Raw genomic sequence first — 225,626 nt, 5'->3', positions numbered from 1 at the left:
GGGACGTCGGCTCGGTCGCCGCGGTGAAGGCACTGCGTCAGGCGGAGCCGATGCTGAGCCTGGTGGCGGCGGTGCAACTGCAGAAGGAGGCAGTGGCCCATCCGGAGTGATCCGGCAGCCCCTGACACGCGGGGAGTCGGGGCTGCCGGAAGCGTCGCTCCGCTCAGGACGTGAGGTAGCAGGACTTGCTCACACCGGGCAGCGGGTCCGTGCCGGCGAAGGCCGCCGTCGTGCAACCGGCCCCGCCGGTGAACGACTTGTAGAGGAAGCGGCCCCGTGCGCCGTAGGCGACGGTCTGCTGTCCGCTGAAGCCACAAGTGCCCCCTTCCGCCGAGCAGTTGGCGGCGTATCCGGACGGACCGCCGGTGGCGGTGTAACAGGCCTTCGACTCGCCGGGGATCGGGTCGCCGAACCTGGCGTCGGTGCACGGAGTGTCGCCGGTGGCGGTGGCCGTGGTGAAGGCCCCGAAGGCGCCGTACATCACCGGCTGTCCCGCCGCGGCCGAACAAGTGCCGTTCTGTGAGGCGCACTTGGTCCAGCCGCCGGCCGGTGCTCCGTCGGGCGGCAGGTAGCAGGACTTGGCGACGCCGTCGATGGGATCGCCGAAGTGGGCGTTGGTACAGGCGACGGAGCCGTTGGTGACCTGGTGGGCGAAGTTGCCGTTGGCGCCGTAAGCGACGTCGCGGTTGTAGCCGGGCACCGCACAGGTGCCGTTCTCGGCCGCGCAGGCGGTGTAGCCGGGCGGGCCGCCCGCGTCGGCGACGTAGCAGGACTTCACGAGGTTCGGTGCCGGGTCGCCGCCGAAGGAGTCGTTGGTGCAGGCGGTGCCGCTCGTCGCCGTCTTGTACGTGTACGTCCCGGCGCCGTAGGCCACCGAGCGGGTCCCGGTGAAGGAGCAGGTGGCGCCCTCTCCCCCGCACCGGGTGTAACCCGCGCGCAGCGCACCGGTGGTGGCCGGGTCGGCGGACGCGGTCGGGTTGCCGAGGCCGGTGGCGGTCACGGTGTAGCCGCCGGGCGCGACGCCGGTGAGATAGACGTAGGTGTCGTCCTGGCTCGCGCCGGTGATGCCGGAGGCGGGCGTGAAGGTTCCGTTGCTCCAGACGGTGGTGCCGTTCACGGTCACCGAGACGTTGCCGCCGCCGAACTTCGGTACGCCGATACGGCCGTTGGTGCCGGACGGGCTGGTCAGGTGCGCGGAGTAGGTGCCGGCGGCGGGGTCGCGGGACCAGGAGGCGTCGACGGCGCCCTGGGGCAGGGTGATGCGGCCGTCGGCGCTGGTCAGGTCGCCGGGGTGCGGAACGAAGCGGTAGGCGCCGGCCGCCGATTCCGGTGCGGTGCCCAGCACGTCGAAGGTGAGCGTCGAGGTCGGCGCGGTGGACCAGCCGTGGGCCAGGCTCATGAACGAACCGCCGTACGCGAGGCCGCCGTCGGCCTTGACGCCCTCCCAGAAGGTGCTCCTGGTGCCGATGTCGCTGTCGAGCATGTGGCCCCAGGTGCGGCGGATCTGGTCCAGGGCGGTGTAGTCGTCGTTGGCGGTGAAGCGGGCGTTCAGTTCCATGCCGCCGGCGAACGGCGAGACGTTGCCGCCCCATTCGGGGGTGGTGGGGCCGTACGCGCCCCAGTTCTTCCCGAGCCCCGCGACGACGCTCTTCGCCTTGGCCGTCGAGTCGGTCAACCCGTACCAGACGGCAAGGGAGTTGCCGTCCTGCGGGTAGAGCCCGCTGGTCGGGTTGTCCTTGTACATGCCCTTCGAGGCGTCCCACAGACGGGAGTTGGCGGCGGCCTTGATCGCGTCCGCCTTGCCGCTCCAGCTCACGGCGAGCGCGCTGTCGCCCTCGACCGCGGCGAGGGTGGCGCCGCCCTTGAGCGCGCCGTACAGCAGCGCGTTGGCGGAGATGTTCTCCCCGCCCTGGCCGACCCGGGCCCAGTCCTGGGTGCGGGTCACGTCGAGCAGGCCGTTGCCGTCGATCTTGTCGGTGATGAAGGCCATCCCGCGCTTGTAGTCGGCCCACTCCGAGTCCAGCCATGCGCGGTCGGCGGTGTACGTGTAGTACGTGGACGTCCCCAGCAGGGTCCACGTGTGGTAGGTGTCCGAGCCGGTGAGGTTGAACGGCGGCCCGGACCAAGGGATTTCACCCGTTGCCGACTGCGCGTCGTACATCGTGGTGAGCGCGTTGCGGGTCGAGGTGAGGTCGCCCGAGTACGCGTACTGCGTGGGTACGGCGATGCCCATGTCGCCGGGCCACACCGTACGGTCGCGCTTCGCCCCGTCGACCAGGACGGAGTCACCCACCCCGACGGTCGCGCTGTTGTCCCACGCCGAGGTGGGAGGGGGCCAGGCGCGGCCCTGGTCGGAGGCGATCGTGTCGAGCTGCACGGTGTAGGCCCCGGCGTACCAGACGCGGTTGAGCAACTCGTCGCTGGAATGGAAGTAGTTCGGGTAGTCGGCCGGGTTCGCCTTCCCCGGGGCGGCGGTGAAGGCGAGGCTGACGCCCGTGAGGTCCACCCAGCCCGAGGTGTCGAGGAAGACCGTCAAGTAGCGGAAGCCGCCCCGGAGTTGGGCGGTGGGCACCGTGTAGGTGCCGTTGGCGGAGGCGTTGGCGTAGAGGGCGCCGTCCTCGCCGTCGCGGCCGCTGCTGCGGTCGCTGTTGTTGCCCGCGTACAGGGACGACTCGCTGAAGGCCAGGCCGACCCGTTGGCCGCTGTCGCTCGCGCCCCCGAAGGACAACGTTGTCACGCCCCCGACCTCTTCGCCGAAATCGAGGGTGACGGCCGACTGCGAGCCGGAGACCCTCGTCGGCTGTCCGGTGAGGACGTTCTGCGGGTTCGCGACGCTGCCGGACGTGCGGTAGACGGCTGTCGGTTTGAGGGTGCGCGAGGTCGGCGAGTAGTTCAGGGCGTCAAGTGCCGCCCGGGGGCCGGGAGTTGCGGCCGCCGACGCCCCCTCGGACGGCGTGGGCGCCACGGCCAGCGCGGCGGATACCGCCATGACGAGGCCGACTAGGCGCCCCGGTCTGGGCTTTCGGTTCCGCATGGATACCTCCCGGATCAGTGGGGGAACCAGCTGCCCACCTGGACAGCCGGCATCTGAATCGATTCAAAACGATCGACCGTGAATGCCTGGGATCTGAGGACGCAACGGGTGTGCGAGATGACTCGCCGAAGTTCGCACCGATGATGGGCGCCCGAAAAGCGGGTGTCAACCCATCGCGGCAACCGTCACGTTCTGCCTCGGAGCGCCCGGTGCCTGGGTGAAGCGCACCCCCCTTATCCGTCCCAACCAGGCACGGTGGCGCCCTAGCCTCGATGTATGGACACAGACAAGGGCCCCGCCGCCGAGAACGCGCTGGGAGGTTTCCTCCGCGCACGGCGTGCCCGACTGCGCCCCGAAGACACGGGGCTCCCCGCGACCGGCCGCCGCAGGGTGCCCGGTCTGCGCCGCGAGGAGGTCGCCGCCCTGGCGGGGGTGAGCACCGACTACTACATGCGCCTGGAGCAGGGCCGCGAACGGCGCCCGTCCCGGCAGATCCTCGAAGCGGTGGCACGCGCGCTGCAACTGGACGACGAAGCGGTCGCGCACCTGTTCAAGGTGGCCACCCCGACCACCCGCCGTACGCGCCGGGCGCCCCTCGTGGAAAGCGTCGCCCCGCCGTTGCGCCGGCTTCTCGACACCTGGTCCGCCACGCCCGCCTTCGTGCTGGGCCACGCCCTGGACGTGCTGGCCGCCAACCAGCTCGCGGACGCCCTGCACTCCGGCTTCGCCCACTCCGACAACCTGCTGCGCATGACGTTCCTGGACCCGGCCGCACGCGGCTTCTACCGCGACTGGGACCGCGCCGCCGCATCGGCCGTGGCCACACTGCGGCGGGCGGCCGGTGTCGACCCCGAGGACCCCCGGCTGCGCGAACTCGTCGGTGAACTCGCCCTGAAGAGCGCCGACTTCCGCGAGCTGTGGGCACGTCACGACGTGCGGGGCAAGGTCCGTGAGGCCAAGCTCTTCCACCACCCGCAGGTCGGTGACCTGGAGTTGCACTACGAGGCGTTCACCGTCAACAGCGCCCCCACCCAGCAACTCATCGTCTACCAGGCCGAACCGGGCAGCGCCTCGGCCGACGCGCTCTCCCTGCTCGGTTCGCTCAGCACCGGGTGGGAGACATGAGCGGCGCCACCCCTCTAGGCGAGTTCCTCAGAGCACGGCGTGAAGCTCTGAAGCCGCGGGACGCGGCCTGCCGGAGCACGGCCGCAGGCGGGTGCCGGGGCTACGCCGTGAGGAGGTCGCCCTGCTCGCGGGGGTGAGTCCCGACTGCCGCATGCGCCTGGAACAGGGCCGGAAGAACAGCCCGTCGGCGCAGGTCGTCGACACGCTCCGCGCGAAAAGCCGGGAATTCGCCGGACTCTGGGCACGGCACCAGGTCCAGGGCAAGACCCAGCAGGCGAAGGACCTCACACACCCCGAAGTCGGCGCCCTGGAGATCCGGTTCTCGGCCTTCACGGTCAACGAGGCCCCGCAACTGCAACTGGTCGTCTACCAGGCCGAACCCGCCAGCCCCACGGCCACCGCCTTCGCCGAACTCCGTTCGCGGGAAGAGCGGAAACAGTCGCGCCGGGCTCTCAGCGACAACTGAGGCCCGGCGCCCGCCCTTTCAGCGGTACAGGACGAGGTGTTCGTGGTAGAGGACTCCGTCCCGGACGTCGCCGGTGGCGGTGAAGCCGGTGTCGTCGACATAGTCGATATGGCTTCCGGTGACGGTGTAACTGCCGGTGTAGGCGCTCCGCCTGCTGCCACGCGCCTCGTCGTAACGGCCGTTCGGCAGCAGTTCCTGACGGATGAACCCGTCGGCGGTCACCCACATCCCGACGTACGGGTGCGGGTCGTTGCGTGCGACGTTGCTGGACGTGCCGTTGCTGGTCATGGATCCACGGTGGACCCGGCGCCCATTGCCGACCAGGCCGCCGTCCGTCCAGGTGCGGGCTTCCTGGGTGCCACGCACCCAGCGTCACAAGCGGCCGGACTCCGCGTACTTGGGCGCGGTCGCCATGGCGCACAGCTTTTCGAAGGCGATGGCCGTAGGGCTGGCCGGTTCCGCCTGGTAGACCACGAGCTGCTGGTGCGGGGCGCCGTTGACGGTGAACGCCGAGAACTGGATGTACAGGTCGCCCACTTGCGGATGCTTGAGGTGCTTGCCTTCCTGGGACTTGCTTTTCACGTCGTGCCGCGCCCAGAGACCGACGAACTCCTCGCTCTGGTCCGAGAGTTCCGCCACCACCTCGGAGATCCTGGCCGATGAAGGGGCATAGCCGTAAGCCGCTCTCAGCTCGGCGACACAGGAGTGCGCCGCCCGCTCCCATTCCTGATAGAACTCGCGGCCGGCGGGGTCGAGGAAGACCATGCGGGCCAGGTTGTCGAATCCGTAGAACCCCGTGTGCAGGGCGGTCGCCATGGAATTGCCCGCGAGGATGTCGAGGGCGGGGCCGATGATGAACGCGGGAGTGTGCTCCCACCCGTCCATCAACTGCTGGAGCTGAACGCCGACTCCGTCCTGACCCCGGTCGGGGTGATGGCGTTCGGCGGCATGGCACAACCGGTAGAGATGACCGAAGGCCTCCTCGTCGAGCCTCAGCGCCCCGGCCACGGCTTCGAGGACCTGGGACGAGGGACTGGTCTCGCGGCCCTGCTCAAGCCTGATGTAGTAGTCGGCGCTGACCCCCGCCAGCATCGCGACTTCCTCTCTGCGCAGTCCCGGGACACGACGTCGGCCGTACTCGGGAAGGCCGACGTCCTGGGGCTTCAAGCCTTCGCGTCGGGCTCTGAGGAAATCACCCAAAGGGGACCCATTGCTCATGGGGGCCACACTAAACCGGCGGGGTGTACGGGAGGAATGGCCCAGGCAATGTGACTCCGCGCCGCCGACCGAACACCCTGCGCCACCGTTCGTTCTTTGCAGCCTAGGTGTGTGACACCCAGGAAGACCGCTGCCTTCATACGACTTCCGGCCGACGGCAGACTCAAACACGCAAGCCGCCGAACCCCTGAAAAAGGGGAAACAACGAGAGAGGTATTTCTCATGGCTACGTGGTTCGTCACCGGAGCTTCGCGAGGAATCGGCGCCGAGATCACCCGCGCCGCATTGGCAGAAGGAAACAACGTCGTAATGGCCGTCCGAAATCCGGAGCGCGTCCCCGACGATCTGAAGAATTCCGAGAACGTCTTCGCGGTCGCTCTGGACGTCACCGACAACAACGGGATCCCCCAGGCCGTCGACGCGGCGGTGGACCGGTTCGGCGGGATCGACGTGCTGGTCAACAACGCCGGCCGCGGTCTGCTGGGCGCGCTGGAGGAGGTCACCGACGCGGAGGCCCGCTCACTGTTCGACCTCAACGTCTTCGGCCTGGTCAACGTCACCCGCGCCGTGCTCCCCGTCATGCGCAAGCAGGGCTCGGGCAAGCTGGTGCACATCGGCTCACGCTCCGGCTTCGAGGGTGAGCCCGGCGTCAGCCTGTACGCCGCGTCGAAATTCGCCGTCGCCGGTATCAGCGAGGCGCTGTCGGCCGAGATGGCACCCTTCGGCATCCAGTCGATGGTGGTCGAACCGGGCGTGTTCCGCACCGACTTCCTCGACAACAGCTCCCTGTCGGTCGCCGCGAACCGCATCTCCGACTACGACGACACCCCCGCGCACGTGACGCTGGACTGGATCGACCAGGCCAACCACGCCCAGCTCGGTGACCCGGTCAAGGGCGCGGCCCTCATCGTCGAGGTCGCCTCCGGCGAGAAGCTGCCCACCCACCTCTACCTGGGCCGCGACACCCTTGAGCGGCTGGACGTCAAGTACCAGCAGGTGCAGGACGACCTGGCCCCGTGGCGCGAGAAGTCCGCGGCCACCGCGCACGACGACGCCGCCTGACACACCACATCGCGCAACACTCCCCCCACTGCCTGACGCACCGTCAATCACCGTTCGTATCAAAGAGATCGAGGTCTTGTGATGTCCGCTGCCCTGCTCACCGGCACCCCCCTCGCCGACCGCGTCGCCGTCGTCTCCGGCGCCTCCAGCGGCATGGGTGCCGTCACCGCCACTCGCCTGGCCGAACTCGGCGCCACCGTGGTCGTGTTGGCCCGCCGCAAGGACAAGCTCGACGGGATCGTGAAGGAGATCGAGTCCGCGGGCGGCACCGCGCTGGCGCTCGCCGTCGACGTCACCGACCGCGCCGCCGTCCAGCAGGCCGCCGACCAGGTCGCCGACCGCTTCGGCAAGGCGGACCTGGTGTTCAACAACGCCGGTGTCCAACTCATCTCGGGCATCGAGGAGTTGAAGGTCGACGACTGGCAGCGCCAGATCGACCTCAACATCAGCGGCCTGATGAACGTCATCGCCGCCTTCCTTCCCCACCTCACCGAATCCGCCGCCCAGGGCAAGGCGGCCGACCTCATCAACACCTCCTCGATCGCGGCCACCCGCATCCTGACCAAGTTCTCCATCTACTCCGGCACCAAGGCCTACATCAGCCATCTCACCCGCCTGCTGCGCGTCGAGCTCGGCCCCAAGATGGTCCGCGTCGCCACCATCGAGCCCGGCATGGTCGACACCGAACTCCCCGACCACGTCACCGACCCCGACGCCTCCCAGCTGATGGCCGACCTCATCCACGACATCGACGTCCTCCAGAGCGAGGACATCGCCGAGACGGTCGCCTTCATGGCAGCGGTCCCCCGGCACGTCAACCTCACCGAGATCACCATCCTCCCCACGGCCCAGGCCATCTGAGACACCCCGACGCCGGTGCGGGCAGGGCGACTTCCGTCCCTGCCCGCTCCGGCGTCGGGGTTACGGCTACGCGGTCGCCAGTGCTTCGGTAGGGGTCAGCCGGGAGGCCCTGATGGAGGGATACACCCCGGCGGCCATGCCGATCACGATCGCGCCCCCGAAGCCCGCGGCCACCGAGGTCAGCGGGATGACGGGCGGCCAGCCCTGGTAGGAGGCGTAGCCGACGGTGGCCAGGACGCCGAGCACGGTGCCGGCCAGGCCGCCCAGCCCCGACAGCGCTACGGACTCGGTGAGGAACTGGCTGCGGATCTGGCCCCGGTTGGCGCCCAGAGCCCGTCGCAGCCCGATTTCGCGGCGGCGTTCGAGGACGGAGATGACCATGGTGTTGGCCACGCCGATGCCGCCCACGAGCAGAGCGACCCCGGCGAGTCCCAGGAACAGCGCGGAAAACGTGCTCTGGGTGGCGCGTTTGGCGGCCAGCGCGTCGGAGGGGCGGCTAACCGTGACCATGCCCGGCAGTTCCGGGTAGATGGTCGCGGGCAGGACGTTCCGTACCGCCTCCATCCGGTCTTCCTCGGCCTTGATGTAGAGCACCGTGGGATGGCCGTCGAACCTCAACTGCGTACGGGCCGCGTCCCAACCCACCAGGACCGCGCGGTCGATGTCGGGCGACAGGGGCGTCTGGGCGAGGACGCCGATGACCGTGAACCAGCGGTTGTTGATGTAGATCAGTGCGTCGCTGCCCCGGCCACCCGCATTGGCCACGCCCAGGCGGGAGGCCGCCACCGAACCGAGCACCGCCGTAGGGAACCTCTCGGTGGCCGGGCTCAGGAACCGGCCCGACCGGACCTTGGCGTTGATCGCCCTGAGCAGGTTGGTCTTGCTGGCCAGGACGGTGAGGCCCGCGTAGTCGTTGGGGTCGACCTTGTCGTTGCGGTAGACGGTGGCGTGGGTGTTGGCGACCGCGCTGGCCTGCGTGACGGGTCCGATGCGGGCGACCATGTCCACCGACTGCGGCGGCAGCAGCACCGGGTTGTTGTTGGTGGAGTTCGGCACGGCCTGGAGCATGTTGGTGCCGAGCGCGGACAACTCGTTCATCAGGGCCTTCTGGCTGGAGGCCGGGATTCCGGTGACCACGATCATCGTGGCGATGCCGATCGAGATCCCCAGCGCGGAGAGGGCCGCGCGGATCTTGCGGGTACGGATTCCCAGCAGGCCGAGTCTGAGGATGTCGAGGGGGGCCAGCCGGACGGGGCGAGTGTCGGCGACCGGCGTGGTCGGCGGTATCGGCGTGAGGGTGGCGGTCATGACCGGCTGTTCCCAAGGGCGTTGAGCTGAGCGGCGGTTGGGGTGGAGGTGTCGAGGTGGCTGTCGGCCACGAGGTGACCGTCGAGGATCTCCACGCGGCGGGGCAACTGGGCGGCGATGTCCCGGTCGTGGGTGATGATCGCGATGGTGGTGCCCTCCTGGTTCAGTGCGGTCAGCAGGTCCAGTACGGCCCTGCCGTTGGCGGTGTCCAGGGCGCCCGTGGGTTCGTCGGCGAGCACCAGGGCGGGCTGGTTGACGAGCGCGCGGGCGATGGCCACACGCTGCCGTTCGCCGCCGGAGAGCTGGTTCGGCAGATGCCGGGCACGGCGGGCGAGGCCGACCCTGGCCAGCGCCTCCAGGACCAGCGGTTGGCGCTTGCGGCGCGGGACCCCCGCGTAGAGCAGCCCGGTGGCGACGTTCTCGGCGGCGGTCAGACCGTCGGTGAGATGGAACTGCTGGAACACGAAGCCGAGCCAGCGGCCCCGCAGCGCCGACAGCCGCCGGTCCGAGAGCCGGGCGACGTCCTGGCCGCCGATCTCCACCGTGCCGCTGGTCGGCCGGTCCAGGGTGCCCATGATGTTCAGCAGGGTCGACTTGCCGGATCCGGAGGGCCCGACGATGGCCAGCAGTTCGCCCGCCTCGATCGCGAGCGAGACACCGTCCAGCGCCTTGACCCCGCCGGGGTACGCCATGCCCGCGTTGAGCACGGCCAGGACCGGGCGCCGGCTCATGAGGTCGTCACGACCCGCAGGCCGGCGGTGACACCCGAACCGCTGATCTCCACGAGCCCCTTGGCGAACATCCCGGTCTTCACGGCCAGCAGTCGCCCGCCGGGCCGCTGGACCGCGTATCCGCCCTCGCTCAGCGCGAGCAGCGCGTCCACCGGCACGGTGAGGACGCCCTTGCGGGTCTCCGAGGTGAACTGCACCTGCACCGGGGCGGAGGTCAGCTTCCGTATCGCCTCGTTGTCCGGCACCGAGACGGAGACGGTGAGCTGCGCGGGGCCGTCCGAGCCGCCTCCGCCGCTGTTGCCCTCGCTGCTCTGGACGGTCGTACCGATGGTGGTGACGGTGCCCGTGACGTTGGAGCTGTCGGGCAGGGTCACGGTCACCTTGTCGCCGCGTGACATCGTGCCGGCGTCCGACGCGTCCACCGGCACGCTGACGGACTTGGCGGTGGAGGTGACGGTCATCAGCGCCCCGTCGGCCGGGTCGGCGGACTGCGCCTGTACGGCGCCGACCCGGACCGGGCCCGGCATGACGGCTATGTCGCCGATGCCGAGGATGCCGGTGGCGGGTACGCCGGTGAAGGTCTGCCAGCGTTTGATCGCGGCGATCAGGGCGGTGGTGAGGACGCCGTCGCCGTGTTTGACCTTGATCGAGGTGGGGGTGGCGGTGGGCGCGGTGGAGGGTGCGGCGGAGGGGCTCCCGGACTCCTCGGCCGTGTCGCCCTTCGCGGCGGAATCGTCCGTGTTCGCGGCGGATTCGTCCGTGGGAAGCGGCTGTTGGGTGACCCAGGTGCCGGTGGCCGGCTGCGCACCGATGTCGAAGCCGAGGGCCCTGAGGTTGTCCGCGACCGTCTTCACGTCGGGGCCTGTGGTGCCCCTGGCCGAGAGGGTGCGGTACAGCGGTGTGTCGCCGTAGAAGACCGGCACCGGGTTGTTGTCCACCTTGTACAGCGGCTTGCCCCGCTTGACGGTGGTGCCCGTCCTCGCCAGCCAGGTGATCAGGCCGGACTTGCCGCCCTTCACGGTGAACGGTTTGCCGTAGCCGAGGGTGCCCTGGAGCGTCTGGTCGTTCGACAGGTCGGCCTTGGTCACCACGGCGGTCTTCACGTGCGCGGAGTCACCGGCCGCGGTGGCCGGTTTCGGGTCGCCGCCCGGCCACATGGCGGCGGTGAGCGCGCTCGCGGAGAGGACCGACAGGGCGGCGACGGCGATGACCACGCGCCGGTTCATCCGCCTTGCCCCGCGCGGGACTTCCTCGGGGTCCTCAGCGCGTGGACGTATCCGGCGGAGTTCCTGGGTGTCGTCGGTTTCTACCACTGAAGGGCTCCTGCGTACTTTCTTTGTCGATGCGTCACTGGTCGAGCCGTCCTGTGCCGAGCCGTCATTTGTCGCCACCGAATGACTTCACCTGGCAATCGGTCTCGATCGAGGCGTAGTCGGGGGCATTGAGACTGTTTCCGCTCTCCAGTCCCCACAGGCCGTCGGTGCCGATGACGCTCTTGATGCCGTGGTCGTTCATGCACTTCACGACCAAAAGGACAACAGGGTGAGCGCGCAAATCAGTTGTCACCGCTGAACGCTTTCCGTTTGCAATCGTCTTGGATCTTGTACCCTTCGGCTTCGCTCACCGTCGGGACATAACCCTCGTTATAGGTCCACGAGAAGGCGTCCCTTCCCGCGGAGTGGTCCGGGATCATATGGACCTTCATGCCCTTGTCATTCATGCATTTGACCCATGCGCGGAAGTCGTCGACGTAATGGGGGTTCTTGTCCGGGTCCTCCTCCGGCGGCTGGAGCGGCTGCTTCGACAGACACGCCTTGTACTGGGCGGGGTACTTGGTGGCCGGTCCGTCGATGAACCAGGTGTTCCCCGCGCCGGGCTTGTGCGCGCCGGGAACACCCTTGTCGTGCAGACAGGCCGTCCAGACGGCGAACAGCCGGGTCGCCTCCTCGTCGCTGGTGTCCACCCGGAGTTGGGGACGGCCCGAGTCGGTGTCGGCGCTCACCTTCGCCGAAGCACCGCTTCCGCTCGGGTCATTGATCGAGGCGACGCCGTCGTCCTTGGCCTTGCCACCACCACACCCGGTGAGGGCCACGAGCGCCGATATCCCGACGGCGAACAGCACAAGAGGGTGAGCGCGCATATCAGTTACCACCGCCGAAGGCTTGGCGTTCGCATTTACCGTCGATCTCGTCCCTTTCAGCGTCGCTCATCGTCTGGACATAGCCCTTGTTGTACGTCCACCCGGAGCCGTCGGCGAGTGAGTGCACCTTTATGCCGTGGTCGTTCAGGCACTTGATGTACGCGCGCCAGTCATCGGCGTAGTGGGGGTTCGTGGACGGGTCCAACTCCGGCGGCTGGAGAGGCTGTTTCGAGAGACAGGCCTTCCAGGCCGCGGGGTACTTGTCGGGCGTTCCGCTGATGGACCAGACATCCCCCGCGCCGGGCTTGTGCCCGGCGGGAACCCCCTTGTCATGCAGACAGGCCGTCCAGACAGCCTCCAGCCTGCCCGCTTCCTCGTCGCTGGTGTCCAGCCGGAGCTGGGGACGGCCCGAGTCTGCGTCGGCACTCGCCTTCGCCGAACTACCGCTCCCGCTCGGGTCGTTGATCGAGGCGACGCCGTCGTTCTTGGCCTTGCCGTCGCCGCCCGCATCGCTCGATCCGCCACCGCCGCACGCGGTGAGGACGACAAGCGCCGTCGCGCCGACGGCGCCGACCAGGGATGTTCGCAGCGCATGGCCAAGATCCGGCCGCGCTCGGTCCGTGTGGTTGAACATGGCGGACACCGTGACCGGAGGTTATGAAGATCCTGTCAGACCGCGATCAGGATCCTGTCTGAGGTCACCGGGGCGAATTTATGGTGGTCGCATGAGCGCACATGTCCTGGTGGCCGAGGACGATGCCAAACAGGCCGAGATCGTCCGCCGCTACCTGGAACGCGAGGGCCACACGGCCCAGGTGGTCCACGACGGGCGCGCGGCACTGGACGAGGTGCGCCGCAGACCGCCCGACCTGCTGGTGCTCGACGTGATGATGCCCCTGGTCGACGGTCTGGACGTGTGCCGCATCCTGCGCCGCGAGTCCGATCTGCCGATGCTGATGCTGACCGCGCGCACCACCGAACGGGACCTGCTGCTCGCCCTCGACCTGGGCGCCGACGACTACATGACCAAGCCGTACAGCCCCCGCGAGCTGATGGCCCGCATCCGCACCCTCCTGCGGCGCACCCGGACGGCCGCCGCCGTACCGGACGATCCCGTACTGCGGGTCGGAGGCCTCGCCGTGGACCCGGTCCGGCGCAGCGTCGAGATCGACGGCCGCCAAGTCGACTGCACCCCGGGCGAGTTCGACATCCTCGCGACGATGGTCGCCGAGCCGGAACGGGTCTTCACCCGCAGCCAGTTGCTGGCCCGGACCCGCGGGTCCGACCGCTACATCACCGAGCGCACCATCGACGTACACGTCCTGAACCTGCGCAAGAAGATCGAGCCCGCACCCCGTCAACCGGCCTATCTGCAGACGGTGTTCGGCGTCGGATACAAGATCATCGACGGCAGCAACCGTGCGCGCTGAGATGAAGCCCATGAAAGCCGAGGCCAGGCCCAGGACGCGAGTCCGGGCCAAGGTGCCGCTGCACAGAAGCCTCCTCGTCCGGCTGCTGGGCGCCTCCGTCGCGATCGCCGTCTGCGCGGTCGCGGCCACCGCCTGGCTGGCCGCGCGGACCGCCACCAGCGCCATCCAGCACGAACAGGGCCAGGTCCTCTCGGACGACGCCGACATCTACGACACACTCGTCGGCTACGCGGCGGTCCACCGCGACTGGTCCGGCGTACGACCGACCCTGCGCCGCCTGGCCGAGCACAGCGGACGGCGGATCACTCTGACCACCCAGGACCGCAAGCCCATCGCCGCGTCCGGCTCCGTCACCGCCCTCCCGGTCAGAGCCTCGGCGGTCGTCGACCCGCTGCGTACCGACCCGGCGCTGCTGCCCGCCACCGAGGCGAACCGCATCGACCCCCGCGCCGTAGGCCCGTACCGACTGACCGCCGCCGACCGCAAGCATCTGCGCGACCTGGCGGCGAAGCCCCTCATCTGCCTGCGCAACGCGGGCTATCCGGCCGTCAAGCTCACCGAGACACCGGACGGCCGCCCCTCGTACGCGCAGGCCGACAACCCCAAACTCCAAGTGATGTACGACAGTTGCGGTCTGAGCAACCTCTCGGACAACCTGACCGCGACCGAGGTCACGGCGCTGGCCCGGCTCAACACACTGGTCAACGAGTGCGTGCGGCGCGGGAATCTGGGCGACGCCGTGAAGATCGGCCTCGACTTCACGGCCCACTCCGACAACGCCCCAGCCGTGCAGAACTGCGTCGACACCGCCCGCCGCGACCAGCTCGCCCCGTACGTCGCCTCCGCCGCTCTGCTGTTCGTCACCACGCCGGCCGGGAGAACCGCCCCCGGGATCGATCTCTCCGCGGAGAACACGGCCCGGATCGCCGGCGTCGCGGCCCTGGTGCTTCTGCTCACCGTGGCCGTCACCATCACCGTCGGCACCAGGCTGGTCAGACCGCTGCGGGCGCTGACCTACGCCGCCCGCCGCCCGGCTGGGGAACACCTACGGGTGCCGGTCACCACCAACGACGAGATCGGCTATCTGGCCGCCGCCTTCAACGACCTGTCCGAGCGCCGCGAGCGCATGGAGGACCAGCGCAAGGCCATGGTCAGCGATGTCGCCCACGAACTGCGCACCCCGCTCAGCAGTATCCGCAGCTGGCTCGAAGCCGCGCAGGACGGTGTGGCCGTCTCCGACGAGGCGTTCGTCGCCTCACTGCTGGAGGAGGCCCTGCTGTTGCAGCGCGTCGTCGACGATCTGCAGGATCTGGCGGAGGCCGACGCCGGGCAGTTGCGGCTGCACCCCGAGCCGGTCTCTCCGCGCGATCTCCTCGACCATGTCGTCGCCGTCCACCGCAGCAGTGCCGAGGCCGCCGGTGTCGCCCTCACCGCCCGCACCGAGGGCGATCCCCCGCTGTCCGCCGACCCCGTCCGGCTGCGTCAGGCCGTCGGCAACCTGGTGTCCAACGCCGTACGGCACACCCCGTCCGGCGGCAGCGTCACCCTGACCTGCCGTCGCGAAGGGGACGAGGTGGTCATCGAGGTCGCCGACACCGGCAGCGGTATCTCCGACGAGGACCTGCCCCGGGTCTTCGACCGGTTCTGGCGCGCCGAGAAGTCCCGCAGCCGCCGGACCGGCGGCAGCGGCCTAGGCCTCGCCATCGTCCGTCAACTCACCGAGGCGCACGGCGGAACGGTGTCGGTGACCAGCACCCTCGGGGTGGGAACGGCGTTCACGATCCGGCTGCCCGCCGACAGGCCGGGAGCATCGCCGGGTGATGTTCAGGCGGCCGGGGTGTTCAGCACGTAGTCGCGCGAGGCACGCACCTCGGCGCGTAGGGCGGGCAGATCTACGTCGAGGACCTGACCGTTCCACTTACGGGGCTCGCCGTTGACGATTACGGCGCTGATGTTGCGGGCGTCGGAGCCCAACACGACAGTGCCGATCGGGTCGTTGAGCGGCATGTTGTTGAGATCCTCGGCCTGGATGACCAGCAGGTCGGCCTTCTTGCCCGGGGTGAGTGAACCGGTGACGCCGGCCAGGCCGTTGGTGCGGGCGCCCTGGAGGGTGGCGAAGTCCAGGACGTCGTGGGTGGTGATGCGGGACGGCTGCCGACCGGTGCCGTAGACGGAGTTGACGGCGCGCATCCGCTGGATGGCGTGCAGCGCCCGCATCTGCGTGAACATGTCGCTGGCCAGGGCGACTTCGACGTCGATGCTCAGACCGGGGCGGATGCCGACGGCGAGCGCCTCGTCGACGGCGGGGACAGCGGTCTCCAGGCCGATCTGGGCGTCGGAGGTCGGAGCGAGGGCCACGGTGGTGCCGGTCTCCCCCATCGCCTGCCACGCCTCGGAGGTGAGTCCGGTGGAGTGGATGAGGGTGACGGCGGGGCCGAGGACACCGTCCTTGGCCCAGCGCAGCACGGCCTCGGACCCGGACGCGCCGAACACGGCGTCCACGCTCACTCCCACCCCCAAGTCCTTGGCGACGCGGGCGAGTTCGGGACCGTAGGCGAGCGCGGGTCCGGCGATCTCGTCGGTGGCCAGGGTTGCCAGGCGCAGGGTGAGCAGTTGGTCGTCGCTGCTGAAGTACTGGTCCTTGATGCGGGTCAGGTCGCCGGGCCACTGCCGGTCCCAGTCGCCGAAGTGCGGCCCCATGGAGGCGTGCACGCCCCGGATGCCCGTGTTGATCAGCGCCTCGATCGCGGCGTCGGAGTGCTCGCGGGTACGGGAGTTGTGGGAGAAGTCGAGCATCGTAGTGATGCCGCTGTCGATCGCGGTCAGGGCGGCCAGCCGGGTGCCGATGTACATGTCCTCGGGCCGGTAGACGGTCACGTAACCGGCCAGGGTCGCCATGACGTAACCGCCCAGGTCGTCGACATCCGGCATGATCCGGCGCAACTGGGCCTCCCAGGCGTGCCGGTGGGTGTCGACGAAGCCGGGGGTGACGACGGTGCCGACGGCGTCCACGACCACGGCGTCGCCCGCGTCCAGTTGACGGCCGACGGCAGCGATGGTGTCGCCCTCGACGAGGACGTCGCCGCCCTCGATGATGCCGAGCTCGGGGTCCATGGTGACGACGGTCGCGCCGGTGAAGAGGACGCGCCGCTGGTCGGCGGGGAGGCGGCGGAGCTGTTCGAGGACGGCGGGGCTGGTGGTGTCGTTCACATTCACGTTCACGTTCATGGGGGCCTTCTTTCCGTACGCGCGAGGGGAAGGGGAACGGGATCAGCCGAGTTTCATGACGTATCCGGCGTGGTGGAGTTCGTCGCCCGTGAACTCGCCGTAGGCCCAGAACCCGAGGTCGTCGAGGTAGTCGATGCGGTCGCCGTCGATCCAGTAGCGGCCCTGATAGGCGTGCGGGCGTCCGCCCCGGGTCTCGTCGTAGCGGCCGTCGGCGGTGAGCTCCTGGTGCAGGAAGCCCTTGACGTCGATCCAGACGCCGACGCGCGGGCTGCCGGTGAGGTCGGGGATGCCCGTCTTGGGGGCGGCAGCCTGGCCGGGGACGCTGGCACCGGCCCTCAGGACGGGACGCCCGGCCGCGACCAGGGCGCGGACCTGCTCCGGCCGGGTCAGAAGGGTGGCCACCGCGCTCGGCACGTCGGCGGCGAGTTCGTCGGGCAGCACGAGGAAGTCGGTGCTGTTGCCGGGGGTGAGGGTGGCGACGTGGTCGGAACGGTGTCCGCGCCCGCCGGTCAGGGCGATGGTGTCGACGACGGCGGGAGCGATGGTCATCCCGGTGCAGTCGACGACGATGGCGTTGTCGTCGCCGGCCGCGGTGATGATGCCGGGGCCGACCCCCACCAGCAGCGAACCGACGAACAGCAGGTCGGCGCCGGTCGCCGTCCCGATCAGCGGATCCATCGTCAGGATCCGGGCGTTGGCGAACAGCACGGGACGACCGCCGTCGTCCGCGACGATCTCGTCCAGGGCCCGGGCATTCCAGCCGGTGGTGCGGGCGGTGTCCGTGACGTCCGTGGTGTCCGCGTCGATGATGCTCATGGCGTGCTCCTCAGTGGCGGATCCTCGGCAGCTACTGGGGCTGCCTGGCCACTAGGTTCATCGCACGGCGGAAGGGGAACCAGGTCGCGGTGTGCCTGGGTGCGCGGCACCCACTATGGGCATGGGGGTCTGGGAAGGGGGCCGCTGGGAGCGGCAGACGAGCCGGGCCGTACGCCGGGTTCTGTGTCCGGGAGGACCTCACGGTCCCCCCGGCGACGGCCATCCATCTAGGACCGGTGTTGCCACCGGCCTCATGCGGTCTACCCGGGAACTCGGGCGGGCAGCCCTCGAACGTCCCCGCAGGAGCGCCGAGGCGCTCCCTTTTGACCTTGCTCCGGGTGGGGTTTACCTAGCTGCCCAGGTCACCCTGGGCACTGGTGGTCTCTTACACCACCGTTTCACCCTTACCCGGTGCCGAAGCACCGGGCGGTCTGTTTTCTGTGGCACTTTCCCGCGGGTCACCCCGGGTGGCCGTTAGCCATCACCCTGCCCTGTGGAGCCCGGACGTTCCTCGGGGAGTCCCCGCTAGGGGCACTCCACGCGGCCGTCCGCCCGGCTCGTCTGCCGTGTGGACCATGCTACCGGGCGGCCGTCGTCCCCCCGACCTCCGTCCCTCCGACCGGCGCTCGGTCCCGCCGTCGCCAGGACCGAGCCCGCCAGGATGAGGGTGAAGGCGACCGCGATGCCCACGGTCAGGTCCTCGCCGAGGAACAGCGCGCCCGCCGCCACCGCGACCGCCGGGTTGACGTAGGTGAACACCGTCGCGCGGGTGGGGCCGACCTCCTTGATCAGTTCCAGGAAGGCCACGAACGCCAGCGCCGTGCAGATCACGCCCAGGCCGGCGAGGGACGCCAGGACATGGGGGGACGGGACCGTGGACGGCCGGGTGAGCGCTGCCGCCGGGGCGTAGACCAGGGCCGCCAACGCCAGGCACGGGGCCGTCAGTTGGAGGGTCGGGACGTCCTTGAGGTAGCGGGCCGCTATCAGGGGGGCCGTCGCGTAGCCGAGGACCGTCAGCAGTACCTCCGCCAGTGAGCGGGCGTCGCCTCCCGTGAGGTGCGGGACGGTGAGGACGGTGACTCCGGCCAGGCCCAGGGCCAGGCCCAAGACGCGGCGGGCGCCCAGTCGTTCCGCGGTGCCGAAGAACCTCGCCATCAGTACGCCGACGATCGGGACGCCCGCGATCAGCAGACCCGCCGTAGAACTCGACAGGTGGCGTTCCGCGTCCGTGAGCGTGAACCAGGGGCCGATGATCTCGATGCACGCGAAGGCCAGCATCGGGCGCCAGTGCGTCCGAATCGTGCGGGGCAGGCCGCCCTGTCGCAGCGCGAACGGCAGGAGGAGTACGGCGCCCAGGGCGCAGCGTGTGAAGACGACCATGGACGGGGACAGCGGGGCGTCCACCGCCACCTTGATCATCAGGTAGGGGATGCCCCAGACCACTCCCATCAGGGAGAACAGGAACCAGCCGCGTGCAGTCATACGGCGAGTCTGTGCCGCCCCCTCACCGGGAGTCTTGAACGCTGTTGCGGTACGCCGCCGGGGTCACCCCCAGCACCCGCCGGAACCAGCGGGTCAGATGGGCCTGGTCCGCGAAGCCCACCTGAGCCGCCACCTCGGCGGGGCGGCCGCCCGCCTCCAGCAGTCCGCGGGCCAGGGTCACCCGGTGCTGGGCGAGCCAGGCGTACGGGGGTATCCCCATCGTCGTACGGAAGGCTCGCAGGAGTTGGTAGCGGGACAGGTCGAAGTCCGCGGCCAGGGAGGAGAGGGAGGGTGGGGTGAGCAACTCGTCCGCCAGTCGGTCGCGTATCGCGTGGGCCACCTGGGCCGCACCGGGGACCAGGTCCGGTGCCGGGCGGGCGGTGGAGTGGCGGCGGGTGAGGGCCGTGAGCAGCCATGGGAGGCGGGACTCGGCCTCCAGCGGGTCGGGGCAGGCGCTGAGTTCGGTGTGGGCCCGGCGCAGGGCCAGGGCGAGTTCGGCGTCGTCGAGGAGGGGTTCGCGGAAGTGCGGTGGGCCGCCGCCGAGGGTGCCGTCCGTCAGCAGGGCCGGGTCGGCGTAGAGGGCGCGGTAGGCGTAGCCGTCGGTGGTGCTGCCGGGGCCGCCGGTGTGCATTTCGCCGGGGGCGAGGACGACGATGGAGCCCGGGCCGGTGCGGATACGGCCGCCGCGGTAGTCGATGACCTCCGAGCCGTCGACGCAGACGCCGATCGTGAACTCGGCGTGAGCGTGCGGGGCGTAGACATGGCGGTCGAAGCGGGCGGTGAGGAGGTCCAGGGGCGGGCCGCGGTGGCCCAGTCTCGCCCTCGTCCACAGGGCCTGTTCGCGTGCGGTCACCGGTGGCACCCCCTTTCCTCCACAGGGTGCAACGCGCCGAGGCCATGTGTCATGCCGGGGTGAGGGCCCGCTCCAGGAGGTCGAAGGCCGCGTTCATCCGGGTCTGGTGGTCCTCGGCCGGCCCCTTCCCGCGTTCGCCCGCGAGCAGGCGGCGCGCGGTGGTGACGTAGACCGACCGGTACGCGGCGACGATCAGGGCCGCCGTCAGGGCGGGGTCGGGGGTGTCCGGGGCGGTCTCGGCGAGGGCGTCGGACAGGGCGTTCTCGATCTCCTCCAGGCCTTCGCGGGCCCGCGCGCGCAGGGCCTGCGAGTCGATCACGACCTGCCAGAAGTCCGGGAAGGTGTCGTTGGGGCCTGCCAACGGGTGGTGCTGGTCCAGGAGTTCGAGCGAGAGGCGGCGCAGCGCGGCGAGCGGGGTCTCGCCCGGGGCGCGGTGGCGTACCGCACCGCTGAGCGCCTCGACCGCTTCCGGGATGCGGTCGAGGAACAGGTCCTCCTTGCGCGGGAAGTAGTTGAAGACGGTCATCGTCGACACCTCTGCGGCGCGCGCGACCTCCGCCACCGACACCGCGTCGAAGCCGCGCTCCTTGAACAGGTCCGTGGCGACGTTCGAGATCCGCTGCCGGGTGGCCCGCTTCTTGCGCTCTCTCAGGGAGAGCTCGCCCTCGTTCACGGGAACAGTGTAGCGAACATAATTTTTTAGTGACTACACTTATGCGCATGGACACTGACACGAACTACGACGTCGTGGTGGCCGGAGCCGGGCCCGTGGGGCTGCTCCTGGCCGCCGAACTGAGCCTCGGCGGGGCCCGTGTGCTGGTCGTGGAGCGGCTGGCCGAGGTGAACGAGACGATCAAGGCGGGCGGCATCAATTCCACGACCGCCGTCGCCCTCTACCGGCGAGGGCTGCTGCCCGCGCTGACCGAGGTGCACGAGGAGGCGATGAACCGCTTCAAGGAGTTCACGCGGCAGCACGGCGGCCCCGGCCACGACAACCCCGTGCCGCCGCCGAAGTTCGCCGGCCACTTCTCCGGGATCATGCTGCGGGCCGATCTGCTCGACGACTCGGACCCCGCCTTCGCGGACCTCGGCCCGGTCGAGCGGGTCGGGCTCGTCCCGCAGGCCCCGTTGGAGCGGCTGCTCGGCCGGCACGCCGACGGACTCGGCGTCGAGGTGCGCAGGCAGGTCGAGTTGACCGGCTTCGACACCGACGAGGGGGGCGTCACCGTCCACCTCGCGCCCACCGACGACTCCGCGCCGCAGACCGTCCGCGCGGGCTGGCTGGTCGGCTGCGACGGCGGGCGCAGCCTCGTGCGCAAGCTCGCCGGGATCGAGTTCCCGGGCACCGCACCGGAGATCACCGGCTACCAGGCACTCGCCGACATGACCGGCACCGAACCGCTGCGGGGCGGCTGGAACACCACCGACGTGGGGACGTACGCCTACGGTCCGGTGCCGGGTCGGATCCTCACCGTCGAGTTCGACGGACCGCCCGCCGACCGCGAATCCCCGGTCACCGCCGAGGAGTTGCAGGCCAGTGTGCGCCGAGTGACGGGCGTCGACGTCACCGTGCACAAGGTGCACTCCTCGACCCGGTTCACCGACAACTGCCGACAGGCGGCCACCTATCACTCGGGCCGGGTGCTGCTCGCGGGCGACGCGGCGCATGTGCACTCGCCGTTCGGCGGACAGGGACTCAACCTCGGGATCGGCGACGCGATGAACCTCGGCTGGAAACTCGCCCTGGTGGTGGGCGACCGGGCACCGGTGGAACTCCTGGACTCCTACACGGCGGAACGGCATCCGATCGGCGCCTGGGTGCTGGACTGGACGCGCGCCCAGATCGCGGTGATGCGCCCCGAGCCGCATTCCCGTGCCCTGCGCGAGGTGTTGACCGATCTCACGCGGACGGTCGACGGCACGACGTATCTCGTCAAGCGGATCTCCGGTGTCTGGCAGCAGTACGACCTCCCCGGCGACCACCCGCTGACCGGCCGCAGCGCCCCCGACCTCGAACTCGCCGACGCCACCCACCTCGCCGACCACCTCCACACCGGCCGCGCCCTCCTCCTCGACCTCGCCGACGACCCCAAACTCCGGGCCCGCGCGGAGGGTTACGAGGGTGTGGTGGACGTGCTCACCACCACCTGCCCCGGTCGGCCGGAACTCGCCGCCCTGCTGGTTCGCCCGGACGGCATAACGGCCTGGGCGGCGGACGCGGACAGCACCGAGGACGACCCGACGGAGGCTCTGCGGTTGTGGTTCGGCGCGCCCGTTGGCGCTTGACCCTCCCGCGACGTCAGCATCTGTACTGACCCCATGAGGATCAACTGGGCAGGTGGCGGGCGGGTGTTCGGGTATGCGCGGGGGCGTCGGGCCCTGGTGGCCGGGTCGGCGCTCGCGTGCGTCCTGGAGACGCTCACCCTGTCGGTGCTGCTGCGGGACTCGCCGGTGCCGCACCAACTGGTGCCGCTCCTGGGCCTGTTCGCGGTCGCGGCCGTCGCCGCCCTGCACGCGTCCTCCGCCGCCCGCCCGCATCAGCTCGACCGGGGCGCACTGCGGCTGCGGCGGGCCGTCCGTGCCGACCTGGTCATCCCGCTCGGTCATATCGCCTCGGTCGAGGGCGAGTTGCGTGCCGCCCGCCGCCGGGCCGACGGTGAACTCGATCTCCCGGTCGGCTTCCGCACCTCCGTCACGCTTCAACTCGCCGAGCCCGTAAGCCACTTCACGTTCTTCGGGGGCCGACGGGCGGTCGACACCGTCCGCTTCCACGCCGACGACGCCGAACGCCTCGTAGCAGCCCTGGTGGAAGCGGTCACGCGGGCGCGAACTGTACCTTCGCCGTCCCCGGGTCGGCCTGGGTGAGGCGGACCCGCAGCCGCTCCCCCAGGGGCAGCGGAGTGGTGCCGCCGGTCAGCCGGGCGACGACGGCCGGGGTGTCCAACTGGACTCTTCCCACGGTGGGTTGGTCGTCCTCGACGTCGACCACACAGCCCTCGAAGAGTTCGCCGACACGGTCCTTCAGCAGGGCCGCCTCGACGATGTCGACGCACTCGCGCTCAACCGTGCCCGCGAGGCGGGTGCCGTTGGCCATCTCCTTGGGGAGGGCTTCGAGACCGGCCAGCACCCAGGCGGGCGGGGACGCGGGTGAGAGACAGATCTCTGAGGCGTAGCGGTCGACCAGCCGTCGTAGCGGGGCCGTGCAGTGGGTGTAGGGGGCGGCGACGGCCGCATGGGTGGTGATCTCCGGGAGGACGCCGCCTTGGAAGACCGTGTAGCCCGCGCCGCGCAGCAGGGTCGTGCACTCCTGGAGGAAGGCCGCGTGGTGCGGGCGGTGCGGGTCGAGGGAGCGGATGAGCCGCGCGTACGACATGTGGTGCGGCCAGTCGATGTGCAGGGCGTGCGCGGTGCGGTGGAGGCGGCCCACCGCGCCGTCCGGGGCGGCGGGCAGGGTGCGCAGGACGCCCGTGCCGTGCGCGAGCATCAGCTCGGCGGCGGTCATGCCGGTGAGCAGGGAGATCTGGGCGTTCCAGCCGTCGGCGGGGAGCGGGGCGCGATAACCGAGTTCGTAGGTGTGGTCGCGCTCGACGATCTCCTGTTCGGGCACGTTCAGGGAGATGCCGCCGCGCTCCACCTCCAGCCGTTCCCGGGCCTCACCGATGTCCTTGAGCAGCGCGAGGGGTTCCTCGGCGGTGCCCTCGTCGATGCGGCGCTGCACGGTCGCGTAGTCGAGCTTGGCCCGGCTGCGGACCAGCGCCCGGTGGACGTCCACGGCGGTCGTACGGCCGTCCGCGTCCAGGTCGATCGTCCACAGCACGGCCGGCCGGGTCACGTCGGGCAGCAGGCTCGCGGCGCCCTCGCTCAGCAGGGGCGGGTGCAGCGGGGTCTTCTCGTCCGGGAAGTAGAGCGTGGTGACGCGGCGGTGGGCCTCCGCGTCCAGCGCCCCGCCGGGGGTCACGAAGGAGGCGACGTCGGCGATGGCGTACCGGACCCGGAAACCGGTGCCCCGGCGGGACAGGTGCATCGCCTGGTCGAGGTCCATGGAGGTGGGCGGGTCGACGGTGAAGAAGGGGATGTCCGTGGCGTCCGGGAGCGGGGGCGGTGGGGTCGCTGCCGCCCGTTCCGCCTCGGCCAGGACGTCCGACGGGAAGGTCTCGGGTACGCCGAGTTCGGTACGGAGCGCGGTGAGGGCGGCGCGGAGCGGGGCTTCGGGGGTGCCGGTCACCCGGATGCGACGGCGGGGCATGACACGAGCGTAGGCACAATCCGCCGGGCCGCACCCTTTACGCTGGCGCAGCACCCACCGTAAGGAGAAACCCACCGTGCTCGTCCTGCTGCCGCCCTCCGAAGGCAAGGCCTCCTCCGGACGCGGCGCCCCGCTCAAGCCGGAGTCGCTGTCACTGCCGGGACTCACCGACGCCCGCGCGGCCGTACTCGACGAACTGGTCGAGCTGTGCGCGGCCGACGAGGACAAGGCGCGCGAGGTGCTCGGGCTGAGTGAGGGTCTTCGGGGGGAGATCGCGAAGAATGTCGATCTGCGGACCGCCGGGGCGCGGCCCGCCGGGGAGATCTACACAGGTGTCCTCTACGACGCCCTCGACCTGGCCTCCCTGGAACCGGCCGCGAAGCGGCGGGCCGCGCGCTCGCTGCTCGTGTTCTCCGGGCTGTGGGGCGCGGTGCGAGTGACGGACCGGATTCCGTCCTACCGCTGCTCGATGGGCGTACGGCTGCCGGGGCTCGGGGCGCTGGGCGCGCACTGGCGCGCGCCGATGGCGTCCGTGCTGCCCGAGGCCGCCGGGGACGGGCTGGTGCTGGACCTGCGGTCCTCGGCGTACGCGGCGGCCTGGAAGCCGAAGGGCGGGATCGCGGAGCGGACGGCGACCGTACGGGTGCTGCACGCGCCGACCCGGAAGGTCGTCAGCCACTTCAACAAGGCGACGAAGGGGCGGATCGTACGGAGTCTGCTGTCGGGGGCGGGCACGCCCGGGACGCCGGAGGATCTGGTGGAGACGCTGCGGGGGCTGGGGTACGTGGTGGAGGCGGAGGCGCCCGCGCGGGCGGGGCAGGCCTGGTCGCTGGATGTGCTGGTGGACGAGATTCACTGAGCACACCTTCGGGTGCGTTGCAGTGTGCGCAACGCCCTTTGCGCGTGCTGCATCAGCTCGGCAGGATGAGGCCATGGCTTCCTCCTCCCTGCTCGGGCTCGCCCCCGTCCTCCCCGTCGTCGTCATCGAGGACGCCGCCGACGCCGTACCGCTGGCGCGGGCGCTGGTCGCCGGTGGGCTGCCGGCGATCGAGGTGACGCTTCGGACGCCGGCCGCGCTGGAGGCGTTGCGGTCGATCGCGGGTGAGGTGCCGGGGGCCGTGGTCGGGGCGGGGACCGTGCTGACTCCCGGGCAGGTGGAGGAGTGCGTGGCCGCAGGGGCGCGGTTTCTCGTCAGTCCCGGGTGGACGGATCTGCTGCTGGAGGCGATGCGGGGGTCCGGGGTGCCGTTCCTGCCGGGGGTGTCGACCACGTCCGAGGTGGTGGCGCTGCTCGAACGCGGGGTGCGGGAGATGAAGTTCTTCCCGGCTCAGGCGGCGGGCGGCACGGCGTATCTCAAGTCCCTCGCGGGGCCGTTGCCGCAGGCGCGGTTCTGCCCGACCGGCGGGATAGGGATCGGCTCCGCTCCGGACTACCTCGCGTTGCCCAACGTCGGCTGTGTGGGCGGGAGTTGGATGATCCCGGCGGACGCGGTGGCCGCGCGGGACTGGGGGCGGATCGAGGCGCTGGCCCGCGAGGCGGCGGCGCTCAGCGCAGGTGGGACGTGTCGTTGAACAGCCGTACGCTCGCGTTGCCGTCCCGGTAGTACGCCACCGCCGAGAGCGAGGCCGCCGAGAGTTCCATGCGGAACAGGGCCTGGAGCGGGGCGCCCAGGGCGAGTTGGACGAACGTCTTGATCGGGGTGACGTGGGTGACGAGCAGGACCGTGCGGCCCGCGTAGGCCGCGACCAGCTTGTCGCGGGTGGCGGCGATCCGGGTCGCCGTCGCCGCGAAACTCTCGCCCCCACCGGTGGGTTGGGCCGTGGGGTCGGTCAGCCACGTCGTCAGGTCGTCGGGGTAGCGCTCGCGGACCTCGCCGAAGGTGAGGCCCTCCCAGGCGCCGAAGTCCGTTTCGCGCAGGCCCTCTTCGATCGTCACGTCGAGGCCGAGGCGCTCCGCCACGGCGGCGGCGGTCTCGCGGGTGCGGGCGAGGGGGGAGGCGACGATGTCCTGGATGGTGCCGCGAGCCGCCAACGCGGTTGCGGCGCGCGCCGCTTGGTCCCGGCCGATGTCCGAGAGGGAGGGGTCGGTGCCGCCGCTGCCGGAGAAGCGCTTCTGAGGGGTCAGGGGGGTTTCGCCGTGCCGGAGGAGGACGAAGGTGGCGGGGGCTCCCATGTCGGCGGGGGCCCAACCCGCGCTGGGGGTGGCCACGTTGCGGGCGGCGCGGATGTCGGCGGTGGCTTTGCCGGTGGTCGTCATGGAGCGGGCCGGTGGGGGCTGGTCGCGCCCCGCGGCGGAGCCGCTTGTCGACACAGCCCCGCGCCCCTTGGGCGGGGTGCCTGGACCTGCGCCGAGAAGCTCAGCCCTCGAATCCGCCGCCGACCACTGCTCGCCCCTCTTCCCCGCGTCCATCGCCTCGTTGGCCAACCTGTCCGCGTGCTTGTTCTTCTCCCGCGGGATCCACTCGTATGTCACCTGATCCGCCGGGAACACCGCACCCGCCTCCGCCGCCAGCGGCTTCATGTCGGGGTGCTTGATCTTCCAGCGGCCCGACATCTGCTCGACGACGAGCTTGGAGTCCATACGGACATGGATGCGGGCGGTCGGGTCCAGGGCGTGGGCGGCGCGGAGGCCGGCCAGCAGGCCCCGGTACTCGGCGACGTTGTTGGTGGCGATGCCGATGTACTCGGCCGCCTCCGCCAGGGTCTCCCCCGTCGCCGCGTCGATGACCACGCTGCCGTAGCCCGCGGGCCCCGGGTTGCCCCGGGAACCGCCGTCGGCCTCGACGATGAACTCCCGCACGCCCAGGACTCCTTGGCCTCTACAGACCCGACTCGGACGTGCGCACCAGGATGCGGCGGCAGTTCTCGCAGCGGACCACCGTGTCGGGGGCCGCCGCGCGGATCTCGTTGATGTCGGTGATGGCCAACTCCTGGCGGCAGCCCTGGCAGGTGCGCTGGTACAGCTTGGCCGCGCCGATGCCGCCCTGCTGCTGGCGCAGCTTGTCGTAGAGCTTGAGGAGGTCCGCGGGGATGGTGGCCGAGACGACCTCGCGTTCCTTCTCGGCCGTGGCCTCCTCCGCGTCGAGGGTCTCGTAGGCGGCCTCGCGGCGGGCGGTCGCGTCGTCGATCTTGCCCTGCACGGAACCGACCCGCTCGGTCAGTTCGGCGGTGCGCTCCTGCGCGGACTCACGGCGCTCCATGACCTCCAGGACGATGTCCTCCAGGTCGCCCTGTCGCTTGGCGAGGGAGACGATCTCGCGCTGGAGGTTCTCCAGGTCCTTGGGCGAGGTGACGGCACCGGAGTCGAGGCGCTGCTGGTCGCGGGTGGCGCGCTGGCGCACCTGGTCCACGTCCTGCTCGGCCTTGGTCTGCTCGCGGGCGCAGTCGCTCTCCTCGGTCTGCACGGCCACGAGCAGGTCGCGCAGCTGGGTGAGGTCCTTGGTCAGCGAGTCGATCTCGGCGTGCTCGGGCAGGGAGTTGCGCTTGTGCGCGAGCTGCGAGAGGCGTACGTCGAGGGCCTGGACGTCGAGAAGTCGGATCTGGTCGGCGGGCGCGGCGTTCAGTTGGGGGCTCCCATTGAGTCTGGTGTGGTGGCGGACGCCGCGTGGGCGGTCCAGGGGTCGGTGACCGTCTTGGAGACGTGGACCCGCAGGCCCCATCCCTCGCGGTCGGAGATCTCGTCGAGCTGGGCGGCGGCCAGCTCGCACCAGGGCCACTCGGTGGCCCAGTGCGCCGCGTCGAGCAGCGCGAGAGGACTGTGGGCGCGGGCCTCTGAGGTGGGGTGGTGGCGGAGGTCCGCGGTGAGGAAGGCGTCGACGCCCGCCGCGCGTACGTCGTCGAAGAGGCTGTCGCCGGAGCCGCCGCTGACGGCGACCGTGCGGACCAGGGCGTCGGGGTCGCCGGCGACGCGGATGCCCTGCGCGGTGGCGGGCAGCCGCTCGGCGGCGCGGGCGGCGAGGTCGCGGACGGTGACCGGGTGGTCCAGCTCGCAGACACGGCCCAGGCCCCGGCGGCCCTCCGGGTCGGTGGGGTCCGGCACGAGCGGTCGTACGACCCGGAGGTCGAGCGCGCCCGCGAGGGCGTCGGAGACTCCCGGGTCGGCCCGGTCGGCGTTGGTGTGGGCGACGTGCAGCGCGATGTCGTGCTTGATCAGGGTGTGCACCACGCGGCCCTTGAAGGTGGAGGCCGCGACCGTGGTCGTACCGCGCAGGTAGAGGGGGTGGTGGGTGACCAGCAGGTCGGCGCCCAGCTTCACGGCCTCGTCGACGATCTCGCGCACGGGGTCCACGGCGAACAGGACGCGGGTCACGTCCTGCTCGGGGTCGCCCACGACGGTGCCGACCGCGTCCCAGGACTCGGCCCGCTCGGCGGGCCAGAGGTTCTCCAGCGCGGCGACGACTTCGGACAGGCGAGGTGCGGACTGACGGGATACGGGCTGACGGGGCACGGGGAAAGGCTACCTGGCCGCACTGTGGGGCTGAACCGCCGAAGCAGCCGTAGACGGTCTACGGCCCCGTTCAGCACACCCGCCCCGGTTTCCTCAGGCGAATCGTTACTTGGCCACCCTTATGTGTGATGTGGCTGCTCATCGGTCCCACGTCCGTACGTACGAAAACTAGTTTCGTCGCCGGAGGTGACCGAACCATGACGGCCTGTGCGATCGAGCCCACGGCGGCGGACGAGGACGGGGACGAGTGCGGGGACCTGCGCACCCATGGCGCCGAGGGCGCCGCGTGTGCGATCACCGCGGACGGGGCGTACGCGGCCCGGCTCGCGCCGGCCGGTGACTGTCTGTTTCCTGAGAGGTGGACGCTGGACGGCCCCGAGCCGTACGCCGTGCCGCTGCCCGGCAACCAGCCGGAGGAGCCGGGTACGGAGGTGCAGCCGATGAGCGACGGGCGGGTGCTCATCCGGCGGCTGGTGGACGGGCGGCACACCTTCTCGCTGCTGTACCCGACCGGTCCCGGCACCGGTGAGCTGCCGCTCGGCGCGGTCGAGTGCCCGGACCCGGACACCCGGCTGCGGATGCTGCCGCCGGCGCCGGGGGGCGAGAAGGCGTACGCCCTCGCCGTGGGCCGGCGCTCCACCGCCGTGTGGCTGGTGGCGGGCGGGGCCTTCGGTCCCGAGCATCTCGCGATGGTTCCGGGGCGCTGTTCGGGCGGGGTCTGGCTGGACCGGACGGGCCGGATGCTGGCGCTGGACCGGGAGGTCGGCGGCCGGACCAAGGCGATCGTGGTGGACCTGGAGCGGGACGGGGAGGTGTCGCCACTGCTGCAGATCGCCGCGGACAGCGACGACCGGCTGCTGCTGGCCGATCCGGACAGCGGGCTGCTGCTGATCCGCTCGGACGCGCCGTCGCCGGGGCGGGACCGGCTGGGCTGGGGGGTGCTCGGCTCCACGCTGCCGGTGCGGTTCCCGGAGTGTCTGCGGGTGCCGGAGTGCGCGGTGACGCCGTTCGCGATCCAGCCGGGTCTGGTGCTGATGCCGGAGAGCTGCGGGGTGGCGCTGTGTGTCGACGGGCCGGGCGGCAGCTGGCTCGGCCTGTGGCGGCCCGCCGACCGGCAGTTGCTCCAACTCCCGGCGCCCGAGGGGTGGTTGGCGGGCGCCGGGCTGTGGACCACGGACGGGGTGCTGCGACTGCCGTACGCCACACGGGAGGTGCCGTGCGGGGTGGCGAGGTTCGCGGTGCCCTGGGGGGCGGGGGCAACGGGGGGCCAGGGGGCGACGGGGGCTCCTGGGGAAACGGGGGAAACACGCCCGGGGGATCCGGTTCGGGACGGGACGGCAGGCGCGCCTGGGGAGGCCGCGCGGGAGCCGTCCGAACCGGATCCCCCGGTGCCGGCCGCACCGCGTCCGGTACCGCTGCGGGAGGCGCCGTTGAAAGGCCGGGTGGCGGTCGGGTAACGAAGTGATGTGGCTCGGTAACGAAGTCGTTCCGGACGGCAGGCCGTCGCGCGTCACCCCGGGAACGGCTGGATAAGATCACCGGGTTGTATGAAGGATCTTGTTGCTACGGGGTGAAGTATCCGATGAACGACGCGAGCACCGCGCAGACCATGTCTGCCGACACACACGAGGCCTCCGGTCACGGCAAGCACCGGGGCCCGGTCTCGGCGCAGGACGGCGACTCCGCCGCCCACGGCCGTCACCGCAAGCCGTCCGAGCAGTCCACGCAGTCGAAGTACGCGGCTGTCTGACGGACCATCAGCATCGCCCGGCCCCGCTCGTCCTCGGACGGGCGGGGCCGTCGCGTTCCCTAGGTCTGGTCCGACTCCCGCTTGAGCCCCAGCACCTCGGCCGCCGCGAACGTCTCGCCGTCGGCCCGGCGCGCGTAGTGCGGAGTGAGTACGGCGTCCAGCTCGTCGTAGCTGAAGGTGTCCTGCTTGCTGTCGAACTTGGCCTGGACGTGCGGGCGTTCGACGATCGCGACCATGCCGCCGTGGACGACCAGGAGCTGTCCGTTGATCCGTCCGGCGGCGGGTGCGGCCAAGTAGCCGACGAGCGGGGCGACATGCTCGGGGGCGAGCGGGTCGAGGCCGTCGTCGGGCTCCTCGAAGCCGGCGAAGACGTCCTCGGTCATCCGGGTGCGGGCGCGCGGGCAGATGGCGTTCGCCGTCACTCCGTACTTGGCGAGGGCGAGGGCGGTGGAGGTGGTCAGGCCGACGATCCCGCCTTTCGCGGCGGCGTAGTTGGGCTGTCCGGCGGAACCGGCGAGGAACGCCTCGGACGAGGTGTTCACGATCCGCCCGTACACCGGCGCGCCGCTCGCCTTGGACCGCTCGCGCCAGTGCGCGGCCGCGAAGTGGGTCGTGTTGAAGTGGCCCTTGAGGTGGACCCGGATCACCGCGTCCCACTCCCCCTCCGTCATGGAGAAGACCATGCGGTCGCGCAGGATGCCCGCGTTGTTGACGAGGATGTCGAGCTTGCCGAACTGCTCGACCGCCAACTCGACCAGTTCGCTTGCCTGTTGGAAGTCGGCGACGTCCCCGGTGTGGACGACGGCCCGGCCGCCGGCCGCGCGGATCTCGGCGGCGACCCGTTCGGCGGGGCCCGCGGAGGCCTCACCGGAGCCGTCCCGGCCCGGCTGTCCGTAGTCGTTGACGACGACGGCCGCGCCGAGCCGGGCGAGTTCGAGCGCCTCGGCGCGGCCGAGCCCTCGCGCGGCGCCGGTGACGATCGCGGAGAGGCCCTCAAGTGGCAGCGACATACCGGCCCTCAGATCTCGATGCAGGTGCGCAGGGCCGTGCCCTGGCGCATCTGGTCGAGGGCCTCGTTGATGTCGGCCAGCGGCACCCGGTGGGTGATGAGGCCCTCCAGGTCGACGCGGCCCGCCCGCCACAGGGCGATCGTGCGCTCGTAGGAACGCAGGACGTCCCCGCCGCCGTACATCGAGGGCAGGATGCGCTTCTCGTCGAAGAACAGCTCGAACATGCTGAGTTGGAGGAAGTCGTCCAGGGCGCCCGCGCCGACGACGACGAGGGTGCCGCCGCGGCGGGTGTTCTCGTAGGCGGTACGGGCGGTGGTGGAGCGGCCGACGACCTCGAAGACGTAGTCGAAGCCCTCGCCGCCGGTGACCTCCTGCTTGGCGGTCGGCAGCTCGTCCGGCGAAATCGCCCGCGTGGCACCGAACTTGAGGGCCGACTCGCGGCGCGAGGCGACCGGGTCGACGGCGACGATCTCGGCGGCTCCCTTGAGGCGGGCGCCCTGGATCGCGGAGATGCCGACCCCGCCGCAGCCGATCACGGCGACCGACGAACCGGCTTCCACGTCAGCGGTGTTGAGGGCGGCGCCGAGTCCGGTGGTGACCCCGCAGCCGATGAGGGCCGCGATGTCGAAGGGCACGTCGTCGGGGATCGGCACGGCACAGCCCGCGTCGACGACGACCTCCTCGGCGAAGGTGCCGGTCCCGGCGAAGCCGAAGACATCGGAAGGACTGCCGCCGGGGCGCTTGAAGTTGGGGGTGCCCGCGTTCATGAACCCCGCCAGGCACAGTTGGGTCTGGCCGCGCTTGCAGGCGGGACAGACTCCGCAGGCCGGCAGCCAGCAGACGACGACCCGGTCGCCGGGCTTCAAGTGGCTGACGCCCTCGCCGACTTCGAGGATCTCGCCGGCGCCCTCATGCCCGGGCACGAACGGCGCGGGCTGCGGCAGTACGCCGGCCATCGCGGACAGGTCCGAGTGGCACAGCCCCGTGGCCCGCACCCGGATCCTGACCCGGCCGGGCCCGAATCCCGTCGCCTCGACGTCGTCGAGGACTTCCAGTTTGTCCTGGCCTATCTCGTGCAGTACGGCTGCGCGCATGGTGCGGCTCCCCTCAAGTCTGACCTGGCTCAGGAGTGTTCGACGATCGTGTCGGCGAGGACGGGCGCGTCGTCCCGCTCCACGGCGCTCACCGCGACCCTTACCTCGGTGCCGCCCCGGCGCCACATGCGGATGCGCAGCGTCTCGCCGGGGAAGACGACTCCGGCGAAGCGGGTGTCGTAGCCGCGCACCCGGGTCACATCGCCGTCGAGCAGGGTGTCGACGACCGCCTTGAGCGTCATACCGTAGGTGCACAGGCCGTGCAGGATGGGCCGGTCGAACCCGGCGACCTTGGCGAACTCGGGGTCGGCGTGCAGCGGGTTCCAGTCGCCGGAGAGGCGGTAGAGGAGGGCCTGGTCCTCACGGATCGGACGCTCAACGACCCTGTCCGGGGCGCCTGTTGGCGGTTCGAGGCGGGTGGAGGGGCCGCGGTCGCCGCCCCATCCGCCCTCGCCCCGGACGAAGATCTGTGCGTCGTTGGTCCACAACGGGCCGTCGGTGTCGGCGACTTCGGTGCGCATGACGAGGACGGCGGCCTTGCCCTTGTCGTAGATCGCGGCGATCTTGCCGGTGCTGGTCGCGATTCCCTGGGTCGGGATGGGGCGGTGCAGGCGCAGGGACTGGCCGCCGTGCAGGACGCGGGCGAGGTCGACCTCGATGCCGGGCATGGACAGGCCGCTGATCACGCCGGGTGAGCCGTTGCCCGCGACGGTGGCGAAGCTCGGCAGGACGTGCAGCCGGGACTCCAGGGTGTAGCGCAGCTCGTCGGGGTCGGTCGCCGGGGTGCCCGCGCCGAGGCCGAGGTGGTAGAGCTGCACGTCCTTGGTGGTCCAGGAGATCTCGCCGGTCCGGGGTTCGGCCGCGAGGGCCTGGGCTGCGTCGATGGGCATGGGGCTCCTGATCGCCGGTGGTCGAAGACCCCGGTGCGGCCGTCCGCACCGTCGGCCGCACCGAGGTCGTCACGGGCCGACCTAGAACGCGTTCCAGTCCGGCGACCCTTGTATAGCCCAGCACCCGGCAGTTGTGAAGGCTCCTGACACTGTGTCAGGTCCGTGCCTGTCGGGGGCGCCCGTGACATTTGTCCTGCCCGAGTCCGTACATGCGCATCTGCCGTGCGGGGGGCTCGGGTTCGTAGCGTCGTAGCCATGACACAGACAGGTGGGGCAGAGCGTGCGGTGTCCTTCGCGGGGGCGGTCAAGGCCTTCGGCGCGGTGCGCGCCGTCGACGGCGTGGACCTGGAGATCGGGCGCGGCGAGACGGTCGCGCTGCTCGGCCGCAACGGCGCGGGCAAGTCGACGGCGATCTCACTGCTGCTCGGGCTGAACGCGCCCGACGCCGGCCGGGTCGAACTGTTCGGCACGCAGCCCGAGTCGGCCGTACGGAACGGCCTGGTCGGGGCGATGCTCCAGGAGTCGCGGGCAGTGCCCCGGGTCACCGTGGGCGAGCTGATCACCTTCGTCGCCCGGCGCTACCCGACCCCGATGCCCGTCGCACAGGCCCTCGACCTGGCCGGTATCGGCGAGTTGGCCGGGCGCCGGGTGGACCGCCTCTCGGGGGGCCAGACGCAGCGCGTGCGGTTCGCCGTGGCCCTGGCCGGCAACCCGTCACTGATCGTCCTGGACGAGCCGACCGCCGCCCTGGACGTGGAGGCACGGCACGCGTTCTGGCACTCGATGCGCGCCTACGCGCGGCGCGGTCACACCGTCCTGTTCTCCACGCACTACCTGGAGGAGGCGGACGCACACGCCGACCGGATCGTCGTCATCGACCGCGGCCGGATCGTCGCGGACGGCACCGGCGAGCAACTCAAGCGAGCGGCCGGCGGCAGCCTCGTCTCCGTCGACCTGGGAGGCCGCCCGACCGAGGACCTGGCTGGGCTCCCCGGCGTCCGCACCCTCGAAGTACGCGGCGACCGCGCGCTGCTGCGCACCGACGACTCGGACGCGACCGTGATCGCACTGGCCGCACGCAACGCGATCTGCGGCCTGGAGGTCAGCCCGGCCTCGCTGGACGACGCGTTCCTGGCTCTGACGTCCGGACCCGAACTGGAGACGGTGTGATGCTCGACGGCCTGCGACTCGCGGACCGCCTCCCCACCGCCACCCCGGCAACCCCGCACCACCGATTCCCCGCCCGCACGGCCCCCGGAGACGGAGACCGCCTGATACCCGACCGCCCGCGACGCGCAGACCGCCAGACCCCCCGCGACTCCAACTCGACAACCGACCTCACAGATACGGACCGCCCGCTCGACGCCACTCCGCCACTCCCCCACCACCGATCCCTCGCCCGCACGGACACGGGCCGCCCGCTCGACACCACCCCGGCGCCCCCGCACCACCGTTCCCCCGCCCGCACGCACCCCGAAACGGAGACCGTCATGCTCGACTACCTGCGCCTCGAAGTACGCCGGACCCTGCGTGACCTCGGCTTCGTCATCGGTGGGATCGTGATGCCGGTGATGATGTATCTGCTGTTCACCAACCTCGGCGGGGACGACAGCGGTTACAAGGCCACGGCGATGGTCGGTATGGCCGCCTACGGCGCGGTCGGGTCCGCCCTGAACACCGGGGGTGGAGTCGCCGAGGACCGGGCGATCGGGTGGCTGCGGCAACTGCGGGTGACGCCGATGACGCCGCGCCAGGTCGTCGTCGGCCGGGCGCTGACCGGGTCGGTGACCGTGTTGCCCTCGATCGTGGCGGTGCTCGCGGCAGGCGGGCTGGTGAACGGGGTTCGGCTGGCCGTCTGGCAGTGGGTGTTGGTCGCGTTGCTGCTGTGGCTGGGCTCGGTCCCCTTCACCCTGCTCGGCCTCGGCAACGGCTACGGCCTGACCTCCCAGACCACCGGCGTCGCCAACATGGCCTGCAACCTGGGGCTCGCGGTGATCGGCGGTCTGTGGTTCCCGATCAGCCTGTTCCCGGGCTGGCTGCGGGCCGTCTCGGAGTACACCCCTACCAACCGCTTCGCGGCACTCGGCACCTCCGTCGCCGACGGGCATGCCCCGGCGCTCGGCGCGATCGTGGTTCTGACGGCTTGGCTGCTCGCGTTCGGTTCGTACGCTGTCCTGGCGTACCGCCGGACCGGGCGGACCGTGTGACCGGGGGAGCGAGAGAGATGTCCTGGATGCGAGGGATCACCTGCCAGATACGCCAGTTGCGGGCGGCGCGGGCCCAGTGGAGGGCCGACATGGCGGAGTTCAAGACCGCGCAGAAGGAGGCGCGCCGCACGGGCGCGCGGCCCGAGCACCCGGGCCCGCCGCCGACCGGCTTCTCTCTGTTGCCGTGGCTGCTGATGGGTCTCGGCTCCTTCTCCAACCTCCTCCAGGGCAAGACCGCCAACCCCTGGATCGGCGCTCTGGGCCTGCTCGCCTTCAACTCCCTCTACATCAACGTCGTCTTCCGCTCCTTCGTGAAGGAGAAGCGCGAGGCCGTCCCGACGCGGGTGGCGCTGGTCGTGATGGGCGTGATCACCTGCGGCCTCGCCCTCGGCTACGGCGGCAGTTGGCTGTACTTCTTCCCGCTGCTCGGCCTCGCCACCGGCGCCTGTCTGCGCGGCCCGCGCCTCGGCCAGGTCGGCCTCGCGCTGACCGCGCTCGCGGCGGCGGTCTCCGTGTTCCGGGCGGGCTGGGACGCGATCAACGTCGCCTACGGCACCTTCCTGTCCACCATGGTGACCGCCGCGATCCTCTCCCTCTCCGAGGCCGTACGCGAACTGCGCGCCGCCCGCGAGGAGTTGGCCCGCCGTGCGGTGGCGGAGGAACGGATGCGCTTCTCCCGCGACCTGCACGACCTGCTCGGGCACACGCTCTCGGTGATCGTGGTGAAGTCGGAGGCGGCCCGGCGGCTCGCGCCCCGCGACATGGCGGCGGCGCTGGACCAGATCACCGACATCGAGTCGGTCGGCCGGCAGGCGCTCACCGAGATCCGCGAGGCGGTCACCGGCTACCGCGAGGGCAGCCTCGCCACCGAACTGGACAGCGCCCGCTCCGCGCTGTCCGCCGCCGACATCGACCCGGTGGTCCGCCAGTCGGGCCCGCCCCTGACCCCGCAGACCGAGGCCCTGCTGGGCTGGGTGGTCCGCGAGTCGGTGACCAACGTCGTACGGCACAGCGGCGCGGCCCGCTGCGAGATCACGCTCGACGGGGTCCTGGACCGGGTCCGCCTGACCGTCGCTGACGACGGCACGGGTGCGGGCGCGGGTACGGGCTCCGCCGAGGGCGTCGGCGGGACCGGTCTGAAGGGCCTCACCGAACGCCTCGCGGCGGCGGGCGGCTCCCTTCGGGCCGGCCCGTCGCCGCGCGGCGGATTCACTGTCACCGCCGAACTACCGGTGGAAGCACCGGAGTTGACCGAGGCGGCTACGGCGCCCAGGGCGCGGTGACCACCCAACTGACGTCGTCCGTCCACGAGGTGGCGCTGTCGAAGGCGTTCGAGCCGCCGTCGCTCGCGATGTAGACGTTGTAGTTGTAGTGCCGGAGATATCTGGTCGGATAGTTGTACGACGCGAACGAGGTGCCCGTGCCGCTCTTGCCGGTCGAGGCGCAGAACGTGGCGTCCTGTCTGAACTGCGCGGTGCCGACCATGGGTTGTCGGTAGAGCTGGTAGTTGAAGTGGCGCAGGAAGTCGCCGGGGTAGTTCCGAGACTCGAAGGAGTAGCAGGAGCTGTTGGCGAGTCCCCTGCGGACGATCCAGGTGGCGTCGCCCTTGTCGAGCGCCGAACTGCTCGACGTGATGGCCGAGACGACCGCCGCGTTGGCCTGGTGGCGGATGTAGTCGCCGGTGCAGCACGAGGTGGTCGCGCGCAGCGAGATCTCCGAACCGGCCGCGAGCGTGCCGGTGGTGCCGGTCGAGCCGCCGTAGCCGACGGACACGATGTTGGCCTGCACCAGGTTGTCGGCGGCGTCCGTGGGGATGCCCGCGGTCATGACGCCCTCGAAGAACGAGCCGATGGAGCCGTTGCTGTTGTCCCCGCCGGTGCCCAGGACGATCGCGCCCTCCTGGTGCATGGGCGAATAACCACTGGTGGTGGGTTCACCGCCGGAATACGTGGTCGTGAGACTGCCCGACTGGGCATTTCCGTATTTCAGCGCGAAATGGTCCTGACCGTTGTTTTTCAGCAAAGCGGTGACGAACGGCCTCGCTCCGGTACCGGTGTTCGCCGTGTTCTTGCTGTACCCGGAGTCCGACTGGAACAGCCCGTTCTCCAGGTCGGCCTGCACCCAGGGACCACTGCCGTAGCAGGGCGCGAACCAGCATTCGGTGCCGAAGTTGATCGCGTCCATGTGACCGTTGCCGGTGTCCTGGTTGTTGGTCTCGGCGTTGCCGTAGTCGAAGCAGCAACCACCGTTGACGTGGGTGCCCGAGGTCACCATGTACATCCCCTCGGCGGCGCCGTTGGTGGCCACGCCCGAGGTGGAGTTGTCGCGGTAGCCCATGCCGGCCGAGATCTCCAGGCCGTAGACCTGGTGCCCGCCGACGGTCACCGGCAGCGCGTCCGCGGGCGCCCCGACATCGGCCACGCCCGCCCCGCCGGCGCCCTCGATCGTGAGGTCGTTGTGGCGCGCCGACTGGTCGTAGATCTTGGTGATGATGCAGGTCGTACCGGCACAGAACGAGTCCTGCGCCGCCGCGTTGGCATAGCCCCCGGCCGCCAGCAGGCCGATGTTCGCGGTGGCGCTGTCGGAGGCGCGCTGCACCTGGTACAGCGAGCCGTTGTAGGACGAGTAGAGCGCCCTGACGAGACTGTGCGCGGCGACGCAGGGCGTCCCGGCGGTGGCGTAGATGTCGCACGGGAGCGAGGTGGCGGCCGACGCCTGCGGAACGCCGACGGCGAGCGCGGCGACGGTCACGAGCGCCGAGAGTGCGGCCAGGACTGCGTTTCTCAGCCGGCGCGGCCGGGTGCGGAGGAATCTCAAGAACACGGTGCACCTCCTGGAGCCTTGGCTCCTGGTCGAAATACCGGACATTGTTCGATCGAAATGCCGAACCTGTTCGCGATCGAAATGTCGAACCCGTCGAACCTGTCGAAAGTTTTCCGAAAATCGGCCCGGCATGTGAAATTCCAGAATGTTCGCAGAATGCCGAGGCGATTGTTTGCCCGCGGCCGTGGACCGTCAAGACTCGCGGACGCCGACAATGAAGAGTTTTTGACAACCGCCCCGGGCCTTACCCTTGCCCCGTGGATGAGATGCCCCAGGACCACCGGCCCGCCAAGTCCGTCAGAGTGCTGCTCGCCGAGGACCAGGGCATGATGCGCGGCGCCCTCGCCCTGCTGCTCGGCATGGAGGCGGACCTGGAGGTCGTCGCCCAGGTCGGGACGGGTGACACGATCGTGGACGCGGCCCTCACCCACCGCCCCGACGTCGCCCTCCTCGACATCGAACTCCCCGGCATGAGCGGCCTGGACGCCGCCGCCGAACTCCGCGAACAGGCCCCGGACTGCCGGGTGTTGATCCTCACCACCTTCGGCCGCCCCGGCTATCTGCGCCGGGCGATGGAGGCGGGCGCCGCGGGCTTCCTGGTGAAGGACGGCCCGGTGGAGGACCTGGCCGCCGCGATCCGCCGCGTCCTCACCGGCGAGACGGTCATCGACCCCGCGCTCGCGGCGGCCGCGTTGAGCGCCGGCCCCAATCCGCTGACCGCCCGCGAGTGCGACGTCCTCAAGGCCTCGGTGGACGGCGCGACGGTCTCCGACATCGCCGGCAAGCTGCACCTCTCCGAGTCAACCGTCCGCAACTACCTCTCCTCGGCGATCGGCAAGACGGGCACCCGCAACCGCATGGAGGCGATGCGGGAGGCCCGGCAGCAGGGGTGGCTCTAAGGGGTGGCTCTAACACTCCGTCCGGGGGCGGCGGAACAGTGCCGTCCACAGGAAGTCCTCGCCGAAGCACGGCGATTGGGCCGGTTCGGCGCGCATCCGGCGCAGCTCGGCCTCCTCCAGGTCCCCGAATATCCAGCGCAGGGCTTCGGGGGTGTAGGCCAACCCGCCCTGGAGACCGGAGCCTTGGTACAGGTCGGCGTCGGGCAGCTCGGAGCCCATCGCACCGGCCGCGAAGCAGGTGAGCGCGAAGTGGCCGCCGGGGGCCAGGACTTGGTCCAGCAGCGCGAGGTAGCTGATGCGCCGGTGCGGGGGCAGATGATGGAAGCACCCGGAGTCGTAGACCAGGTCGTACGGGCCCGGGAGTTCCGTGCCGACGAGGGCGAACGCGTCCCCGCAGTGGAACCGGGCCCGGATTCCCGCCTCCTGGGCCCGCTCCTCCGCCCAGGCGACCGCCGTCGGCGACAGATCGACCGCGTCCACCTCGAAGCCCCGCGCGGCCAGGTGAAGGGTGTTGCGCCCCGGGCCGCAACCCAGGTCCAGGGCACGGCCGCCCCCGGGGACGAGACCCCGGTCGAGATACGCGACCAGGTTCTCGTCCGGCTTCGCCACGAAGAACGGCACCGGCTTGGCGCGGTCGGCGTAGAAACCGTCCCACCAGGAGGCTGCCCCGGTGGTCCACCGGTCGGCGTCCGGCGCGAACAGCCCGTCCAGGAGCCGGAGTACGTCGTCGATCGTGCGTATGTCACGCCCCTGCTGGTTCCGGTCCATCCGGCTCCCTTTCCAGTCGGCATCCCGCAACGGCAGCATGCCAAAAGCGAATCCGCACGGTCGGAGCGGCAGTCCCCGGTGCGTCGGGTGGTCGCCGCGCCCCGCCGGTGAGCCGGGCGCCGCGACCGTGTGGGTCAGGCCGGCGACGTGGTCGGTCGGCCGAGGTGTCGGGCGAAGAACCGGACCGCGCTGTCGGCCTCGAACCTGGGCAGTTCCTTGTGCCTGCCCGAGTTCACGTGCAACGACTTCTCCTGCGAGGCGAAGGCGTCGAACAGCGCGAGACCCTCCTCGCGCGAGATGTGCTCGTCGTCCCACTGCATGTCGAACTCGATCGGGACGGTGATCTCCTTCGCCTGCTCGGCCAGGACGTCGGGCCAGTGCTGGCCGAAGACCGCGGCGGTGATCCTGGGGTCGGTCGCCACGAACGGTATGCCGATCGCGGTGCCCATGTTGATGCCCCAGAAGCCGACCGGCCCGTCGCCGCCGATCTCCGGAAGCTCCTGGAGAGCGTCCAGCATCGCCCGGTACTCGGGCACGGCCAGCTCCGCCAGGTGGGCGTTGTAGCGCACGACGATCGGGCCTTCCGGCTCGCCCGCCGCCCTCGCCCGGAACAACTCGGCGATTTCCGCCTCGTCGTGCGCCGTGCGCGGCCGGTCGCCGTGACCCGGTGCGTCGATGACGGCGACGTGGAAGCCACAGCCGGTCACCAGGCTCCTGGCGCGGCCGGACATCGCGGGGTGCTTCTTGTGGTTGCCGCCGCCGTGGGCCATCAGGACCAGGGGGGCGCGATCGGCCGCGCCGGAGGCCGGCGACCAGAGGACGCCGGGGACACCGGGGACGCCGCCCACGGTGAAGTCGCGTTCGAGCATGCCGTTCGACGACGATTCGGCGGTGAACTGCAAGGAATACATAGGTGTTGCCTTTCGGGAGTGCCTTGTTGTCGAGGCGCTCCCGGCGACATCTACGTCAATCGCCGGCCGTGTCGGAAAGGGGGAGCACCCACATCGATACAGCGTTCATGGGTCTCACCTCCTCGGGCGGTGTCACGGTCGACCGGAAGCTACCAGCCCTGCTCCTCACCGCTCCAGTGCTTTTTCCCTTACTTCGTCACCCCCACCGAGTGGAACGTCGTCCCCTCCGGTGCGATGCACACGAACCAGTTGGACGACGAACCGTCCACCGGGCGGATCGCCGATTCGTCGCTGTTGACGTCGGCGCCCTCCGCGACCCTGTGGACGACGGTCGAGCTGCCGTCCTTCCAGGTGCAGGTGACCTCCTGGGCGGTCTTGGCGACCTGGCCGATCACCAGGCGCTGCGGGGTGGTGTGCTTCGGGTCCAGGGAGAGCGCGACCGAATCGAGGTCCGTGCCCGCCATCGTGTCCTTCGGGTCGATCGTGTTCTGCGTGATGACGACCGGGTTCCCGTCCCCGACGGTCCGTCGCACGAAGAACGAGGACTTGCCGATCAGCTGCGACGCCTTGGTCACCTCCACCGGCATCTCGCCGTACGTACGCATGGCCTGGAACTGGACCTGTGCCTCCCCGTCGTTGCGTGGGGCTCCCCACTCGTCGACGCTGACCGACCACTCCTTGACGCCGCCGGAGGCGCTGCCGGTCCCGATCATGGACTCGATCGGCGAGTACACATTGCGCTCCTCCGGGGTCAGCGGCGGGATCTGCTGCTGCGTCACCGCGGGCGTCACCTCTCCCCCGCTGCCGTCGCGCAGCCCCGCCAGCGCCAGCGTGCCCGACGTGCCGGTGATCACCAGTGCCGCGGCCGTCGCGAGCGCCCAGCGGCGGGCCCGGCGCCGGCGGCCGCCCCGGATCACCGCCTGGTAGGGGGCTATACCGATCTCGACCTCGTCCGCGGCCTCGGCCAGCAGGAAGGCGATGTCTCTGTCCGTCATGGTGTGGTTCGTCTCCCGGTCCGCGCTCATCACTTCGGCCCTCCCTGCGTCACCGTCTCGGCGAGTCCCGGTATGGCGCGGAGCTTCGCGATCCCCTTGGCCGCGTTGCTCTTCACCGCGCCGACCGAGCAGCCCATCGCCTGGGCCGTCTGGGTCTCGGTCAGGTCCTCCCAGTACCGCAGCACCACCGCCTCCCGCTGCCTGGGCGGGAGTTGGACCAGTGCCTTCAGCAGGGCGCTGCGGTCGTCGGCCTGGGCGATGCGGTCACCGGTGTCGGCGATCTCGCGCACCAGGCCCGAGTCGTCCTTGGGAGCCAGGAACTCCTTGAGTCGTCTGCGGTGTTTGCGTGCGTGCGCGTTGATCATCACGCGCCGGACATACGCCTCCGGGTCGTCGGCCGAGCCGACCTTGCGCCAGGCCACAAAGGCCTGTTCGAGTGTCGACTGGACCAGATCCTCCGCGGCGTGCTGCTCCCCCGTGAGAAGAAATGCCGTCCGCATCAACCCCGGCCAGCGGCCGATGACAAAGCTCTGGAACTCGTCATGCCGAGCCTCCCGAGCCTGCTTGCGCTCCCCCATGGGCACCTCCTAGATGTCTAAAGGAGTCCATGAGCCGCCCGAACCGTTGCCTCACTTCTCGAAAGTCGTCGCAGCCGTGTTCTCCACGCCCTCCGCGCCCTCCTGAGCCACCGCCGCGTCCAGGCCCGCCCCCGCCACCGCGGGCGCCGGCGCCTTGCGCCACGGCAGCCACACCACCATCAGCACCACCCCGCCGAGCAGCACCCCCGTCCCCGTGCGGAACGCCAGCGCGTACCCGTCCGTCAGCGCCTCCGGCGTGAGCCCGCCGCTCCCCGCGACCCGTGCCGTACGCGCCGCCGCGATCGTCGACATGACCGCGAGGCCCAGCGAACCACCCATCGTGCGCGAGGTGTTGACCAGCCCGGAGACGAGACCGGCCTCCCCCGGCGCGGCACCGGACGTGGCGAGCGCGGCGAGCGGGGTGGCCGTCAGGCCCGCGCCCAGCATCATCAGGATTCCGGGGAACATGATGTCGGTCAGGTAGTCCCCGCGCGCGGTCATCAGCGACTGCCAGCCGAAGCCCACCGCGGCGATCAGCGTCCCGAGCACGGCGACGTTGCGCGCGCCGAGGACCGGCATGAAGCGGGGCGCCGACTTGGAGCCGATCAGGACGGCCAGGGAACTCGGCACCAGCGCGAGCCCGGCCTCCAGCGGTGTGTACCCGAGCACGTTCTGCGTGTACAGCGTCATGAAGAACCACATGCAGAACATCGCGGAGCCGCACAGGAACATCCCCGCGTTGGCCGAGGACACCGCCCGCGCCCGGAACAGCCCGAGCGGCATCAGCGGGGCAGCCGTACGCGCCTCGACGAGAAGGAAGAGGGCGACCAGCGCGAGCCCGGCGGCCAGTGGTGTCAGGGTGGCCCCGGCCGTCCACCCCTCGGCCTCGGTCTGCGAGATGCCGTAGGCCAGGACCCCGAGCCCCGCCGTGACCAGCACGGCACCGGGCAGATCGAGCCGCCGCCCGTCACCGGCCCGGCTCTCCGGGAGCCACCGCAGCGAGCTGAGCAGCACCACCGCACCGACGGGCACGTTGATCAGCAGCACCCAGCGCCAGGACAGCGTGTCCACCAGTACTCCGCCGACGAGTCCGCCCGCCGCTCCGCCGCCCGCGCCGACCGCTGTCCAGGTGGCGATGGCCCGGGCACGGGCCGCGCCCTCCGGCACCGCCGAGGTGACGATGGTCAGCGTCGAGGGAGCCAGCACGGCCGCGCCCAGTCCCTGCACGGCCCGCGCGAGCAGAAGTTGCCAGCCGTCCTGGGCCAGCCCGCCGCAGAGCGAGGCCAGGGTGAAGAGCGCGAGCCCGACCAGGAACATCCGCTTGCGCCCGTAGAGGTCACCGGCCCGCCCGCCGAGCAGCATGAACCCGGCGAAGGCGATGGCGTACGCGTTGACCACCCACTGAAGCCCTGACGCGCTCATCCCCAGGTCGGTCCGCATCGACGGCAGCGCCACGTTGACGACGGACACGTCGAGCACGACGAGGAACTGCCCGGCGCAGGCGAGCGCCACGACCAGCCAGGCGGGCGGTGCCGTGCCCTGCCGGGAGAAACGGGACGGGCGGGCTATTCGGGAGGCGTCAGCGGCTCGGGGCATGGTCGTCATACTCTCAACCGGTCTGCGCCCCTTGCATCGGTATTTCGCCCCGACCGCGGACCCACCGTGAGACCTACGCCGCCGGTCCTACACCGCCCGCACCATGGTGACCACCGCCGCCCCGCCCAGCCCGATGTTGTGCGCCAGCCCCACCTCGGCCCCCGGCACCTGCCGCTCCCCCGCCGCCCCCCTCAACTGCCAGACCAGCTCGGCGACTTGGGCGATCCCGGTGGCCCCCAGCGGATGCCCCTTGGAGATCAGCCCGCCGGACGGGTTGACCACCCAGCGTCCGCCGTAGGTCGTTCCCCCGGACTCGACGAGCTTCCCGCACTCGCCGGGATCGCACATGCCCAGCGCCTCGTACGTCAGCAGTTCGTTGATCGAGAAGCAGTCGTGCAGTTCTACGACGTCCACGTCCTCGATGCCGAGTCCCGAGCGGTCGTAGACCTGGCGGGCGGCGGCCCGGGACATGGGCTGTCCGACGACGTCGATGCACGATCCCGAGGCGAAGGAGTCCTCGGTGTCGGTGGTCATCGCCTGGGCGACGATCTCGACGAGCGGGCCGGGCAGGCCGCGGGCCTGGGCGAAGCGTTCGGAGACGACGACCGCCGCCGCCGCGCCGTCCGAGGTCGGGGAGCACTGGAGCTTCGTCAGCGGGTGGTGGACGACCCGTGCGGCGAGGATGTCGTCGACGTCGTAGACGTCCTGGAACTGGGCGTTCGGGTTGTGCGCGGAGTGCCGGTGGTTCTTGGCGGCGACGGCGGCGAGCTGCGCCTCGGTCGTGCCGTACTTCTCCATGTGTTCGCGGGCCGCGTCGCCGAAGATCTGCGCGGTGGGCGGGGACATCTCGAAGCCGTGCCGGGCGGCCATCACGCCGTAGTGCCGGGCGACGGGGGACGTGGCGAAGTCTCCACCGTCAGCACCGCCCCCGAGCGCGCCCCGCTTCATCTTCTCGAAGCCCACCGCCAGCACGCAGTCGGCGGCGCCGCCCTCGACGAGCTGCCGGGCCAGCATCAGGGCGGTCGAGCCCGTGGCGCAGTTGTTGTTGACGTTGTAGACGGGGATGCCGGTGAGACCCAGCTCATAGGCGGCGCGCTGGCCGGCGGTCGAGGGTTGGAAGCAGTAGCCGATCGGAACCTGTTCCACCTCGTCGTAGGAGATCCCGGCGTCGGCGAGGGCGGCGGTCCCCGCCTCGCGCACCATGTCCCAGTACTGCCACTCCCGGCTCTCCGGCTTCTCGAACTTCGTCATCCCGACGCCGGCGACATAGGCCTTCATGGCGGGCGAGATTAGAACACGTTTCAATGAATGGCCAGAGCGAGTGACCAGAATTGACGGCGGGTCAGATGTTCATGGGACGGTCAAGGATTCGTTAGTACGCCGAAGCATCGGAATAGTTGCCCATGCATACGAGGTTTACCCACCACTTATCTCGTCCCGCTCCACCCACCTCTTCAGGCCTGGAGGCCTCACTCCATGACGCACACGTCGACCGACCAGCCCGCACGGAGGCCGTCCGGCGCCATCGTGCCGGTGCTCGCCTTCGCGGGCATCGTGGTCGCGGTGATGCAGACCCTGCTCGTCCCGGTCATCAAGGACCTGCCGCAACTGCTGGGCACCGAGCCCAGCAACGCCACCTGGGTCCTGACCTCGACACTTCTCTCCGGAGCGGTGGCCACGCCCATCATGGGCCGCCTCGGCGACCTCTACGGCAAGCGGCGGATGCTGATCGCCAGCCTGGCCGTGATGGTGGTCGGCTCTCTGATCAGCGCGCTCACCAGCGATCTCCTCACGATGATCGCGGGCCGCGCGCTCCAGGGCTTCGCGATGGGCGCGATACCCCTGGGCATCGGTCTGATGCGCGACATGCTGCCCCGCGAGAAGCTCGGCTCGGCCATGGCCCTGATGAGTTCCTCGATCGGCGTCGGCGGCGGCCTGGCGCTCCCCAGCGCGGCCCTGGTCGCGCAGCACGCCGACTGGCACGCCCTGTTCTACGGCGCCGCCGGCCTCGGCGTCCTCGCCATCCTCCTCGTCCTCCTCGTCGTGCCGGAATCCCCGATGCGCGCCGAGGGCACCTTCGACGTAGTCGGCGCGATCGGCCTCTCCGCGGGCCTCGTCCTCTTCCTCCTGCCGATCACCAAGGGCAGTGACTGGGGCTGGACCTCGGGCACCACGCTCGGCCTGTTCGCCGCGTCCGCGGTCGTCCTCGTCCTGTGGGGCGTGATGGAGCTGCGTCTGAAGGCCCCGCTGGTGGACCTGCGCACCACGGCCCGCCCTGCGGTCCTCTTCACCAACCTCGCCTCGATCATGGTCGGCGTCTCCTTCTACGTCGTCTCCCTCGTCCTGCCCCAGCTCCTCCAGCTGCCCAAGGCCACCGGTTACGGCCTCGGCCAGTCGATGGTCACCGCCGGCCTGCTGGTCGCGCCGCTCGGCCTGACGATGATGTTCACGGCCCCGGTCTACGCCCGTCTCTCGGCGAAGTACGGACCCAAGGTCACCCTGATCCTCGGCATGCTGATCATCGGCATCGGCTACGGCGCCGGCCTCGGCCTGATGAGCGCCGCCTGGCAGAGCCTCGTCATCGCCGTCGTCCTCGGCGCGGGCATCGGCCTCGCCTACTCCTCGCTCCCCGCGCTGATCGTCGGCGCGGTCCCGGCCTCGGAGACCGGCGCGGCGAACGGCCTCAACACCCTGATGCGGTCCATCGGCACGTCGGTGTCCAGCGCCGTGATCGGCATGGTGCTGGCCAACACCGCGAACCATGTGGGCGGGGTCGCGATCCCGACCATGCACGGCTTCCGGGTGTCCTTCCTGATCGCCACCGGCGCGGTCGCCGTAGGCCTCCTGATGGCCCTGTTCCTCCCCAAGCCGAACCGGGCGCCGCAGTTGAACTTCAGCAGCGAGGAGGAGGCCAACCTGGAGCGGGCGGAGGAGGTTCTACGGGGCTTCCGTGGGCGGGTGTTGGGCGCCGACGGTTCGCCGGTCGCCCGGGCCAAGGTCACGCTGATCGACCGGCGGGGGCGGCAGGCGGGGGCGACCCTCTCCGAGGACGACGGGAGTTATGTCCTGGCCGTGCCCTCGCAGGGGGCGTATGTGCTGGCCGCGCGGGCGGCGGGTCACGGTCCGCTGGCCTCGTCCGCGACGCACGCGGGGGACGAGGTCGCGGTCGACCTGGACCTCTCCTTGCCCGGGGAGACGGTCAGCGCGTAGTCGGCGGGTCGTACTCTTGGCCGAGCCCAGCAGCCCGTCCTCACCGAAGGAACTCCTATGCCCCAGGAGCCCAAGCCCGAGATCCTCGCCGCCTTCGAAGCGGCGAAGGGATTCATGCCGGCCGGTGAGGGACTGGCTCTCCACGCCGCCGCCGTGGAGGCCGGGCGGCTGGGACTGCCGTTGCTGGAAGTGGGCACGTACTGCGGGCGCTCGACGATCCTCCTCGCGGACGCCGCCCGTGAGGCCGGGGTCGTCGCGCTCACGCTCGATCATCACCGGGGCAGCGAGGAGCAGCAGCCGGGCTGGGAGTACCACGACCCGGAGACCGTGGACCCCGAGATCGGCCTGATGGACACGCTGCCCACGTTCCGCAGGACGCTGCACCGCGCCGGTCTGGAGGAGCACGTGGTGGCCCTCGTCGGGCGGTCGCCGCAGGTCGCCCGGATCTGGGGGACCCCGCTCGGCCTCGTCTTCATCGACGGCGGCCACACCGACGAGCACGCGAACGGCGACTACGAGGGCTGGGCACCCCATGTCGCCGAGGGCGGCCTCCTCGTCATCCACGACGTGTTCCCGCACCCGGAGGACGAGTTCACCGGCCAGGCCCCCTACCGCGTGTACCTCAGGGCCCTGGAGTCCGGCGCCTTCACGGAGGTGTCGGCGACGGACTCCCTGCGTGTCCTACGGCGCACGGGTACCGGCATCTGACCTCAACTCGGCAGCTCCGCCAGCCACTTCGTCAGGTACTGGTTGACCTCGGTCGGCCGCTCCTGCTGGATCCAGTGCCCGCAGCCCTCCAGGATGTGCGAGCCGCGCAGGCCGGGCAGGGTCACCGGGTAGGCGGCGATCGCGTCGGCCAGCCAGGTGGTGGAGGCGTCCAGGGATCCGCCGAGGAACAGGGAGGGCTGGGTGATGGGCGCGCCGTCGAGGTCGGCGAGGTCCGCCCAGTCGCGGTCCATGTTCCGGTAGCGGTTCAGGGCGGTGGTGAGTCCCGTGCGCTCGAACTCGCCCGCGTAGAAGCCGAGTTCGTCCTCGCTCAGCCAGGCGGGCAGCCGGTCCGCCGGGAACCGCTCGCGCAGCGTCCCACCGCTCCGGCTCACGAAGTGCGGGTCGGGGGTGCCGGGCGCGGGCATGGTGTCGGCGGACAGGGCGGCGTAGAAACCGGCGAGCCAGCCGCGCACGTCCGGCTCGATCTCGGCCTCCGCCCGGCCGGGCTCCTGGAAGTAGGAGACGTAGAACTCCTCCTCGCCACCCATCCCCGCGAAGATCTCGCCGGGGCGTGGTCCGCCGCGCGGGGTGTAGGGGACGCTCAGCAGTCCCACGGCCCGGAAGACGTCCGGGCGCAGGAGGGCGGAGTTGGCGGCGATGCCCGCGCCCCAGTCGTGGCCGACGATCACCGCGGACCGTTCGCCGAGCGCGTGCACCACGGCCACGGCGTCCTCGACGAGGTCGAGCATCCGGTAAGCCGACACGTCCCCGGGCTTGGACGAGCGCCCGTAGCCGCGTACGTCGACGGCGACCGCGCGATACCCGGCGGCGGCCAGCACGGGCAGTTGGTGCCGCCACGAGTACCAGGACTCCGGGAATCCGTGCACCAGCAGGACGAGCGGGCCGGTGCCCTGTTCCACGAGGTGGATACGGCCTGCGGGAGCGGGGACGAGTCGGTGCGTGATGTCGATGTCCTTGACCATGGTCATGGGTCGATCCTGTGCCCCCGCGCGGCTCGCCCACGACTCTTGTTGCCGGTTCGGCAAACCGGCTCCGGGTGGCGGTTAGGGTGGCTTCCGTGTCGTACGTAGGTCCGGAATTCGATTCTCCCCTGTCTAGTCGTCCCCGCCGTCCCCGCCGGGGGCCCCTGACCGTGGCGCTGGCCGCGCTGGTCCCGGGGGCGCTGATCGGGTGGTTCGTGTACGAGGCGGTGGGCAGCCCGGGTGACGGCTCGGGCAGCGCGGCGGCCGGTGCGTCGTCGAGCGCGGCCATGTCTCCCTCGGCCACCGCGTCGAACGACGACAAGCCGCCGAACCCCAGCCCCCTCAAGGGCAAGGTCGTCGTCATCGACCCGGGGCACAACATCACCAACTTCCGGCACACCGCCGAGATCAACCGCAAGGTGGACATCGGCACCAACTGGAAGGAGTGCGACACCACCGGGACCTCCACCAACGCGGGTTACGCGGAGGCCCAGTTCACGATGGACGTGTCCCACCGGCTGAAGACGCTCCTCCAACAGCAGGGCGCCACCGTGAAGTTGACCCACGACGGCGACTCCCCGTCCTGGGGCCCCTGCGTCGACCAGCGCGCGAAGATCGGCAACGACGCGCACGCGGACGCCGCGATCTCCATCCACGCGGACGGCGCGGCCGCCGGCGACCGGGGCTTCCACGTGATCCTGCCGGCCTCGGTCCACGCGGGCGCCGCCGACACCCGCGCCATCGTCGCCCCCTCCGCCGCCCTCGGCCGCAGCGTCGAGAGCAACTACCTTCGGGCGACGGGCGAACAGCCCTCCAATTACATCGGCGACGGCACCGGTCTCGTCACGCGTAAGGACCTGGGCGGTCTCAATCTGTCAACGGTTCCCAAGGTGTTCATCGAGTGCGGCAATATGCGCGATAGCAAGGATGCCGCACTGCTGACGAGCGGCGCCTGGCGACAGAAGGCGGCGCAGGGAATCTCTGAGGGAATCGTGAGTTTCCTGCGCGGGTAACGATCAGTGGGCTGATCCGGGCGGACACCCTGACAGGGTGGACGATAGGGTCTACCGACGACGAGACGACCTACGAAGGACCTGAAGTGAATATCCGCTCCCTCACACGAGGCGACGGCGTGGTGATCGGAGCAGCGGTATTGCTCTTCATCGCGTCGTTTCTCAAGTTCTACTCCATTGACGGGTACAACCTGGATCAGAATGCGTGGGACGACCTCGGCACCGGTCTGGGTCTCTACGTGGGCGGTGTCATCGGTGCCGCTCTGATCGTCGTCAACCGCAGCCTGCCGCAGCCGCGCAAGGTGGTCGGGCTCGACCTCGGCACGGTCGGCGCGGCGTTCACGGTGCTCGTCGCGTGGAGCCTGTTCTGGACGCTGGTCGACGTACCGACCGGTGGCAGCGCCGCCGCCGGGCTCATCCTCGGCTTCATCGCGTCCCTCGTCCTGGCCGGTGCCGCCATCGCGACGCCGCTGGTTCCCGCTCTTCAGGCGGCCCTCATCCCGGCGCCCAAGCCCGTCGCCCCGCAGCCCTACGGCGCCCAGCCCCCCGGTGGCTACGGCTACCCCGGTGCCGGTGCGCCGCAGCAGCCCTCGTACGGCACCCCGCCGCAGCAGGCGCAGGCCGGGCAGCCGTTCGGGCAGCCGCAGCCGCAGCCCGCGCCGGCTCCGGCCGCGGACTTCTCGCCGTTCTGGTTCGCCGTTCCGGTGGCCCGGCCGCTGTTCGCGGAGGACGGTTCACAGGCGCCGATCGCCGAACTCGCGCCGGGTACCTGGTACTTGGCCGTGGAGCAGCGCGGTCCGGCGCTCGTCGCGCAGACGCAGGACGGCCGTCGTGGCGTACTGCAGGACACCTCGGGGATCCAGCGCGGCTGAGCCGGCCCCAGCGTCTCCTGCGGCCCCTCGCCCTTCCGGGTGGGGGGCCGTTGTCGTACAGTCGCAGCCGTCGATCCCTGACGTACCGTCAGCTCTGTGGCTGTGGAGGCGATATGCGGCTCGGTCTCGCACTCGGGTACTGGGGGCGCGGGCCCTCCGCCGACCATGTGCCGCTGGCGCTGGAGGCCGAGCGGCTGGGGTACGGCTCCGTGTGGACGGCCGAGTCGTGGGGGTCCGACGCCTTCACTCCGCTGACCTGGATCGCGTCGCGGACCTCAAGGATCAAGCTGGGTACGGCCGTTGCGCAGATGGCGGCCCGGTCGCCGACCACCACCGCGATGCACGCGCTCACTCTCGACCATCTCTCCGGCGGGCGGGTGCTGCTGGGGCTCGGGCTGTCGGGGCCGCAGGTGGTGGAGGGGTGGTACGGGCGGCCGTTCCCCAAGTCGCCGCTCACCGCGACCCGGGAGTATGTCGAGGTCGTACGACAGGTGTTGCGGCGGGAGGCGCCGGTCGAGATGGACGGGCGGTTCCACGCGCATCCGTACCGGGGTGCGGACGGTACCGGGCTCGGCAAGCCGCTCAAGTCCATTACGCACCCGCTCCGTTCGGACCTGCCGGTGCTGCTCGGGGCCGAGGGGCCGAAGAATGTCGCGCAGACGGCCCGAATCGCCGACGGCTGGCTGCCGTTGTACTGGTCGCCGAGTCGGCCCGAGGTGTACGGGACGACCGTCTTCCGTGAGGGCTTCCTCGTCGCTCCCATGGCGCAGGTGAAGGTCTGCGACGACGTGGCCGAGGGGCTGCTCCCGGTGAAGATGATGCTCGGCTTCTACATCGGCGGGATGGGGCACGCGGCCCGCAACTTCCACGCCGACCTGATGGCGCGCATGGGGTACGAGGAAGAGGCCCGGCGGATACAGGAGTTGTTCCTCGCGGGTCGCCGGGAGGAGGCCGTGATGGCCGTGCCGGACGCGTTCGCCGACGAGATCTCCTTGGTCGGGCCGCGTGAACGGATCGCGGAGCGGCTGGAGTTGTGGCGCAAGGGCCCGGTGACGGATCTGCTGGCCCTTGCGCCCGACCCGCACACGCTGCGAGTCCTGGCCGAGCTGAACTCCTAGGAGCCGCCCGCCAGTTGGCCTGCCGACGGCACCTCGTCGGTGACCTCGGCGCCGGCGCTCTTCCCGGCGTCCTTGACCTTGTTGATGATGTCGTCGAAGGAATTCGCCGTCGCGTCGGTCGAGTCGCCCTTGCGCAGCTTGGACGGCAGGTCCTTGAGGGAGTCGATGCCGGCGGTCAGCGGGGCGAGCGCCTTGGAGAGCGCGGGGTCGCCCTGGGCGTTCTTCTTGGCCGCCTTGAGCCGGTTGTACGCGAACGCGCCCGCGAGGCCCGCCTTGACGAGGGCGAACCTGCGTCCGCTCGCACCCTTCTTGAACTTGCCGGCCTTCCAGGGCTTCACGATCCACTGGTAGGTGGCACCGGCGGCGAGGCCCGCGTTCGCGACGAAGCGGGTCTTGGCGAGCTTCTGGTGCTCGGCGGAGGTGCTCGGGCTCGGGGTGGCGGCGGCCACGACGGCCGCGGTGTCCCGCGTGGCCTCGTCGGTCGTGCCGCCGCAGGCGGTGGCACCGGCGAGCAGGGCGCAGCACAGGGTGAGCGCCACGAAGAGGCGCCGTATCGGTACGGGCACGGGGTCCTCCGGGGTTTTCTCCCCGAGTGGGTGTCCTTACCCCGGCAGCCTCACCCGTCCGGGCCGGTTGCGCCACCCGGGCGATGCCGTTCGGGTTTCATCCGGGCGCGAGCGGTAATCCGGTCGGCATGTCCCCCTACTATCGACGAGGTTCCACTTCCGTCGGCAACGTCATCGTGATCATCGCCGACATCATGGCCCTCATCCTGGGCCTCTGGATTCTGATGTACCTCCTGGACGCCAACCGCGCGAACGACCTCGTGCAGTTCGTCCACCACATGGCCAACTGGCTCGCCGGCTGGTCCCGCGACCTGTTCACCTTCGACGAGGCCTGGGCACGAGTCGTGTGCGGCTACGGCCTGGCAGCGGTGGTCTACCTCTTCATCGGCCACGCGATCGCCAACCGGGTGCATCGCTGAGCGCTCCGCGGGGCGCGGGTTGAATCTGCGGGCCCGCCGTAGCCGGCCGCGCAGTTCCCCGCGCCCCTGAAAAACAGGTCGGCACAGGCGCGGCCCTTCAGGCGAGCCGCTCTGCCCCGCGGAGCGACTAGCAGCAGTCCGGGTCCAAACCGCACGGCAGGTGTTCCCCGCCGAAAACCGCGCACGTCGCATCGTGGCCCCCCAGCGCGGCCACCGCGAGGAGCAGCGACCCCGCCGTCCACGTGGTCAGTTCGCGCGGCCAGATCGCGTCGTCGTCGAAGACGTAGCCCGTCCAGTACAGGCCGGTCTCCGCGTCGCGCAGGTGCTGGATGGACTGGAGGATGTCGAGGGCGCGGTCTGACTCGCCCAACACCCAGAGGGCCAGGGCGAGTTCGGCTGACTCGCCGCCGGTGACCCAGGGGTTGGGGATGACGCAGCGGACACCGAGGCCGGGCACGACGAAGCGGCTCCAGCCCTCCTCCACCCGGGACTTGGCCTCCGTACCGGTCAACGCGCCGCCCAGGACCGGGTAGTACCAGTCCATCGAGTAGCGGTCCTTGTCCAGGAACCGTTCCGGATGGCGACGGATCGCGTGCCGCAGCGCGCCGACCGCCAACTCCCAGTCCGGCTGCGGCTCTTCGCGCTGTTCGGCGATGGCGAGCGCGCAGCGCAGTGCCTGGTGGATGGAGGAGGAGCCGGTGAGGAGCGCGTCCTCGGTGTCCGTGCCGTCGTCCTCGCGCTTCCAGCCGATCTGCCCACCGGGCCGCTGGAGCCGGAGCACGAACTCGACGGCCGCGTAGACCGTCGGCCACAGCCGGTCCAGGAACGTGTCGTCGCCGGTCGCGAGGTAATGGTGCCACACGCCTACGGCTATGTAGGCGACGAAGTTGGTCTCGCGGCCCCGGTCGATGACGTCGTGCGGGTCTCCGTCGGCGTAGGCCGCGTACCAGGACCCGTCACCGTTCTGGTGCCGGGCGAGCCAGTCGTACGCCCGCTCGGCGGCCTCGTGCTCGCCGGCCGCGTCGAGCGCCATCGCGGCCTCGGTGTGGTCCCACGGGTCGAGGTGATGTCCCCGGAACCACGGGATCGCCCCGTCCTCCCGCTGCACGGCGAGGATGCCGGCGACGGTCGCGGCGGCCTGCTCCGCGGTGAGGACCCCGGGCAGGACGAGGTGTTCTGTCCGGGGGGTGGTCACTTGGCGGCCACCCGCGGCAGGTGCGGCTTGGTGGCGTAGGCCACGAAACTCTTGCCGATCAGCGGGTTCAGCGCCTGCTCGGCGACCCGGGTGGCGAGGGGTTTCTTCATGATGTCCCAGACCAGGAGCTTGTGGTACGCCTGCACCGGCAGCGCCTTGTCGTTGTCCACGCCGAACGCGCACTTCAGCCACCAGTACGGCGAGTGCAGCGCGTGCGCGTGGTGGGTGCCGTACGGCTTGAGGCCGGCCTCGCGGATCTTCGTGAGGAGTTCGTCCGCCTTGTAGATGCGGATGTGGCCGCCCTCGACCTCGTGGTAGGCGTCGGAGAGGGTCCAGCAGACCTTCTCGGGGCCGTAGCGCGGGACGGTGATGGCGATGCGGCCGCCGGGCTTCAGCACCCGGACCATCTCGGCGAGTACGCCCTTGTCGTCCGGGATGTGCTCCATGACCTCGGAGATGATCACGACGTCGAACGACTCGTCCGGGAAGGGGAGTTGGAGCGCGTCGCCCTCCATCGCGGTCGCGGTGGCGCCTGCCGGCGCCTCGCCGGCCTCCTTCATCGCCGCGAACCACTTGGCGACCTCGGCGATTTCCTCGGCGTTCTGGTCGAGGGCGACGACCTGTGCCCCTCGCCGGTAGCACTCGAACGCGTGCCGCCCGGCACCGCATCCGAGGTCCAGGACACGGTCGCCAGGGGCGAGCGGGAACCGGGAGAAGTCGACGGTCAGCACGTGGCCCTGCTTTCGGGAGAGACGCCGGTAACACTGGTCTGGGAAGGGGAGGTTGAGGTCGAGGTCGTACCGCCCGCGATGGCCTCTCGGTACCTGGCCGCCGTGCCCTCGGCGGCCTTCGCCCAGGTGAAGCGGGCCAGTACGCGTTCGCGGCCGGCTGCGCCGAGGCGGGTGCGCAGGGCCGGGTCGGCGAGCAGCCGGCTCAGGCCAAAGGCCAGCGCGCCCGGGTCGCCCGGCGGCACCGCGAGGCAGGTCTCGCCGTCGCGTCCGGCGACCTCCGGGATCGCGCCGCCGGTGGTGGCGATGAGGGGCGTGCCGGTGGCCATCGCCTCCGCCGCCGGGAGCGAGAAGCCCTCGTAGAGCGAGGGCACGCAGGCGACCTCCGCCGAGCGCACCAGGTCGACGAGCTCGGCGTCCGAGATGCCCTTCACGAACTCGACGGCGCCTTCGAGGCCGTAGCGCTCGACGGCCTGGGCGACCGGGCCCTCGGCCGGGCGCTTGCCGACGACGACGAGGTGGGCGTCCGGGTGCTCGGTGCGGACCTTGGCGAGGGCCTCGACGAGGAAGACGAGGCCCTTGAGGGGGACGTCCGCGCTGGACGTGGTGACGATCCGGCCCGGCACCTGCGGCACCGCCGGATTCGGGGAGAACAGGTCGGTGTCGGCGCCGATGTGGACGACGTGGATGCGGTCGTCGCGGACGCCGAGGTGGTCGATGATCTCCTGGCGCGAGGTGCCGGAGACGGTGAGGACGGACGGCAGCCGGCGGGCCACCCGCTTCTGCATCCGGGTGAAGGCGTACCAGCGGCGCTTGGACATCCGCTGCCGCCAGTCCTCCGCCGCGTCCAGCTCCAACTGCCGGTCCACGGTGATGGGGTGATGGATCGTCGTCACCAGCGGCGCGCCGACGTCCCCCAACAACCCGTACCCGAGGGTCTGGTTGTCGTGCACGACGTCGAACTCGCCGCGCCTGGCACGGAGTTGGCGGCGGGCACGGAGCGAGAAGGTGAGCGGCTCGGGGAAGCCGCCGGTCCACATCGTGGCGACTTCGAGGGCGTCGATCCAGTCCCGGTACTCGTCGCGCTTCGGGGTGCGGAAGGGGTCCGGGGAGCGATAGAGGTCGAGCGAGGGCAGCTCGGTCAGGGAGATGCCGTCGTAGCCCGGATCGAGGACCGGGTAGGGCTGCGATCCGATGACCTCGACGCAGTGGCCGAGGCGGGCCAACTCGCGGGAGAGATGGCGGACGTAGACGCCCTGGCCCCCGCAGAACGGGTTCCCCTTATAGGTGAGAAGTGCGATACGGAGCGGTCGCTCGCCGTCGGCTGCCGAGTCCTCCTGGGGACCCGCCTGACTGGCCTCAGCGGTCACTCTGAGCCCCCTTCTCCCTGCACTGTCCCGCGAGATTACGCCGGGACGCTAATCTAGAACAAGTTTCAGACTTGATCGTCCAGGAGGTTCTGAATCTACCGGCCGGTACGGGCGCTGTGAGAAGTGGATCAGGTGATTCACACCACGGCCGGGGCCCTGCCATGATCGGTCCGATCACCCGCCCTCACCGACAGTCACGGAACGGGAGCCATGCCAGCGCAAGCCAAGCCCGAAGCCACTGCGCGGACCTCGCCGCCCCTCACCGAGCGGCAGGAGGCCCGGCGGCGCCGCATCCTGCACGCGAGCGCGCAGTTGGCGAGCCGGGGCGGTTTCGACGCGGTGCAGATGCGGGAGGTCGCGGAATCCTCGCAGGTCGCGCTCGGCACGCTGTACCGGTACTTCCCGTCCAAGGTGCATCTCCTTGTCGCCACGATGCAGGACCAGTTGGAGCACATGCACGGCACGCTCCGCAAGAAGCCGCCGGGCGGCGAGAGCGCGGCCGAGCGGGTCGCGGAGACCCTGATGCGGGCCTTCCGCGCGCTCCAGCGGGAGCCGCATCTCGCCGACGCGATGGTCCGCGCGCTGACCTTCGCGGACCGCAGCGTCTCCCCCGAGGTCGACCAGGTCTCCCGCCAGACCACGGTGATCATCCTGGACGCGATGGGCCTGGAGAACCCGACCCCGGACCAGCTCTCGGCGGTCCGGGTCATCGAGCACACCTGGCACTCGGCCCTGATCACCTGGCTGTCGGGCCGCGCGTCCATCGCCCAGGTGAAGATCGACATCGAGACGGTGTGCAGGTTGATCGATCTGACGTCAACCGACGATTGACCGGTGGTAGTGCCACTGATTTCATCGCTGCTAGCATGACTGCATGCCGATGATCACAGTGGAGTTCACCGAGGAAGAGCTGGCCGAGGCGAAGGCGCACGCCGCCTCGCTCGGCAAGTCGATGCGTGCCCACGCGCACGACATAATCCTCGCCGACGCACAGCGGGCGGCGTTCCTGAAGGACGTGGACGAGACCGTCGCCTATTACATGGATGTCTTCAAGGACATGCCGGAGGGCCAGCGTTGAGCCCTGTCATCCGGGTCGACGCCGGCTGGATCCTTGAGGTCCAGACCCGTGTCTCTCCTGTCAACACCCCCATCGAGGACTGGGGGGCGCTCGACGCCATGGCCAAGCGCCACACCTTCGAGCAGCCGCACGGACAGCTTTACTACGAGGCGGCCGCCGCCCGCGCCGCCACGTTCGTGCACAGCGCGGTCCTTCTCCGCCCCTTCGCCGACTACAACTCGGTGATCGGCTGGGCGTGCGCGCAGCAGTACATGGCGGCTTCCGGGGAGCCGATAGCGCCCCCGAAGCCCGACGAAGTACACCTCCTCACAGGCGCGATCCGCGCCCAGGAGGTCGACCTTCGGCAGGTGTCCCGAACCATCGCCTCCTGGCGCTGAACTCCCGCCCCCAGCCCCGCCCGAGGCGCCCTACTCCTCGGGCGGGAACACCGGCTCCCCGCTCCCCAGCAGCGTGATCATGATGGCCTCCACCGGGCAGCCCTCCGCCGCCGCGAGGATCTTCTCGTTGGCGTCGGTCTCCGGGGCGGTCGGGTGGGACTGCATGGCCGAGTCGAGGTGGAAGCGGTCGGGGGCCTGGTGGGTGCACTGGGCCGAGCCGATGCAGATGGAGCGGTCGACCTCGACCTGCCAGCGGTCGCCCATCCCCCGCTCACCCCTCCCAGCCGGCGGGCAGGTGGATCATCTTGTGTTCGAGGAACTCGGAGTAGCCCTCGGGCCCGAACTCCCGCCCCAGACCGGAGTTCTTGTAGCCGCCGAAGGGACCGAGCATGTCGAGGCTGAAGGTGTTGACGTTGTAGGTGCCGGTGCGGACCTGGCGGGCGATGTCGATGCCGTGGGCCACGTCACCGGTCCACACGCTGCCGCTCAGGCCGTAGTCGGAGTCGTTCGCGATCTTCACGGCCTCGGTCTCGTCGCCGTAGGGGAGCAGGCAGATCACCGGGCCGAAGATCTCCTCGCGGGCGATCCGCATCGAGTTGTCGACATCGCCGAAGAGGGTCGGCTCCACGTACCAGCCGCGGTCGAGGCCGGGTGGACGGCCGCCGCCGGTGAGGATCTTGGCGCCCTCCTCCTGGCCGATGCGTATGTAGTCGAGGTTGCGCCGCTGCTGGCGCTGGGCGACCAGCGGGCCGACCTGGGTCGCCGGGTCGAGCGGGTCGCCGACCACCAGCGCGCTCGCCGCCGCCGCGAAGGCGTCCGCGAACTCGTCGTAGCGCGAACGCGGCACGAGGATGCGAGTCTGGGCCACGCACGCCTGGCCGTTGTTCATCCAGGCCGACGAGACGATGCCGGGGACCGACGTCGTGATGTCCGCGTCGGGGAGTACGATCGCCGCCGACTTGCCGCCCAACTCCAGTGTCACGCGGGTGAGATGGCGGGCGGCGACCTCCATCACGCGCTTGCCTGCCGCGACCGAGCCGGTGAAGGAGACCTTGTCGATGCCGGGGTGTCCGACTAGGTACTCGCTGACCTCGCGGTCGGCCGGGAGGATCGACAGGACGCCCTCTGGCAGCCCGGCCTCCTTCGCTATCTCGCCCAACAGGTAGGCGTCCAGGGGCGCTTCGGGCGACGGCTTCAGGATCGCCGTGCAGCCGGTGAGCAGGGCCGGTGCGAGTTTGGCGGCGGCCACGAACTGCGGGACGTTCCACGGGACTACGGCCGCGACCACCCCGACCGGCTCCCGGCGGACGAGGATTCGGCCGAGGACTCCGTCCCGCTGCTCCTCGTAGGTGAAGCCCTTCGCCACGTTGATCGCCGCGTCCCACACCATCATCGCGCCGAGGGCCTGACCGAGGATGCTCCAGGAGTACGGTGACCCGTTCTCGGAGGAGATGACGCGGCCGATCTCCTCGTACCGTGCGGCGATCGCGTCCTTGATGCGGGTGACGACCGCGATCCGTTCGTCGAGTGTCATGCGCGGCCAGGGTCCCTCGTCGAAGGCCTTGCGGGCCACCGCGACGGCCCGGTCCACGTCCTCGGCCGACGCGTGCGGGACGCGTCCGATGACCTCCTCGGTGTGCGGGGAGATCACCTCGATGACGTCCTTGCCCAGGGGGTCGGTCAACTCCCCGCCGATGAAAAGCTGTCGGTGTTCCACGAGCTCGGTCATGGCCGAATGCCTCCCGGTACCGCTGCCTGACGCACAGTCTGACGATCCATCAGATACGAAGACTGAATACCAGTTCCGGTCGATGGAGTCCACGTATAGTGGCCGGAAGGCGGCGATTGGGGAGTCCATGGCTCAGGTCCACGACCACGGCGGCGGCGTTCGCTCCATCGAAGTCCCCATCCCCGACAACCCACTTGGCACGACGCTGGTGTACGTCGTCGACACCGATCGCGGACCCGTACTGGTCGACACGGGCTGGGACGACCCGGCCTCCTGGGACACCCTCGTCGAGGGGCTGGACGCCTGCGGTACGCCGGTCGGCGAGGTGCACGGTGTGGTCATCACCCACCACCACCCCGACCACCATGGCCTGTCCGGGCGGGTGCGCGAGGCGTCCGGGGCGTGGCTGGCGATGCACGCGGCGGACACGGCGATCGTCCGGCGGGCCCGTTCGACCGAACCGGGCCGCTGGCTGAGGTACATGAGCGCGAAGCTGGCTGCGGCCGGTGCCCCCGAGGAGCACCTCGCTCCCCTGCGCGCCGCCCGCCCGCGCAGCGTCCCGGGTCTCGCGCCCGCGCTGCCCGACCGCGAGATCGTCCCCGGCGAACTCCTCGACATCCCGGGCCGCCGACTGCGCGCGATCTGGACACCGGGCCACACACCCGGCCATGTCTGCCTGCACCTGGAGGAGCAGCACCCGGCCCAACTCCCGGGCCACGGACGGCTGTTCTCCGGCGACCACCTCCTCCCCGAGATCACCCCGCACATCGGCCTGTACGAGGACCCGGACGACACCACGATCGCCGACCCCCTCGGCGACTACCTCGACTCCCTGGAGCGGATCGGCCGGCTCGCCCCCGCCGAGGTGCTCCCGGCCCACCAGCACACCTTCACCGACGCGACCGGCCGCGTACGGGAGTTGCTCACCCACCACGAGGACCGGCTGACCGGCCTGCTCACCCTGCTGTCCGAACCCCTCACCGCCTGGCAGGTCGCCGAGCGCATGGAGTGGAACCGGCCATGGTCCCAAATCCCCTACCAGTCAAGGAACATCGCGGTGTCCGAGGCCGAGGCGCATCTGCGGCGACTGGTGAAGCTGGGCCAGGCGGAGGCGGTGACGGGGAGCGAGCCGGTGAGGTACGTGGCGGTGTAATTCGGTCGTGGGGCGGGCGGTGCGGCTGGTACCAACGTCCCCATGGACCTGGACCCTTTGCAGCAGCTCCTGGCCGAACGCGCCTGTGAGCGCGTCGTCCTGGACTTCGTCCGCCGGCTCGATCTCGGTGAACCGTCCTCCGTCTCCGAGTTGTTCACCAAGGACGGCAGATGGGAGTGGCCGGACGGGGACCGGCTGGTCGAGGGGCGGGAGGCGCTGCGGAAGTACTTCGGCGCCCGCCCCGCCGACCGGCTCTCCCGCCGCCTGATGTCCAACGTCCTCGTCACCCTCACCTCTCCGGACTCGGCGATCTCGACGGCGTACTTCTCGACGTACCGGACCGACGGCTATCACGGCGGCCAGGTGCCCGCCGGTCCACCGATCCAGGTCGGCCACTACGAGGACACCTTCCGTCGCGTGGACGGGAGTTGGCTGATCGACACCCGGACGCTGTTCCTCCCGTTCGGCGGTCCCACCCCGCGTCACTGACGCCGCGTCGCGTACACGATCCCCTCGTCGTACGACATCGCCAGGCCCGCCCGGTACCCCCTCTCGTACGTGTCGTCGCCGAGGCGTTCGCGGACGCGGAGTTCGCAGGTGCGGCGGGTGGCTATGAGGTCGGGGGAGTCCAACTGGGCGCGGCCGGTGAGTTCCCAGAGGCGGGTGCCGATGCCGAGGAGGTGGGCGGCGCGGTGGGCGGCGCCGGTGGCGGCGACGGCGGCGGCCAGGAGGTCGAGGGACATGGCGGCGCCTGCCGTGTTGTGCAGCAGGGCGTGGCCCGCGATCGAGGTGCGGGCGCCGCGTACCGCGGCCGGGAGGTCGCCGCGCTCCAGGTCCGTCTGGGCGATCAGGTAGTCGGCGTAGGCCCCGCACCAGTACTCGCCCTGTTGCCGGCTGGCCGTGCGCACCTCGGCGGCGACCTCACGGCCGCGCTCGTACGCGCCGCTCATGACGTGCGCGAAGGAGAGCGCGAGCCGGACCTGGAGCTGGGCGGCGCCGAACGCGTCGTCCTGGAGGGGGAGTTGGGGTGCGGCCGCCAGGACGTCGATGGCCTCGTGCTGGCGGCCGGTGAGCGCCAGGTGGGCGCCCCGCAGGAAGACGGCGGCGACCGTGGCGACCGGGGAGTGCTGTTCGCGGGCCGCGTCGGCGCAGCGCAGCGCCCAGTTGGCCGCCGCCTCCTGGTCGCCCCGGAGGATGGCGACGGCGCCGCGCGACCACAGGGCGAGGGTGCGGCCGTGGCCGGGCGGCGGGTCGGCGGCGAGTGCCTGGTCGAGGCAGTGCTGGGCCTCGCGGAGGTAGCCGCAGTGCCGCCACAGGAACCCGATGTGGCCCGCCAACTCCACGGCCGCCCCTCGGTCCGGTTCGGCGAGGGCGCTCTCGACTGCCGTGCGGAGATTGGCGTGTTCGCTCAGGACGCGCTCGCACCAGGCGGCCTGCCGTCCCGTGTTCCACTCGGCGCAGCCCTGGTGGGCGAGGCGCGCGTAGTGCTCGCGGTGGCGGCGGCGTACGGCGTGTTCCTCGCCGAGGGCGCGCAGCCAGTCGGTGCCGTACTCGCGGACGGTGTCGAGCATCCGGTAGCGGGCCGACATCACGAGGTCGGGCAGCACGATGGACTGGGCGACGAGCCGGTCGAGGAGCCCGGCGATCCGCTCCGGGGCCAACGGGCCGCCCGCGCACACCTGTCGGGCGGTCTCCGCGCCGAAACCACCGGTGAAGACGGAGAGCCGGGCCCACAGCAGGCGTTCGAGAGGGGCGCACAGTTCGTGGCTCCAGCCGATGGCGGTGCGCAAGGTCCGGTGGCGTGGCGGGCGTTCGTCGGTGTCGGAGCTGAGCAGGTCCAGGGGCGAGGGCAGACGGTCGCCGAGCCGGGTGTGGAGTTCGTCGAGGGTGAGGTCGGCGAGGCGGGCGGCGGCGAGTTCGAGGGCGAGGGGGATGCCGTCGAGGCGGCGGCAGACGGCGGTGGCGGTGGCGCGGGCGGCCAAGTCGCCTTCGCGCAGGGGGCGTCCGGCGGTCGCGGCGCGCTCGGCGAAGAGGGTCACGGCGTCACTGGCTTCGGCGAGATCGCCGGTCCGGTCGTCCACGGGCAGTGGTTCGAGCGGGAGGACGTCCTCGCCGGGCAGGGCGAGCCGTTCCCGGCCGGTGACGAGGACACGCAGTTCGGGCACGCGGGACAGCAGGGCGGCGGCGAGCCGGGCACAGTCGGCGAGGAGGTGCTCGCAGGAGTCGAGGACGATCAACAGCCGTTTGCCGTGCGCCCATTCGGCAATGACGTCGACCACCGGGCGGGTCGACTGATCGGCTAACCGGAGCGTCTCCATGACGGCGAGGTCGACGAGCCCGCTGGTGTGCAGGGGCGAGAGTTCGGTCAGCCAGACACCGTCGGGGTAGGCGTCCCGGGCCTCCGTCGCCGCGCGCAGGGCGAGCCGGGTCTTGCCGACCCCGCCGGGCCCGACGACGCTCACCAGCCTGGCCGTTCCGGCACCGCCAGGGTCCAACGCGGCGTGCAGCCGGGCGAGTTCGACGCGCCGCCCGACGAAACTGTGGGTCTCGGGCGGCAGATTCCCGAGGTTCCCGGGGTCCCCGGGGTTCGGGTGAGTCGTGTCCGGCACGGGGTCCAGTGTGTCCGCACGCCGGCGCTCCATGCGACCCGGCCCACGGCTGCCCGGAAAAGTCGGGTCGCCGCCACGACAGTCTCTCTTTTCGATCACTTGCCGCCCCGGATCGACGCGTTGCGATCGAGAGTCGGTCAACTCGCGGTCGGCATGGGTGCGGAGACCGGAATTCCGCGATCGTCGTGGCGTGAACGTGATGGATGGAGGACGCCGCTTGCTCCTCGCACCGGTCGGTTGTCTGCTGACGGCGACGCCGGGGTTGCTGATCGGCCGGGTGCAGCCGGTCCTGCCGCTGCTGGCGATCGGACCGCTGATGGCCGCGACCTTTCTGAACGCCCGCCGTACGGTGCTGGTCTGCTGCTGGACCGTGCTGCTCGCGCTGGCGGCGGGTCTCGGACCGGGCACACGGCTCGACGCCGGGTTCGCCGTCGGCTGGGGCGGGCTGCTGCTGGGCTGCGCGTGCAGTGTCTACGCGGCCCGTCAGCGCGGCCGGCTGCGGCAACGGCTCGCGGAGGCACGGGAGGTGGCCCGCGTCACCCAGGAAACGATCCTCCGGCCCGTCTCCCGCACCCTGTCCGGCACCCATGTCAGCACCCGCTACCACTGCGCGCACCGCGAGTCCTCGGTCGGCGGCGATCTCTACGACCTCGCGGTGACGCCCTACGGCCTGCGGGTCCTGGTCGGGGACGCGCGCGGGCACGGACTCGACGCGCTGCGGACGGCGGCCGACACGGTCACCGGGTTCCGTGAACTCGTGCATACGGCACCGGACTTGACGGCCCTGGCGAAGGCGCTGGATGCCCGCCTCTCCCCCGGTCTGGGCCCCGAGGACTTCGTCACGGCGGTGCTGGTGGAGTTCGGGCCGGGCGAGGTGCGGCTGGTCAACTGCGGTCATCCGGCGCCCCTGCGCTCGGGCCATCGACTGGAGCTCCTCGAACCCCGGGTCCCCGCCCCGCCGTTGGGCCTGCACCCGGATCCGCGGCAGTACCGGGTCCGGCTCCAGCCCGGCGACCGGCTCCTCCTCTACACCGACGGCCTCACCGATTCCCGCGCCCCCGACGGCACCCCCTTCGCCCTCCTCACCGAGTCGGCGACGGCCCTCAGCGAACCGATGCCGGACGCGGCCCTGCACGCCCTGTACGACCGACTCCTCGCCCACACCGGCGGCCCGCCCACCGACGACCTGGCGCTCGTGCTGTGCCAGCCGTCGGAGGTGACGGCACCGGTGCGGGTCCTGGACCTGACCGGGCCGGCCCAGCTTGAGCAATAGTCCGGCCGGGTCGCCCAGCCGGACCGGCCCCTGGCACCAGCGCCTAAGCGCGCACTACGCCAGCGACCGGATCAACTCCACAGCCCCACCCAGGAGTTCGACCTCGTGCGCGGTCATCGTCGGGTTCGCCGCACGCCTCCGCCGCGCTTCCGTCAGCCCCTCCTCCGTGAGGTCGGCGGGATCGGCGAGGAGTGCGGCGAGCATCGCGCGGGCCGGGCCGGCGATCGGCAGGTCGTCCACGGCGACCTGGGCGAGGATGATCGCGGAGAGCCCCCAGTCGAGCCCGGGGTCGCCGTCCTCCGCGGTGCCCCAGTCGATGACGCGGGGGCCGGCCGGGGTGAGCATCACGTTCTCCGGGTGGAGGTCGAGGTGCAGGACGCGGGTGCCGGGGCGTCGGCCGGGGATCGCGTGCAGCTGCCGTAGCAGCGCGGCGAGCACGGTGCCCGCCTCCCGCGCGCCGACCGAACCCGCGGCGAAGGCCTCCAGCATGGTGGGCCCGGTCAGCCGTTCCATCACCAGGTCGGTGCGCGAGGTACGCGAGGTCCCGATGCGCACCCGGGGCACGGGATAGCCGTGCGCCCGCACATGCTCCATCACCGCGCCCTCGGCCGCCGCGTCCCCCCAGTCCTCCCGGTTGCGGCGCAGCACCCACGCCTCGTCGATCTCGTACACGTCCGCGGTACGCCCGGAGCCGATCAGTTTCCCCGTCGTCGACATGGCCAGAACCTACCGCCTGCTCGCCCTGGGTGAGACACCGCGCACCAACCGTCACAGATGCGGTGAAGCGGCCCACATGACCCATGTCACCAACGAAGTGGATTAGTAGGACATTCGCGTGGCATGTACGCGCCCCAATGGCCTCTGACCTGGGGTTTGAGAGCCACGTCACACAGTTGATGATTCACCCACATGCGACCACAACTAGTAAAAGGGGTCTTTGCGGACACGGATCGAGAGTGCTTCTCTGGAGCAGTCGCACGGCGCCGACGAGTCCTCACGGGCCTCGGCGCCGACGCATTGCCCGCCCCGCGCATTCAGCGAAGCAGGCACGCATACGACGTCTCTGCCCCCGAAGAAACAGGTTCTCCGTGTCCGTCTCCCGCATCGTCGCTCGCATCGCCTCCCCGAAGAAGGCCCTGACCGCCGCCGCTCTGGCCGCCGCCACCACCGGCATGGTGCTGACCTCGGCTCCCGCTCAGGCCGCGACGACCTCCGCCTCCTCCGCTCAGTCGATCGCGCACAAGATGATCCCGAGCGCCACGCAGTACAACGCGTTCAGCAAGATCGTCGAGCACGAGAGCGGCTGGAACGTCACCGCCACGAACTCCTCCTCCGGCGCCTACGGCCTGGTCCAGGCGCTGCCCGGTTCGAAGATGGCCTCGGCCGGTTCCGACTGGAAGACCAACGCCGCCACGCAGATCAAGTGGGGCCTGGACTACATGAACTCCCGCTACGGCAGCCCCGCCGCGGCCTGGAGCTTCTGGCAGTCCAACGGCTGGTACTGATCACCGGCCCACACAGACGCACGCACGCAGCGGCGGTCCCTGGTACTCAAGGGACCGCCGCTACATTGCGTTCATGGAGTCCTACGACCGTGAAGCGCGCGGGGTCCGGCTGGTGCCCGTGCTGCTGGGGCTGACCGTGGTCAGCGGGCTGATCGACGCGGTGAGTTATCTGGGCCTCGGTAATGTCTTCACCGCGAACATGACCGGCAACGTGGTGGTCCTCGGCTTCGCCGCCGCCGGGGCACCCGGTTTCTCGGTGTCGCGCACCCTCACCTCCCTCGGCGCCTTCGTGCTGGGCGCTGCGGTCGGGGGCCGGATCGCGGCACGGATGGAGACCGGGTCGCGCCGCACCTTGGCCCGGGTGAGTCTCGGCGCGGAGGCCCTGCTCGTCGGTATCGCCACGGTGATCGCCTTCGTGGCACCGGGCGACAGCGCCACCACGCACCCCTTGATCGCCCTCACCGCCTTGGCGATGGGCCTGCGCAACGCGACGGTCCGCAAGCTCAAGGTCACCGACTTCACGACCACCACGGTCCTGACGATGACCCTGACCGGTCTCGTCGCCGACTCGACCGCGGGCGGCGCTTCGGGCCCGGGTTCCTTCCGCCGCGCCTCGGCGGCCGTCGCGATGCTCCTCGGCGCGTTCCTCGGCGCCTGGCTCACTCTGCATCACGATCTGCGCTACCCGCTCCTGGTCGCGGCCCTGGCCGCCGGGGTGTTCGCCGTGACCGCGTCCGGACGGGAGTAGCCCAAAGGCTGCCCAAGAAGGCAGAATTCGTGCGTCTGAGTCCCACGATCAAAAGGATCGATCACACATGATCACGCTCACGAAGGAAGACGGTCCGGCGGATCTGGACGGAGTGACCCAACTGGAGATCGGGGCATCCTGGGACCCGACCGTCGGCAGCAGCGGCGGCATCATCGGGAAGCTGCGCCAGAAGGCCGGTACCGACCTCGATCTGATCGCCATCGCGATGCAGGGCGCGGAGCCGGTGCGACTCGCCGGGCTCGACTCCCTGGACCCGCTGGGCAACGGCTCGTTGCTGCACAGCGGTGACAACCAGACCGGCAAGGGCGACGGCGACGACGAGACGGTGACCGTCGACCTCACCAAGATCCCGGCCGCCATCACCTCGATCGTGTTCGTCGCCGCGGCCTACAAGAAGGGCAGTTCCTTCCAGAAGGCACGGAACATCGCCTTCAAGGTGTACGACGCGAGCGGCGGCTCCACCCAGCAGGTCGCCGAGATCTGGCCCAACCTGCTCAGCGCCGACAACGGCTGCGCGGTCGCCAAGGCGGTCCGGGAGGGCGGCAGTTGGAAGCTCCTGGTCATCAACGAGACCGGGAAGATCAAGCAGGGGGACGAGCGCGAGCTCATGAAGTTCGCCATACGGAAGTAAGCACGGCGGTGGTTGAGGACGGGCCGGCGGCGCCGGGATGCCGCCGGCCCGAGCTGTGTGGTCACCTCGAAGGAGATCGCCTCAACCGGCGGTCACCTGAAGCTCCTTGACCCCGTTGATCCACGCGGAGCGCAGTCGGCGCGGGTCGCCCGTCAGGGTCAGGTTCGGCATCGCGTCCGCGATCGCGTTGAAGATCAGGTCGATTTCGAGGACGGCCAGGGACTTGCCGAGGCAGTAGTGCGGGCCCCCGCCGCCGAAGCCCAGATGCGGGTTCGGGTCGCGCATCACGTCGAAGACGTCCGGGTTCTCGAAGACCTCGGGGTCGTGGTTGGCCGAGGCGTAGAAGATGCCGACCCGGTCGCCCTGGTGAATCAACTTGCCGCCGAGTTCGGTGTCTTGAGTGGCCGTGCGCTGGAAGGCGTTGACCGGGGTGGCCCAGCGGACGATCTCCTCGGCGGCGGTCGACGGACGCTCGCGTTTGTAGAGTTCCCACTGCTCCGGGTGGGTCAGGAAGGCGTGCATGCCGTGGGTGATGGCGTTGCGCGTCGTCTCGTTGCCGGCCACCGACAGCATCAGCACGAAGAAGCCGAACTCGTCGGAGTTCAGGTTGCCTTCGTCCTCGGCGGCGACCAGGGTGCTGACGATGTCGTGGGCCGGGCACTGCTTGCGCTCGGCGGCCATGGCCATGGAGTAGGCGATGAGTTCGGCGGCGGATTCGGCGCCGACCTGCTCGGTGATGGCGTACTCGGGATCGTCGTAGGCGATCATCTTGTTGGACCAGTCGAAGATCTTGGTGCGGTCGTCCTGCGGGATGCCGATGAGTTCGGCGATGGCCTGGAGGGGCAGTTCGCAGGCGACCTCGGTGACGAAGTCGAAGGGGCCGGGGTGGGCGCGGGCGTTCGTCACGATCGACTGGGCGCGGTCGCGCAGGCGTTCCTCCAGGGCGCGGATCGCCCGTGGGGTGAAGCCGCGTTGGACGATCTGGCGGACCCGGGTGTGTTCCGGCGGGTCCATGTTGAGCAGGATCAGGCGCTGGGCGTCGATCGAGGCGCGCTCCATGTGCTCGTTGAAGCGGATGATCGCCGTGTTGAGGTACGAGGAGAAGATCTCCGGGTGGGTGGAGACGTACCGGACGTCGGCGTGCCGGGTGACGGCCCAGTAGCCCTCGTCCTGGAAGCCGGCGATGTTGGCGGGCTGCGGGATCCAGCGCACCGGCTCGGCCGCGCGCAGCTCGGCGAACTCCGGTAGGGGCACGCGGTGGTGGAGCAGGTCGGGGTCGGTGAAGTCGAACCCGTCGGGCATCGCTGGACAGGGCATCGTCAACTCCCGTCAACTCCCGCCATCTGACGGGTCATCAGGAACCGGGCTGCCGTGAAGGTAATAACGGGTTCTACAACTCGCAAGGGGTACGGCAAGCCGAATTCCCTGCACGACCCTTGCGGTTGTGGACGGCCTGTCAGCAGACTGCACACAGAACTAGAACGCGTACTAGTTCTGCGTGGCGGGTGGCCGGGACGCCCGCGCCGCGCGGTGTACGAGGAGAGGACGTGTCCCATGGTCGCGGAACCCGTCATCGTGGAAGCCGTACGCACCCCCATCGGCAAGCGCGGCGGAGCGCTCGCCAATCTGCATCCCGCCTATCTCCTGGGCGAGACCTACCGTGAACTCCTCGGCCGCACCGGCATTCACGCCGACTGCGTCGAGCAGGTCGTCGGCGGCACGGTGACGCATGCCGGCGAGCAGTCCATGAACCCCGCGCGCACGGCCTGGCTGGCCATGGGCCTGCCGTACGAGACGGCGGCCACGACGGTCGACTGTCAGTGCGGGTCCTCGCAGCAGGCCTCGCACATGACCGCCAACATGATCGCGGCGGGTGTCATCGACGTCGGGATCAGCTGTGGCGTCGAGGCGATGTCCCGGGTGCCGCTGGGCTCCGGGTCCAAGCACGGGCCCGGGAAGCCGTTCCCGGACGAGTGGAACGTCGACCTGCCCAACCAGTTCGAGGCCGCCGAACGCATCGCCCGCAACCGGCAGTTGACCCGCGAGAACGTCGACTCGCTCGGGCTGATCTCGCAGGAGCGGGCGGCGATCGCCTGGTCCGAGGAACGCTTCAAGAAGGAGACGTTCGCCGTCCAGGTGCCGACGACGGAGGACGAGCAGCGCGCGGGCCACGGCATGTGGCGGCTCGTCGACCGGGACGAGGGGCTGCGCGACACCTCGATGGAGGCGCTGGCACGGCTCAAGCCCGTCATGCCCACGGCCGTGCACACGGCCGGCAACTCCTCGCAGATCAGCGACGGCGCCTCGGCGATCATGTGGGCCTCGAAGCGCATGGCCCGGGCCCTCAAACTCCGCCCCCGGGCCCGGATCGTCGCCCAGGCACTGGTCGGCGCCGACCCGCACTACCACCTCGACGGCCCGATCGACGCGACGCGCGCGGTGCTCGGCAAAGCCGGCATGACACTCAAGGACATCGACATCGTCGAGATCAACGAGGCTTTCGCGTCAGTGGTGTTGAGCTGGGCCCAGGTCTTCGGCCAGGACCTGGAGAAGGTCAACGTGAACGGCGGCGCGATCGCCCTCGGCCACCCGGTCGGCGCGACCGGCGCCCGCCTGATCACCACCGCCCTGCATGAACTGGAGCGCGCGGACAAGGAGTTCGCGCTGATCACGATGTGCGCGGGTGGGGCGTTGGCTACGGGGACGATCATCCAGCGGCTGTAGCCGAGCGGTTGAGGGGGCCGACTCGCATTCGGCGCGGGCGCGGAGGGCCGCGAGCAGGGGGGCGGCCTCCGTCGCCCGCGCTGACCGGCAAGGCAGCCCGGGGTAAACGCGGTGCGACATCCTCGCCGGGAGCCGTGGTCGGACGCCACGCCACGGGACCAGAGCCGCCGACGTCCAACCACCAGCCACAGCAGGCCAGTTGAGTCCTCGCGCGGGCAGCCGGAACGGCCTGCATGTACACGGCGCGACAGACCCAAGCGAGCGCGCACGCCGGGGTGGCCGGCAGCCATCCACCGGGCGTAGCAGGCCAGTTGGCGAAGCCCAAGCTCAGGACAGATGAGCCTTCGCGCAGGCGTGGAAAGCCGCGAGCAACGGGCGGTTCTCCTCGCCCGCGCGGATGGCCAGGACTACCGGGATGGGGGACACGCCCTCGATCGGGGCCGTGGTCAGGTCGGGGCGTAGGCCCTTTGCTACGGCGCCTGCCGGAGCGAGGGCCACCGCCTCGCCCGCGGCGATGAGTTCGAGCTTGTCCTCCAACTCCTTGACCAGGGGGCCGTCCGGTGCCGGGGTGCCGTCGGGGCGGGGGTCGACGCGCCAGAACGCGCTGAACTCCTCGTCGGGGAAACGGGGTACGGGCTCGTCCGCGATGTCGTCGAGGGTGACGTACTCCTTGCCGGCCAGCCGGTGGGTGACCGGCATCATCAGCACCCGGGGTTCCTCGTAGAGGACCGTCACGCTCAACCCCTCGGTGGGGAACGGGAGTCGGCCCACCACCACGTCCACCCGGTGCTCCAGCAGGGCGGACGGCAGCTCGCCCCAGCCGAGGAAGCGGCTGTGCACCTCGGCGTCCGGGCGCTGCCCCCGCAGGGCGATCACCGCCGGGGTGACGATGAGCCCCGTCATGAACCCGATGACGACCCGGCTCGGCTCCGCGACCGCCCGCACCAGCGCCGTCGCCTCCTCCGCCGACCGCAGCAGCGCCTCCGCCCGGGGCAGGAACGCCTCCCCCGCCTCGGTCAACCGCGTGCCCTGCGTGGTCCGGTCGAAGAGCCGTACCCCCAACTCGCCCTCAAGCCGCCGCACATGACGGCTCAGGGACGGCTGCGCGAGATGCAGCGCGGCCGCCGCCCGGCCGAAGTGCAGTTCCTCGGCGACGACGGTGAAGCAGCGCACCAGACGCAGATCCAGATCGCTCATCCCTCGACTGTACGACCGCGCGACCGCCCGAGCTGCACTGATACCGGAACCGAATCACGTCTTCCGGAGTCCGTCTTGGACGGGCCACACCCGGCGGGCGCACGCTGGAAGCACACCACTTCCGAACCCACCTGGGGTGATTTCGTCATGCGTGTTTTCGTCACCGGAGCGACCGGTTTCGTCGGCGGCGCCGTCGTCCGCGAACTGCTCGACTCGGGACACCAAGTGCTGGGCCTCGCCCGCTCCGACACCTCAGCGGACCAACTCGCGGCGACCGGCGCCGAGGTCCACCGGGGCTCCCTGGAGGACCTCGACGCCCTGCGCGCCGGCGCCTCCGCCTGCGACGGTGTGATCCACACCGGTTTCATCCACGACTTCTCGAACTACGCGGCCTGTGTCGCGATCGACCTGAGCGCGGTCAAGGCCCTGACCGAGACCCTCTCCGGCTCGGACCGCCCCCTCGTCATCGCCTCCGTGATGAGCCACGGCCCGAGCGAGGACGACGTACCCGACCCCACCGCCCGCCCCGACCTGGACCGCCTCCCGGCGGAGGTGACGGCCCTGGCGTCGGCCGCGCGCGGCGTCCGGGCCTCGGTCGTACGACTCCCCCAGGTGCACGGCGAGGGCGACCACGCCTTCGTCCCCGGCGTCATCGGCATCGCCCGCGCCAAGGGCGTCTCGGCCTACCCCGGCGACGGCACCAACCGCTGGGCCGCCGTCCACCGCGACGACGCGGCGGTGCTGTTCCGGTTGGCCCTGGAGAACGCCCCGGCGGGCACGGTCCTGCACGCGGTCGACGACGAGGGCATCCCCGTACGGGAGATCGCCGAGGTCATCGGCAAGCGGCTGGACCTACCGGTGAAGAGCGTGCCGGTCGAGGAGGCCGGGGCCCACTTCGGCTGGCTGGGCCATTTCTACTCGTCCGACCTGATCGGCACGAGCACGCTCACCCGGAAGCGGTTCGGCTGGACACCGACCCGGATCGGGCTGCTCGCGGACCTCGACCACGACTACTACTTCAACGAGCAGTCGTAGCGGCCCAGTTGACGAAGGTGGTGAATGCGGCGGGGCCGGGGGTGAGGATCGGTCCCGCCGGGGTCTTGGAGTCTCGGATGGCGAGGAGAGGGGCTTCGGCCACCTCTACGCACTCGCCGCCCTGGTCACTGCTGTAGCTGGACTTCCGCCACTGAGTCCCCGTCGGCATCGCGTTGTTCCCCATAACGTTCCTCCATCACGCGCCGGATCAGCTCCGCCGAGTCTCGGATGGAGAGGGCGGCGGCTTGCAGATGATCGTAACGGAGTGAACAGTCCTCGACAGTGTTCGGGTTGGCGGTTGGATGCCCACTTCCATAACCCTCGGTGTAAGCGATAGTCGGATCGCTCTCAAAGCGAAAGAGGGTGAACGAGCCTGTCAGTCCAGCGTGTGCTCCGGCCGCGAACGGCAGGATCTGGATGTTGATCCGGGGATTGTGCTCGCAAGCCAACAGGCTGGCCAGTTGGCCGCGCATGACCCGGGGGCCGCCGATCTCCTGGTACAGCGCGGACTCGCTGAGGATCATCCACGCGACCGGCGGATTCTGCTTCTTGAAGATACGCTGACGCGCCAGCCGCACAGCGGTGCGGTCGTCGAGGTTGGTCCCGTCCATCGTGGCGAGCGTGGCACGGGCGTAGGCCTCGGTCTGGAAGAGGCCGTGCACCATCTGCGTCTGGAAGGTGCAGATCTCGGCCGCCCGCGCCTCCAACTCGGCCACCTGCTGGAACCAGGACGGGAGTTGACTCCGCAGCACCAGATCCAGCAACCGCGTCAGCAACCCGCCCGTCCCCAGCGCCGCGTCCACCCGCCGACTGAACTCCAGCGTCGGCAGCTTCCTGGCCGTCTCGATCTGGCCGATCAGTGAGCCGGTGTAGTTGATGATGACGCCCAATTGGCGCTGCGTGAGGCCCGCCGCCTCCCGGTAGCGGCGCAGCTCGAAGCCGTAGTAGTCCAGTGGTGACGCGCCCGGATCGAGCGTGTTGATGTGGGTCACGCGAAGCCCCCTTGTCTCCCGACCTGTCCACCCGTGAACGGGTTGTATTCACACAGTTGCCGAGGGTAGCGGCGAGGCTTCAGGCTCGTAATGTGAACCAACCAATTCCCCCTCCCATGCTGGCCGTTCCCCACCGCCAGCGGTACGTCATGCGCCTCACCGTGGGTGAACACTCCGCCCGGCACATCCGCCGTATCGTCCGCTCGTGCCTGCTGGAGTGGGGCATGCCGGAGCTGTCGGACGCCGTCGAACTGGCCATGACGGAGCTGGTCGCCAATGTCGTACGGCATGTTCCGGACCGGCGCTGCGCGCTGCTGTTGCTGCGAGTGCCGACGGGCGTCCGGGTCGAGGTGAGCGACGGCTCCTCTCAACTCCCGGACCTGAACGCGGAGTTGGACACCGAGTCGGAGAACGGGCGGGGGCTTGTGCTGCTGGACGCGGTGACCGATAAGTGGGGGGTTACGCGGAAGGCGGGGGGTGGGAAGACGGTGTGGTTCGAGTGCCGGTCATGAAAAGTTCCGATGCGCCTCACTCCGTGGGAGCTCTCGACGAAGTGAGGCGGATGCCCTGGCGAGCCAGAAGGCACCTGCACGGAGTGCGGAAGAGCGGCAGGACGGGAGAGCCGTGGAGCTGCGCGAGGGTGACGTCCTGGTCGCGTTGTGCGACCCGGTGCAACCGGACACCTTCTACCGAAAGAGCCGGACTGCGGACTCCTGGTTCGTCGGTATCCATTCGCCCCCGAAGAAACGCTGACCGCCTCAGCTCCGGATCTGTTCGCCCCTCGTCGGCTCCAACTCGGCGCTGATCTCAGCTTGTTGAGTCACCGACCGCGCCCGCGGCCCCTGGAACACATACGCCAGGCCGAAGCCCGCCGCGACCACCGCCCCGCCGCCGACCGCGTCCAGCACCCAGTGGTTGCCGGTCGCGACGATCGCGGAGACGGTGAAGAACGGGTGCAGGAGGCCCAGCGCCTTCATCCACCACTTGGGGGCGAGGGCCACGATCACGACACCGCACCACAGGGACCAGCCGAAGTGCAGGGACGGCATCGCCGCGTACTGGTTGGTGAGGGCGGTGAGAGTGCCGTAGTCCGGCTTGGAGAAGTCCTGGACGCCGTGGACCGTGTCGATGATGCCGAGGCCGGGCAGCAGGCGCGGTGGGGCCAGCGGGTAGAGCCAGAAGCCGATCAGGGCGAGGAGGGTGGCGAAGCCGAGGGCGGAGCGGGCCCAGCGGTAGTCGACGGGGCGGCGCCAGTAGAGGACGGCCATGACGGCCAGCGGGACCACGAAGTGGAAGGACTCGTAGTAGAAGTTGAAGAAGTCCTTGAGGAAGTCGACCTTCACGACCCAGTGGTTGACCGCGTGCTCGATGTCGATGTGCAGGAAGCGCTCGATCGAGAGGATCTCGTGGCCGTGGTGCTCGGCCGTGGCCCGACCGCCCGCGTTGGTGCCGCCCGTCGCGGCTAGGCGGACCTGCTGGTAGGCGGCGTAGGTGACCCGGATCAGGAGAAGTTCGAGGAGGAGGTTCGGGCGGGTCAGGACCCGGCGCAGGTGCGGCAGCAGCGGGACGTGCTGCCAGCGGGTCGGGACCGGCTCGGCGTACTCCGTGGGGACCGGCCGCCGGTAGTACTCCGACGTCCGGGACAGGAACGGCACGGCGGTCGCGGCGGCCAGCGCCATCAGCAGGACGACGTTGTCACGCAGCGGGTAGAGGGCCGGCATGTTCGGCAGCATCATCTTCGCGGGCAGCGTGACCACGAGGACCACCGCGACCGGCCACACGAAGCGGTCCGAGGCCCGCTTGCCGACCCGGCCCACCACCGCGAGCAGCACCCACAGCAGTTGGTGCTGCCAGGTCGTCGGCGACACCGCGATCGCCGCGCAGCCGGTGACCGCGACCGCGAGCAGCAGTTGTCCGTCACGCGCGTACCGCACGGCCCGGCGCAGGCCCAGGTAGGTGACGGCGGCGCCGAGCGCGAGGAAGACGCCGATCTCCAGCGGGCCGGTCAGGTCGAGCCGCAGCAGGGCGCCGTGCAGGGACTGGTTGCCCAGGGCGTCCGCCTTGCCGCCGAGGCCGACCCCGGCCATGTGGTGCACCCAGTAGGTGTACGAGTCGTGCGGCATCGCCGCCCACGCGATCACGACGCTCGTGGCGAACGTCAGCGCGGAGGTTACGGCGGCCCGGCGGCGGCCGGTGAACCACAGCAGCGGAGCGAACAGCAGCACGGTGGGCTGGAGCGCGGCGGCGAGACCGATCAGCACGCCACTGGCCCGCTCGCCGCGCACCGTGAAGCAACCGAGCAGCACGAGCAGGACCGGGATGATGCTGGTCTGGCCGAGCCAGAGCGTGTTGCGCACCGGCAGCGACAGCATGAGCAGGCTGATCGCGACGGGCGCGGCGAGCAGCGAGGCACGGCGGGTGACGGGCTGTGGCAGGGCGCGGGAGACGACCAGACCGAGCGCCACGACGAGCAGCAGGGTGCCGAAGGTCCAGCCCCAGCCGAGGGCCTGCTCGGCCGCACGGGTGAGGGGCTTGAGGACGAGGCCGGCGAAGGGGGTGCCGGTGAACTGCGTCGAGTCGTACAGCGAGCCCTTCACATGCAGGACGCCGTTCGGACCGACCCACGTCTCCAGGTCGGTCAGGCGGTCCCCGCGCGGGGTGCTGAGGACCACGGCCACCTGCCGTACGGCGAGGACCGCGGCGACCAGCCACAGGACCAGCCGCGCCGCGCGCAGACGTGCCCTGGCCGTCCCGGCGGCGCTCGACCCGAATGCTCCCGCGGCTCTCGCCGGTCGCCCGCTGTGCTCCACGTTCGCCACGCCTCGTAGGCCTCCCGCCCCGCTCGTCCCACGCGTCTCACGCGCGGCTGTCCCTCTGTGAACCCTATGAGGTTCGCACCCCCGGCGGGAGAGACGCAGGCAACCCCCTCTTCACCTGACGTCCGCCCTCCTTTTGTCCGGATGACGATAGTCGGCCCCGGGTTGCCTGGGCACAGCAAATATCCCCGTGGCGATCCGGCGGGTACTTGGGTAGGAAGTGATCGTCAGCGGAAAGACGCGTGGAAAGACGGAAGGCACAGCGATGAGCGAGTCACAGGTGTGGGACGACGTCGACGACTACTTCACCGGCCACCTGGCGCCGGACGACGAAGTGCTGGCGGCGGCCCTGCGGGACAGCGAGGCGGCCGGGCTCCCGGGGATCTCGGTGTCCGGCGCGGCGGGCAAGCTGCTCCATCTCCTCGCCCTGATCCAGGGCGCCTCCCGCATCCTGGAGATCGGCACGCTCGGCGGCTACAGCACGATCTGGATGGCCCGCGCGCTGCCCGCCGACGGCCGGCTGGTCACCCTGGAGTACAACGCGAAGCACGCCGAGGTCGCCACCCGCAACATCGCCCGCGCGGGCCTCGACAAGATCGTCGAGGTGCGGGTGGGCACGGCCCTGGAGACGCTGGCCGAACTCGTCGACGAGGACCAGGCCCCCTTCGACCTGGTCTTCATCGACGCCGACAAGGCCAACAACCCGAACTACGTGGAGTGGGCCCTCAAGCTCACCCGCCCCGGCAGCCTGATCATCATCGACAACGTGGTCCGCGGCGGCCGGGTCGCCGACCCGGACAACACCTCGCCGGACGTGCGCGGCACGCGCACCGCCCTTGAGTTGATCGGTTCCCACGCGCGCCTGTCCGGTACGGCGATCCAGACGGTGGGCAGGAAGGGCTACGACGGGTTCGCGCTGGCCCGGGTGCTCGACTGAGGGCGCCCAAGGCTTGTCAACTCTCGTGATAGAAGCCGACGTTGACGCTGCGTGGCCCGGTGCGGTCCTGGATGACGATCTCGCCGCTGCCGCCCCGGGGCAGCGGCACGCTGCCGCCGTAGGCGACGGTCTGGGCGTACTCGCCGACGATCAGCCGGACTTCGGAGGAGGGGTCGAGCTGGGAGCCGCGCAGCCAGTTCACCTGCCAGGTGCCCTCGGGTCCGCACAGGAACTCCAGATGGACCCGCGAGATGAACAGCCAGTCGTCCGGTGTCACCAGCCGGCACACCGTCTCGTCCCGGCCCACCCGCAGCACCGCGCCCGGGTCGCTGGGCGAGTCGGCCATCAGCATCCCGGCGGTCGCGCCCGCGTCCGTCCCGGAGACCGTGGCCATGGTGAGTTCGAGCACGTGCGCTCCCCTTGAAGTGTCCTTACAGCAGCGGGCGCATGATAAATCGCCCGGCCCTGCCGCGTCCGGCACAATGGAGTCATGACCGAGCGAAAGCCACCGGGTGTGTCCTTCGAGTCCTGGGTCGACAAGCAGATCCGTGACGCCGAGCGAGCCGGCGAGTTCGATCAACTCCCGGGTGCGGGAAAGCCATTGCCCTCCGGTTCCGACACGACGTACGACGAACTGTGGTGGATCAAGCAGAAGATGGCCCGCGAGGGCATCTCCGTGCTGCCGCCGACGCTGGCCCTGCGCAAGGAGGCCGAGGACGCCCTCGCTGCGGCGTACTCGGCCCCTTCGGAGCGGATCGCGCGGCAGATCATCACCGAAGTCAACGTGAAGATCCGCGACATGATGTTCAAGCCGCCGCCCGGCCCCCCGCTGGGTATGAAGCCGTACGACGTGGAAGAGGTCGCACGCCAGTGGCGGGAGCGCCGGGCGGTCGATGATGCCCGCGGGTCAGATGTGTAGAAGCCGCTCCGTCAGTTCGCGGTAGTCCCGCAGGGCCAGGCGGAGCTGCTCGGTGTCCTCCGAGCCCTTGGCCTCCCAGGTGCCGTGCAGGGTGGCGCGGCGCTTGGTGACGGCCTCCGTGAAGCGGGCGGCCACCTCCTCCAGTACGTGGTCGGCCTCCTCCACGGCGGACCGGGGCTCGTCGACGAACCCGGTCACGGCGTGCTGAAGCCGCAGGTTGAACTTGTCGCTCTCGTCGTGCGGCAGCAGGCTGCCGTTGCCGGTGTCCGGCCGGTCGAGCCGCTGGTCGCGGTCGCGGCCGTTGGCGGACGTGGGAGCGGGCTCGGGGGCGTGCACGGCCGGCCGTGCCGACTGCTGCTCGCCGCGGGCCGTCTCCTCGCGCACGTCTCGCTCACGCGGTGTCGACTTGTCGGTCTCACGCGGTAGCGGGGTGGCCCTCGTGGCCTCCCGCCGGTCACCGGCCTTCGTGGGGTCCGGCTGCCCGGCGGCGGTCCTCGTCGGGTCCCGCCGGTCGGAACCCGCGCCCGCGCCCGCGCCCGTGCCCGTGCCCGTGGCGTTCTCGCGGCGCTCGGCACCCGTGGCGTCCGTGCTCCTGCGCTCGTCGCCGGTGTCGCCGTCGGATCGTGTCACATCGGTCATGCGGCTCAACTTCCCTTCACTGCTTGCCTGTTGAATGAGCCGAACGCATGGCGTCCGGTGCGCCCGCGGCCGCCGCCACCGCCGTTGTCCGCGCTCATCAGGTCGTCGAAGAGGGCACGGGCTTCGAGCATGGCCTCGCGCATGTCCTCGGTGCCGGCCTGGCTCTCGGGGGCGCCGTCGGTGCGCGTGTGGACGACGTGGTGCACACGCCGGTAGCCGTGGACGTGGTCCGCGTGGTGCACGGACAGTGCGTCGAACTGCTTCTCGTACTCGGCGACGTCCGGGAAGCCCCGGGCGCCCGCCACCTCGCCGAGCAGTTGGTCGACGTCGGCCATGGCCTGGCGGGGCGAGTCGACAAAGAGTTCCTGGGCAGCCGCCCAGCGGGCCTGGTACTGCTCACGGGCCGCGGGCTCGAGCGGCTGTTCCTGGAGCGAACCGTGCTGCTGGACGCGCTCGCCGAGCTCCCGCTCGGCGGCCTTCGCGTCGCCGTCGTGCCGGGCCACGGCCCGGTCGTACTCGGGCCCGAAGCGGCGCTTCAGGCCCGAGCCGCCGGTCGCGCCTCGGGCACGCAGCGCCAGGGCCGCCGCGGCAGCGACCACGCCGACCACGATCACGATCAAAACGATGATCACGCCTGTGGACATGAGTGCCTTCCGGGTTCTTGGCCGACCGGCTCTCGTAGTCGGTCGCTTCCCGTACCGGGTTGCCGTAAAGACCCCCTTCAAACGACCGCCACGACTCCGTGGAATTCGTGGCGCAGGTGTGTCGATTCCGCGGCCGGCCGATCGACGCACCAGTGCGGGACGTCATCGGACGGGACGCGAATCGATCGAGGAGGCTGTCATGGGTGAGGTCATCGCACGGCTGGCCATGTCGCTGGACGGGTACATCGCCGGGCGCGAGTCGGGGCGGGAGCATCCGCTCGGGATCGGTGGGGAGCGGCTGCACTCGTGGGTGTTCGGGCTGCGGAGCTTCCGGCGGATGCAGGGGATGGAGGGGGGCACGGAGGGGCCGGACGACACGCTGATCGCCGAGTGGACCAAGCGGCCGGGTGCGGTGGTCATGGGGCACGGCATGTTCATCACCGGGGAGATCCCGTGGGGCGACGAACCGCCGTTCCACGCGCCCGTGTTCGTCGTCACCCACCAGCCGCGCGCGTCGGTGGTGAAGGAGGGCGGGACCACCTACCACTTCGTGACCGAAGGCCCGCTGCGCGCACTGGAGTTGGCCCGCGAGGCCGCCGCCGGCAAGGACGTCTCGCTGGCCGGTGGCGCCGACCTGGTCCAGCAGTTCATCCGCGCCGGGTGGCTCGACGAACTGCTCCTGCATGTCGTGCCGGTGCTCGCGTGCGGCGGACGGCGGCTGTTCGACAACGTCGGTGACGCGCACATCGAGTGGGACAAGACACAGGTGCTGGACTCTCCCGGGGTGACCCATATTCGGTTGCGCCGGATCCCCTCCGGCTCGTGACAATGCCGGTATGACCTGGACGATCACCCCGGAACCCTTCGACTCCCCCGTCGCCGCCGCGCTCTGGCGGGCCTACTACACCGAGGTCAGCGACCGCTGGTACCTCCTGCACGAGGACCGCCGGACGGATCCCGCCGAGCTGGAGCGGGAGATCGCCGCCAACACCGGCTCCGAATTCGCCCCGCCACAGGGGCAGTTGCTGGTCGCCCGGTACGGCGGCGAACCGGCCGGCAGCGCGGGCGTACGGCTGCTCGACGCGAGGACCGCCGAGCTGAAGAGGGTCTTCCTCCGCGAGGGGATGCGCGGCCGGGGTGGTGCCTCCAGGCTGGTGGGGGCAGCCGAGGAGGCCGCCCGCGAGTTGGGGGCCGAGGCGATGATCCTCGACACCCGGCACGACCTGGTGGAGGCGCGTGCCCTGTACGCGCGGCTCGGCTACGAGGAGACCGAGCGGTACAACACCGACCCGTACGCGGAACACTGGTTCCGCAAGAAACTCGGCTGAACCCGGTCGACCGAGCTCAACCGAGCGTCTTCGCCGCGCCGTTGTGCGGCTGCTCCTGGTCCGAGCCGCACAGCTCGCCGTTGAGTTCCTTCACCAGTTGGATCAGGTCGGTGGGCCGGTCAGGGCCCCACCAGTCGCCGAGGGTCTCCGCGAGGGACTCCTCCCGGGCCTGTGCCAGCCGCTCGGCCACCTCCCGCCCCTCGTCGGTCAGTTGGAGGTCGAGGCCGGTGCGTACGGCCAGTCGGCGGCCCTCGATCTGGCGGACGGCGCCGAGGATGACGGGCAGCGGCACCGAAGTGCGTTCGGCGAGCACGCCCGGTTCCGCCCAGCCGTCCCGCTTGATCCGCAGCAGCAGCCAACTCGCCGCCGGCTCAAGGTCGTAGCCCGCCTTGGCGGTGATGGTCCGGTAGATCTCGCGGCGGCCCTCGCGGGTGCCGAGCACGGACAGCGCGCGGCACACCTCGTCGTAGGAGGAGCGCTGGACCGGGTTGCTGGCGAGGGTCTCGGTGAGGTCGGGCGCGGTGACCGAGCCGCGGAGCTTGTCCTCCTTGAGGAACCACGCCAGGACGAAGCCGACGAGGGCGACGGGAGCGGCGTAGAGGAAGACGTCCGTGATGGACGAGGCGTAGGCGTGGAGGGCCTCCGGGCGTACCCCGGACGGGAGTTGGGAGATGCCGCGCGGGTCGGACTCCAGGCCGTCCGGGGTGACGCCGGGCGGGAGCGCGGTGCCCTGGAGGGCGTCGGTGAGTTTGTCGCCGAGCCGGCTCGCGAAGATCGTGCCGAAGATGGCGACACCGAACGAGGCGCCGATGGAGCGGAAGAAGGTCGCGCCGGAGGTGGCGACGCCGAGATCCTCGTAGGAGACGGCGTTCTGCACGATGAGCACCAACACCTGCATGACCAGGCCGAGTCCGAGCCCGAAGACGAAGAAGTAGGCGCTCATCTCGCCGGTGGAGCTGTGCTCGTCGAGCTGGTGGAGCAGCAGGAGGCCGAGGGCGGTGACGCCGGTGCCCGCGATGGGGAACACCTTCCAGCGGCCGGTGCGGCTGACGATCTGGCCGGACGCCGTGGACGACAGCAGCATGCCGAACACCATCGGCAGCATGTGCACCCCGGACATGGTGGGCGAGATGCCCTGGACGACCTGGAGGAAGGTCGGCAGATAGGTCATCGCGCCGAACATCGCGAACCCGACGATGAAGCTGATGACGGCGGCGAGCGAGAAGGTGCGGACGCGGAACAGCTTGAGCGGGAGGACGGGCTCGGCGGCGCGCCGCTCGACGGCCACGAACGCCACGATCAGGGCCGCGCCGAGCACCGCGAGCCCGATGATCTGCGGTGAACCCCAGCCCCAGGTGGTGCCGCCGAGCGAGGCGACGAGCACGAGGCAGGTCGCGACGGCGGCGATGAGGAAGGTGCCGAGGTAGTCGATCACGTGGTGGGTCGACCTGCGCGGGATGTGCAGGGCGGTCGCGATGACGGCGAGGGCGACGACACCGACCGGGAGGTTGATGTAGAAGACCCAGCGCCAGCTCAGATGCTCGGTGAACAGCCCGCCGAGAAGCGGTCCGAGGACACTGGTGGCGCCGAAGACGGCACCGAACAGCCCCTGGTAGCGCCCGCGTTCACGCGGCGAGACGACGTCACCGACGATCGCCATCGACAGCACGATCAGCCCGCCGCCGCCCAGCCCCTGGAGGGCCCGGAAGGCGATCAACTGGGGCATGTTCTGCGCCATACCGCAGAGCGCCGATCCGATCAGGAAGATCACGATCGCGATCTGGAACAGCCTCTTCCGCCCGTACTGGTCGCCCAGCTTGCCCCACAGCGGGGTCGCGGCGGTGGAGGCCAGCAGATACGCCGTGACCACCCACGACAGGTGTTCCAGCCCGCCGAGATCACTGACGATCGTCGGCAGCGCGGTCGACACGATGGTCTGGTCGAGGGCGGCCAGCAGCAGCCCGAGGAGCAGTGCCCCGATGGAGACGAGGACGTTGCCCGACACGTGTTCCTGGGCGGCAACGCCCCGCCGCGGGGGTTTCTCCGGTGGCTGCGCGTCGTGCACATTCCCTGTCATACCGTGCGCATCGCCGGCCATGAAGACCTCCCGAGGCTCTCGTTACACATCCATGGTGATCGTTGTGTCCGGTTACGGCCTGTCGAGTCCGAATGGAAGCTGTCATTCCGGGGGTCGGAGGAGACGGTGTGAAGGAGATCCGCATAACCTCTGGAGTCCGACGGGGAGGGACGAACACGTGAACGAGGCGAAGGGCCACATATGCCCGCAGTGCGGGGCACCCAGGGCAGCCGACGGCTCCCCGTCCTGCTCCTGCACCCAACGGGCGTCCGACGCGCTGCGTGACGCGCGCACGGCGGAGGCGGCAGCGGCGGAGGACTTCGACCCGCTGCGGATCAGGCCGTATGTGGAGCTGGAGGGCAACGCACGCGAGGTGCCGGAGGGCGAGACCCAGCCCTTACCGGCGGTCGAGGAGACGATGCCGCTGCGAGCGGTGCCGCCCTCGGCGGCCGATACGTCGGTCCTCCCCGCGCTGCGGACCGCCGACCTGAGCCTGTTCGAGGACGGCGGGGACACCCCGGCACCGCCCACGGACACCGACTCCCCGCGCCGCCGTCGGCGTACCGTGCTCCTCGCCGCCGCGGGGACCGTGGTCGCGGTGGTCGCGGCGGCGGGTTTCGCGAGCGGCCTGTTCTCGTACGAGACGCCGTCGCGGGACGACGCGGGCGCTCAGGACGTACGGCCGGGCGTTCCGTCCGCTACGGCGAGCACGGCGCCGGTGACCCCATCGACGAGCGGCTCCACGTCCGCGCTGCCGACGTCGGCGTCCCCGACCCCGTCGCCCAGCGGGAGCCCGTCCTCCTCGCCCTCGTCGAGCCCCTCCGCCACGGCGTCGAGGTCCGCCGATCCCAGCCCGACCCCGACGGCCACCGCCACGGCCACCGCGAGCGCCGGTACCGGCACCGGCCGCCATGCGGGCAGCAGCGCCGCCCCGGTCCTGCACCCCGGCGACAAGGGCGCCGAGGTCACCGAACTCCAGCTCCGGCTGGCCCAGGTGTACCTCTACACGGGCACCGCCACGGGCACCTTCGACGACCAGACGGAGAGCGCCCTGAAGAACTACCAGTGGTCCCGCGGCATCCAGTCCGACACGCTGGGGGTGTACGGGGCGGCGACCCGGACGAAGCTGGAGTCGGAGACGACCCAGCCGTGACGCTGCGCGGGCTGGGCGGGTTTTGAAGGTACCGGGGTCGTGAGTGGCGGGGCGTGAGTGGCGGGGCGTGAGTGGCGGGGCGTGAGGTGCGGGAGCGCGGTGCGGGGGCGAAGGTTCGGGGGCGAGTGTGCGGAGGCTGCCGTATGCCGCGGCGGCAGCTCACCAGGGCTAGCCCACAGTCGTGGGCCAACATTCGTAGGCCAACCTTCGTGGGCCAACACCCATAGGCCCACGCTCGTTGACCCGCACTCATCGGCCCGCGCCCGTCAACCCACAGCCGTAAGCCAACAACCGTAGGCCCACACCTGTAGGCCAACCCCGCAGACCGCAACCCCCTACCCCACCCGCACCCGAATCCCCCCACCCCCCGCAGCCTCCACCCGCACCTCCCGCAGATCCCGCACCACCACATCCGCCTGATGGAACCCGGCCTGCGGCCCGACCCCCACCACCCGCATCCCCGCGGCGCGCCCCGCCGCGATCCCCGCCCCTGAGTCCTCGAAGACGACGCAGTCCGCGGGGGCGATGCCCAGTTCGGCGGCGCCCTTCAGGAAGCCCTCGGGGTCGGGCTTGCTGGCGCCGACGGACTCGGCGGTGATGCGGACCTCCGGCAACTCCAGTCCCGCCGCGCCCATCCGCGCGGTGGACAGGGCGACGTCCGCCGAGGTGACGAGCGCGTGCGGCAGACCCCGCAGGGATGCGAGGAACTCCGGCGCGCCCTTGATCGGGACGACACCCTCGACGTCGGCGGTCTCCTCGGCGAGCATGCGGGCGTTGTCGGCGTGGTTCTGCTCCATGGGGCGGCCGGGCAGCAGCAGCGCCATGGAGGCGTACCCCTGCCGGCCGTGCACGACCTTCATGACCTCGTCCGCGTCCAGCCCGTGCCGCTCGGACCAGCGCCGCCAGATCCGCTCGACGACGGCGTGCGAGTCGACGAGGGTGCCGTCCATGTCCAGCAGAAGGGCGCGGGCGGTGAGCACGGTGGTGGCCGTCATCGGCAAGCTCCAAGACGCGTGAGGGGGACAAGGTGGCCCCGTCCGCCGGTCAGGGAAAACGGACGGGAGCCACTTTGTTTCTCTACGGTACAAAACCGGACCGGCATCGCGCCACCACCCCCGGAAACAGTTCACTCACCGTTCAGCTCACGAAGCGACGGCTTCCCACAAGCTCCACCCACCCAGCACCAACATCAAGACCGCCGCCACCTGCGTGATCAGCTTCAGCGGCACCCGCTTCATCAGGGCCTTTCCGCCCACGATGCCGAGCCCGGCAACCGCCCACAGCGCCAACACCGCACCGAGCCCGACGGAGAGGGGATCGTCGTAACGGGCCGCGAGGTTCGCCGTCATGATCTGGGTCAGGTCACCGAACTCGGCGATGAGGATGAGCATGAAGCCCGCGCCGGAGACCTTCCAGAAGGACTGGTCCTTCGGCTTGCGGACCTCCTCCTCGTCGTCGCCCTTCCTGAAGAGAAGCACCGCGGCGCCGCCCAGGAAGAGCACTCCGGTCACGGCGGCCACGAGCTGCTGCGGCAGCAGGGTCAGCACACTGCCCGCCGCCACCGCGAGCACGACATGGAGCAGGAACGCGGCGGCGACCCCGGCGAAGACGTACGAGGCGCGGTAACGGGTGCCGAGGACTAGCCCGGCGAGCGCGGTCTTGTCGGGGAGTTCGGCAAGGAAGACGACGCCGAAGACGAGCGCCGTGACGGTGATGCTGATCAAGGTTCCTCAATCGGTCGGGGCTGCCCCACCGAGAGTGTGTGGACCGTTCGCGGACACCTCGGCACGGCAGCACACACGAATGGTGCACTGCGTTGCCGAAGGTCTCGCTGGCCGACCTGCACGAGGTCGTCCTCCGGGCGCCGGCTCAGACGAGCTGAGCAGTATGTCGACGGTCCGGCGAAGAGCTACTCCCCTTCTGCGCCGTCCACAGTACCTGACGCCAGGGCATTGCCTTGTCATGCGCACGTCACTAGCTTCTTACCGAACACACACCCCACCGCAACACGGCACCGCGAGCATTCGTTCGCTCGCACTCCAACACCCCCACACCACAAGGGAGTTCGTATGCCGAAACTCTACGCGCGTCGACGACTGAGCATACTCGCGGCGTTCACCGGACTCATAGCCTCCGTCGCGCTTTTCAACGGCCCGACCGCCTCCGCCGCCCTCCCCACCCCCGTCAGCGCCGCCACCGCCCGCACCTACCTCGCCTCCCTCACCGTGGCGACCGAGGTCAGGACCGGCTACGAGCGTGACCTGTTCCCCACCTGGATCACGATCAGCGGCACCTGCAACACCCGTGAGTACATCCTCAAGCGGGACGGTACGAACGTCGTCACCGACTCCGCCTGTGTCTCCACCAGCGGCAGTTGGTACTCCCCCTACGACGGCGCCACCTGGACCGCCGCCTCCGACGTCGACATCGACCACCTCGTCCCGCTCGCCGAGGCCTGGGACTCCGGCGCCCGCAACTGGACCACCGCCCAGCGCCAGGCCTTCGCCAACGACGTGACCCGCCCGCAGCTCCTCGCCGTGACGGACAACGTCAACCAGTCCAAGGGCGACCAGGACCCGGCCACCTGGATGCCGTCCCTCACCTCGTACCGCTGCACCTACGTCCGCGCCTGGGTGCAGGTGAAGTACTACTACGGCCTCTCGGTCGACACCGCCGAGAAGACCGCGCTGACGAACTACCTCGCCAGTTGCTGATCCTTTCTCACAGCGCCAGGCCTGGTCACTGACCTCCGTCGTTCCGTACCGTACGGGGCGACGGAGGAGAGTGATCAACCGTGGCCGGACTGCGCCTGGGCCCACTGCTTCGCTACGCCGACGGCTCGTCCGCGACCGTATGGGTCGAGGCGAGCCGTCCGTGTGCCGCCGAGGTGCGCTGCGCGGACGGTGCGGGCGGCACGGCCCGCACCTTCCAAGTCGCGGGCCACCATTACGCGTTGGTGCCGGTGGAGGGCCTCACACCGGGCACTTCGACGCCGTACGAGGTCCTCCTGGACGGCACGCGCGTGTGGCCGCTGCCGGACTCGTCGTTCCCGCCCTCGGTGATCCACACCCCGGACGCCGACGGGACCGTCCGGGTCGTGTTCGGCTCCTGCCGCTGGGCCGCGCCGGCCGCCGACGAGCACGACCCGGTGGGCCCGGACGCCCTGGACACGCTGGCCTCGCGCATCGCGCGCGACCCGAAGTCCGAACGGCCGGACGTACTCCTCCTGTTGGGCGACCAGGTGTACGCCGACGAGGTCTCCGACGCGACCCGCGGCTGGCTGTCGGCCCGCCGCGACCTGAGTGAGCCGCCCGGCAGCGAGGTCGCGGACTACGAGGAGTACACGCGCCTCTACTACGAGTCCTGGCTCGACCCGGAGATCCGCTGGCTGCTGTCCACCGTGCCGAGTTGCATGATCTTCGACGACCACGACGTCATCGACGACTGGAACACCAGCGCCGCCTGGCTGGCGGACATGCGGGCCACCCCGTGGTGGCGCGAGCGGGTGCTGAGCGGTCTGATGTCGTACTGGGTGCACCAGCACCTGGGCAACCTCTCCCCCGCCGAACTGGCCGCCGATCCGCTGTACTTGGCGGTCCGCGACGCCCCCGACGGCACCGACGCGCTCCGTGGCTTCGCCTGCCGCGCCGACGCCGACCCGGCCTCCGTCCGCTGGAGCTACCGGCGCGACTTCGGACGCGTCCGGCTGCTGATGGTCGACAGCAGGGCGGCCCGCGTCCTCGACGAGCAGCGGCGCGCGATGCTCGACCCCGGCGAGGCCGACTGGCTGCGCACGGAGGCGCTGGCGGACCCCGGTTCCTGCGACCACCTCCTCATCGGCACCTCACTGCCCTGGCTGCTGCCCCACCTCATCCATGACGCCGAAGCCTGGGACGCGGCCCTGTGCCGAGGCGAACGGGGCGCCCGCTGGGCCGACTTCGGGGAGAAGCTGCGCCGCGCCGCCGACCTGGAGCACTGGGCCGCGTTCCCGGAGTCCTTCGAGCAACTGGCGGACCTGATCGCCGAGGTGGGCTCGGGGGACCGTGCGCCGGCGTCGGTGCTCGTGCTGTCGGGGGACGTCCATCACGCGTATGTGGCGGAGCCCAAGTGGCAGACGCACGCCCCGAGTTCACGCGTCCTCCAGCTCACCTGCTCCCCCGTCCACAACTCCGTCCCCGCCTACATCCGCCTAGGCTTCCGCTTCGGCTGGAGCGCCGTAGCGCGCACGCTGGGCCGCCGTCTCTCGCGGCACGGCCGCCGCCCCCGGCCCTCGGTCAAGTGGCGCAAGACGGGCGGCCCTTGGTTCGGCAACCAGCTCATGACCCTTACCCTGCACGGCCGTTCGGCCCGGCTGCGACTGGAGCAGGCCCGGGCGAACGGGACGCTGAAGACGGTGGAGGAGTCCCCGCTGACACCCCGCTGATCCCACCGCCCCGGCTGCGGGCACGACGAGGCGGACTGTCAGCTTCCGGTGGACGGTCCCGCACGCGGTGGGCTGTTACGTCAGGGAGACCAGCCGAACGGCACCGTGAAGCAGGCGACCCGGGTGTGGCTGCCCGGCTTGTCGTGGATCACGACGGAGGACGCCTCGCCCTGCCGGAAGCCCCAGTCGTGCCGGGCGCCCGACTCGGCGGAGCCGTGGTCGTCGGCCGTGAAGTCGAGCCAGACCTCGTTGTCGGCGGTGGCGTCGGCCGGGTCCGTGGACGGCTTGTGTTGGAAGTGCCCGCCCGAGGCGGCCGGATCGGCGGCGCACGGCTTCTGGTGCACATGGACGGCGTACGCGTGCCCCGGCACCATCCCGTCCACCCGGAGCTTGACGGTCGTGGCGCCGCTCGCCGCCGTGTGCTGACTCACCTGGATCCACGCGGCGGGGGGAACCAGCTTCGTGTCGTACGTCACCGCCGCCGACGGCACGAAGGCGCTGACCGGCGCGAACCGCGCGTCCGTCCGCATCGAGTAACCGTCCGGGGCCTGAGTGCCGGTGCCGCCGCTCGCCAGTAGGGCCGCGACCGCGGCGCCCGCGCATATGCCTGCCACCATGATGTGTACCGCTCCTCACGTTCAGGGTGTTTTGCCCGAATAAGCTCACATCTCCTTACGTTGCTACGGGACGAAGGCCCCCGGCGCCCGCCGGGACGGGGCAGCCGGGTGAACACACTGTGCGGATCACTCGCGCCCCCCGTGAATCTCCTGTCACCACCCAGGCGTACGCTGTATGGCTGTCACTGGCCGCCCCTGCCGCTCCCCCGCGACACCGCGGCACGGTCTGGCCCACGGGGGAGTTCACGGGGAGTCGTGTTGTTCGAGAGTGTGGGGTCGCTGACCGGCAGCCCATGGATCTACGCCATGGTCGCCCTGTCCGTGCTCCTTGATGTGTTCCTGCCGGTTCTGCCGAGCGGTGTCCTGGTCATCACGGCCGCGACGGCGGCGGCAGCGGGCACCGGCGCGGCGGCCGACGCCGTTCCCGTGCCGCACGAGGTCCCCAGCATCCTGGCGCTGATCGCGTCCGCCGCCACCGCGTCCGTGCTGGGCGACCTGGTGGCGTACCGCCTGGCCTGGCGCGGCGGCGAGCGTCTGGACCGCGCGATCTCCCGCTCCCGCCGTCTCACCACCGCGCAGGAACGTCTCGGCCAGGCCCTGGCCCGTGGCGGCGGAGCCCTGGTCATCCTGGCCCGCTTCGCCCCGGCCGGCCGCTCGGTCGTCTCCCTCGGCGCGGGCGCCGCCCACCGCCGCGCCCGCGACTTCCTCCCCTGGTCGGCCCTGGCGGGCCTGTCCTGGGCGGCGTACAGCGTGGCCCTGGGCTACTTCGGGGCGCAGTGGCTGGGCGCGACCTGGCTGTCGACCGGGGTGTCGTTGGTGGCGCTGTTCGGGGCGGGGGCCGGGGCGGCGTATGTGATGCGGAGGCAGCCGGGGGTGGCGGCGGAGGCCGGCGCCTCGTAGAGGCAGGGCCTAACCGACCTGCTGGGCGCGGCCCCTCACCTCTAGGCCTGCGAGCAGTTCGGCCGTGGCGTCGGCGATCAGGTCCACGGCCCGGTCGAAGACTTCCTGGTTGTGGGCGGCGGGGGCGCGGAAGCCGGAGACCTTGCGCACGTACTGGAGCGCGGCGGCGCGGATCTCCTCCTCCGTGGCCTCGTCGGGCTGGGCGGGCGGTCGAAGCGTCTTGATACTGCGGCACATACGTCCAGTCTCGCGCTTCGTGAGCGATACCGCCGGTCCTCTTCCGAACACGTCTGCGATGATCCTTCCGAGGCGGCCACCGCGTGCGCGGGGTCGACCGACGAGAGGAACGACATGGCGAACAACGAACTGACAGTGGCGGTCCTGGGTCCCGGTGGCGTGGGCGGTCTGCTCGCGGCGCTGCTGTCCCGGGCCGGCCATCGGGTGATCTGCCTGGCCGGGGAAGAGACGGCCGACACCCTCCGCACGAACGGCATCCGGGTCCGCAGCGCCCACTTCGGCGACTTCACCGCGCCGGTGGAGGCCGACACGGAACTGCGCGAACCGGTCGACGCCTGCCTGATCGCGGTCAAGGCGACGGCCCTCGACCCGGCACTGGCCCGCGTCCCCGCCCCGGCGCTCGGCGACGGCCTCCTCGTCCCGTTCCTGAACGGCGTGGAACACCCGGCCCGGCTGCGCGCCCGGTACACCCCCGCCCAGGTCGCGCCCGCGATCATCCGGGTCGAGTCGACTCGCACCGCTCCCGGGGTGATCGAGCACGGCAGCCCCTTCGCGGAGATCGACCTGACGGGCGACACGGTCCCCCGCGACCGCCTGGACACCCTGGCGTCGGCACTCGACGCCGCGGGTCCGACGACCCGGGTCCTGCCCGACGAGACGGCCGCCCTGTGGGCCAAGATGACGTTCCTGGCCCCCCTCGCCCTCCTCACCACCCGCTACGGCCTCCCCCTGGGCGACGTACGCACGCGCCACCGCCCGGAGTTGACGGCCCTGCTGGAGGAGACGGCGGCGGTGAGCCGTGCCTACGGCGGCCCGTCGGACCCGGCGGGGGCGCTGGCCCGGTACGACACGTTCACTCCGGGGATGAAGTCGTCGATGCAGCGTGACGCGGAGGCGGGCCGCCCGCTCGAACTGGACGCGATCGGCGGGGCGTTGCTGCGGGCGGCGGAGCGGCAGGGGGTCGCGGTGCCGGTGGCGACAAGGCTGGTGAGGGAGTTGGAGACCCAGCACACCAACTGACCGGCGCGACCCAGGCCTTGAGGCCTCAGAGGTCTTCCAGGTCGACGCGCCAGTCGTTGGAAGTGATCCAGTGCCCCTTGGGGTACTCGAACTCCGCCTCACCGAGCAGGGTGAACCCGGCCTTCCGGCAGACCGAGTTCGAGGCGTGGTGGTCGACGCTCGGGAAGGCGTGCAGATACCGGTGCGACCCGGCGGCCCGCGCCGTCTCGACGAGGGCGCGGGCCGCGAGGGTGGCGAGCCCGCGGCCCTGGAACTCGGGCAGCACTCCCCACCCGGTCTCCCACACCGGCTCGCCCCGCCACTCCCGCTCCCAGAACCCGATCGAGCCGACGGTCTCCCCACTCCCCGCCGCCTCGACCCGGTACATACACCCCGACGCCGGCCCGAGATAACGCCGATGCCGGTCGGCAAGCCGCGCCTCACCCTCGGGTCCCCCCAAGTGCTCGGTCATCTCAGGGCTGTTGAGCCGCTCCAGCAGCCAGAAGTCGGCGTCCGCCCAGGGGTGGAGCCTCACCTGTTCCTCGTCCATGGCGAGCACACTAGGCGGGCGCACTGACATCCGGGGCTGCCCGAATGGCGGCGACGGTTCCGCTCAGTGACCCCAGTAGTCCCGGCGAGGCAGTTCGACCCACGCGTCGGGTGGTCCGACCACGGCGCGTCTGTCGGTGGGGCGCAGTCCCGCGAAGGCACAGGAGTAGGCCACGGGGTTGTACTGGTAGAGGTACGAAGCCAGCACTTCCTCCGAGGTGTCGTTCTCGCGCGGCCCTCCGCCCGGGTGCAGGTCCCAGCCCTCGACGGTTCCATGACGGGCGATGGCGCCCTGGTTGCCGCTCTTGGGGTTGGCGTACAGGCCGTAGCAGACGGTGTCGGCGGACAACCGGGTGAGCACGCCCGGCATCTGCGGTGCGTATCCCCAGGGCTGGGTCACGACGCAGCCGCCCGGCACGGACGTCACGCCGATGATCCGCAGGGTCTCTTCCGGGTCGTACGCGTACGGATCGTCCAGCAGCTCATCGAAATCGATGCTGTCGCCCGCCACCGGAATCGCCTCCAGACGGCCGACCGCCTCGGCCGCGTCGATGCCGGCGACGCAGGCCAGCCCGGTCCCGTCGTAGTAGAACGTGCCCAGTGCCGTGATGAGCCGATCGGCCTCTTCCGCCGCCGCACGCTCCGTGCCGGTCAGGCGCACCCCTTCCGGTACCGGGAACAGGCCCGGCGTGGGTCCGGCCAGGCTCAGCCGCCCCGGCGACCAGCCGCCGAGCGACGGCCTCCAGGGATCGGCCCCGGCGGCGGCGAGGGCTCGCGCGTTCTCCGGTTTCCTGGACACGACGGCCTCCCAGAGCGCCGTCACCCCGTTCTCCACCGCGTCCACGTCCGCGACGCGATCGGCCAGCGCCGCGACGACCTCCGGGGATCCGAACACCGCCGCGCGATGCAGGGGCCGGCCCCCGCTCCATCTCTCCGGATCGGCGCCTTGGTCGAGACGCCGGCGAACGCCGTCGACATCCGTCCAGTCCCACCCCATGCCGACCCAACCGTCACTCTCGGCCGCCACCGATCCCCCTCCGAAACGTCGCTTGCCTGTGCTTCACACGCTCGCACACGGGTCTGACACCGGCCCCGATCACCGTCGGCGGCCCCCACCCGTTCGTATGAAGTCCCGGAAGGAACTCGCGACCCAAATTCGAACAGGCGTAGCATTAGCGCGTGGCTACGACCTATGACTTCCCGAGTGACCTCCTCGCCGGTCAGGAGGAGCTGCATCAGGTCCGGGCCGAGCTGTCGGCCCTGCTGAAGCGGCTGCCCTGGTCGGTCGAGCCCCTGGACGGGTTCAGCGACACGGGTGGCTGGCGCAAGGTGGAGCGCCCCGCCTCCCCCGGCTGGACACCCGACGAACAGGCCGAGGTGGAGAAGCTCCGGCAGCGCGAGCACGAACTCGCGGTCTTCGTCAGCGGCCACCGTTTCTGGACGGAGGTCACGGCGACGGAGCGCGTGGACAAGCGGATGAGGCTGAAACACGCCCACGAGAGGCCACCGGCGGGCGACCGGGCGGACAATGGGTGAGAGAAGCCGCATATCGCCGAAGCAATCGAGAGGCGGCGATCCATCATGGCCGACCACCCGCACGCACTCCTCGTCCGCAAGGGCTACGACGCCTTCGTCCGCGGTGACATGGACACCCTGCGCTCGCTGATGTCCTCGGACGCCACGCACCACGTGCCCGGCACCCACCCGCTGTCCGGCGACTTCAAGGGCCAGGACGCGATCATCGACATGTACGGGCAGCTCTTCACGCGGACGAACGGCACCCTGCGCGTCGACCTGCGCACGGTCCTCGTCGACGGCCGGGGCCACGCGGTCTCGCTCCACCACCTCACGGCCGATCGCGACGGCAAGCACATCGACGAAACCGGAGGCATCGTCTTCCGCATCCTCGGCGAGAGGATCACGGACCTGGACGAGTGCGTCGAGGACATCGACAGGGCGAACGAGTTCTGGTCCTGACGGCCCAGGACAACTACCCGTTCCGCAGCGCCCGTTGGGCCACCAGCAAGGCCGCCAGCGCCCCTACGGCACCGGCGGCCCGGAAGCCGTGTGTCGAGCGCCAGGACAGTACCGACCACCGGGACTGCGCGGAGAGTACGGAGCCCGTGCTCAGCCACGACCCGGCCGAGACCAGGGACAGGGCCGAGCCGATCGACCCGACCGACAGCGCGCTCCCGATCGAACCGACGGACAGGCTCGACCCGACGGACCCGATGGACAGCACCGACCCCACCGAGCCAATCGACAACACCGAGTCCTTCGACCACAGGGACAACACGGAACCCGAGGATGCGGTGCCTGGTTGTGTCATGGGGCCATCCTGCCCACCGCCCGCACCCGCTACAACTCATCCCGCCACCACGGCACACCGGGATGCCCGGCCCGGATGGTCGTGGCCCTCGTGAGGATCCTGTCGTCGAGGGCGGAGACGAGGGCGCGCAGTTCCCGTGCGCTCTTCTTGGGCAGCGCGTGCAGGACGGCTTCGAGATGATCGCGGAAGTAGCCCGGGTCGCAACACCCGGGATCGCCGCACCGGTTCGCCCTCACCGAGTCGACGATGAGCCTGAGCGGACCGTCGGCAAGCGCCTTCCAGTGCCAGAACGCCTCCGCCGTCGCCCCGTTCAGGAAGCGGGCGTGTTCGAGCCGACGCAGATCGGCAGCGCAGGAGGCCGAGAGACGGTCGATGCACGGGTACCGGAATCGGCTCGGATGACGTACGGGGAGTCCGCCGCGCAGGGCGGACGGGCGCCTACGCGGCATTGCCCTTTCGGTTGTCGGTCATGAGGGCAAGGTACTGAACGTCGCATCGGGCGGCCACCGTGTTTTCGGCGGAGCGCGCCGCCGGGGCCCAGTGTCCCAACTGGTCCCGGACGGGCCATGGTTGCCCACGCCGGGCAGCGCCCTCCGTAGGATGCCGAATAGGTCATGGTGTGATCGCCGCCGACCTGGCGCCCGGGCTGCGCGACGGCTTCCCCTGGCATCGGCCCGAGGTGGGGCATCCAGCGCTGGGCACCCCTGACGCGTGGTGGGACGCTCTTCGGCCGCTCCTCGTGAAGGCGTACGTCGGCGCGGGCGTCGATTCCGGACTGGCCGCCCGCGCCGCGCGGGGCGTACGGGCTCACTACGTCGACGCGACCCGGTGGGCCGTCTTCCCCGACAGTGTGGCCGCGCTGGAGGAACTGGCCGCGGCCGGCTGGGTGCACGTCGTCGTGAGCAATCATGTGCCGGAACTCGACGGTCTGATTCGGGGCCTCGGGCTCCATGGCCACTTCGCGGCTGTGGTCAACTCCTCGCTGGTCGGCTGGGAGAAGCCGCACCGCCGGATCTTCGAGGCGGCCTTGGACCGGGCCGGGCGCCCCGAGCGGGTCTGGATGGTCGGCGACAACCCGGTGGCCGACATCGCAGGCGCCCAGGCCGTCGGAGTCTCCGGCATCCTCGATGCCGACCACGGGAACCACAGGAAGAGGCCTCCCGGGGATCCCCCGAAAGGCCTCTGACCCGCAACTGATCCTGGTGGGCGCGGACGGTTTCGAACCGCCGACATTCGCCTTGTAAGGGCGACGCTCTACCCCTGAGCTACGCGCCCAGGACGAGTCGACAGCCTACATGGCCAGGGGGCCTGTCCTGAAACCCGTATCCGTGCGGAGGAGTGCCCGGGGGTTTACCCCACCCCGGGTCCGGGAGTGCGCCGGATGCCGTCGTGGGGCGTGGCTCTCTACGGTCGGGGGGAGCCGTAGGAGTCGCTGGGACTCCGCGTCCGTCCAGGGGGAACATCATCGTGAACCGAACCGGCACCCGCACCCGCACCACCCGCGCCCTCACCGCGAGCACCGCCCTCGCCCTGCTGCTTCTCGGTGCCACCGCCTGCGGTACCGCCTCCGCCGGGGACGACAAGCATCCCGATCACCGCACCTTCGCGCTGTCCGGTCGTAGCCTCACGATCGTGTCCGACGACTCGGCGCTGGAGATCGTCTCGGCGGCGTCGAACCCGGCGGGGAAGGTCGAGGTCACCCGGTGGTGGCAGGGGAAGGTGGCGATCGGGTCGGATCCCAAGGCGACCTGGGCCATGCACGGCGACCGGCTGGAGCTGCGGCTGAAGTGTTCCGGGGTGATCGCCGACTGCTCGTCCAAGCACCTGATCGAGGTGCCGCGCGGGGTCGCCGTGACGGTGGAGGACGGGGACGGGAGTGTGCGGGCGCGGGGGTTCGCTGACGCGCTGAGCGTGCGGACGCACGACGGGTCCGTGCACGTGACCGACTCCACCGGGCCGCTGACACTGCGCAGCGGGGACGGTTCCGTGCACGCCGAGGTGTCGTCCCGGGAGGTGCGCGCGACCACCGGTGACGGATCCGTGCACCTCGAACTCGGCGCCGTACCGGACCTGGTGGACTCGCGCAGCGGCGACGGGTCGGTGACGGTCACGCTGCCCAAGGGCGGCGGCACGAAGTACCGCGTCACGACCAAGACCGGGGACGGATCGGTGGATGTGTCGGTGCCCCAGGACTCGACGAGCTCACATGTGGTGACCGCCCACACGGGCGACGGGAAAGTCACGGTGCGGAACGCGAACTGACCGGCCCGTGTGTTCGTCCTTCACCGGTGGGAGAATGACAACGGTCAGAACCTGTCGGACGGAAGACAGCACGGGAGAGGGATGTGACGGCGACACCTGCGCAGCCGTATTCGCCGCTCACACGGTCCCGGCGCGGTTCGGCCGCCGCCCGTGCCGCTCTCGACGGCCTCACGCTGATGAGTCTGCCGCTGCTCGCCGCGCTCGCGCTGCCCGCCGCGTTCGCCGGCGGTGGCACCCGGCGCTGGTTCGGCGGGCGGGCGGAGAGCCAGCGGGCCGAGGCGCAGGCGGCGAAGGACGCCGCCGCCGCCGCGTTCTACGAGCTGGACACCGCCCAGCGGGATCTGCGGATCTCGATAGACACCATCACCGCGGTCGACGACTCGCCGGCCGCCCGGCGCGCGGTGACCGACTTCGAGGCGCTGGGGCGGCGCATCGACGAGGCGAGCGGCCGGTACATCAACGCCGTCGACGCGCACGACCTCGACCGGGACGACCTGGAGGCCGCCGCCGCCAACCGCGCCCGTAGCGAACTGACCGCCGCCAAGGACCAGTTGGGCCAGGTCAAGCAGGAACTGGACCGGTTCGAGAGCGGCCTGGGACCACTGCTCGGCAAGGCGGAGACCCAGTTGGCCCGGCTCGCGCCGGCCGTGGAGCGGGCCCGGCAGGCGCTGCTCGCCGCCAGCAACGCGCTGGACGCGGTACGGGCATCGGGGCTGCGGGCCGACGATCTCGCGGCCCGGCTTGCCGCGCTCGGGCCGGAGCTGACGAAGCTGAACCAGGGCGCCGGGCAGCACGGTGTGCCGCGCACACTGGAGCGGGCGGCGCAGGTCGCGCGGGAGGCGGAGGCCATCGGGGCCGAGGCCGGGCGGCTGCCCGAGCGGGCCGCCGAGATCGACCACCGGCTGGTCTCGCTGCGCACCCGCGCCCAGGCGCTCACCACCCGGGCCGGCCAGGTCGACCCGGTCCTGAGCGAGCTGCGGCGGCGCTTCTCGGCCGCCTGCTGGCAGGACCTCCAGCAGGTCCCGGACCAGGCGGCGGAGAACGTACGGCAGGCGGAGCTGAAGCTGAAGGAGGCGCGGGCCGCGCGGGACGCGCAGCGCTGGCCGGACGCCACCTCACTGCTGTCGACGGTCCGGGCGCTGCTGAACACCACCGACGAGGCCGTCTCGGCGGCCGGTGACCGGCTGCGCCGGCTGAACGCCGTACAGAAGGACCCGCAGCAGGAGATCGACCGCACCCGCTTCGCGATCCGCGACGCCCAGCGCCTCGCGATGACCGGCCGGACGACCCCAGATCCCCGGCACGCCCGTCCGCTCGACGACGCCGTCGCCCGCCTGGACCGCGCGATCACCACGCTGGAGGGCCGCCACCCCGACTACTGGCACTTCCTGACCGAGACGGAGGCCGTACGGCAGTCCGTGGCGCGGGTGGTCGGCCAGATCCGCGAGGAGCGGGGAACCGGACACTGAGCCCGGCTCCCCACCCGGATCAGGTGCGGTAGGCGTAGTAGTACGCGTTCGGGTAGGACGCGATGAGACTCGACAGCGACCTGCGCAAGGTGTTGTTCGAGTGGTATGTCACGTACGGAACGCCGTTGGCCTTGTACGTGACGATCATCGTGTGGTCCTTGGCGCCGTCCCGGTCGAAGTCGACCTGGATGACGTCGCCGACCTCCGCCTGGTAGACGTTGGCGAGCGGGGTGGTCCGCTTGGAGTTCTGCGCGAACCAGGACCACTCGTTGACGCCGACGAACGAGTCGGACTGGATGTCGGCGGTGCCGAACCACTTCGTGTAGTCGTACACATAGCCCGGGACGTGCTTCCAGCCGCCGGCCTTCAGGGACTGGCTGACGAAGTTGGTGCAGTCGCCGCCGTCCGCGTGGCCGTTGAAGTTCGGGTAGTCCGTGTTGTAGACGTTCCAGTACTTCTCGGCGTAGGCCGCCATCGCCTTGTAGTCGTACGTCGTGCTCGTCTTCGGCACGGCCACCGGGTTGCGGGTGGTCGCCGCGCGCGGGGCGTCCGGCGTGGTGTTGCCGTCGTCGGCCGGCGCGGGCGCCTTGACCGCGGGCTTGGACAGCGTGTTGACGGCGAGGCCGCCCTCGTCGGTGTCCTCGATCTTCGACAGCTGCCAGGTGCCCCGCTGGTCGGCCTTGAAGGTCAGCTCGTGGTGGGCCTGGAAGTCCGTGGACTTCGGCGCGTCGCCGGTGACCTTCGCGTACGTCAGCGTGGTCGTCTCGGTGACGTCGGCCTTGGCGGTACGGCCGGTGACCCGGGTCGCGTCGAGCGTGACCTTGGTGGTGCCGGCGCTGTATGTCTCGCCGACCTCGGCGAGCTTGGTCTGACGGCCCCTCAGCTGGGTCAGCGCCGAACTCTCGTCGCGCGACTGGGTGTTGGAGAGACGGACGTCGCCGGAGAAGCGGGACGTGCTCTGCTTCTTGGCCGCCCCGTGGACCAGCGCCTGGGTGCGGTCGGTGAAGACCGCGTCCGCCAGCTTCTGGAAGGTCGCCTTGGTCGAGGCGTCCACGGTCGGATCGTTCACAACGGCCGCGCCCGCGCTCCAGTTGGGCACGAGGGCGACGCCGGCGACGACCGAGGCGGCCGCCGCCGAGACTATGGCCGTACGACTCCGCCTACGGCTCAGCTTTCTGGATTTCAATGGTGTTCCCCTCTACGCCGGTACGCCTACCGGGCGAGGGCATCTTCGCACGCCATGTGTGGCTGTTGTGAAGGGGGTTGCGCGTGGTCACTTGACCACCGTGGACCAGTCCGGCGACTGGGCCGGGTCCAGGCTGCGCAGTTGTTGCAGGGTCTGCGGCGACTGCACGTCCATCCAGTCCGACAACTCCTTGAAGGACACGCACTTCACGCCCTTCTTGGTGCAGATCTTCGGGATGATCTGGTCGATCGCCTTCATGTAGATGCTGCCGTTCCAGTTCTCGAAGTGGTTGCCGATGAACAGGGGCGCCCGGCTGCCGTAGTAGACCCGGTTGAAGCCGGCCATGTACGAGTCGACGGTCTTCTTCTCCCAGTCGGCGAACTTCGAGGAGTCGCCCTGGGTCGCGCCGCCGGACTGGTTGTAGAGGAAGTTGAAGTCCATCGACAGGGCCTGGATGTTGTCCCCGTACGGGAGCAGTTCGAGCGGGAAGTCCCAGAGGCCGTCCTTCTTGGTGGGCCATATCTGGAAGTCGCCCGGGGAGCTGGCGTCGTACTTCCAGCCGTAACCCTTCAGCGCCTTCAGGAGGTTGGGCTGACCCTCCAGGCAGGGAGCGCGGCCGCCGACGACCTCCTTCTTGAAGTCGAAGGGCAGGGCCGGGATGTCGGTGTAGCCCGTGTTGGTCTTCCAGTTCTCGACGAAGGAGAAGAACTGGTCGATCTCGCTCTTCCACTGCGCGACGCTCCAGTCACCGCCGCCCTTGGCCTCGCAGAAGTGGCCGTTGAAGTGGGTGCCGATGTCGTTGCCCTGCTCGTAGGCGAGGCGGAGTTGCTCCAGGGTGTCGCGGATGTGCTGGTCGGTGGGGAAGTCGATGGCGGCGGAGCCCACCGCGTGCATCGGCGGGTGGTACAGGTCCCTCTTGCTCTTGGGCAGCAGGTAGATGCCCGTGAGGAAGAAGGTCATGTGCGCGTTGTACTCCTTGGCCATCTCCCGGTAGTGCGAGAAGAGTTTGTCGTCGCCCTGGAGCGCGCCGTCCCAGGAGAAGACGACGAACTGGGGAGGCTTCTCACCGGGCTTGAGCGGTACGGCCTTCAACTGGTCCTTCTGCGGCCCCGTGTACGAGGTGGAGCCGTCCCCCAGCACCTTCGTCTTGCCGTCCCACGCGGGTTCCTTGGACGACTTGGGCGTGGCGTTCCTGCCGGCCGACGCGGTCGGTGTCGTGTTGTCCCGGTTCAACGCCAGATACCCGGTCACCAGCGAGGCGACGACGAGGAACACCGCGAGGGTGAGGAAACCCGTCTTCGGGTTACGGCGAGGTTCACGGGCTCGGCGGCGGCGGCCGGACGGTGCCTTCGTCCGAGGCTTCATGGGCGGCTCATTCTGCGAGGAGGTGGCGGTTTCGCTGCGGTGGTCAGCCGAGCGGGGTCATGGCTCTCGACCAGATGCCGTAGGGGACGTCGGTGACTGGCGTGCCGGAGATTCCTTTCAGCGGCAGGGGTTCGAGGCTCTTGGTCAGGTCGATGCGGTAGACGACGACGGCGGTCGACACCGACTTGGCCGTGCCGACGTACCAGGCGGCGGTGTCGTCCTGCGTGGTGCCGCCCTTGCCCGCCACGTCGGCGCCGGCCTTGGCGTCGTCGGGGTGCGCGTCGGCGAAGGAGTCCGTCAGCGCCTCCGTCACCTCGCGGGCGGTGGTCCTGCTCACCGCCCGGTTCGGTTCCGGCCGCTCCAGTGCCACTTTGGCGCCGTTACGGGTGATACGGAGGACCGAGTACGGCTCGGTGTGGACGCCCCCGGCGTCGAACGTGCCGTACGCGCTCGCCATCCGCAGCGCGCTGGGTGTGGCGTTGCCCAGGGACAGCGCGGGCACCTGCGCCCCGAAACTGGAGGAGAGCAGTCCGGCCGCCTCGGCCGTCTTCCGGACGGTCGTCAGGCCGGTGTCCATGCCGAGCTGCATGAACGGCGTGTTCACGGACTCGGCGAGGGCCTGGCGCAGACTGATCTGCCCGTAGGACTTGTTGCCGTCGTTGTGCGCGGAGACCTTCTTGCCGCTGCGGTCCCAGTACGGCCCCTCCGGTGTGGTGACCGGCACGGCGTCGTCCCCGTCGTACAGCGTCTCCGGGGTGACCTGGGTCGGCGGGCTGCCCCGCGTCTTGGTGACCCCGTGCTCCAGGGCGGCGGCGTAGACGAAGGGCTCGAAGGCCGAACCCGCCGGGACGGTGGTCGCGTTGGAGTCGTTGTAGCCCTGCGTACGGTGGTCGGGGCCGCCGTAGACGGCGAGGATCCGGCCGTCGGAGGCCACCGAGGAGGCGCCGTAGTGGGCGGTCTTCGCGGTGGCGGGGTCGCTCTTCTGCGCGGCCTTGCGGGCCTTGGTGACGGAGTCCGTCAGCTCGGTCTCGCGGTCGCGGTCGAAGGTCGTGTAGATCTGGTAGCCGCCGAGGTCGAAGTCCTTGTCCGAGATGTGCGCGGTCTTCTTCGCGTACTGGGTGGCCAGCTCGACCAGGTAGTCGCTCTGCTTGCCGGTGTCGTAGGTGATCGACTGCTTGAGCGGCTCGGGGAACGTCTTGTACTTGGCGCGCTCGGCCGGCGAGAGCTTGCCGATCTTCACCATGCGGTCCAGGATCCAGGACCAACGGGCCACCGCCCGGGCGTGGTTGGCCTTGCTGAGCGTCGGGTCGTAGAGGCCCGCGCCCTTCAGCAGGGAGGCGAGGAAGGCGCCCTGGCTGGCGTTGAGCTGGCTGACGTCCTTGCCGTAGTAGGCCTGGGAGGCACGCTGGAGGCCGTAGGTGCCGCGGCCGAACCAACTGGTGTTGAGATAGCCCTCGAGGATCTTGTCCTTGCTCATCTTGTTGTCGAGCTTGAGGGAGATCATCGCCTCGGTGAACTTGCGGCTCACCGTCTGGTTCTGGGTCAGGTAGACGTTCTTGACGTACTGCTGGGTGATCGTGGAACCACCCTCGGTGTCGCCCTCGCCGACCGTGCGGTACAGGGCCCGGGCGATGCCCTTCATGGAGATGCCGGGGTCGCTGTAGAAGCTCTCGTTCTCCGCGGCGAGCACCGCCCAGCGGACGTCGGTCGGGATGTCCTTCAGCGGCATCGCCTGCCGCTGCACCCAGCCGGTGCGGGCCATGGGTGTCCCGTCCGACCAGAAGTACACGTTGTCCTGCTGGGTGGCGTACGTGTTGAGGTCCGAGGGGATGTCGGTGGTCGCGTACGCGACGACCAGGAAGAGTCCGCTGAGCCCGATGGAGGCGAGCACCCCGCCCACCCACTGCCGCCAGGAGGGTATCCAGCGGCGCCAGTCGGTACGGCCCGGGCGCGGGTACTGCGGGCGCATCCTGCGGACGTACGGAGTGAGGAAGGTCACCAGCGGGGCGAGGCGGGCGACGACGGGGGCGAAGCGGGTACGGAGGAACGCGGCGAGCCGGGAGAGACGGGTCCGGAGGGAGGGGCTGGGGGTTTTGTGCCCTCGGCGCCGTACGGGTTTCGTCTCCCCCTCGGGTATCTCCGATGCCTCGGGTATCTCCAGATCGGACACCCGCAGTTGCATGGTCTCGTCCGGCCGGAACCCGGCGGGAAGCTTCAACTGCATGGTCTCGTCAGGTCGTTGAGGCTTCTCCCCCTCCCCCTCGTGGGTCACGACGCGTCTCCCTCTTACACCGTTGCCGTCGACGCGGCTGCAAATTCCGGTTCCCCCCGGCCTCACAGGTCACGCGGCCAGCTCAAATTACCAGTGGTCTTCGCAAGTTCTCCATATAAGAAAACGACAGAACAGGACACAGCCGAAACCTTCATGAAAAAACAAGGTGCCGTACTCATGTGGGGACGACGTTAGCCTGAGCTCATGCCTCGCTATGAGTACCGCTGCCGCACCTGCGGAGACACGTTCGAAATGAGCCGCCCCATGGCGGAGTCCGCCGCCCCGGCGGCGTGCCCCTCGGGACACGACGACACCGTGAAGCTCCTGTCGACGGTGGCCGTCGGCGGTACGACCGCGCCCGCGCCTCAAGCGGGTGGAGGCGGCGGGGGCGGCTGCTGTGGTGGAGGGTGCTGCGGCTAGGGCCGGTGCGATTTCTGCCTGCGGGTCCGTGGGGGCTGACCGCGCCCACGCGGCGGCAGCCGGATGCCGGACGCGCCCCGCACCCCTAAGTCGTGTCCACAGAGTCCCGCCTGCCGTGCAGGCAGACGACGGGACTTCGCGGACACGGCCTAGGGGGTCGCCGCGCGAGCTGCCTTCGAGAATGCCCGCAGGATGCGCTCCCCTGCCAGCACTCCCCGCTCGGGCAAGGCCGTGACGTGTGGCGCCGTCCAGGCCGCTTCGGCCAGCTCGCCGTGGCCCGGGCGCCAGCCCTTGTCCGCGGCGAGCAGCAGGTCGGCGTCGAGCAGGGAGTCACCGGCGGCGAGGGTCAGCTCGGCGCCGGTGCGGCGGGCCACCTCGCGCATGGCCGCGCTCTTGGTGAGCGGCTTCGGTACGGCGTAGAGCTTGCGGCCCTGTACCGACACCGTCCAGCCGCGGTTCTCCGCCCACACCGCCAGCTCCTTCACCCACTCCTCGGGCAGCAGCTCGCGCTCGACGACGAGGTAGACGAACAGGTCCTCGGCGACGCGGTGCTTGCGGACCCAGGCCGGGTCGGCGGAGGCCGCGAGGTGCTCGCGCACCTCGTCGAGCGGCGCGCACTCGGCGGCCAGCTTCGCCAGTACCCGGGCGTGCCAGTCCTCGTCGGTCGCGCCGTCCACCAGGATGTGGCCGCCGTTGCCGCAGATCGCGTACTCCGGCTCCGGGCCGGGCAGGTTGATGCGCTGGTACTGCCTGCGGCTGCGGGTGGTCGTCGGCACGAACACGGTCGCGTCGGCGAGTTCGGTGAGGAGTCCGGCCGCGGTCTCGGTCATGAAGGACAGCGGCCTGCTCTCGTGCACCTCGACACAGAGCAGCCGGGGCGCCCGCGCGTCCGGCATGGTCAGCGCGAGGGCGGCCGAGGAGTAGATGAGCGTACGGTCGAGGTCGCTCGCGACGAGTACCGGCATCAGACCGCCACCGCCTTGCCGTCGGCACCGGTCGCACCCCGGGTGTACTTGGGGTGGATCAACCCCACACAGGTGTACGGCAGTTCGTCGACCTCCTCGACGGGCACGCCTCGCTGCTCGGCGAGCAGCCGGACATGGTCGAGGTCAACGCCGGCGCCGGCCCGGGCGAGGATCTTCCAGGGCACCCGGCGCAGCAGCACCCGGGTGGTCTCGCCGACGCCGGGCTTGACGAGGTTCACATCGTGGATGCCGTACTCCTCGCTGATCCGCTCGACCGCCGCCCAGCCCTCCCAGGTCGGGGTGCGGTCGGTGTCGAGCAGTCTCTTCGCGCGGGCGAGCGCCTCCAGGGCGGCCTCCGGGAAGCGGGCCTCGACGGCGTCCAGGAAGTCCTCCGAGACGTCCGCGCCGGCGAGTTCGCGGTAGAACTTGGCGCCGTGGAAGTCGTGCGGGCCGACCAGGTCCGCGCGCAGCACCGTGCGCGAAATCAGCCCCGACACGGTCGAGTTGAGACAGGCGGAGGGGATCAGGAAGTCCTCCCGGGTGCCGTACGTCCGCACGCACGAGCCGGGGTCGGCGAGCACCGCGATCTCCGGGTCGAAGCCGGTGACGCCGTCGGACTTCTCGAACTCCTTGACCGCGTCGGCAAGTTCGCGGGTGATGGCGCCCTTTCCGGTCCAGCCGTCGACGAAGACGACATCCCGGGGGTCGTGGTGGGCGGCCAGCCAGCGCAGCGCGTTCGCGTCGATACCGCGGCCCCGCACGATCGACACGGCGTAGTGCGGCAGGTCGAGCCCGTGCCGGAACTTCGCCCAGCGGCGCATGAGGACACCGACCGGGGTACCCGCGCGGGCCAGCGAGACCAGCACCGGGCGGGGGGACCGCTCGGCGAGCACGAGTTCCGTCACCGCGCCGACCGCCTGCGCGATCCGGGTCGCCGAGGTCCTGAGCGCCTCCTGGAACAGCTCCTGGTACCGCTCGCTCGGCTGATACTCCACCGGCAGCGACTCCGCGTAGTGCGCGCCGCCGCTCTGGATGGCCTCCTCGCGCTCCTCGGTCGGCGCCTCCAGCGTCACGTCCGAGAGATCCTGGAGCAGCCAGCCGACCTCTTCGGGCGCGTACGAGGAGAAGGCGGGGCCGCGGAGGGGCTCGGGCAGCATGGCGGGCCTTTCGGGGACGTACGAGGGGACGACCGCGAGCAGTACGTGCGGGGTGTGGGCGGCCAACTGGCTGAGCAGGCCGTGCAGTTCGGGGGTGTCCGCGCGGGAGTCGACGACCGCGACCACCGCGTCGAAGCCGGCCCCCGCGATGTTGTAGGCGTAGCGGTCGCCCGGGCCGTCTGCGGGGGTGTCGTGGGCCGGGAAGGTGAGGCGGGTGCGGATCGCGTAGCCGGGGTCGTCCACCGCGAGGACGGGTGAGCGGGTGGTGGTCGAGTAGGTCACGTCGGCGTCGACGACCTGCTCCAGCTCACGGGCGAGTCTCAGCGGGGCGTACATCAGCTCTTCGAAGCCGAGGATGTGCACGTGGCGGGCTTCAGCGGGGAGTGCTTCTGCCAGGCGGGCGGCCATGGCGGGGAGGGCGCGTTCCAGGCGTATTCGGTGCGCGGGGGTGAAGCCGTGGCGGGCGCCGTCGGGGAGGCCTGCGGGCCAGCGGAGGTCTATTCGGCGGGTGGGGACAGTGGGGGCGGCTGTTAGGTGCGGCCTGGTGGAGGCTGGGCGCGCAGTTCCCCGCGCCCCTGGGGAGTTGGGGCTCAGGTCGGTTTTTAGGGGCGCGGGGCTGTGTCCATTTGCGGCTCCGCCGCGGGGCGCAGCCAGCACCGACGAACCTGCACCTGACAACCCGCCGCCCCTTTCATACCGCGCCACCAACTCCTGCCCCTTCTCCAACACCCCCTCCGGCAGACTTACGGTCCCCGAGGCGGCAGCCACAAGGTCAACCCTCGCCCCGATCTCCGCCGCGAACTCCTCCAACCGCCCCGCGTCCGCAGCCGACCGCATGTCGACCAGGGCCACGACCACGTACCGCTTCCGCGGATACCGCTCGTGCAGGTCCCGGATGGTGTTCAGCACCGTGTTGCCGGTCGAGAACTCGTCGTCGACCAGGATCAGGGGGCCGGCGGCTGCCAGCAGCGCGGGGTTCTCGGGGAGCAGCAGGTGTGAGGTCGCGTGGGAGTGGGACTCCTCGAAGCCGCCCGCGGGGGCCACGCCGGGGACCGGGCGGCGGGTGGAGTGGAGGTAGGGGGCCACGCCGATGCCGTCCGCGACCGAGTGGCCGAGGCCCGTCGCCGTCTCCGCGTAGCCGAGGACGACGGCCGCGCCGGCCTCCTCCGCGCCCAGGAGATCCCGTACCCGGCGGCCCAGGGTGAAGCCGTGGCCGTAGACGACCGACGGGGACTGGGGGACGTGCTTGCCGAGCACGTTCGAGACGAGGAGGTGGGCCCGTTTGGGGTTGCGGCGGAGGGCCAGGCCCAGCATGTCGGTCAGTTCGGGGTCGCCGACCAGCTCGACGCCGAGCCGCTCCGCGACCCAGCTGCCGGACCAGACCTCGTCGTTCACTGCCTTGTTCATACGTCCCTTGCGATTCAGCCGGGGATTCCGGCGGCGAGCAGCTCCACGAAGCCGACGTCCTCGCGTGCGACCCCGAAGATCTCGGCGCGCAGCATGGTCCGCTCGGCCCAGGCGCGGTGCGGCTTCACCTCGTTCATCTTGTTCGTGTACGCCGAGCGCAGCACGCCCCCGCCGCCGCGCTCGGGGCGCAGGATGTCCTGCGCGTCGCAGAACTCCTCGTGGCTGACCACGGACAGCGCGTGCACGGGCAGCACATGGGAGGGGTGGATGCAGGTCTTGCCCATCAGCCCGTTGGCCTGGTCGAGGGCGATCTCGCGCAGCAGCCCGTCCATGGCGTGCTCGATCAGCGCCTCGCGCAGCTCCTCGGCCTTTCCCTCCAGGAAGGGGCTGCGGCGCAGCTGCGGCTTGAACATCCGCTCCTGGACGCGGAAGTACTCCCACACCGGGCCGGTCACCGTGAAGCCGGTGCCGTCGGCGCGGCCCAGCATGTTCACCACGTCGGCGATCACGTTGGCGACGATCTGGACGTCGTAGGCCGTCATGTCGGAGGCCCGGCGCAGGCCGTAGGACGAGCAGAAGTCCGTCACGCCGAGGCGTAGCGCCAGGACCCGGTCGCGGTACTTGTCGACCGCGCGGGAGATGCCCTCCAGGGTCTCCACCCGGGACTCGCGGTAGAGCAGCTCGGGCGACTCCAGGACGGGCATGCCGAACAGCCGGCGGCCGCTGGCCGCCTCCGCGGCGGACAGCGCCTCCAGGAAGGGCATGCCGCGCTCCTCGGTGAACTTCGGCATCACGAACCCGGAGAGCAGCTCCACGGCCGGGCCCATGCGTCGTACCAGGTCGGGGATCTGCTCGGGCACCCGGACCCTGATGAACAGCAGGGGGAGGTCGGCCTCGGGGCGGGCGGCCAGCTCGGTGAACTGGCGGACCAGGTTCTCCTCGGCGGCCGGGACGTCCTCGTCGCCGATCGAGTCCTCCAGGCACAGCACCATCGATACCACGCCGCGCGCCGCCAGCTTGACGATGTCGTCGGCGAGGCGGGGGCGGGTGGCCGGGCTGTAGAGCGTGGCGCCCAGGGCCGCGGCGAGCAGCCGGGCCGGGGAGTCCGCGTCGAACTCGCAGGGCTCCTGGAAGAAGAGACGCTGCCGTACCTCAGGGGCAATGTGCCCGAAATGACGCATAAAGCTCCCCCGTGGTGACGATGTGACCCGTGTGTGTTTTCGATAGGTGGCCGGTAATAGTACGTACAAACCCATGTCAAGCGTTCCCGCCGGGCATGAACTTCAGGTAACTCGACCGTGTCGGTGTCCGCACCCCCACGTTGTCGTGACCAGGACCGAGAGGGCAGGATGACCGCATGACGCACGCCATGCTGAAGGGGTCGAACGTCCCGCTGGAGGCCACCACGGTACGTGCCGTGCTGCGCTGGACGCCCGGGCAGGGGGTCCCGGACGTGGATGCCTCGGCGCTGCTCCTCGGCCCCGCCGGTCAGGTGCGTTCCGACGAGGACTTCGTCTTCTACAACCAGCCCCGGCACCCCTCCGGGAAGGTCTGGTGGCTCGGCAAGAAGCGTGTCTCGGAGGGCCCCACCGACACGATCCAGACAGATCTCGCCGGTGTCGAGTCCGAAGTCGGCCGGATTCTCGTGGTCGCTTCGGCGGAGGACGTCACCTTCGACCACGTACCGGGCCTGCGCATCCTGCTGTACGACGCGGCGGTCGCCGAGGGTGAGCCGCTGCTGTATTTCGACATCAAGCCGGAGACCGGCGAGGAGACCGCGCTGATCTGCGGCGAGCTGTACCGCCGCGGCGAGGGCTGGAAGTTCCGGGCGCTCGGCGAGGGCTACTCGAACGGGCTGCGCGGGCTGGCCATGGACTTCGGCATCACGGTGGACGAGTCGGAGACCGCGGCCCCGTCGATCCCCTCCGCGGCCCCCTCCGGCCCCTCCGCTCCCGAGACCTCCCAGCCGCTGCCGCCCGAACAGCCGACCGCGGTTCCCGCGCAGAGCGCGTACGGCTATCCCCAGGAGCCGGCGACCCAGCCCGCGTACGGCTATCCGCAGCCGTCTCCGGCCGGCACCTACGGGTATCCGCAGCCGGTACCGGTGGCGACCGCGCCGGATCCGGACTTCCGGATGCCGCCGCAGGGACCGCAGTTCATCTGACGGCGGCGGGGATACGGCTCACTGCTCGACCTTCGTCTTGTAGCCCCGGCCCCACTGCAGTCCCCAGCCGTACAGCCGGTCCAGCTCGGCCTGGAAGCCGTAGACGAACTTCACCTCGCGGCGGACCACGAGCTCGCCCTTGACGTTCTCGATCATCACGACCGCGCAGGAACGGGCCTGCGGGTGGCGTTCGTCCAGGCCTATCTCGATGCGGGGGCCGTTGCTCGGGTAGAGGGTGACGATCGCGTGGGTGCGGTCGAAGGCCGGGGTCTGGTCGTAGATGTAGACGAAGACCAGCAGCCGCTTGATCTGCTCGCGGTGGTCGAGGTTGACGTACATCGTCTCGCCGGACGCGGACCCGAAGCGGTCGTCGCCGCTGAGCTTCACGTACGGCGGTGAGTTGACGTCCCCGAGGAGGCCGCCGAGGGGCTGGACGACGCCCTTGGTGCCGTCCATCAGCTCGTACAGACAGCCGAGGTCGAGGTCGACGTTGACCATGCTCTGGCTGTGGCCCATGACCTCGGGCGGCTTCAGCGCCTTGAAGGGGTGGCGCAGCAGGCTGTCGCGCTGGGTGCCGCCGATGTCCGAGGTGCGCATCCGCCAGGTGAGGTTGACCCGGAGGTTTCCGGTGGCCGCGCCCTGCTTGGTGAGCGAGACCTGGTGGTGCCGTTTGGTCAGTTCTATGGAGTTGCTGGCCGCGCTGCCCGAGTCGAAGTCGGCCTCGCGCCGCCAGATCCCGTCGAAGAAGCCCATTCCCGCCCCCACGTCCACATTCCGCATGCCCCGCATGACAACACCGTCGGGGCGGCCGGGCAGAGGACATGTCCTCGACGGCCGCCCCGAACAGAGCGTTCCCTTACCAGGGAGCTTGTCACACCCCGGACGAGACCTCAGTCTTCTCGTCCGAGCCTGCTTTTCCCTCGGCTTCCGCGAGGGCGCGGTTGCGGCGGACCGAGGACCAGAAGGACCAGCCGATCAGGACGACGCCGACCAGGCCGGTGATGACCTCGTTGATCTGGTACTGGATGGTCACCATGAGGATCACGGCCAGGGCGCCGATCGCGTAGTGCGCGCCGTGCTCCAGGTAGACGTAGTCGTCCAGCGTGCCCTGGCGGACCAGATAGACCGTCAGCGAGCGGACGTACATCGCGCCGATACCCAGACCCAGCGCCATCAGCACGATGTCGTTGGTGATCGCGAACGCGCCGATCACGCCGTCGAAGGAGAACGACGCGTCCAGCACCTCCAGGTACAGGAACATGAAGAACGCGGCCTGGCCGGCGAGGACCACCGCCGAGCGCTGCTTGCCGCTGCGCGCGGCCTCTTCCTCCTCCTCGTGCTCCCGCTCCTCCGCTTCTTCGAGGCGGTCCTCGAAGTAGCCGGAGAGGCCGCCGACGATCATGTACGTGATCAGACCGGCGATGCCGGAGATCAGGACCGTCTGCGCCTTGTCGGTGTGGGCGCCGCCGTGCTGGTGGGCGTGGGCCGCGAAGGTGAAGGAGGTGATCAGCAGGACGATCAGCGCGATGCAGACCGACAGCATGTCGACCTTGCCGAGCTTGGCCAGCGGGCGCTCGATCCAGCGCAGCCACTGGATGTCCCGGTCCTCGAAGATGAAGTCCAGGAAGATCATCAGCAGGAACATGCCGCCGAAGGCCGCGATCGCCGGGTGGGCGTCGGTGACCAACTGCTGGTAGTGGTCCTTGTTGTTGAGCGCGAGGTCGACCGCGTCGATCGGACCGATCTTGGCGGTGACGGCGACGATGACGACGGGGAACACCAGCCGCATACCGAAGACCGCGATCAGCACGCCCACGGTGAGGAAGATCTTCTGCCAGAAGGCGGACATCTTCTTCAGGATCCCGGCGTTGACCACCGCGTTGTCGAAGGACAGCGAGATCTCCAGGACGGCCAGGATCGCCACGATGCCAAAGGCTTCCCACCCCCCGTAGAACGCCGCTGCGACGAGGCCGAGCGCGGTGACCGCGAACGACCAGCCGAAGGTTTTCAGAAGCACTGGCTACCCAATCGTGTGTTGGGGGTCCCCCCAGACGGAGTCTGGGGGAGGGTCTCCCCCGCGCCGTACTCGGCTTTACTTAAAATTTGACTTCGAGCACAGAGTCTAGGGGAGACCTCCCCGACCGGGACAGCTGCCCTGTTCCGGTCGGGAAGCGGCAGGTCGTGGGGGGCCAGCGGCGTGGCACGACCGGCCGTTACCAGGCGCAGCAGGTGACTCTCCCTCGTCGTCGCCGAGCCACCCTGCGTGAGCGGCCCTTTACGAAACGTTGACTCCAAAGTCCAGGGCGATGCCCCGCAGCCCGGACGCGTACCCCTGACCGACCGCTCGGAACTTCCACTCGCCCTGATAGCGGTACAACTCGCCGAAGATCATGGCCGTTTCGGTGGAGGCGTCCTCGGAGAGGTCGTAGCGGGCGAGCTCCTGGCCGTCGGCCTGGTTGACGACGCGGATGAAGGCGTTGCTGACCTGACCGAAGGCCTGGCCGCGTTCCTCCGCCATGTGGATGGAGACCGGGAAGATGATCTTGTCGCAGGTGGCCGGCACCTTCGGGAGGTCGACCAGGATCGACTCGTCGTCGCCCTCGCCCTCACCGGTGAGGTTGTCGCCGGTGTGCTCCACCGAGCCGTCCGGGCTCTTGAGCTGGTTGTAGAAGATGAACCACTCGTCCCCGAGCACCCGCCCGCCGCCGCACAGCAGCGCGCTGGCGTCCAGGTCGAAGTCGGCGCCGGTGGTGGAGCGTGCGTCCCAGCCGAGCCCGATGAGTACGTTCGTGAGGTTGGGTGCGGCCTTGGACAGGGAGACATTGCCCCCCTTGGCGAGCGTGACGCCCATAGTGCTGGTCCTCCCCGAGGTGATCCCTATTGGGTTGTCCTGCACGCCCGGCGCCGCACGCAAACCGTGCGGCGCCGGGCGGTGAAGCCTTCAGACCTCATACGGCATACGTCATACGTCAGACATTGACGCCGAAGTCCTGGGCGATGCCGCGCAGGCCCGAGGCGTAGCCCTGGCCGATGGCGCGGAACTTCCACTCCGCGCCGTTGCGGTACAGCTCGCCGAAGACCATGGCCGTCTCGGTCGAGGCGTCCTCGGAGAGGTCGTAGCGGGCGATCTCGGCGCCGCCGGCCTGGTTCACCACACGGATGAACGCGTTGCGGACCTGGCCGAAGGACTGCTGGCGGTTCTCGGCGTCGTAGATCGAGACGGGGAAGGTGATCTTGTCCACGTCGGCCGGGACCGCCGCCAGGTTCACCTTGATCGCCTCGTCGTCGCCCTCGCCCTCACCGGTGGTGTTGTCACCGGTGTGCTCGACGGAGCCGTCCGGGCTCTTGAGGTTGTTGAAGAAGACGAAGTTGGCGTCGCTGGCGACCTTGCCCGCGCTGTTCAGCAGCAGTGCGCTGGCGTCGAGGTCGAAGTCGGTACCGGTGGTGGTGCGGACGTCCCACCCCAGACCGACGATGACCGCGGTCAGGCCCGGGGCCTCCTTGGTCAGTGAAACGTTGCCGCCCTTGCTGAGGCTGACTCCCACGAGTCCTCCATTGGTGTCCAGGGGCGGGGATGCCCCGTAGTGCGTGGTATCGGATCAACGTCTCGATCCTAGTGACGGGTTCCCGACCCTCGCAGGCCCTGGAACCGAACAATCACAGGGTGTCGAGCGCCTTCACGTACTCATTGAGGTCGCGCGCGTCCGGCAGGCCGTTGACGACGGTCCAGCGCACGACGCCCTCCTTGTCGATGATGAAGGTCCCGCGCACGGCGCAACCCTTGTCCTCGTCGAAGACGCCGTAGGCGCGCGAAGTGTTGCCGTGCGGCCAGAAGTCGGAGAGCAGCGGGTACTCCAGGCCCTCCTGCTCGGCGAAGACGCGCAGGGTGTGGATGGAGTCGTTGGAGACCGCGAGGAGCTGCGTGTCGCGGTCGGTGAACTGCGGCAGGTTGTCGCGCAGGGAGCACAGTTCGCCGGTGCAGACGCCGGTGAAGGCGAAGGGGTAGAAGAGCAGCACCACGTTCTTCTCGCCCCGGAAGTCCGACAGCTTCACGGTGGCGCCGTGGTTGTCCTTGAGCTCGAAATCGGGGGCCTTTTCGCCGACCTGGATCGCCATCTCGTCCTGCATCCCTTCGGTGGGGCTGTTCGGGTGAGAGCACCCTCTGGGTCCACCACCCTACGCAGCGATCACCGCATGCGGACGGACGGGCTGGCATGGCCAGCCCGTCCGGGGTTCGACGATCGAGGTACCTCTGCGACTACCTCTTGGACTTCGCGGCCTTGGGCGTCACCAGCCGGCTGCCGCTCCAGTCCTTGCCCACGCTGACGCTCTTGGCCGCGGAAAGGCCCGCGGTCGTGGCGGCTTCCGAGATGTCGCTGGGCTCGACGTAGCCGTCACGGCCGGTCTTCGGCGTCAGCAGCAGGATCGAGCCGCCCTCCTCGACGTACGAGATGGCGTCCACCAGTACGTCGGTCAGGTCGCCGTCCTCGTCGCGGAACCACAGCACCACGGCATCGGCGACGTCGTCGTAGTCCTCGTCCACCAGGTCGCTGCCGATGACTTCTTCAATGGCCTCGCGGAGTTCCTGGTCTACGTCGTCGTCGTAGCCGATCTCCTGGACCACCTGCTCGGGCTGGAACCCCAGCCTGACGGCAGGGTTCGTCCGCTCCTCCGCGTGGTCCGCGGTCGCGCTCACGGGTTGCCTCCTGATCATGTCTTGATGAATGTCCAGCCACGCGCGTGCGCGAAGCATTGGCCGTAGTCCACACGGACGGGCCGGATCGCGCAAGTACCCGGCGATTCGGAACGCCGAAACGGTGACGATCCTGGCCGTGTCGTCGCAACTCCAGGCACGCTATCGCGGCCGCCGGTGACGTACACCACAGCGTTCTGCCCGGTTTGCACGTTTGAGAACCCTCCGAGGGTACGCGACTCGAATGACTTTGCTAAACGAGTCTCGGTTACCTCACGGTAGAGATGACGATTGCCGCCCTGCGGTAGACCATGGGGAACGGTGCAACTCCCCCTATGACACGGTTTCCCCTCTGACACGTAAGGAACAGCGTGGCTTCCGGATCCGATCGCAATCCGATCATCATTGGCGGCCTTCCGAGTCAGGTTCCTGACTTCGATCCCGAAGAGACCCAGGAGTGGCTCGACTCGCTCGACGCCGCCGTGGACGAGCGCGGCCGTGAGCGGGCCCGTTACCTGATGCTCCGGCTGATCGAGCGGGCCCGCGAGAAGCGTGTGGCCGTGCCCGAGATGCGCAGCACGGACTACGTGAACACCATCGCCACCAAGGACGAGCCGTTCTTCCCCGGCAACGAGGAGATCGAGCGCAAGATCCTGAACGCGACCCGCTGGAACGCCGCCGTGATGGTGTCCAGGGCCCAGCGTCCCGGCATCGGGGTCGGCGGCCACATCGCGACCTTCGCGTCCTCCGCCTCGCTCTACGACGTGGGCTTCAACCACTTCTTCCGCGGCAAGGACCAGGGCGACGGCGGCGACCAGATCTTCTTCCAGGGGCACGCCTCGCCGGGCATCTACGCCCGCGCGTTCCTCCTGGACCGGCTCAGCGAGCAGCAGCTCGACGCGTTCCGCCAGGAGAAGTCGAAGGCGCCGTACGGACTGTCCTCGTACCCGCACCCGCGGTCGATGCCGGACTTCTGGGAGTTCCCGACCGTGTCCATGGGCCTCGGCCCGCTCGGCGCGATCTTCCAGGCGCGGATGAACCGCTACATGGAGGCGCGCGGGATCGCGGACACCTCCAAGTCACACGTGTGGGCGTTCCTCGGCGACGGCGAGATGGACGAGCCGGAGTCGCTCGGCCAGCTGTCGATCGCGGCGCGCGAGGGCCTGGACAACCTGACCTTCGTCGTCAACTGCAACCTCCAGCGGCTCGACGGCCCGGTGCGCGGCAACGGCAAGATCATCCAGGAGCTGGAGTCGCAGTTCCGGGGCGCCGGCTGGAACGTCATCAAGCTGGTCTGGGACCGCACCTGGGACCCGCTGCTGGCCCAGGACCGGGACGGACTGCTGGTCAACCAGCTCAACACCACCCCGGACGGCCAGTTCCAGACGTACGCCACGGAGACCGGCGCGTACATCCGCGAGCACTTCTTCGGGCACGACCAGCGGCTGCGCGCGATGGTCGAGAACATGACCGACGACCAGATCCTGCACCTGGGGCGCGGCGGTCACGACCACAAGAAGGTGTACGCGGCCTTCGCGGCGGCCAAGGCGCACAAGGGCCAGCCGACCGTGGTGCTGGCGCAGACCGTCAAGGGCTGGACGCTGGGCCCCAACTTCGAGGGCCGCAACGCCACGCACCAGATGAAGAAGCTGACGGTCGCCGACCTCAAGGGCTTCCGCGACCGGCTGCACCTGCCGATCACCGACCAGGAGCTGGAGTCCGGCGCGCCGCCGTACTACCACCCGGGCCGGAACTCGGAGGAGATCCAGTACATGCACGATCGCCGCAAGGCGAACGGCGGGTACGTCCCGACGCGTGTCGTCCGCTCGAAGCCGCTGGCGCTGCCCGAGGACAAGACGTACGCGAGTGTGAAGAAGGGCTCCGGTCAGCAGTCGATCGCCACCACCATGGCGTTCGTACGACTGCTCAAGGACCTCATGCGGGACAAGGAGATCGGCAAGCGGTTCGTGCTGATCGCGCCGGACGAGTACCGCACGTTCGGCATGGACTCGTTCTTCCCGAGCGCGAAGATCTACAACCCGCTCGGCCAGCAGTACGAGTCGGTGGACCGTGAACTGCTGCTCGCCTACAAGGAGTCGCCGACCGGCCAGATGCTGCACGACGGCATCTCGGAGGCGGGCTGCACGGCCTCGCTGATCGCGGCGGGTTCGGCGTACGCGACGCACGGCGAGCCGCTCATCCCGGTCTACGTCTTCTACTCGATGTTCGGTTTCCAGCGCACCGGTGACCAGTTCTGGCAGATGGCCGACCAGTTGGCGCGCGGTTTCGTACTGGGCGCGACCGCCGGGCGTACGACTCTGACCGGTGAGGGTCTGCAACACGCGGACGGGCACTCGCAGTTGCTGGCGTCGACGAACCCGGGCTGTGTCGCCTACGACCCGGCGTACGCGTACGAGATCGCGCACATCGTGCAGGACGGGCTGCGCCGGATGTACGGCCCCGACAGCGAGGACGTCTTCTACTACCTCACTGTCTACAACGAGCCGATCCAGCACCCGGCCGAGCCGGCGGACGTCGACGTGGAGGGCATCCTCAAGGGCGTCCACCGCATCAGCCAGGGCTCGACGGGCACGGTGCCGGCGCAGATCATGGCGTCCGGTGTGGCGGTGCCGTGGGCGATCGAGGCGCAGCGGCTCCTCGCCGAGGACTGGAACGTACGGGCCGACGTCTGGTCGGCGACCTCCTGGAACGAGCTGCGGCGCGAGGCCGTCGAGGTGGAGCGGCACAATCTGCTGCACCCCGAGGAGGAGCAGCAGGTTCCTTATGTCACGCGGAAGTTGAGCGGGGCCGAGGGACCGTTCGTGGCGGTTTCCGACTGGATGCGATCGGTTCCGGACCAGATCGCTCGGTGGGTGCCGGGGACGTACCAGTCGCTGGGCGCGGACGGGTTCGGCTTCGCCGACACGCGGGGCGCCGCTCGGCGGTTCTTCCACATCGACGCGGAGTCGATCGTGGTGGCGGTGCTGACGGAGCTGGCGCGGGAGGGGAAGGTCGACCGGTCCGTACTGAAGCAGGCGATCGACCGGTACCAGTTGCTGGATGTCGCGGCCGCGCATCCCGGGGCGGCGGGTGGCGACGCGTAGGAAGTGATCGCGGCGAGTGGTCGCGGTGGTCGAAGGGCGGTGGAGCTGTGGCTCCGCCGCCCTTTCCCGTTCCCTACGATGCGGCCATGAAGGAACAGTCGGCGCAGGCCCGTTGGGAGCAGCGCACCCAACGGCCCCTGCTGGCGCTCGCGGTGGCGTTCGCCGTGGCCTATGCCGTGCCGATCGTGGACTCGACCGCCGGGCATTCACTGACGACGGTGTGCACGGCGGTCGAGTGGGTGGTGTGGGGCGCGTTCGCCGCCGACTATCTGATGCGGCTCGCGATGTCCCGAAACCGTCGGCGGTTCGTGCGGACGCACTGGATGGACCTGTGCGCGGTGGTGGTGCCGATACTGCAGCCGCTGCGGCTGCTGCGGATGGTGTCGACGCTGATACTCGTCGGGCGGCGCGCCCGGATGGCCTCGCAGATCCAGCTCACGACGTATGTCGCCGGCGCGGTGGTCGGACTGCTGATGTTCGGCTCGCTCGCGGTGCTCTCCGTGGAACGGGACTCGCCCAACGGGAACATCCGGACGCTGGGTGACGCCGTGTGGTGGTCGTTCACCACGATGACGACGGTGGGCTACGGCGACCACGCCCCGACCACCGGCCTCGGCCGGATGATCGCGGTCGGCCTGATGCTGTCCGGCATCGCCCTGCTCGGTGTCGTGACCGCCAACATCGCCACCTGGTTCATCGCCCGCTTCGAGAAGGACGACGTGGAGGAACGGCGCCAGACCGAGGCGATCGAGGCACTGACGGAGGAGGTACGGGCGCTGCGGGCCGAGGTGGCGGCGCTGTCGGGGGCGCCGAGCCTGGTCGGGGGCGCCCCGGAGGAACGTCCCTAGATCAGAAGAACGTCCACATGAACGCCGCCACCGTGTCGATCGCGCCCAGGATCAGCGCGACCAGGGCCGGCAGTGAGCGGGAGCCCGCCCACGTTCGGCCCATGGCCAGCCAGCCGCATATCAGGGCGACCGGGCCGAGGATGATGCCCAGGGTGAAGAAGCCGGCGATCGCGCAGACGAGGCCGATGATGCCGAGCGTCGCGCGATCCGGCCCGGTCCCTGACCTGGTGCGGCCACGTGAGCGGGGGTACCTGCGCGTTCCGTTGCCGAAGCCCGTCATCGTCAACTCCCTGGGCGTCCATGCCAGTTCGGCCAGCACTCCTACAACCCTCGGGTACCCCGGTACAGACGAAAAAAGCCTGCCTGCGCGCTGCCCCCCTCCGGCAGCGCGCCGCAGACCACCTCGTCCCCCCTGCCCTGCGGAGGACTTGACTTACTGTGACCTGCGGCGCGTGCCGAGCGCCAGGAATCTTTAGCCGAGTCACCCTGATAGGCGAACTCGCCCTGAATCAGGGTCGGATGCACGCCGTCAGATGTGGGCCGCTCCCGCGCCCGCCTCCGCGTTCTCGCCGCGCTTGGTCAGCAGCGCGACGAACACCGCGACCACCGCGACCCCGGCCGCGACGAGGCAGGCCAGGCTCATGCCGGAGATGAACGTGTCATGAGCGACCTGTGTGATCTTCGCGGCGATCGCCTCGGGGGTGCCCTTGGCGACCGGGGCGACACCGACCTGCACCGCTTCGGAGGCCGCGTCCAACTGGGGCCCGGTGAGCTTGGGCAGGCCCGCGTCCGTCCAGTTGCCGGCCAGGTCGTTGTCGACGCGGGAGGCCATGACGGCGCCGAGGACGGCCGTACCGAGGCTGCCGCCGATCTGCATCGCGGCCTGCTGGAGACCACCGGCGACACCGGACAGCTCCATGGGCGCGTTGCCCACGATGACCTCGGTAGCGCCGACCATCACCGGGGCGAGGCCGAGTCCCAGCAGGGCGAACCAGATGGACATGACGGCGCTGCCGGTGCCCGCGTCGAGCGTGGACATGCCGTACATGGCGATCGCGGTGGCCGCCATGCCGCCGGCCAGCGGGATACGCGGGCCGAGCTTGGTGATCGCCGCGCCGGCCAGCGGGGAGCCGACGATCATCATCCCGGTGAGCGGGAGGAGGTGCAGACCGGCGTCGATGGGGCTCATACCGTGCACGTTCTGCAGATAGAACGTCACGAAGAACAGGCCGCCCATGAAGGCGATCGCCATCAGCACCATCAGGACCACACCCGCGGACAGCGGCACCGAGCGGAACAGGCCCAGCGGGATGAGGGGTTCCGCGACCCGCTGCTCCCAGAAGGCGAAGAGGGCGAAGCCGACGACGGACACGGCGAGGAACGTCCACGTCGTGCCGGAGCCCCAGCCCCAGGTCGGCGCCTTGATGAGGGCCCAGACCAGGCAGAACATCGCGCCGGAGAGCAGCGCGATGCCGAGGATGTCGAAGGAACGGGGAGCGTTCTCCGCACGGTGGTCACGCAGGATCAGCAGACCGAGGATCAGTGCGACGGCGCCGACCGGCACGTTGATGAAGAACACCGACTGCCAGTTGACGTGCTCGACGAGGACGCCGCCGAGGATCGGGCCGCCCGCGGTGGAGGCGCCGATGACCATGCCCCACAGGCCGATGGCCATGTTGAGCTTCTCTGCGGGGAAGGTGGCCCGCAGCAGGCCCAGGGCGGCCGGCATCAGCAGCGCGCCGAACAGTCCCTGGAGGACGCGGAAGGTGACGACGAACGCGATGCTGTGGGACAGCCCGATGGCGCCGGACGCGAGGGCGAAGCCGCTCACGCCGATGAGGAAGGTCTGGCGGTGACCGAAGCGGTCACCGAGCTTGCCGGCGGTGATGAGGGAGACCGCGAGGGCGAGGAAGTAACCGTTGGTGATCCACTGGACGTCGGCGAAGCTGGCGCCGAGGTCCTTCTGGATGGCCGGGTTGGCGATGGCCACGATGGTGCCGTCGAGGGCCACCATCATGACCCCGACGGCGACGGTTATGAGGGTGAACCACGGGTGGCCGCGCAGCCCCTTGGACGGCGTCGGGCCGGACGGGGCGACCGGTGCCTTGTCCCCCGGCCCCGTCGCGCTGATGGTGGTCTGACTAGTCATGCGTTCGAGGCTAATGTCAGCCGCTGACAGTTGACAAACAGATTCAGATGTCGGCGACTGTCAACAAGGGCGAGGAGAACGGCATGGAGACACTGCGCGAGCGCAAGAAGGCCCGTACGCGGGACGCGCTGCTGCGTGCCGCCCTCGAACTGTTCACGGCCAAGGGCTACGAGCGGACCACCGTCGACGAGATCGCCGAGGCCGTCGACGTCTCGCAGCGCACCTTCTTCCGCTACTTCGCGAGCAAAGAGGAGGCCGCCTTCTTCGTGTCCCGGCTGACCGAGACGCACTTCGTCGACGCGGTCCGCGCCCGCCCGCCGCACGAGGCCCCGCTGGAGGCGCTGCGCCGGGCCGTGCTGGAGAGCTGGGACACCATCAACGAGGCGATCGAGCAGGTCGTACCGCTGGAACTGCACATCCGTACCTACCGGGTGATCGAGTCGACGCCCGCGCTGCTCGCCGCGCATCTGCGGCGGTCGATGGAGCTGGAGGAGGAGCTGGCGGACATCGTGGCCCGGCGGGAGGGACTCGATGCGGCCGCGGATCCCCGGCCGCGGCTGGTGGTCGCCGTGTTCGGCGGGGTGATGCGGGTGGTGGAGCGGATGTGGATCTCCGGGGACGACCTCAGCATCGAGGCGATGCGGGAGCTGACGGCCGCGTACCTGGACCAGGTGGGACCGGCGCTCGCGGGGAACTGGCGCACGAGCGGGTCGTACTGAGTTCCTCATCACGTACCACTGAAACGTGATCCCCGTCACTCGGTTAACGCGAGACCCTCTCGTTCTCCTAGTGTGTCCTCCCAGTGACTTCCTTCGACTCCTCCCCCACGCTGAACGCCTGGCGCGCGCTGCTCGCGCTGGCCGTGGTGTTCGTGATGCTGGCGACCACCGGCTGGACCGCGGTGCGCAGCCACCCCGGCAAAACGGCACTCCAGGCCTCCCTCTCCGCATGGGAGCACGGCCACATAGACGGGCGTGAGCTGCCCGACGCGGACGCCTCCGCGAGCCGGCTCGCCCGTTTCTTCGCCTCGCTCACCGCACAGCAGCGCACCCGCCTCGCGCACCGCTACCCCCTCGCGGTCGGCAACATGAACGGCGCCCCGGTCCCGCTGCGCTACCGCGCCAACCACATCGCCCTCGACCAGGCCCGCAAGGTCGAGAAGAAGCGCATGCACGACAACCGCCTCACGCCCTACGGCAAGCAGGAGGCGGGCCGCCTCATGCACCGCTTCGAGGCGCTGATGAGCGGGGACCGCCACATCCTGGCCTTCGACCCCGAGGGCTCGGGCCGGATCGCCGAGGTCTTCGGCGACCTGGACACCGCGCAGCGCGTGTCGGTCATCGTCCCCGGCGTCGACACCGACCTGCTCACCTTCCAGAAGACGTACAAGAACTACTCGGCACCGGTCGGCATGGCGCAGAACCTGTACGCGGCCGAGAACACGGCGAAGTCCGCGACGGACACCGGCACCCGGACGGCCGTCATCGCCTGGGCCGACTACACCGCCCCCGGCGGTCTCGGCATCGACTCGGCCACCGCGGGCCGCGCCGAGGCCGGCGCCGTCCGGCTGAACGCACTGGTGCGGGCGCTCCCCGGGACCTCGCAGGTCGCCCTGTTCTGCCACAGCTACGGCTCGGTGGTGTGCGGGGTCGCCGCGCACGAACTGCCGCTCCGGGTGACCGACATCGCGGTGGCCGGCAGCCCCGGAATGCGCGCCTCCAAGGCCTCCCACCTGCACACGCTCGCCCGGGTGTGGGCGATGCGGGACGCCGACGACTGGATCCAGGACGTGCCCTACATGGAGGTCGGCGGCCTCGGCCACGGCGAGGACCCGGTGTCCAACGCGTTCGGCGCGCGGGTGCTGGCCGCGAAGGACGCCGAGGGCCACACCGGTTACTTCGCGCCGGGCACGGACAGCCTCAGCAACTTCGCCGACATCGGAGTTGGCGCGTACCGCGCGGTGACCTGCGCCCACGAGGGCGGCACCTGCCGGGAGGGTTTGTCCGGCGCCTTGCCCGCCGGACGCGCGTAGAAACAGCAGGAACTGCGGTCTGCGCGGGGATGGGACGGAGGAGCATGTGCCGCCTACGATGAGCCGCATGGGTGACGTACTGGCCGGATTTCATGCCGCCTGGGAGTTCGAGTCCGACTCCGTGCTCATCCGCTACGAACGGGGCATGCGCACACCCAAGCTGTTCCAGGCGCTCGGCGAACGCCGGATCCCCTTCGAGGCGATCGAGACGGTGACACTCGCCCCCGGCAGACGCGGCACCGTCGTGCTGCGCGCCGAACCCCGGCCCGGCGCCGACCCGCTGATGGAGGCGGCCGCCGGCCAGCTCAAGGAGGGCTGCGAACCCTACCGCCTGGTGCTGCCGGCCGAGCGCGAGACCCTCGCCGAGTACTACGCCGACGAGCTGCGCGCACGGTTGAAGCAGACGGGCCCGGCCGAGCGGTTCCTGGTGGCCGCGCCGGAGGTGCCGCTGCGCTTCAAGGCGTACGACGGGAAGGCGTCCTTCGACGGGAAGACGGTGTTCTTCCGCTGGTTCTGGACCGGCGCCTCGTCGGCGAAGTGGAAGGCCGGCGACCAGAGCTTTCCGGTCGCCGACCTGAACGGCGTCGAGTGGCACTCCCCCGAGGTCTTCGAGGGCCATCTACGCCTCCTGCGCGGGGCTGCGCCGCTTGTGCCGGTGGATCAGGATCCGGCGGCCGTGGTGTTCGGGCTGGGATACGGGCCGGTCCATGAGTCATTGCCGTTCGCGGCGGCGGTGCTTTCCGCGGTTCGCTCCGCGCGTCCAACGGCCGTGGTTCCGGCCGCGCGTCGCGACCCCGCCGATATCGCCGAGCGGATTCGGCATCTCGCGGAACTGCATACGGCGGGGCTGGTGACGGACGAGGAGTTCGCCGTGAAGAAGGCGGAACTCCTCGCGGAGCTGTAGCCCTACTCCCGGCTCGCCGAGGCGAAGCGCATGTCCGGGTAGCGGTCCCCCGCGACCTTGGCCGCGATCGGTTCCAGGAGGGACAGTTCCTCGTCGGTCAGGACGATCCGGGTCGCCCCCGTGTTCTCCTCGACCCGGGTGGCCCTGCGGGTGCCCGGGATCGGCACCACCGGCAGACCGTGGACCTGGGCCTGCTGCTGCACCCAGGCCAGCGCGATCTGCCCGAGCGAGGCACCGTGCGCCTCGGCGACCACGCGGATCGGCTCCAGGAGAGCCACGTTGGCCGCCGCGTTCTCGCCCGTGAACCGGGGCTGCGTCCGGCGGAAGTCGCCCTCCGTCAGATCCTGGTCGGCGTTCACGAACGCCCCGGTGAGGAAGCCCCGGCCGAGCGGCGAGTACGGCACGAGGGCGACGCCCAGCTCACGGGCCGCCGCGACCAGGCTGATCTCGACGTCACGGCTGAACAGCGACCACTCCGACTGCACGGCGGCGATCGGATGCACGGCCTGCGCGGCCCGCAGCTCCGCGCCGGTGACCTCGCTCAGCCCGAGGTGCTTGACCTTGCCCTCGGCCACCAGCTCGGCCATCGCGCCGACGGTCTCCTCGATGGGGACGTTCACATCCCGGCGGTGCATGTAGTAGAGGTCGATGACATCGACGTCCAGACGCCGAAGGCTCGCCTCGACGCACTCGCGGAGGTATGGCCGGTCGTTGCGGATGACCCGCTGCCGCATGTCCCCCGGCGGGATCGAGATGGCGAACTTCGTGGCGATGACGACGTCGTCGCGGTGCGCGTTGACGAACGGCGCCAGAAACCGCTCGTTGTCGCCCGCGCCGTACGCGTCCGCCGTGTCGTACAGGGTCACACCGAGGTCGAACGCCCGGTCCAGGGTGGCCCGCGACTCCTTCACGTCCGTGGGGCCGTAAGCGATGCTGATGCCCATGCAGCCGAGGCCCTGGACACCGACCTCGGGGCCGTCGGCACCGAGTCGGACCTTTGGCATCGTGCTGTCGGTCATGCGGTCTTCTCCTTCTCGTATGCGTGGCCGGCCTCGCCGTAGAAGGCGATCTTCCGGTCGAGTACGGCGAGGGTGTCGTGCAGTTCGGCGATCCTGGCCACGACGTCGCGCCGGGTCGTCTCCAGGAGCGCGAAGCGTTCGCCGTAGGTGTGCTCGCCCTCGCGGACCAGCTCGGCGTAGCGGACCATGTCGGCGACCGGCATACCGGTCAGGCGGAGCTTGCCGACGAGGTCGAGCCAGTCCAGGTCGCGGTTGCTGTAGCGGCGCTGCCCGGTGTGCGAGCGGTCGATGTGCGGCATCAGTCCGATGCGCTCGTACCAGCGCAGAGTGTGTGCCGTCAGGCCGGTGAAGGCGACGACCTCGCTGATCGTGTAGCTGTCCTCACCGTCCGGCCGCCGGTCGGCCGGCGGGAGTCCCGCGCAGTTGTCGGTCCTGGTACCCGTGGTCTCCATCACCGTCATGGCCACCACGCTATGACCTTGGAGTGCACTCGAAGCAAGCGGAACCGGTAAGAAATCGGCGGGACGGCCCGCAGATGCGGTCGATAGCGTACGGACCATGAGTCTCGTACGACGGGCAACCCCCGACGATGCCGCCGAACTGCTGCGACTGCGCCAGGTGATGATCGACTCGATGCCGGGTTCGGACCACTCCACGGACTGGCACGCGGAGTCCCTGCCCACGCTACGGGAGCGACTCGCCTCGGACGACGACTTCGGGGCCTTCGTCGTCGACCACCCGGAGCGGCCGGGCGCACTGGCGGCCCTGGTCGTGGGAACGGTCGACTACCGCGTCGGCAAGGCGGAGAACCCGCACGGAAAGGCAGGCTACGTCTTCAGCGTCGCCACCGACCCCGACGCCCGGCGCCGCGGATACGCGCGCGCGTGCATGGACGAGCTGCTCCAGTGGTTCCGCGAACGAGGCGCCGGCCAGGTCCTTCTCACCGCCTCCCCCGACGCCGAGCCGCTCTACGCCTCCCTCGGCTTCACCCGCAAGCCGGACCCCACGATGAGCCTGACGCTCTGAACCACCTACCCTCGACAGCATGTCCTTGCAGAGCCTCGCGCTGATCGAGAACTGGCCGGTGCCGACCGCCGCGGCGGGTGTCGTACGAGCCGACGGCACCCTCCTCGGCACCCACGGTCCGGCCGACCACCGCTTCCCGCTCGCCTCGGTCACCAAGCCGCTCGCCGCGTACGCCGCCCTCGTCGCGTACGAGGAAGGCGCGATCGAGCTGGACGAACCGGCGGGCCCGCCCGGCTCCACGGTCCGCCATCTCCTCGCCCACACCTCGGGGCTGGCCTTCGACGAGCACCGCGTGACGGCCCCGCCCGGAGAACGCCGCCTGTACTCGAACGCGGGCTTCGAGCAGCTCGGCGACCACCTCGCGAAGGCGACGGAGATCCCGTTCGCGGAGTACCTCCATCAGGCCGTCCTCGCCCCCCTCGGCATGAACTCGACCTCGCTGAACGGCTCCCCGGCGAAGGACGGCATCTCGACCGTCACCGACATCCTCCGCTTCGCCGCCGAGGTCCAGGTCCCCCGCCTCCTCGACCCGCGCACGGTCGCCGAGGCGATGACGGTCCAATACCCGGGCACCAAGGGCGTGTTGCCGGGCTACGGCCACCAGAACCCGAACGACTGGGGCCTGGGCTTCGAGATCCGCGACTCCAAGTCCCCCCACTGGACCGGCAGTTCATCGTCTCCGCGCACCTTCGGCCACTTCGGCCAGTCCGGTACGTTCCTGTGGATCGACCCGGCGGCGGGCGCGGGATGCGTGGCACTCGCGGACCGCGCCTTCGGCCCGTGGGCGATCGAGGCGTGGCCGAAGTTCACGGACTCCGTCCTCGCGGACCTCTAGGCCATCTCCCACATCAACAACTCGGCCCCCGTCTCCGCCTCCACCACCAGATCCCGCGCGTCCGTGATGCGCGCGGCGTCCCCGGGCCCCAACTTCTCTCCCTCCATGCGCACTTCTCCCCGCACCACATGCACATACACATGCACGGAGTCCGGTACGGCGGTGCGCTCCCCGGGCCCGAGCCGCCGCACATGCAGCATCGCGCCCGCCTCCGGTACCGCGTACGGCGTGGAGTCGGCGATGCCGTGGACGATCTCGTACGACGGTTCGCCGCCGGGTTCCAGCGGGGCCAGCCACATCTGTACGAAGGTCAACGGGCCGTCGGTGTCGTTGCGTTCGACGTGCCGCACACCGGCCGCCGAGCTGAGGCGCTGCACGTCACCGGGGCGGACACGGGTCAGATGGCCCGTGGAGTCGCGGTGGCTCAGCTCCCCCTCCACGACCCAGGTGATGATCTCGGTGTGGCTGTGCGGGTGTTCGTCGAAACCGGCACCGGGCGCGAGCCGCTCCTCGTTGCAGGCGATGACCGCGCCGAAGCGGAGGTTGTCGGGGTCGTAGTGCGCCCCGAAGGAGAAGGCATGCCGGGTCTCGATCCCGGCCGCCGGGTCACCCCCCGGGTAACGCTCGTCGGCACGCCGCACATCCATCACGCCCCCACGGTAACCCTGGACAGACGGCCCATTCCCCACGGCGTCCAGCCTCACGAACGGCGCGGAGGCCCGAAGGGTCGAGCACGATCGGGCTCTCGACACCGGCTTCCAGCGCTCCGAAGGCGACCGAACCAATAGAGGTGCGCGCGACGGCGCCTTATCGACACAGTCCCAGGTACCCACCCACCAAACACCGCCCAGCTATCCGCCCCCAAACACCGGCCCAGGCGCCCCGCCACCGCACACCCCGCTCCCGATAAGGCAGTCTTGTCCCGTGCCCGAACCCGAAACCAGCAGACCCGCCGCCCCCGTAGCCCGCGCCCACTCGCACCCGGCGACCCTGAAGCGGCTGGAGCAGTCGTCCGGGAGTCTTGCCGCCCAGGCCATCGCGCGCATGGACGAGACGCTGCCGTGGTACCGGGCGATGCCACCGGAGAACCGTTCCTGGATCGGGCTGGTCGCGCAGGCGGGTATCGCCGCGTTCACCGAGTGGTTCCGGCATCCGGACGCGCCCCAGGCCATCTCCACCGATGTGTTCGGTACGGCTCCCCGCGAGCTGACCCGGGCCATCACGCTCCGGCAGACCGTGGAGATGGTGCGGACGACCATCGAGGTCATGGAGTCCGCCATCGACGAGGTGGCCGCGCCCGGTGACGAGTCCGTGCTGCGTGAGGCGCTGCTCGTGTACGCCCGGGAGATCGCCTTCGCGACGGCCCAGGTGTACGCGCAGGCCGCCGAGGCGCGCGGTGCCTGGGACGCCCGGCTCGAATCGCTCGTCGTGAACGCCGTGCTCAGCGGCGAGGCCGACGAGGGCGCCGTCTCCCGGGCCGCCGCGCTCGGGTGGAACTCCCCCGAACACGTCTGCGTGGTGCTGGGCACCGCGCCGGACGGTGACAGCGAGCTGACCGTGGAGGCGATCCGGCGGGCCGCCCGGCACGCCAAGCTCCAGGTGCTGACCGGGGTGCTCGGGGACCGGCTCGTGGTGATCGCCGGTGGCAACGACAATCCGCTGGCCGTGGCCAAGTCGCTGATCGGCCCGTATGCGGCCGGACCCGTGGTGGCCGGGCCCATCGTGCCCGATCTGCTGGCCGCCACCCGGTCCGCGCAGGCCGCCGCCGCCGGGCTGAAGGCGTGCTCCGCCTGGCAGGACGCCCCACGCCCGGTACTGGCGGACGACCTGCTTCCGGAACGGGCGATGGCCGGTGACCCGGGTGCGCGGGACCAGTTGGTGGAGGAGATCTACAGACCGCTGGAGGAGGCCGGGTCCGCGCTCCTGGAGACGCTCAGTGTCTATCTGGAGCAGGCGAGTAGCCTCGAAGGTGCGGCGCGGATGCTGTTCGTGCATCCCAACACCGTGCGCTACCGGCTTCGACGTGTGACTGACGTCACCGGCTGGTCGCCATCCGATGTACGGTCCGCGTTCACGCTGCGGATCGCGCTGATCCTGGGGCGTCTGGCCGATGGAGATCCCCAGACCTAGCCTTTTGTCGGGGGCCCACAAAACGCCCCCGTGTTCTTCGTCCCTGTCCCCACGGGCGGCCGTGCCCGTCCCCAAGAGAGAGTGTGAGAGTGCTCGTACTCGTCGCTCCCGGCCAGGGCGCCCAGACGCCCGGCTTCCTGACCCCCTGGCTCGACCTCCCCGGTGTCGAGGACCGTCTGCGTGCCCTCTCGGCCGCCGTCGACCTCGACCTGGTGCACTACGGCACGGACGCCGACGCGGACGAGATCCGTGACACGGCCGTCGCCCAGCCGCTGCTGGTCGCCGCCGGACTGGTCTCCGCGGCCGCCCTCGGCGAGGTGACGCCGGGTGCCGTCGCCGGTCACAGCGTCGGCGAGATCACCGCCGCCGTCTTCGCGGGCGTGCTGGACGACACGGCCGCCCTGACTCTCGTACGCAAGCGGGGTCTGGCGATGGCCGCGGCCGCCGCGATCACGAAGACCGGGATGTCGGCGCTGCTCGGCGGCGACCCGGACACCACGGTCGCGCATCTGGAGAAGCTGGGCCTGACCCCGGCGAACGTGAACGGCGCGGGCCAGATCGTGGCCGCCGGCACGCTGGAGCAGCTCGCCGCCCTGGAGGCCGACAAGCCCGAGGGCGTGCGTCGGGTCGTGGCACTGAAGGTGGCCGGCGCGTTCCACACGCGGCACATGGCCCCGGCGGTCGACACGCTCGCCAAGGCCGCGCAGGAGCTGACGCCCGGCGACCCGACGGTCACGTACGTCTCGAACAAGGACGGCCAGGCCGTCGCCACCGGCGCCGAGGTGCTGGAGCGGCTGGTCGGCCAGGTGGCCAACCCGGTCCGCTGGGACCTGTGCATGGAGACCTTCAAGGAGCTGGGCGTCACCGCGCTCCTGGAGGTGTGCCCCGGCGGCACCCTGACCGGCCTCGCCAAGCGCGCCCTGCCCGGCGTCAAGACGCTGGCCCTGAAGACCCCCGACGACCTCGACGCGGCCCGCGAGCTCATCGCAGAGCACGCCAACGCCTGACGAAGGAGCCGTACGCACATGTCGAAGATCAAGCCGAGCAAGGGCGCACCGTACGCGCGCATCCTCGGTGTGGGCGGCTACCGTCCGGTCCGTGTCGTGCCGAACGAGGTGATCCTGGAGACGATCGACTCGTCCGACGAATGGATCCGCTCGCGTTCGGGCATCGAGACCCGGCACTGGGCGAACGACGAGGAGACCGTCGCCGCGATGTCCATCGAGGCGTCCGGCAAGGCGATCGCGGACGCGGGGATCTCCGCCGAGCAGATCGGCGGCGTGATCGTGTCCACGGTCTCGCACTTCAAGCAGACCCCGGCCGTGGCGACGGAGATCGCCGACAAGCTGGGGACCAGGAAGGCCGCCGCGTTCGACATCTCGGCGGGCTGCGCGGGCTTCGGCTACGGCCTGACCCTCGCCAAGGGCATGGTCGTCGAGGGCAGCGCCGAGTACGTGCTCGTCATCGGCGTGGAGCGGCTCTCCGACCTGACCGACCTGGAGGACCGCGCGACGGCCTTCCTGTTCGGCGACGGCGCGGGCGCGGTCGTGGTGGGCCCCTCCAAGGAGCCGCGCATCGGCCCGACCGTGTGGGGCTCGGAGGGCGACAAGTCCGACACCATCAAGCAGACCGTGCCGTGGGACCAGTACGACAGCACGGGCAAGTTCCCTGCGATCACGCAGGAGGGCCAGGCGGTGTTCCGCTGGGCCGTGTTCGAGATGGCGAAGGTCGCCCAGCAGGCGCTGGACGCGGCCGGGATCACCCCGGACGACCTGGATGTCTTCATTCCCCACCAGGCCAACGAGCGGATCATCGACTCGATGGTGAAGACGCTGAAACTGCCGGAGCACGTCACGGTCGCGCGTGACGTACGCACCACCGGCAACACCTCGGCCGCCTCGATTCCGCTCGCTATGGAGCGGCTTCTGGCGACCGGCGAGGCGAAGAGCGGCGACACCGCGCTCGTCATCGGCTTCGGGGCGGGTCTCGTGTACGCCGCGACGGTCGTTACCCTCCCCTAGGCACTGCGTGCCGGATCATCATCGGATCCGGTGCGGAAGCACAGCCACACCCTCTGGATCACATAGAAGGAGCGCCTGACATGGCCGCCACTCAGGAAGAGATCGTCGCCGGTCTCGCCGACATCGTGAACGAGATCGCCGGCATCCCGGTTGAGGACGTCCAGCTGGACAAGTCCTTCACCGACGACCTGGACGTCGACTCGCTGTCCATGGTCGAGGTCGTCGTCGCCGCCGAGGAGCGCTTCGACGTCAAGATCCCCGACGAGGACGTCAAGAACCTCAAGACGGTCGGCGACGCGACCGACTACATCCTCAAGCACCAGGCCTGAGCCACCTCTTAGGCCCGGCTGCATGGCCCCGCCACCCGGCGGTGGCGCCGCTTAATCCTCGTACCGTTGGAGAAAGATTTCCCGTGAGCCCGACCAATCGCACCGTGGTCGTCACCGGTATCGGCGCAACCACACCGCTGGGTGGCGACGCAGCCTCTACCTGGGAGGGGATGGTCGCCGGCAGGTCCGGCGTCAAGCCCCTGGAGCAGGAGTGGGCCGCCGAGCAGGCGGTCCGTATCGCCGCGCCGGTGGCCGTGGACCCCTCCGAGGTCATCCCGCGTCCGCAGGCCCGCCGCCTGGACCGCTCGGCGCAGTTCGCGCTGATCGCGGCCAAGGAGGCGTGGGCCGACGCGGGCTTCACCGACAAGGCCGGCGCCGACGAGGCCGTCGACCCCGACCGGCTCGGCACCGTCATCGCCTCCGGCATCGGCGGTGTGACGACCCTGCTCGACCAGTACGACGTGCTGAAGGAGAAGGGCGTCCGCCGCGTCTCCCCGCACACCGTCCCCATGCTGATGCCGAACGGCCCGTCCGCCAACGTGGGTCTGCTCGTGGGCGCCCGCGCGGGTGTGCACACGCCGGTCTCCGCGTGCGCCTCCGGCGCCGAGGCCATCGGCTACGCAATCGAGATGATCCGCACCGGCCGCGCCGACGTCGTCGTCGCGGGTGGCACGGAGGCGGCGATCCACCCGCTGCCCATCGCCGCGTTCGGCAACATGATGGCGATGTCCAAGAACAACGACGACCCGCAGGGCGCCTCGCGTCCCTACGACACCGCCCGGGACGGCTTCGTCCTCGGCGAGGGCGCCGGTGTCCTGGTCCTGGAGTCCGCCGAGCACGCCGCCGCGCGCGGTGCCCGGGTGTACGCGGAGGCGGTCGGCCAGGGCATCTCCGCCGACAGCCACGACATCGTGCAGCCGGAGCCGGAGGGCCGCGGTATCTCGCAGGCCCTGCGGAACCTGCTCGCCAACACCGACCTGGACCCGGCGGAGATCGTGCACGTGAACGCGCACGCGACCTCGACGCCGGCCGGTGACGTGGCCGAACTGAAGGCGCTGCGCAAGGTGTTCGGCGACGACGCGGACCACATGGCGGTCTCGGCGACCAAGTCGATGACCGGTCACCTGCTGGGTGGCGCGGGCGGTGTCGAGTCGGTCGCGACCGTCCTCGCGCTCTACAACCGCGTCGCCCCGCCGACCATCAACGTCGAGAACCTCGACCCGGAGGCGGAGGCCAACGCGGACGTCGTCCGCGGCGAGGCCCGCAAGCTGCCGGTCGAGGGCCGTATCGCCGCTCTGAACGACTCGTTCGGCTTCGGCGGCCACAACGTGGTGCTGGCGTTCCGTACGGTCTGAGAAGTCCCTGTACGACGCTGAAGGGCCCCCACCGACCGGTGGGGGCCCTTCACGCATGTCCGGGTCCGGAACTCGGACCGCCTAGACCACCTGGTGCAGCCAGCGCACCGGAGCGCCCTCGCCCGCGTACCGGAAGGGCTCCAACTCGTCGTCCCACGGCTTGCCGAGCAGCTTGGCGATCTCCGCCTCCAGGTCGGTCTCGCCCTGTTGAGACCTCGTCAGGGCGGCGCGGAGGCGGTCCTCGGGGATGAGGATGTCGCCGTGGATGCCGGTGACGGCGTGGAAGATGCCGAGGTCGGGGGTGCAGCTGTAGCGCTCGCCCTCGGCGGTGGGGCAGGGCTCGGCGGTCACCTCGAAGCGCAGGAGGTGCCAGCCGCGCAGCGCGGAGGCCAGCTTGGAGGCGGTGCCGACCTCGGCCTGCCAGGAGAATTCGGAGCGCCAGGTGCCGGGCGCCGCGGGCTGCCGGATCCAGTCGAGGCTGACGCGTGTGCCGAGCACCCCGGCGACGGCCCACTCGACGTGCGGGCACAGCGCGCGCGGCGCGGAGTGCACGTACAGAACTCCACGTGTCGTCACCGGGACCTCCGGACAGAGCGGGGCATCTTGCGGGCTGGCAAACGGCGGCGGCAGGGCAGCCACGTTGAGGGCGAGGCTACCGTGCGGCGGCGCCGGGAGTGTGACGTACCGTCCGTCCCGGTGCCAGGAAACCCCGCCATTCACCCAGGGGGACGCTTGTACGGGGGTGAGCCGTTGCATCGCGCGCCGACGGGAACCCTGGCGCGTTGTCATGGGTTGAGACCGTTGTGGACCGGAGGGGACGGGAGGGGAGGTGACGGGTCTCGACATGCGATTCCGACGTCATCGCGCACGGACCGCGCTCGCCGTCGTGACGGCCGCCGTGCTGGGCGCGGCCGGCTGCGACGCGGGCGGGGGCGACTCCGCAGGCGCGCACGGCAAGAGCGGTACGGCGACCGCGGCGAAGCCCTCCCCCACCCAGGCGTGGGACCGCAGCCCGTCCTCGGTAGCGGCGGTCGGCGACTCCATCACCCGTGGTTTCGACGCCTGTACGGTCCTGTCCGACTGCCCGGAGGTGTCCTGGGCGACGGGCAGCGAGGCCTCGGTCGACAGCGTCGCCGTTCGCCTGCTGGGAGCGGCGGGCGCGGCGGAGCGCAGTTGGAACTACGCGGAGACCGGGGCGCGGATGGCCGACCTGCCCGCGCAGATCGGCCGGGCGGCCGTGCGGAAGCCGCAGTTGGTGACGGTGATGGTGGGCGCCAATGACGCCTGCCGGGCCTCGACCTCCGCGATGACCTCCGTGGCCGACTTCCGCACCGAGTTCGAGGACTCGCTCAAGAGCTTGCGGCGGGCACTGCCGAAGACGCAGGTCTACGTCGCGAGCGTGCCCAATCTCAAGCGGCTCTGGTCGCAGGGGCGGACCAACCCGCTGGGCAAGGAGGTGTGGAAGCTGGGCATCTGCCCCTCGATGCTGGCCGACGCGGACGCCCTGGACTCGGCGGCGACCGCGCGGCGGGACACGGTGCAGGACCGGGTGGAGGCGTACAACAAGGTCCTGGAGCAGGTGTGCGCGACGGACGAGCGGTGCCGTTTCGACGGGGACGCGGTCTACGACTACCGCTTCGGCACGGACCAGTTGAGCCACTGGGACTGGTTCCATCCGAGCAAGGACGGCCAGGCGCAGCTCGCCGCGATCGCCTACCAGCGGATCACCGCACGCCAACCCTGACCTAGGGTTTCCCTCATGAGCGAACTCTTCGGCACCCTTCCCGACGGCACCCCCGTGCACCGCTGGACCCTGGAGCGGGCGGGCGTCCGGGTGCGGGTGCTGTCGTACGGCGGAATCGTGCAGTCCGTGGAGGTGCCGGACCGCGCCGGGCAGACGGCGAACGTCGTGCTCGGCTTCGCGGACCTGGACGGCTATCTCACCCACCCGGGGCCGTATCTGGGCGCTCTGGTCGGGCGGTACGCGAACCGGATCGCGGGCGGCCGTTTTCCGCTGGAGGGCGTGACCTACTCCCTCGCGCAGAACAACCCGCCCAACTCCCTGCACGGCGGCGAGCGCGGCTTCGACAAGCGGGTGTGGGACGTCGAGCCGGTCGAGCACGGACTGCGGCTCAGCAGGGTCAGCCCGCACGGCGAGGAGGGCTTCCCGGGCCGCCTGGACGTCTCGGCGACCTACACACTCGACGCGTCGGGCGCGCTGTGCTTCGCCTACGAGGCGACGACGGACGCGCCGACCGTCGTCAACCTCACGAACCACAGCTACTTCAACCTGAGCGGCTCCGGCACCGCGGCCGGCCATGAACTCCGGCTCGCCGCCTCGCGGTTCACGCCGGTCGACGCGGACCTGATCCCCACCGGCTCCCTCGACGACGTGACGGGCACCCGCTTCGACTTCCGTGAGCCGCGGAAGGCCGGCGCCGGCTACGACCACAACTTCGTGCTCGACAAGGGCGTGACCCCGGCCCCGGTGGAGATCGCCGAGCTGTACGACCCGGCGTCCGGCCGGGTGCTGACGGTGGCGACCACCGAGCCCGGCATCCAGCTCTACACGGCCGACCATCTCGACGACCCCTTCGCCCCCGGCGACGGCATCGCCCTGGAGACCCAGCACTTCCCCGACTCCCCCAACCGCCCGGACTTCCCGAGCACGGAGCTGCGTCCGGGCCAGACCTACCGGTCGGAGACGGTGTACGGCTTCTCGGCCCGATGATCGTGCTGGGCCGGTCCGGACACGACTGAGCCCCGGTCCAGGGGTCAGGTCCCGGACCGGGGCTGTCTGTGGGGAGATGCCTCCCGGTTCAGACGTTAATCGTCGTGGCGACCCTGCGGTCCGTGATCGAGCGGCCCGCCTGGATCTCGTACGAACCCTTTACAACTGCCCACCCATTCGTCGTCTCATCCCAGATCTCGAAAGCCCGGTGCGGAAGTTCGACGATCACGTCGACACTGTCCCCGGGCCCGGCCTCCACCCCCGCGAAACCGGCCAGCCAGCGGGCCGGACGCTCCGGGTCGGGTTGCGTCGGGGCGACATAGATCTGGACGACCTCACGACCGGGACGGGTACCGGAGTTGGTGACCCTCACCGTGACGGATGTGCTCTCCACCTCGATCCCGTCATACGTCCACTCGGTGTAGCCGAGACCGTGCCCGAAACCGTACGACGGAGTGCGGCCCTCCTTCTCCCAGGCGCGGTAGCCGATGAACACGCCCTCGGTGTACGGGAGTTCACCGTTCTCCGGGACGACCTTGGTGACCGGGGCATCGGTCAGGGAGCCCCAGGTGGTGGGCAGGCGGCCGCCGGGTTCGTGGGTGCCGGTGAGTACGTCGGCGAGGGCCGCGCCGCCCTCCTGGCCGGGGAACCAGCCGAGCAGGACGGCGGCGACCTCATCGCGCCAGGGCAGTTCGACCGGGGAGCCGGAGTTGACGATCACGACGGTGTTCGGGTTGGCGGCGGCGACGGCGTGCACCAAGTCGTCCTGGCGGCCCGGGAGTCGGAGGTCGGTGCGGTCGTATCCCTCCGACTCCACCCGCTCGGTGGTGGCGACCACGACGACGGCGGTGGCGGCGGCGCGGGCCGCCTCGACGGCCTCGGCGATGAGTTCGTCCGGGTCGCGCCTCGGTTCCTGGTGGACGAGGGTGAAGCCGATGGCCTTGAGGGGGAGGTCCTTGGGGCGGGCGACGACGTAGGTCAGGGACACCTCGACCGGGGCGCCGGCGGCGAGTTCGACACGGGCCCGGGGTTCGGGGGCGCCGAAGAAGGAGATGAACGGGTCGCCCTTGAGGGGGCGTTGGACGTCGTCGTAGTACGTCGTGCCGTCGACGACGAGGGTGAAGGCGCCGACCCCCTTGATGCCGAAGGTGTGGTGTCCGGTGTCGCGTGGGGTGAAGGTGCCGGTGAGTTCGACGGTGTGGAGGGTGTCGTGGGTGACGCCCTCGGGGAGGTCCGAACCCATCCACTGGATCTGCCCGTTGGGCGCGGAGCCGGTGCCGATGACCGTGCCGTCGGCGTCCCGGCAGACGGCGCGCAGCTCGAACCCCTTGTCGGCGACGGCGAGTTCGGTGTTCGGGTCGGCGCCGACGGCGTAGGTGAGGGTGCCTTCGGGGAGGGCGGCGGTGAGGCCGTCGAGCGGGGAGACGACCCGGGCCGGGAAGACGGTGGCGGAACCGCCACCGAGGACACGGGCATCGCGGGCGGCGGCACCGAGAAGCGCGACGGTGCCGCCCGGCTTCAACGGAAGCGCCCTGTTCCCGTCCCGAACCTCGTTCCGTACGAGGACGAACGAACGGCGGGCGATCTCGCGGGCGAGGGCCTCCCCGTCGACGGTGTCCGGGAGTCGGTCCGCCGTGACGGCGGGCTCGGCGCCCTCCAGGATGCCGACGCGGGCGGCGAGCCGCAGCACGTTCCGTACGGCGGTGTCGACCGTGGCCTCGTCGACCTCGCCGTCGCGCACGGCCCGGGCGAGGGCGGCGCCGTAGACGGTCCTGGGGCCGGGCATGGCGACGTCGAGGCCGCCCTCGATGTCACCGGTCGTCGAGCGGGCGGCCGTCCAGTCGGAGACGTTGAAGCCGTCGAAGCCCCACTCGCCGCGCAGGACCTCGTTCACCAACTGGCGATGCTCGGTCATCGTCGTGCCGTTGACCGTGTTGTAGGCGGTCATGACGCCCCAGGGGCGGGCGTTCTCGACGATGTGCTCGAAGGGGGCCAAGTACAGCTCGCGCAGGGCGCGTTGGGAGACGAGGTTGTTCACGGTGAAGCGGTCGGTCTCGGCGTCGTTGGCGACGAAGTGCTTGACGGTGGTGCCGACACCGCCGGACTGGACGCCTCGCACATACCCGGAGCCGATCCGCCCGGTGAGGTACGGGTCCTCGCTGTACGCCTCGAAGTGCCGCCCTCCGAGCGGGGAGCGGTGCAGGTTGACGGTCGGCGCAAGCAGGACATGAACCCCCTTGCGCCGGGCCTCCTGGGCGAGCAACACGCCTGCACGGCGGGCGAGTTCCGGGTCCCAGGAGGCGGCGAGGGCGGTCGGGGACGGCAGCGCGACGGACGGATCGTCGGCGGTCCAGCGCACACCCCGGACGCCGATCGGGCCGTCCGACATCACGAGGGACCTCAGGCCGATCTCCGGGAGGGCGGGCAGGGACCACATGTCCTGCCCGGCCAGGAGCCGGGTCTTGGTGTCGAGATCGAGCTTGCCGAGGGCCGCCTCGACGACTGCTTCATGGGTTTCCGCCACCACGGTGCCTCCTGGGTGAGTCCGTCCTGTGCCCTGTGCCTCTCATCGTGCATCGGTTACCTGTAGAGCGGTAGGTTTCGTAACCTTGCCGTTATATCTACGGTGGATGGATGTCGTACGGTGACGCCATGAACGCCAGGGCCAAGAGTGCGGAGCGGCGCGCCGAGATCGTGCGGGCCGCCCTGGAGGTGATCGCCGAGCGCGGCTACCGGGGCGCGAGCCTGGCGGCGGTGGCGGAGCGGGTCGGGCTGACCCAGCAGGGGCTGCTGCACTACTTCCCGACGAAGGACGCGCTGCTCGTCGCCGTCCTGGAGGAACGGGACCAGTGGGACGCCGTACCGGACAGCCGCTGGCGGATCGACCTGCTCGCCTCACTGGTCGAGTACAACGCGATGCGGCCCGGCATCATCCAGACCTTCTCGGCGCTGCTCGGCGAGAGCGTGACGGAGGGACACCCGGCGCGGGACTACTTCACCGCGCGCTACGCCCGGGTCCGGGCCGGCATGGCGGCGGTCCTCCGCACCGAGTACGGCGACCGCCTCCCGAACGGCCTCACCCCCGAGCGCACGGCCCCACTGCTGGTCGCGGTCATGGACGGCCTCCAGTACCAGTGGCTGCTGGACCCGGAGTCGGTGGACATGCCGGGGGCGTTCAGGGATTTCCTGGCGCTGCTGGGTGAGGCCTGAACTCTCCGGTCACTGCCGCCAGATGACGGCGAGCGTCTTGCTCACCACACAGACGAGGGCGAGGACCAAGGCCCAGTCCTGGGCTCCGGCGAGGACCAGCGCGACGACACCGGCACCGAACCACACCATTTCGAACCCGACGCGGACGGCGCCGTGCACCTTGTGGTTGGCCTTCTGCGACCCGAACAGCGACCAGAGGGTGATGAGTACAGCCGGGGCACCGAGCCCCAGCACCCAGGCCAGCGGGGTGGCGACATCCCGGGTGAAGCCCCAGTAGCCGACCGCGACGAGGGCGCCCAGCTCGATGGCGAAGAGGACGCCCAGGTTCGCTGCCTTCGCTGTCTTCATGAGCGGCAGTATCCCCCGTCCGACACGTGAGGACGAGGCCGTGGCGTAGACCACTCCCGTCACGCGATACTGCCGCCGTCGTCCCGCACCCCACTGCGACGGAAGGTGTCAACCACCGTGAACGGCATACGAGTTAGAACGAGCGTCCTCGGGCTGGCCCTGTTGGCGGGGTTCTCCGCGCCCGGTACTGGGCCGGCGGCGGCCGTCACCGCGCTCTCTCCCACCGTCGAGGAGCAGCGGCTCGACAAGGCGGTGCCGCAGGAGATTCTTCAGCATTCCGGATTCGACACCGTGGCACCGGAGTTCACGCGTGCCCTCGAAGGGACGCACAGCTATGCGCAGGCCCGCCGGGTCGTCGTACGCGAGGGAACGGCCCTGTGGCGGCGGGCTGTTGACCGGGCGCAGGGGCGGGGGCCGGCGGGTGGGGATCTCAGTCGGGACGACGATCGGCCGCTGTACTGGGCGCGGCTCGGGATGACGCGGGAAGTGCGGGGATGGGAGCCGGAGTTCAGGGTCAGTGAGCGTCAACGGGCTGCGCTGCTCTCGGAGTTGGAGCGGACCTCGCGCGGGCAGAGCGGTATCCGGTATCCGCAGGAGAAGGGGATCAAGCGGATCCTGGTGACCGGGTTCGACCCGTTCACGCTGGACCGGGACATCCGGATCTCCAACCCGTCGGGGGCGATCGCGCTCGCGCTGGACGGCACGGTGATCCGGACGGCGGACGGTCCGGCGCGGATCGAGACGGCGATGTTCCCGGTGCGGTGGGCGGACTTCGCGGAGGGGACGGTGGAGCGGGCCCTGCGGCCGTATCTGCCGAAGGTGGATCTGTTCACGACGGTGAGTCAGGGGCGGGTGGGCCGGTTCGACGTGGAGCGGACCAACGGTGCCTGGCGGGGCGGGTTCCCGGACAACGACAACGTGTCCCGGACGGAGACGGTCCCGGTCACCGACCCGGCCTCACAGCCCCAGTGGACGTCAACGACCTTGCCGTACAAGGAGATTGCGGCCGCCGACACCGGGCGCTTCCCCGTCTACGACCACACCGAGGTGACCGAGATCCCGGCGGGCGGGACCGATCCCGTCGTACGGCCGGACGGGCCGTCCGCGGGGTCCACGGCGCGGGCCGGGGGCGGTGGCGACTATCTCTCCAACGAGATCGCCTACCGCGTGACCCTGCTGCGGGACCGGCTCGGGCTGCACGACTCGCTGCCGGGCGGCCATATCCACACGCCGGTGCTGGAGTTCGGGCCGGGCAACACGGACCCGGCGACGGGGACGATCACCGACCCGGAGTTCGTACGGAACCGGGTCGACATCATCGCGCAGGTGAAGGCGATGGTGACGGTGGCCGTGGACGCGTCAGTGGTCCGCTGACTCCGGACCGGTTTCCGCTTCCTCCCCCTCGGTCTCCTCCCCCAGCAGGTCCCGCGCCATCATCGTCGCCCCCGCCACCGCCCCCGGCATCAGGAACACCGCGACGAACGGGACCAGGAAGGAGAGGCCGAGGGGGGTGCCGAAGCCCCAGACGAGGGTCTTGCGGGAGCGCAGCAGGGTGAGGCGGGCGCGGAGGTCGACGCCCCGGCGCTGGAGGGCCACGGCCGTCAGTTCCTCGGTGAGGAAGAACCCGGTGACGAAGAACCCGATCACCGGGATGGCCGTCTGCCCGACGAACGGCAGGAATCCGAGGGCGAAGAGCAGCACGCCCCACAGCAGAGCCCGCACCAGGACGCGGAGGCTGTCGCGGGCCGAGATCCACAGTTCGCGCCAGAGCGGGAGGCCCGACTCGGGGGCGGTGCCGTCGGGCGAGATGTCCCGGTCGACCTTCTCGGAGAGCGTCTCGTAGAAGGGCTGCCCTATCAGGAGGGTGACGGCCGTGAAGGTCAACACCGAGAGCAGCAGGGCCAGTACGAACAGCACTGCCGTGAGGAAGCCCCGGAACAGGCCCTGCCAGGGGCTCGACCAGTCGTCCGCGAAGGGCGTCGCCCAGCCGACGAAGTCCCCGCCCCAGAGCGCCAGCGCGACCAGCGCCGCGACGTAGAGGACCAGCGTGATCAGGCCGGGGATCAGCCCGAACCCGTACTGCCGTCCGTGCCGGGCCATCCAGCGCTGGCCCTTCAGGAGGTAGCTGAATCCCGCCCCAAGATCATGCATGGGGAGAACTTTACTCACCGTCGGCACGAGGCGGTCGACCGGCACTACACGGCCGAGACGGCCACCACCACACCGCGATCGGCGGCCGGTGACACCGCCGCCGTCACCCGCACCGCGGTCGCCCGGGCCACCCGCCCCGCGTGGGAGGTCGCCGCGAGCAGCACGGGCTGAACCCGTTCCAGAGCGGAGACCAGGACCTCCTCACCGGCGACCAGCATCGGACCGGCCGCCTTCGTGGTCGCCGCGGCCGCCTCCGTGAGGTCGGCGAGGGGCGGCAGGGCGGCACGGACGACGTTGACGCCCGCGCTCGCCGCCCGGCCGGCGAGGGCCACCTGGAGGGGCAGCAGCGGGGCCAGCGCGGACGTCAACGCCTCGGCGATACGGCGGAGTTCGGGCGTCGCGTCGGTCAGAGCGTCGGCCAGCGACCGGACCAGCGGGGTGAGGGCGAGCATCATGCCCGCGGCGACGCCCGCCGCCGCGGGCAGCAACGGGGAGGCCGCCTCGACCAGTTCACCGAGCGCGGTGGCGATCTCCTCGACCGCCGGTTCCACCGCGTCGAGCACGGGCAGCAGGCTGTCGCCGACCACGCCCAACAGGGCCTGCGCGGGCCGGCTCGCCGGGTGCACGGCCAGCGGGGCGCCGGTCGTACCGAGCCGGGTCAGGGTGTCGACGATGCGGTAGAACGCCTCCTGTGCCTGCGGCGACGCGCTCGCCTCGGCCAGCTCGGCGGTGGTCTCCCGCAGCACCCGCAGCGCCTCCGCACCCGAACCGTCCCGTGGATCAAGGGTGTTGATCGCGATCCTGGTGATGTTCCCGGCCGTGTCCAGGAGTTGGCCGGTGATGTCGGTGATGCTGCGTGCCATCCGCAGCACCTCGTCCCTGCTGGGGAGCGAAGGAATCGTAGCCATGGGAACTCCTCACCGTGCGCGCCCGCCGTCCACTGCCCGGTACCTGTGCTCAGCATGCCCGCTTCCCGGCACCGCGCATGCGACGTCCAGGCATCAACAACACCAACACCTTGTCGCCGTCATCGAGGCGCCATTGAGGCTCCATTGAGTCGAACGGCCACCGCTCGCCGTACCGATCTACGGAACCAGGAGGAGGTCCGAGGGGGAACTCCCGCAGGTCGGACAGGCGTTGTTCACCATGGCACACGCGAGCACATGGCACACGCGAGCAGCGGATCAGTTGAGGAGAGCGGATGACCCAGAAGATCCACGGCACCGTAGCCGACGGCTTCGAGACGGTCCGGGACGAGTTCGCCGCCTTCGTGGCGGAGGAACGCGCCGACTACGAAGGCCAGTTGTGTGCGTACGTACACGGCCGCCGCGTCGTAGACCTGTGGGCGGCCCCACCCGGCAGCGACGCCGACGGCGACTCCCTCTACGGCGTGTTCTCGTCCACCAAGGGCGCCGCGCACCTGGTAGTGGCGTTGCTCGTGCAAGACGGCACGCTGGAGCTGGACCGCAAAGTGACCTACTACTGGCCGGAGTTCGCGGCCGAGGGCAAAGACGCGCTGACTCTACGCGAGTTGCTCGCCCACCGAGCGGGCCTGATAGGGACCGACACCGGCTTCACCCTCGACGAACTCGCCGACGACCGCGCCATCGCCGAACGCCTCGCCGACCAGCGCCCGTTCTGGCGCCCGGGCGCGGCCTTCGGCTATCACGCCCTGGTGATCGGCGCGCTGACCGGAGAGATCGTAAGGCGAGCAACGGGCCGCTCCCTCCAGGAAGTTCACGAGGAAAGAGTCCGAGCACCCTACGCCCTGGACTTCTTCCTCGGCCTCCCCACACCCCACGAACCCCGATTCCGCACCACCCAGCCCCCCACCCTCACCCCCGAACAACAAGCCCTGCGCGCGGCGGAGCCACCCGCCCCCCACAGCCTCACCGCGATCGCCTTCAACGAACACGCGCCGCACCCCACCGACCTGGTGTCACTGCCGAACGAACGGGTGATCCGCGCCAAGGGCCCCGCGTCGGTCGGCGGAGTGGCCTCGGCACGCGGCCTGGCCGGCCTCTACGCGGCGGCGATCAGCGAGGTCGAGGACCGGGCCGCGCTGCTCAAGGCGGACACGGTGGCGGAGTTCGGCCAACTGCACTCCGTCGGCTACGACGTGGTGACCCGCACGCACCGGGCGTTCGGCCTGGGCTTCCAGGCGACCTCGGCCTTCGTGTACCCGTCCCTGGGCGCCGGCACGATCGGCCACAGCGGCGCGGCCGGCTCCCAGGCCTTCGCCGACCGCCACAGCGGCCTCGCCTACGGCTACACCCGCCGCCGCTTCGCCTACCCCGGCGGCCCGGCCCAAGAGAACAACCGCCTAGTCAAAGCCGTCCACAAAGCAGCCCTGGCAAGCTAAAACACCGGCGTTGGCCCCTGCCAACGGTGCGGGCCCACCAACCCCCACTGTCCCCACGCGCCGGCCGAGAGGGAGCCGTAGGGGCGCGCCGGTGTCGAGAGCCCGAACGCGCGGAGGCCCGAAGGGCCGAGCACGATCGGGCTCTCGACACCGGCTGAGAGCGCCCCGAAGGCGACCGAACCAATAGAGGTGCGCGCGACGGGAGTTGTGAACACCGGTCCACTCACGGCCCGGTGTTCCAACCCCGCCAAGTTCAGACGTTCAGACCTTGACGATCATCTTCCCCGTGTTCTCCCCCCGCAACTGCCCAAGGAACGCCTCAAGATTGTTCTCGATGCCCTCGACCACAGTCTCGCGGTACTTCAGCTCACCGGACGCGACCCACGCCCCCACCTCCCGCACGAACTCCGGCTGAAGGTCGTAGTGGTCGCCGACGAGGAAGCCCTCGATGCGGCCGCGGGTCTGGATGAGACGGGCGAGGTTCTTCGGGCCGGGGGTGGCCTCGGTGTTGTTGTAGACCGAGATCATGCCGCAAATGGCAATGCGCCCACGCTCGTTGAGCGACCCGATGGCCGCCTCCAGGTGGTCACCGCCGACGTTGTCGAAGTACACGTCGACCCCGTCCGGCGCGGCCTCGCGCAGCTGTCGGCTCACCGGCCCGTTCTTGTAGTTGAAGGCCGCGTCGAACCCGTACTCCTCCACAAGAAGCTTGACCTTGTCGTCGGACCCGGCGGAACCGACAACCCGCGACGCGCCCTTGAGCTTGGCGATCTGGCCGACCTGGCTGCCCACGGCACCGGCGGCGCCGGAGACGAAGACCGAGTCGCCCTCCTTGAAGGAGGCGGTGCGCAGCAGGCCGGCGTAGGCGGTGAGGCCGGTCATGCCGAGGACGCCGAGGTAGGTGGAGAGCGGGGCGAGGTCGGGGTCGACCTTGACGGCGGTCCTGGCGTCGATGGTGGCGTACTCGCGCCAGCCGCCGAAGTGGAGCACGTGGTCGCCGACGGCGATCCCCTCGGCGTTCGACTCGACGACCTCGCCGACCGCGCCGCCCTGCATGACCTTGCCCAGCTCGAAGGGGGCGACGTAGGACTTGGCGGCGCTCATGCGGCCGCGCATGTACGGGTCGACGGACAGGTACTTGTTCCGCACCAGCACCTGGCCCTCGCCCGGGGCCCGGGTCTCGGTCTCCACCAGGGCGAAGTCCTCGGGCTTCGGCCAGCCGACGGGGTGGCTGAGCAGGTGCCATTCGCGGTTGATCATCACAAGCGCCTTTCTGACTGCTGCAAACACTTCAGTTACTTCAGTACCTGAAACAACCATGCGCTTGAATATTTCATGTTGTCAAGTAAAGGGGTACTGTGGAGGGCATGGCCACACCCCAGAAGACGCGCCGCTCCGACCCCGTGACCCTGGAGGTCGTCGAGCTGATCGGCGACGTCGTGGCGCGGTTCTACGAGGACTACGAGGAGGCCGCGGGCGACCACGGGCTGACCGGCGCGCAGGCCCGGCTGCTGAGCCTGCTGTCCCTGGAGCCGCTGCCGATGCGCAAGCTGGCGCAGAAGCTGAAGTGCGAGCCGTCGAATGTCACGGGGATCGTGGACCGGCTGGAGGCGCGCGGCCTGGTGGAGCGCCGCCCCGACCCCGCCGACCGGCGGGTGAAGCTGGCGGCGGCGACGGAGGAGGGGCGCCGGATGGCCCGTAGCCTGCGCGAGTCGTTGCGGTTCGCCCGGGAGCCGCTCGCCGGGTTGTCGGACGAGGAACGACTGGCGCTACGGGGATTGCTGCGGCGCATGCTGGAAGCCTGACGCGGGCGGAAGGCGAAAGCCCGGGCCAAGCGACTCAGGAGCACCACCACAGAATCTGCTTGCACGTCTCCGAAGGCGTCGGCGTCGGACTCGGCTGCGAGGAGGACGGCTCCGAGGACGGCGTGGTGCTCGGGTCCGAAGGGGCCGTGGAAGCGGCAGACGTGGTGCCGTCACCGGCGCCCGTCGTCGGTGTCTCCGACTCGGTGGGATCCTTCGTGCTCTTCTCGGACGCCGAGGGTGACGCGGACCGGGATGCCGAGGGGTCAGGGGATGCCGAGCCCGTGCCGGTTCCGACGGTTTTCGTGTCGTCGAGGGGTTCGGCCGTGCCGCCCGCCTCCGAGGTCGCCCCGCCCTCCGCGGACGCGTCGCCCGGCGCCGAGGACTTCGGGGTGGAGAACGGCGCGTCGGTACCCAGCTCGGCCAGGCTCAGGCCGCCGGCCGCCAGCACGAATCCGGCCGTGACGAGCAGCACCCGGCGCCGCCGCCGGCGGTGTGCCGCGGCCTTGCGATCGCGACGACTCGCGCCGGCCGCACCCGGGCCCTCGGTGTCGCCGTCTCCCTCGCCGGAATCCTCATGGACGCCGGACTCCTCGTAGGCACCCGGCCCTTGCCCGTGACCGCCGCCCGCACCCCGGCCGCGCCCACGGCCTTTCCGCCGCGCGGCCCGCCCATGGCGCCCGTCGTCCCCGTCGCCCGCGCCGAATTCCTCACGCCCGACGGAGTCCTCGTACGCCCCCGCCCCCTCCACGTGACCGTCGCCCGCACCCCGGCCGCGCCCACGGCTCTTCCGCCGCGCGGCCCGTCCGCCGTGTCCGCCACCGTCGTCCGCCTGCTCGTGCGCGACGGTGGTGTCGGGCATGTTCGCGCCCGCGCCGGTGGCCTCGTGCGAGGGGGCGCGGGTTTGCGAATGTGCGTCAACTCCCGGCGCGGGGAAGGGAGATGACTCGGTCGGCGCTTGGGCCGGCGTGCCGCACCCCGGGCACGCGAGGGCGCCGTTGAGGTGCCGGCCGCAGGGGTGGCAGTAGTCCATGACGCGGGAAGACTAAGTTCCTCACAGGTAACGTTCATAGTCACAGCTGTGAAAGTTGTGCAAGGAACCGCGCGCCTGACCGAAACCGCGATCGAAAGCCTTGCCGAAACCGTTACATGTTCGACCCATTGACACTCCCGCCCCCGCATCCTTACTGTCTGCCCAGCATTTCGAACGTGAGCCGAAATTTCGAACAGCACCGAAGAGCACAGGGGGCATCTGCCGTGCGCATCACGGGAATCAGCACGCACGTGGTCGGGACGCCATGGCGCAATCTGACGTACGTCCAAGTGCACACCGACGAGGGCCTCACCGGAGTCGGCGAAACCCGCATGCTGGGACACACCGACGCGCTGATCGGTTATCTGCGTGAGGCCGAGGCCAACCACATTCTCGGTTCCGATCCGTTCGCGGTGGAAGACCTCGTACGCCGGATGAAGTACGGCGACTACGGCCGTGCGGGCGAAATCGTGATGTCGGGCATCGCGGTGATCGAGATGGCCTGCTGGGACATCAAGGGCAAGGCCCTGGGCGTGCCGGTGTGGCAGCTCCTCGGCGGCAAGGTCACCGACAAGGTGAAGGCGTACGCCAACGGCTGGTACACCACCGAGCGGACCCCGGAGGCCTATCACAAGGCCGCGCAGGGGGTCATGGAGCGGGGCTACAAGGCCCTGAAGATCGACCCGTTCGGTACCGGGCACTTCGAGCTCGACCACGAGCAGACCCTGTACGCGGTCTCCCTCATCGAGGCCGTGCGGGACGCGATCGGGCCGGACGCCGAGCTGATGCTGGAGATGCACGGCCGGTTCTCGCCGGCCACCGCCATCCGGCTGGCGAACGAACTCGCCCCCTTCAAGCCCGCGTGGCTGGAGGAGCCCTGCCCGCCGGAGAACCTGAAGGCGCTGGAGAAGGTCGCCGCCAAGGTGAACATCCCGGTCGCCACGGGTGAGCGCATTCACGACCGCATCGAGTTCCGCGAGCTGTTCGAGAGCCAGGCCGTCGACATCATCCAGCCCGACGTCGGTCACATCGGCGGCATCTGGGAGACCCGCAAGCTGGCCGCGACCGCCGAGACGCACTACGTCCTCGTCGCCCCGCACAACGTCGGCGGGCCGGTGCTGACCGCCGCCTCGCTCCAAGTCGGCTTCTCCTCCCCGAACTTCAAGATCCTGGAACACTTCAACGACTTCGCGGACGCGGACATCAAGAAGGTCGTCAAGGGCGCCCCACAGGTGGTGGACGGCTACTTCCACCTCTCCGACGCGCCCGGTCTCGGGGTCGAGCTGGACACCGACGCGGCGGCCGAGTTCCCGCAGCAGCAGGCGCGGTTCGACCTGTGGGCGGACGGCTGGGAGCAGCGCAAGCCGAAGGGCAGCAAGTGAGCGCCGCGGTCGTCATCGAGGCCCCGGGCGAGCACCGGCTGGCCTCGCACGAGCCCCGGCAGCCGGACGCGGGTGAGGCGCTGGTGCGCGTGCACGCGGTCGGTATCTGTGGCAGCGACCGCGAGGTGTACCAGGGCAACAGGCCCGAGGGGTACGTCCGTTACCCCCTCACTCCGGGCCACGAGTGGTCCGGCACGGTGGAGGCGGTCGGCACCGGGGTGCCGTCGTCCCTGGTCGGCCGCAAGGTCGTAGGGGAGGGTTTCCGCAACTGCCAGGTGTGCGACCGGTGTCATTCGGGCGAGACGACGTTGTGCACGGCGGGCTACGAGGAGACCGGCTTCACCCAGCCGGGCGCGATGGCCACCACGCTCACGCTGCCCGCCCGGCTGCTCCATGTCCTTCCGGACGAGGCCGACCTGACGGCCGCGGCACTGCTGGAGCCGGCGGCCTGCATCGCGGCCGCCGCGCTGAAGGCGAACGCGCGGCCGGGTGAGCGGGTGGCCGTCGTGGGCACCGGAACCCTCGGTATGTTCGCGATCCAGTTCCTCAAGGCGAACTCCCCCTCCGAACTCCTCGTCGTGGGGTCCCGTCCGGACCGGGCGGCCCTCTCGGAGCGGTTCGGCGCGACGGACTTCCGTACCAAGAAGGAGCCGCTGCCCGACGACTTCGACGTGGTGATCGAGACCGCCGGCTCGGCGGACGCGGCGCGCACCGCCGCCTCCCTGCTGCGGCGCGGCGGACGTCTGGTCCTCACGGGCATCCCGGCGCCGGGCGCCGCGGGTCTCGACCCGACCGACCTCGTCGTACGGCAGCTGGAGGTGCACACCGTCTTCGGGGCACCGCCGGACGCCTGGGCGCACACGGTGCGGGTGTTCGGGGCCGGGTTGCTCGATCCGCTGCCCCTGGTCACCCATGAACTGCCGCTAGCCGAGTTCCCCCAGGCCATCGAGCTGGTGGGGTCCGGCGATCCAAAGGTCGGCAAGGTGCTGCTGCGGCCGTAGGAAACCCCAGCCGTACGCCGGTACGGGGTGTCCTGACCACCCCGTACCGGCGTACCACCAGAGTCTTTCCGTACTCCGAGCCGCGAACCTCGTCCGAAATACCGAACACGAAGGACAGCCAGTGACCGACACCGCCACGGCAGCCCGCAGGCCCGGGGAGCAGGCGCTCTCCGCGCTCGGCCTGGGCGCGCCCGCCCTCGATCCCGCCGACGCCTCTTCCCATACCTTCCCGGGCGGCGGTCGCTGGCGCACCGAGATCCCCTCCTGCGAGGGTCCGGAGGCGCTCGCGGTCGTCCTCAAGGAGTCCTCGCGCCTCGACGTGCCGATCCACCGGATCAGCCAGGGCAGCGGCGTGTGGATGCTGACCGATTCCGAGATCACCGAGATGGTCGAGGCCACCGCCGAACGCGACATCGAGCTGTGCCTGTTCACCGGTCCCCGCGGGACCTGGGACATCGGCGGCTCGGTCCGCTCCGACTCGCGCGGCGCCGGCCTGCGTGCCCGCGGCCACGACGCGGTCGCCGGCTGCGTCGAAGACGCCGTCCGGGCAACGGAGTTGGGCGTCAAGTGCCTGCTCGTCGCCGACGAGGGCGTGCTGTGGACGCTGCACCGGGCGCGCGTCGCCGGGATCATCCCGGCCGACACCACCCTCAAGGTCTCGGCGCTGATCGGCCCGGTCAACCCGGCCGCCTACGCCGTCTACGAGCGGCTCGGCGCCGACTCGCTGAACGTGCCCAGCGATCTGACGCTGGATCACCTCACCGAGATCCGGCGGGTGTCGGCCGCTCCCATGGACATGTACATCGAGGCCCCCGACGATCTCGGCGGCTACATCCGGATGTACGAGGTCGCCGAGCTGATCCGCCGCGGCGCCCCGCTCTACCTGAAGTTCGGGCTGTCCAAGGCGCCCGGCATCTACCCGTGGGGCACCCACCTGCGGGACGTGACCCTGGACACCGCGCGGGAGCGGGTCCGGCGCGGCCGGCTCGCCCTCGACCTGCTCGAACGGCACGGCGCGGGCGGCGACATGGCGCCGCTCGGCACCCGGCTCCCCGGGAAGCTCGACCGCTTCCCCACCGAAGCCTGATCCACCCCGACACCCGCTCCACCTCTCAACGACGAGAAGAATGAGGCCAGATCACATGCGCAACCGCAGAAGCGCCCTCACCCTCATAGCCGGCGCCGCCTCCCTGGCCCTGACCCTGTCCGCGTGCGGGCAGAGCGGTTCGGGCGGCAGCAAGGAGTCGACGGGCAGCGCGAAGGGCGGCACGATCGGCATCGCGATGCCGACGAAGTCCTCCGCGCGCTGGATCTCCGACGGCAACAACATGGTCAAGGACCTGAAGTCCAAGGGCTACAAGACCAAGCTGGTCTACGGCGAGGACGACCCGGACACCCAGGTCTCGCAGATCGAGAACATGATCACCCAGGGCGTCAAGGGCCTGATCATCGCGGCGATCGACAACAAGTCCCTGAACAACGTGCTCCAGGAAGCCGCGTCCGCGAAGATCCCGGTCATCGCCTACGACCGCCTCATCCTCGGCACCAAGAACGTCGACTACTACGCCTCGTTCGACAACTCGAAGGTCGGCGTCGAGCAGGGCTCGTACATCGTCAAGAAGCTCGGTCTGGACAGCGGCAAGAAGGGCCCGTTCAACATCGAGCTGTTCGCCGGCTCGAACGACGACAACAACACCAAGTACTTCTTCAACGGCGCGATGAGCGTGCTCCAGCCGTACATCGACAAGAAGGAACTGGTCGTCAAGTCCGGGCAGACCGCGCTCAACAAGGTCACCACGCTGCGCTGGGACGGCACCACCGCGCAGAACCGCATGGAGGACATCCTCACCGGCTCGTACAAGACCGGCCGGGTCGACGCGGTGCTCTCGCCCTACGACGGCATCTCCATCGGCATCCTGTCCGCGCTGAAGTCGGACGGTTACGGCTCCGCCGCCAAGCCGCTGCCGGTCATCACCGGCCAGGACGCCGAGCTTGCCTCGGTGAAGTCGATCATCGCCGGTCAGCAGACGCAGACCGTCTACAAGGACACCCGCGAGCTGGCCAAGGTCGCGGACACCATGATCGACGACGTGCTCAACGGCAAGACGCCGAAGACCAACGACACCAAGACCTACGACAACGGCACCAAGGTCGTCCCCGCCTACCTGCTCCAGCCGGTCAGCGTGGACAAGTCCAACTACGAGGACGTTCTGGTCAAGGGCGGGTACTACACCGACGCCCAACTCAAGTAAGTACGTGGCCAGTTCCCCCACCTCACACTGATTGGTAGGCACGACCATGGCGGGACCCGTCCTGGAAATGCGCTCGATCGTCAAGACCTTTCCCGGTGTCAAAGCGCTCTCGGACGTCACACTGACGGTCCGTCAGGGCGAGGTCCATGCCATCTGCGGTGAGAACGGCGCCGGAAAGTCCACCTTGATGAAGGTGCTCTCCGGCGTCCATCCGCACGGCAGTTACGAGGGCGACATCCTCTTCGAGGGAGAGGAGTGCGCCTTCCGCGACATCCGGGCGAGCGAGCAGCGCGGCATCGTGATCATCCACCAGGAGCTGGCGCTGGTGCCGTTCCTGTCGATCGCGGAGAACATCTTCCTCGGCAACGAGCACGCCTCGCGCGGGCTCATCAACTGGAACGAGACGCTCAAGCACGGCACCGAACTGCTGCGCCGGGTGGGTCTGAGCGACCACCCGGAGACCCGGGTCGCCGACATCGGCGTGGGCAAGCAGCAGCTCGTGGAGATCGCGAAGGCGCTGTCGAAGAAGGTGAAGCTGCTCATCCTCGATGAGCCGACGGCGGCGCTGAACGACGAGGACAGCGGCAAACTCCTGGATCTCATCCTGGAGTTGAAGAAGCAGGGCATCACCTCGATCATCATCTCCCACAAGCTGAACGAGATCCGCAGGGTCGCCGACTCGGTGACGATCCTGCGCGACGGCCGCTCCATCGAGACCCTCGACGTGAAGGCGCCGGAGACGACCGAGGAGCGGATCATCTCCGGCATGGTCGGCCGTGACCTCGACCACCGCTTCCCCGAGCGCACCCCCTACGAGGGCGAGCCCGAGGCGGCACCCGCGCTGGAGATCCGGGACTGGACGGTGTTCCACCCGATCGACCAGCAGCGCAAGGTGGTCGACGATGTGTCGATCAATGTGCGCAGGGGCGAGATCGTCGGCATCGCCGGACTGATGGGCGCCGGCCGCACCGAACTCGCGATGAGCGTCTTCGGCCGCTCCTACGGCCGGTACGCCGGCGGCACGGTCCTCAAGGACGGCCAGGAGATCCGCACCAAGTCGGTCGCGGAGGCGGTCGGACACGGCATCGCCTATGTCACCGAGGACCGTAAGCACTACGGCCTCAACCTCATCGACAACATCAACCGCAACATCTCGCTGACCGCCCTGGGCAAGGTCGCCAAGCGCGGTGTGGTGGACGAGCACGAGGAGCGCCAGGTCTCCGAGCGCTTCCGCAAGTCGATGAACATCAAGGCGCCGACCGTCTTCGAGACGGTGGGCAGGCTGTCCGGCGGCAACCAGCAGAAGGTCGTCCTCAGCAAGTGGATCTTCGCGGGTCCCGAGGTGCTGATCCTGGACGAGCCCACCCGCGGCATCGACGTGGGTGCCAAGTACGAGATCTACACGGTCATCGACCAACTCGCCGCCGAGGGCAAGGCGGTGGTCTTCATCTCCTCCGAACTGCCGGAGCTGCTCGGCATGTGCGACCGCATCTACACGATGGCGGCGGGCCGGCTGACCGGTGAGGTGCCCCGGGCCGAGGCCACGCAGGAAGTGCTGATGCGCCAGATGACGAAGGACAAAGAGGTAACCCGATGAGCACGGACGTCACCGCCAAGAGCCCGGCCCCCGCGCCGCCGGGCAAGAGCGGATCGGCCGCGGGCGGCGGCCTGTTGCAGCTGGTACTGGGCGGGCTGCGGCGCAACATGCGGCAGTACGGCATGCTGATCGCGCTGGGTCTGATCGTGATCTTCTTCGAGATCTGGACCGGCGGGGACCTGCTGCTGCCGCGCAACGTCTCCAACCTGGTGCTGCAGAACAGCTACATCCTGATCCTGGCGATCGGCATGATGCTGGTCATCATCGCCGGTCACATCGACCTGTCGGTCGGCTCGCTGACGGCGTTCGTGGGCGCCTTCGCGGCGGTGCTGATGGTCAACCACCATGTGTCGTGGCCGATCGCGCTGGTGCTGTGTCTGCTCATGGGCGCGGTGGCGGGCTCCGTACAAGGCCTGTTGATCGCCTACGCGGGCATACCGTCGTTCATCGTCACCCTCGCCGGGATGCTGCTCTTCCGCGGTCTGACGGAGATCCTGCTGGCGGGCCAGACCCTCGGCCCCTTCCCCAACGGTCTGCAGAAGATCGGCAACGGCTTCCTTCCCGCGGTCGGCCCGAACACCAACTACCACAACATCACCCTGCTGTTGGGCCTGGTGATGATCGCCGCGGTGGTGTGGCAGGAGGTGCGCGACCGGCGCCGCCAGCAGGAGTTCTCGCTGGAGGTGGCGCCCGCCAAGCTGTTCCTGCTCAAGCTCGTCGCGATCATCGCGGCGATCGCCTGGATCACGCTGCTGCTCGCCAGCTACGACGGCGCCCCGATCGTTCTGATCATCCTCGGTGTCCTGGTGGCCGGTTACGGCTATGTGATGCGCAACGCGGTCTTCGGCCGCCACATCTACGCGATCGGCGGCAATCTGCCGGCCGCGAAGCTGTCCGGCGTCAAGGACAAGCGCGTCACCTTCCAGGTGTTCCTGAACATGGGCGTGCTCGCGGCCCTGGCGGGTCTGGTGGTCACCTCCCGTCTGAACGCGGCCTCGCCGAAGGCGGGCGACGGCTTCGAACTGGAGGCCATCGCCTCCTCGTTCATCGGTGGCGCGTCCATGAGCGGCGGTGTCGGCACCGTCCTCGGCGCCATCATCGGCGGTCTCGTCCTCGGCGTGCTGAACAACGGCATGAACCTCCTCAGCGTCGGCACCGACTGGCAGCAGGTCATCAAGGGCCTCGCCCTGCTGGCCGCCGTCGGCTTCGACGTGTGGAACAAGCGCAAGTCCGGTTCGTAATTTCAGCCCGGGCCCCGTCCGCTGTCTCACTGTCTCAAGACAAGCAAGGCACGACGGGGCCCCTTCCATGTGCAGGAGCCGCTCAATGGAACTGAACAGACGCACTGTCATCGCGGGCGCCGCGGCAGCCGGTATCGCCGCGAGCACGCTCGGTACCGGTACGGCCCAGGCGGCCTCTGGAGGCGGAAAGCCCGTGAAGGAACTCTTCGGCACCCTCGCGGACGGGACGAAGGTCTACCGCTGGTCCCTGGCCAACGGCGGCACCCGCCTGAAGGTCCTCTCCTACGGCGGCATCATCCAGTCGCTGGAGATCCCCGACCGGCACGGCAAGTACGCCAACGTGTCGCTCGGTTACGACAACCTGGCCGCGTACGTCGCCGGCACCACCTTCTTCGGCGCGACCATCGGCCGGTACGGGAACCGTATCGCCAAGGGTCAGTTCACCCTGGACGGCAAGAGCTACCAGCTCTCCGTCAACGACGGCGTCAACAGCCTGCACGGCGGCGCCAAGGGCTTCAACACGAAGGTGTGGGACATCGAGCCCTTCACCTCGGGCTCCGACGTCGGCCTGCACCTCTACTACACCAGCGTCGACGGCGAGATGGGCTACCCGGGCACCCTCAAGACGAAGGTGACCTTCACCCTCACCAAGCACGGCGACTGGCGCATCGACTACGAGGCCACCACCGACAAGCCGACCGTGGTCAACCTCACCAACCACACGTACTACAACCTCGCCGGCGAGGGCAGCGGCACGATCGAGGACCACGAGCTGACGATCGCCGCCGGCCGCTACACGCCCACCGACACGGGTCTGATCCCCACCGGTGAGCTGGCGACGGTCTCCGGGACCCCCTTCGACTTCCGCAAGGGCAAGCCGGTCGGCCAGGACATCCGCGCGGGCCACCCCCAGCAGGTGCAGGCCAAGGGCTTCGACCACAACTGGGTCCTCGACAAGGGCGTCACCGCCAAGCCGCAGCACGTCGCCACCCTGCGCGACCCGCGCTCCGGCCGCACCCTGAAGATCGCCACCGACCAGCCGGGCCTGCAGTTCTACTCGGGCAACTTCCTCGACGGCACCCTCGTCGGCACCTCCGGCCACACCTACCGGCAGGGCGACGGACTGTGCCTGGAGACCCAGCACTTCCCGGACTCCCCGAACGAGCCGTCCTGGCCGACGACCGTCCTGCGCCCCGGCCAGACGTACCGCACCACGACGATCCACTCGTTCGACAACTGACCGCTGACAGCTGATTCGGGCCAGGGGTTCCCGAACTCACACCAATTTCACACAGGTTGAACAGCGCCACACTCGTCTCCGTATTCAAGGGCGGCCCGTGCTCCCCCGCGCGGGCCACCCAAGACGACGGGCCCGGTCGTCCCCACCGGGCCCGCCTTCATACGGAGGTTCCCTTGGCCGACTCCAACGTCACCTCGCTGTTCCGCAGTACGGCGGCACACAGCCCGTCGATGGCGGCGTTGGCACGCGAGAGCGACGGCACCGGGCCGGTGGACTTCTGTATCCCGTGCAACCCGTACTTCCCCACCCCCGCCATGTTCGACGAGATGGCGGCCCGGCTGCGCGAGATCATCACGTACTACCCGAGCAGCGCGGACACCATCACGGCCGAGCTGTGCGATCTGCTCCAACTCCCGCCGCAGTGCGTGGCGATGGGCAACGGTTCCACCGAACTGATCACCTGGATCGACCACTTGATGGTCCGGGAGTCCCTCGCCATCCCCGTCCCCACCTTCGGCCGCTGGACCGACCAGCCCATGGAGACCGGCAAGCGGGTCGACATGTTCCCGCTCCAGGAGTCCAGCGGCTTCGCCCTGGACCTCGCGCAGTACGCCGAGTTCATCCGCAAGCGGAACACCAAGGTCGCGGTCGTCTGCAACCCGAACAACCCCGACGGCGGCTTCCTGCACAAGCAGGCGCTCGTCCAGTTCATGGACGCGATGGCCGACCTGGACCTCATCGTCATCGACGAGTCGTTCCTGGAGTTCGCCGACGCCGAGGTCGAACCCAGCGTCGTACAAGAGGCGATGATCCGCCCCAACGTGATCGTCCTGCGCAGCCTCGGCAAGAACTTCGGACTGCACGGCATACGGTTCGGCTACCTCGTCGCCAACCCCGCACTCGCGGGCCGCATCCGCTCGATGCTGCCCAAGTGGAACCTCAACGCCTTCGCGGAACACGTGGTGTTCATCCTCAAGGAGCATGGCGCCGAGTACGCGCAGAGCCTCCAGCAGGTGCGCCGCGACCGGCTCGACATGGCGAGCCACCTCTCCGCGCTGCCCGGACTGACGGTCTATCCGTCGCAGGGCAACTTCCTCTTCGTACGCCTCCCCGTGGGCGCCGAAGGCACCGTGGTCCGGGACCGGATGCTCACCGAGCACCGCATCCTGGTCCGCGAGTGCGGCAACAAGATCGGTTCGTCCAGCCGCTTCCTGCGGCTCGTGGTGCGCCCCCAGGTGGATGTGCGTCGCCTGGTGTCCGGCCTGGAACAGGTGCTCTACGGGACCAGGAGGGGAGCCGCCGTACCCGAGCTGAGCACAGGGACCAGCTACAGCTCGGGTACGGCGGCCGTGGACCGCCTCGTCGGGGCGACCAACGGGGCGGGGATGCAGATCGCCGCGGCGGCCATGCAGATGCAGCCCGAGCCGGTGCCGATGCAGGCACCCATGCCGGTGCCGATGCCCGCGCAGCCCCAGCCCCAGCCCCAACAGCTGCCGCAGTTCCAGCCGATGGTCGCCGCCGCGCAGGCTCCGCAGATGCCGATGCAGCCCGTCGCGCAGATGCCGCAGCAGATGGCACCGGTGGCCCAGCAGCAGCCACAACCCCAGCAGCAGCCGTACGGCATGCCCTCACCCGCACCCGCCCCGGTGCCTCAGGGGCCGACACCGACCGGCATGCCCGCGCGCAACGGGCTCACGGCCGCGCAGGTGCGGGGGGCCACCAGTCCCAACGGGATGCAGAACCTGGCGCCCGCCCCCGCGACCGGGTGGCCCAGTCCCGGCGCGCCGCAGAATTGGCCCAACGCGGCGGGGATGGGGCAGGCGGGTTAGTCAGTACGCGACGGGCCAACCCGTGCTCCAGTTCAGCAGGTTGATGCCGAGCTTGGGGGTGCCGCTGTTGTTGCCGTCGTAGTAGTGATAGACGATCAGATCTCCGTCGCTGTCGTTCATGACGGACTGGCCGCCCGGCCCGATGACGCTGCCGTGGGTCTCCAGTACGGCGGTGCCGCCGTTGTTCAGCATCGCGACGCCGCTCTTGTCGTAGTACGGCCCGGTGACGCTGGTGGCCCGGCCCACCTTGACCTTGTACGTGGAGCTGGTGCCCTGGCAGCAGAGGTCGTAGGAGGCGAAGAGGTAGTAGTACCCGTTGCGCTTGACGATGTACGGGGCCTCAACCGCCTTGGTCCCGGTGGGTCGTTGGGCGAGGGAGTACCGGGTGGTGTCGGACGAGAGCTGCTTGCCGGTGGCCGGGTCGATCCGGATCATCTTGATCCCGGTCCACCAACTCCCGAAGGACAGCCACCACTTGCCGTCGTCGTCGACGAAGAGGTTCGGGTCGATGGCGTTGTAGTCGCTGGCGGTGGTGGAGGTGTAGACGACGCCGTAGTCGGTCCAGGACCCCGGCAGACCGGTCGTCGAACCGGCGAGCCCGATCGCCGACTTGTTGGAGCCGAAGGTCGAAACGGCGTAGTACATCAGGTACTTGCCACCGTGGTACGAGATGTCGGGCGCCCAGGCCTCGGTCGCGTACGTGGACCACCAGCTCGGCTTGGTGGAGAAGGCGTCGCTCCCCGCCGTGAACGCGGTGCGGTCGGTGGAGGTCTTGTACGCCAGGCCGCCGCCGGTGGAATAGAGCAGGTAGCGGCCGGCCGAGGTGCGGACCATGGTCGGGTCGTGGACGACGACGTCGCCGGTGACTGTGCCGGGGTTGGGGTACGCCGACGCCGTGCTCGGGATGAGGGCGAGCAGGGCGGCGGCGGGGAGGGCGAGGAGAGCGGTTCTGGTGCGAGAGGTGCGGCTCACGCTGACGCTCCTTGAGTGGAGGACATTCGATCGTTCGAAATACCGGTCGCCGATCAGAACTTCGGACGGGACCGTAGAATCGAACGACTTGCGCGTCAATGATTCGCGCAGCCTCCGTCACACCTCACCGGCACCTCAGTGGTCGCTCTCCAGATGCAGCTTGAGCAGGTCCACGCCGTAGTCGCCGCCGTTGGGCGTGCGGATGATGGTGTGGATGTGCTGCTGGGTGGGGGTGCCGTTGGGGCCGCCCATTCCTCCCTTGGTCCCGTAGGCGAGCGGGGACTGGGCGTCATACTCGATGAGGACGACCGGGCTGTGCACGCGGTAGTAGAACGCGGAGGAATCCTTGGTCTCGCCCATCCAGTAGAAATAGGTCGCGTCGAGGTGGGCCTCGACCTCCGACATCCTCACCTCGGCGTGGCCGTCGTTCATGTTGCCGACGTAGACCCGCACCAGGTCGAGAAGGTGCTGTCGCTGGGCGCTGGTGAAGTCCTTGGCGACGAGCCCCTGGTAGGCGAGCTTGGCGTTGTCCTGCCCGGCGCCCGCCTTCATGTCGTCGCCGGACTTCTTGTCGCTGGAGATCACCTTGGCGCGCTGGGCGGCGGTGAGGGAGCGCAGGAGGGTGAGACCGGCCTTGGTCTCGGTCTTGAAGAGGGTGATCTTCTCGCCCTTGTAGGTGGCGGAGGTCGGCTCCGAGCCCATGAAGGTCGGTGTCATCACGACCTGGTCGCCGAGCACGAAGTAGTTGATGGCCACATGGTGGCCCTCGTACTGGAAACCCCACGGCTTGGTGGTCGACGGCGTCCCCATGAAGGTGAAGAAGTACGCGCCCTCGGTGAGCGTGTCCCGGTTGCCGCCGCTGTAGTCGCCGAGGAAGGCGTTCAGCTTCATGATGTTGCGGGTCTGGGTGAGGCCGTCGGCGGAGAGGGCGGCGCCGAGCAGCGCGTAGCCGAGGTCGCGCTTCTTGGCGGTGATGTCGCCCATGCGGACGCCCTCGCGCTGGTACCCGTCGACGTTGCTCCAGGCCAGCCACTCGTCGTTGTCCACGTCGAACGTGCAGGACTTGCGTTCCTTGGCGGTCAGCCCGTCCAGGAAGGCCTGCGCGGCCTTGACGATCCCGTCGGTCGACACGTCGGTGGAGTGGATCGAGTAGAGCCCGTCGGTGATCTTGCCGTCGGTGGTCAGCCCCTTGAAGTCGGCGTACTTCACCTCGCTCTGCCCCGGGCCCATCCCGCCGGCCCCTCCCCCCGGCCCACCGGAGGGCATACCGCTGCCGCCGGGGCCACCGGAGGGCATGCCGTTCGGGGCGCCGGAGGACGAGGACGCGGTGGCCGTGTCGGAGGCGTCCGACGAACAGCCGGTCATGGTCGCGACAGCGGCGACTCCACCGGCGAGCAGCGCCTTGTTCATGAACCAGCGGCGGCTGCGGTCGGCTTCGGGGGTGCGGGGGCGGTGTCCGTGCATACGGGCCAACGTGCCGCGCCAACCTGAGCGGAACCTGAAGCGGGTCAGCCCGCGCGGCGAGCGGGTCGCAGGGGACAGCCGGTACCGGCCCGTGCGGTCAACTCTGCGCGCAGGGCGGCCAGTTCGGCCATACGGGTGTCGATGATCCGGATCTTGTCGGCGAAGAGGGCGGACAGCGCCTCCGCCTGGTCGGGGGCATCGCTCAACTCCTCGCCGTGGTCGGCGATCTCGGCCAGCGAGAAGCCGAGGCCCTGCGCCGTCCGCACGTACTCCAGCCAGGGCACCGCCTCGGGCCGGTACTCGCGATAGCCGTTCGCCAGCCGCTCACTGGTGAGGATCCCCACCCGCTCGTAGAACCGGAGCGCGTCCCTGCTCAGCCCCGACCGCCTGGCCAACTCCCCGATACGCATGCCCACATGATGACTTGACCTTGGACCGTGCTCCACTGTTTAGCGTCGGCGGCATGACCACCCACCTGCGCCCCACCGATCTCCGCTATCTCCGTCTCGTACGCGCCAGCGCCTGGTACGACCTCGTCGTCACGGCCGGGTTCGCGACCCCGTGGACGTACGCCCTGCTGCACGACGCGCTGTCGGCGCTGGGCAGGGCGTGGGGGCTGGGAACGCTGCCGCCGCTCGACCCGATCCAGACCCTGTACGCGAACCTGATGGGCTCGGTGGTGGTCGTGTGGGCCGTCCTGCGCCTCGCCCGGCCCCTCCCCCTGCACGGCCTGCTCGACGGCACCGCCCGAGCCCTGTTCACCGGCTGGCAGGCCTACGCCCTCACGCAGGGCGCCCCGCGTTTCCTCTGGCTGTTCCTGGCGGTGGAGGCGACGTTCGCGGTGCTCCAACTGGCGCCGTGGTACAGCCCGTTCCGACGCCCCGCAGTGCGGGAGTGACCAGCCACGGGGCTACGGCGCTACCGGGCCCCGCCCCGCCTGCGCTCCGCACGCCGGAGTTCCCGGCGCTGCTTTCCGGGCAGGGCACCCGCGAGTTCTCCGACCTGGGCGAGGTCGTGGCAGTCGTCGCCGTGGTGTCCTCGGCACCACCACGCCGCGCCCTCGCCCGTCTCGCCCTCCCAGTCAGCCGTGGTCCCCTCGGGACGGGAATGCGTGCCGACCTTGTGGAAGGGGCACACCGGCCAGACCTGCCAGAGCAGTTCCATCACCGTCTCCTGCGCCGCGTCCGCGACGTAGCCGAGGACGTGGGAGCTGTCGGCGTCCGCTTCTGTGATGCCGTTGCCCTGCCAGCAGCCGTCGGCCATCGCCACGTAGACCTTTTCGTCGCAGACCATCAGCACCAGTGGGCGCTGGTCGGGCAGAGTCGCCGCGAGGTCACGGTTGACGATCGCGAGCGCGGCCTCGACGCGCGGCCACTCGCCGGGTTCGGCGCGGCGGGGCTCGGGGCGGGGCGGGCGGGCGGACCCGCGCTCGACGGGGTGGTAGGAGAAGTAGTTCACTCACCGATCCTGCCGCACCAGCCTCGCACCGGCCACCGTGAATCCCACCGCCGCGCCACCACCGGCGCGCGGCCCCGCGAACACCGTCCCGCCGTGTGCCTCGGCCACGTCCCGCACGATGGCGAGGCCCAGCCCGGAGCCGGGCAGCCCGTGGGCCGGGCCGGCGCGGTAGAAGCGGTCGAAGACGCGGGTGGCGTCGGCGGCGGGGATGCCTGGTCCCCGGTCGGAGACGGTGACCTCGCCCCGACGGACGCGCACCTCGATGGGTTCGCGGTCGTCCGGGGCGAACTTGGCCGCGTTCTCCAGCAGGTTGCCCACCGCGCGCTCCAGGGCCTGGGGGCAGCCCTGGACCACGGTGTCGTCGGCGTCGAGATGGACGAGACGACCGGTACGCCGGTGCACGCGGCGGGCGGCCCGGCGGGCCGACTCGGCCAGCTCCACCGGCCGTTCGGGTTCGTCCCGGCCGCGCGCCAGGGCCAGCTCCACCAACTCGTCGACCAGGTGGGTGAGTTCGCGGGTCTCCCCCTCGACGTCGTCGAGGAGACGGTCCCGGACATCCGGGGAGAGCCCGGTGCTCCGGCGCAGCACGTCCGCGTTCGTACGCAGACTGGTCAGAGGAGTGCGCAGCTCATGGGCGGCGTCCTGCACCAGCCGCTCCTGAGCCTCCCGGGCGACAGCCAGCCGCCCGAGCATTCCCCCGAACGCGACGGCAAGCAGCCCGACTTCGTCCCGTCCGGCCGGGCGGCGGGGCCTACGTGGCGGTCGGCCGCCGCTGCCTTTCCGAGGGTCGGTGCCCACCACCCCGCCCGCACTCACCTCCTCCGCGACCGCCGCCAGCCGCACCAACCGCCGCGTGATCCGCCGGGCGAGCAGCCACCCCGTGGCCGCCGCGGCGAGCATGACCGTCAGGCTTGCCGCGGCGATCTCCCTGGCCATGCCGCCCAGGACGAAGTGGGTCTGGTCGACCGGGACGGCGACCTGGAGGGCGCCGCGGTCGTCGCCGAGTGCGGTGGTCAACTGGCGCTGTGTGGTGTGGCCGACGGTGATCTCGGTGACGTAGGTCTGGCCGGTGGTGCCGGAGGCGGCGAGGGTGCGGGCCCTGTCGGGGACCGGGAGCGGTGGGCCGGCGAGGTGGGTGACCGTGCCGTCGGGGGCCAGGGACTGGACGGTCACCGGGCGCGGGGGTTCGTCGCCGGGGCCGGGACGGTCCGGCGCCGCGTAGAGGGCCGGGGCCCGCGCCACCGTATCGGCGAGAGCCAGTGCGCGTTCCGGGTCGCGGGCCAGGTCCACCGTGGCCGAGCGTAGGGAGCGGTCGATCTCCGCGGTGACTCGGTCGGAGGCGGCACGGTAGCTCAGCATGCCGACCAGCACGGCCACCACGGCGCCGACCGCGGCGAAGGAGAACGCGAGCCGGGACCGCAGACTCACGACGACCACCGCACCGCGTACCCCACGCCCCGTACCGTGTGGATCAGCTCGGGCGCGCCCGCCTCGGTCAGTTTCCTGCGGAGGTAACCGACGTAGCCCGCAAGGTTCTTGGCGTCCACCCCGGCCTCGGGCCCCCATACCCGCCGGTACAGCGTCGCGTGGTCGAGCACGATCCCCTCATGGCGCACGAGCAGCTCCAGCAGGTCGAACTCGGTCTTCGACAGGTGCAGTTCCTCGTCGCCCCACCGGACACGCCGGCCCGCAGGGTCGACACGCAACGCTCCGATACGGAGTACGCCACCTGTCGCCGCCGCCCGGTCGTCCGGCACGAACGGTGTCCTGCGTATCAACGCGCGTAGCCTGGCGAGCAGTTCGGGCACTTCGAACGGCTTGGGCAGATAGTCGTCGGCGCCCGCGTCGAGCCCGGCGATCCGGTCGGGGGTCCCGGCCCGCGCCGTCAGCATCAGCACCGGCGTGCGGTCACCGTCCGCGCGCAGCACGCGGCAGACGGCCACCCCGTCGACGTACGGCATCATCACGTCGACCACCAGCGCGCTGAAGTCGTCGCGCCTGGCCCGGGTCAGCGCGTCCACCCCGTCGACCGCGGCGACGACCTCGTACCCCGCCAACTCCAGTGCCCGCGCCAGGGATTCACGGACCGCGCGATCGTCGTCGGCGATGAGGACACGTTGCTCCACGTCCACATGATGGACACCGGCCCGCCGGTCCCGCATCAGCCTCAACCGGCGTTGTCCGAGCCACAGTTCATGAATGGCTCATCCTCAACCCCAGCCGTCTCCCCTCCCCCTCGGCCCCTTTCTCTTACCCGGCTCCCGACATCCTCCCGACGAAGTCTGAGACCGCTCACCCACCATGAAGCCACCGCCGCCCGACCCGACCGCCTCCACCCCACAGGAGCCCCCCCCATGTCGACCGTCAGACGGATCCACCCCGCCCTGGCCCTCGCCACCTGCGTCGCCCTCGCCGCCACCGGCTGCGCCGCTCTCAACTCGGCAGCGTCCTCCTCGGAGTTGACGACCCCGGTGAAGGCCGTGCCCGCCTCCGCGCACCGCCACGGGGCCGGCGGGGCGAACATCGCGCAGGTCGTGCGAGCGGCCAAGGCATTCCTCGCGACGCTCTCCGACGAGCAGAAGGACACCGCGCTCTACGACTTCGACGACCCGGCCAAGAAGACCGGGTGGTCGAACTTCCCGATCCCCGTCGTCGTCCGCAACGGCCTCAAGTTGGGCGACCTCACCGACGTACAGCAGGCCGCGGCCCTGAAGGTGATGGAGGCCGCGCTCAGCAAGAAGGGCTACGAGGAGTTGGTGGAGATCCGCCAGGCCGACGACTATCTCGCCGCGCTGCCGCCGAGGCCCCGCCCCACACCCACGGGCACTCCCACGAACGTGCCTACGAACACGCCCACCGGTGGCCCCGGCGGGCCGGGCGGAGGCGGCGGAGGTGGCGGCGCCAGCTTCGGTTCGCAGTGGTACTACATCTCCTTCTTCGGACAGCCCAGTAAGAAGGGGGAGTTCATGGTCCAGTTCGGCGGCCACCACGCGGCGTACAACATCACCTATGCCGGTGACAACGTGTCACTCTCCCCCACCCTGACCGGAGTCGAGCCGGAGGAGTTCGACGTCGACGGCACTCACCTCGCCCCGCTCGCGGACAACCGGGCCACCACGATCGCGGCGATCCAGTCCCTCACCCCCGACGAGTTGACGGCGGCGAAGATCGACGGCAGCTTCGACGACCTCTACCTCGGCCCGGGCCACGATGGCCCGTTCCCGACCCAGCCCGAGGGCGTCCTCGTAGCCGATCTGACCAAGGCGCAGCAGGCCAAGGTCACGGCCATGCTGCGGACCTGGGTCGACGACCTGGACGAGCGGGCGGCGGCGCGGCTGATGCACAAGTACGTCTCCGAGTACGACAGGACGTACATCGGCTGGAGCGGCGGGACGACGATCGACAACGACCAGACCTACGTCCGTATCGACGGACCGTCCGCCTGGGTCGAGTTCTCCAACCAGCCCGGCGCCTCGACCGACGGCATCCACCAGCACACGATCTTCCGGGACGAGACCGCCGACTACGGCTGGGAATGACGGAACGGTACGTCACCTGATGCGACACGCCATGCGCCGTCTCCTGCCCGTGCTCCTGCTGGCGGTGCTGATGCTGGTCGGCGGCCCCGTGCCGTCGGCCGGCGCGCACCCCATGGCCACGTCCGCCGTCCTCCTGTCCGTCCGGGACGACCGGGTCGAGGGCGAGGTCCAGCTCCCCCTGGACCGCCTGGCCATCGCAGTCCACCGCGACCTCACACCCGAGAGCGTCGTGAGCGCCGACCGCGCCTTCCTGCACACCTACACGGCCGCGCACATCTCAGCCGCCGACGCCACCGACCACCACCCCTGGACGGTCGCCCTCGGCACGGGAACGCCCCGCACGATCGACGGCACGGCCCACCTCGTCTACCCGATCACCATCCGCCCGCCGGCCGGCCGCTCGGTCACCGACTTCGACCTCCGCTACGACGTCATCGTCGAGGAACTCCTCACCCACCGCGTCATCGTGACCGTGGCGTCGAAGACCCTCGGGGTCTTCGACTGGGACACGAAGAGCCTCAAGGTCCCGGTGGACAGGGAGAGTTGGCTGAGCGGCTTCGTGGCGGCGGCCAGGCTGGGCATCGAGCACGTGGGCACCGGCGCCGACCACCTCCTCTTCCTGCTGATGCTGCTCATCCCGGCACCGCTCCTGGCGGCGGGCGGTCGCTGGCGGGCGGCGGAGAGCCGGTCGGCGCGGCGGACCCTGGTCCGGGTCGTGCACGTCGTATCGGCGTTCGCCCTCGGCCACTCCCTCACCCTGGCCCTGGCCGCCACCGGCGTGGTCGACCTCCCCTCCCGACCCGTCGAGACGGCGATCGCCCTGTCCATCGCGGTGTCCGCCACCCATGCGCTACGGCCACTGGTGGCGCGCGGCGAAGTGGTGATCGCCGTCGGTTTCGGGCTGGTGCACGGGTTGGCGTTCGCCTCGGCGCTCGGTGAACTCGGCCTGGAACGAGGCTCGTTGGTGACCACCCTGCTCGGCTTCAACCTCGGCATCGAGGTGACGCAGCTGCTGGTCGTCGCGCTGCTGATGCCGTCGCTGCTGGTCCTGTCCCGGACCGCCGCCTACCCGGTGTTCCGGATCGGGACGGCCGCGGTCGGCCTGCTCTTCTCCACGTCCTGGATGCTGGAACGCGCGACACTGACGTCCACCGACCCGTTCGAGGGCGTCCAGACGTGGCTGGTCGGCCATCCGCTGCTGGTCGCCTTGTCGGTCGCGACCCTTGCCGCCGGGGCCCGACTCCTGCTCGACGAGAGCACTTAGCCGTCTGGCCGTTCGGGTCGCCAAGTCGCCGGTGGACAGGTCGACTTCGGCGCGCACGGTCTTGCCGGGCGGCGGCTCCCGGTCCACCACCTCCCAACGGTCGGCCAACGCCTCCACGAGCACGAGCCCCCGCCCGGATACGGCGAGCGCGTCCGGCCGTCGTACGGCGCCGGGTCCGGGCGGGCGGGATCCGGTACGGGTGTCGGTGACCTCGACACGGACGCTCCCCGCGAGGAGCGCGAGCCGCAGCTCGAAGTCCCGCCCCGGGACACGTCCATGGGTCACCGCGTTGGCGGCCAGCTCGGCGACGATCAGCGCGACGGCGTCGGACACGTCGGCGCCGTGCGGGATGCCCCACTCGTACAGCTGGTTCAGAGCGAGGTGCCGGGCGAGGCGAGCGCCTCGGGGGGTGGGGCTGAAGCGCTGGGCGAACGTACTTACGGTGACGGGGGGTTGGGTGGTCATGGGCCCAATGTGACGCCCGGGAGAGGCAGTTCACCAGCACCGCACCGCGTACGCTGCGGCGGCGTACGCGGTCACGGGGTGGACAGTACGCGTTACATTCCGTGACCATGTGCGCGGGAGGTGGGTGACTGTGGTCGATGGTGGCAGTGAGCCGGAGGGGTCGGACAGCCTACGGACGTTCGGGGCGGTGGTGCAGGCACTGCGGGAGCATGCGGGGTTGAGCCGGGCGGAGTTCGCGGGGCGGATCCGGTACTCGGTACACACGGTGGCGTCGGTGGAACAGGGCAGGCGTATGCCGGACGCGGCGTTCGTGGACCGGGGGGAGCCGGTGTTGGGCAATACCGGCGCGCTGCGGAAGGCGGCGGGGCATCTGGAGCGCCAGCAGGGGTTGGCGGCGTGGTTCAGGCGGTGGGCGCGGCTGGAGTTGCTGGCGATCACCCTGTACACGTACGAATGCCGGTTGGTCCCGGGGTTGTTGCAGACGGAGGCCTATGCACGAACCCTGTTCACTCAACAACTGCCTCCACTGGACGACGCGCAGATCGAGGCCCAGTGGGCACAACGGGCCAAGCGGCAACGGCTGCTTCGAGAGCGCCAGAACACCGCGTTCAGCTTCATCCTGGAAGAGGGGCTGTTCCTGCGGCGCACGGGTGGGGGCCAGGTCACCCGCGAACTCATCGATCACGTGCTGGAGATCGCCGAGTTCCGGAACGTCGAGATCCAGATCATGCCGCAAGTACGGGAGAGCCATGCCGGGTTGGCCGGTCCGATGCAGTTGTTGGAGACCCCGGACAACACGTGGTTCGCCTACTGCGAGGGGCAGCGAGCCGGTCTGCTGATCACCGACCGGAAAGAAGTCAGCGTCCTCCAACAGCGGTATGCCAGGATGCGTTCACAGGCTCTCACCTCGGAGGAATCCAGGGGCCTGCTGGAACGGATGCGAGGAGCGCTATGAACACGTCCGACCTGGCCTGGTTCAAGAGCAGCTACAGCAGCAGCGGCGACGGGGACTGCGTCGAAATCGCCCTCGTCTGGCGCAAGTCGACTTACAGCAGCGGCGGCGACGGCGACTGCGTCGAGATCGCCACCCACCCCTCCACCATCCACATCCGCGACTCCAAGAACAAGCAGGGCCCCCAACTCGCCCTCTCCCCCGCCACCTGGACGGAGTTCATCCGCACACTGTGACGGGGTGGCCCGCGGTGCGGAACGGGCCACCCCCTCCTCACGTCAGCTCACATCACCTCGGCTCAGGAGCCGGGGCAGTGCTCCCACGCCATGTGGTACACCGTGCTGATGTCGCCGTCCGTCGAGTCCATCGTCATGAAGCTGACCGCTCCGGGCGCCGACGAGCCGGCGCTGACCCGCAGCTCCGTGTTGATGTTGAAGTTGCGCTGAACTCCGCAGGGCGCCCAGACCAGTTGGGCCACGTCCGTGGTGTCGTTGGCCTGCCAGTTGTCGTCGTAGGGGCCGTTGAAGGGGTGGTTCTTGGCCGCGGTGTTCGAGGAGCCCTGGAAGTAGTACGAGGCCTTCTGCGCACCGCTCGCGCCGGGCTGGAGCGAGGCGAAGCCGCGGTAGTCGGCGCTCGCGATGGCGTAGGTGAAGCCCTGCGGGACGTGGACGACCAGGTTGAGCTGGCAGTTCTTGCGGAACGCCGTGGGGTCGGAGTTGCCGCCGACCTGGGCGAGATACGCGCTGTAGGTCACCGTGAAGGCGGTGTTGTCCTCGGAGACGGCGACCGCCGTGGTGCCCTGCGGGCAGCCCGAGCCGTTCACCGTGGCGACGTTGATGACGATCTTGTCCGGGGGCAGGTCGTCGAACACGGGCGAGGACGAGTGCTGCGCGGGCAGCACGGTGGTGAGAAGAGCGGCGACGGCGCCGCTCAGGAGGAGCCCACCAGGCATGGTTTCTCCTTGGGGTCGGGGGGTGGCAGCGCCCCAAGTCTTTGAAGAACCAATGAAGTTCCTGTGAAGACCGACGGCGCGCTCGCATCGTAGGAAGCCGCACACGAAACGGTCAGGGCGAACTCAAGCCATTCACAGAAGTGTCTTTCACACTCTCTTCACAGTGTGTGAACTCTCTTGAAATAAGCGGGCGTTGACCGATCCGTCCCCAGGTCCTTCACAGCCGCGCACCAAGGAACTCTTCAGGTGCGCCCGTAACTTCGCTGTGCACAAGCTGATCGGGAGGCGGTTGACGAACACACACGATCGGCAATGGCCGATCACACCCCAGCAGGCTGCCGCCCCTCGGCGGACTCGGACTCGGTCCGTGCCTCCAGCGCCTTCTCCCGGCGATGCGCGCGGATCGAGTACGCCAGGGCGGCAGCCCATCCCGCGCACAGGACGACGTAGACGGACGTGCTGACCGTGCCGGAGGCGCTCAGCCAGTCCCCGCCCAGCAGCGTGCCGACGTTGAGCAGGACGATCAGGCCGCCGACCGCCGAGCCCAGGATGCGCGGCGCGACGAAGCGGGCCAGCCAGGCGGCGACCGGCGCGATGACCATGCCGCCCAGGAGGAACGCGAGCACCCAGGACCAGTCCACGCCGTCCGAGCCGAGCGAGAAGAGGAAGCCCAGGCTCGCGGCGACGGCCACCAGCGCCTTGCTGGCGTCGACGGACCCGACCACCTTGCGCGGCTCCAGCCGCCCGCTGGCCAGCAGCGCGGGCGTCCCGATCAGTCCCCAGCCGCCTCCGCCGGTCGCGCCGAGGAACCCGGCGACCAGCCCTACCGGCACCAGGAACCGCTTGCCCAGCGGCTTGCCGAGATTTCCCCTGGGCACACCGCGCACGGTGAAGCGGTAGGTGACGTAGACGCCGAGCACGAGCAGGATCACCGCCATCACCGGTTCGGCGAGCGCGGTCGACAGCCGGGACAGCACGGTCGCGCCGATGAACGCGCCCACGGCCCCCGGCACGCCGATACGGACCACGACCTTCCAGTCGACGTTGCCGTAGCGGGCGTGCGAGGCACCGGAGACCAGTCCCGTGCCGATCTGAGCGAAGTGGACGATGGCCGAGGCGGCGGCCGGGCTCGTGCCCAGGGCCAGCAGCAGCGCGGTGGAGATCACCCCGTGCGCCATGCCGAGGCTGCCGTCCACGAGCTGGGCCCCGAGGCCCGCGAGGGCGAGCAGTATCAGCATGCGCATGTGGTGCGTCCCGTCGTTCGTTCCTGGCTTTCCTACCGGTTGAGTAGGGATGAACGAGAGGTGACGCTAAAGGGTGAATCTGAGTGGGGCCTGAGACGACGATGAACGACCCGCCGCTACGGGTTCTCCCACGCCGCCGGTTCCGCCGCCAGCGCCCGCACCGGCTCCGGCAGTGCGTCCGCCGCGATGTCGGCGAGGGTGACGCCTTCAAGGATCTTGCGCACATTGGCGCGGAGCGCGATCCACAGCGGGAGGAGGGGTTCGGCGGAGCCGGTGTAGGAGAGGCCGGTGGGGCGTTCGCCGCGGACCGAGACGATCGGGCCGTCCACGGCGCGGATGACGTCCGCGACGGTGATCGCGTCGGCGGCGCGGGCCAGCCGGTAGCCGCCGCCCCCGCCGCGCCGGCTGTCGACGATTCCGGCGCGCCGGAGGTCGCCGAGGATTCCCTCCAGGAACTTGTGCGGGATGTCCTGCGTGGTGGCGATGGTCTCGGCCTTCAGCTGGCCGTCGTCACCCTGTACGGCGAGCTCCAGTACCGCCCGTACCGCGTAATCCGCCCGTGCCGAGATCCTCATGCGTCCATTGTGGGCCGTTGTGGCGTAGAGAATGACCCCGCACGACGGCCTCCTGGGATCACCACGGAAAATGGCTTCGCACGTGCCGCCGACGGACCGGACCCGGGAGGAGCTTCCAGTGGAGCTGAGCAGGCGTACCTTCAGCACCCTCGCGGGCACGGCCGCGCTCGGATTCGCGCTGGGCGGTGGCAGCGGCGGCAGTGGTGACGCGTACGCCGCGCACGTCGTGCCGACCGGACCACCGCCCGCCCCGCCGGGCGCGGACGGGCTGAGTCACACGATCGGCTACGACCGCTACTCCCTCATCGTCGACGGCAAGCGCCTGGTCCTGTGGTCCGGCGAGATGCACCCCTTCCGGCTGCCGAGCCCGTCCCTGTGGCGGGACGTCCTGCAGAAGATGCGCGCCTTCGGCTACAACGCGGTCTGCATCTACGTCTCGTGGAACTACCACTCCCCCGCCCAGGGCCAATACGACTTCACGGGCGTCCGCGACCTCGACCTGTTCCTGCGCATGGCCGCCGAGACCGGGCTGTACGTCATCCTGCGTCCGGGCCCGTACATCAACGCCGAGATCGACGCGGGCGGCTTCCCCGGCTGGCTGACCGCCACCAAGGGCACCGCCAGGACGGCCGATCCGACGTACCTCTCGCATGTCGACGAGTGGCTGACCCAGGTCGACTCCATCGTCTCCAAGCACCTGTTCACCCAGGGCAAGGGCACGGTCCTGCTCTACCAGATCGAGAACGAGTACGACGCCCACGTCACCGAGCCCGCAGGCCGCGACTACATGTCCCACCTGTACAAGAAGGTGCGCGCCGACGGCATCGACGTCCCCCTGTTCCACAACGACAAAGGACGCAACGGCTATTGGACCCCCGGGTCGTTCGACACCGGCGGCGACACGGGCGGTTGGCTGTACGGTTTTGATGGCTATCCGTCGCCCTCCCAACTCCCTCCGGACTGGGGGCACTTCGGGATCGGCGGGGCGAAGGGCGGGGCCACAGCGAGCCCCAAGACCCCTGGTTTCGTGCCGGAGTTCGGCGGGGGCTGGTTCGATCCGTGGGGCGGGGCCTGGTTCGAGGGGAAGGGGTACGCCGAGTCGCGCCGGACGCGGGACGCGGCGTACGAGCGGCGCTTCTATCTCACCAACCTCGCCAACGGACTCACCCTGCACAACGTCTACATGACCTTCGGCGGCACCTCGTGGGGCTGGCTGCCCGCCCCGGTCGTCTACACGTCGTACGACTACGGCGCGGCCTTCGACGAGGGCCGCAGCCCGACCGCGAAACTCGTGCCGATGCACCAGCTCGGCCATCTGCTGCGGACCGTGCCCGACTTCGCCAAGCTGGACCGGGCGGCGGACGTCAAGGCGGACGGCCTGAAGGTCTACCACCTCACCAACGCCGACACCGGCTCCCATGTCTACGTCCTGCGCAACGACGGCACGCAGGAGGTCACCTCCACACTGCCGACGGCGGACGACGACATCGAGGTCACCGTCCCGGCCCAGGACGCCCGTCTCCTCGTCACCCAACTAGCCCTGGGCGGGCGCAAGTTGAGGTACTCGACGGTCACCCCGATGATGTTCCTCAGCACCGGCCGGCAGGACCTCGCGGTGTTCGCCGGGAAGCGCGGCGAGATGGCGCATGTGGTGCTCGACTGCCCGGAGGAGCCGGTGGTCACACGGCTCGACGCACAGGCCGCCTGGGTGTGGGACCGCGGCCTCCTGCATGTCACCGTCCCGCTCGGCATCGGCGGACTGACCCGGGTCCTCGTCCAGGCCGGCGGTGTCGACAACCCCCTGGTGCTGCTCTTCGCCGACGAGGCCACCTCCGTACGCCTGTGGCCCTACGAGACCGGTTCGGGCACCGCGCTGGTCTACGGCCCGGCACTGCTCCGCGAGGCCACCGTCAGCGGCACGACCGCCCACCTCACCGGCGACACCATCGGCGAGACCGGCCTGGAGGTGTGGGGCCCGCGCGGTATCGCGGACGTCACCTGGAACGGGCAGCCCGTGCCCGCGACCGTCACCAACGCGGGCAGCCTGCGTTCGAACCCGGACGCGCTGCTGCCGGGGGTGCCCGCGGTACCGCTCCCCGCGCTCGACGGCTGGCGGCGCAAGGTGGAGAACCCGGAGGCGGCGGTCGCCTTCGACGACTCCAAGTGGACGGCGGCGAACAGGACTTCGACGTTCTCCACGACGGCCGTGCCCGCCGGACAGCCCGTGCTCTTCGCGGACGACTACGGCTTCCACTACGGCGACGTCTGGTACCGGGGCCGGTTCACCACGGCCGCCGACGACGACCTGGAGTCGGTGACCCTCGCCTACAGCACCGGCACCCAGGGGCTGCTGATGGCCTGGCTCGACGGCGAACCGCTGGGCACCCACCGGATGCCGGTGCCGACCACCAGCAGTGTGCGGCAGGGCAGTTGGACCGCGAAGGCGACCTTCACCGTGCCGAAGAAGGCCGGTGCGCGCGTGCTGTCCGTCCTCGTCCGGCGGATGCAGCACGACATGGACGGCAAGGCCCTCGACACCCACAAGGTGGCCCGCGGCCTCACCGCGGTGACCTTCAAGGGCGGCTCCCCGAAGGTGAGTTGGCGCCTCCAGGGGGAGGCGTCACCCGATCCGGTGCGCGGGCCGCAGAACAACGGCGGGCTGTACGGCGAACGCGAGGGCTGGCATCTGCCCGGGTTCGGGGACACCGGCTGGGAGGCCGTCACGCTTCCCCGCGCCGACCAGCGGCAGGGCGTGACCTGGTACCGGACCACCTTCAAGCTCGCCGTGGACACCGGTGTCGACGCCTCGATCGGCCTCACCCTCGACGACGACGCGACGCGCGCCTACCGCGTCCAGATCTTTCTGAACGGCTGGAACATGGGCCAGTACATCAACGACGTAGGCCCACAGCACACCTTCGCCCTGCCGAACGGGATCCTCCTCACACGTGGCACCAACACACTCGCCCTGGCCGTCCTGTCCGACGGCACCACACCGGCGGGCCCGAAGGACGTACGGCTGACGCTGCTCGGCAGCGCGGCCGGAGGAGTACCGGTGACACCGGTGGCCTCCCCCGGCCGCTGACCACCCGTCGGCTCAGGCGATCCGGATCACGTTCCAGGACAGCGGCTCCAGTACGGCGGTCAGGGTGCCGTCCTGGAGGGCGGTGCCCTCGACCGCGTGCGGGGCCACCCGCTCCGGGTCGTCCACCGTGTTGCGGGCGTCCGGGTCGGCGTCCGCGAGGGCGCTGTGCTCGACGACCGACGTCAACCCCAGCCCGTTCAGGGCGACTTCGAGCGGCAGCGACTCGGTCTGGCTGCGGTTGACCGCGAACACGGTCACCGAACCGTCCTCGGCGCGCACGGCGGTGGCGTGCAGCAGGTCCGCCTCGCCGTGCTTCTTCGTCTCGTACGTCGGCGAGTCCACACGGACGTCCAGGACCTGGCCCCGGCCGTACTTCGAGGCCTGCGCGAACGGGAAGAACGTCGTCTGGCGCCAGGCCGCGCCGCCCGGTTCGGTCATGATCGGCGCGATCACGTTGACGAGCTGGGCGAGGCAGGCGACCGTCACGCGGTCCGCGTGCCGCAGCAGGGCGATGAGCAGCGAGCCGAAGACGACCGCGTCCGTGACGGTGTAGACGTCCTCCAGGATGCGCGGGGTCTCCTGCCAGTCCTCGACGGGGTGCGGGTTGGGCCGGCTCTGGTACCAGACGTTCCACTCGTCGAAGGAGAGGTTGATCTTCTTCTTCGACTTCAGCCGGGCACCGACGTGGTCGCAGGTCGCCACCACGTTCTCGATGAAGGACTCGGTGTCGACGGCGGAGGCGAGGAAGGAGTCCCGGTCGCCGTCGGTCTCCTCGTAGTACGCGTGCAGGGAGATGTAGTCGACGAGGTCGTAGGTCTCCTTCAGGACCGTCGCCTCCCACTCGGCGAAGGTCTCCATGCTCTGGCCCGAGGAGCCGCAGGCGACGAGTTCGAGGTCCGGGTCGATCTGGCGCATCGCGCGGGCCGTCTCGGCGGCGACCCTGCCGTACTCCTCGGCCGTCTTGTGGCCGGTCTGCCAGGGGCCGTCCATCTCGTTGCCGAGGCACCAGAGGTTGATGCCGAAGGGTTCCTTGTCACCGTGGGCGATGCGCTGCTCGGAGAGGGCCGTGCCGGCGGGGTGGTTGGCGTACTCCTGGAGTTCCAGGGCCTCGGCGACGCCTCGGGTGCCGAGGTTGATCGCCATCATCGGCTCCGCCTGGGGGCCGAGCTTGCGCAGGAACGCGATGTACTCGGAGAGGCCGAAACGGTTGGTCTCCGTCGAGCGCCAGGCGAGGTCGAGGCGGCGGGGGCGGGATTCGGCGGGGCCGACCGAGTCCTCCCACTTGTAGCCGGAGACGAAGTTGCCGCCGGGGTAGCGGATGGTCGTCACGCCCAGTTCGCGGACGAGGTCCAGGACGTCCTGGCGGAGGCCCTCGGTGTCCGCGGTGGGGTGGGTCGGTTCGAAGATGCCGGTGTAGACGCAGCGGCCGAGGTGTTCCACGAAGGAGCCGAAGATCCGGGGGTTGACCTCGCCGACGGTGAAGGCGGGGTCGAGGGTGAAACGGGCGGTACGCATGTGGGCCTTTCGAGGTCGCGTGCCCTAGAGGGCGATGGGCCAGCCGGTCCGTGTCCAGCCGAGAGTGTTCAGCCCCAGCTTTGGTGTGCCTGAATCGTTCGCGTCGTAGTAGTGGTAGGTCAAGACATCCTTACCTTTGTCTTGGAAGATGGACTCTCCACCTGGGCCGATGAAGCGGCCGTGGCTTGCCAGCACCAGGTCTCCGCCGCCCTCCAGCATCGGTTTGCCCGTGCTGTCCGTGTACGGGCCCGTCACCGACGTCGAGCGGCCGACCCTGATCTTGTAGGTCGAGTTCACACCGGCGCAGCAGGCGTCGTAGGAGGCGAAGAGGTAGTAGTAGCCGCCGTGCTTCAGCACATACGCGCCCTCCACCGCGTAGGGCGCGTCCGGGCGGGTGGCGAGGTGGGCGACCGTCGCGCCCGGGATCGCCTTGCCCGTCGCGGGGTTCACCTCCACCATGCGGATGCCCGTCCAGTACGAGCCGAACGCCATCCAGAGTCTGCCGTCGGCCCGGACGAGGGCCGGGTCGATGGCGTTCCACTCGTCGGTGGTCTCGGAGCCGAAGGCCTTGCCGTGGTCGGTCCAGGTGCCGGGGAGGCCGGTCGGGGAGGTGGCGACGCCGATCGCGGAGTGGTTGGTGCCCCAGGAGGAGACGGCGTAGTAGAGCCAGTAGCGGCCCGCACGGTAGGAGATGTCGGGGGCCCAGGGGTCGGCGGTGGAGTTGTAGTCGTACCACCAACTCGGGGGCGTGGCGAAGGCGTTGCCCGCGTCGTCCCACTGGACGCGGTCCTTGGAGGTGCGGGCGCCGATGATGCCGCCGGTCGAATAGGCCACGTAGCCGCCGGACTTGAGGCGGATGACGGTGGGGTCGTGGATGATCTGCTGGCCGGTGATGGGTTGCGGGTCGGGGTAGGTGACGTCCGCGTGGGCCGTGGTGGGGAGCAGGGCGAGCACGGCGGCGGTCAGCAGGGTTGCCAGTCTCTGTCGCTTCAACTCAGTACCTCCGTGGGCGAGTTACTGGCCTGCCAGGCCGGTGTGGGCGACGCCCCGCACGATCTGGCTCTGGAAGAAGACGAACACGATGATCAGCGGGAGGCCCGCGATGAGGCCGCCGGCCATGAGCTGGGGCCAGATGATGCCGAAGGCGTTCTGCACGGTGGCGATGCCGTTGGGCATGGTCATCAGGTCGGGGTTGTTGGTCACCATGTAGGGCCAGATGAAGTTGTTCCAGGAGGCGATGAAGGTGAAGATGCCGACCGCCGACAGGGACGGTTTCGACAGCGGCAGGACGATCGTGAAGAAGATCCGCCAGCGGCCGGCGCCGTCGATGAACGCGGCCTCCTCCAGCTCCTTCGGCAGCGACTGGAAGAACTTGTAGAGGATGTAGACCATGGCCGCCGGGGCGCACTGCGGAAGGATCATGCCCCAGTAGGTGTCCACCATCCCGAGGGCCTGGACCGTCGTGAACAGCGGTACGCCGAGGATCGCCGGGGAGAACATCAGGCCCGCCATGGTGAGCGCCATCAGGGCGCGCTTCCCCCGGAACTCGGTGCGGGCGAAGCCGTAGGCCGCGAGTGAGGCGACGAAGAGCACGATCACGGTGACGCAGACCGACACCACGAGCGAGTTCACGAACCAGTTGGGGATGTTGCCGGCGTCGATGACGCCCTTCCAGGACTCCAGGGTGAAGTGGTCCGGGATCCAGTGCGGGGAGGCGACGGATTCCGTCGGGGTCTTGAGGGAGGTGGACAGGGCCCAGACCAGGGGCGAGAGCCAGATCAGGGAGAGGGCGGCGGCGACCGTCGTCAGGGCGATCTGGGTCGGGGTCCAGGTGCTGCGCGGCTTGCGCCGCACGGGAGTCGGGACGGTCATCGGGCGACCTCCTCGCGGCGGCTCAGCAGCCACATCCGGCCGAGGGCGACGGCCGCGATGATCAGGAACAGGATGAAGGAGATCGCGGAGGCGTAGCCCACGCGGTAGCTGGTGAAGCCCTGTTCGAGGGTGTACTGGACGAAGGTGCGGGTCGATTCCTCGGGTCCCGGGCCGAACTGGTACATGACGACGGCCTGGTCGAAGACCTGGAGCGAGGCGAGGATCTGGAGGGCGATCACCAGTCCGGTGATGTTGCGCAGGTTGGGCACGGTGATGTGGATCAGCCGCTGGAAGGCGTTCGCGCCGTCCAACTCGGCCGCCTCGTAGAGGTGTTGGGGGATGTTCTGCAGCGCGGCGAGATAGAGGAGGAAGCTGAAGCCGACCGTCCACCACAGGGTGGCGATGACAACTGCCAGCAGGGCCGTGGACTTCTGGGCGAGCCAGGGGGTCTGGAGGCCGAGGACGTGGTTGACCATGCCGTTGGTGGGCTGGAACAGCCACCACCACAGGTTGCCGACGACCGCCGAGGGCAGCAGGAAGGGCGCGAAGAAGCAGAGCCGCCACAGCCACTTGAAGTGGACGGTGTGGTGGGCGATCAGCGCCATCAGCAGGGCCATCACGACGATCATCGGTACGACCCACAGCGTGAACTTGACGCTGTGCCACAGCGAGGACCACACGAGGTCGTCGCCCAGCGCCTCGCGGTAGTTGGCGAGGCCGATGAAACTGGTGTGGTCGCCGGAGATGTTGGCGTCGGTGAGGCTGAGGTAGAGGCCGCGGACGACCGGGACGACGACGAAGAGGCCGTAGAGGACGAAGAACGGGGCGACGAACCAGCCGCCGTGCTGGAAGCGGCGGCCCCAGCGGACGCGGGCGGAGTCGGCGGCGGTGGTCGTGCGGGGGCGCAATGTGGCGGCGGGTGCCGCGGTGGCGGTCATGCTCCGGCTCCCGTCAGTTCCTGGGCGGCAGTGCGGCCGTCCATCGGGTTCTTCATGGCGAGGAGTTGCTCCAGGGCGGACTTCATCTTCCGGGCCGCCGCGTCGGGCTTGACGGAGCCGAGGTTGGAGGCGGCGATGATCGGGCCGATGCGCTGGGCGAGGATGCCGGTGGAGCCGGCGAACCAGATGTGCGGTTCGGTGGCGGGGTGCTCCATGGCGGGCTTGGAGTACTCGTCCTGCGGGGTGAGCTTGAGGTAGGCGGGGTCATTGAAGGTGGGCAGATAGGCGGGGACATGGCCGCCGCCCGCCCAGGCGGTGGCGTGCTTGACCATGTAGGCGGCGAGCCGGTGGGCGCCCTCGTTGGCGGCGCCGCCGCGGTCGGCCTGGTGGGGCAGCACGAAGGAGTGCGACTCGGCGTGGGTGGCGGGGGTGCCGAAGACCGGGGGCAGCGGCTGGGCGCCGTAGCCGATCTTCTCTCCGCTGTAGTACGGCACCGACCAGTCGCCCTCCCAGGTGAAGGGTGATCCGGCGAGGAAGGCCTCGGCGTCGGTGGAGCCGACGATCGTGTAGCCGTCGGTGACGTGCTGGCGGAAGAACTCCAGTACCCGGGTGGCCTTCTGGGTGTCAAAGGTGACGTGGGTGCGGGCGTCGTCGAAGTAGGTGCCGGCGAGCTGCTGGTAGAAGGCGACGAAGAACCACCAGGAGAAGTTCTGGTCGTTGGCGTGCAGGCCGAGGGTCTGTACGCCCGACTTCAGTTGCTTCTTGGCCGACTTGAGGATCTCGAACCAGTCGTCGGTGGAGGTGGCCGAGGGCAACTTGCCGTCGGCGTCCAGGAGTCCGGCCTTCTTGCAGACATCCGTGCGGTAGAAGTTCAGTTGCACGTGTATGTCGAGCGGCAGGGCGTAGAGCTTGCCGTCGACGATGCCGCGCTGCCACAGGACCGGATTGAAGTCGGCTTCTTTCACGCCGAACTTGGTGAGCAGGTCCATGTCCCAGGGATCCAGGAGCCGGCCGGGCGCGAAGCCGGGTACGCGGCCCTGGTGCATGACGGCGAGGTCGGGTGCGCGACTGCCCGCGGCGGCCATGGCGAGCTTCGTGTAGTAGGGGCCGCCCCAGGTGAGCGTCGAGGCCTTGACCGCGATGTCCGGGGTGGCCTTCTGGAAGGCGTCGACCATCGCGACCATGTTGGCGCCGTCGCCGCCGGTGAAGAGGTTCCAGTACGTCACCCGGGTGCGGGCGCCGGCGGCGAGCGCGTCGGCGCCGGTGCCGAGGGCCGCGAAGCCGAAGCTGCCCGCGACCGCGAGGCCGCCGGCGGTGGCCAGCAGTTGCCTGCGATTCAGGTCAGGTAGTCCCATTCCCTGCCCTCACTGTAGGAGTCCCGTAATGTTCGAAATACCGAATATTGCTCGCAACTTCGAACGGGACCGTAAAATCGAAGCGCTTCCGCGTCAATGGGTTGAACACAGTGCACGGTTCATTGGCGGGGGCGATTTCCGGACACAGCGGTCGTTCCCGGTCCCACATCGGCCATCGGACGACATGACGTCGACAGTTGGGGGCGCGTAACCTCGGACCGCCCGGGCCGGTTCGGCGGAAGCGGCCGGATCCTGCTCTCGCGGCGACGGTGAGGTGGCTGAGTCGGCGTATGTCCTGGCATATTGCAGCGGTGCGCACGAAGAAGGAGATGCGGCGGTTCGCCGGTACTCTCATCGACCCCATGCGCGTCCCGGTCCCCGCCGACCCCGAGGCCCTCTTCGACGCGCTGGTCGACTCCGTCGTCCGCTGGCGGGGGCGTGATGTCGTCGTCCGCCGCGAGGTGTTCCCGCCGCACACCGCCAGCGGCCTGTGGCTGGAGGGCGACAGCTACGACGTCATCGTCATCGACCAACGGGCCGCCGCCTGGCACCAGATCGTGATCTTCTGCCACGAGGTGTGGCACATGCACCAGCGCGACGCCCACCCCCTCCCCGCGCCGGCCGGCGACGGCAGCCCCCGGCCCGTCGCCGCGCGCACCGACTTCAGCCTCGCCGACGAGCAGGAGGCCGACAGGTTCGGCATGTTGATGAGCGGACGGCTGCGCCCCTGGCTGGAGGCCGCCGCCGTGGCGGACCCCGCGCACGCCCCCGCCACGGCCGACGACGGGACGCAGCAGGGTGTCGCCGGACGCATCGGCGCCGCCCTCAACTACCGCGGGACCAGAAAATGAGCGGCCTGATCAACTACCTGAGCTGCGGCCTGCTGTGGCTCGGCATGCTGGTGAAGGCCCCGGATCTGATACGCCACTGGCGCGACCCCTATCTCCGTGTCATCTGTGTGCTCCTCGGCCTGGCCGGGGCCTGCTTCTTCATCGGGGCGCCGCCCACCGTCGGCGCCATCAACCACCTCAGCGGCATCCCGAACCTCGCCGCGCCGCTGACATACGCGTCGATCACCGCGTACAGCGCGTCCTCCCAGGTCCTGATCGTCTACTGGCGGGGCGGCCCGCACGTCCACCGCACCGCCCGCCGCTGGATCGTGGCCTACGCCCTCGTCCTGGTCGGCATCGCCGTGACGTTCGCGCTCGGCCACACCCCCGTGGAGCGCCGCACCGACTTCGACACCTACTACGCGACCACGCCGTTCACCGCCGAGATGATCGTGCTGTACCTGGCCGGGCATCTCGCCGCCGTCAGTGTCACCACGGTGTCCTCGCTGCGCTGGGCCCGGCAGGTGCACGGCTGGCTCCGCGCCGGGCTGGTCACCCTCGGCGTCGGCTCGCTGTTCGGCGCCGGGTACAGCGTGACCAAGTTCGCGGCGGTGATCGCCCGTTGGTGCGGACGGGACTGGACGAGGCTCGGTACGACCGTCTCCCCGGCCGCCGCCGGACTGGGCGCGGTCCTGATCGTGATCGGTGTGCTGATCCCGCTGGGCGGCCCCCGGCTGACCGAGCGGCGGCGGGCCCGGCGGACGTACGCCCGGCTCGAACCGCTGGAACACGAGCTGGACGAACTCCTCACCCGCCGTGCGCTACGGCTGCCCCGGCCGCGCTGGGCCTCCCCCGCGACCCGGCTGGTGTGGCGGCAGACGAGCATCCACAACGCGCTCGGCCACCTGGACGCGTTCTTCGACCGGGCCCTGTACGAGCGGACGCTGGAGGCAGCCGCACGCACCACGGGCGGGGCGGAGCGGGCCGAGGCGACCGCGTGGGCGGCGGTCGTCGCCGCGGCGGTGACCGAGGAGCGCGACAGCGACCCGCGCCTCGCGCCGGCGGAAGCACCGGACCGGCTCCCTGACCCGGCCCCCGGTACCGCCCTCCTGGTGCACATCGCCGACGCGCTGACCCGGTCCCCGCTCGTCGCCGCCGCCCGGGTCCACGCAGGCACGACGGAAGGGAGCACCCGGGCATGAGCCTCATGGTGTACCTCGCCGCCGCCGTCTTCGGGCTCTCGTGCACCGTCCTGCTGCGCCACCCGTTGAGCCTCCCCCGCGACCCGCTGACCGTGTCCACCTGCGCGGCGATCGTCCTCGGCTCCCTGGTCCTGGTCTGCTCGGCACCGCTGACCCTGGGCGCGGTCAACAACCTCACCGGTATCCCCAACTTCGGCGCCCCGCTGACCTACGGCATGCTCTCCGCCTACAGCTGCTCGCTGCTCGTCCTGCTGATCCACTGGCGGGGCGGCTCCCCCGCCCGGATCCGCCGCATGGTGCTGCGCAGCATGGCCGCCTACGGCGCGCTGATCGTCGCCATCGTGGTGCTGTTCACGCTGGCCGACCCGAGCACCGAGCGGCTCACCGACCTCGACACGTACTACGCCAACACGCCCTACATGCGCGAGATGATCGTGCTCTATCTGCTGGGGCACAGCGCGGCCACCCTGGCGATGTGCACGGTGTGCGTGACCTGGGCCCGGGAGGTCACCGGGCTGCTGCGGACCGGGCTGCAACTCATCCTGGTCGGCACGCTGTTGGACGTGGTCGGCTTCCAGCTCGTCAAGTACACGGCGGTGGTGGCCCGTTGGACCGGTCACGACCTGGACTTCCTGTCCACCGGTATCGCCCCGCCGATGGCCTCGCTGGCCGCGCTGACCTGTTCCGCGGGGTTCGCCATGCCGAGGCTGCTGCCGGCCGCCCGCGCACACTGGCGTGACCTGGGCGCCCTGCGCGGGCTGGGCCCGCTGTGGTCGGAGGTCCGCTTCGCGTCCATCGCCCCGAAGCCGCCCAGCGCGCTCTGGCAGCTTCCCCGGATGCGACTGCACTGGCGTGAAGTGTCCATACACGACGGCCTGTTGGCCCTCGCCCCCTACTTCGACGACCGGGTCCGCGAGCGCACCCGTGACGCCGCCCTGCACGAGGGCCGCTCCGCGCACGAGGCCCGGGTCGCGGCCGAGGCGGCGATGGTGGCCGACGCCGCCCGCCGCGCCGCCGCCCGCGAGGAGCCCTTCGGCACGCCGAGCACCTACCGCCTCTACGCCACGGAGGTCTCCGACACCGGCGGGCTGGTCGAGTTGGCGCGGGCACTCGCCCGGTCGCGCCTCGCCGCGGCCGTACCGCAGAGTACGGTGAAGGCCACCCCCCGTTGATCCACCGGTGCCGAACACCCGTGTTTCCTGGCTGACTTGAGGAGCCCCATGCCGCGGAGAGCTGTCGTCGTCGGTGCCGGACTGGCCGGCCTGCTGGCCGCCGCCGCCCTGTCCGTCCACACGGACGAGGTGATCGTGCTGGACCGGGACGAGCTGCCCGAGGGTCCTGAGCACCGCAAGGGGCTCCCGCAAGGGCGCCACGCCCATCTGCTGATGTCCGGCGGCCTGGCCGCGATGGAGGACCTCGTGCCCGGCGGGAGCGTGCGCGAACGGCTGCTCACCGCGGGCGCCCACGAGATATCCCTCAGCTCGGGCATGCTGGCGCTGACCCCCGAGGGCTGGCTGCGCCGCTGGCGCCACGAGGGCCCCCGGATGCTGACGTGCAGCCGGGCGCTGCTGGACTGGGTGGTGCGCGAGGCCGTACTCGCCGGGACGAAGACGGAGATCCGCCGGGCGCAGGGCCTGGAACTCCTCGGCGACGCCCACCGCGTGACCGGTGTCCTCATCTCAACGGACGCCGGGAGACAGGAACTTGACGCCGATTTCGTGGTCGACGCGAGCGGCCGCGGCTCCCGGGTGGTGCGCTGGCTTGAGGCGCTCGGGGTGACCGGCGTCGAGGAACGGATCGTCGACTCCGGCCTCGTCAACGCGACCCGGATCTACCAACGCCCCGAAGGCGCCGAGCACTTCCCCCTCACCATCCTCCAGGCCGACCCGTACGCGAAGCGGCCCGGCCGCGCCGGCATGGTCCTGCCCATCGAGGGCGACCGCTGGATGGTCAGCCTCGCCGGCACGCGCGGCGCCGAACCGCCCGCCGACCCGGACGGTTTCCTCCAGTACATCCGCGAGCTGCCCGACCCGATCCTCGGCCGCCTGGTCTCCGGCGCGGAACCCCTCACCGACGTCCACACCAGCCGCAGCACCCAGAACGTCCGCCGCTACCTGGAGAAGGTCCGGGACTGGCCCGACGGCCTGGTCGTCCTCGGCGACGCGCTCGCCACCTTCAACCCGGCCTACGGACAAGGCATGTCGGTGGCCGCACTGGGCGCGCAGGTCCTCTCCCGCGAACTGGAGACCGAGGGCTTCACCGCCCCCGGCCTCGCCGCGAAGGCGCAGCGCGGGGTCGCGGCCCCGGTGGAGGGCGCCTGGGCGATGGCGGTCGGCCAGGACATCTGGTACCCCGAGACGAGGGGCCCCGAGCCGACCGGCGCCGACCGCCTGATCACCCGCTACTCCCGCCGCCTGCTGAAGGCGGCGACGGGCTCCTACCCGGCGGCAGCGGCTCTGGCGTCGGTCACCAGCATGGAGGCGAACGCCTCCACCCTGATGCGCCCCGGCACACTGCTGGCCGCTCTCAACGGCCCCGCGCTGCCGCCTCTTTCAGGCCCACCCCTGACCCCGGCGGAACGAGAAACCCTGGCCGGCCTGTAAGGCTTTTGTCTTTTGTCTTTTAGGGGCGCGGGGCTGTATCTATATGCGGCTCCGCCGCGTGGGCGCGGCCAGCACCAACGGGCCTGCGCCCCAAAACCCACCCTCACCCAGCAAAGGCAGCCTGCGCCAACCCCTTCCCCGCCCCCGGGACAACAAGCAACGACCCAGCCACAGGATGCGGCGCCTCCAACCCCACCCGAGCAGTAGTCACGTACAAATCAGTCAGATCCGCACCCCCGAACGCACACGCGGTGACCAACGGCACAGGCATCGGAATCACCCGCTCCAACTCCCCGTCCGGCGAATACCTTCGCACCGCACCCCCACCCCACAACGCCACCCACACACACCCATCGGCATCAACGGTCAACCCGTCCGGAGACCCCGCCCCGGACTCGATCTCCGCGAACCGCCGCCGGTTGGCCACCCGCCCGTCCGCGTACTCGAAGACGTCGATCCGGCGGGTGGGCGAGTCGACGTAGTACATGAGCCGCCCGTCCGGACTCCACCCCGTGCCGTTGCTCACCGCCACGTCGTCCAGGACCAGCTCGACCGAGCCGTCCCCGGTGACCCGGGACAGCGTGCCGCCGCAGGGCGCCTCGTCGTAGCGCATCGTGCCCGCCCACAGCGCGCCGTCGGGCGCCACGGCCGCGTCGTTCGCGCGCCGTCCGGGCACCGGCTCGTGGTGCAGCCACCGGAAGGCGCCGTCGACGTCGACCAGCCCGATGCCGTCCCGGAGATTGAGGACGAGTCCCCCGCCGACGCGGGGCTTGGCCGCGCCGACGTGCTGTTCGGTCACCCGGACCGTCCGGGCGCCGGACGCGGGGTCGTACGTGTGCACCCGGGAGCCGAGGACGTCGATCCAGATCAGCCGTCCGGCCGCCGCGTCCCACGTCGGCCCCTCACCGAGGGTCGCCTCGGTCCGTACCGCCACTTCGTACGTCATCCCACACTCCGGTGTCCGAGTCGCTCCGACAGCTCGGCGGCGCCCTTCGCGGCGAGCTGTTCCAGTTCTACCCGGCGCTCGTCGCTCCAGCGGATCATGGGGACGGAGATGGAGAGCGCGGCGACGACCTGGCCGGTGCGGTCCCGGACCGGGGCCGCGACGCAGGAGACGTCGGGGTTGGACTCGCGGTTCTCGACCGCGATCCCGCGCTGCCGGATCTCCGCGAGGGCCGCGCGCAGGGCGTCCGGCTCGACGATGCTGTTGGGCGTCATCGCGGCCAGCGACGCGTCGACGGGGATGCGGGAGGTCAGCTCCGGCTCCGGGAGGGAGGCCAGGAGCATCTTGCCCACGGAGGTGCAGTGGGCGGGCAGCCGACGGCCGGCCGCCGACACCATGCGCACCGCGTGCGTGGAGTCGACCTTGGCGATGTAGATGACGTCGGTGCCTTCGAGGATGGCCACATGCACGGTCTCGTCGCAGGTCTCGGCGACGGACCGGGCGACCTGCTGGCCCTCGGCGGCGAGGTCGAGCTGCTCGGCGTATCTGCTCCCGAGCTGGTACGGACGGACACCGAGCCGGTAACGTCCGGGTTGTCCGGGCACGGGCACGATGTACGAGCGGGCCGAGAGCGTGGTGACCAGTTCGTGCACGGTGGTGCGCGGCAGTTGCAGTTTGCGCACGATGTCGGGGGCGGAGAGCGTCCCGTCCCCGTCGAGGAAGAGCTCAAGAATGTCGAGAGCCCGGGTCACGGCAGGTACGAGGCGTCCCACAACCGGCCCCCTTCTAGGTGTCTGCGGATGGCTATGTTCGAAATTTCAACTGGCGATCGGGATAACGAACACAGGCTAGCCATAGCGGGGTGCCCGGGCAATGGTCGGGTGACCGCTCGACTACCGGCCGGCTCTCGGATCGCCCAGTTCACCGCGCAACCGCTTGGCCCGCAGCACGAGTTCGAGCTCGAAACGCCGGTCGGGATCGTCGATCTCGCCGCCCCAGAGTTCACGGATCTGACGCAGCCGGTAGCGCACGGTCTGCGGGTGCACACCGAGCCGTGCGGCCACCTCCGGCGCCCCGCCCCGCGTCTCCAGCCAGGCCAGTAACGTTTCGGCGAGCCGCCGTCCGTGCGTCGGCCCGCAGTGCTCCAGCGGGGCCAGGATCCGCAGCCCGAGATCGTCGATCAGCTCCTCGGGCTGGAGCAGGACCAGCGCCTCGGTGTGCTCGGTGCAGTACAGGACACCGCCCGCCGGCAGCAGCCCCCGCTCCATCAGTCCTACGGCGGCCTCGGCCCAGCGCGCCGACTTCACCGCGTCGGCCAGCGGCACCGGGGGCCCGATCGCGCCGGCCCAGCCGGTCAGCGCCCGGTGCAGCAGTTCGGGGCGGCCGGCCGCGTCCGGTTCGGGGACGACCATGCGGGGCAGCTCGTACTCCATGTCGAGCAGGACCTCCTGCCCCACGGCGGGGGCGACCGCCTCGGGGGCGGGACGCATCAGGACGCCGACGGAGACCTTCTCGGGCAGCGGCCAGCCGATGCGGGCGGCGCGTTCGGCGAGGGCCTCGGCCGGGTCGCCGCGGTGGTGCTCGGCCAGGAGCAGTTCCATGAGCCGCCGCTGGAGCCGCAGCCGCTCGCCCGCCTGCCGGGCGGCGGCCTCCGCGTAGCCGCGCACGGACTGGTCGACCAGGCCGTCGAGGTACTCGTAGCCCGCGTCGACCAGTTCGTACATCGCGGGCGGCGGGATCTCGACGCGCTGGCCGATCTCGGCGAACCGCCGCCAGGCGAGCCGTACGCCCATCCGGTAGATCGCCTGGAGCGAGTCGAGGCTACGGCCGTGCAGGCCCTCGCCGCGCCCGAACTCCTGGAAGACGCCCGGCGGTACGGTCGGGCGGCCCTCGGCGGTCTCCAGGTGCTGGACGAAGACCTCGATGGCACGGCGGATCCCGACCAAGGCCATGGGTTCGCCCGAGTCGTCGAGGACCAGGGGCAGTTGGGGGTGCTCACGGCGGATCTCGCGCAGGATCTCCTCGGCGAGCGCGGGCGCCTCGGCCATGGCGATCGCGGCGAACTCGCGCACCTGGAGCCGGGGCACGTCGAACCACGCCGAACGCTGGGTCACGGTCGCCGGTCGAGCGGCCACGGGGTCAACTCCCCTGGCCCGCTTGCTCGTACGTGATCAGCGGGGTGTTCGGCTGGTCGGGCCTGGCGTCGAGCAGCGCCACGATGCCGAACGCGGCCCCCACGGCGAGGGCGGCGGCCAGGGCCATGGTGAGCGCGGCGACGAGCAGTCTGGACATCACAGGGTCGGCCTCTCTGTGCTGAGGTTCTGCCCCGAGGTGCTGTCCCGGGGTCGTCCCGCCCCTGCCCGTCGGCCCCAGTGTCGGCAGACATTGACACTCCGTCAAGGGGCGCCTACGGTTCCCGGCCCAAGGGCCGGCCGAACTCCGTCACCACATCCCACTGGAGTGTCCGGATGCGCCGTACAGCCTCTCCAATTTCCTTGATCCTGCTGGGACTTGGCACGTTTCTGCTGGTCCTGGCGCCGATGCTGGCGTGGTACGTCGAGCCCCGGGCCGCCGTGACCCCGATCGACATCGACACCACCGCGGTCTACCGGGGCACCGGAAGCTACTTCGACACCGGCGAGTTGAAGACCGTCGACGACCAGCGGATCACCGTCACCCAGCAGGTGCGGGGCGATGTCGCGGACAGCGAGAAGAGCGGGGACGCGGTGTGGGACGTGACCACGACCGTCGACACCGACAAGTCGCTGCCGGCCGCCGATCCGCACGACGCGCTGGAGTTCTTCCCGAACCGGTGGGTCACGGACCGTAGGACGAACAAGCCGGTGCACTGCTGCCACGAGAACCCGTACTTCGAGGGCGACGCCTATCTGAAGTTCCCGTTCGACGTGCGGAAACAGCCGTACCAGTGGTGGGACAACTCCCTTGACGACACGGTGACTCTGCGTTACTCGGGGACCAGGAAGGTGCAGGGCTACTCGGGCTATGTCTTCAAGGGCACGGTCCCGCCCACGAAGATCGGCACCCGGCTGGTCCCGGGCAGCCTCGTCGACCAGCCCAAGTCCCCTCAGATCCTGGCCGAGGAGTGGTACTCGAACCACGGCATCGAGCTGGTCGTCGACCAGCGCACCGGCCGGGTGATCTACGCCCGGACCGGGCCCCGGCGCACCCTGCGCGCCCCCGGCCACGCGTACGACGCGGTGCTCCTCCTGGACGCCGACAAGCTCGCCTTCACCACCGCCACCCAGCGGGAACAGGTGAAACTGGCCAAGCGGGAGAGCGGTCAACTGCGCCTGGTGGGGCAGGCTTTGCCCATCGGTGCAGCTGTGGCCGGAGGCGTCCTGGCCGTGCTCGGCGGCGTTCTGGTCCTCCGCGGGCGGCGACGACCTGAATCACCCGCTTCATCCGGGTATCCGCCCACAATGTGACGTGACGTCAGTTCTAATAACCCCGGAAATTGTCATGCGGGTGAGTAGCCGTCAGGAACGCCGGGGCGAAAACTGTCCACCCCACCCGAGCACAGCCCGTCCACAGAACCCCCCACCGAGCCCGCCCTGGCCCGCCCTTCACCCCCACAGAGTTCCGCACCCCGAGACGAGTTGGAGCACCCATGCCCCAGCACGTGCCCTACTCTCCCCCGCCTTCGAATCCACTCGGGCGGGGGGACCCCCAGCGCGCCACGTACGCGCAGGTCGCGCAGCACCCCCCGGCGCTCGTGCCACAGCCGCGCCGCATCGTTTTCCTCGCCCACCGGGACCTCGGCAACCCCTCGGCCGGCGGCTCCGAACTCCTCGTGGACAGACTGGCCGAGGGTCTGACCGGACTCGGCCACCAGGTCACCCTGCTGTGCGGCGGCCCCGCCGCCTACCGCGACTACAGAGTCGTGTCGGCGGGCAGCGCCTACGGCCACTTCCTGCACGCCCGTACGGCCTTCACCCGGCAGGTCGGTGACTGCGACCTGCTGGTCGAGGTGTGCAACGGCATGCCCTACTTCGCTCCCGTCTGGCACCACGGCCCGACCCTGCGCCTGGTCAACCACGTCCACACGGATCTGTGGACGATGCGGTTCAGCGGCCCGATGGCGCCGGCCGCGAGAATCGGCCGGCGCCTCGAACACTGGGCGCTGACCGGTGTGCGGCAACAGAGCCTGCTGGTCGCGGTCTCCCCCTCGACCGCCCACGCGCTGCGCGGCATCGGCGTCCAACGGGACCGCATCCGGGTCGTCCACAACGGGGTCGAGGAGCCGGGCCCCCGGGCCGACCGCTCCGCCGAGCCGCTCTTCGTGGCGGTGGGACGGCTCGTCGAGTACAAGCGGATCGATCTGCTGCTCCGGCTGTGGGAGCGGGTGCGGCCGGTCACCGGCGGCCGGCTCCTGATCGTCGGCGACGGCCCCGAGCGCGAGCGCCTTGAGCGACTCGCCGGGCCCGGTGTGGAGTTCACCGGCCATGTCTCCGAAGCACGGAAACACGAACTGCTCTGCGCCGCCTGGCTGTTGCTGCACCCCTCCGCGCTGGAGGGCTGGGGCCTGGTGGTGACGGAGGCGGCGGCCCGCGAGACGCCGGCGATCGCCTTCGACGTACCCGGGCTGCGCGACTCGGTCGTGGACGGCGAGACGGGTGTGCTGGCCCGCGGGGAGTCCTCCTTCGCGGCGGCCTGGTGCACCTTGGCCCTGTCCGGGCAGCGCCGTGAGGCGATGGGCAAGGCGGCGCGCGACCGGGCGGCCCGCTACCGCTGGCACCGGACTGTCAGACAGTTCCGTGCGGTCGCCGCCGAGGCGGTGAGGGGCTGGGCCCCATGACCGGGCTCAAGGACCCCTCGATACGCAGGTCGCTGGCGCTCTTCCGAGCCTTCCTGCACGAACAGGACGACCCGGAGTCCTGCTACTCGCTTCTCGCGACCGACGCCGTCAACCAGGTCGAGGCCTACCACGGCCCGGTCGCCGGCCGGACCGTCGTCGATGTCGGCGGCGGCAGCGGCTACTTCACCGAGGAGTTCCGGCGGCGCGGCGCGCACGCCTACCTCTTCGAGCCGGACACAAGGGAGTTGGGGCAGAAGCCGCCCGACGGGACGGTCATCGCGGACGGCTACCTCCTCCCCCTCTCCGACGGGGTCGCCGATGTGACCTTCTCCTCCAACGTCCTTGAGCACGTGGCCGATCCGCAGACGTTCCTCAGCGAGCTGACGCGGGTGACCCGGCCCGGCGGACTGATCTACGTGTCGTTCACCAACTGGCTGTCCCCGTGGGGCGGTCACGAGTGGGCGCCCTGGCACTATCTCGGCGCCGAACGGGCCCGCGCCCGCTACCGGCGGCGTACCGGCCGGGCCGCCAAGCACACCCTCGGCGAGAACCTGTTCGCCGTGCACATCGGCACCACCCTGCGGCAGGTCCGCGCCCGCGACGACGTCACGGTCGTCGCGGCGCGCTCCCGCTACTGGCCCTTCCTGGACCGAGCCGTCGTCAAGGCGCCCGGGATAAGGGAGTTGGCCACCTGGAACCTCCTCCTCATCCTCCGGCGGTGTCCACCATGACGGCGACCACGGTCCAGACACCGCCCCCGGCGGCCGACCCCACCACCACGACCCTGGCAGGGCCCCCGGAGGGCCCGAGGTCGTGGCGCTGGCTGCTGGGGTTCTGGGCCGTGCTGTTCGTGCTGTTCCTCGCCGTGCACCCGGGCCGCCAGACCTTCGACACCAAGCTCGGCGTCACCGTGGACCCCGGCCAATTCCTGTCGGATCTGGGTCAGTTGTGGCACGACCGAGGTTCCTTCGGCGGTATCCAGGACCAGTACGCCGGCTACCTGTGGCCGATGCTCCCCTTCTACTGGCTGGCCCACGCCGTGCACCTGCCGGTGTGGCTGGCGGAACGCCTCTGGCTGTCGCTGATCGTCTCGGTCGCCTTCTGGGGCGCGCTGCGCCTGGCCGAACGGCTGCGCGTGGGCAGCCCCGCCTCCCGTCTCCTCGGCGCCGTGACCTACGCGCTGTGGCCGGTGTTCACGATCGTCGTGGGCTCCACCTCGGCCGCCGCACTCCCCGGCGCCTTCCTCCCCTGGGTCCTGCTGCCGCTCACGAACGAGCGCTACACGGCCCGCGTCGCGGCCCTCCGCTCGGCGCTGATCGTCCCCTTCATGGGCGGAGTCAACGCGGCGGCGACCCTCGCGTCCCTGTTCCCGGTCGGCCTCTACCTCCTCTCCCGCACACCCGGACCACGGCAGCGCAAGCTGATCGCCTGGTGGGTGCCCGGGGTGGTCCTGGCGACGGCGTGGTGGTGGATCCCGCTGCTGATGCTCGGCGTCTACGGCGAGAACTTCCTTCCGTACGTGGAGACTTCACAGACCACGACCGACACCATGTCCGCGACGGAGGGCCTGCGCGGAGCCGGCGACTGGGTCGCCTATCTGCACCTGGGCGAGGCCTGGATACCGGCCGGCTGGACCGTCGCCTCCTCGGTGATCGTGATCGTCTGCTCGGCCCTGGCGGCCGGGCTTGGCCTCGCCGGACTGGCCCGCCGGGACATGCCCGAGCGGCGCTGGCTGGTACTGATCGCGGTGTCGGTCGCGCTGATCCTGTTCGCCGGCTACGGCGGCGCGTTCGGGGCGCCGTTCCACGGGCTGGTGCAGGACTGGCTGAACGGCCCCCTCGTCCCCTTCCGCAACATCTACAAGTTCCAGGCGGGCCTCGCCCTCGCCCTCGTGCTGGGCCTGACCCACCTGGTGGGCGTGGCCGCCGAGCCACACGGAGCCCGCCGGGTCAGGGGCCGCCGGCTCGCCCCGCTGATCGCGGTGATCCTCGTCCTGCCCGGCCTGGCCTGGCCGTACCTCAACGGCTCGATCCTGAACCCGGGTTCGTTCCAGCAGCTCCCCAAGTACTGGCAGTCCACGGCGGACTGGCTGCACAAGTACTCCCCCGACTCCCGCGCCCTGGTCGTCCCGGCGACCGCGCACGGCATCTACACCTGGGGCTCCCCCATCGACGAACCCCTGGACGTCCTCGCCGACTCCCGCTGGGCGGAACGGGACTACGTCCCGATGGGCACCCCCGGCAACCGGCGCGCGATGGACGCGGTCGAGCAGGCGCTGGACAGCGGCGGCGAAGTCCCGGGCCTGGCCGACTACTTGAGCCGGGCGGGCGTCTACTACGTCGTCGTCCGCAACGACCTCGACCCCGATCAGATCGGCTATGTCCCGACGACCACCGTCAAACGCACCCTCGAACAGTCCGGCTACCAACGGGTGACCGGCCTCGGCCCGGTCATGACCGGCGGCCGGATAGCCAACGACACCCCGCTCCAGGTCGAGGGCCTGTACCCGCGACAGCGCGCGGTGGAGATCTACGAACCGACGAGCAAGGACGTCCTACGCCCCAGCCAGGCGGGCCTGACGCCGGTGGCCGACACGGCGGTGCTCTCCGGCGGCCCCGAGTCCCTGCTCCCCCTCGCGACCGAACTCCGTGGCAGGGCAACGGTGTTGACGGGCGACAACCACCCGGGCCTCGGCTCCGCTCCCCTCCAGATCGTCGGCGACGGACTGCGCCGCGCGGACACCCGCTTCGGCCTGGTCGACGCCAACACCTCGTACACGTACACCCCCGACGAACGCAACGCGCCGGACGCGGTCCAGGACGCGGGCGAGAAGCCGAAGCAGATCCTGCCGACGAAGGGCATCGCCCACCAGACGGTCGCCCAGTTGCGCGGCGCCCGATCGGTGACCGCGTCCTCCAGCGGCAACTGGCTGTTCCAACTCCCTCAGTACGACCCGGTGAACGCCTTCGACGACGACCCCGGCACCGCGTGGGCGGAGGGTGCGGCGGGCTCGGCGAACGGGCAGTGGCTGCGGATCGGCTTCGCGGGCGGGTCGTACGACATGCCGAGTTCCTTCAAGGTCACCCCGCTCCCCCAGGAGAGCGTGCGGGCGGCGGCCACGGAGGTACGGGTGCAGACGGAGAGGGGAACGGCGACCAGCCACCTCCAGCCGAACGGCACGACCCAGACCATCAAATCCCCACCGGGCGAAACGAGTTGGATGAAGCTGACGATCGTCGACTCGGTGGCCCGCCGCACCGGTCTCACCGGCGCGGGCTTCTCCGAGATCACCCTGCCGCACGTCCAGGTCACCCGGCTCCTCAAGCTCCCCACCGACGCGAACGACTCCGACGCGGCCGCCGAGATCATCTCCCTGCACCGCGCGGCCGACCCGACCGGCCTCTCCCCCACGGGCACGGAGGCGGGCCTGCACCGCACGTTCTCGACGTCGACAGCGGGAACGTACGCGATGAAGGCGAGCGCGGTGGCGATCCCCGGCGAGCAACTCGACAAGCTGCTCTACGAGGTGGCCCCCGCCCAACAACATCGCATCACCGCGACGGCGGACTCCACGGCCGCGCTGGGGGCCGGCCTCTCCGCCCGCAACCTCACGGACGGAGACCTGACGACGGGCTGGGTAGCGGGCGACCGCCCCACGATCCACCTCACCTGGACCGGCAAACAGGCAGTGGGCGAAGTGGTGTTGGCGCCGGCCGGCGGCCTGTCGACCCGCCCGACCGAGGTCGACATCACCTCACCCGACGGCGCGACGATCGCCGGCGTGGACGAGAACGGCGTGGCCCGCTTCGACCCGATCACCACGGACCACCTCGACATCACCGTCACGAAGACCGCCCCGCTCACCCTCCACAACCCGGTGGCGGACGAGAACCTCCAACTCCCGGTAGGCCTGACCGAGGCGTACATCCCGGCCCTCGACCAGTACCGCACCCCCCAACCGGACCCCACCCGCACCTTCACACTGCCCTGCGGAAAGGGCCCGGTGGTGTCGGTGGACGGCGAGCTGTACCAGACAAGCGTGACGGGAACGGTGAGGGCCCTGACCGAACGCCGAGCCGTAGAGGTGACCCTCTGTCAGGAGGGCAAAGGCGACCCGGCGTTGGAGCTGACGTCGGGATCGCACCGGGTGGAGGCCGGGGACGCGGGCCCCCTGCAACTCACGGACATCACGCTGACCCGAGGCACAGTCACCGAACCCACCACCGCGGCCCGCAAGTTGACGATCCAGGACTGGCTGGGCGACCGCCGAGAGGTGGAGGCAGGCGCGGGCGCGGCTTCCTACCTCACCACCTACGAGAACTACAACGACGGCTGGAAAGCCACCCTGAACGGCAAGGAGTTGTCCCCGGTCCGCCTCGACGGCTGGCAACAGGGCTGGCGCGTCCCCGCAGGCGCGGGCGGCACGATCAAGCTCTCCTACACCCCGGCAACGACCTACGAGGCCGGCCTCATCGGCAGCGGAGCAGCCCTGGCCGTCCTCCTCGCCCTGGTGATCTGGCGCCGCCACGAACCCAACCCCGACGAACTGCAACCACCCCCACCACCACCGGGCCTGTGGCTGGGCACGGTGGCGCTGACACTGGTCGGCGCGGTGATCGCGGGCTGGCTCGCCCTCCTGGTCCCGGCCCTGGCACTGCTGGCCTACCGCCGCCACGCGCTGCTCGTACCGATCTCGTTCGTGGCCTTGGCGGGCGCGGGGATCGTGGCAGCGACAGGCGCCGGCTCCCCAGTGGGCGAAGGCGAGGGCGCCTTCAGCCACACGGCCCAACTCCTGGCACTGATCGGGTTGTTCGCGGGCTTGGTGAGCGTGAGGGAGTGGCAGGACCCGGACTCAGACCCTCCGGACCCGACGCCGGACTTGCCTCAGCGGGAGCGAGGTGCCAGTGCGATGGGCGAATGGCCCGTGGCGCCGGAGTCCGGCCCCACGATCTCCGCGCGGGGCCCAGGGGCGGGGGCACGACCAGCCCACGGCGACAACCCAACACCGCCCAACGCCACCTCCCTAGGGGCGCGGGGAACTGCGCAACCACCCCCCACCCAACCGCACCCGAGGAACCAAACCCAATGACCGCCCTAGCCCACCCCGCCCAACCCCCCGCCAGCACCCGCATCCCTTTCCCCACAGTCGACGAAATAGCCCGCCACTGCCACCAATCCACCGAGCCGGAAACAGTCCACATCGAGGTCCACCTCCCAGGCCCACTAAACCCGGGACGACTCCGCTCAGCTTTCGCAGATGCCCTGCACCACCACCCCCGCATCCTCATGCGCGAGGCCCCCGGCCCCTGGTACCGCCGCCGCTACGAATGGGAGCTGACCGAGTCCCCGGACGTGGAGGTGGTGACCTTCCCACCCCCGACCCAAGACGCCCTGAAACAAGCCCGCACCCGCGCCCTGGACCAGACCCCTCCCCTCACCGCCTCCCCACCCATCCGCCTCGAAGCGATCAGCCTCCCCCATGGCACATCCCCCGGCACCGGAACCGTCCTGGTCCTCACCGTCAACCACACCGCCCTCGACGGCCCGGCCTGCCTCCGCATCCTCGCCACCGCTGCGCAGCTGTACAGCGGTCACGCCAACGCCCCGACCGCCCCACCGACCCGCGCCCCGGACTCACCGGAACCCCCCACCGACACCCCCTCCGTATGGACCCCGCCCGCCCGGGTGGCCCCCGGCACCCCGGACCACTCCCCCGGCGGCAACGGCATGGTCCTCGCCGAACTCCCCGTCCCGCACCGCCCCAAGGGGTCCCCGTATACGGTGAACGACCAACTCATGGTCACGACGGCCCTGATGATCGCCCACTGGAACCGCGAACACGGCCAGCGCCCCCGCCCGATGCGCATCACGATGCCCGTGGACGACCGCTCCCGAGGCACGGACATGCCCATAGGCAACGGCACCCGACTGGTCGAAGTCACCTTCTCCCCCGAGGAGTTGACCAACGCCACTGCCCCCGACCACCGCATGGGCGAACTCCTCCACCGCACAGCGACCCGCACCCGCGCCCTCAAGTCCCTCCCCCGCCCCCAACTCGGCCACGGCGCGGCCCTGTTGACCGCTCCCGTCGTCCCTGTGGCCTGGCGCGCCACCCTCACCCGGGGTCTGCGCAGGGCGGCAGCGCCCTGGACCTCGACGACGCTGCTGAGCAACATCGGCCGTATCCCGTACTCCCTGGACTTCGGCGAAACGGCGGGCCGCGCGCACGCCGTGTGGTTCTCGGCCCCGGCCCGTATGCCGCGCGGCCTCACCGTGACGACCGCGTCCACCGCAGGACGGCTCCACGTTGCCCTGCGCTGGTCCCGCACCCTCCTCGGCCCCGGCGACGGCGCCCACCTCCGCGACCTGTTCGAGCACTATCTGCACACGACGGAGGAGAACCAGGCATGACGACCACCGCCCCGCACCACCCCGGCCTCCGCGACTTCTACGAGAACCCCGCCGTGCCGGTCGCCTCCGGCCCCTCCCGCACCCTCCGCCAGGCCCGCGTCCTGGCCACCGCGCTGGGCCCGGCCGCCGAAGGGCCCCGTACCGTCCTCGACATCGGCTGCGGCGACGGCACCGCGGCCGCCACCGCCGCGCCCCTCCTCACCGGCCACCGGATCGTCGGCGTCGACTGGTCCCAGGACGCCCTCACCCGCGCCCGCACCCGTCTGCCGTACACCGTCCGCGGTGAACTCACCGCACTGCCGCTACGGTCGGCCGTCGCCGACGCCGTGCTGTTCAGCGAGGTGGTCGAGCATCTCGTCGACCCGGACACGGCCCTCGCGGAGATCCGTCGGGTGCTGCGACCGGGAGGCCATCTCATGCTGTCCACACCGAACCTGGCCGCCTGGTACAACCGCGCCCTGCTGCTCGCCGGTGTGCAGCCGGTGTTCTCGGAGGTGAGCCTGCACGCGATCCACGGCCGCCCGGGCAAGGAGGTCGTCGGGCATCTGCGGCTCTACACCCCGCGTGCGCTGCGGGAGTTCGTGACGGCGGCCGGCTTCACGGTCGTAGGGCTCAAAGGCGCTCCCTTCCACGGGGTGCCGCGACCGCTGCGCGCGCTCGACCGACTGGCCTGTGCCAGACCGCAGTTGGCGTCGATCCTGCTGCTGCACGCGCGGAAGACGTAGGGGCGCGGCCCGTGTGGTGGGGAGTGGCGGCGGCCCTGTTGGCGAACGTGCTGTACAGCACCGGATTCGTGCTGGAGAAACGGGCGTTGGCTGCCCTGCCCGAGGTGACGGTCCGTCAACCCTGGCGGCTGCTGCGGCTGGTGCTGGGCAGTCCGTTGTGGATCGGGGGGTCGCTGGCGCTCGCGGCCGGGTTCGGCGCGCAGCTCGCCGTGTACCGGACGCTGCCGATCGCCGCCGCGCAGGGCATCTTCGTATCGGGACTGGTCCTGCTGGTGCTGCTGTCCGCGCGCATGCTCGGCGAGGAGACCAGCGGGCGCGAACGGTACGCGCTGGGCGCGATCCTGGTCGCGCTGCTGATGGTGGTGCTGTCGCTGAAGGAGGGCTCGGACCATGTGAGCCGTGCCGCGCCCTATCCGCTGATCCTGCTGGTGTGCGTGCCCTCGCTGGCGGCCGGTGTCTGGCTGTACCGGTCGACGGAGCGCAGCGCGGCCCACCGGCACCGGCTGCCCACCACGGGTGTCGAATACGGCGTCGCGGTGGGCCTGTTGTACGGGGTCAGCTCGCTCGCCATCAAAGGGGTGTCGAGCTATCTGACCACAAGTGACCTGGGGGGAGCGGTGGTTGGGCTGCTGCGGTCCCCGTACCCGTATCTCCTGCTCTGCACGGGCGCGTTGGGGCTGGTCATGTCGCAGGCGGCGCTGCAACGCTGCCGGGCCTCGCTGATCGTGCCGGTCTGTACGACGGTGACCAGCCTGTTCACGGCGGTGCTCGGCACGCTCTCGTTCGGCGAGGCCCTGCCGCACGATCCGGTGCGCCTCGCCCTGCGGATCGGGGGCACCGTACTGGCGGTCGCCGTCCTGCTGACCATGCCGAAGCACGACAACGCGCCTCAACCTCCGGTCGAGGCCAAGGAGTTGACGCCCCCATGAACCCGGACGACCCGCTGCTGAAGATCCTGGCCTGCCCGCTCGACAAGGGCCCGCTGCACCTGCTGCCCACCGGCGCCCTGTACAACCCGCGCCTGCGCCGCCGCTACCCGGTCGTCGACGGCATCCCGCAACTGCTGCCCTCCTCCGGAGAGCAAGTGACCGACGTCGACGAACACGAGGAACTCCTCAAACGGATGGCACCATGACCCCAGCGCCCCGCATCCCCACGCCCCGCACCCTCACCGCCCGCCTCGCACCCCTCCTCCCCACCCGCCTGGTCGCCGCCACCGCCCGCGCCGTCTACCCCCGATTCGAACCCGAACTGGCCCGACTGGGCGACCTGTTGCCGCCCGACTGCGGTACGGCGGTCGACGTGGGCGGCTGGTACGGCCCCTGGACGTACCGCCTGTGGAGACACGCGCGTCGGGTGGTGACCGTCGAACCGGTCCCCCATCTGGCGCGGCTGCTCGCCTCGGCCGCCCCGGCGAACGCGAGCGTCGTCCCGGCCGCCGCCTCCGACCGCCCCGGCACCGCCCGCCTGTGGCTGCCGCCGGACGACGAGGGCGACCGGGGCGTGTCGTCGCTGGTCCGCCGGGACATCCACGCCCGCGCCGTGCACGTGCCCTGCGTCACCCTCGACGCCCTGGGCCTCAAGGACGTCGACTTCATCAAGATCGACGTGGACGGCAACGAACTGGCCGTCCTGCACGGCGCGACCGGCCTCCTGACCCGCGACCGCCCCGCGCTCTTCGTCGAACTGGAATCACGCATCCAGCCGATCGCCCCGGTGGTGACCTATCTGTCCCTGCTCGGCTACGAGGGCTGGGTCCTGCCGGAGACGACCTGGGTGAGACTGTCGGACTTCCCCCTGGAGGAGCACCAGGCCCGGACCTCGTACGTCGTCTCCCAGGGCCTGCTGCGCCGTGTCCTGCCCTTCGCGCGCGGCCCGCGGTACGTCAACTCGGTCCTGTTCCTCCCCGACGGCCGCCGCCCGGGTGCCGGTCCCGTGCGCGACGATGGATCGCATGCCCGAAGCGAAACGCCCCGCGACCCCGTTCAGCCCCCTCGACTTCCAACTCGTCCTGCTGCGCCGCATGGCGGACCACAACCCGGACCTGGTCGAGGACGCCCGTCATGAGCTGGGCGTCTCGATCGCCGACATGCGCGAGGCCAACAAGCGTTGGCAGGCCATGCTGCACTCCCCGCGCAGGAGGGCCGCCGCCTCCCGCTACCGCTCGATCCTCGGCACCCCGGAGTCGACGGTGAGCCGGAAGATCGGCGACCTGGACTGCGAGGCATGGCAGTGGCCGGTCCCCCTCTGGCCCGACCTCCGCTTCGAGGTACTCACCGCCCCGAACGGCGCGGTGTGGAACGAATGGCTGGTCCGCGCCCCGGGCGCGGCGGCCCCTCCCCTCCACACCCTCGACGACCTGACCCCCTGGTCCTGCACGGTCGACGAGGCGGCCCGCGCCTTCGCCCCCGCCCGCCCCCTGGAGGGCACGGCCCCCACCCGCTGGGGCCTCGCCTTCACCGCGCCGGACGCCCGGGGCGTACGGCACCGGTGCGCGGCCGAGTTCACCTGGGGCCTGCTGCAACGGGTGGCCTGGTAGGGAAGGTTCCGGCATGTCTGTCCTGTGGCCGGTGGCTGGGTTGACTCCACTCTTCGGGTGCATGACGCTCCCGATCCTTCAGACTGTCGGCATCGGTGAGGACCGTCCAAGCGGGAGGAACGGCTCTGGAGAGAATGGATCATCACGGCATCGCTGAAGCGCTGCGGGAGCGGATTCGGCAGGGGGAACTCGCCGCGGGAGACCGGATGCCCACGCAGGCGAGGCTGGCGGACGAGTTCGGCGCGGAGCGCAGCACGGTACGCAGAGCCCTGGATCTGCTGAACCAGGAAGGGCTGTTGACCGGGGTGACCAGAGGTGCCCCACCTCGCGTCGCCGAGCGATCGGGGCTCGGGCGCCCCAGCCAGACGTCCACCACGACCGGCCGACTGAGCGACGCCCTCGCCGCCGCGTTCACAGCACCGCACGTAACGGTGGAGGTGTTCACGCTCAGCGGAGAGTCGCTCGACTCGCACTTGAGGCTGTGCGCCGAGATGCTCATGGCTGAGACGCTGCCACCCCCGCGTTCGGTCGCCGTACGGATCCTACTGCCCGTCATCGCGGACAGTCTCCCCTTGTTTCGGACCGTCGACGCCCCGCAGGAGACTCGCCCGAGGCAACGGCTGGCCGACCTGACGCGCCGGCACACCACCTCCATCCGGAACACCGTGTACGGCCTTCGGGACTCGCGCCTTACCGAGTCTGTGTCGTTCGAGGTCCGGCAGGCGCCGATCACCCCCTTGCAGAAGTTCTACGTCCTGAACGGTTCGGAGGCGTTGTCCGGCTACTACCAGGCCGTCCGGCGCCCCATCCTGCTGGACGACGGCGCCGCCCTCGATGTGTACGACCTCCTGGGATCCGGCACGCGCCTGTTCCACCGCAGCACGGGAAGTCCCTTCGTGGAGAAGGCCCGCGACTGGTTCGAGTACCACTGGTCGAGCACCGATACCGTCCCGTTCGAGACCCCTGCCTGATCTGGGCGCTATCGTCGGATACTCCGAAGCGCCGTACAGGCAAAGGGTGGTGGGGGATTGCGCATCCTGTTCGTCCACGGGACCGGCGTACGACGCGAGCGGTTCGACGCCCTCTACGCCCTCGTCGGCGACCGACTCGCACCGCTTCTTCCCGATGCCGAACTGGTGCCCGTCTACTGGGGTGACGACCACGGCGCCGCCCCGACCCGCCTGCGGTCCCTGCCCGGCACACAGATGACCAGGGGCACCGAGTCGCCGGACCCGCTCGAACAGGACGTGGCCCGGTGGGCACTGCTTCTCGCGGACCCGCTGTGCGAACTGCGTGCCCTAGTTGCCGCATTCGACGCCGACAATGGATTCGGCACACCCGGGGTGCAGCCGCAGGGCCGGACCGTCGCCGATCTCCTGGCCGGCGGGCCCTCCTCCGAGGAGCTCTTGGATCTCCTGCGTTCGGCGGAACTGATCGACCACTATCCGGACGCCGTCCAACTCGTCGCGCGGGCCGAGGAGTTCCAGGACGCCTGCGCCAGTGCCCAGCACTCCCATGACGCGCACGAGGTGGCCGAGTGCGCCGCACGCGCGGTCACCGCCCGCATGCTCGCCTCCGTCGGCGAGGACGCCCTGTGCACGGGCGACGAACGCGACCGCGCGGTGGTTCTCCTCACCGCGCTGCTCGGCGGCACGGCCCGGGTCCCCGGCGGCAGGGCAGCCTCCGCCCTCGGCACCCTCGCGCTGCGCCTGTTCACGCAACCCGCCCTGAACCATTGGCGCCGGCCCCTGACCGCCGGGTCCGCACCGGCCGTCGGCGACATCCTCCGCTACCAGGCACGCGGAGCGGACCTGCGCGCCTTCCTGCACGAGCAGGTGATGCTGAGCAGCGAGCCGACGGTCCTGATCGGGCACAGCCTCGGCGGCATCGCCCTGGTGGATCTGCTCGCCCTCGCCGCCGAGCGGGGCGAACCACCGGCGCAGGTCCGCCTGTTGGTGACCGTCGGCTCGCAGGCACCGTTCCTGCACGAGATCGGTGCGCTGACCGGGTTGCCGCCCGGTGCACCTCTCCCGGAGGGATTCCCGGCCTGGCTCAACCTCTACGACCGCCAGGACCTGCTCTCTTTCCGTGCCTCGCCCGTCTTCCCCGACGACACCCGGGTGTCCGATCACGAGATCACCAGCCGCCAGCCCTTTCCGATCTCGCACAGCACGTACTGGAAGCTGCCCGCCACCTACGAGCTGATCGCGGCCGCCGTGCAATCGGCCGCCGACGGTTCGGAGGTACATGAGTGAGCACGGGCACCACAATCCTGTCCGGCATCTCGCCCTCCAGGACGTACGCCTTGATCGTGGGCGTCGAGCGCTACGAGGTGGACCCGTCCTGGGACCTGCCGGGAGCGGCGCGCGACGCCGTGCGGTTCGCCGAATGGCTGACCGGTCCCGGCGGGGTCCCGCAGGAGAACGTGCACCTGTTCACCTCACCGCTCGAAGCCGGCCGACACTCCTGCCGCATACCGAGCAAGGCGGCCACGGCCCAGGACATCGAGCGGGCCCTGTTCATCGAACTGCCCAGATGCGACGGTGATCTGCTGTGGATCTTCTGGGCCGGGCACGGCTACCAGGACAGGGCGACCCAGCTCCTGCTTCCCTACAGTGAAGCAACCGCCGAAAGAACCATGCACCTCAACCTCGACGCCGCCCTGCGCTGGCTGAACGGACTGCCCGGCGGCGGCTTTCACCATCAGATCGCCATCGCCGATTCCTGCCGGGTGGACGACCGTCTCGCCCGGGGACTGACGCTGGGATCCGTCGACTACGGCAGCGGGACGGCCCGCTCCGACCGCCGGCAGTTCCGCCTGTACGCGACCAGGCCCGGGGACACCGCGGTGAATCTGGCGGATCGCGGGGCCGGTCTGTTCACCGACCACCTCTTGGGCGAACTCGCCGAACTGACCGCCGGCAAGGGCGCGGAGCTGCTCCCCGACGTGGCCCGTCGCCTGCAGGGCCGGTTCCTGCGCCTCAAGGCGGAACGGCGGGCCTGGCAGGTACCGCAGTTCATCATCGACCGCGACTGGGACGGTTCGTCCCTCTTCGGCAACCGCTGGGACGATGCCCCGGTCGTACGCGTCCCCCGCCTCGACGACGCCGCCTGGCGCGAGCTGAAAGCGCTGGCCGCAGAACAGGATCTGCCCGCCTACACCTATGACGCGGTCCTGTGGGCTTTCGCCACCGCCGAGTGCGCGGCACCGCCGATCAGCACCCTGCCGCCGCCCGACCACGGCCTGACCGCGCTCGTCCAGGATCTGGAACAGCGCCAGGGACGGTCGGGTCTGCCCTTCTCCCTGTTGTTCGCCCGCTGCCTGGCCGCCCATGCCGAGGACCCCGACTGGGGCCTACGTCTGGACTCCTGGGTGGACCGCACGTCCGTCCGGCTCGGTGTCGGCGCCGTGCCTCCCGCGCCCGCCCGTCGTGCGACGGCGCCCGAACTGCACATACAACTACGCAAGTCCAGTGTGGAGGCCGCCTACTTGGTGGACATCTGGCTGCATCACGACAGCTTCGACACGGTGTGGTGCTCGAAAGACCCGCTGGACGTGCCGGCCGTCCAGCAGGAACTGGGCCGTCAACTCGGCTCGCTCCTGGAACGGTTCTCCGCAGACGGTGTGGAGCAGACCTCCATCGACCGTATCGAGTTCCATCTGCCGTTCAAGCTGCTGTCCGAGCGGGTGGAGGACTGGGAGTTGCCGATCGGGCGGCGCGGCCGACTGCGGCGCCTCGGCGGGCAGTTCGAGGTGGTGGTGCGCTGCCCGGAGGAACGCACGGGCGCGGCCTACCACCTGTGGAAGCGCAAGTGGGCGTGGTTCAAGGCCTACGGCGGCGGCGAGTGGGCGCTGTTCACCCCGGGCACGGGACTGCCGTCCCAGCCCATCTGGCTGCTCGGCCGGCCCTCGGTGTCCGCCCGCCTCGGCGTGGAGTTGCAGGCTGACCGCCATGTGCCGGTGTGCGTCCTGGCCGGGGTGTCCGCGGCACAGTTGCCGGACGCCCTCGACGCGGTTCTGGAGGCGGGGGTGCCGATCGCGGTGTGGCGCCGCGACGGACCACCGAACGGTGGTGCGTTCGCCGCCGACGCACCGGGCCTCGACAGGGCGCTCGCTCCTGCGGGCACACATGTGAACCTGCGCGAACTGCCGCAAAAACTACGCCGGTTGAGGATCGAGGGGATGGGTGTGCAGCCGCAGGAGCAGACATGGGAGCACGGTCTCGCACTGCTCTGGGACGATCCGGAGCGCACACCCGAGCGCCTGCGGCTCGGCTAGCACCCGGCCGCAGCACAGTCGACAGGGACCTGCAGAGGTCTTGGGAAGGAACAAGAAACCGTGCAGGACTGGTGGATCTACCAGGGGCCGGGCACCGCGGCAGAGCGGCTCGACCGGCTCGAACTCAGTGCGCCCCCGTGGCGGCGGTTCCGGGGTGTCGGCGCGCGGTACCGGCCGCCGACCGACGGTGCCGCCTGGGCGGAGACCCTGGAGCGCGGCACCGGGTTCGTGCCCGAGGACCATGAGATCGACGTGGTCAACACAGCGCTGTATCTGCGCCGTCCGCTCCTGATCACCGGCAAGCCGGGGGTCGGCAAGTCCACCATGGCGTACAGCATCGCGGCTGATCTGGGGCTCGGCCCCGTGCTCCGCTGGCCGATCACCAGCCGCAGCAGTCTCCGGGACGGTCTCTACGAGTACGACGCCATCGGCCGGTTGCACGACTCCTCGCTGCGCCGGTCGCCGCAGGAGGCCGGCCGCGACGTCACGGAGCCGCTGCCGATCTCCGCGTATCTGCGCCTGGGCCCGCTCGGCACCGCCCTGCTCCCTCAGTCACGCCCTCGTGTCCTGCTGGTCGACGAGATCGACAAGTGTGACATCGACCTTCCCGGCGACCTGCTGACCGTCTTCGAAGAGGGGTCGTTCGAGGTCCCCGAGTTGGCCCGAATCGCCGCCCAGGACGCCGCTCCGCCGATCGGCACCGCGGACGGGCCGGAGCCCTCGGCCCGGATCGAGGACGGGCGGGCGCAGTGCAGCGCCTTCCCGGTAGTGGTCCTGACCAGCAACGGCGAGCGGGAGTTTCCGCCACCGTTTCTGCGCCGCTGCATCAGGTTGAACATCGCGCCGCCGGAGCGCGACCGCCTTGAGGAGATCGTACGCAAGCGGCTGGCCATCGACCCCGGTACGGATCCCGCGAGCAGTCTGATCGACGCCTTCATCGGCCGCCGCGCGACCGGTGACCTCGCGACCGACCAGCTCCTGAACGCCATCCAGCTGCGCCTGAGCGGCGCCTGGCCCAACCCGGCCGACACCGAGCGGCTGCTCTCGGTCGCCCTGGAGCAGCTCACCGACAGCCCGAGTGGGTGAGCTGTCAGTGCTGGACGAGGTGCGGGAGGCCATCGCGGCGGCGGGAGTCGACACCGGGCCCGAGGAGTTGGCCGACATTCTCTGGCTCGCCCGGTGCATGGGCGCTCCGCCGGCCGCGCCCGCACTCGGCCCGGTCCCCTCGCAGCCACCGACCCTCACGACGGCGGGCGCTCCACCCCCGCCCCCGGCCCCACCCGCCCCGACCGAACTCGCCGCTCCCCCGCCTCGGGGCATCCCTCTCTTCCCCGCGCCCTCGCACGCGGACATCTCGGATGCCCCGAGGCAGCGACCGACCATGCGGCCCGCGGCCCGGCGCAGCGGCGAGTACGTCCGCGTACGCCGGGCGGCACCACTGGACGACCCGCTCGCCCTGATGCGCGCGCTGCGCCCGCTGGGCCGGCGCCGACTCCCCGGCAACCGGCCCGAGTTGGACGAGGAAGCGACCGTCATGGCCAGCATCGGACACCGGACGCTGTTCCCCGTACTGCGACCGGCGAAGGAGCGCTGGCTCGATCTGACCGTGGTTGTCGACGCACACAGCTCGATGCTGCTGTGGCACGACCTCGTCAGGCAGTGGCACCGCGCTCTCGTGCAGACCGGGCTTTTTCGCACCACCCAGCTGTGGTACCTGCACACCGACACCGAAGACGTCGCCCTGTCCCGCACCCCGTACGGACGGCGCGTGCCCGCCTCGGCGCTCGCCCGGCCCCGGGAGAACGGCCTGGTGCTGCTGCTCAGCGACGCGGTGTCGGCCGCGTGGGACGGCCGTGGCCTGCATCAGGCCCTGCGCACGTGGGCCATGCACAGCGTCGTCGCGCTCCTGGACCTCCTGCCCCAACGCCTGTGGGCCCAGAGCACGATCGAGACCGCACCCCACTGGATCCGCGCGCCGGGACCGGCGGCACCGAACGTCAGCTGGTCGGCGTCCGCCGCGAGCGACCGCGCGCGCCGGCACCGGACGGACCGTCATATCGCCCTGCCCGTCCTGGACCTATCGCCGCACGCGCTGGCCGAACTGGCCCGGCTGGTCTCCGGGGACGGCCGACGCCGACATCTGCCGTGCCTGCTGCTCAGTGACGCACCGCGGCCCACCGCACCGGAGCGGGGTGAGGCGCCACGCGCGTTCCAGGCCGTCCAGCGGTTCCAGCACAGCGCGTCCCCTGACGCCAGGCAGCTTGCCGGGTATCTGTCCGCGGTGCCGCTCACGCTGCCTGTGATGAATCTGGTGCGGCGCGTGATGCTGCCCGGCGGCGACCACGGGCATCTCGCCGAAGTGGCACTGGGGGGTCTGTTCGAGCCGTGGGAGGTCACGGCCAGGACCGATCCGGCCAGGACTCTGTTCCATTTCCGTCCCGGGGTACGGGAGGCGCTGCTCGGCGCCCAGTTGCGGCGCGACGTGACCGCCGTGCAGGAGATCGTCAGACAGGAGATCTCCGCGTTTCTGCGGCAGTCGCCGGGCAGCGGCGGAGACTTCCTCGCTCTCCGGCTCATCGAGGACGAACCGGCCGCACAGCCGATCCCGCCCGAATCCGATGCCTTCGCCTACTCGCCTCCGGTCTCGGCAAGGCCCGGCGGCAGAGCGTACCAACTGATCCTCAACGCGCTGCTGGAACAGATCGGCTCCGGTGCCCTGCGCCCCGGCGACAGGCTGCCCACCCAGCGCCAGTTGGCCGAAGAATTCGGCGTCTCCCGGGACACCGTGCAACGCGCCTTGAGGGAGCTGGCGAACCAGGGATACATCGAGATCCGCCAGGGCTCCGGCACTCGCGTGACGTCAGTTCCCCTGCGGAACCCGGGAATCGACCCGGAGCCCGCCCCAGCGCAGGAGCCGATCGAGGCCGACCTGGCCCATGAGCTCGTCGAGGCCTTCGCGTCCCGCGTTGTCACCATCGACGTGGTCGCCCCCACCCTCAGCCCGTTCCTGAGCGCGCTCGCACCCCGCCTCGACGACATCCGGCGAGGGGCTTCGCGCCCTTCGTCGCTCCGCATCCGGGTCCTGCTCACCGTCGACCCCTCGGATGACCTGAACACCGCGACCCGCATCCGGGCTCAGGAACTGCGCGCGCAACTTGAGCGGATCCGCCCCTTGGTCCCCGACATTCACTTCGAAGTGCGCCCTCTGCCCTCTCACCCGCTCACCGTCCTCTACCACCTGAACGACGACCGCGGCCTCACATCCCTTTTCGTCACCCCGGACGATCTTCCCGACCTCTCCCTGTTCACCCAGCCGCCCACCGAACTGGCCGAAACGCAAGCCTGGTTCGCCAGCTGGTGGGACATGCTCACGGAAGACACCCCGGATCCCCCTGCCGATCAGCCCTCGTAGGAGCCGCGTCCGTCGCCTCAGCCCTCGGTCCGGCCGACGGCAGCCGCGAGCACCGCGTCCACCACGACCGCGAGCGACCCCGGATGCAGATCCAGAAAGAGATTCGGCTCGACCAGCTCCAGTTCCATCACACACGGCCCCCCGTCCGGCCCGTCCACGAGGTCCACGCGCGCGTACAGCAGCTCCGGCGCGTCCGGTACGGCGGCCAACGCCCGCTCGGCGACGGAGAGTTCGGCCGGAGTCGCGGTCCACGGTTCGAGGTCGGGGTGGGACACCTTGTCGTCGTCGTAGGCCGTGCCCCGCGCCAGCACCGCCCCCTTGCGCGAGGCGTGCACATAGCGCCCCCCGAAGAACAGCAGCGCCCGCTCCCCGGTGACGTCCACGTTCGTCAGATACGGCTGCACCATCGCGGTGAACCCCTCCGCGTGCATCCGCTCCAACTGCCGTACGGCCGTGTCGTGTTCGTCGGGCGTGTAGCGGGCGGCGAAGCGCGCGCCCGCGCCGGACGTCGGCTTGACCACGTACTCGTGGTCGTCGGGGAGGTCGACCGGGTCACCGGCGGCGAGATAGCGGGTCGGTACGACGGGCACGCCGGCCGCCGCGAGCTCACCGAGGTAGCGCTTGTCGGTGTTCCACCGCACGACCTGCACCGGGTTCGCGAGCCGCGTCGCCTTGCCGACCCGCTCCGCCCAGGCCACGAACTCGGCGGCCCGCCAGCTGTAGTCCCAGGTCGACCGGATGACCACGAGGTCGTACGCGCCCCAGTCGGTCCCCTCGTCGTCCCACGGCACGGCGACGGCCTCGGCACCGGCCGCCCGCAGGGCCTCCACGAGTACCGGAAGGTCACGGTCCTTGCTGGGCTTCGGTCCGGGGTCGTAGGTGGCGAGCGCGATGCGGGGCACGGGGATCTCCCTCGTCGTACGGACTGCGGACTGCGGACTGCGGACAGATCCGCAGGCTAACCGGCCGCCCCGCAACCGCGGCAACCGGATTGACCTTCCCCTTCGGTGAAGCCCCAGCATCGGTGGCGGAACGGGACGAGGCACCGGAGGAAGAGGCAGAGGTGCGCATGGACATGCTGACGATCGGGGCCTTCGCGCGGGCGTGCAGGCTGTCGCCGAAGGCACTGCGGCTCTACGACGAGCTGGAGCTGCTGCGGCCGGCGCGCGTGGACCCCGACACCGGATACCGGTACTACGCGGTCGACCAACTGGAGCGGGCGCGGCTGGTCGCGTGGCTGCGCCGGCTGGGCATGCCGCTGGCCGGTATCCGCGAGGTGTGCGCCCTCGAACCGGCCGCCGCCGCCCGCGAGATCCGCGCCTTCTGGGCCCGGGTCGAGACGGAGACGGCGGCGCGGCGGGATCTCGCCGGGTTCCTCGTCGACCACCTCACGGCCGTCGGGGCCGTATCGGGAAAGGACACCAGCATGCTGGAACTTCGTTACTCCGCCCATTCGGACCCGGGCCGGGTCCGCCCCACCAACCAGGACACGGCCTACGCGGGCAGGCGCCTGCTCGCGGTCGCCGACGGGTTCGGCCCGGCGGGCGCGCCCGCGAGCGGCGCGGCGGTGGAGGCGCTGCGGTTCCTGGACACCGAGGAGGTACCGGCGGGCAATGTGCTCAACCTCCTGGAGGAGGCGGTGCGGGGCGCCACCGACGCGGTCCGTGACGTGGCCGATCCCACCGAGAACGGTACGACCCTGACCGCGCTGCTGTGGACGGGCTCGAAGCTGGCGCTCGTGCACATCGGGGACTCGCGTGCGTATCTGGTGCGCGACGGCGGGCTCTTCCGGATCACCCACGACCACTCGGTCGTGCAGTCGCTGATCGACGAGGGCCGGCTGACCGCCGAGGAGGCCGGGTCCCACCCCCAGCGCTCCCTGCTCCTCAAGGCCCTGACCATCGGTGCGCCCGACCTGAAGCTGCACGACGCCCGCCGCGGCGACCGCTACCTCCTGTGCTCGGACGGCCTGACCTCGGTCGTCCCGGAGCACCGGATCCGCACACTCCTCACCGCGGGCACGGACCCGGAGGAGGCGGTACGGTCCCTGGTCGACGCGGCGAACGAGGCCGGAGGTCCGGACAACATCGCCTGTGTGGTGGCGGACGTGGTGTAGGAACGGGGGTGTCCCCGAAACCCGGGGACACCCCCGTTACCCCTCTTGTCCCTTGTCCTCTACGGCTTAGGAGTGCGCCGCGTGTCCAGCCTCTTTCCGGCCCTGGTGAACCCGGGCGAGCAGCCCGCGCTCAGGTTCGGTGACCGGTCCCTGACGTACGCGGAGCTGGGCGCGGCGGCGGACGCCCTCGCGGCGCGGTGCGCGGGCGCCGGCCGGGTCGCCGTGTGGGCCACCCCCTCGCTGGAGACGGCCGTGGCCGTGGTGGCGGCGCTGCGGGCCGGGGTGGCCGCGGTGCCGCTCAATCCGAAGTCGGGCGACAAGGAGCTGGGGCACATCCTGGCGGACAGCGCACCGACGGTGGTGCTGGCGGCTCCGGGCGACGAACTGCCTTCCGCGCTACGGAAGTTGGAGCGCGTCGATGTCGAGGTGCGGGCGGCCGGGGGCGGCGCGGGTCCGGCCGTCTCCCCCGATGCCGAGGACCCGGCCCTCGTCGTCTACACCTCCGGCACCACCGGCCCGCCCAAGGGTGCCGTCATCCCGCGCCGGGCCCTCGCCGCGACGCTGGACGCGCTCGCCGACGCCTGGCAGTGGACCGGCGAGGACGTGCTGGTGCACGGGTTGCCGTTGTTCCATGTGCACGGGCTGGTACTGGGCATCCTGGGCCCGCTGCGGCGCGGCGGCTCGGTGCGGCACCTGGGCAGGTTCAGCACCGAGGGTGTGGCGCGGGAGCTGAACGACGGGGCGACCATGCTGTTCGGCGTGCCGACGATGTACCACCGCATCGCGGAGACCCTGCCCGACGACCCCGGACTGGCCAAGGCCCTCAGCCGGGCCCGGCTGCTGGTCTCCGGCTCGGCGGCGCTGCCGGTCCACGACCACGAGCGGATAACGGCTTCGACCGGCCGCCGGGTGATCGAGCGCTACGGCATGACCGAGACCTTGATGAACACGAGCGTGCGGGCGGACGGTGAGCCGCGCGCCGGGACGGTGGGGGTCCCGCTGCCGGGCGTGGACCTGCGTCTGGTCGAGGAGGACGGCACGCCCCTTCCGTCGTACGACGGCGAGAGCGTGGGCGAGATCCAGGTGCGCGGGCCGAACCTCTTCACGGAGTACCTCAACCGGCCCGACGCGACGGCCGCCGCGTTCACCGCCGACGGTTGGTTCCGCACCGGCGACATGGCCGTCCGCGACCCCGACGGCTATGTGCGGATCGTCGGCCGCAAGGCCACCGACCTCATCAAGAGCGGGGGTTACAAGATCGGCGCGGGCGAGATCGAGAACGCGCTCCTGGAACACCCCGGGGTGCGCGAGGCAGCCGTCACCGGCGAACCGGACGCCGACCTGGGCGAACGGATCGTAGCCTGGATCGTCCCGACGGATCCTCAATCCCCGCCGGAACTGGCCGAGTTGGCCGACCATGTGGCGGCGCGCCTCGCCCCGCACAAGCGCCCCCGCGTCGTCCGCCATCTCCCCACGCTCCCCCGCAACGACATGGGCAAGCTCCTAAAGCGCTCCCTGACCCACGGCCGAACCGAATGACCGCCACTTCCCTTTAACTGTTCTTTAACTCGGGCATTACGGACAAATACCCCCATTCAGTCGCGCCCCGCCCGGCCCACCACAAGACGCGCCCACTCCCCCACCCCCGCACGATGCGAAGGAGGCCCGCCGCCCGGCGACGCCCGGTCCGCGCTCTCGGGAGACCTGCCATGACCGTCAGTCTGGAGCAGTTGCGACGCTGCCACTTCGCCGTCGACCTGGGCGCGGCCCGCACCCGCGTCTACGTCAAGGGCGCCGGGCTCGTCGTCGACCAGCCGTCCGCCGCCGCCGTGAACACGCGGACCGGCGCGCTGATCGCCGTAGGAGAGTTCGCGGAGAAGATGACGGGCCGTACGCCCGACTACATCCGGGTGGTCCGGCCGGTCTCCGGTGGGACCGTCGTCGACATCGAGATGGCGCAGCGCATGCTGCGGCACCTGATCGGCGACAAGGTCCGCCGCGCGCTGCGCCGCAAGCCCCGGCTGCGGGCCGCCGCCTGCACCCCGCACGACGCCGATCCGCTGGCACAGCGGGCCGCGATCGAGACGCTGGTCGGGCTCGGGGCGCGCCGGGTGGAGCTCGTCGACACGCTCATCGCGGCGGCCGTGGGCTGCGGACTGCCCGTCGAGCGGCCCGAGGCGACCATGATCATGGTGTGCGGGGCCGCCGCGACCCAGGTCGCCGTGCTCTCCCTCGGCTCCATCGTCACCGCGGAGCGCATCCCGGTGGGCGGCGAGGCAGTGGACCACGCGATCGTGCAACACCTGCGCCACGAGCACGAGTTGATGCTCCCCAGCCAGTCCGTACGCCCGCTCCAGCTCGCCCTGTCCGGCAACGGTCTCACCCCGCACGGGCCGGCCCTGACCGAGATCCACGGGCGGGACGTGGCGACCGGTCTTGCCCGTTCCGTGCAGGTCGACACCGCCGCCGTACGGGACGCGATCGAGACCCCGCTGACCGCGGTGCTCGACGGCATCGGCAGGGTGCTGCGCAACTGCCCGCCCGACCTGGTGGCCGACCTCGTCGACCGCGGGATCATGATGGTCGGCGGCAGCGCCCTGCTCCCCGGCCTCGACCAAATGCTGCGCGCGGCGACCGGCATGCCGGTGCACATCGCCGAGCGGCCGGACGTGTGTGCCGTACAGGGCATGGGTTACATGCTGGAGGGCAAGATCGAGCCGCTGGTCCTGGACCCGCTGGCGGCCTGAGGTGAGCGAGCGCGTCCCCGCGCTCTCGCCGCTCCTCGAAGCCGTCCTGAGTGTGGGTTCCGAGCTCGAACTGCGCACCACCCTCCAGCACATCGTGGACGGCGCGGCCGAGCTGACCGGCGCACGGTACGCGGCGCTCGGGACCACGGACCCCGGGCAGGACGGGCTGACCGAGATCCGCACCGGCACGGTCGCGCCCCCGTCCCCCGGAACCCTCAGCGTGCCGATCCACGTCCAGGACGAGGTGTTCGGCCATCTCCACCTCGCCGGGAAACGGCACGACGCCCCCTTCACCGCCGAGGACGAACAACTCCTGCACGTCCTCGCCGCGCAGGCCGGCATCGCGATCCGCAACGCCCGCCTGTACGAGACGGCCCGGCAGCGCGAGCGCTGGATCGAGGGCGCGGCGGCCGTCACCACCGCGCTGCTCACCGGCGAGAGCGCGGCCGACGCGCTGATGACCGTCGCGGAGGGCGCCCGAGCCCTCGCCGACGCCGCCGCGGGCGTGATCCTCCAGCCCACCGAGGCGGGCGGCATGGAGATCGTCACCGCCTCCACCTTCGAGGACCCGGGCGACATCGTCGGTACGACCATCGCGCCCGGCAGCCCTGTCCTGGTCCAACTCCTGGGCGGCGAGCCGGTGTTCATCGACGACTCGGCGACCGACCCGCGCATGACGACACATGTACGGCACCGGTTCGGCCCGAGCATGATGCTGCCGCTCCAGGCGGACGGCCATCTCATCGGCACCCTCGCGCTCCCCCGCCGCCCGGCCGACCGCCCCTACACGGCCGTGGAGCGGTCGCTGGCAACGCAGTTCGCCTCCCAGGCGGCCCTCGCCCTGGTCCTCGCCGACGCGCAGCACCACCGCGAACGCCTCGCGGTCTACGAGGACCGCGACCGCATCGCCCGCGATCTGCACGACCTGGTGGTCCAACGCCTGTTCGCCACCGGCATGTTGCTGGAATCCGCCCAGCGCAGGGGCGGGAGCGCCGACCCGGCCCACGACGTCCTCGGACGCGCCGTCGACGAACTCCAGTCGACGATCCAGGAGGTCCGCACGGCGATCTTCGCCCTGCAACAACCACCGGCCGAGGCGCCAACCACCCTGCGCGGCAAGGTACTTCGGGAGACGGCGAGCGCGTCGGCCGCCCTGGGCTTCCAGCCCTCCACCCACTTCACGGGCCCGGTGGACACCCTCGTCCCCGACCAGGTGGCGGCCCAACTCCTCACCGCCCTGCGCCGCGCCCTCACCACCGCGTCCCGCCGCCCCGGCGTCTCCCGCCTGGAGATCACCCTCGACGTGACGACCCCGCTGCCGGACGGCCGGGACGCCGTACGCCTGACGGTGTACGACGACGGCGGCGACACCGGCACGACGGTGGACTGGCGGTCGCCGCTGTGAGGCCTGGGACCACGGGCCCCAGCCTCGTCAGTACGGCAGGATTCGGCCCGAGGGCGTCCTGCGGTCGATGGTGTCGTCACGAGGCGTGGCGGGCCGGCGACTGACGCGAACACGGATCTGTCGGTTCATGGCGCCCTCCCGAGGCTCATAACTCCTATGCCCCTCTCCTATGCCCCACACTCTTCCTCTCGATGCTCAAGAACATCGCCCTTGCGGAGGCACCTGGCCTGCGCCCCGAGAGTGACTCGCCAGCGGCGACCTACTCCCGGGGGAGGAGACCGCCCCCGAGACATCCGTACCGTGAGCCCATGACCACCACGTTCACGCTTCTGCATCCCGGCGCCATGGGCGCGAAAGTCGGCGGCCAGGCGACCCTTACGGGTACCCGGGTTCTCCACGTCCCCACCGGCCGGAGCCCCGCCAGTCTCGAACGGGCCCGGCGGGCAGGCCTGGAGGCGGCCGAGTCCCTCGAATCCGCCCTGGCCGCAAGCGACTTCGTGCTGTCGGTCTGCCCGCCGCACGCGGCGGAGGACGTGGCCCACGAGGTCCTCGCGCACCCCTTCGGAGGTGTGTACGTCGAGGCCAACGCCATCAGCCCGGACCGCACCCGGCGCATCGCCGCGGCCTGCGCCGAGCGCGGGGTGCTCATGGTCGACGGCTCGATCCTGGGCGGCCCACCGGGACCGGACAGCGCACCGCGCCTCTATCTGAGCGGTGACGGGGAGGCGGTGGCCAGGGTCGCGGCGGTGTTCGAGGACACCCGGGTCCTGGCCCGCCCGCTCGACGCCGGGATCGGCGCGGCCTCGGCGCTGAAGATGTCGTACGCCTCCTACCAGAAGTCGGCCCGGGTCCTGGCCGCCGTGTCGCACGCCCTGGCCGCGAGCCACGGGGTCGGCGCCGAACTGGCGCTGGAGGCAGGCTCGTTGACGGCCAACATCCTCGCCGAGACGGAGCACCTGCCGAGCGTCGCCGCCCGCGCCTGGCGCTGGGCACCGGAGTTGGAGGAGATCGCGGCCACCCTGCGCACGGCGGGACTGCCGCCGGACCTGGCGGAGGGAGCGGCAACGGTGCTGCGCCGCTGGACCGACGACAAGGACCGTTTCGACCTGCCTCTGGAGGAGGTGCTGGCCCACCTCCACTGAACCAAGCCTGTGCGCCGTCCGGTTCAACCCGCGGCGGTCAGCTTCTGCCCGGACGGGGTGACGGCGTACCACATCCGGTCCTTGGCCTGCCCGTTGAGCTGACCCGCCGCCGTGTCGCCCACGTACCGGTACAACGGCCAGCCGCCGAGGGTGAGCTGCGTCTGACCGGACCGGTGGACCGTGCCGAGGAGACTCTTCTCAACTCCCGTGGTCTGTACGGCGTTCTGCACGATGACGGGGATCCAGGTCTTCGTGCACTCCCCGGAACACGTCCACTTGGACGGAGACGGCTCGTCCTTGTCGTAGCGGTAGAGGGTCATCCCCTTGTCGTCGGTCACCACATCACCCCCGCCCTTGACCGCCTCGGCCGCGAGGGCGGTGGTCGTGCCCGACTGCGCACTGCTCGCTGCGGCGGGGGCGGAAGTCGCGGGTACGGAGGTCGCGGGTGCCGGTGCGGAAGAGGCGTTGTCCATCGAGCTGTCGCACGCCGCCAGCAGAAACGTGGCGGCGAGGCCCGCAGCCGAGAGGAGGACGATGCGCTGCTGGATCACGGAGTTTCCCTTCGCCGGGCCTACCACTTGCCCCTTTGGATACGTCGGGAGCCTCCACCCCTCTCACTCCCCCGGGCCATATGGCGAAGCCTTGACTCAGGGCGCCGGGGTGGGCCCGATCCCGCGCAGTTCCCGCACGGTCCCGCCGAGCCGGGAGCGGAAGCCGTCCAGCAGCTCCGGCCGCGCGCTGACGACCCAGCGGGTGCCGACGAGGTACTTGCCGCCGTAGACGGCGGCGCTGTCGAGCCAGATCACCTGGAGCCGGTCCTCGGGGAACGTGGTGATCCGGTACTCGCCCCGCTTCGTCCGGCACGCGCCCTCGCGCAGTTCCTCCGCGTCGATCCGGATCTCGGCCGTGCAGCCGGTGAGCCCGGCGATCACCTCGACCTTCGCGGGCGCCACGACACCGGCTTCGGGGGCGGCGGTCACGGACGCGCGCTTGCGTTCCGCCGCGCCGCCGTCGTCGCCTCCGCCGCAGGCCACGGCGAGCGGGAGCAGGGCGAGGGCGGCGCCGTGGCGCAGGCGGGCTGTGGGGCGTCGGGGTGGCTGCTGTGTCTGAGGGGTCACGGCAGGGGGTACGGAGGTGTTGCGGCTGGCGTTCACCAGGCCCTCCCGATGCGCCGAGCGACGTCCGGGTGGGCGAGGTAGCGGTCGATGGCGTGCGGCTTGTCGCCGTTGTCGACCGCGATGTTCTGTACGTCTCCCCAGGCCGGGCGGCCCGGCGAAGCGGAGCCGGTCGGGAGGGGATGGCCCAGGGCGACGATGTCCTCGGGGTCGTGGGCCGTGAGCCAGTCGACGCCCATGGCGTGCGGGCCCGGGTGCCTCAGGTTTCGCTGGACGGCCTCCAGACCGAGGGGCGAACCGGCCGTCACCCACAGGGTGGTGCGTTCGCGGATGTCCTTGTCCTCCAGGAGATCGCACGCCACGACGGTGCCGAGGCTGTGCGAGACGATGACCAGGGAACCGGTCGCCGGAACACTCTCCCGCACGACGGCCAGGACCTGTTCGCGGCCGCGCTTCAAGTAGACGGCGACATCGCGGAGGTGCTCGCTGATGTAGGACTGGTCGAAAGGGGTGTGCCGGGCCAGCGCCAGCAGTGCCTGGCGTGTGACGTTCCACGACAGTGTCCTGCGGCCCGCCTCCGCCAGCAGTTGGTCCATGCCCTCCAGGTCCGTCTGGCCTCTCCGCCCCGCCCGCGACGCGGTGCCCGACTCACGTGTCATGTCGTACAGGAGGTTCTGCTCAAGGTCCCCCACGTCCTTGGGGAGGTACGGGTGGAGCGGGGCCGGCTCGTCGGGGCCGTCGGGCATCGATTCGAGCTCCAGCGGGTCCCGGGCCAGGTCGGCCGTGATGCCGTAGAGGACGTTGCCGTAGAAGGGAAGGACCAGCGGGATCCTGTCGAGGGCGCCGCCGGACAGGCCCGCGCGGATCAGGCCGGCGGTGAGTCCGGCGAGCCAGGTGCGCCGCAGTTCCTCGGGATCCTTGAACTCCTGGCCGCGTCCGTGGATGAACAGCATCGTCGTGCTCATGCGTTCTCTCCCTTGCTCAACGCCTCGTCCAGCAGCGCCTGTTGCGCCGATGGCAGTGCCGTCCGGCGCAGTCGGCGCACGATACGGCTGACCCGCGCCCCTTCGTTGCAGAGATAGGCGGCCGACTCCTCGTCCATGTCCGGCGTCCACACCTCACCCGTGCGAGTAAGTTTTCTGCCCTGGTCGTCCGTTGCCGGCACACCGCCATGGTGGAGGGCGACCATCTCCCATTGGTCGTTGAAGACGGGAGCGCCGGAGGATCCGTGGCGGGTGTCGCTGGTATAGCGCAGCCATTTCTCGTCCTGGGAGACCAGCCTGTTGTCACGAATGCTCAGGCGTTTGCGTTCACCGCCCGGATGGTGGATGACGTTCAGCGCCTCGGCTTTGAGGATCTTCCCGCCCTCTTCGATGAGCGGTACGTGGCCGTTGCCCGCCGTGGAATCCTCGGGCAGCGCGATCACCGTGAAGTCCAGAACGGACGTCGGCACGGTGAGGAAAAGAGCTTCCGGCGCGAAAGGGATGGTCGTGTACGGCCGTTCACCGCCCTCGTCGTCGTATTCGTAGCCCAGTTGGACGCCCATGGCCGCCGCTCGTTTCGCGTCGGGCACGACATGGTGATTGGTGAGCAGGAGACGTGGGGAGATGAGAACTCCGGTTCCTTCCGGAACGATGGGCTGCCCGGCCGGCATGGCGACCACACGGCCCACAGCACGTGCGGTGGACAGACCTCTGCTCAGGAAACTGAGCCAGACGGAGTCGTCCTCGCCGATCACCGACTCCAGTTCCGTACCGCGAGCCGCGAGCCGCGCACGGCGAAGGTCGATCTCCTCGTCCTCGTTGGCGATTTCGAGATTCTGTTCACGAAGCGCCGTCGTCACCTCGCGCAGGTCTTCTCCGCCGGCCGACCAGCGCCGTCGGATATCCGCCAAGGGAGCCCTGCCGTCAGCCGTCATCAGGGCCCCCTTGGGCATCGGATTCCGTGGCCATGAACTGGAAAGGGGGTTGGAAGGGACCCATGACCAGCAGTCGCGTGGCGCCGGCCGTGTTGACCAGCCGGTGGTAGGAGGCTGCGAACTCCTTGATCCTGAAGGGGAATTCGTCGGGATCCGCGTCCTCCAGGCGGGTCTGGGAGCCGCTGTCCTGGGTGATGCGGCTCCGCAGGTCGTCGAGCCACTGGCGGCGGCCCGACGGATCGAACGCTCGCAGCATGGCGCCGTCCACCTGATCCGGCTCGAAGTCCGACAGGTCGGGCTCCCGCATGGCGGCCAGAGCCGCGGCGGCCCTGCCGTATACGCGGTCGTCGAGGTCCTGGGGGTCGTCGATCATGACATCCACCGCCGATCCGAACGTTTCCCACCCGGCCCGAGCCGGTCCGGAGAGAAGGAAGCCGGGGGCGGCGCGGTGCCGCCCCCGGAGCCGGGGTTCGCTCAGAGCGCCGCGAGCACGATCGGGGCCGCTACCTGGACGACGCTCATCACGTCGTCGAACCAGCCCTTGTCCTGGGCGTACTCGGGCGGGACGGTCAGGGCGAGGTCCTTGTTGTAGTCCTTGCCGGCCGCCGCGTCGATCAGATGCGGGACGATCGTCTCCAGGGCGCCGAACGCGCTGGACCAGAAGTCCTTGTTGTGCAGCCGCTCGGGCGCGATCTGCCGGGCGAGGCCCTGACCGGCCTGGCCCGAGCCCTGGGTGACGATCTCCTTGGGGATCGCGCTCAGGATCGGTCCCGCCACATGGACAACCGTGTTGGCGACGCCGACCACGTCATCCCAGAAACTCTTGTCCTGCAGTCGGGCGGGGTCGCTGAGTGCGGGGCGCACGACCGGCGCCTTCGAGTTCCGTGAAGCCGTGGCCACGGCCGGGACGAGGTTCGCCGCGCACGCGGCCACGTCGTTCAGGTAGGTGAGGTCCTTGCCCGTGGGCGCGGCGCCGTTGGTCGTCGGTGCCCCGCCGGCGTTCTTCGCGATGGATCCCAGGACGGACTCGATGGCGGTGTGGATGCTGGGTGCCGTAGTGGTCATCTCTGTGTACTCCTTTGTTTCCGTGAGGGTGGAACCGGCGCTCAGGTCGAACGCGCCGGACTTGTCCGCGCCTGCCGTTTCCTCGGCCGTGCCGAACAACTCGCCCCACCAGTCGGTGGATTCGGTGACCGGCTGTTCCGAGATGAAGGTGTCGGAGAGCAGGTACTGCTGGTCCGACGGCGCGAAGACGGTGGGTGTCTGGCGCATGCTCAGGTCCTGGAGCCGACGGGTGGCCTTGTCGCACAGCGCGCTCACCGTGATCGACGCGATGTCGCTCTGCTCGGTGAGGGCGAAGGTGAAGGCCGACAGGCCGTCGGTCGCGGAACTGCCGGCCGCGGCGGTCTCGTCGGCGCGGCACGCGGTGAGGAGAACCGCGTTCAGTTCCACCTCCGGTTCGCCGCCGTCCTTGGCCATGGGTTCGACGGTCAGGTCGTTGGCGAAGTTCTTGGACGCGACGCTCGCGATTGCCGTCGAGGCCCGGCCGAAGAACTTGACCGCCGCCATCGAGTCGGCGCGGGAATTCACTTCGAAGGCCTTCTGCTGCTCCATTTCCGGAGAGGCATGAAAGACCTTTGTGCGGGCGATCTGAGTCATTCCGTCCGCGACGAACATCTTGTCCATTCCGCCGGAATGGCAAGCGTCCAGCACCACGGTGAGAACACCTTCCGGAATGGCCCGGGTGCGTCGGCTCAGTTCGGTGTCCTCAAGGAATTCGTCGTAGAGGCACAGGACTTCGGTCATGACGCCGTCCTTGAGGTAGCGGTAACCGTGCGACGACTCGAAGAAGACTCTGCGGTCGCCGGGCTCCGCGCCGTCGAAGAGCCAGTCCAGCCCGTCCCGGACGTTGGCCAGATTGGCGTCGGCGTTGTGCAGGAACTTCACATCGGAGTCCGTGAAGTCGTACCCGTTGAGCAGTTCGCGAAAGGCATAGGTGTCCTTCACGCAACTGTCCAGGTTGTTGGCCGGGTTCGGATACACGTCGAGGCCGACCAGCAATGCGCGATTCGTCATTCGCCCGATCCTTTCCAGGAGCGCATGGTCGGGTCGACCACGCGGGACGATTTCCGGCCGGTGCAACATATGCTTGTCGCACGACATCATCACGGCATACCCTCGCGGCATTTGGCAGGATGCTCGCGAGCTCGTCCTGCTTTCATGTTTGGTCCATCCCCAAAGGGCGGCAACTCGGGCCGAGTTCATACCGGTGACTTAAGAGTTCCATCACGAACCGTCTGGAGAGATGGGGAATGCCGCGAGCCGGACAGGGGAAGGCGACACCCGCCGGTCGGCTGTCCGATCACATCGCCGTGGGACTGCTGGTACGCGCCTTTCCGCCGAAGCTCGTGGACCGGGTCATCGCGGACTGCGGTCGCACGGAGCAGCGCAGCCGGCTGCTTCCGGCACGGCTGGTGGTGTACTTCGTACTCGCCATGTGCCTTTTCTCGGCGGAGAGTTACTGCGAGGTCGCCCGACTGGTGGCCCATGGCATGGCGTGGGCCGGGCATGCCCGGGAGCCACTGTGGGTGCCGACGACCGCGGCGATCTCACGCGCCCGGGCCAAGCTCGGGGCTGAACCTCTGGCAGCGTTGTTCGCGGCGGTCTCGGCTTCGCCGGCCGCGGTCGCGTCCGTGCCGCAACAGCCTCGCCGGCCCGAGGATCGCGTCCGCTGGCGGGCACTCGGGCTCGACAGCACCGTCTTCAGCGTCCCGGACTCCGACGAGAACCGGGAGCGCTACGGCATTCCCGTCGGCGACGAGCACCGGTCCCACGCCTTCCCGGAGGTACGCGTGGCCGCCCTCACCGACTGGGCGACGGGAACGATCGCGCAGGTCGTTTTCGGCTCCCGCGCAGTCACCGACTCCACGCTGGTGGACGGACTGGTCACCGACCTCAAGCGCGGCGATCTCCTCGTCGTGGACGACTGTTTCACCGACCGGTGGCCCACGGCGTGCGCGATGCGCCTCAACCTCTTGTGGCGCGCGCACCCTCACGCCCCGCTGCCGGTGCGGAAGGCGCTCTCCGACGGCTCCTACCTCACGGACATCGCGGTGCCGGAGTCGGGCGCCGTCCGCGGGACCGGGCGGATCACCGTCCGGGTGATCACGGCCTCCGCCCTGGGCGGGGCGCAGTCGTGCCGACTGCTGACGACCGTCCTGGACCACGCGACGTCACCGGCCCGTACGCTGGCCGCGCTGTATCACGAGCGCGGGCGGCTCGGACAATGCCTCCAGGAGCTGGGCGCACACCTCACCAACGAACCCCGGATCGTCCTGAGGTCCCGGTGGCCGGAGGGGGTCGAGCAGGAGTTGTGGGGCTATCTGCTGGTCCATCACGCCGTACGGACATCCGTGCACGGCGTGCCGTCGGACGCGCCGTCACTCCGGGCAACCGGCGCTCCTTAAGTCACCGGTGCGGTTCCGTGCGGCGCCTGGGGCTCGGCGTACGGGGACCACGAGCGTCCCGCCTCAGCGCTCAGCGGGTCGGCGAAGTCGTGGAGGGATCGGCCTCTTCCCGGCCGAGGTTCCAACTGCCCAGGAAGGCGAGGGCTTCTGCGGCGTGGGTCCCGGCGGGCGCGGTGAACGTCATGATCGCGAGCCGGTGGTCCGAGGGGAGTTCGAGCTGCTCGTAGTCGAGTTCGATCTCGCCGACGAGCGGGTGTCTGAGGCGTTTCACGCCGCTGGGGTGCAACTGGACGTCGTGGGTGGCCCAGCGGACGCGGAACGCTTCGGCGCGCGTGGCGAGTTCACCGATCAGCCCGGTCAGCTCACGATCATGGGGATTGCGTGCCGCCGAGGATCGCAGCGCCGCGACGATGTCCGAGGCGGCCCTTTCCCAGTCGGCGAAGAACTCCCTCGCCGCCGGGTCCAGGAACGTGAACCGAGCGAGGTTGGCCGGTCGGGAGCCGCTTGCGAACATCGCGGCGAAGAGCCCGTAACCGATGCGGTTGGCGCCGAGGATCTCCAGACGATCGTTGCCGACGAGACCGGCGGCGCCGGTAAAGGCGGCGAGCAGTTGTTGAACGACTGGCCGTACTCTGCGCGTCTGGTCGCCGTGGCCGCGCTGAACTGCGGGATTCCCGGCACGTGCGAGGTCGAAGAGGTGCGCACGCTCGGCGTCGTCGAGCCGCAGGGCGCGAGCGAGGGCCTCGATGACGCTGTCGGAGGCGTTGATCACGTCGCCTCGTTCCAGACGCGCGTAGTAGGGCGCGCTGATGCCGGCCAGCACGGCGACCTCTTCGCGGCGTAGGCCGGGTACCCGGCGCGGCCCGTAGGTCGGCAGACCCGCGCGCTCGGGCGTCACGCGCGCTCGACGGGAGGTCAGGAACTCACGGATCTCGGCCCTTCGGTCCATAACAGCGAGAGTACGGCGCCAGGTGATGCCGAGGGGCACCCTGCCGAGGTGCCTCTGGCCGGGCCTGGCAGGCCGTCCGGTCCGATGGTTCCTTGGCCCTCGTGACAACGACTTGCACAGAACCGTCAGGGGCTGCGCCGGCTCTCGGCATCAGCGGCCTTCCCAGGTACACCGAGTTGGAGCCCCAGTGATGCATCGCAAGTGGTGGACCCTGGCCGCCGTATGTACCGGCGTCTTCATGCTTCTCATGGACCTGTCGATCGTCAACGTGGCGCTGCCCTCGATCGAAGACGCGTTCAGCGCCGGCTTGTCCGACATTCAATGGGTGGTCGACGCCTACGCTCTGACCCTCGCCGTGCTGCTCCTCACGGCCGGTTCCGTCGCCGACCTCGTCGGCCGCCGACTTGTGTTCGGCACCGGGATCGCGGTCTTCACGATCGCTTCCGCCCTGTGCGGGGCCGCGCCCGACGCCACCTTCCTGGTCGTCTCACGGGGGCTCCAGGGAGCAGGCGGCGCCATGATGTTCGCGACCAGCCTGGCACTGCTGGCCCAGGAGTTCGCGCCCGAGGAGCGCGGTACGGCATTCGGGATCTTCGGCGCTGTGACCGGCGGAGCGGTCGCGGTCGGGCCGGTGCTGGGCGGCGCCGTCACGACGGACGTGTCCTGGCGCTGGATCTTCTTCATCAACGTGCCGGCCGGTCTCGCTCTCCTGGCGGTCACCGTGCTCAGGTTGCGCGAGTCGAAGCCGCCCGGGGCCCGGCGTCCCGACATCCCGGGCGCTGTCAGCTTCGGCTCGGCTCTCGCCGCCTTCGTCTACGGGCTGATCAAGAGCCAGTCCGACGGTTGGGGCTCCGCGACCGTGGTCATCCCACTGAGCTGCGCACTCGTACTGCTCGTCGCGTTCCTCGTCGTCCAGGGCCGCTCCCGGCACCCGATGCTCGACCTCAGCCTGCTGCGCATCCCCACGTTCACCGGCGGTCTGGTGGCAGGCTTCGCCATCAGCGCCTCGATCTTCTCTCTGACGACCTATCTGACCCTCTACATGCAAGGCGTGCTGGGTTACTCCGCCATCGCCACCGGCGTGCGCCTGCTCCCGTTCACCGGCGCGATCTTCCTCGTCGCCCCCGCCGCGGGACGCCTGACAGTGAAGGTGCCCGTCAAGTACGCGATCAGCGGCGGATTCCTGCTGCTCACCATCGCGATGCTCCTCATGCGCGGCATCACCGCCGCCGACGGCTGGACGCACTTGTTGCCCGGATTCGTCCTCGCCGGTATCGGCTGCCCACTCATCGCCGTGCCGCTCTCGTCCACCGCCGTCGGTGTCGTGGAACCGGAACGCGGAGGCATGGCATCGGGGATCAGCGCAACCGCCCGGCAGGTCGGCATCGCCACCGGTGTCGCCGTACTGGGCACGATCCTGGCGACCAGCGTGCGAGACCATGTCACCGACCAGCTCGCCGCGACACCACTCGCCCCTCACGCCGACCGGATAGCCACCGCGGCCGGCTCCGGGTCGGTACTCGACGCCACCCGGCAAGCACCCACCGCGTTCCGGGAGTTGGTGATCAGCACCGCTCGCGGCAGCTACGTCGACGCACTCAACTCAGTACTCCTGATCGGCGCGTTGATCGCGGCCGCCGCGACAATCGTGACCTTTCTCATGATCCGATCCGAAGACTTCCACCATGTCCGGAAAGCGGCGGCAGCCGGTCGCGACGAGACCGCACAGGCGACATCAGATACGGCTTGACAACCCGGCCGACACGGCCCACGGCCGCCCCGAGGCGGACGAGTGACGGTCACCGACCACCTGATCGACGCCTTCGCCCGCGTCCCGCTCCCCCACGGACCGCACCCGCGCGGCCGGGCGGGCACCGAGCCCCCTCCCGACCACCTCTCGCCGAGGGCAACGGAGTCGAAGTCACGTTTCCTCAGGTAACAGGCGTGCACAGTGGGGCGGGTGGGACTCGAACCCACGGCCGACGGATTATGAGTCCGCTGCTCTAACCGGCTGAGCTACCGCCCCATTACGGCGCGTCGCGCACATTTGTACGCGCCGTCTGCCGCAGCATAGCCGCTCATACGATCTCCTGCTTCGGATGGTCGACTTCGCACGACCATGAGGACTGCGGCCTGCCCCGAGCGGTTCCGGCGGGCATGAAAAAGGACCCCAACGGGGTCCTCTTCAGTGCGCTCTCCCGACTGGACTCGAACCAGTAACCTGCCGGTTAACAGCCGGCTGCTCTGCCAATTGAGCTACGGAAGATCGAAGCTCCCCCGACTGGACTCGAACCAGTAACCTGCCGGTTAACAGCCGGCTGCTCTGCCAATTGAGCTACAGGGGAATGCCTCGCTGCATCGAACGTACCTCCCTGGGTATTCGCCAGGGGGCGTGTGCTCGCTGCGACACATACATTAGCGCAAGCAGGGGGGTGCTCCGCCAATCGGTTCCCCCGGCACCGATGCCGCGCCGGAGACCTACGCAAGGGAAGGATGGCCGTCATGCGCTACAAGCTCACGTTCGTCGTCGGACTGGCTCTGGGTTACGTGCTGGGCACGCGAGCCGGACGCGAGCGCTACGAGCAGCTGAAGAAATCGGCACGCCAGGTCGCGCAGAACCCGGCCGTCCGCAACACCGCCGAGACGGCGGCGCAGCAGGGCCGGCAGTTCGCGGGCAAGGCGTACCACGCGGTCGGTGACAAGGTCGGCGACCGGGTCCCCGACTCGGTGGCCCAGCGCGTACGGTCCCTGCGTGAGCGCAACGCGAACGGCTCGGGCGGGGACGACTGGGGCACCAGCAACACATAGGGAAGCCCGACCCGGCGCGGTCACCTCCCGCCGTACGGCAGAATTTCTGGCATGGGGATAGTCGCCGGGTTGGACAGTTCGCCCGATTTCACTCGTATCGTCGTCTGCGACACGGACACGGGGTCCGTGCTCAGGCAGGGATATGCGCCGCATCCGGTCGAAACCGAGACCGAGGGCGGCGGGCGGCCCTCCGATGTCGATCCACAGGCCTGGCTGCTGTCGCTGGGCGAGGCGGCCGGCGGGGGGCTGCTCGAAGGTGTGCAGGCCATCGGTGTGTCCGCGCAGCAGAACGCGGTGGTGCCGCTGGACTCGCAGGGCAACACCGTGCGGCCCGCGATGGTCGGCGGTGACAAGCGCGCGCAGGTCGCGGCGGCCGATCTGATCGACGCGCTCGGCGGGCGCGAGGCCTGGGCGCAGGCCGTGGGTTCCGTGCCGCAGGCCGCGCATCCGGTGACCAAGCTGCGCTGGCTGAACAAGACCGAGCCGGACAACGCCCGGCGTACGGCGATGCTGATGCAGGCCCATGACTGGCTGGTGTGGCAGTTGCTCGGGCGGCCGGTCAGGAGGACCACCGATCGGGGTGGGGCCTCGGGGACCGGGTACTGGTCGGCGGCCGGCGGTGGTTACCGGCCCGACCTCGTCGAGCTGGCCCTCGGTCACCAGGCCATGCTGCCCGAGGTGATCGGCCCGTCGGACGCGGCCGGTACGACACCGGAGGGGCTGCTGATCTCGGCCGGGACCGGCGAGACGATGGCCGCGGCCTTCGGGCTCGGGATCGGGTTCGGGGACGCCGTGGTGTCGCTCGGGGCTTCCGGGTCCGTGATGGCCGTACATCCCGAGGCGCTCGTCGATCAGAGCGGGATGATCACCTCGCTGGCCGATGCCACCGGGATGCATCTGCCGGTCGTCACCACGCTCAATGCCGTACGGACCCTGCGCGGGGCCGCCGAGCTGCTCGGACTGCCCGATCTGGAGTCTCTGTCGGAGCTGGCGATGAAGTCGACGCCGGGTGCGCACGGGCTGGTGTTCCTGCCGTATCTGGAGGGTGAGCGGACGCCGAACCTGCCGCACACCGCCGGGACGCTGGCCGGGCTGCGGCGGGAGTCGATGAAGGCGGAGCATCTGGCGCGGGCCGCGTTCGAGGGCATGCTGTGCGGGCTCGCGGACGCGCTGGACGTGCTGCGCGGGCGCGGAGTCGCCGTGCGGCGGCTCTTCCTGCTCGGGTCGGCCGCCGAGCTGCCCGCCGTGCAGGCCGCGGCGCCCGCGCTCTTCGGGACGCAGGTCGTCGTGCCGCAGCCCGCCGACTACGCGGCGATCGGCGCCGCCCGGCAGGCCGCCTGGGCGCTGGGGGTTTCGCAGGGGACCCTCGATCCGCGCAACCCGCCGCCCTGGCAGGGGCCGGTCGCCCAGGTGCTGGAGCCGGGGGACGAACTGGCCGTAGGGCAGGCGGTGCGTCAGCAGTATGTGTCCGTGCGGGAACAGACCCATCCGGGCGCGTTCCGCTCTTAAGGGTTCATAAGGGCACCAAGGGCACTGCTGTTGGCTTAATCAGTTGGGGTAACGCGGGTGGAGTGTCCGACGATGGGGGCGAGGGGCACACCACACCCGCCCGCCCCCCACCGCCGACTCCGAGAGACGTAGCGTGCTCATACGACTTCTGCGGACCTATCTCAGGCCCTACAGGAAACCCATCTCCCTACTGGTGCTGCTGCAGTTCCTGCAGACCTGCGCCACCCTCTATCTGCCCACCCTGAACGCGCACATCATCGACAACGGTGTCGTGAAGGGTGACACCGGTTACATCGTGTCGTTCGGTGCCCTGATGATCGGCATCTCGCTGGTCCAGGTCGTCTGCAACATGGGTGCCGTCTACTTCGGCGCGCGCACCGCCTCGGCGCTCGGCCGTGACGTCCGGGGTGCCATCTTCGACCGGGTGCAGTCGTTCTCGGCCCGCGAGGTCGGCCACTTCGGCGCGCCCTCGCTGATCACCCGTACGACCAATGACGTCCAGCAGGTCCAGATGCTGGCCCTGATGACGTTCACGCTGATGGTGTCGGCGCCCATCATGTGCGTGGGCGGCATCGTGCTGGCGCTCGGTCTGGACGTGCCGCTGTCCGGGGTGCTGATCGCGGTGGTGCCGACGCTGACGATCTGCGTGACGCTGATCGTGCGACGGCTGCGCCCGCTGTTCCGGGCCATGCAGGTGCGCCTGGACACGGTGAACCGGGTGCTGCGCGAGCAGATCACCGGCAACCGCGTGATCCGTGCCTTCGTCCGGGACGAGTACGAGAAGGACCGGTTCCGGAAGGCCAACGCCGACCTCACCGAGATGCAGCTGAAGTCCGGCAACCTGCTGGCGCTGATGTTCCCGGTGGTCATGACCACGGTGAACCTGTCGTCGATCGCGGTGGTCTGGTTCGGCGCCCACCGCATCGACAGCGGCGGGATGCAGATCGGCGATCTGACCGCGTTCCTCGCCTATCTCATGCAGATCGTGATGTCCGTGATGATGGCCACCTTCATGTTCATGATGGTGCCGCGCGCGGAGGTCTGTGCCGAGCGCATCGAGGAGGTCCTCGACACGGACTCCAGCGTCGTGCCGCCGCTCGCGCCGGTCACCGAGCTGCGCCGGCACGGTCATCTGGAGGTCCGCGGGGTCGGCTTCAGCTATCCGGGGGCCGAGGAACCCGTGCTGAAGTCCATCGACCTGGTCGCCCGGCCGGGCGAGACGACGGCCGTGATCGGCTCGACCGGCAGCGGAAAGTCCACCCTTCTGAGTCTGGTCCCCCGCCTCGTTGACGCGACCGACGGCGAGGTCCTCGTCGACGGTGTCGACGTGTCGACCATCGACCCGGTACTGCTGGCCAAGACGGTCGGCCTGGTCCCGCAGAAGCCGTACCTGTTCGCGGGCACGGTCGCCACCAACCTTCGCTACGGCAACCCGGACGCGACGGACGAGGAGTTGTGGCACGCGCTGGAGGTGGCGCAGGCCAAGGACTTCGTCACCAAGCTGGAGGGCGGGCTGAACGCGCCCATCGCCCAGGGCGGCACGAATGTCTCCGGCGGTCAGCGGCAGCGGCTCGCCATCGCCCGCACACTCGTGCAGCGGCCGGAGATCTACCTCTTCGACGACTCCTTCTCCGCGCTCGACTACGCGACCGACGCGGCGCTGCGGGCCGCGCTCTCCCAGGAGACCGCCGAGGCGACCGTGGTGATCGTGGCGCAGCGGGTGGCGACCATCAGGGACGCCGACCGGATCGTCGTACTCGACGAGGGGCGGGTCGTCGGCACGGGCCGCCATCACGAGCTGATGGCGGACAACCAGACCTACCGGGAGATCGTGCTCTCCCAGCTCACGGAAGCGGAGGCTGCCTGATGGCCGGGCCCATGGGGCGGATGATGGCCGGGACGGGCCCCGACGCCCGTTCGATGGACTTCAAGGTGTCCGGCAAGCGGCTCGTCGGCCAGTT

The 225,626-nt window shown here is 70.2% G+C and carries 215 protein-coding genes, 4 tRNA genes, 1 other RNA gene and 3 pseudogenes (2 of these 223 cut by a window edge); 113 read left to right on the top strand and 110 right to left on the bottom strand.

Annotated elements, in window-relative coordinates; all coding sequences use genetic code 11:
* Window positions 1–110, top strand: the 3' end of a protein-coding gene (locus AB0M63_RS22535) for a hypothetical protein (protein WP_355909267.1). The gene continues 226 nt to the left of window position 1, outside the view; 110 of the gene's 336 nt are visible here — the last part of the coding sequence; the start codon falls outside the window, past its left edge; its stop codon occupies window positions 108–110.
* 53 nt (window positions 111–163) lie between these two features.
* On the opposite strand, the gene AB0M63_RS22530 is transcribed toward AB0M63_RS22535, so the two are convergent.
* Complete coding sequence (locus tag AB0M63_RS22530) at window positions 164–2,989, bottom strand: alpha-L-rhamnosidase (protein WP_366020601.1); 2,826 nt, start codon at window positions 2,987–2,989, stop codon at window positions 164–166.
* Between the two features lie 321 nt (window positions 2,990–3,310).
* Here AB0M63_RS22530 and AB0M63_RS22525 point away from each other — a divergent pair, with 321 nt between their 5' ends.
* Window positions 3,311–4,159, top strand: a complete 849-nt coding sequence (locus AB0M63_RS22525; RefSeq protein WP_366020600.1) for a helix-turn-helix transcriptional regulator — start codon at window positions 3,311–3,313, stop codon at window positions 4,157–4,159.
* Window positions 4,156–4,625 (top strand): annotated as a pseudogene (locus AB0M63_RS22520) (helix-turn-helix domain-containing protein). The gene AB0M63_RS22525 and the pseudogene AB0M63_RS22520 overlap by 4 nt, the downstream one beginning before the upstream one ends.
* Before the next feature lie 18 nt (window positions 4,626–4,643).
* Here AB0M63_RS22520 and AB0M63_RS22515 read toward each other — a convergent pair.
* Both AB0M63_RS22515 and AB0M63_RS22510 read right to left on the bottom strand, forming a co-directional pair.
* Entirely contained in the window at window positions 4,644–4,913 is a 270-nt protein-coding gene (locus tag AB0M63_RS22515; RefSeq protein ID WP_366020599.1) for an Atu4866 domain-containing protein, read from the bottom strand.
* A gap of 84 nt (window positions 4,914–4,997) precedes the next feature.
* Window positions 4,998–5,843: a helix-turn-helix transcriptional regulator gene (locus AB0M63_RS22510; protein WP_366020598.1), complete on the bottom strand. Its 846-nt coding sequence runs from the start codon at window positions 5,841–5,843 to the stop codon at window positions 4,998–5,000.
* Window positions 5,844–6,065: 222 nt separating this feature from the next.
* Here AB0M63_RS22510 and AB0M63_RS22505 point away from each other — a divergent pair, with 222 nt between their 5' ends.
* Both AB0M63_RS22505 and AB0M63_RS22500 read left to right on the top strand, forming a co-directional pair.
* A complete protein-coding gene (locus tag AB0M63_RS22505) occupies window positions 6,066–6,905 on the top strand; it encodes an SDR family NAD(P)-dependent oxidoreductase (protein ID WP_366020597.1) in 840 nt (279 codons plus the stop codon).
* 78 nt (window positions 6,906–6,983) lie between these two features.
* The gene (locus AB0M63_RS22500) at window positions 6,984–7,766 is read left to right on the top strand and encodes an SDR family oxidoreductase (RefSeq protein WP_366020596.1); all 783 of its coding nucleotides are present in this window, start codon (window positions 6,984–6,986) and stop codon (window positions 7,764–7,766) included.
* Window positions 7,767–7,832: 66 nt separating this feature from the next.
* Here the strand turns inward: AB0M63_RS22500 and AB0M63_RS22495 are convergent, their stop codons facing one another.
* From AB0M63_RS22495 to AB0M63_RS22470, 6 genes are all read right to left on the bottom strand, one after another.
* Complete coding sequence (locus tag AB0M63_RS22495) at window positions 7,833–9,074, bottom strand: ABC transporter permease (protein ID WP_366020595.1); 1,242 nt, start codon at window positions 9,072–9,074, stop codon at window positions 7,833–7,835.
* Entirely contained in the window at window positions 9,071–9,805 is a 735-nt protein-coding gene (locus AB0M63_RS22490) for an ABC transporter ATP-binding protein (protein ID WP_366020594.1), read from the bottom strand. Before AB0M63_RS22490 ends, AB0M63_RS22495 begins: the two co-directional genes overlap by 4 nt.
* Entirely contained in the window at window positions 9,802–11,118 is a 1,317-nt protein-coding gene (locus AB0M63_RS22485; protein ID WP_366020593.1) for a hypothetical protein, read from the bottom strand. The genes AB0M63_RS22490 and AB0M63_RS22485 overlap by 4 nt, the downstream gene beginning before the upstream one ends.
* 64 nt (window positions 11,119–11,182) lie before the next feature.
* Window positions 11,183–11,320, bottom strand: coding sequence for a hypothetical protein (locus AB0M63_RS22480; RefSeq protein ID WP_366020592.1), 138 nt, complete (start codon window positions 11,318–11,320; stop codon window positions 11,183–11,185).
* Between the two features lie 40 nt (window positions 11,321–11,360).
* The gene (locus tag AB0M63_RS22475; protein WP_366020591.1) at window positions 11,361–11,945 is read right to left on the bottom strand and encodes a hypothetical protein; all 585 of its coding nucleotides are present in this window, start codon (window positions 11,943–11,945) and stop codon (window positions 11,361–11,363) included.
* Between the two features lies 1 nt (window position 11,946).
* Window positions 11,947–12,579: a hypothetical protein gene (locus tag AB0M63_RS22470; protein WP_366020590.1), complete on the bottom strand. Its 633-nt coding sequence runs from the start codon at window positions 12,577–12,579 to the stop codon at window positions 11,947–11,949.
* Window positions 12,580–12,670: 91 nt separating this feature from the next.
* Between AB0M63_RS22470 and AB0M63_RS22465 the strand changes: the two genes are divergently transcribed.
* Window positions 12,671–13,375, top strand: a complete 705-nt coding sequence (locus AB0M63_RS22465) for a response regulator transcription factor (RefSeq protein WP_355917032.1) — start codon at window positions 12,671–12,673, stop codon at window positions 13,373–13,375.
* A gap of 1 nt (window position 13,376) precedes the next feature.
* Window positions 13,377–15,227, top strand: a complete 1,851-nt coding sequence (locus tag AB0M63_RS22460; protein ID WP_366020589.1) for a HAMP domain-containing sensor histidine kinase — start codon at window positions 13,377–13,379, stop codon at window positions 15,225–15,227.
* On the opposite strand, the gene AB0M63_RS22455 is transcribed toward AB0M63_RS22460, so the two are convergent.
* From AB0M63_RS22455 to AB0M63_RS22430, 6 genes and pseudogenes are all read right to left on the bottom strand, one after another.
* Window positions 15,200–16,591: an amidohydrolase family protein gene (locus AB0M63_RS22455; RefSeq protein ID WP_366020708.1), complete on the bottom strand. Its 1,392-nt coding sequence runs from the start codon at window positions 16,589–16,591 to the stop codon at window positions 15,200–15,202. The genes AB0M63_RS22460 and AB0M63_RS22455 overlap by 28 nt on opposite strands.
* A 54-nt stretch (window positions 16,592–16,645) precedes the next feature.
* On the bottom strand, window positions 16,646–17,419 hold the full coding sequence (locus tag AB0M63_RS22450; protein WP_366020588.1) for an Atu4866 domain-containing protein: 774 nt from the start codon (window positions 17,417–17,419) through the stop codon (window positions 16,646–16,648).
* A 154-nt stretch (window positions 17,420–17,573) separates the two neighbouring features.
* Window positions 17,574–17,979: RNase P RNA component class A (rnpB, locus tag AB0M63_RS22445), an RNA gene on the bottom strand.
* A gap of 91 nt (window positions 17,980–18,070) precedes the next feature.
* A pseudogene (locus AB0M63_RS22440) lies at window positions 18,071–18,901 on the bottom strand (EamA family transporter); the annotation flags it as partial.
* A 22-nt stretch (window positions 18,902–18,923) separates the two neighbouring features.
* Window positions 18,924–19,754 (bottom strand): AraC family transcriptional regulator, encoded by an 831-nt coding sequence (locus AB0M63_RS22435; protein ID WP_355917044.1) that lies wholly within the window; start codon window positions 19,752–19,754, stop codon window positions 18,924–18,926.
* A 49-nt stretch (window positions 19,755–19,803) separates the two neighbouring features.
* Window positions 19,804–20,427, bottom strand: coding sequence for a TetR/AcrR family transcriptional regulator (locus AB0M63_RS22430; protein ID WP_355917047.1), 624 nt, complete (start codon window positions 20,425–20,427; stop codon window positions 19,804–19,806).
* A 47-nt stretch (window positions 20,428–20,474) separates the two neighbouring features.
* Here AB0M63_RS22430 and AB0M63_RS22425 point away from each other — a divergent pair, with 47 nt between their 5' ends.
* Entirely contained in the window at window positions 20,475–22,040 is a 1,566-nt protein-coding gene (locus AB0M63_RS22425; RefSeq protein WP_366020587.1) for an FAD-dependent monooxygenase, read from the top strand.
* Between the two features lie 33 nt (window positions 22,041–22,073).
* A complete protein-coding gene (locus AB0M63_RS22420; protein ID WP_366020586.1) occupies window positions 22,074–22,619 on the top strand; it encodes a hypothetical protein in 546 nt (181 codons plus the stop codon).
* On the opposite strand, the gene AB0M63_RS22415 is transcribed toward AB0M63_RS22420, so the two are convergent.
* The gene (locus AB0M63_RS22415; protein WP_366020585.1) at window positions 22,570–24,000 is read right to left on the bottom strand and encodes an RNB domain-containing ribonuclease; all 1,431 of its coding nucleotides are present in this window, start codon (window positions 23,998–24,000) and stop codon (window positions 22,570–22,572) included. The genes AB0M63_RS22420 and AB0M63_RS22415 overlap by 50 nt on opposite strands.
* A 76-nt stretch (window positions 24,001–24,076) precedes the next feature.
* Here AB0M63_RS22415 and yaaA point away from each other — a divergent pair, with 76 nt between their 5' ends.
* Together yaaA and eda are read left to right on the top strand one after the other, a co-directional pair.
* On the top strand, window positions 24,077–24,859 hold the full coding sequence (gene yaaA, locus AB0M63_RS22410) for a peroxide stress protein YaaA (protein WP_366020584.1): 783 nt from the start codon (window positions 24,077–24,079) through the stop codon (window positions 24,857–24,859).
* 73 nt (window positions 24,860–24,932) lie between these two features.
* Complete coding sequence (gene eda / locus AB0M63_RS22405; RefSeq protein WP_366020583.1) at window positions 24,933–25,571, top strand: bifunctional 4-hydroxy-2-oxoglutarate aldolase/2-dehydro-3-deoxy-phosphogluconate aldolase; 639 nt, start codon at window positions 24,933–24,935, stop codon at window positions 25,569–25,571.
* Here the strand turns inward: eda and AB0M63_RS22400 are convergent.
* The 3 genes from AB0M63_RS22400 to AB0M63_RS22390 are packed head-to-tail and all read right to left on the bottom strand — an operon-like array spanning window position 25,546 to window position 28,446.
* Complete coding sequence (locus AB0M63_RS22400) at window positions 25,546–26,799, bottom strand: bifunctional RNase H/acid phosphatase (protein ID WP_366020582.1); 1,254 nt, start codon at window positions 26,797–26,799, stop codon at window positions 25,546–25,548. The two genes, eda and AB0M63_RS22400, sit on opposite strands and share 26 nt — an antisense overlap.
* A 19-nt stretch (window positions 26,800–26,818) precedes the next feature.
* Entirely contained in the window at window positions 26,819–27,562 is a 744-nt protein-coding gene (locus AB0M63_RS22395; protein WP_328834403.1) for a C4-type zinc ribbon domain-containing protein, read from the bottom strand.
* Window positions 27,559–28,446 carry a Nif3-like dinuclear metal center hexameric protein gene (locus AB0M63_RS22390; protein ID WP_366020581.1) on the bottom strand — a complete coding sequence of 296 codons (888 nt, stop codon included), beginning with the start codon at window positions 28,444–28,446 and terminating at the stop codon, window positions 27,559–27,561. Before AB0M63_RS22390 ends, AB0M63_RS22395 begins: the two co-directional genes overlap by 4 nt.
* 197 nt (window positions 28,447–28,643) lie before the next feature.
* Here AB0M63_RS22390 and AB0M63_RS22385 point away from each other — a divergent pair, with 197 nt between their 5' ends.
* Window positions 28,644–29,903, top strand: coding sequence for a hypothetical protein (locus AB0M63_RS22385; RefSeq protein ID WP_366020580.1), 1,260 nt, complete (start codon window positions 28,644–28,646; stop codon window positions 29,901–29,903).
* A gap of 125 nt (window positions 29,904–30,028) precedes the next feature.
* Window positions 30,029–30,196, top strand: a complete 168-nt coding sequence (locus AB0M63_RS22380; protein ID WP_366020579.1) for a hypothetical protein — start codon at window positions 30,029–30,031, stop codon at window positions 30,194–30,196.
* A gap of 59 nt (window positions 30,197–30,255) precedes the next feature.
* On the opposite strand, the gene AB0M63_RS22375 is transcribed toward AB0M63_RS22380, so the two are convergent.
* From AB0M63_RS22375 to AB0M63_RS22365, 3 genes are read right to left on the bottom strand one after another with little or no spacing between them, the layout of a single operon-like run.
* A complete protein-coding gene (locus tag AB0M63_RS22375; protein WP_355917075.1) occupies window positions 30,256–31,206 on the bottom strand; it encodes a 3-oxoacyl-ACP reductase in 951 nt (316 codons plus the stop codon).
* Between the two features lie 8 nt (window positions 31,207–31,214).
* The gene (locus tag AB0M63_RS22370) at window positions 31,215–32,300 is read right to left on the bottom strand and encodes a Zn-dependent alcohol dehydrogenase (RefSeq protein ID WP_355917078.1); all 1,086 of its coding nucleotides are present in this window, start codon (window positions 32,298–32,300) and stop codon (window positions 31,215–31,217) included.
* A gap of 29 nt (window positions 32,301–32,329) precedes the next feature.
* On the bottom strand, window positions 32,330–33,190 hold the full coding sequence (locus AB0M63_RS22365; protein WP_366020578.1) for a MaoC/PaaZ C-terminal domain-containing protein: 861 nt from the start codon (window positions 33,188–33,190) through the stop codon (window positions 32,330–32,332).
* A gap of 255 nt (window positions 33,191–33,445) precedes the next feature.
* On the opposite strand from AB0M63_RS22365, the gene AB0M63_RS22360 reads away from it, so the two are divergent.
* From AB0M63_RS22360 to AB0M63_RS22350, 3 genes are all read left to right on the top strand, one after another.
* Window positions 33,446–34,360 (top strand): ABC transporter ATP-binding protein, encoded by a 915-nt coding sequence (locus AB0M63_RS22360; protein ID WP_366020577.1) that lies wholly within the window; start codon window positions 33,446–33,448, stop codon window positions 34,358–34,360.
* A 320-nt stretch (window positions 34,361–34,680) separates the two neighbouring features.
* Complete coding sequence (locus tag AB0M63_RS22355) at window positions 34,681–35,397, top strand: ABC transporter permease (protein ID WP_366020707.1); 717 nt, start codon at window positions 34,681–34,683, stop codon at window positions 35,395–35,397.
* Between the two features lie 17 nt (window positions 35,398–35,414).
* Window positions 35,415–36,680, top strand: a complete 1,266-nt coding sequence (locus tag AB0M63_RS22350) for a sensor histidine kinase (protein WP_355917089.1) — start codon at window positions 35,415–35,417, stop codon at window positions 36,678–36,680.
* On the opposite strand, the gene AB0M63_RS22345 is transcribed toward AB0M63_RS22350, so the two are convergent.
* Window positions 36,658–38,220, bottom strand: coding sequence for an alpha-L-arabinofuranosidase B (locus AB0M63_RS22345; protein WP_366020576.1), 1,563 nt, complete (start codon window positions 38,218–38,220; stop codon window positions 36,658–36,660). The two genes, AB0M63_RS22350 and AB0M63_RS22345, sit on opposite strands and share 23 nt — an antisense overlap.
* Before the next feature lie 266 nt (window positions 38,221–38,486).
* Here AB0M63_RS22345 and AB0M63_RS22340 point away from each other — a divergent pair, with 266 nt between their 5' ends.
* Window positions 38,487–39,119 (top strand): response regulator transcription factor, encoded by a 633-nt coding sequence (locus AB0M63_RS22340; protein WP_355917379.1) that lies wholly within the window; start codon window positions 38,487–38,489, stop codon window positions 39,117–39,119.
* 9 nt (window positions 39,120–39,128) lie between these two features.
* Here AB0M63_RS22340 and AB0M63_RS22335 read toward each other — a convergent pair whose 3' ends face one another.
* The 6 genes from AB0M63_RS22335 to AB0M63_RS22310 form a co-directional block, all read right to left on the bottom strand.
* On the bottom strand, window positions 39,129–39,887 hold the full coding sequence (locus AB0M63_RS22335; RefSeq protein WP_355917095.1) for a class I SAM-dependent methyltransferase: 759 nt from the start codon (window positions 39,885–39,887) through the stop codon (window positions 39,129–39,131).
* Between the two features lie 134 nt (window positions 39,888–40,021).
* Window positions 40,022–40,798, bottom strand: a complete 777-nt coding sequence (locus AB0M63_RS22330) for an alpha/beta hydrolase (RefSeq protein ID WP_366020575.1) — start codon at window positions 40,796–40,798, stop codon at window positions 40,022–40,024.
* Window positions 40,799–40,986: 188 nt separating this feature from the next.
* Window positions 40,987–41,793, bottom strand: a complete 807-nt coding sequence (locus tag AB0M63_RS22325) for a hypothetical protein (RefSeq protein ID WP_366020574.1) — start codon at window positions 41,791–41,793, stop codon at window positions 40,987–40,989.
* Between the two features lie 29 nt (window positions 41,794–41,822).
* Entirely contained in the window at window positions 41,823–42,371 is a 549-nt protein-coding gene (locus tag AB0M63_RS22320) for a SigE family RNA polymerase sigma factor (protein WP_366020573.1), read from the bottom strand.
* Window positions 42,372–42,422: 51 nt separating this feature from the next.
* Window positions 42,423–43,976 carry an MFS transporter gene (locus tag AB0M63_RS22315; RefSeq protein WP_366020572.1) on the bottom strand — a complete coding sequence of 518 codons (1,554 nt, stop codon included), beginning with the start codon at window positions 43,974–43,976 and terminating at the stop codon, window positions 42,423–42,425.
* A 78-nt stretch (window positions 43,977–44,054) separates the two neighbouring features.
* A complete protein-coding gene (locus tag AB0M63_RS22310; protein WP_366020571.1) occupies window positions 44,055–45,245 on the bottom strand; it encodes a lipid-transfer protein in 1,191 nt (396 codons plus the stop codon).
* 198 nt (window positions 45,246–45,443) lie between these two features.
* On the opposite strand from AB0M63_RS22310, the gene AB0M63_RS22305 reads away from it, so the two are divergent.
* Window positions 45,444–47,177 (top strand): MFS transporter, encoded by a 1,734-nt coding sequence (locus tag AB0M63_RS22305; RefSeq protein WP_366020570.1) that lies wholly within the window; start codon window positions 45,444–45,446, stop codon window positions 47,175–47,177.
* 57 nt (window positions 47,178–47,234) lie between these two features.
* Window positions 47,235–47,885 (top strand): class I SAM-dependent methyltransferase, encoded by a 651-nt coding sequence (locus tag AB0M63_RS22300; RefSeq protein ID WP_366020569.1) that lies wholly within the window; start codon window positions 47,235–47,237, stop codon window positions 47,883–47,885.
* 2 nt (window positions 47,886–47,887) lie between these two features.
* Here AB0M63_RS22300 and AB0M63_RS22295 read toward each other — a convergent pair whose 3' ends face one another.
* On the bottom strand, window positions 47,888–48,874 hold the full coding sequence (locus AB0M63_RS22295; RefSeq protein ID WP_366020568.1) for an alpha/beta hydrolase: 987 nt from the start codon (window positions 48,872–48,874) through the stop codon (window positions 47,888–47,890).
* An 89-nt stretch (window positions 48,875–48,963) separates the two neighbouring features.
* Here AB0M63_RS22295 and AB0M63_RS22290 point away from each other — a divergent pair, with 89 nt between their 5' ends.
* The 3 genes from AB0M63_RS22290 (at window position 48,964) to AB0M63_RS22280 (ending at window position 51,871) form a co-directional block, all read left to right on the top strand.
* Window positions 48,964–49,881: an N-acetylmuramoyl-L-alanine amidase gene (locus tag AB0M63_RS22290; protein WP_366020567.1), complete on the top strand. Its 918-nt coding sequence runs from the start codon at window positions 48,964–48,966 to the stop codon at window positions 49,879–49,881.
* Window positions 49,882–49,967: 86 nt separating this feature from the next.
* Entirely contained in the window at window positions 49,968–50,753 is a 786-nt protein-coding gene (locus tag AB0M63_RS22285; RefSeq protein WP_366020566.1) for a DUF5336 domain-containing protein, read from the top strand.
* 113 nt (window positions 50,754–50,866) lie between these two features.
* Window positions 50,867–51,871 carry an LLM class F420-dependent oxidoreductase gene (locus AB0M63_RS22280; protein ID WP_366020565.1) on the top strand — a complete coding sequence of 335 codons (1,005 nt, stop codon included), beginning with the start codon at window positions 50,867–50,869 and terminating at the stop codon, window positions 51,869–51,871.
* Here the strand turns inward: AB0M63_RS22280 and AB0M63_RS22275 are convergent.
* The gene (locus AB0M63_RS22275; protein WP_366020564.1) at window positions 51,868–52,437 is read right to left on the bottom strand and encodes a hypothetical protein; all 570 of its coding nucleotides are present in this window, start codon (window positions 52,435–52,437) and stop codon (window positions 51,868–51,870) included. The genes AB0M63_RS22280 and AB0M63_RS22275 overlap by 4 nt on opposite strands.
* A 128-nt stretch (window positions 52,438–52,565) precedes the next feature.
* Here AB0M63_RS22275 and AB0M63_RS22270 point away from each other — a divergent pair, with 128 nt between their 5' ends.
* Complete coding sequence (locus tag AB0M63_RS22270; RefSeq protein WP_355917130.1) at window positions 52,566–52,856, top strand: hypothetical protein; 291 nt, start codon at window positions 52,566–52,568, stop codon at window positions 52,854–52,856.
* Between the two features lie 127 nt (window positions 52,857–52,983).
* On the opposite strand, the gene AB0M63_RS22265 is transcribed toward AB0M63_RS22270, so the two are convergent.
* Genes AB0M63_RS22265 through AB0M63_RS22255 form a run of 3 tightly spaced genes read right to left on the bottom strand, consistent with a single transcriptional unit; the run spans window position 52,984 to window position 56,149 of the window.
* Window positions 52,984–54,051, bottom strand: coding sequence for a prenyltransferase (locus AB0M63_RS22265; protein ID WP_366020563.1), 1,068 nt, complete (start codon window positions 54,049–54,051; stop codon window positions 52,984–52,986).
* Window positions 54,048–54,782, bottom strand: coding sequence for a class I SAM-dependent methyltransferase (locus AB0M63_RS22260; RefSeq protein ID WP_355917135.1), 735 nt, complete (start codon window positions 54,780–54,782; stop codon window positions 54,048–54,050). The genes AB0M63_RS22265 and AB0M63_RS22260 overlap by 4 nt, the downstream gene beginning before the upstream one ends.
* Window positions 54,776–56,149 (bottom strand): glycosyltransferase family 4 protein, encoded by a 1,374-nt coding sequence (locus AB0M63_RS22255; protein WP_366020562.1) that lies wholly within the window; start codon window positions 56,147–56,149, stop codon window positions 54,776–54,778. The genes AB0M63_RS22260 and AB0M63_RS22255 overlap by 7 nt, the downstream gene beginning before the upstream one ends.
* Window positions 56,150–56,359: 210 nt before the next feature.
* On the opposite strand from AB0M63_RS22255, the gene AB0M63_RS22250 reads away from it, so the two are divergent.
* From AB0M63_RS22250 to AB0M63_RS22240, 3 genes are read left to right on the top strand one after another with little or no spacing between them, the layout of a single operon-like run.
* A complete protein-coding gene (locus tag AB0M63_RS22250; RefSeq protein ID WP_355917141.1) occupies window positions 56,360–56,980 on the top strand; it encodes a TetR family transcriptional regulator in 621 nt (206 codons plus the stop codon).
* Window positions 56,981–57,023: 43 nt separating this feature from the next.
* Window positions 57,024–57,227, top strand: a complete 204-nt coding sequence (locus AB0M63_RS22245) for a hypothetical protein (RefSeq protein WP_355917144.1) — start codon at window positions 57,024–57,026, stop codon at window positions 57,225–57,227.
* The gene (locus AB0M63_RS22240) at window positions 57,224–57,604 is read left to right on the top strand and encodes a hypothetical protein (protein ID WP_355917147.1); all 381 of its coding nucleotides are present in this window, start codon (window positions 57,224–57,226) and stop codon (window positions 57,602–57,604) included. The genes AB0M63_RS22245 and AB0M63_RS22240 overlap by 4 nt, the downstream gene beginning before the upstream one ends.
* 30 nt (window positions 57,605–57,634) lie before the next feature.
* On the opposite strand, the gene AB0M63_RS22235 is transcribed toward AB0M63_RS22240, so the two are convergent.
* Both AB0M63_RS22235 and AB0M63_RS22230 read right to left on the bottom strand, forming a co-directional pair.
* The gene (locus tag AB0M63_RS22235; protein WP_355917149.1) at window positions 57,635–57,868 is read right to left on the bottom strand and encodes a ferredoxin; all 234 of its coding nucleotides are present in this window, start codon (window positions 57,866–57,868) and stop codon (window positions 57,635–57,637) included.
* Window positions 57,869–57,875: 7 nt separating this feature from the next.
* Entirely contained in the window at window positions 57,876–59,333 is a 1,458-nt protein-coding gene (locus AB0M63_RS22230) for an aldehyde dehydrogenase (protein WP_355917152.1), read from the bottom strand.
* A 127-nt stretch (window positions 59,334–59,460) separates the two neighbouring features.
* Between AB0M63_RS22230 and AB0M63_RS22225 the strand changes: the two genes are divergently transcribed.
* Both AB0M63_RS22225 and AB0M63_RS22220 read left to right on the top strand, forming a co-directional pair.
* Window positions 59,461–60,486: an MBL fold metallo-hydrolase gene (locus tag AB0M63_RS22225; RefSeq protein ID WP_355917155.1), complete on the top strand. Its 1,026-nt coding sequence runs from the start codon at window positions 59,461–59,463 to the stop codon at window positions 60,484–60,486.
* 42 nt (window positions 60,487–60,528) lie between these two features.
* Complete coding sequence (locus AB0M63_RS22220; protein ID WP_366020561.1) at window positions 60,529–60,975, top strand: nuclear transport factor 2 family protein; 447 nt, start codon at window positions 60,529–60,531, stop codon at window positions 60,973–60,975.
* On the opposite strand, the gene AB0M63_RS22215 is transcribed toward AB0M63_RS22220, so the two are convergent.
* A complete protein-coding gene (locus tag AB0M63_RS22215; RefSeq protein WP_366020560.1) occupies window positions 60,969–63,095 on the bottom strand; it encodes an AAA family ATPase in 2,127 nt (708 codons plus the stop codon). The two genes, AB0M63_RS22220 and AB0M63_RS22215, sit on opposite strands and share 7 nt — an antisense overlap.
* Window positions 63,096–63,312: 217 nt before the next feature.
* Here AB0M63_RS22215 and AB0M63_RS22210 point away from each other — a divergent pair, with 217 nt between their 5' ends.
* Window positions 63,313–64,368, top strand: coding sequence for a PP2C family protein-serine/threonine phosphatase (locus AB0M63_RS22210; protein ID WP_355917164.1), 1,056 nt, complete (start codon window positions 63,313–63,315; stop codon window positions 64,366–64,368).
* 54 nt (window positions 64,369–64,422) lie between these two features.
* On the opposite strand, the gene AB0M63_RS22205 is transcribed toward AB0M63_RS22210, so the two are convergent.
* A complete protein-coding gene (locus AB0M63_RS22205; RefSeq protein ID WP_355917167.1) occupies window positions 64,423–65,085 on the bottom strand; it encodes a phosphotransferase in 663 nt (220 codons plus the stop codon).
* A 371-nt stretch (window positions 65,086–65,456) separates the two neighbouring features.
* Here AB0M63_RS22205 and AB0M63_RS22200 point away from each other — a divergent pair, with 371 nt between their 5' ends.
* From AB0M63_RS22200 to AB0M63_RS22190, 3 genes are all read left to right on the top strand, one after another.
* Complete coding sequence (locus AB0M63_RS22200; RefSeq protein ID WP_355917170.1) at window positions 65,457–65,873, top strand: transglycosylase SLT domain-containing protein; 417 nt, start codon at window positions 65,457–65,459, stop codon at window positions 65,871–65,873.
* Window positions 65,874–65,946: 73 nt separating this feature from the next.
* Window positions 65,947–66,621, top strand: a complete 675-nt coding sequence (locus AB0M63_RS22195) for a YoaK family protein (RefSeq protein ID WP_355917173.1) — start codon at window positions 65,947–65,949, stop codon at window positions 66,619–66,621.
* 67 nt (window positions 66,622–66,688) lie between these two features.
* Window positions 66,689–67,273: a TerD family protein gene (locus AB0M63_RS22190; protein WP_355917175.1), complete on the top strand. Its 585-nt coding sequence runs from the start codon at window positions 66,689–66,691 to the stop codon at window positions 67,271–67,273.
* A gap of 81 nt (window positions 67,274–67,354) precedes the next feature.
* Here the strand turns inward: AB0M63_RS22190 and AB0M63_RS22185 are convergent, their stop codons facing one another.
* Window positions 67,355–68,590, bottom strand: a complete 1,236-nt coding sequence (locus AB0M63_RS22185; protein ID WP_366020559.1) for a cytochrome P450 — start codon at window positions 68,588–68,590, stop codon at window positions 67,355–67,357.
* A 237-nt stretch (window positions 68,591–68,827) separates the two neighbouring features.
* Here AB0M63_RS22185 and AB0M63_RS22180 point away from each other — a divergent pair, with 237 nt between their 5' ends.
* On the top strand, window positions 68,828–69,997 hold the full coding sequence (locus AB0M63_RS22180; RefSeq protein WP_355917181.1) for a steroid 3-ketoacyl-CoA thiolase: 1,170 nt from the start codon (window positions 68,828–68,830) through the stop codon (window positions 69,995–69,997).
* Window positions 69,998–70,324: 327 nt separating this feature from the next.
* Here AB0M63_RS22180 and AB0M63_RS22175 read toward each other — a convergent pair whose 3' ends face one another.
* Complete coding sequence (locus AB0M63_RS22175; protein WP_366020558.1) at window positions 70,325–71,194, bottom strand: LysR family transcriptional regulator; 870 nt, start codon at window positions 71,192–71,194, stop codon at window positions 70,325–70,327.
* 147 nt (window positions 71,195–71,341) lie between these two features.
* Here AB0M63_RS22175 and AB0M63_RS22170 point away from each other — a divergent pair, with 147 nt between their 5' ends.
* Window positions 71,342–72,229, top strand: coding sequence for an SDR family oxidoreductase (locus tag AB0M63_RS22170; RefSeq protein WP_366020557.1), 888 nt, complete (start codon window positions 71,342–71,344; stop codon window positions 72,227–72,229).
* On the opposite strand, the gene AB0M63_RS22165 is transcribed toward AB0M63_RS22170, so the two are convergent.
* Both AB0M63_RS22165 and AB0M63_RS22160 read right to left on the bottom strand, forming a co-directional pair.
* Window positions 72,213–72,398 (bottom strand): DUF397 domain-containing protein, encoded by a 186-nt coding sequence (locus tag AB0M63_RS22165; protein ID WP_366020556.1) that lies wholly within the window; start codon window positions 72,396–72,398, stop codon window positions 72,213–72,215. The genes AB0M63_RS22170 and AB0M63_RS22165 overlap by 17 nt on opposite strands.
* On the bottom strand, window positions 72,355–73,221 hold the full coding sequence (locus AB0M63_RS22160; RefSeq protein WP_366020555.1) for a helix-turn-helix transcriptional regulator: 867 nt from the start codon (window positions 73,219–73,221) through the stop codon (window positions 72,355–72,357). The genes AB0M63_RS22165 and AB0M63_RS22160 overlap by 44 nt, the downstream gene beginning before the upstream one ends.
* 116 nt (window positions 73,222–73,337) lie before the next feature.
* Between AB0M63_RS22160 and AB0M63_RS22155 the strand changes: the two genes are divergently transcribed.
* Complete coding sequence (locus AB0M63_RS22155; protein WP_355917195.1) at window positions 73,338–73,733, top strand: ATP-binding protein; 396 nt, start codon at window positions 73,338–73,340, stop codon at window positions 73,731–73,733.
* A gap of 246 nt (window positions 73,734–73,979) precedes the next feature.
* Here AB0M63_RS22155 and AB0M63_RS22150 read toward each other — a convergent pair whose 3' ends face one another.
* Window positions 73,980–76,040, bottom strand: coding sequence for a bifunctional glycosyltransferase 87/phosphatase PAP2 family protein (locus AB0M63_RS22150; RefSeq protein ID WP_366020554.1), 2,061 nt, complete (start codon window positions 76,038–76,040; stop codon window positions 73,980–73,982).
* Between the two features lie 262 nt (window positions 76,041–76,302).
* On the opposite strand from AB0M63_RS22150, the gene AB0M63_RS22145 reads away from it, so the two are divergent.
* Entirely contained in the window at window positions 76,303–76,974 is a 672-nt protein-coding gene (locus AB0M63_RS22145; RefSeq protein ID WP_366020553.1) for an O-methyltransferase, read from the top strand.
* A 16-nt stretch (window positions 76,975–76,990) separates the two neighbouring features.
* On the opposite strand, the gene AB0M63_RS22140 is transcribed toward AB0M63_RS22145, so the two are convergent.
* Complete coding sequence (locus AB0M63_RS22140) at window positions 76,991–77,383, bottom strand: hypothetical protein (RefSeq protein ID WP_355917204.1); 393 nt, start codon at window positions 77,381–77,383, stop codon at window positions 76,991–76,993.
* Between the two features lie 81 nt (window positions 77,384–77,464).
* Between AB0M63_RS22140 and AB0M63_RS22135 the strand changes: the two genes are divergently transcribed.
* Window positions 77,465–77,893 carry a DUF1992 domain-containing protein gene (locus tag AB0M63_RS22135; RefSeq protein ID WP_355917207.1) on the top strand — a complete coding sequence of 143 codons (429 nt, stop codon included), beginning with the start codon at window positions 77,465–77,467 and terminating at the stop codon, window positions 77,891–77,893.
* Here the strand turns inward: AB0M63_RS22135 and AB0M63_RS22130 are convergent.
* Window positions 77,882–78,532, bottom strand: a complete 651-nt coding sequence (locus AB0M63_RS22130) for a hypothetical protein (protein WP_366020552.1) — start codon at window positions 78,530–78,532, stop codon at window positions 77,882–77,884. The genes AB0M63_RS22135 and AB0M63_RS22130 overlap by 12 nt on opposite strands.
* 5 nt (window positions 78,533–78,537) lie before the next feature.
* On the bottom strand, window positions 78,538–79,176 hold the full coding sequence (locus AB0M63_RS22125) for a hypothetical protein (RefSeq protein WP_355917213.1): 639 nt from the start codon (window positions 79,174–79,176) through the stop codon (window positions 78,538–78,540).
* A gap of 199 nt (window positions 79,177–79,375) precedes the next feature.
* Between AB0M63_RS22125 and AB0M63_RS22120 the strand changes: the two genes are divergently transcribed.
* Both AB0M63_RS22120 and AB0M63_RS22115 read left to right on the top strand, forming a co-directional pair.
* Complete coding sequence (locus AB0M63_RS22120) at window positions 79,376–80,002, top strand: dihydrofolate reductase family protein (RefSeq protein WP_366020551.1); 627 nt, start codon at window positions 79,376–79,378, stop codon at window positions 80,000–80,002.
* Window positions 80,003–80,012: 10 nt separating this feature from the next.
* Window positions 80,013–80,504, top strand: a complete 492-nt coding sequence (locus AB0M63_RS22115) for a GNAT family N-acetyltransferase (protein WP_355917219.1) — start codon at window positions 80,013–80,015, stop codon at window positions 80,502–80,504.
* Window positions 80,505–80,520: 16 nt separating this feature from the next.
* On the opposite strand, the gene AB0M63_RS22110 is transcribed toward AB0M63_RS22115, so the two are convergent.
* Entirely contained in the window at window positions 80,521–82,602 is a 2,082-nt protein-coding gene (locus tag AB0M63_RS22110) for an MDR family MFS transporter (RefSeq protein WP_366020550.1), read from the bottom strand.
* A 157-nt stretch (window positions 82,603–82,759) separates the two neighbouring features.
* Between AB0M63_RS22110 and AB0M63_RS22105 the strand changes: the two genes are divergently transcribed.
* On the top strand, window positions 82,760–83,734 hold the full coding sequence (locus tag AB0M63_RS22105) for a peptidoglycan-binding domain-containing protein (RefSeq protein ID WP_366020549.1): 975 nt from the start codon (window positions 82,760–82,762) through the stop codon (window positions 83,732–83,734).
* A 335-nt stretch (window positions 83,735–84,069) separates the two neighbouring features.
* Here AB0M63_RS22105 and AB0M63_RS22100 read toward each other — a convergent pair whose 3' ends face one another.
* Entirely contained in the window at window positions 84,070–84,729 is a 660-nt protein-coding gene (locus tag AB0M63_RS22100) for an HAD-IA family hydrolase (protein ID WP_355917228.1), read from the bottom strand.
* Window positions 84,730–84,876: 147 nt separating this feature from the next.
* Window positions 84,877–85,458, bottom strand: coding sequence for a TMEM165/GDT1 family protein (locus AB0M63_RS22095; RefSeq protein ID WP_366020548.1), 582 nt, complete (start codon window positions 85,456–85,458; stop codon window positions 84,877–84,879).
* Window positions 85,459–85,803: 345 nt separating this feature from the next.
* Between AB0M63_RS22095 and AB0M63_RS22090 the strand changes: the two genes are divergently transcribed.
* The gene (locus tag AB0M63_RS22090) at window positions 85,804–86,448 is read left to right on the top strand and encodes an HNH endonuclease family protein (RefSeq protein ID WP_355917234.1); all 645 of its coding nucleotides are present in this window, start codon (window positions 85,804–85,806) and stop codon (window positions 86,446–86,448) included.
* 80 nt (window positions 86,449–86,528) lie between these two features.
* Window positions 86,529–88,157 carry an alkaline phosphatase D family protein gene (locus tag AB0M63_RS22085; RefSeq protein WP_366020547.1) on the top strand — a complete coding sequence of 543 codons (1,629 nt, stop codon included), beginning with the start codon at window positions 86,529–86,531 and terminating at the stop codon, window positions 88,155–88,157.
* 80 nt (window positions 88,158–88,237) lie between these two features.
* Here AB0M63_RS22085 and AB0M63_RS22080 read toward each other — a convergent pair whose 3' ends face one another.
* Window positions 88,238–88,774, bottom strand: coding sequence for a superoxide dismutase family protein (locus tag AB0M63_RS22080; protein ID WP_355917242.1), 537 nt, complete (start codon window positions 88,772–88,774; stop codon window positions 88,238–88,240).
* A 258-nt stretch (window positions 88,775–89,032) separates the two neighbouring features.
* On the opposite strand from AB0M63_RS22080, the gene AB0M63_RS22075 reads away from it, so the two are divergent.
* On the top strand, window positions 89,033–89,674 hold the full coding sequence (locus tag AB0M63_RS22075) for a VTT domain-containing protein (RefSeq protein WP_355917245.1): 642 nt from the start codon (window positions 89,033–89,035) through the stop codon (window positions 89,672–89,674).
* A gap of 9 nt (window positions 89,675–89,683) precedes the next feature.
* Here the strand turns inward: AB0M63_RS22075 and AB0M63_RS22070 are convergent, their stop codons facing one another.
* Window positions 89,684–89,911, bottom strand: a complete 228-nt coding sequence (locus AB0M63_RS22070) for a DUF2277 domain-containing protein (protein WP_355917248.1) — start codon at window positions 89,909–89,911, stop codon at window positions 89,684–89,686.
* Between the two features lie 114 nt (window positions 89,912–90,025).
* On the opposite strand from AB0M63_RS22070, the gene AB0M63_RS22065 reads away from it, so the two are divergent.
* Window positions 90,026–90,931: a 2-dehydropantoate 2-reductase gene (locus AB0M63_RS22065; protein WP_366020546.1), complete on the top strand. Its 906-nt coding sequence runs from the start codon at window positions 90,026–90,028 to the stop codon at window positions 90,929–90,931.
* A gap of 25 nt (window positions 90,932–90,956) precedes the next feature.
* On the opposite strand, the gene AB0M63_RS22060 is transcribed toward AB0M63_RS22065, so the two are convergent.
* Window positions 90,957–91,460: a GNAT family N-acetyltransferase gene (locus tag AB0M63_RS22060; RefSeq protein ID WP_366020545.1), complete on the bottom strand. Its 504-nt coding sequence runs from the start codon at window positions 91,458–91,460 to the stop codon at window positions 90,957–90,959.
* 63 nt (window positions 91,461–91,523) lie between these two features.
* Window positions 91,524–92,486 carry an ankyrin repeat domain-containing protein gene (locus tag AB0M63_RS22055; RefSeq protein WP_366020544.1) on the bottom strand — a complete coding sequence of 321 codons (963 nt, stop codon included), beginning with the start codon at window positions 92,484–92,486 and terminating at the stop codon, window positions 91,524–91,526.
* Window positions 92,487–92,638: 152 nt separating this feature from the next.
* Here AB0M63_RS22055 and AB0M63_RS22050 point away from each other — a divergent pair, with 152 nt between their 5' ends.
* Window positions 92,639–92,995, top strand: a complete 357-nt coding sequence (locus tag AB0M63_RS22050; protein ID WP_355917260.1) for a hypothetical protein — start codon at window positions 92,639–92,641, stop codon at window positions 92,993–92,995.
* 45 nt (window positions 92,996–93,040) lie between these two features.
* A complete protein-coding gene (locus AB0M63_RS22045) occupies window positions 93,041–93,436 on the top strand; it encodes a nuclear transport factor 2 family protein (protein ID WP_355917263.1) in 396 nt (131 codons plus the stop codon).
* 13 nt (window positions 93,437–93,449) lie between these two features.
* On the opposite strand, the gene AB0M63_RS22040 is transcribed toward AB0M63_RS22045, so the two are convergent.
* Window positions 93,450–93,788 (bottom strand): hypothetical protein, encoded by a 339-nt coding sequence (locus tag AB0M63_RS22040; RefSeq protein WP_355917266.1) that lies wholly within the window; start codon window positions 93,786–93,788, stop codon window positions 93,450–93,452.
* Window positions 93,789–93,817: 29 nt separating this feature from the next.
* Window positions 93,818–94,237, bottom strand: a complete 420-nt coding sequence (locus AB0M63_RS22035) for a hypothetical protein (RefSeq protein ID WP_366020543.1) — start codon at window positions 94,235–94,237, stop codon at window positions 93,818–93,820.
* A 170-nt stretch (window positions 94,238–94,407) separates the two neighbouring features.
* Here AB0M63_RS22035 and AB0M63_RS22030 point away from each other — a divergent pair, with 170 nt between their 5' ends.
* Window positions 94,408–94,974, top strand: a complete 567-nt coding sequence (locus AB0M63_RS22030; RefSeq protein ID WP_366020542.1) for an HAD-IA family hydrolase — start codon at window positions 94,408–94,410, stop codon at window positions 94,972–94,974.
* Window positions 94,975–94,988: 14 nt separating this feature from the next.
* On the opposite strand, the gene AB0M63_RS22025 is transcribed toward AB0M63_RS22030, so the two are convergent.
* Window positions 94,989–95,063: transfer RNA gene (locus AB0M63_RS22025), tRNA-Val, on the bottom strand.
* 192 nt (window positions 95,064–95,255) lie between these two features.
* On the opposite strand from AB0M63_RS22025, the gene AB0M63_RS22020 reads away from it, so the two are divergent.
* Window positions 95,256–96,050 (top strand): DUF4097 family beta strand repeat-containing protein, encoded by a 795-nt coding sequence (locus tag AB0M63_RS22020; protein ID WP_366020541.1) that lies wholly within the window; start codon window positions 95,256–95,258, stop codon window positions 96,048–96,050.
* A gap of 83 nt (window positions 96,051–96,133) precedes the next feature.
* On the top strand, window positions 96,134–97,519 hold the full coding sequence (locus tag AB0M63_RS22015) for a hypothetical protein (RefSeq protein WP_355917278.1): 1,386 nt from the start codon (window positions 96,134–96,136) through the stop codon (window positions 97,517–97,519).
* A 19-nt stretch (window positions 97,520–97,538) separates the two neighbouring features.
* Here AB0M63_RS22015 and AB0M63_RS22010 read toward each other — a convergent pair whose 3' ends face one another.
* The 3 genes from AB0M63_RS22010 to AB0M63_RS22000 form a co-directional block, all read right to left on the bottom strand.
* Entirely contained in the window at window positions 97,539–98,705 is a 1,167-nt protein-coding gene (locus AB0M63_RS22010) for an amidase domain-containing protein (protein WP_366020540.1), read from the bottom strand.
* Window positions 98,706–98,792: 87 nt separating this feature from the next.
* Window positions 98,793–100,070 carry a hypothetical protein gene (locus tag AB0M63_RS22005; RefSeq protein WP_355917284.1) on the bottom strand — a complete coding sequence of 426 codons (1,278 nt, stop codon included), beginning with the start codon at window positions 100,068–100,070 and terminating at the stop codon, window positions 98,793–98,795.
* Window positions 100,071–100,113: 43 nt separating this feature from the next.
* Window positions 100,114–102,294 (bottom strand): transglycosylase domain-containing protein, encoded by a 2,181-nt coding sequence (locus AB0M63_RS22000; RefSeq protein WP_355917385.1) that lies wholly within the window; start codon window positions 102,292–102,294, stop codon window positions 100,114–100,116.
* A gap of 252 nt (window positions 102,295–102,546) precedes the next feature.
* Here AB0M63_RS22000 and AB0M63_RS21995 point away from each other — a divergent pair, with 252 nt between their 5' ends.
* A complete protein-coding gene (locus tag AB0M63_RS21995) occupies window positions 102,547–102,762 on the top strand; it encodes a zinc ribbon domain-containing protein (protein WP_366020539.1) in 216 nt (71 codons plus the stop codon).
* Between the two features lie 149 nt (window positions 102,763–102,911).
* On the opposite strand, the gene AB0M63_RS21990 is transcribed toward AB0M63_RS21995, so the two are convergent.
* The 3 genes from AB0M63_RS21990 to AB0M63_RS21980 are packed head-to-tail and all read right to left on the bottom strand — an operon-like array spanning window position 102,912 to window position 107,472.
* A complete protein-coding gene (locus AB0M63_RS21990; protein ID WP_366020538.1) occupies window positions 102,912–103,727 on the bottom strand; it encodes an HAD family hydrolase in 816 nt (271 codons plus the stop codon).
* A complete protein-coding gene (locus AB0M63_RS21985; protein ID WP_366020537.1) occupies window positions 103,727–106,291 on the bottom strand; it encodes a phosphoribosyltransferase in 2,565 nt (854 codons plus the stop codon). The genes AB0M63_RS21990 and AB0M63_RS21985 overlap by 1 nt, the downstream gene beginning before the upstream one ends.
* A gap of 14 nt (window positions 106,292–106,305) precedes the next feature.
* Window positions 106,306–107,472 (bottom strand): HpcH/HpaI aldolase/citrate lyase family protein, encoded by a 1,167-nt coding sequence (locus AB0M63_RS21980; protein ID WP_366020536.1) that lies wholly within the window; start codon window positions 107,470–107,472, stop codon window positions 106,306–106,308.
* Window positions 107,473–107,648: 176 nt separating this feature from the next.
* Between AB0M63_RS21980 and AB0M63_RS21975 the strand changes: the two genes are divergently transcribed.
* Entirely contained in the window at window positions 107,649–108,455 is an 807-nt protein-coding gene (locus AB0M63_RS21975) for a TerD family protein (RefSeq protein WP_366020535.1), read from the top strand.
* Between the two features lie 18 nt (window positions 108,456–108,473).
* Here AB0M63_RS21975 and AB0M63_RS21970 read toward each other — a convergent pair whose 3' ends face one another.
* The 6 genes from AB0M63_RS21970 to AB0M63_RS21945 all read right to left on the bottom strand — a co-directional run bounded on the left by AB0M63_RS21970 (window position 108,474) and on the right by AB0M63_RS21945 (window position 113,151).
* Window positions 108,474–109,208: a Tellurium resistance gene (locus tag AB0M63_RS21970; protein ID WP_355917388.1), complete on the bottom strand. Its 735-nt coding sequence runs from the start codon at window positions 109,206–109,208 to the stop codon at window positions 108,474–108,476.
* Window positions 109,209–109,326: 118 nt separating this feature from the next.
* Entirely contained in the window at window positions 109,327–110,472 is a 1,146-nt protein-coding gene (locus tag AB0M63_RS21965; RefSeq protein ID WP_355917301.1) for a DUF475 domain-containing protein, read from the bottom strand.
* A 258-nt stretch (window positions 110,473–110,730) separates the two neighbouring features.
* Complete coding sequence (locus AB0M63_RS21960; RefSeq protein ID WP_355917304.1) at window positions 110,731–111,306, bottom strand: TerD family protein; 576 nt, start codon at window positions 111,304–111,306, stop codon at window positions 110,731–110,733.
* A 118-nt stretch (window positions 111,307–111,424) separates the two neighbouring features.
* Complete coding sequence (locus AB0M63_RS21955) at window positions 111,425–112,000, bottom strand: TerD family protein (protein ID WP_019060360.1); 576 nt, start codon at window positions 111,998–112,000, stop codon at window positions 111,425–111,427.
* Between the two features lie 112 nt (window positions 112,001–112,112).
* A complete protein-coding gene (locus AB0M63_RS21950) occupies window positions 112,113–112,571 on the bottom strand; it encodes a peroxiredoxin (RefSeq protein WP_366020534.1) in 459 nt (152 codons plus the stop codon).
* A gap of 142 nt (window positions 112,572–112,713) precedes the next feature.
* The gene (locus AB0M63_RS21945) at window positions 112,714–113,151 is read right to left on the bottom strand and encodes a DUF3052 domain-containing protein (RefSeq protein WP_019060358.1); all 438 of its coding nucleotides are present in this window, start codon (window positions 113,149–113,151) and stop codon (window positions 112,714–112,716) included.
* Window positions 113,152–113,519: 368 nt separating this feature from the next.
* On the opposite strand from AB0M63_RS21945, the gene aceE reads away from it, so the two are divergent.
* Entirely contained in the window at window positions 113,520–116,252 is a 2,733-nt protein-coding gene (aceE, locus tag AB0M63_RS21940) for a pyruvate dehydrogenase (acetyl-transferring), homodimeric type (RefSeq protein WP_355917311.1), read from the top strand.
* Window positions 116,253–116,338: 86 nt separating this feature from the next.
* Window positions 116,339–117,100: a potassium channel family protein gene (locus AB0M63_RS21935; RefSeq protein WP_355917313.1), complete on the top strand. Its 762-nt coding sequence runs from the start codon at window positions 116,339–116,341 to the stop codon at window positions 117,098–117,100.
* A 1-nt stretch (window position 117,101) separates the two neighbouring features.
* On the opposite strand, the gene AB0M63_RS21930 is transcribed toward AB0M63_RS21935, so the two are convergent.
* Window positions 117,102–117,380 (bottom strand): small hydrophobic protein, encoded by a 279-nt coding sequence (locus AB0M63_RS21930; RefSeq protein ID WP_355917391.1) that lies wholly within the window; start codon window positions 117,378–117,380, stop codon window positions 117,102–117,104.
* 249 nt (window positions 117,381–117,629) lie between these two features.
* Entirely contained in the window at window positions 117,630–119,249 is a 1,620-nt protein-coding gene (locus AB0M63_RS21925) for an MFS transporter (RefSeq protein WP_366020533.1), read from the bottom strand.
* 47 nt (window positions 119,250–119,296) lie between these two features.
* On the opposite strand from AB0M63_RS21925, the gene AB0M63_RS21920 reads away from it, so the two are divergent.
* The 3 genes from AB0M63_RS21920 to AB0M63_RS21910 all read left to right on the top strand — a co-directional run bounded on the left by AB0M63_RS21920 (window position 119,297) and on the right by AB0M63_RS21910 (window position 122,185).
* A complete protein-coding gene (locus AB0M63_RS21920) occupies window positions 119,297–119,968 on the top strand; it encodes a TetR family transcriptional regulator (protein WP_366020532.1) in 672 nt (223 codons plus the stop codon).
* Window positions 119,969–120,051: 83 nt separating this feature from the next.
* Window positions 120,052–121,281 (top strand): alpha/beta hydrolase, encoded by a 1,230-nt coding sequence (locus AB0M63_RS21915; RefSeq protein ID WP_355917322.1) that lies wholly within the window; start codon window positions 120,052–120,054, stop codon window positions 121,279–121,281.
* Window positions 121,282–121,339: 58 nt separating this feature from the next.
* The gene (locus AB0M63_RS21910; protein ID WP_366020531.1) at window positions 121,340–122,185 is read left to right on the top strand and encodes a DUF4429 domain-containing protein; all 846 of its coding nucleotides are present in this window, start codon (window positions 121,340–121,342) and stop codon (window positions 122,183–122,185) included.
* A 2-nt stretch (window positions 122,186–122,187) separates the two neighbouring features.
* On the opposite strand, the gene AB0M63_RS21905 is transcribed toward AB0M63_RS21910, so the two are convergent.
* On the bottom strand, window positions 122,188–123,204 hold the full coding sequence (locus tag AB0M63_RS21905) for an aldo/keto reductase (RefSeq protein ID WP_366020530.1): 1,017 nt from the start codon (window positions 123,202–123,204) through the stop codon (window positions 122,188–122,190).
* Window positions 123,201–123,665 carry a MerR family transcriptional regulator gene (locus AB0M63_RS21900; protein WP_355917332.1) on the bottom strand — a complete coding sequence of 155 codons (465 nt, stop codon included), beginning with the start codon at window positions 123,663–123,665 and terminating at the stop codon, window positions 123,201–123,203. The genes AB0M63_RS21905 and AB0M63_RS21900 overlap by 4 nt, the downstream gene beginning before the upstream one ends.
* 97 nt (window positions 123,666–123,762) lie before the next feature.
* Here AB0M63_RS21900 and AB0M63_RS21895 point away from each other — a divergent pair, with 97 nt between their 5' ends.
* Both AB0M63_RS21895 and AB0M63_RS21890 read left to right on the top strand, forming a co-directional pair.
* Window positions 123,763–124,230, top strand: coding sequence for an N-acetyltransferase (locus AB0M63_RS21895; protein ID WP_355917335.1), 468 nt, complete (start codon window positions 123,763–123,765; stop codon window positions 124,228–124,230).
* A 19-nt stretch (window positions 124,231–124,249) separates the two neighbouring features.
* The gene (locus AB0M63_RS21890; protein ID WP_366020529.1) at window positions 124,250–125,065 is read left to right on the top strand and encodes a serine hydrolase domain-containing protein; all 816 of its coding nucleotides are present in this window, start codon (window positions 124,250–124,252) and stop codon (window positions 125,063–125,065) included.
* On the opposite strand, the gene AB0M63_RS21885 is transcribed toward AB0M63_RS21890, so the two are convergent.
* On the bottom strand, window positions 125,062–125,712 hold the full coding sequence (locus AB0M63_RS21885; protein WP_366020706.1) for a pirin family protein: 651 nt from the start codon (window positions 125,710–125,712) through the stop codon (window positions 125,062–125,064). The genes AB0M63_RS21890 and AB0M63_RS21885 overlap by 4 nt on opposite strands.
* A 277-nt stretch (window positions 125,713–125,989) precedes the next feature.
* Here AB0M63_RS21885 and fasR point away from each other — a divergent pair, with 277 nt between their 5' ends.
* The 5 genes from fasR (at window position 125,990) to fabF (ending at window position 130,900) form a co-directional block, all read left to right on the top strand.
* Window positions 125,990–127,195: a fatty acid biosynthesis transcriptional regulator FasR gene (fasR, locus tag AB0M63_RS21880; protein WP_355917340.1), complete on the top strand. Its 1,206-nt coding sequence runs from the start codon at window positions 125,990–125,992 to the stop codon at window positions 127,193–127,195.
* A gap of 89 nt (window positions 127,196–127,284) precedes the next feature.
* A complete protein-coding gene (locus tag AB0M63_RS21875) occupies window positions 127,285–128,202 on the top strand; it encodes an ACP S-malonyltransferase (protein ID WP_366020528.1) in 918 nt (305 codons plus the stop codon).
* Window positions 128,203–128,220: 18 nt separating this feature from the next.
* The gene (locus tag AB0M63_RS21870) at window positions 128,221–129,216 is read left to right on the top strand and encodes a ketoacyl-ACP synthase III (protein ID WP_355917345.1); all 996 of its coding nucleotides are present in this window, start codon (window positions 128,221–128,223) and stop codon (window positions 129,214–129,216) included.
* An 80-nt stretch (window positions 129,217–129,296) separates the two neighbouring features.
* Complete coding sequence (locus AB0M63_RS21865; RefSeq protein WP_015660680.1) at window positions 129,297–129,545, top strand: acyl carrier protein; 249 nt, start codon at window positions 129,297–129,299, stop codon at window positions 129,543–129,545.
* A gap of 83 nt (window positions 129,546–129,628) precedes the next feature.
* Window positions 129,629–130,900 carry a beta-ketoacyl-ACP synthase II gene (gene fabF, locus AB0M63_RS21860; protein ID WP_355917348.1) on the top strand — a complete coding sequence of 424 codons (1,272 nt, stop codon included), beginning with the start codon at window positions 129,629–129,631 and terminating at the stop codon, window positions 130,898–130,900.
* Between the two features lie 81 nt (window positions 130,901–130,981).
* Here fabF and AB0M63_RS21855 read toward each other — a convergent pair whose 3' ends face one another.
* Window positions 130,982–131,476, bottom strand: a complete 495-nt coding sequence (locus AB0M63_RS21855; protein ID WP_352183372.1) for a DUF3145 domain-containing protein — start codon at window positions 131,474–131,476, stop codon at window positions 130,982–130,984.
* Window positions 131,477–131,744: 268 nt separating this feature from the next.
* Between AB0M63_RS21855 and AB0M63_RS21850 the strand changes: the two genes are divergently transcribed.
* Together AB0M63_RS21850 and AB0M63_RS21845 are read left to right on the top strand one after the other, a co-directional pair.
* On the top strand, window positions 131,745–132,644 hold the full coding sequence (locus AB0M63_RS21850) for an SGNH/GDSL hydrolase family protein (RefSeq protein ID WP_366020527.1): 900 nt from the start codon (window positions 131,745–131,747) through the stop codon (window positions 132,642–132,644).
* A gap of 15 nt (window positions 132,645–132,659) precedes the next feature.
* Window positions 132,660–133,631, top strand: a complete 972-nt coding sequence (locus AB0M63_RS21845; protein WP_366020526.1) for an aldose epimerase family protein — start codon at window positions 132,660–132,662, stop codon at window positions 133,629–133,631.
* An 88-nt stretch (window positions 133,632–133,719) separates the two neighbouring features.
* Here AB0M63_RS21845 and AB0M63_RS21840 read toward each other — a convergent pair whose 3' ends face one another.
* Complete coding sequence (locus AB0M63_RS21840) at window positions 133,720–136,155, bottom strand: glycoside hydrolase family 3 C-terminal domain-containing protein (RefSeq protein WP_366020525.1); 2,436 nt, start codon at window positions 136,153–136,155, stop codon at window positions 133,720–133,722.
* Window positions 136,156–136,265: 110 nt separating this feature from the next.
* Between AB0M63_RS21840 and AB0M63_RS21835 the strand changes: the two genes are divergently transcribed.
* On the top strand, window positions 136,266–136,841 hold the full coding sequence (locus AB0M63_RS21835) for a TetR family transcriptional regulator (RefSeq protein WP_366020524.1): 576 nt from the start codon (window positions 136,266–136,268) through the stop codon (window positions 136,839–136,841).
* A 9-nt stretch (window positions 136,842–136,850) separates the two neighbouring features.
* Here AB0M63_RS21835 and AB0M63_RS21830 read toward each other — a convergent pair whose 3' ends face one another.
* A complete protein-coding gene (locus AB0M63_RS21830; RefSeq protein ID WP_366020523.1) occupies window positions 136,851–137,189 on the bottom strand; it encodes a YrdB family protein in 339 nt (112 codons plus the stop codon).
* A gap of 117 nt (window positions 137,190–137,306) precedes the next feature.
* On the opposite strand from AB0M63_RS21830, the gene AB0M63_RS21825 reads away from it, so the two are divergent.
* Window positions 137,307–138,563, top strand: a complete 1,257-nt coding sequence (locus AB0M63_RS21825) for a pyroglutamyl peptidase (protein WP_366020522.1) — start codon at window positions 137,307–137,309, stop codon at window positions 138,561–138,563.
* On the opposite strand, the gene AB0M63_RS21820 is transcribed toward AB0M63_RS21825, so the two are convergent.
* Both AB0M63_RS21820 and AB0M63_RS21815 read right to left on the bottom strand, forming a co-directional pair.
* Window positions 138,549–139,340: an EI24 domain-containing protein gene (locus AB0M63_RS21820; protein ID WP_366020521.1), complete on the bottom strand. Its 792-nt coding sequence runs from the start codon at window positions 139,338–139,340 to the stop codon at window positions 138,549–138,551. The two genes, AB0M63_RS21825 and AB0M63_RS21820, sit on opposite strands and share 15 nt — an antisense overlap.
* A gap of 44 nt (window positions 139,341–139,384) precedes the next feature.
* Window positions 139,385–140,248 carry a hypothetical protein gene (locus AB0M63_RS21815; protein WP_366020520.1) on the bottom strand — a complete coding sequence of 288 codons (864 nt, stop codon included), beginning with the start codon at window positions 140,246–140,248 and terminating at the stop codon, window positions 139,385–139,387.
* A 293-nt stretch (window positions 140,249–140,541) separates the two neighbouring features.
* Here AB0M63_RS21815 and AB0M63_RS21810 point away from each other — a divergent pair, with 293 nt between their 5' ends.
* The gene (locus AB0M63_RS21810) at window positions 140,542–141,702 is read left to right on the top strand and encodes a serine hydrolase domain-containing protein (RefSeq protein ID WP_366020519.1); all 1,161 of its coding nucleotides are present in this window, start codon (window positions 140,542–140,544) and stop codon (window positions 141,700–141,702) included.
* 261 nt (window positions 141,703–141,963) lie between these two features.
* Here AB0M63_RS21810 and AB0M63_RS21805 read toward each other — a convergent pair whose 3' ends face one another.
* Complete coding sequence (locus AB0M63_RS21805) at window positions 141,964–142,962, bottom strand: NADP-dependent oxidoreductase (protein WP_355914377.1); 999 nt, start codon at window positions 142,960–142,962, stop codon at window positions 141,964–141,966.
* A gap of 107 nt (window positions 142,963–143,069) precedes the next feature.
* Between AB0M63_RS21805 and AB0M63_RS21800 the strand changes: the two genes are divergently transcribed.
* On the top strand, window positions 143,070–143,507 hold the full coding sequence (locus AB0M63_RS21800; RefSeq protein WP_355914374.1) for a MarR family transcriptional regulator: 438 nt from the start codon (window positions 143,070–143,072) through the stop codon (window positions 143,505–143,507).
* A gap of 34 nt (window positions 143,508–143,541) precedes the next feature.
* Here AB0M63_RS21800 and AB0M63_RS21795 read toward each other — a convergent pair whose 3' ends face one another.
* Window positions 143,542–144,366: a hypothetical protein gene (locus AB0M63_RS21795; RefSeq protein WP_366020518.1), complete on the bottom strand. Its 825-nt coding sequence runs from the start codon at window positions 144,364–144,366 to the stop codon at window positions 143,542–143,544.
* 395 nt (window positions 144,367–144,761) lie between these two features.
* Between AB0M63_RS21795 and AB0M63_RS21790 the strand changes: the two genes are divergently transcribed.
* From AB0M63_RS21790 to AB0M63_RS21755, 8 genes are all read left to right on the top strand, one after another.
* Window positions 144,762–145,919 carry a mandelate racemase/muconate lactonizing enzyme family protein gene (locus tag AB0M63_RS21790; protein WP_355914368.1) on the top strand — a complete coding sequence of 386 codons (1,158 nt, stop codon included), beginning with the start codon at window positions 144,762–144,764 and terminating at the stop codon, window positions 145,917–145,919.
* Window positions 145,916–146,920 carry an alcohol dehydrogenase catalytic domain-containing protein gene (locus AB0M63_RS21785; RefSeq protein WP_355914365.1) on the top strand — a complete coding sequence of 335 codons (1,005 nt, stop codon included), beginning with the start codon at window positions 145,916–145,918 and terminating at the stop codon, window positions 146,918–146,920. The genes AB0M63_RS21790 and AB0M63_RS21785 overlap by 4 nt, the downstream gene beginning before the upstream one ends.
* 121 nt (window positions 146,921–147,041) lie before the next feature.
* The gene (locus tag AB0M63_RS21780) at window positions 147,042–148,007 is read left to right on the top strand and encodes a hypothetical protein (protein WP_355914362.1); all 966 of its coding nucleotides are present in this window, start codon (window positions 147,042–147,044) and stop codon (window positions 148,005–148,007) included.
* A gap of 55 nt (window positions 148,008–148,062) precedes the next feature.
* A complete protein-coding gene (gene chvE / locus AB0M63_RS21775) occupies window positions 148,063–149,172 on the top strand; it encodes a multiple monosaccharide ABC transporter substrate-binding protein (RefSeq protein WP_355914359.1) in 1,110 nt (369 codons plus the stop codon).
* 46 nt (window positions 149,173–149,218) lie between these two features.
* Entirely contained in the window at window positions 149,219–150,769 is a 1,551-nt protein-coding gene (gene mmsA, locus AB0M63_RS21770) for a multiple monosaccharide ABC transporter ATP-binding protein (RefSeq protein WP_366020517.1), read from the top strand.
* Window positions 150,766–152,010 carry a multiple monosaccharide ABC transporter permease gene (gene mmsB, locus AB0M63_RS21765; protein ID WP_355914353.1) on the top strand — a complete coding sequence of 415 codons (1,245 nt, stop codon included), beginning with the start codon at window positions 150,766–150,768 and terminating at the stop codon, window positions 152,008–152,010. The genes mmsA and mmsB overlap by 4 nt, the downstream gene beginning before the upstream one ends.
* Before the next feature lie 85 nt (window positions 152,011–152,095).
* Window positions 152,096–153,250, top strand: a complete 1,155-nt coding sequence (locus AB0M63_RS21760; RefSeq protein ID WP_366020516.1) for an aldose epimerase family protein — start codon at window positions 152,096–152,098, stop codon at window positions 153,248–153,250.
* Between the two features lie 173 nt (window positions 153,251–153,423).
* Window positions 153,424–155,079 carry an aminotransferase class I/II-fold pyridoxal phosphate-dependent enzyme gene (locus tag AB0M63_RS21755; protein WP_366020515.1) on the top strand — a complete coding sequence of 552 codons (1,656 nt, stop codon included), beginning with the start codon at window positions 153,424–153,426 and terminating at the stop codon, window positions 155,077–155,079.
* On the opposite strand, the gene AB0M63_RS21750 is transcribed toward AB0M63_RS21755, so the two are convergent.
* From AB0M63_RS21750 to AB0M63_RS21740, 3 genes are all read right to left on the bottom strand, one after another.
* The gene (locus AB0M63_RS21750) at window positions 155,080–156,051 is read right to left on the bottom strand and encodes an arabinan endo-1,5-alpha-L-arabinosidase (protein ID WP_355914344.1); all 972 of its coding nucleotides are present in this window, start codon (window positions 156,049–156,051) and stop codon (window positions 155,080–155,082) included. It abuts the gene before it with no gap.
* 135 nt (window positions 156,052–156,186) lie between these two features.
* Entirely contained in the window at window positions 156,187–157,515 is a 1,329-nt protein-coding gene (locus tag AB0M63_RS21745; RefSeq protein WP_366020514.1) for a DUF3500 domain-containing protein, read from the bottom strand.
* A 44-nt stretch (window positions 157,516–157,559) separates the two neighbouring features.
* Window positions 157,560–157,925, bottom strand: a complete 366-nt coding sequence (locus AB0M63_RS21740) for a MerR family transcriptional regulator (protein ID WP_355914338.1) — start codon at window positions 157,923–157,925, stop codon at window positions 157,560–157,562.
* Between the two features lie 53 nt (window positions 157,926–157,978).
* Here AB0M63_RS21740 and AB0M63_RS21735 point away from each other — a divergent pair, with 53 nt between their 5' ends.
* Window positions 157,979–158,413 (top strand): hypothetical protein, encoded by a 435-nt coding sequence (locus tag AB0M63_RS21735; RefSeq protein ID WP_366020513.1) that lies wholly within the window; start codon window positions 157,979–157,981, stop codon window positions 158,411–158,413.
* A gap of 20 nt (window positions 158,414–158,433) precedes the next feature.
* Here AB0M63_RS21735 and AB0M63_RS21730 read toward each other — a convergent pair whose 3' ends face one another.
* The 3 genes from AB0M63_RS21730 to AB0M63_RS21720 are packed head-to-tail and all read right to left on the bottom strand — an operon-like array spanning window position 158,434 to window position 161,099.
* Entirely contained in the window at window positions 158,434–158,973 is a 540-nt protein-coding gene (locus AB0M63_RS21730; protein WP_366020512.1) for a hypothetical protein, read from the bottom strand.
* Window positions 158,974–160,401: a HAMP domain-containing sensor histidine kinase gene (locus AB0M63_RS21725; protein WP_366020511.1), complete on the bottom strand. Its 1,428-nt coding sequence runs from the start codon at window positions 160,399–160,401 to the stop codon at window positions 158,974–158,976.
* Entirely contained in the window at window positions 160,398–161,099 is a 702-nt protein-coding gene (locus tag AB0M63_RS21720) for a response regulator transcription factor (RefSeq protein WP_366020510.1), read from the bottom strand. The genes AB0M63_RS21725 and AB0M63_RS21720 overlap by 4 nt, the downstream gene beginning before the upstream one ends.
* A gap of 228 nt (window positions 161,100–161,327) precedes the next feature.
* Between AB0M63_RS21720 and AB0M63_RS21715 the strand changes: the two genes are divergently transcribed.
* Both AB0M63_RS21715 and AB0M63_RS21710 read left to right on the top strand, forming a co-directional pair.
* The gene (locus AB0M63_RS21715; protein ID WP_366020509.1) at window positions 161,328–162,512 is read left to right on the top strand and encodes a DUF3500 domain-containing protein; all 1,185 of its coding nucleotides are present in this window, start codon (window positions 161,328–161,330) and stop codon (window positions 162,510–162,512) included.
* A gap of 19 nt (window positions 162,513–162,531) precedes the next feature.
* Window positions 162,532–163,776 carry a HupE/UreJ family protein gene (locus AB0M63_RS21710; protein ID WP_366020508.1) on the top strand — a complete coding sequence of 415 codons (1,245 nt, stop codon included), beginning with the start codon at window positions 162,532–162,534 and terminating at the stop codon, window positions 163,774–163,776.
* 36 nt (window positions 163,777–163,812) lie between these two features.
* On the opposite strand, the pseudogene AB0M63_RS21705 reads toward AB0M63_RS21710, so the two are convergent.
* Window positions 163,813–164,241: pseudogene (locus AB0M63_RS21705) on the bottom strand (ATP-binding protein); the annotation flags it as partial.
* A gap of 130 nt (window positions 164,242–164,371) precedes the next feature.
* On the opposite strand from AB0M63_RS21705, the gene AB0M63_RS21700 reads away from it, so the two are divergent.
* Window positions 164,372–165,196 (top strand): helix-turn-helix transcriptional regulator, encoded by an 825-nt coding sequence (locus tag AB0M63_RS21700; protein WP_366020704.1) that lies wholly within the window; start codon window positions 164,372–164,374, stop codon window positions 165,194–165,196.
* On the top strand, window positions 165,193–165,429 hold the full coding sequence (locus tag AB0M63_RS21695) for a DUF397 domain-containing protein (RefSeq protein WP_355914318.1): 237 nt from the start codon (window positions 165,193–165,195) through the stop codon (window positions 165,427–165,429). The genes AB0M63_RS21700 and AB0M63_RS21695 overlap by 4 nt, the downstream gene beginning before the upstream one ends.
* 62 nt (window positions 165,430–165,491) lie before the next feature.
* Here the strand turns inward: AB0M63_RS21695 and AB0M63_RS21690 are convergent, their stop codons facing one another.
* The 3 genes from AB0M63_RS21690 to AB0M63_RS21680 form a co-directional block, all read right to left on the bottom strand.
* Window positions 165,492–166,145: a DUF4360 domain-containing protein gene (locus tag AB0M63_RS21690; RefSeq protein WP_366020507.1), complete on the bottom strand. Its 654-nt coding sequence runs from the start codon at window positions 166,143–166,145 to the stop codon at window positions 165,492–165,494.
* Window positions 166,146–166,465: 320 nt separating this feature from the next.
* The gene (locus AB0M63_RS21685; RefSeq protein ID WP_366020506.1) at window positions 166,466–167,389 is read right to left on the bottom strand and encodes a sulfite exporter TauE/SafE family protein; all 924 of its coding nucleotides are present in this window, start codon (window positions 167,387–167,389) and stop codon (window positions 166,466–166,468) included.
* A gap of 116 nt (window positions 167,390–167,505) precedes the next feature.
* On the bottom strand, window positions 167,506–167,964 hold the full coding sequence (locus AB0M63_RS21680) for an Rrf2 family transcriptional regulator (protein ID WP_355914309.1): 459 nt from the start codon (window positions 167,962–167,964) through the stop codon (window positions 167,506–167,508).
* A 118-nt stretch (window positions 167,965–168,082) separates the two neighbouring features.
* On the opposite strand from AB0M63_RS21680, the gene AB0M63_RS21675 reads away from it, so the two are divergent.
* Window positions 168,083–171,049: a beta-galactosidase gene (locus AB0M63_RS21675; protein ID WP_366020505.1), complete on the top strand. Its 2,967-nt coding sequence runs from the start codon at window positions 168,083–168,085 to the stop codon at window positions 171,047–171,049.
* Between the two features lie 12 nt (window positions 171,050–171,061).
* Here AB0M63_RS21675 and AB0M63_RS21670 read toward each other — a convergent pair whose 3' ends face one another.
* The 5 genes from AB0M63_RS21670 to AB0M63_RS21650 are packed head-to-tail and all read right to left on the bottom strand — an operon-like array spanning window position 171,062 to window position 176,729.
* Complete coding sequence (locus AB0M63_RS21670; RefSeq protein WP_366020504.1) at window positions 171,062–172,564, bottom strand: alpha-N-arabinofuranosidase; 1,503 nt, start codon at window positions 172,562–172,564, stop codon at window positions 171,062–171,064.
* 24 nt (window positions 172,565–172,588) lie between these two features.
* Window positions 172,589–173,557 (bottom strand): arabinan endo-1,5-alpha-L-arabinosidase, encoded by a 969-nt coding sequence (locus tag AB0M63_RS21665; protein WP_355914300.1) that lies wholly within the window; start codon window positions 173,555–173,557, stop codon window positions 172,589–172,591.
* Between the two features lie 21 nt (window positions 173,558–173,578).
* Window positions 173,579–174,436: a carbohydrate ABC transporter permease gene (locus AB0M63_RS21660; RefSeq protein WP_366020503.1), complete on the bottom strand. Its 858-nt coding sequence runs from the start codon at window positions 174,434–174,436 to the stop codon at window positions 173,579–173,581.
* Entirely contained in the window at window positions 174,433–175,374 is a 942-nt protein-coding gene (locus tag AB0M63_RS21655) for a sugar ABC transporter permease (protein WP_355914294.1), read from the bottom strand. Before AB0M63_RS21655 ends, AB0M63_RS21660 begins: the two co-directional genes overlap by 4 nt.
* Entirely contained in the window at window positions 175,371–176,729 is a 1,359-nt protein-coding gene (locus AB0M63_RS21650) for an extracellular solute-binding protein (protein ID WP_355914290.1), read from the bottom strand. Before AB0M63_RS21650 ends, AB0M63_RS21655 begins: the two co-directional genes overlap by 4 nt.
* A gap of 311 nt (window positions 176,730–177,040) precedes the next feature.
* Between AB0M63_RS21650 and AB0M63_RS21645 the strand changes: the two genes are divergently transcribed.
* From AB0M63_RS21645 to AB0M63_RS21630, 4 genes are read left to right on the top strand one after another with little or no spacing between them, the layout of a single operon-like run.
* Window positions 177,041–177,580, top strand: coding sequence for a toxin (locus AB0M63_RS21645; protein WP_366020502.1), 540 nt, complete (start codon window positions 177,041–177,043; stop codon window positions 177,578–177,580).
* Entirely contained in the window at window positions 177,577–178,761 is a 1,185-nt protein-coding gene (locus AB0M63_RS21640; protein WP_355914284.1) for an MAB_1171c family putative transporter, read from the top strand. Before AB0M63_RS21645 ends, AB0M63_RS21640 begins: the two co-directional genes overlap by 4 nt.
* Entirely contained in the window at window positions 178,758–179,933 is a 1,176-nt protein-coding gene (locus AB0M63_RS21635) for an MAB_1171c family putative transporter (RefSeq protein WP_355914281.1), read from the top strand. The genes AB0M63_RS21640 and AB0M63_RS21635 overlap by 4 nt, the downstream gene beginning before the upstream one ends.
* Before the next feature lie 48 nt (window positions 179,934–179,981).
* A complete protein-coding gene (locus AB0M63_RS21630; RefSeq protein WP_366020501.1) occupies window positions 179,982–181,364 on the top strand; it encodes an FAD-dependent monooxygenase in 1,383 nt (460 codons plus the stop codon).
* A gap of 103 nt (window positions 181,365–181,467) precedes the next feature.
* On the opposite strand, the gene AB0M63_RS21625 is transcribed toward AB0M63_RS21630, so the two are convergent.
* The 4 genes from AB0M63_RS21625 to AB0M63_RS21610 form a co-directional block, all read right to left on the bottom strand.
* Window positions 181,468–182,310: an SMP-30/gluconolactonase/LRE family protein gene (locus AB0M63_RS21625; RefSeq protein ID WP_355914275.1), complete on the bottom strand. Its 843-nt coding sequence runs from the start codon at window positions 182,308–182,310 to the stop codon at window positions 181,468–181,470.
* Entirely contained in the window at window positions 182,307–183,080 is a 774-nt protein-coding gene (locus AB0M63_RS21620) for an IclR family transcriptional regulator (RefSeq protein WP_355914272.1), read from the bottom strand. The genes AB0M63_RS21625 and AB0M63_RS21620 overlap by 4 nt, the downstream gene beginning before the upstream one ends.
* A gap of 120 nt (window positions 183,081–183,200) precedes the next feature.
* Window positions 183,201–184,442 (bottom strand): helix-turn-helix domain-containing protein, encoded by a 1,242-nt coding sequence (locus tag AB0M63_RS21615; protein ID WP_355914269.1) that lies wholly within the window; start codon window positions 184,440–184,442, stop codon window positions 183,201–183,203.
* 4 nt (window positions 184,443–184,446) lie between these two features.
* Window positions 184,447–184,599: a hypothetical protein gene (locus AB0M63_RS21610; RefSeq protein ID WP_366020500.1), complete on the bottom strand. Its 153-nt coding sequence runs from the start codon at window positions 184,597–184,599 to the stop codon at window positions 184,447–184,449.
* Between the two features lie 176 nt (window positions 184,600–184,775).
* On the opposite strand from AB0M63_RS21610, the gene AB0M63_RS21605 reads away from it, so the two are divergent.
* From AB0M63_RS21605 to AB0M63_RS21535, 15 genes are all read left to right on the top strand, one after another.
* Window positions 184,776–185,753, top strand: coding sequence for a DUF3068 domain-containing protein (locus tag AB0M63_RS21605; RefSeq protein ID WP_366020499.1), 978 nt, complete (start codon window positions 184,776–184,778; stop codon window positions 185,751–185,753).
* Between the two features lie 182 nt (window positions 185,754–185,935).
* Entirely contained in the window at window positions 185,936–187,123 is a 1,188-nt protein-coding gene (locus tag AB0M63_RS21600) for a glycosyltransferase family 4 protein (RefSeq protein ID WP_366020498.1), read from the top strand.
* Window positions 187,120–187,854 carry a class I SAM-dependent methyltransferase gene (locus tag AB0M63_RS21595; protein WP_366020497.1) on the top strand — a complete coding sequence of 245 codons (735 nt, stop codon included), beginning with the start codon at window positions 187,120–187,122 and terminating at the stop codon, window positions 187,852–187,854. The genes AB0M63_RS21600 and AB0M63_RS21595 overlap by 4 nt, the downstream gene beginning before the upstream one ends.
* The gene (locus tag AB0M63_RS21590; protein WP_366020703.1) at window positions 187,851–192,212 is read left to right on the top strand and encodes a DUF3367 domain-containing protein; all 4,362 of its coding nucleotides are present in this window, start codon (window positions 187,851–187,853) and stop codon (window positions 192,210–192,212) included. Before AB0M63_RS21595 ends, AB0M63_RS21590 begins: the two co-directional genes overlap by 4 nt.
* A complete protein-coding gene (locus AB0M63_RS21585) occupies window positions 192,209–193,534 on the top strand; it encodes a condensation protein (protein WP_366020496.1) in 1,326 nt (441 codons plus the stop codon). Before AB0M63_RS21590 ends, AB0M63_RS21585 begins: the two co-directional genes overlap by 4 nt.
* The gene (locus AB0M63_RS21580; protein ID WP_366020495.1) at window positions 193,531–194,259 is read left to right on the top strand and encodes a class I SAM-dependent methyltransferase; all 729 of its coding nucleotides are present in this window, start codon (window positions 193,531–193,533) and stop codon (window positions 194,257–194,259) included. The genes AB0M63_RS21585 and AB0M63_RS21580 overlap by 4 nt, the downstream gene beginning before the upstream one ends.
* Window positions 194,260–194,282: 23 nt before the next feature.
* Entirely contained in the window at window positions 194,283–195,188 is a 906-nt protein-coding gene (locus AB0M63_RS21575; RefSeq protein WP_366020702.1) for a hypothetical protein, read from the top strand.
* Complete coding sequence (locus tag AB0M63_RS21570; protein WP_366020494.1) at window positions 195,185–195,394, top strand: Trm112 family protein; 210 nt, start codon at window positions 195,185–195,187, stop codon at window positions 195,392–195,394. Before AB0M63_RS21575 ends, AB0M63_RS21570 begins: the two co-directional genes overlap by 4 nt.
* Window positions 195,391–196,326 (top strand): FkbM family methyltransferase, encoded by a 936-nt coding sequence (locus AB0M63_RS21565; RefSeq protein WP_366020493.1) that lies wholly within the window; start codon window positions 195,391–195,393, stop codon window positions 196,324–196,326. The genes AB0M63_RS21570 and AB0M63_RS21565 overlap by 4 nt, the downstream gene beginning before the upstream one ends.
* Window positions 196,214–196,798, top strand: a complete 585-nt coding sequence (locus AB0M63_RS21560) for a hypothetical protein (RefSeq protein ID WP_366020492.1) — start codon at window positions 196,214–196,216, stop codon at window positions 196,796–196,798. Before AB0M63_RS21565 ends, AB0M63_RS21560 begins: the two co-directional genes overlap by 113 nt.
* 134 nt (window positions 196,799–196,932) lie before the next feature.
* Entirely contained in the window at window positions 196,933–197,769 is an 837-nt protein-coding gene (locus AB0M63_RS21555) for a winged helix-turn-helix domain-containing protein (protein ID WP_366020491.1), read from the top strand.
* A gap of 57 nt (window positions 197,770–197,826) precedes the next feature.
* Window positions 197,827–199,053: a hypothetical protein gene (locus tag AB0M63_RS21550; protein WP_366020490.1), complete on the top strand. Its 1,227-nt coding sequence runs from the start codon at window positions 197,827–197,829 to the stop codon at window positions 199,051–199,053.
* The gene (locus AB0M63_RS21545) at window positions 199,050–201,077 is read left to right on the top strand and encodes a hypothetical protein (RefSeq protein WP_366020489.1); all 2,028 of its coding nucleotides are present in this window, start codon (window positions 199,050–199,052) and stop codon (window positions 201,075–201,077) included. The genes AB0M63_RS21550 and AB0M63_RS21545 overlap by 4 nt, the downstream gene beginning before the upstream one ends.
* Before the next feature lie 60 nt (window positions 201,078–201,137).
* A complete protein-coding gene (locus AB0M63_RS21540) occupies window positions 201,138–202,163 on the top strand; it encodes a MoxR family ATPase (RefSeq protein WP_366020488.1) in 1,026 nt (341 codons plus the stop codon).
* Complete coding sequence (locus AB0M63_RS21535; protein WP_366020487.1) at window positions 202,156–204,489, top strand: SAV_2336 N-terminal domain-related protein; 2,334 nt, start codon at window positions 202,156–202,158, stop codon at window positions 204,487–204,489. The genes AB0M63_RS21540 and AB0M63_RS21535 overlap by 8 nt, the downstream gene beginning before the upstream one ends.
* Window positions 204,490–204,506: 17 nt before the next feature.
* Here the strand turns inward: AB0M63_RS21535 and AB0M63_RS21530 are convergent, their stop codons facing one another.
* Window positions 204,507–205,391: a hypothetical protein gene (locus AB0M63_RS21530; protein WP_366020486.1), complete on the bottom strand. Its 885-nt coding sequence runs from the start codon at window positions 205,389–205,391 to the stop codon at window positions 204,507–204,509.
* Window positions 205,392–205,558: 167 nt separating this feature from the next.
* Here AB0M63_RS21530 and AB0M63_RS21525 point away from each other — a divergent pair, with 167 nt between their 5' ends.
* The 5 genes from AB0M63_RS21525 (at window position 205,559) to AB0M63_RS21505 (ending at window position 211,899) form a co-directional block, all read left to right on the top strand.
* Complete coding sequence (locus AB0M63_RS21525; protein WP_366020701.1) at window positions 205,559–206,605, top strand: MerR family transcriptional regulator; 1,047 nt, start codon at window positions 205,559–205,561, stop codon at window positions 206,603–206,605.
* 81 nt (window positions 206,606–206,686) lie between these two features.
* Window positions 206,687–208,144 (top strand): acyl-CoA synthetase, encoded by a 1,458-nt coding sequence (locus tag AB0M63_RS21520; RefSeq protein WP_366020485.1) that lies wholly within the window; start codon window positions 206,687–206,689, stop codon window positions 208,142–208,144.
* A 170-nt stretch (window positions 208,145–208,314) separates the two neighbouring features.
* Window positions 208,315–209,352 carry a rod shape-determining protein gene (locus AB0M63_RS21515; protein ID WP_355914236.1) on the top strand — a complete coding sequence of 346 codons (1,038 nt, stop codon included), beginning with the start codon at window positions 208,315–208,317 and terminating at the stop codon, window positions 209,350–209,352.
* 1 nt (window position 209,353) lies between these two features.
* Complete coding sequence (locus AB0M63_RS21510) at window positions 209,354–210,757, top strand: GAF domain-containing protein (RefSeq protein WP_366020484.1); 1,404 nt, start codon at window positions 209,354–209,356, stop codon at window positions 210,755–210,757.
* 308 nt (window positions 210,758–211,065) lie between these two features.
* Entirely contained in the window at window positions 211,066–211,899 is an 834-nt protein-coding gene (locus AB0M63_RS21505; RefSeq protein WP_366020483.1) for a DUF1932 domain-containing protein, read from the top strand.
* A gap of 23 nt (window positions 211,900–211,922) precedes the next feature.
* Here AB0M63_RS21505 and AB0M63_RS21500 read toward each other — a convergent pair whose 3' ends face one another.
* The 6 genes from AB0M63_RS21500 to AB0M63_RS21475 form a co-directional block, all read right to left on the bottom strand.
* A complete protein-coding gene (locus AB0M63_RS21500) occupies window positions 211,923–212,450 on the bottom strand; it encodes a hypothetical protein (protein ID WP_355914227.1) in 528 nt (175 codons plus the stop codon).
* Between the two features lie 96 nt (window positions 212,451–212,546).
* Window positions 212,547–213,017 (bottom strand): hypothetical protein, encoded by a 471-nt coding sequence (locus AB0M63_RS21495; protein WP_366020700.1) that lies wholly within the window; start codon window positions 213,015–213,017, stop codon window positions 212,547–212,549.
* 32 nt (window positions 213,018–213,049) lie between these two features.
* On the bottom strand, window positions 213,050–213,979 hold the full coding sequence (locus AB0M63_RS21490) for a hypothetical protein (RefSeq protein WP_366020482.1): 930 nt from the start codon (window positions 213,977–213,979) through the stop codon (window positions 213,050–213,052).
* Window positions 213,976–214,932: a serine protease gene (locus AB0M63_RS21485; RefSeq protein WP_366020481.1), complete on the bottom strand. Its 957-nt coding sequence runs from the start codon at window positions 214,930–214,932 to the stop codon at window positions 213,976–213,978. The genes AB0M63_RS21490 and AB0M63_RS21485 overlap by 4 nt, the downstream gene beginning before the upstream one ends.
* A complete protein-coding gene (locus AB0M63_RS21480; RefSeq protein ID WP_355914215.1) occupies window positions 214,922–215,305 on the bottom strand; it encodes a hypothetical protein in 384 nt (127 codons plus the stop codon). Before AB0M63_RS21480 ends, AB0M63_RS21485 begins: the two co-directional genes overlap by 11 nt.
* Before the next feature lie 101 nt (window positions 215,306–215,406).
* Window positions 215,407–217,008: a caspase family protein gene (locus AB0M63_RS21475; RefSeq protein ID WP_355914212.1), complete on the bottom strand. Its 1,602-nt coding sequence runs from the start codon at window positions 217,006–217,008 to the stop codon at window positions 215,407–215,409.
* Window positions 217,009–217,244: 236 nt separating this feature from the next.
* Here AB0M63_RS21475 and AB0M63_RS21470 point away from each other — a divergent pair, with 236 nt between their 5' ends.
* Entirely contained in the window at window positions 217,245–218,399 is a 1,155-nt protein-coding gene (locus AB0M63_RS21470) for an IS4 family transposase (RefSeq protein WP_366020480.1), read from the top strand.
* Window positions 218,400–218,469: 70 nt separating this feature from the next.
* Here the strand turns inward: AB0M63_RS21470 and AB0M63_RS21465 are convergent, their stop codons facing one another.
* The gene (locus AB0M63_RS21465; RefSeq protein WP_366020479.1) at window positions 218,470–219,348 is read right to left on the bottom strand and encodes a helix-turn-helix transcriptional regulator; all 879 of its coding nucleotides are present in this window, start codon (window positions 219,346–219,348) and stop codon (window positions 218,470–218,472) included.
* Window positions 219,349–219,538: 190 nt separating this feature from the next.
* Between AB0M63_RS21465 and AB0M63_RS21460 the strand changes: the two genes are divergently transcribed.
* A complete protein-coding gene (locus AB0M63_RS21460; RefSeq protein WP_366020478.1) occupies window positions 219,539–221,098 on the top strand; it encodes an MFS transporter in 1,560 nt (519 codons plus the stop codon).
* 202 nt (window positions 221,099–221,300) lie between these two features.
* On the opposite strand, the gene AB0M63_RS21455 is transcribed toward AB0M63_RS21460, so the two are convergent.
* From AB0M63_RS21455 to AB0M63_RS21445, 3 genes are all read right to left on the bottom strand, one after another.
* A tRNA-Ile gene (locus tag AB0M63_RS21455) sits at window positions 221,301–221,374 on the bottom strand.
* A gap of 167 nt (window positions 221,375–221,541) precedes the next feature.
* A tRNA-Asn gene (locus tag AB0M63_RS21450) sits at window positions 221,542–221,614 on the bottom strand.
* A 6-nt stretch (window positions 221,615–221,620) separates the two neighbouring features.
* Window positions 221,621–221,693: transfer RNA gene (locus tag AB0M63_RS21445), tRNA-Asn, on the bottom strand.
* Between the two features lie 157 nt (window positions 221,694–221,850).
* Between AB0M63_RS21445 and AB0M63_RS21440 the strand changes: the two genes are divergently transcribed.
* The 4 genes from AB0M63_RS21440 to AB0M63_RS21425 all read left to right on the top strand — a co-directional run.
* Window positions 221,851–222,156 carry a YtxH domain-containing protein gene (locus AB0M63_RS21440; RefSeq protein WP_355914200.1) on the top strand — a complete coding sequence of 102 codons (306 nt, stop codon included), beginning with the start codon at window positions 221,851–221,853 and terminating at the stop codon, window positions 222,154–222,156.
* Between the two features lie 51 nt (window positions 222,157–222,207).
* Window positions 222,208–223,665: an FGGY family carbohydrate kinase gene (locus AB0M63_RS21435; protein WP_355914197.1), complete on the top strand. Its 1,458-nt coding sequence runs from the start codon at window positions 222,208–222,210 to the stop codon at window positions 223,663–223,665.
* Window positions 223,666–223,798: 133 nt separating this feature from the next.
* The gene (locus tag AB0M63_RS21430; protein WP_355914194.1) at window positions 223,799–225,532 is read left to right on the top strand and encodes an ABC transporter ATP-binding protein; all 1,734 of its coding nucleotides are present in this window, start codon (window positions 223,799–223,801) and stop codon (window positions 225,530–225,532) included.
* Window positions 225,532–225,626 carry the start of an ABC transporter ATP-binding protein gene (locus AB0M63_RS21425; protein ID WP_355914191.1) on the top strand. It continues 1,834 nt past the right edge of the window, so 95 of the gene's 1,929 nt are visible here — the first part of the coding sequence; its start codon is at window positions 225,532–225,534; the stop codon falls past the right edge of the window. Before AB0M63_RS21430 ends, AB0M63_RS21425 begins: the two co-directional genes overlap by 1 nt.

Source organism: Streptomyces sp. NPDC051576, from assembly GCF_040681835.1.
Taxonomy (GTDB): Bacteria; Actinomycetota; Actinomycetes; order Streptomycetales; family Streptomycetaceae; genus Streptomyces.
Note: the sequence above shows the minus strand (reverse complement) of the source record. Positions and strands in the feature narration are given on the sequence as shown.

Coding starts and splice junctions, on each gene's coding strand:
- AB0M63_RS21805 (WP_355914377.1), bottom strand. CDS start 142,962: ATGATCAACCGCGAATGGCACCTGCTCAGCCACCCCGTCGGCTGGCCG.
- AB0M63_RS22350 (WP_355917089.1), top strand. CDS start 35,415: ATGTCCTGGATGCGAGGGATCACCTGCCAGATACGCCAGTTGCGGGCG.
- AB0M63_RS21580 (WP_366020495.1), top strand. CDS start 193,531: ATGACGACCACCGCCCCGCACCACCCCGGCCTCCGCGACTTCTACGAG.
- AB0M63_RS21565 (WP_366020493.1), top strand. CDS start 195,391: ATGACCCCAGCGCCCCGCATCCCCACGCCCCGCACCCTCACCGCCCGC.
- AB0M63_RS22205 (WP_355917167.1), bottom strand. CDS start 65,085: ATGTCGACGACGGGGAAACTGATCGGCTCCGGGCGTACCGCGGACGTG.
- AB0M63_RS22045 (WP_355917263.1), top strand. CDS start 93,041: ATGGCCGACCACCCGCACGCACTCCTCGTCCGCAAGGGCTACGACGCC.
- AB0M63_RS21630 (WP_366020501.1), top strand. CDS start 179,982: ATGCCGCGGAGAGCTGTCGTCGTCGGTGCCGGACTGGCCGGCCTGCTG.
- AB0M63_RS22510 (WP_366020598.1), bottom strand. CDS start 5,843: ATGAGCAATGGGTCCCCTTTGGGTGATTTCCTCAGAGCCCGACGCGAA.
- AB0M63_RS21555 (WP_366020491.1), top strand. CDS start 196,933: ATGGATCATCACGGCATCGCTGAAGCGCTGCGGGAGCGGATTCGGCAG.
- AB0M63_RS22100 (WP_355917228.1), bottom strand. CDS start 84,729: ATGACGGCCACCACCGTGCTCACCGCCCGCGCCCTTCTGCTGGACATG.
- AB0M63_RS21490 (WP_366020482.1), bottom strand. CDS start 213,979: ATGAGCACGACGATGCTGTTCATCCACGGACGCGGCCAGGAGTTCAAG.
- AB0M63_RS22425 (WP_366020587.1), top strand. CDS start 20,475: ATGGACACTGACACGAACTACGACGTCGTGGTGGCCGGAGCCGGGCCC.
- AB0M63_RS22370 (WP_355917078.1), bottom strand. CDS start 32,300: ATGCGCGCAGCCGTACTGCACGAGATAGGCCAGGACAAACTGGAAGTC.
- AB0M63_RS22070 (WP_355917248.1), bottom strand. CDS start 89,911: ATGTGCCGCAGTATCAAGACGCTTCGACCGCCCGCCCAGCCCGACGAG.
- AB0M63_RS22175 (WP_366020558.1), bottom strand. CDS start 71,194: ATGAGCGATCTGGATCTGCGTCTGGTGCGCTGCTTCACCGTCGTCGCC.
- mmsA (WP_366020517.1), top strand. CDS start 149,219: ATGGCGGGACCCGTCCTGGAAATGCGCTCGATCGTCAAGACCTTTCCC.
- AB0M63_RS22185 (WP_366020559.1), bottom strand. CDS start 68,590: ATGCCCTGTCCAGCGATGCCCGACGGGTTCGACTTCACCGACCCCGAC.
- AB0M63_RS21885 (WP_366020706.1), bottom strand. CDS start 125,712: ATGGATGTGCGGCGTGCCGACGAGCGTTACCCGGGGGGTGACCCGGCG.
- AB0M63_RS21950 (WP_366020534.1), bottom strand. CDS start 112,571: ATGGCGATCCAGGTCGGCGAAAAGGCCCCCGATTTCGAGCTCAAGGAC.
- AB0M63_RS21600 (WP_366020498.1), top strand. CDS start 185,936: ATGCCCCAGCACGTGCCCTACTCTCCCCCGCCTTCGAATCCACTCGGG.
- AB0M63_RS22120 (WP_366020551.1), top strand. CDS start 79,376: ATGGGTGAGGTCATCGCACGGCTGGCCATGTCGCTGGACGGGTACATC.
- AB0M63_RS22080 (WP_355917242.1), bottom strand. CDS start 88,774: ATGGTGGCAGGCATATGCGCGGGCGCCGCGGTCGCGGCCCTACTGGCG.
- AB0M63_RS21635 (WP_355914281.1), top strand. CDS start 178,758: ATGAGCCTCATGGTGTACCTCGCCGCCGCCGTCTTCGGGCTCTCGTGC.
- AB0M63_RS21800 (WP_355914374.1), top strand. CDS start 143,070: ATGGCCACACCCCAGAAGACGCGCCGCTCCGACCCCGTGACCCTGGAG.
- AB0M63_RS22495 (WP_366020595.1), bottom strand. CDS start 9,074: ATGACCGCCACCCTCACGCCGATACCGCCGACCACGCCGGTCGCCGAC.
- AB0M63_RS21820 (WP_366020521.1), bottom strand. CDS start 139,340: ATGCATGATCTTGGGGCGGGATTCAGCTACCTCCTGAAGGGCCAGCGC.
- AB0M63_RS21865 (WP_015660680.1), top strand. CDS start 129,297: ATGGCCGCCACTCAGGAAGAGATCGTCGCCGGTCTCGCCGACATCGTG.
- AB0M63_RS21990 (WP_366020538.1), bottom strand. CDS start 103,727: ATGCCGGTACTCGTCGCGAGCGACCTCGACCGTACGCTCATCTACTCC.
- AB0M63_RS22295 (WP_366020568.1), bottom strand. CDS start 48,874: ATGACCATGGTCAAGGACATCGACATCACGCACCGACTCGTCCCCGCT.
- AB0M63_RS21845 (WP_366020526.1), top strand. CDS start 132,660: ATGAGCGAACTCTTCGGCACCCTTCCCGACGGCACCCCCGTGCACCGC.
- AB0M63_RS22280 (WP_366020565.1), top strand. CDS start 50,867: ATGCGGCTCGGTCTCGCACTCGGGTACTGGGGGCGCGGGCCCTCCGCC.
- AB0M63_RS21610 (WP_366020500.1), bottom strand. CDS start 184,599: ATGTCCAGACTGCTCGTCGCCGCGCTCACCATGGCCCTGGCCGCCGCC.
- AB0M63_RS21890 (WP_366020529.1), top strand. CDS start 124,250: ATGTCCTTGCAGAGCCTCGCGCTGATCGAGAACTGGCCGGTGCCGACC.
- AB0M63_RS22125 (WP_355917213.1), bottom strand. CDS start 79,176: ATGTCCACAGGCGTGATCATCGTTTTGATCGTGATCGTGGTCGGCGTG.
- AB0M63_RS21475 (WP_355914212.1), bottom strand. CDS start 217,008: ATGACGAATCGCGCATTGCTGGTCGGCCTCGACGTGTATCCGAACCCG.
- AB0M63_RS22165 (WP_366020556.1), bottom strand. CDS start 72,398: ATGCCGACGGGGACTCAGTGGCGGAAGTCCAGCTACAGCAGTGACCAG.
- eda (WP_366020583.1), top strand. CDS start 24,933: ATGGCTTCCTCCTCCCTGCTCGGGCTCGCCCCCGTCCTCCCCGTCGTC.
- AB0M63_RS22480 (WP_366020592.1), bottom strand. CDS start 11,320: ATGAACGACCACGGCATCAAGAGCGTCATCGGCACCGACGGCCTGTGG.
- AB0M63_RS21900 (WP_355917332.1), bottom strand. CDS start 123,665: ATGACGGTGATGGAGACCACGGGTACCAGGACCGACAACTGCGCGGGA.
- AB0M63_RS21905 (WP_366020530.1), bottom strand. CDS start 123,204: ATGACCGACAGCACGATGCCAAAGGTCCGACTCGGTGCCGACGGCCCC.
- AB0M63_RS22170 (WP_366020557.1), top strand. CDS start 71,342: ATGCGTGTTTTCGTCACCGGAGCGACCGGTTTCGTCGGCGGCGCCGTC.
- AB0M63_RS21660 (WP_366020503.1), bottom strand. CDS start 174,436: ATGACCGTCCCGACTCCCGTGCGGCGCAAGCCGCGCAGCACCTGGACC.
- AB0M63_RS22225 (WP_355917155.1), top strand. CDS start 59,461: ATGGCTCAGGTCCACGACCACGGCGGCGGCGTTCGCTCCATCGAAGTC.
- AB0M63_RS22375 (WP_355917075.1), bottom strand. CDS start 31,206: ATGTCGCTGCCACTTGAGGGCCTCTCCGCGATCGTCACCGGCGCCGCG.
- AB0M63_RS21715 (WP_366020509.1), top strand. CDS start 161,328: ATGTCGACCGTCAGACGGATCCACCCCGCCCTGGCCCTCGCCACCTGC.
- AB0M63_RS22130 (WP_366020552.1), bottom strand. CDS start 78,532: ATGACCGATGTGACACGATCCGACGGCGACACCGGCGACGAGCGCAGG.
- AB0M63_RS21710 (WP_366020508.1), top strand. CDS start 162,532: ATGCGACACGCCATGCGCCGTCTCCTGCCCGTGCTCCTGCTGGCGGTG.
- AB0M63_RS21975 (WP_366020535.1), top strand. CDS start 107,649: ATGACGCACGCCATGCTGAAGGGGTCGAACGTCCCGCTGGAGGCCACC.
- AB0M63_RS21625 (WP_355914275.1), bottom strand. CDS start 182,310: ATGACGTACGAAGTGGCGGTACGGACCGAGGCGACCCTCGGTGAGGGG.
- AB0M63_RS21480 (WP_355914215.1), bottom strand. CDS start 215,305: ATGATCGACGACCCCCAGGACCTCGACGACCGCGTATACGGCAGGGCC.
- AB0M63_RS22385 (WP_366020580.1), top strand. CDS start 28,644: ATGACGGCCTGTGCGATCGAGCCCACGGCGGCGGACGAGGACGGGGAC.
- AB0M63_RS22415 (WP_366020585.1), bottom strand. CDS start 24,000: ATGCCCCGCCGTCGCATCCGGGTGACCGGCACCCCCGAAGCCCCGCTC.
- AB0M63_RS21685 (WP_366020506.1), bottom strand. CDS start 167,389: ATGCGCATGCTGATACTGCTCGCCCTCGCGGGCCTCGGGGCCCAGCTC.
- AB0M63_RS22475 (WP_366020591.1), bottom strand. CDS start 11,945: ATGCGCGCTCACCCTCTTGTGCTGTTCGCCGTCGGGATATCGGCGCTC.
- AB0M63_RS22270 (WP_355917130.1), top strand. CDS start 52,566: ATGTCCCCCTACTATCGACGAGGTTCCACTTCCGTCGGCAACGTCATC.
- AB0M63_RS21470 (WP_366020480.1), top strand. CDS start 217,245: ATGCCGCGAGCCGGACAGGGGAAGGCGACACCCGCCGGTCGGCTGTCC.
- AB0M63_RS22235 (WP_355917149.1), bottom strand. CDS start 57,868: ATGGGCGACCGCTGGCAGGTCGAGGTCGACCGCTCCATCTGCATCGGC.
- AB0M63_RS22365 (WP_366020578.1), bottom strand. CDS start 33,190: ATGCCCATCGACGCAGCCCAGGCCCTCGCGGCCGAACCCCGGACCGGC.
- AB0M63_RS22465 (WP_355917032.1), top strand. CDS start 12,671: ATGAGCGCACATGTCCTGGTGGCCGAGGACGATGCCAAACAGGCCGAG.
- AB0M63_RS21670 (WP_366020504.1), bottom strand. CDS start 172,564: ATGCGTACCGCCCGTTTCACCCTCGACCCCGCCTTCACCGTCGGCGAG.
- AB0M63_RS22470 (WP_366020590.1), bottom strand. CDS start 12,579: ATGTTCAACCACACGGACCGAGCGCGGCCGGATCTTGGCCATGCGCTG.
- AB0M63_RS21465 (WP_366020479.1), bottom strand. CDS start 219,348: ATGGACCGAAGGGCCGAGATCCGTGAGTTCCTGACCTCCCGTCGAGCG.
- AB0M63_RS21440 (WP_355914200.1), top strand. CDS start 221,851: ATGCGCTACAAGCTCACGTTCGTCGTCGGACTGGCTCTGGGTTACGTG.
- AB0M63_RS22005 (WP_355917284.1), bottom strand. CDS start 100,070: ATGAAGCCTCGGACGAAGGCACCGTCCGGCCGCCGCCGCCGAGCCCGT.
- AB0M63_RS21910 (WP_366020531.1), top strand. CDS start 121,340: ATGAGCCGCATGGGTGACGTACTGGCCGGATTTCATGCCGCCTGGGAG.
- AB0M63_RS21830 (WP_366020523.1), bottom strand. CDS start 137,189: ATGAAGACAGCGAAGGCAGCGAACCTGGGCGTCCTCTTCGCCATCGAG.
- AB0M63_RS21925 (WP_366020533.1), bottom strand. CDS start 119,249: ATGACTAGTCAGACCACCATCAGCGCGACGGGGCCGGGGGACAAGGCA.
- AB0M63_RS22360 (WP_366020577.1), top strand. CDS start 33,446: ATGACACAGACAGGTGGGGCAGAGCGTGCGGTGTCCTTCGCGGGGGCG.
- AB0M63_RS22245 (WP_355917144.1), top strand. CDS start 57,024: ATGCCGATGATCACAGTGGAGTTCACCGAGGAAGAGCTGGCCGAGGCG.
- AB0M63_RS21590 (WP_366020703.1), top strand. CDS start 187,851: ATGACGGCGACCACGGTCCAGACACCGCCCCCGGCGGCCGACCCCACC.
- AB0M63_RS22330 (WP_366020575.1), bottom strand. CDS start 40,798: ATGTATTCCTTGCAGTTCACCGCCGAATCGTCGTCGAACGGCATGCTC.
- AB0M63_RS22320 (WP_366020573.1), bottom strand. CDS start 42,371: ATGGGGGAGCGCAAGCAGGCTCGGGAGGCTCGGCATGACGAGTTCCAG.
- AB0M63_RS21570 (WP_366020494.1), top strand. CDS start 195,185: ATGAACCCGGACGACCCGCTGCTGAAGATCCTGGCCTGCCCGCTCGAC.
- AB0M63_RS21985 (WP_366020537.1), bottom strand. CDS start 106,291: ATGAACAAGGCAGTGAACGACGAGGTCTGGTCCGGCAGCTGGGTCGCG.
- AB0M63_RS22155 (WP_355917195.1), top strand. CDS start 73,338: ATGCTGGCCGTTCCCCACCGCCAGCGGTACGTCATGCGCCTCACCGTG.
- AB0M63_RS21760 (WP_366020516.1), top strand. CDS start 152,096: ATGGAACTGAACAGACGCACTGTCATCGCGGGCGCCGCGGCAGCCGGT.
- AB0M63_RS21850 (WP_366020527.1), top strand. CDS start 131,745: ATGCGATTCCGACGTCATCGCGCACGGACCGCGCTCGCCGTCGTGACG.
- AB0M63_RS22090 (WP_355917234.1), top strand. CDS start 85,804: ATGCCGAAACTCTACGCGCGTCGACGACTGAGCATACTCGCGGCGTTC.
- AB0M63_RS22335 (WP_355917095.1), bottom strand. CDS start 39,887: ATGGACCGGAACCAGCAGGGGCGTGACATACGCACGATCGACGACGTA.
- AB0M63_RS22135 (WP_355917207.1), top strand. CDS start 77,465: ATGACCGAGCGAAAGCCACCGGGTGTGTCCTTCGAGTCCTGGGTCGAC.
- AB0M63_RS22515 (WP_366020599.1), bottom strand. CDS start 4,913: ATGACCAGCAACGGCACGTCCAGCAACGTCGCACGCAACGACCCGCAC.
- AB0M63_RS22460 (WP_366020589.1), top strand. CDS start 13,377: ATGAAGCCCATGAAAGCCGAGGCCAGGCCCAGGACGCGAGTCCGGGCC.
- AB0M63_RS21960 (WP_355917304.1), bottom strand. CDS start 111,306: ATGGGCGTCACGCTCGCCAAGGGGGGCAATGTCTCCCTGTCCAAGGCC.
- AB0M63_RS21930 (WP_355917391.1), bottom strand. CDS start 117,380: ATGACGGGCTTCGGCAACGGAACGCGCAGGTACCCCCGCTCACGTGGC.
- AB0M63_RS21835 (WP_366020524.1), top strand. CDS start 136,266: ATGTCGTACGGTGACGCCATGAACGCCAGGGCCAAGAGTGCGGAGCGG.
- AB0M63_RS21815 (WP_366020520.1), bottom strand. CDS start 140,248: ATGGCTACGATTCCTTCGCTCCCCAGCAGGGACGAGGTGCTGCGGATG.
- AB0M63_RS21695 (WP_355914318.1), top strand. CDS start 165,193: ATGAACACGTCCGACCTGGCCTGGTTCAAGAGCAGCTACAGCAGCAGC.
- AB0M63_RS21640 (WP_355914284.1), top strand. CDS start 177,577: ATGAGCGGCCTGATCAACTACCTGAGCTGCGGCCTGCTGTGGCTCGGC.
- AB0M63_RS21605 (WP_366020499.1), top strand. CDS start 184,776: ATGCGCCGTACAGCCTCTCCAATTTCCTTGATCCTGCTGGGACTTGGC.
- AB0M63_RS22035 (WP_366020543.1), bottom strand. CDS start 94,237: ATGCCGCGTAGGCGCCCGTCCGCCCTGCGCGGCGGACTCCCCGTACGT.
- AB0M63_RS22325 (WP_366020574.1), bottom strand. CDS start 41,793: ATGACGGACAGAGACATCGCCTTCCTGCTGGCCGAGGCCGCGGACGAG.
- AB0M63_RS22300 (WP_366020569.1), top strand. CDS start 47,235: ATGCCCCAGGAGCCCAAGCCCGAGATCCTCGCCGCCTTCGAAGCGGCG.
- AB0M63_RS22195 (WP_355917173.1), top strand. CDS start 65,947: ATGGAGTCCTACGACCGTGAAGCGCGCGGGGTCCGGCTGGTGCCCGTG.
- AB0M63_RS21740 (WP_355914338.1), bottom strand. CDS start 157,925: ATGCGTATCGGGGAGTTGGCCAGGCGGTCGGGGCTGAGCAGGGACGCG.
- AB0M63_RS22340 (WP_355917379.1), top strand. CDS start 38,487: ATGCCCCAGGACCACCGGCCCGCCAAGTCCGTCAGAGTGCTGCTCGCC.
- AB0M63_RS22380 (WP_366020579.1), top strand. CDS start 30,029: ATGAACGACGCGAGCACCGCGCAGACCATGTCTGCCGACACACACGAG.
- AB0M63_RS22115 (WP_355917219.1), top strand. CDS start 80,013: ATGACCTGGACGATCACCCCGGAACCCTTCGACTCCCCCGTCGCCGCC.
- AB0M63_RS21525 (WP_366020701.1), top strand. CDS start 205,559: ATGGACATGCTGACGATCGGGGCCTTCGCGCGGGCGTGCAGGCTGTCG.
- AB0M63_RS22065 (WP_366020546.1), top strand. CDS start 90,026: ATGGCGAACAACGAACTGACAGTGGCGGTCCTGGGTCCCGGTGGCGTG.
- AB0M63_RS21680 (WP_355914309.1), bottom strand. CDS start 167,964: ATGAGGATCTCGGCACGGGCGGATTACGCGGTACGGGCGGTACTGGAG.
- AB0M63_RS21460 (WP_366020478.1), top strand. CDS start 219,539: ATGCATCGCAAGTGGTGGACCCTGGCCGCCGTATGTACCGGCGTCTTC.
- AB0M63_RS21980 (WP_366020536.1), bottom strand. CDS start 107,472: ATGCGTCATTTCGGGCACATTGCCCCTGAGGTACGGCAGCGTCTCTTC.
- AB0M63_RS22530 (WP_366020601.1), bottom strand. CDS start 2,989: ATGGCGGTATCCGCCGCGCTGGCCGTGGCGCCCACGCCGTCCGAGGGG.
- AB0M63_RS22305 (WP_366020570.1), top strand. CDS start 45,444: ATGACGCACACGTCGACCGACCAGCCCGCACGGAGGCCGTCCGGCGCC.
- mmsB (WP_355914353.1), top strand. CDS start 150,766: ATGAGCACGGACGTCACCGCCAAGAGCCCGGCCCCCGCGCCGCCGGGC.
- AB0M63_RS21995 (WP_366020539.1), top strand. CDS start 102,547: ATGCCTCGCTATGAGTACCGCTGCCGCACCTGCGGAGACACGTTCGAA.
- AB0M63_RS21655 (WP_355914294.1), bottom strand. CDS start 175,374: ATGACCGCCACCGCGGCACCCGCCGCCACATTGCGCCCCCGCACGACC.
- AB0M63_RS22180 (WP_355917181.1), top strand. CDS start 68,828: ATGGTCGCGGAACCCGTCATCGTGGAAGCCGTACGCACCCCCATCGGC.
- AB0M63_RS21650 (WP_355914290.1), bottom strand. CDS start 176,729: ATGGGACTACCTGACCTGAATCGCAGGCAACTGCTGGCCACCGCCGGC.
- AB0M63_RS22250 (WP_355917141.1), top strand. CDS start 56,360: ATGCCAGCGCAAGCCAAGCCCGAAGCCACTGCGCGGACCTCGCCGCCC.
- AB0M63_RS22220 (WP_366020561.1), top strand. CDS start 60,529: ATGGACCTGGACCCTTTGCAGCAGCTCCTGGCCGAACGCGCCTGTGAG.
- AB0M63_RS21595 (WP_366020497.1), top strand. CDS start 187,120: ATGACCGGGCTCAAGGACCCCTCGATACGCAGGTCGCTGGCGCTCTTC.
- AB0M63_RS22000 (WP_355917385.1), bottom strand. CDS start 102,294: ATGCAGTTGAAGCTTCCCGCCGGGTTCCGGCCGGACGAGACCATGCAA.
- AB0M63_RS21895 (WP_355917335.1), top strand. CDS start 123,763: ATGAGTCTCGTACGACGGGCAACCCCCGACGATGCCGCCGAACTGCTG.
- AB0M63_RS22355 (WP_366020707.1), top strand. CDS start 34,681: ATGCTCGACTACCTGCGCCTCGAAGTACGCCGGACCCTGCGTGACCTC.
- AB0M63_RS21585 (WP_366020496.1), top strand. CDS start 192,209: ATGACCGCCCTAGCCCACCCCGCCCAACCCCCCGCCAGCACCCGCATC.
- AB0M63_RS21515 (WP_355914236.1), top strand. CDS start 208,315: ATGACCGTCAGTCTGGAGCAGTTGCGACGCTGCCACTTCGCCGTCGAC.
- AB0M63_RS21920 (WP_366020532.1), top strand. CDS start 119,297: ATGTCGGCGACTGTCAACAAGGGCGAGGAGAACGGCATGGAGACACTG.
- AB0M63_RS22490 (WP_366020594.1), bottom strand. CDS start 9,805: ATGAGCCGGCGCCCGGTCCTGGCCGTGCTCAACGCGGGCATGGCGTAC.
- AB0M63_RS22110 (WP_366020550.1), bottom strand. CDS start 82,602: ATGGCCGGCGATGCGCACGGTATGACAGGGAATGTGCACGACGCGCAG.
- AB0M63_RS22040 (WP_355917266.1), bottom strand. CDS start 93,788: ATGACACAACCAGGCACCGCATCCTCGGGTTCCGTGTTGTCCCTGTGG.
- AB0M63_RS21735 (WP_366020513.1), top strand. CDS start 157,979: ATGACCACCCACCTGCGCCCCACCGATCTCCGCTATCTCCGTCTCGTA.
- AB0M63_RS21870 (WP_355917345.1), top strand. CDS start 128,221: ATGTCGAAGATCAAGCCGAGCAAGGGCGCACCGTACGCGCGCATCCTC.
- AB0M63_RS22315 (WP_366020572.1), bottom strand. CDS start 43,976: ATGACGACCATGCCCCGAGCCGCTGACGCCTCCCGAATAGCCCGCCCG.
- AB0M63_RS21485 (WP_366020481.1), bottom strand. CDS start 214,932: ATGACGGCTGACGGCAGGGCTCCCTTGGCGGATATCCGACGGCGCTGG.
- AB0M63_RS22525 (WP_366020600.1), top strand. CDS start 3,311: ATGGACACAGACAAGGGCCCCGCCGCCGAGAACGCGCTGGGAGGTTTC.
- AB0M63_RS21690 (WP_366020507.1), bottom strand. CDS start 166,145: ATGCCTGGTGGGCTCCTCCTGAGCGGCGCCGTCGCCGCTCTTCTCACC.
- AB0M63_RS21935 (WP_355917313.1), top strand. CDS start 116,339: ATGAAGGAACAGTCGGCGCAGGCCCGTTGGGAGCAGCGCACCCAACGG.
- AB0M63_RS22145 (WP_366020553.1), top strand. CDS start 76,303: ATGAGCGAGTCACAGGTGTGGGACGACGTCGACGACTACTTCACCGGC.
- AB0M63_RS22450 (WP_366020588.1), bottom strand. CDS start 17,419: ATGAGCATCATCGACGCGGACACCACGGACGTCACGGACACCGCCCGC.
- chvE (WP_355914359.1), top strand. CDS start 148,063: ATGCGCAACCGCAGAAGCGCCCTCACCCTCATAGCCGGCGCCGCCTCC.
- AB0M63_RS21435 (WP_355914197.1), top strand. CDS start 222,208: ATGGGGATAGTCGCCGGGTTGGACAGTTCGCCCGATTTCACTCGTATC.
- AB0M63_RS21795 (WP_366020518.1), bottom strand. CDS start 144,366: ATGCCCGACACCACCGTCGCGCACGAGCAGGCGGACGACGGTGGCGGA.
- AB0M63_RS21970 (WP_355917388.1), bottom strand. CDS start 109,208: ATGGGCTTCTTCGACGGGATCTGGCGGCGCGAGGCCGACTTCGACTCG.
- AB0M63_RS22190 (WP_355917175.1), top strand. CDS start 66,689: ATGATCACGCTCACGAAGGAAGACGGTCCGGCGGATCTGGACGGAGTG.
- AB0M63_RS21745 (WP_366020514.1), bottom strand. CDS start 157,515: ATGCACGGACACCGCCCCCGCACCCCCGAAGCCGACCGCAGCCGCCGC.
- AB0M63_RS21810 (WP_366020519.1), top strand. CDS start 140,542: ATGACCCAGAAGATCCACGGCACCGTAGCCGACGGCTTCGAGACGGTC.
- AB0M63_RS22420 (WP_366020586.1), top strand. CDS start 22,074: ATGAGGATCAACTGGGCAGGTGGCGGGCGGGTGTTCGGGTATGCGCGG.
- AB0M63_RS22230 (WP_355917152.1), bottom strand. CDS start 59,333: ATGACCGAGCTCGTGGAACACCGACAGCTTTTCATCGGCGGGGAGTTG.
- AB0M63_RS21505 (WP_366020483.1), top strand. CDS start 211,066: ATGACCACCACGTTCACGCTTCTGCATCCCGGCGCCATGGGCGCGAAA.
- AB0M63_RS21560 (WP_366020492.1), top strand. CDS start 196,214: ATGCCCGAAGCGAAACGCCCCGCGACCCCGTTCAGCCCCCTCGACTTC.
- AB0M63_RS22505 (WP_366020597.1), top strand. CDS start 6,066: ATGGCTACGTGGTTCGTCACCGGAGCTTCGCGAGGAATCGGCGCCGAG.
- AB0M63_RS22060 (WP_366020545.1), bottom strand. CDS start 91,460: ATGGACGAGGAACAGGTGAGGCTCCACCCCTGGGCGGACGCCGACTTC.
- AB0M63_RS22310 (WP_366020571.1), bottom strand. CDS start 45,245: ATGAAGGCCTATGTCGCCGGCGTCGGGATGACGAAGTTCGAGAAGCCG.